This window comes from Paenibacillus sp. B46(2026) (assembly GCF_056786355.1).
In genome coordinates, this window is sequence record NZ_CM165907.1 from 4,786,734 (window position 1) to 5,017,419 (window position 230,686).

The following is a 230,686-nucleotide window of genomic DNA, read 5'->3' on the forward strand; positions in this document are numbered from 1 at the left end:
CAAATAGGGGGTTGCGGCTTAAATCACCGAATAGACCAAGTTGTTCTACCAGTGCTTCATAAGGATAATGCTGATGCTCATAACAGGATAACAGCTTGCCACGTATCTTATTCAAATACGCCTCTGTGGACCATTCTCTGTCCATGTTGGTGCGAATGGCGAGCATATTCACGAACATACCCATAACGTTATTGAGTTCTGGCTTTTCACGCCCCGCAACCGCTGTACCAACGACCAAGTCGTCTTGACCCGTATACTTCCAGATTAATAGATTTAAAGTTGCCATGAACAACATATAGGGCGTAAGCCCTTGTTGAGTACAGAAGTCATTGACCTGTGTGCTTAATAACTCACCAAGTTCAATGGAAAGTCTGTCTCCTCTGTAGGATGACGCGCCATGTCTTGGGAAGTCTGTAAGCAATTCAACCGGTGCAGGCATATCCTCGAATTCCCGTATCCAAAACTCAGTGTCTTCAACAGATTGTCCATGTGACGCAGCTTCATCACGCCATTCCGCATAATCCTTATACTGAATGTCAAGAGATTGTAATGTTTCTCCTCTGTACATGCGAGCGAAATCCTGCATCAGGATCGCAATGGAACTCTGATCCGAAATGATATGATGCATGTCAATGAATAAGATGTGTTCTTCTTGAGAAAGGCGAATGAGCTTAACACGAAACAATGGTGCGCTGGTCAGATCAAAAGACTTGATCCATTCCATGACCTGCTCTAACCCTGCTGTTTCTAATTCCAGCAACTCCACAACGCTTGGAACCTGATCCTCCACAATTTGGAAAAGCTCACCGTCAATCATTTCAAACCTGGTACGGAATGCTTCATGTCTCTCTACCAGTGCATCCATTATTACTCTGAATTTGGCAGGGTCAAGTTTTCCTCTTACCCTATAGGAGCTGGCGAGATTGTACGCCGTACTCTCACCTTTCATCCACTCATGCACCACATACATTCTTCGCTGTGCAGAAGTGGTCTTGTATTTCTCTTTCTTAGTTACAGGCAAGATTGGGTTCACCGAATCAGAGTCACTTGTAACCTGATGTTCAGCAATCCATTGGACCATGTGTTCAAACACAGAATGATCAAAAACCTCTTCCAGCCCCAAATTTAATTCAAATATTTCTTTAATCCTCGACGCCAAGGAAATCGCTTTTAATGAATGACCTCCAAGCTCAAAGAAATCATCTTCAAGGCTGACTGCTCCATTACCAAGCAACTCCTGCCACAATTGCGACAATACATGCCTTATCTCATCATCAGTCCGTTGAACCCTGACTTTCCCAGATGGAGATTGGTCTAATTCTGCGATAGAACCCGCCGCAACCTGCGACATACCTGCAAGCTGATACAACGCAACATCATGTTGATGAACAATGGGATCAAAGGAATACGTCGGCAGGGAGATTTTTTGCCTACGCCCCGTTCCGTTTAACTGTTCCCAATCCAACTCCATGCCAGAGCACCAGCAAAAAGCAAGTACTTTCATTAAATACACATCTGCCTCAAGCAAGCTCTGACGATCTCCAGTAAGAGCAATGATGTTCAGATTTGAAAATGAATCCGGGGCTATTTGTTCTGTATCCTGCTGCTGATTCGAAACGATCCACAGCGTATGCTCAGCAGATTCAGAAAGAGTCTTGCGATTTAACAGCGTAAACAGGAAATTTGGAGATAACAGTGGTGCAATACTCGACGCATGGTCTGTTACAGTTGCATCTGTCATCCTTCCTGTCAAAGCATCTGACAATGCTCCTTCTTCTAGTGACCAATCCTCCAGATTGTATAAAAGCCCCACGGCATGTACTGGATCAAGTGCATCACTAATAACCAACCCCACCAGTTCGCCAACGCCTTGTCCACAGACAGCATCCGGCTTGATACCAAGATGCATCACGGTTTTATAAAGAGCATATTGCACAACAAAGCACTGCATGCGCTCAGGCCTTGAATCGGTTAACGATCGCCCTATGCCTTGGCGAATGGCATACTGTTCCTTGGACTCAAAGAGGTTCAGTATCTCTTCAAAGTGCTGTTTGAATATCTCTGAGACCTGACTGCGATACACAGAAGCATATAGTTCCCGAATCTTGCGCGCTTCCCAACTAGCATTTCCGCTAAGGTAAAACATGACCTTAGGCTTCCCATTCATCACACTTGCCTGTGTCTCAAACTCTACAGACTGCTCGCTTGGCGGAATATAACCGTCTGCAACGATTAGCGCTTTACGATGAATGAATCTGCTTCTTCCCTTCTGTAGCGTCCACGCAGCGTTGGGCAACTGCTCCGGCAATGCATGGATCGCCTGTAGAACCGAATCGTACATGCGTTCCAGCGCAGATTCACTCTTGGCCGAGAAGGGCAGCAGAAGCAAAGATTCATAATTGGCTTGGCTCTCTTGGACGGGCGGCTGCTCCAAAATGACGTGAGCATTGGTCCCCCCGATCCCAAACGAACTGACACCTGCTCGCAGGATACACTTCGTGTCTTCTAATGGCTGTGGCTCCTTGTTGATATAGAAGGGACTATGCTCCAGCTCCAACATCGGATTCGTCCGATTCATGTGAATCTGTGGCGGAACCACCCGGTGATAAAGCGTCAGTACGGTTTTAATAAAACCGGCGACACCTGCTGCCGCATCAAGATGCCCAATATTGGCTTTCACAGAACCTAGAGCGCAATAATTTCTTCTTTCTGTTCCCCATGACTGCCTAAGCGCTTCGATTTCAATCGGGTCCCCCAGTTTGGTTCCTGTTCCATGCGCCTCCAGATAGGAGATCTCTTTTGGAGACACTCCCGAACGATGAAGGGCTGATTGAATAACCTTGACCTGCCCAGCCACACTCGGTGCCGTATATCCAATTTTGTCCATGCCATCATTATTAATCGCTGAACCTTTAATGACTGCATAGATATGATCTCCATCTCTCTGTGCGTCGCGAAGTGACTTGAGTACAACCATTCCGCATCCATTACCAGACACAGTACCAGATGCCTGCTCATCGAACGGTCTGCAATGACCATCCTTTGAATAAATCATGCCTTCATGCCAGTGATAACCTTCTTTGAGCGGATAGGAGATAGAAACACCTCCCGCAAGTGCCACATCACACTCTCCCCGGATCAGCGATTCAGCAGCTTGGTGGATGGCGACCAAAGAAGTTGAACATGCGGTCTGTACGGCCATACTCGGCCCTCTCAGATTTAATTTGTGAGATACTCGGGTTGTAATATAGTCCTTTTCATTTAAAGTCATGGCTTCAAAAGCCTGTAGCAAATTACCGGAACGACCGAGAAATTGCACCATCCATGGTAAGCTCAGTCCACTTCCGGCAAACAATCCTATAGATCCCTCATAACTGTAAGGATCGCACCCGGCATGCTCAAGCGCCTCCCATGAGCACTGATGCAGCAGCCGTATTTGCGGATCCATCATATTGGATTCCTGATGCGGATATTCGAAAAATCCGGAGTCAAAATACTCAGTATCTTGCAGTACACCTTTGGCCCGTACATAATCGGGATGTTTAAAGTCTTCCGGTCGTACACCCGCAGCGGTTAGATCCTCCTCATTCAGACGGGTGATACCGTCCTTACCTGCCATTAAGTTATCCCAGAACTCCTCAATATTTCTTGAGCCGGGAAAATGCCCTGCCATGCCAATGACTGCAATATCCGACGAAGAAGGAATTCTGCTACTGTGTTCTGAAGCAAACGAGTTACTCTGTTCCGCTCTGCTCTGCTCCACTTTGCTGTGTTCAACTGTGCTCATTACATAATCTCTTGGAGCTGTTGTCGGGTCCGGGTTCGTAACAGGATATCCGACCGTAGCGATATGCCTGCTTTCCTCTCGCACCTGTTGTGTAACTGTTGGCAGCATCTGCTCAGCCACCAGATGATTGACCAGTGAAGCAATGGAGGAATGCTCAAACAATTGCACCAGCGGAACGCTTTGATCCAGATACGCATTCAGCCGATTATTGATCAGAATAAGACCCAGCGAGTTGCCTCCGATGTCAAAAAAGTGATCATGGATATTAACCGTATCCAGATTTAATATTTCCTTCCACGCTGCAATGAGCATCTGCTCCAGATCAACTTTTGTCCGCTCCATTCCTTGAATCGATGAGCCATAAACCGGAGCCGGATTAGTCTTATCTCCCGTTTCAAAATCAGCCAGACGCAGGGCATTTCGATTCAGTTTGCCATTAGGCAGTACGGGCAGCTTTTCCAGACGAATCAAGCGAGAAGGCATCATGTACTGTGGAAGCCGCTGCTTTAACCAGGTCCGAAGCTGTACGTCTTCATCTCCCATAATGGAAGGCCCAATCCCAGGCTTCAGACTGTAGAAAAGGATTAATTGCAATGAATGTGGCTCGGCCCCTTCTACCTTAACGACAGCTTCTCTTACACGTTCATAATTCATCGCTGCCTGCTCAATCTCGTTCAGTTCAATCCGGTAGCCACGAATCTTCACCTGCTGATCCAACCGTCCCATTAACTCAACATCCCCATCCGGAAGTATACGGGCCAGATCACCAGTTCGGTACAAACGGCCTCCCAAAACATTGGAGTTTGCCATGAATCGGGCATCCGTCTCAGCTGCATTGTGCAGATAACCGCGGGATAATCCTTTTCCTGCAATGCACAGCTCTCCATCGCTGCCAGGTGGCAGTATTTCACCTTCATCATTCAGAATATAAATCTCTGTATTGGTAATGGGCTTGCCAATGGTAATCGCGGCTGTGTCATTCAATTCTTTGGTTGTTGACCAGATCGTAGTTTCCGTTGGTCCATACATGTTAAAGACTCGAGCAGGTGTAAGCCGCTTCAGATCGGTGAGAAGTCCCACAGGGACATTTTCCCCTCCGGTAAGAACACACCGCAGATTGCCCAGCGCCTGAGCGAATTCCGGATTTTCGACAAATGCCTTAATGCGTGAGACCGTGCTAAGAATGTGTGTAACACCATGTTCACGTATTCGACGTGAAGCAAGAGCCGGGTCAAGCTGCTCCTGCTCATTGGCCAGATACAGCGAATATCCGGTGCATAATGGTGTCCACACTTCAAATCCGAAAATATCAAAAGATATGGTCGTTACACTGATGATGCGATCTGTCTCATGTGCAAAAATATGTCGGTGCCTGATGTCCTCAACAAAATTGACCATCGCTTCATGAGTAATCATGACCCCTTTGGGACGCCCCGTCGATCCTGAGGTAAAAATCACACAGGATAGGTCCGAAGACAGGAAGTTTACGTCCGGGTTAACGGATGAGCGCACATCCTGGGCAGTTGGATCATACACAAATCGCTCTCCGCTAAAAGTCACTGTGCCTTCTTCATCAGGCGTACACAGCAATACGTTCATTCGGCTATCTTCGATCATATTCACGATGCGCTGCGCCGGAAAAGCAGGGTCCAGAGGCACATAAGCCGCCCCAGCTTTCAGCACTGCCAATAGCATAATGATCAACGATTCATCTCGTCTGGATAATATGCCCACAGGTTCATCCCGGCGTACACCTTGATCAATCAACTTCCAAGCCAGCGTATTAGCTTTTTCATTAAGCTCCTTGTAGGTAAAAGAGGCTCCGGATGATACAAGGAGAGCTTTCTTGTCTGGTGTGTGTTCTGCCTGCAGCTCGAACAGCCGATGCAGACCCACCGCAGGATTGTAATCCAGACGTGGACCAGCAAGACGATGGACTGGGTGCTCATGAGAACGTTCGTTTCTCTCAAACAGTTCGCTCAGAGACAGATTGGGCTGTTGTACAACCTCTTGGCAGAGTCCGATAAATTCCTGCATCATACCTTCAACTGTGTCCCGGCGGAACAGATCCAGCGAGTATTCGATATATCCTTCAATCACCTGCTTCTCCCTGTTTTCTTGACAGGTCATTAACAGATCATAAGTAGACGTACCCGTCTCCACCGGAAAAGAACTGAATTGCAAACCATGAAGTTCAAGTCCATGCAAATCCATGTTCTGATAATCAAAACAAACATCAAATACCGGATTTCGGTTCAACTCACGTGTCACGCCCAGTTGTGCCACAAGCTCATTAAACGGATACTCCTGATACGCAAAAGCATCCAGTGTATGTTGTTTAAGTTCGCGTAAAAAATCAGTATACGTACGATCAAACGTTGGAAAATTCCGCATCGCAATCATATTGACAAACATGCCTACCGTCTCTTTCCACTCCTCTTGCATCCTTCCTGCAACAGGCGTTCCTACCACAATGTCCTGCTGACCTGAGCGGTGTGCGAGAAGAAGATTCCACACACTTAGCATTACCATATACATGGATGCTTCCGATGAGGAAGCCAGCTCGTGCAAGTTTTGTGTTAACGAACGATTCAACGTGAAATGGAGACGTCCCCCTTGCATGGATCGCTGTGATGGACGCTCATGGTCAAGTGGAAGCTCCAGCACAGGTAAAGAAGGGCCAAGATGGTCCAGCCAGTACGTTTGATGTGAAATGTATTCCTGTGAAGCGAGACGTTGCTGCTGCCATACCGCGTAATCTTTGTACTGCAATCGAACTGCATGCTCTTTGCCAAAATATAAATCATTGAAGTCACGAGTGATGATTTCGACAGATGTACCATCTGCGATAATATGGTGAATATCAAAGAATAGCAGGTGCTTGCGCTCGCCTATCTTAATCAGTTCAACCCGCATAAGCGGAGCACTCCCCAGATCAAAAGGACGAATCAATGTCTCAATCATCGCAGGCAACTCTTGATCATCTGCCACATGCTGCTCTGCGTAGCCCATACTTAAGCGAACCGAAGGTTGGATGATCTGAACGATCTCAACGCCCCGTATCTCAAACGATGTTCTGAGCGCCTCATGATGCTGCATCAACTTCTGCAAAGCAGCCTCAACTCTTATACGGTCCAATTCACCTTCAATAATGGTTGCAGACGGTAAGTTGTATGCCGTATTTCCTGGATCAAGCATCGCTTGTGTGAACATACGCATCTGTGCAGAAGAGATTGGATACGCATCCATAGGGGGTGCAGATTGAATGGTCTGTTGGTCCACTTTTGGTTTGGCCATGACATAGAGATGCTCCGCCAGTTGAATAGGCGTTGAATGATTGAAAATATCTGCTACCTCAGGCTGAATTCCTAAATGAGACCTGATCCATGCAGACAAGCTGACTGCTTTGAGAGAATCTCCTCCAACCGCAAAGAAATTAACCTCTTCATCTAGATCATCGATGCCAAAAATCGTTCGATATGCGTCCAAGACAATCTGTTTCAGTTGGTCTGAACCACCAGTATAAACTGTCCCTTTTACTAGAATAGAGCCACTTCCCTTACTCTGCTCTGGATACTTCGTACCATCCCCGGCACCCATACCCTCCGCTGCTGATGACCCAGAAAGAGAAACACTGACAGGATAGGATTGTTTGTTGAAAACATAAGCAGGCAGAGAGCATTTGCGTCGTACCGTCTGCCCTTTGAGTACCTTCCAGTCCGGTTCAATACCTTCGCACCATAACTCGGCGAGTCTGCGGCTCACATAGATACTGTCCTGCTCCGTTTCCCTTGCATGACGCAGCATGTTCAGTACCGTCTGCGAATCTCGTGATTGACTGTGCTGTCTGGCAAAGGAGCTTAGCGTTCGGCCTGCACCAACCTCAATTAATACAGCCCGTTCATCCTTCAACACTTCAGCCAGGTTTGATTCAAACAACACCGGCTGTAAAATATGGCGAGACCAGTAGTCCGGGTTCGTGATTTCATCAGCAAGCGCCCATGTTCCACTCGTGTTGGACAGCAATGGAATTTGCGGAATATGAAGTGAATGCTCTGCTAAACAGCGCTTAAATTCCTCGGCGGCCTGATTCATCATTGGCGTATGGAATGCATGGGAGGTCTTCACCCGAATGCACTTCCAACCCATTCCTTCAGCCTTGGCTTCCATCCGTGAAATGGCTTCAGCTGTCCCTCCAATGACGCTGGAACCTGTAGTATTCACCAGGGCAAGCCACATGTCTTCATCCAGTTGTGACTTCACCTGCTGTGCATCCGCCATAATGGCAAGCATGACCCCGGGTTGTTGCTGCTGCATCAGACGTCCGCGAAGTCGAACTAGCTTGACAGCATCTCCGAGTTCGAAGACACCCGCTACCGCTGCGACAGCCAATTCACCAATGCTATGCCCGATCATGCCATCTGGCTGGATGCCCAGATCCAGCAGCGACTTGGCCAGCGCATAACTTGTCATGAACAGTGCGAATTGGCTGTACTCCGTCTGGTTTATTCGTTCAGGCTGTTGATCCCCGTATACAACGGACAGCATATCTTCTCGTTCTTCCGCAGGCAGAAGGTCCAATATGTCCTGAATATAACTTTTGAAGATTGGAGCTAGGCCTGCTTGCTCCGTAGATCTATATAGTTCTGCACCCATTCCCTGATACTGACTGCCCTGTCCGGGGAACATAAAGTATACGGGACGGGTGCTTTGAGCTTGAGCTGAATGGTATACGCGTGCTTTCCCCAGCTGCTGTATCAGCATGTCCGGATTATCCTTCCATGTCTTATCCAGAATGAGTGCCTTACGATACGCAAAAACAGATCGACCTGATTGCAAGGTCCACGCTGCGTTCGACACAGATTGTTCCGGCTGCTGAGTCAGATGTTCCATAATCCGTTCAGCGGTGCGGTTCAGCGAGTACTCTGTTTTGGCGGAAAAAAGCAATATATTTACGTCATCATCCGGACTGCACTTCTCCATCTCGGGAGCCTCCTCCAATACCATGTGAGCATTCGTGCCCCCCACACCAAATGAATTGATTCCTGCGCGCATGACTCCAACATTAGCCTGTTTCCAGTCCACCCCTTGTGCATTGACTTTAAAAGGCGTATTCAAAAAATCAATTTTGGGATTAGGCTGCTCATAATTCGCTGTTCCAGGGATATAACCTTGTCCAAGACTGAGCGCTACCTTGATTAAACCAACCACACCTGCGGCTGTATCCATATGTCCCACATTGCCTTTGACCGAGCCCAGATAGCAAAATTGCTTTTCGTCGGAAGCAAAGGCCCGAGTTAACGAGTTTACTTCAATTGGATCACCAAGCAACGTTCCCGTACCATGTGCTTCGATATAACTCACCGTTTCCGGGTCTACTCCGGCTACCTTATAAGCATCCTGAATGACTTCAGCCTGTCCACTTACGCTTGGAGCAAGAAAACTGAGTTTCTCCTGTCCGTCATTGTTAATTGCTGAGCCTTTGATGACCCCGTAGATATGATCTCCGTCCTGCAGAGCATCGGTTACCCGCTTCAGCACCACAATTCCCATACCATTGGAGAAAACTGTTCCACTGGCTGCCGCATCAAATGGACGACAGTGACCATCTGCGGAAAACATCATGCCATCCTCGAATACGTAACCCCCTTCATTGGGCAACTCCACGGTGATCCCACCAGCTACGGCCACATCACATTCCCCAACGATCAAGGATTGACATGCCAGATGAGGTGTAACCAGTGAAGTAGAACAACCCGTCAGAGCAGTATAGGCCGGCCCTTTTAAGTTCAGCTTATAAGCCATTCGGGTAGCCAGAAAATGATTGGTGCTGAGGGTAAATGCTTCGTATTTACTGCTATAGTTAGCATCGTTAAAAAGCACTTGGCGGTACCATTCAAAGTCATCGGACCCGCCAAGGAACACACCCACCTTACCTGCTTCATCGGGTCTGCAGCCTGCATCCTCCAGCGCTTCCCATATTCCCTGATACAAAAGTCTGAATTGGGGAGACATCATTTTGGCTTCACCGGGAGTATAGTCAAAGAACCCTGCGTCAAACTCATCGATGCCGTTGGCACGTCCTTTTGCCTTAACATAACGAGGTGAACGCAGCAGCGCTTCCTCCACGCCAAGTTCCCTCAATTCATCATCACTATAAAAATGAATGCTTTCCCGCCGTTCAACAAGGTTACTCCAGAACTCCCTTATATCCTCAGCGCCCGGCACATTCACCGCCATGCCCACAATTGCAATGTCCTCACGCATAATGCCGTCTTTTCGTTGAAACAATTTTTCCCGTTCAGTCGGTATCCGAAGTCCCTCATCTTTCGGACCCAGCGCGGCAAACTGACGCAATGTCGGGCATTCGAAAAAACGAGGAACAGGGAACTCCACATCGGTATAATGCTTTAGTTTATTGTGAGCCTGAATGACAGAAAATGAATTACCGCCTAATTCAAAGAAATGGTCATCGCGCCCTACTCTCTCAACACCGAGCACTTCGGCCCACACTTCGGCTATAACCTTCTCAAGCTCAGAAGACGGGGCGGTATAGGACGTACTGGAAGCGTGAGCATGTGTGATATCTGCCATGAGTGCCTTCCGGTCAATCTTCCCACTGCTATTCAATGGAAATTCGGATTTATGTACAAAAACGGATGGTATCATATATGCCGGTAACGAACGAGACAGATGCTCTCTCAATTCGACAGAAGGAAGCTCCTGTTCTGACAGATAGTAGGCATACAGCAAGCCGGACCTACCTTCAAAGGATTTCATGACTACCACGGTCTGGATGACACCCGGATAGGATGACAGGGTATTCTCAATTTCGCCTGTCTCCAGTCTGGCTCCCTGAATTTTAACCTGGAAATCAATGCGTCCCAGATATTCGATCGTACCGCTTGGGAGTGAACGCACCAGATCCCCTGTGCGGTACATGTACCTGAAATGCTCTGCGTCCTGTCCTTCTTGAAAGAAAGGATTAGGGACAAATTTCTCTCGGGTCATCTGTTCCAGATTCAGATATCCACGTGCAAGCCCAACACCGCTAAGACAAAGCTCGCCTGGAATACCTAACGGCTGAAGCTCATCATGATTTCCGACGACATACCATCTGGACTCATTGAGCGGGTAGCCAATCGGTACATTGCTTAAGCCTTCGTAATGGCTTAACGGATAATGAGAAACCCATATGGTGCATTCGGTTGGACCATATACATTTTCAAGACTTGCTCTAATGCCTAACCTGTTAAATTTCTCAATGATGTCTGGCGTGACTGCCTCTCCGCCAACAAACATCCATTTCAGCGTTTCCAATGCTGACAGATCGGAGCGAAGCTCCATCGTTTCCAGAAAAAGACGGAATAACGTTGGAACAAAGTTGATGTGTGTAACCTTATGTGACGCCACCGTAGACACAATACGAGCAGGGTCTTTTTCTGCTCCAGGCTCAAGAATACTTAGTGCGCCTTCACCCATGAACCAGCCGAAAAGTTCCGTGCCGGACACATCAAAGGTATATGCCGTTTTCAGCAAGTAAACATCCTGCGACTGCATTGGAAAACGACGCTCCAGATCAAGCAGTGTATTGACTACGCTATGATTTTCAACCATGACTCCTTTTGGCTTGCCTGTTGATCCGGATGTGTACATGATATAGGCAAGGCTATGCGGATTCAGCGCCTCTTCAAGATTTGAGACATCCCCCGTATAGGCCTGATCGCCCTCAACGTAGATGTACTGGACATCCAGCGTCTCGTCATCTTTTTCGGGCTGCATAGCCAGCACGATGGATATGTCTGCATCCGATATAATATAGGCCTTTCTGGACAAAGGATAGGAAGGGTCTACAGGTACAAAAGCACATCCGGCTTTTAATACAGCCAATAGGGCAATGACCATATCCGAGGAACGTGGCATCTGCACGCCAACTGCCGCGTTATTACTTTTTTTACTCGCAACGATCTGCCTAGCCAATTGGTTCGCTTTTGCGTTGACCTGCGCATAGGTCTGATGCTGCTTGCCTTCCATTAGAGCTACCCGCTCCGGGAAACGTGCTACTTTATCGTGAAATATATCCATAATATGTTGTGGAGTGTAGGGAAAATAAGAAGTTTGATTGAATCGGTACAGTAAGTTTTCTTTCTCATCCTGCATCAGGAGGCTGAACTCACTGATTTTTTGATCAGAATTGGTTAATAGTTGATTCAGCAAGTATAGAAACCGTTGGCCCATTCGCTCCATTGAATCTTCACGGAACAAGCTCGGTTTATATTGCAGCTTCAACTGAGCACCTTGCGGTAAACGACTCAACACCACCATCAGATCTCCTGGAAACGTAACCTTATCCTGATCCAGAATACGAGTTCCGAGCATATCTTCCTCATAGGAATCATAAACAAAGGAGATATCAAACAACGATGGTGATCCGGGTTGAGCCTGTAACATGCTGTCTCTGACAATGAGGTTATTGGGATATCCGATGTTTCTATACGTATCCATCCAGGTTGTGGCTACTTGTTGCAGCAGAGGTTTTAGAGTTGATTCGAGGTCAATATGGAATCGCATAGGCAGCATATGGACAAAACATCCAATCGTTTCTTCCAAGTCCATACCGGGACGATGAGAATATGGGGAGGCAAAGGTGATATCGTCTGTACCGACATATTTACTCATAAGAATGCCAAAGGCACCCATAAAGAACATAAAAACGGTTACTTCATTATCTTTGGACATCTGTGTAATATCAGCCATTAATGATTCCGAAATATCAAATCGCAGTTCATGACCAATTCCTTCTTGTAAAGAACCTGCTGGAAAGTCGTGCTTCAGAGAAAGAGGTTCCGCTCCCTTCATTTTGTTTAACCAGTATTCTCGCTCTTTGGAGTACTTGTTTTCATGTAATTTCTTGTTCTCTGCCTCAACATAAGAGATGAATCCTTCATCCAGCTTGACATCCACAGGCTGATCTTCAAGAAGACACGTATATGACTGGATAAGTTTGTTTTTCATCAGTTCAAGCGACAAGCCATCACATATTAAATGATGAATACATAAGGTCAGAATATATGGGCTTTTATTCATCTGAACAATCATTATACGGAACAGAGGACCTTTCTCCAGCTCAAAAGGTGTCCCGATGCATTCATCCACCAGTGCTTCTAACTGTTGTTCCTTTGAATTCTCCTGATTCTCGCTACTTAGGTCCCACAAGACAAGTGAATAATCCATATTTTCATGAACGGATAACACGGGTACATCATTTTGGATCTCAATCCGAGTACGCAGCACCACTTGCTCATACATAAGCAATTCGATGGCCCGGCGAAATATCTCTATTTGCAGATGATCAAATTGCATTGAAGCTGAGATGTTATACGAAGCGGGATCATTCACCTGACAATCAAAATAGATTCCCTTTTGTGTTTCGGAAAGTTCAACGGTTTTTTGTACCATCACGACCACACCTCATCGTTTAATTGAGATTCAAGCTGTGTAAGGCAAAAAATCAATTACAGCTTAGTGCATTACCCAGATTCCGCCAGCCAATACGGAGAGAACCGTGATAAACGTTTGATACACCACATCCATAATGAGATTCCCGATACTGTCTCCATCTGCCTTGCGATTTTTAATCATGACATAAGTATGTGACCAAAGACCACTTAATCCGTATATGTACATCGTTACCAATACACCTACCCAAAAGTTCCCCTGGAACCAGATGGCCATAATCCCCATAACTCCAAGCCCTACCTGAGAAAAACCGTATTTAACCTGAAATGGTCCACCAGGCCATCCTAACATTTTGGCTGTCTGATCCGCTCTGGCAATGTTGACAACATAACCAATCACTCCAACCAATCCAAACGTAACCACAAACTGATGAAGCAGCAATACTCTGCTAATCTCGCTCATTTCCCCGGGAAAACCTAACACATATAGGTGTACTCCCCCTGAAATTAGACCTAACAACCATAGAACCAAAAACCACATGCCTGTCCCACTCCCGCCGTTTGTTATTTGAAATCATTTGTAACTAAATGTACAATCTTGTAGATAAACACATTATATAATCGCTTTTACATTTGTCAATTCATACATAATTTTCTAGTATGTCGAAGCTTTTGTCATTTTTATTCTTCTGTACGCAAACAAGAAAACCATATAGTTCCATTTAACTTGAAAATACTAGGAATTTAGCCCTAATATTACATTAAACAGTTTGAATCCTACTTCTTTTTTAACGATTCAAAAGAACTACAACTCATTTATTTGACACAAGCGATAGTTCAATATCATCTGTTTGATCATCTACAATTACAGGATAACAGCAACTATCAATTAACATGTGATATAAAAGAATTGACATCCGATCACTTTGTAACTATTATAGTTACAACGGTGGTGATTATCCCATGAGACAAATCAGCAGTCGCTTTTCCATTGCGGTTCATACACTGTCCCTGATCGCTGTTATGCCCAATGAATGCACCGGAGATGTGATCGCGCAGAGTGTGAATACAAATCCCGTGATCATTCGGCGGATTATGTCCAAGCTGAAACAGGCTGGTCTGATTGACGTCAGACCCGGTGTGGGCGGTGCTTCCTTGTTGAAAGATCCGGCGGACATTACCCTTCTCGATGTATATCGAGCGCTTGAGGTCGTGGAGGATGGGGAATTGTTTAACTTTCACAAACATCCGAATCCACAATGTCCGGTCGGCAACATGATTGAACACACCTTGCGTGCCGAACTCATTGAGGCTCAGACAGCAATGGAACAGCGCTTGAATCGTGTAACCATACAGCAGATGATGGATCAGATTCATGTCTCTGAATAAAAAAGCTCATTGCGAGCTTTTTTTAACCCTTTTGTTGTAATCACACCTGTTATAACATTTTTGATTACATCCATATGCAAGTAATAACCGTATACGACTTATCTGGCTTGAGTTAGCAAGTCGTATCCAACCAAAACACATATCATAGGAGGAAAAGAAAATGAAAATTTTGGTTACTGGCGCAACAGGTCAATTGGGTTCACTGGTCGTAGAGGCATTGTTAAAAACGGATTCTGCCAAAGATTTGGCAGTAAGTGTACGTAATCCGGAGAAAGCGGAAGCACTCCGCGCTCAAGGCGTTGACGTGCGTCACGGTGATTTCGATCAACCGGAGACTTTGGAGAAAGCTTTTGCCGGTGTAGAACGTCTGTTGCTCATCTCCACCGATGGTGATAATGAAACCCGTATTCACCAACATCAGGCTGCCATTGACGCTGCCAAGAGCGCAGGCGTGGGTTTCATCGCTTACACAAGCGTTGTGAATACAGAGAAAAATACCCTTTCCCTGGCGGAAGTTCACCGCGCTACAGAACAAGCTATTCGTGAATCCGGCATTCCGTATTCCTTCCTGCGCAACAACTGGTATCTGGAAAATGAAGCAGGCAGTGTGCAAGCGGCTACGCAAGGCGCACCTTGGGTTCATGCCACCAACGACACCCAAGTAGGCTGGGCTACCCGCAGTGACTATGCCCACGCTGCTGCAGCTGTGCTCGCAGGCGAAGGACATGAGAATACCGTATATGAATTGTCCGGCAAACTACGCACGCAAGCTGAACTGGCTGCCATTGTTGGTGAAGTGCTTGGACAGGAAATCAACGTGCAAAACGTGGACGATGCCGCTTACGCTGACATCATGAAAGGCGCAGGTCTACCAGACTTTGTCGTATCGATGCTCGTTGATATGCAAAGTGCCATCCGTGAAGGCGCATTGGCTGTAGAAAGTAATACACTGGAGACATTGCTTGGCCGTCCAGCTCAGCCACTTAGCGAAGGTATCAAAGCAATTGTAGGCAAGTAAGTTTTGGAATCGAGAAAGGGACACACCAACGGATGTTGGATGCGTCCCTTTTTGGTGTAGCTAACGATCAATACAACAACGATATACAAGTTGAACGGATGACTGTACACTCACCCCCGTTGATTGCAACTGCAATTCGATGTAGGTATTTGTGCTTTCCACAACAGTTCATCGCTCATGGCTTAAGAATATAACGTGCGGGAATATGATCGGCCAGCCAGATGTTTTCATTTCCATGGTAAAAGAGGATTCCATCTGTGGCCGCTTGAGCAGCATTGATTTTCAGAATAACAGGCTGATCATCACGTCTTCGTCCCACCTGATTGGCCGTATCGATATCTGCGGACAGATGTACATATTGCCTTTGCCGCGGCTGTAAGCCATGTTCCATAATAGAATTCACTGCGCGTGCCGGGGTACCATGGTATAGTGTTTCGGGTGGCTCAGCAGGTGACTTGGATATCTTATGCGGAGTCGAATGTCCATACAATGCCCGAATACGGCCTGAAGAGATCTCATGTCTCTTTTTCTCCGAGGCTTGAATCATCTGCTCCAGATCGGCTTGCGTGACTTCCTTCCACTGATGACTTTCATGTAAAGCCACCAGCAATTGCGAGATTTCCACCCAACCCTCTTCGTCCAGTTCCAGCTCATACTCCCATGGTGCATGTCGCAGAGCGTATGAGAGTTCCTTGCTTAATTTCATCAGATCCAATGCAATCATCTCCCACATCTAATAAAACCGTCTATTTTTGCAATTGAACCGCTGTTAAAATCTCCTGAATGTTACGTTCCAATCCTTCATCGTCTTCCTGATTGAACTGGCGGTGTCCGTCAATCCCACGTTGGATAATCGTATTCATCACCGGATGAACCTCACGATCGGAAGCCACCCGAATCAGATCATCGGCAAAGTCGACGGCCTGTTGCTCACTGTAGTTAAACGGCTTAATCAGCATCCGGATACTTAGTGCATGCGCTTGTGGCTCTGCCAGCTGATCCCTGTTCGTAATGCCATACACCGCACCAAACCCAAAAGCAGCCATCACCTGACGCTCCAGTTCCGTCGTTTGTTCCAACGGTGTGCCCATCAGCTCACATATTTTGTCCACCATCTGCTCCAGCTCATTTGCCGCCGCAGCCAGGATAACGTCATTAATATCCTCAGCGTTGATAAATTCAGTCATATTGGTTTTCTCCATTTCTGCACCGTATTTAATCTATTCTCTCAGACTCTATGAGAACATTGTATCGGAGTTGGGGTGTTCGTTTCAAATTCTATCGATTCACTTCGGCCTGTTGTTTAGACTAGGATGAGAAAAAGCCAAATCCCCCGATCACGAGTTGATTTGGCTCACCTTCACTTGATATGCATCGATAAAATAAACTCTTCTTCCTTAGAAAAATCATACTCTCTTATGCCGTCTCATGTTGCTTTTTCGGCTCCAGTTCATAGATCTGCGTATGTTCATTCTCGGCAAAAGACCATTCCACTGTACCTGGCTTGCGCACTTTCCACACCCAGGCTTGAACTCGAAGCGAGCTTCTGACCCAGGCCAGGGAAGCACAGCGCTTCTCGGAACGAACCGTCAGCCCCCAATGAATAACACGAGCGAGCCAAGGGTTTACATACTCATTATGTGAGCGAACAGATGGCAATTCATCTTGGAATAATCGCTGCTTCACATCCATGGGAGGTTGCCCACATGTCCAATAATGGAGCAGTGCCGCAAGGCTATAGATGTCCGACATGGGTCCCTGACTGGATTTCTCTGAATAGAACTCCAGTGGAGAATAACCTGCAGATGTAAATATCGCCTGTTTCTCACCAGATTGCATAGGCCAGCGGGCAGCTGAGCCGAAGTCGAGAAGCTTCGGTGTACCGTCCTCCATCACCATAATGTTGGAAGGTTTCACATCCCGGTGAAGAATTCCTTGTTTATGTATATAATCCAGCGTATCCACCAGTGGAAGCAGCGTCTCTGTAATGAAGGCAGCATCAAGAGCATGATTATGTTCATTCAGATACTCCGTCAACGTAATCCCCGTACAGTATTCCATAACCAAATAACCCGTATCATTCGCTTCAAAATGATCCAAATACGAAACAATATGAGGATGATCCAGTGTCGACAAGAGTTCACCTTCAAGCAGAAACGCAGCCAGTAACTCCTGATATTGCCCACCATATCCCCGCGATGAACAGAATACCCCTCGCTTGTCTGCCTGACGTGCAGCCAGTCTCTGTGGGAAAAATTCCTTAATGGCTACCTTGGCACCCGTGTTACGATCTCGCCCTGCATATACAATAGCCAACTCGCTGCTGGCTAATACCTGTCTTACCTGATATGTATCATTTATAATCACATTGCGCTGCAATGCCATTTTGCAATTGTCTTTTCTCATAACAGACCTCTTTTCAACCTTGTCGATCGGAAGACTTACCGGATAACGCATCATTGAGCTCCAACCGGACAGACGTTTCATCGCCAACCATATATATAAACCATAAGATGCAATTCGAAACACCTTCATATGGAATATTCAATAATTAATGTATCAAGCTTAATACTAGTCTATTCCTTACTGAATTGCACGCTCTTAATTAAGATAAGAGGCACTCATATTCTATTGTTATCGACAAAGGGGACGGTTTGTTCTATTTAAACTGATAAAACGTTCCACCGTCCCAATCCCCGCAGCTTTTAATAATTCTTGTGTAAAAACTGTCCTATTTCCTTGTTCATCTGAACTAAAACGTCCTGCGATGGAAAATGACCTGTATCGTACATGACTGATTCTACATTCGAAATAATTTTCTGAGCTCGTTCGATACACTTATCCCCAGGGAAAAAGACATCCTTCTCTCCGACCAATAACAGGGTTGGGGACGTGTAGTTCACCAGTTCCTCTCTCTCCGTGAGCTTGGGCAGATCCTGCTCCAACCTGACATGCTTGAAAACTTTACCAATGATGTTTTTATCCATTTCTTTCATGCAGTTGCACGACATGCTGTCCGTAATTTTTTGTAAAGAAGATGGTGAAGAAGTCATCCGGTACTTAACAAGTGGAAGAACGATATCCTGAACGGTTTTGATTTTGGAACCAACAGCCAGGCCTGCCGGAGCGACCAATACAGCACATGCAATTCGTTCTGGAATGTAGGTTGCCAGTCTAAGAATAATTCCTCCACCAAAAGAAGGACCGATAAACGCACTTTTTTCGATCTCATAATAATCAAGCAAGTCGGAAATCCACAACGCAAAACTATCGAATCGTGCCGATATCCGTGTCTCCTCACTGTAGCCGGGATGACCGATCGTATCGGGGGCGATAATCCGGTATTGTTTGAACAAGGAAGAGAACCAGGACAATGTCATGGGATTCACACAATTTCCGCCTTGGAGAATAAATAAAGGCTTACCGTCCTCAGGACCTGTCAATAAAACATGCGTCTGTCCAAACCGTGTCTCCACATACTCTCGTGTAAATCCTTCGCCAAGTTCATTAAGATAGGCTTCGTACTCCTCAAGTATGCTGCTTCTTCCTTCTTCACTTCTGTATATGGGACTCATTTCTGCCTCCTGCGATATATACTCAAATAACCAATTCTAGCGATTAAACCAGAAACTCAATGCTCCAAAAAGATAAAGAGGGCCTGCAGATGGCAGGCTCCTCTATATGTGTAACTTATGATATTGAAATGATTATAGAATGGAAACTGGAAATTGTAAACATCGTTTCTCATAGAAAATTAATAATGAGGCAATACCAGAGAAAATGCTCTATTTTCGGCCGTAATCGGCCTTGATCTCGCCCCACTGTTTGGTCTGCCATTTCAGCACTTTATTGCTGTACGTATTCATCTGGAGCCACTGCTCCGCACGATCAATCATCAGCCAGATCTCTTCCGTGGAATTGTCCCGTGCTAACGTTGTAGCTACTTTTTTCTGCTTCAGCCATTTCATGGCATTGACCGAGTCGGTATACACCGTTTTGGTACTGCCTTCTTTCTTCAGATGTGCGAGGGCATGTACAATGGCCAAAAATTCGCCCAGGTTGTTCGTGCCTTTGGAGATTGGACCAACGGAGAAAATAATCTCACCTGTGCGGGTGTCCACCCCTTTGTATTCTACAGGTCCAGGGTTGCCGCGTGTACCCACATCAACAGAGATGCTGTCATAATCCACTTCCTCCGACGTTTCCATACCTGCGCTTCTTCCGCTACTAGCCGATTTCGTCTTCGACCCACTACCGCCGGCACTCGAACCCCAGTTCCCTTTCCAACCGGCGCGATACGCTTCTTCAGCGGCTGCTTTCGATTCATACGATTTATATTTTGCTCCAGTATAATGATCCGTTTGCGCTTTGCAATCTGCCCATGTGTTATACACACCTGGCTTCTTGCCTTCCCAGACAACATAGTATTTCGGTTTCGCCACTGTGACCCGCTCCTTTGTTCACTTCATCAATACCCTATTGTAAACGATCCGGTAGGCGGAATGAAAGCTATGGATTCAGCCAACTGCATAATTCCCTCATCTCCAGAACAGCCTAAGAAGCAAAGAACAAACTGGAATAGAAAGGAATACAACTTATGGATTGGATATGGAAATCCGTTTTACTTGTACTTATCGGCATGATTCTGCTGCGAATTGCAGGACGCAAGTCGATCTCGCAGATGAGTGTCGTCACAACGGTCATCATGATCTCCATCGGAACAACGATTGTGCAGCCCATCGCGAATCATGAGCTTGGCAAAGCGATTGGATCAGCATCGGTATTTATCGCGACATTGCTTGTGGTGGAACAACTGCAATTGAAATTTAATGTTTTTGAACGGCTAATGAGTGGCAGTTCCAAAATCGTGGTAGAGGATGGAAAGGTCATTATCTCGAATCTGAAAAGTATGCGTTATACGATAGATCAACTTGAGATGCACCTGAGACAGCATGGTATTACGAGTGTAGACGACCTGGAAACGGCAACCGTGGAACCCAATGGTCAGCTCGGTTTCGTCATGAAAAGACATGCTCGGCCTGTAACAATAGGAGATCTCGAGGAGATACTGCGGAGCTATACGATTGCAGGTGGTAGCCCACTAACGGGAGAACAATCTCAACAACACAACAGCAGCAAGTCTTCCACGAATAGCGATAACTCCTCAGATATTTTCGAAGAAGTCAGCAAAGGTACTCATGCTCAACCCGTCGATCCAAAACTTCAATAGATACGTCCTCACACTACCAAAAACAAAAGACCGCACCTGTAAGCACTTATCAACAGTGCTCCAACAAGGTACGGTCCAGATCGATGTCTTCTAGTTCCTCAAGATAACTGAGATACGCCTAATCACCATGTACTCAGGTAAGCAATACCCAATCCACCCGTTACCGGATTCTTATAAATTTCACAATCTACATCGAATACCTCACCTATCATCTCGCGAGTCAGAATATCAGCCGGTTTGCCATGGACCACAATTTGGCCCTTTTTCACCACATAGAGATAATCACAATATTCTGCGGCGAGTTCGAGATCATGAAGCGCTGCAAGTATACCAATGCCAAGTCCACGGACAATATTTAGAATTTGAAGTTGGTATTTGATGTCCAAATGGTTCGTTGGCTCGTCCAGGATCAGAAATTCAGGTTGCTGTGCCAGTACACGCGCCAATACCACACGCTGTTTCTCTCCACCAGACAGAGACACGTAATTGCGATCTGCATGTCCAGTCAGATGTACTTTTTCCAGAGCTTGCTCCACGATTTCATGATCCCGTTCATTATCCGTCTCCAGCATTTTTTTGTGTGGAGTACGACCCATCATGACCATCTCACGCACCGTAAAATCAAAGCTGAGCTCATTAAATTGGCCGACAACGCCCATATGTCTGGAAACGAGCTTTGGACTGGATTTGAGAATATCTGTATTATCCAGAAAAACCTTGCCTTGCTGCGGTTTGATCACTTTATAGATGCTCTTGAGCAGCGTTGATTTGCCACAACCATTCGGTCCGATTAGTCCAACGAACTGTTTGCCGTTCACCTGTAATGAAATATCCTTGATGATGTCCGTGTTCAGCACAGAAATGGATACATTTTCTACGTTCAGTTTCATGGTTAATTTCCTCCAAAACCGTAGCCTTTTTTGACCAGCATATACATAAACATTGGTGCACCAATCATGGCCGTAATAATACCGATCGGCAACTCCACGCTGGATATGAGGGATCGTGCAATAACGTCTGTCCAGATGAGGAAAATGGCTCCAAACAGCACGGATACAGGCATCACTTTACGATGGTCGGACCCCACCAGACCTCTCACAATATGCGGAATAATCAGTCCGACAAAACCAATCATGCCACAGCTCGCCACCATGACGCCTGTCACCAAAGCGGTTAACAGCATGTACAACCTGCGGTACACACTCAGATTAATACCGAGCGTAACCGCTGCTTCATCCCCCAGTAACATCGTATTGAGAACTCTGGACTGTAAAAGGAAGAACAGAATCGCTACCAGCACAACGATACCCACCAGTGGAAGCTTGTTCCACCCGGAAGCCGCGAGGCTACCCATGGTCCAGAACGTCACCGTTTTGATGCCTTCGGCATTGTTGGCAAAGTAAATAATAAAATTGGAGAAGGCGCTGCATAGCGCGTTGATCACCATTCCGGCAAGCACCAGCTTGACTGACGTCATTTTACCTCGAATCCCTGCCAAAGTCAGAACCAGTAAGGACGCACCCATCGCTCCAGCAAAGGCCCAAAAAGCCACCCCCGTCTGACCAAGCCACCCAATCGCACCGAATCCAATAAGAATGGCAAAGGTTGCTCCGAGTGAAGCGCCTGAGGATATGCCCAATATGTATGGATCAGCCAGCGGATTCTGCACAGCAGCTTGCATTACAGCACCGCACAAGGCCAACCCTGCACCGATAAACATCGCCATCAGCACACGCGGAAAGCGAATCTGCCAGATAATATCGGTAAAGGAGCCTGCCTCAATTGGTGTTGTCCCCCACTGAAATCCCGTTAATTTGGTTAAAAGAATACGATATGACTCTGTCAGCGGAATACGTACCTGTCCAATGGAAACTGCAATCCCTACGGATATAAGCGTAATCATGATTAAAGCTGCAATCAGTAAAGCAAACCCGGATTTACTATGAATCAGAGACTCTCTTTTCCCCATACGCTGTGTCTGAACCTGAACCGTCTGTGTCATCTCTTCCCCCATCAATTCGTGTAAAATGTAGAACATATTAAATTTAGCTATTTACAAAGCATTTTCTCGGATTATAATTGAGAATGATTATCTTTGTCAATTTAAAACACATAGAAAAGGGGTTCATCATTTAATGAAATTTACATCCAGAACCGTTGGCTTCGCTGCTCTAAGTCTACTGTTACTGCTACTTGCAGCCTGCTCAAATGCATCAACTTCTTCCCCTGCCGAAGAAACAACTTCAACAACTAACGCGACAGAAACTTCAGCTCCTGCTGAGAATACAAATAAAACGACGTACCCGGTCACCATTGAGAATTTCACGATTTCGGGTGAGGGCGGCGAGTGGAAACCTAAAGCGCAAGTATTCGATAAAGCACCTGAACGCGTTGTTGCGAATACCCAATCTGCGGCTGAGATGCTCATCAAATTGGGTCTAACCGATAAAATGGTCGGTGTTGCTGCTCTGTACGGTTCTGTTACACCGGATGTGGCGGATGAGTTCGCCAAAATCCCGGTATTGTCCAAGGATTATGTGGGTAAAGAGCTGGTTGTAGGCGCAAGCCCGGATCTGGTACTCGGACGGGGCGACCTGTTCGCAGACGCTGACTGGGGCGTGGGTACCGTGGATGGATTGAATGATATGAACATCCGTACTTTCCTGCAAACAACGAACCACAAAGGGACACTAGATAGCCTGTATAGCGATATTGCACAACTTGGGCAGATCTTCGACGTTCAAGAAAATGCCGCAACATTCACAGAAAGTCTGAAAACTCGTGTTGAAGCCATTAAGGCAAGTGTAGCCGATCAGCCTGAGCATACTTTTGCTTACATCGTACCCGCTACGGAAGACACCATTACAGTAAGCAGCATGCAGAACGATACGTATCAGCTTGATGCACTTGGCCTGTTGAAGCTGAAAAATACGTTTGATGGTGTGCAAGGTGAGGTAAGTGTCGAGCAGCTGATCACAGCGAACCCGGACTACCTGCTCTTGTCCGCGTATGCCGGTTCACCGGATATCGACAAGCTGATTCAAAATCTGTATGCCAACCCTGCCCTGCAAAGTATGAACGCAATCAAAAACAAACAGATCTATGTCACAGATTTCAGCCAGTTCTGGGGTTATGGATATCAAATCCTGGATGGTATTGAGAAAATGGGACAGGAAATGAAAGCTAATCCGATCAAGTAGTGACTGGAGCAAATGAGCAGGAGAAGACATTCTCACTGCTCTTTTTTTATACTGCGCGTGCAATAAATCATAGATCAAAGCTTGACATTAGTTTGATAACAAACTATATTGCATATATGAAAACAAGAGACGCTATTTCACTCATATCCAAAATTAAAGAGAAGGTTAACCGCTTCATCCTGGCCGAGATGGCTGAACAGGGAATCCAGGATCTCGCCACGTCCCATGGAGATATTATCTATGCCCTGTACAACAATCACAGAATGACCATGGCCGAGATTGCCAAAAAAATTGGCAAGGATAAATCCACGGTGACTGCTCTTGTGGACAAATTGGTGCGGACCGGATACGTCGTCAAGGAGCGTGATGCAACAGATTCACGAGTTGTTCATGTGGCTTTGACTGCAAAAGGCGAAGAATTAAAGCCGGTCTTCGAAGAGATTTCGCAGCGCATGCTGGACGTGTTTTATGCGGACGTTACGGAAGCGGAGAAAAAAGAACTGCTTCGAATTTTAATGAAAATTCATGGCAACTTCTAATTTTTTTTGGAGAAATAGTTTGATATCAAACAAATAGTTTAGAGGAGGTTTTTGGTATGACAGACTACACCCAATGGTTACCTGAACATGAGGTAAAGAAGATCGGAGAACATGATTTACACTTGGAAATATTCGAAGGAAGCCCGGTTTATGACGAAGAAACAGCGACCCAGAAGCCACCACTCCTGTTCGTTCACGGTGCATACACAGGCAGCTGGATGTGGAGCAAATACATCCCCCACTTTGCCAAGCACGGTTGGACCTGTTATGTCATGAACCTGAGGAGTCACTACAAGAGTCGGGTCATGGACATGACAAAGATTACGTTTGACGATTATTTGGAGGATATTCGTGAAGTGTTAGCCGAGTTTAACGAACCTCCCGTTCTTATTGGCTTTAGTATGGGCGGGATTCTCAGTCAAAAGATTGCTGAAACCGTTACTCTGGCAGGCCTGATTGTGATCGACGCCAGTCTGAGCAAGGAAGTCCATGGGTTAATACCCTACCCGGAAAGTGATCGTATCACACCTGGGATCATCATTCCTGCACCTGTCCGTGATGAACTGACCAGTATAGATGAGACAGCAGATGACATTGCATTTCAGCATAAATATCTTCAGATGGAGTCTTCGAAGGCATTTAGCACATTTTCCGTTATGTTTGGAGCAGATGGCGGTGTATCCATTAATGGCGACCTGATCCATTGCCCCAGCTTGGTGATCAAAGCTGTTTCCTGTGAAGACGAAGATCAGAGAGGCAAATTAACTGCCAAGCAGCTGGATGCTGAATATGCCGGACTGTGGGATACGACGCATACGGGTTTACTGGTAGGCCAACGGTACATGGAAGCTGTGGAGATCATTCATAAATGGTTGCTCAGACAGCAATCCTTTGGATTAACGGAGAAACTTGCAAATTAAATTTAATTATCATGTTAAAACCTTCTTTTTACCTTTAATCCTGTATGCAAAAATTTGATTTTTTTAGATAAGCTTATATGCATAGTTCTGGATAGGATTAAAATATAAGAAAAGAGGTTTTTATTCATGGCCGTTAACACATCCCTCCCAAAGCAAAGGGAGCTGCCTTCCATATCTTCAGAACGCCTTCCGTGGGCTGGGCTTCTTACATTAGCCATGGCTGGATTCATTTGCATCCTCACTGAAAGCCTGCCTGCGGGACTGCTGCCGCGAATTGCAAAAGACTTGGGGATCACAGAGGCTCTTACCGGACAGTTGGTGACTCTTTATGCCATTGGATCACTTGTTGCTGCCATTCCCTTGACTGCTGCTACACGTGGATGGAGACGCCGACCTCTTCTGCTGGCATGCATTAGCGGATTTCTTGTCTTTAATACCGTTACTGCCTTATCCTCGGATTATATCCTGACACTTGCCGCTCGTTTCATGGCCGGGATCTCTGCAGGTGTGTTATGGGGAATGACAGCAGGTTATGCTCGTCGGATGGTCCCGGATTCGTTAAAAGGTAAAGCCATGGCCGTGGCTATGGTCGGCACACCGGTGGCATTAGCCCTTGGTGTTCCAATCGGTAGTTTTCTCAGTTCTTATCTCGGCTGGCGCCTCATCTTCGGGATGGTCTCTCTTCTGACCGTGGCTTTAATCGTATGGGTTCTCTGGAAAATGCCGGATTTTGCCGGAGAGCCAGCTGGTGAACGTCTTCCCCTGCATAAGGTGTTTTTAATTCCGGGAGTTAGGCCTATTCTGTTTGTTGTTCTGGCCTGGATGCTTGCCCATAACATCCTATATACCTATATTTCTCCCTACCTTGCCCAGACCGTATTTGTTAACAGAGTAGACTTGATTTTGCTCATTTTCGGTATTACTTCCATTGTTGGAATTTGGTTAACCGGAATGCTCATTGACCGATTTTTGAGGAGATTGGTTATCATTAGCTTGGCATCATTCGCTCTGGCCTCTGTCGTGATCGGAATCGCTACTCATCAACCTGTTATTATTATACTAGGAATCATGATCTGGGGACTTACGTTTGGTGGGGCTACCACACTACTACAAACTGCCATTGCTCAAGCCGCGGGTAAAAGTACAGATGTAGCTCAATCGATGCTGGTTACAGCATTTAATGTGGCGATTGGCGGAGGGGGGATTGTTGGCGGCATTCTTCTTGAGGTATTTGGAGCTGGTTACCTTCCCGGATCACTGTTTATCCTGCTCATTCCTGCTCTACTCGTAGCTATGCGTGCTTATAAGTATGGATTTCCCAGAGGAAATTAACAGGAAGGCAGTTGTGCATGAGTTGCACATAGGACAAAAGAGGAGTTCACTTGATGTGGACTCCTCTTCTGTTTTTCATTTTAGAGAGCATAATCTTATTCTGACTGTGCCAGTAGATTCGTTCCTTCCATGAGATTTTTATGTGCAATTGGAGAAGACATCGTAATTAAGGTCATGTAAGTGCCATACGGGTCGCACTTGTTCTCGAACTCTTCGAGTCCCTGGATCGTGTCTGTAAGGATTTTCAGCAAGTAGTTATACTCCCCACTTATCCGATAACATTCCACAACTTCAGGTGACGCACGACAGAAATCCAGAAAGGGATAACAATCCCGTGTACGAAAAAGAACATATGCCGTGCTCTGCTTGCCTAATTTGGATGGGGAGATCACGGTACGATATTCCTCAATAATCCCCTTTTCTTCCATTCGTTTGACTCGTTCAGTAACAGCGGGCTGAGATAATCCCACCAGTTTGCCTAATTCAGTCATGGATAATCTCGCCTGATTCTCCAAGTGAAACAGAATATGCTGATCAATTTCGTCCATGTGATCCACTCCTTAAAATACATAAGATATATTTAAAAATTACCTTAAGTATATTCGTTAATTCATCATAATACCTTTAATGCCTCATGTGATACAAGACAAATCATTTATATAATAATCACAGTAACAATAATTAATCAAGCACATCATCTAAAGAGAGGAAGATCGAAATGGAAAAAGAAAATATGACGGCAATGCATACTTATGTGAATGAAGCCATTGACCGTGCTCTAAGTGAAAGAAGAATCGTAGGAACGGTTGTACAAGTTGCTTTTAGAGGGGAACTGGTGTACAACCGGGCTGCTGGTTTCGCAGACAGGGAGCAGAAGCGGACTATGTCGGAAAATGCTCTGTTTCGACTTGCTTCCGTAACCAAACCCATTGTATCGACAGCAGCTCTGGCATTAATCTCACAAGGAAAGCTGAGTCTGCATGATCCGGTGACCCGCTGGCTTCCTGCATTCCGGCCCAAACTTGCCAATGGTCAGGACGCTTCAATATCAGTGCATCAGTTGATGACGCACACCGCAGGCTTAACATACCGTTTCTTCCAAGAAGAGCAAGGCACTTATGAACGTGCAGGGATCTCGGATGGAATGGATTTATCTGAAATTAGTCTGGAGGAGAATCTCCAAAGGCTGGCTTCTGTTCCTCTTCTGTATGAGCCAGGAAACATGTGGAGATATTCCATTGCGACAGATGTACTTGGTGCCGTTATTGAAAAGGTAACTGGAATGTCACTACGAGAAGCTGTTCAAACGCTGGTTACTCATCCACTCCATATGACCGACACTGACTTTGTTGCGGTGGATTCGGATCGATTGACAGCCGCATACGCTGATGGTTCTGATGAACCGCGTCTCCTTCATAATGAGTTGGAGCAGGTTCCTTTTATTGAAGGTACTGCCGGTTTCCGGCTTGCCCCCAACCGTGCGAATCATACTTCTGCTTACTTATCGGGCGGAGCGGGTATGGTTGGAAGTACCGGAGATTTTCTTACTTTACTTGAAACATTGCGACAAGGAGGACAGCCTCTCCTTACGGAAGCCGTTGCCGCTGAGATGTCTACCAATCAAATTGGTGATCTCGTGATGCCGTATTGGCCGGGAAGAGGGTTTGGACTTGGCTTTACAGTACTTAAAGACCCTCTTGCAGCTGGTACACACGAATCACCGGGTACGTGGCGGATGGGTGGAACTTACGGCCATTCCTGGTTTGTTGATCCAAAAGAAGAACTTAGTGTTGCAGCATTCACCAACACGGCACTTGAAGGGATGTCGGGCCAGTATACCACCGATATCTGTGATGCCATCTACGCAGGCATTCGTGAAAGCAAAGAGGCTGCAAGAATATAAATACGAATAACCGCCCAATATCATTGGGCGGCTTTATTTTGCAACGAAGGTAAGACCTACTGTCTGTTACTATTCAAATTTCTCTTTTTAAGAAGGTAAATCCCCGCAACCAGGATAAACCACACCGGAGTGACAAATAACGCCACTCGCGTGTCCTCAGCCAATGCCAATACCACTAGCACAAACGCGAGAAAAGCCAAAATCAAATAGTTTGAGAACGGATAAAGTGGCAGTTTGAAGCGGCTGCGGCTCGCCAGTTCGGGCTGAGTACGACGATATCTGAGATGACAGATGACCATGATGCCCCAGACAAAGATGAAGCATACAGTCGACACGCTCGTGATCAGTGTAAATACGCCCTCCGGCATCACATAGTTCAGCACAATCGCGATCAGAATAACAATCGTGGAGAAATACAGCGCATTGGAAGGAACTTTCCTCTTGTTCAGCCGTGCAAACGACTCAGGCGCGTTGTGATCTTTTGCCATGGAGAACACCATACGGCTTGTACTGAAAATGGCACTGTTACACGCCGAAGCCGCTGATGTTAACACAACGAAATTTACAATTCCTGCAGCGGCCGCAATACCTACAGCGGCAAACACCTGTACAAACGGACTTTCCGTAGGCACAATGGCGTTCCACGGGTAAATGCTCATAATAATCAGCAATGCGCCAACGTAGAAGAGCAGTACCCGGATCGGAATCTGGTTAATGGCTCTCGGAATAACCTTCTCCGGGTTCTCCGTTTCCCCCGCTGTGAGTCCCACCAGTTCCATGCCTACAAAGGCGAATACCACCATCTGGAACGATATGATGAATCCATGCAGTCCATTCGGAAACCATCCCCCATGACTCCACAGATTGGTGAAGCTCGCTGGGCCCTGATCCGTCGTAAAACCTTTGAAGATCATATATAGACCAACAACAATGAGTGCCAGAATGGCGATCACTTTAATCAGGGCAAACCAGAATTCCATCTCACCAAACAGCTTGACTGTCGCCAGATTCATGATCAGTAATATGACCAGCGCGATTAACCCCGGCATCCACTGAGGGACATTCGGAAACCAGAACTGCGTATACAATCCAACAGCGGTAATGTCAGCCATAGCAATGGAAATCCAGCAAAACCAGTAAGTCCAGCCTGTAATAAATGCGGCCATATTTCCCAGGTAATCGCGCACGAAATCCACAAAGGAATGATACTTCAAGTTGCTAAGCAGCAGTTCCCCCAATGCACGCATGATCAGGAACAATACAACACCCGTGATGATATAGGCCAGCAAGATGGATGGCCCTGTCAGTTGGATCGTTTTGCCTGCTCCGAGAAACAGACCTGTACCGATCGCACCACCTATGGCCATCAACTGCACATGTCGGTTCTTTAATCCCCTTGTTAACGTTTCTTGCTGCATGATCAACCACCACTCTCTTTTCTACAAATGCTCTCTACGATGCAAAATATTATTACTCATCATATAATAATTTGCCCCGAATACCTATCCCTCATTTATATATTTTTCGCGCAGCAAAGAGGCCCCCTTTGTGTAAGGCGCCCTCTGGTTTTGTTCAGCCACTATTTTTGCTTATAGAACTCATGATACAACTTCATTAACGCCCGCTTCTCAATTCGCGATACATAAGAGCGTGAAATTCCAAGTTCCTTGGCAATCTCGCGCTGGGTACGCTCTTCCCCGCCCGCTTCCAGGCCAAATCGACCAACCACGACTTCCTTCTCCCGATCATCGAGGATATCGAGATTGCGATAAATTTTACTTTTTTCGATCTTGAGCTGCACTTTATCTACAACGTCGTCGGCTTCTGTTCCGAGGATATCGATAAGCGTGATTTCATTGCCCTCTTTGTCCGTTCCGATGGGGTCGTGCAGGGATACGTCTTTACGTGTTTTCTTCAGGGAACGCAGATGCATCAAAATTTCGTTTTCAATACATCTCGCCGCAAATGTGGCAAGTTTTGTACCTTTACCTTGTTGAAAACTTTCGATGGCTTTGATCAAACCAATGGTTCCGATGGAAATCAGGTCTTCCTGATCTTCACCCGTATTGTCGAACTTCTTGACGATATGCGCGACGAGGCGCAGATTGTGTTCAATGAGCAGATTGCGGGAGTGAGCATTGCCTTCAGCCATAAGGCGTAAATGTTTGGCTTCATCATCCTCAGCCAGTGGCTGGGGGAACGCATTATTTTTGACATACGAGACGAGTAACGTTAACTCCTTAATGAATAGAGCAATAGCGGTAAACAATCCGGGCACAGATGACACCTCCTGCGGTTTTACAACGATCTGGCCTGAGCACGTGGGGGAACAGGGTCGATCTATTGTATGTAGGCAGAGGCCCAGAAGTGCATGTACACTTGAAAAAGGAAATTCGACCGCACGGTTCATTTCTTCGTCATAAATAGACTTACTTAAAAATGAGAGTGGTATTTATGAAATCAAGATGATCCTCCAGTGTTTGGAACAAAACATCCTCGGATTCCAAGGCATGCTCTAAAAGAACACCCATCTTCTCATCACAGACAAAATCCTCTTTCATAAATTTTTTTGTCAGCATATTTTTGGCTAATTCCCATTTTGCTATATTTTCTTCCATAGTATGCACTAGTTTTTGTTTTGAAGGACAACAGGGCAGATCCTCTAAAAACAATAATAGAACTTTTTTTCTATCCAGGTTCCTGTTAAAAACGGTTCTGGAAAGGGTGAACACATCACGATCTTTGTTTTTCACATAATCATTCAAGGAAATTTGTCCATTTGTATATAAATCAATAAACTTTCGAAGCATAATTCTGCCAGGATACACGATTTGTCCATCGTTGTTATCGATCACTTTCGTTTTATAATTTTCAACGGATTGATTCATGATATAAGGTATTCTAGTGTCTAGATTTCTCAACTCGACATCATTAGGCTCTAGCGTAAAACAGTTAAACTGGCGATTAAAAGCATTAAAAAAATTAGATTTGGAATCCATCCCGATGCTTTTATTTTCTGAATATGCTCTAAATCTCCCGCTATAATTAACCGGATTATCCATATAGTAAAAATCATCATTGGTTTGACCTAATATTAAACAAATATGACTATCTACCACAGAAAGTTCTTCTTTGCTCGGATTTTCTTTAAAGGTCCGGTAGTATGGAACCAGCTTCATCATTGTATTTACATAAACAATCTCTTCTTGTCGGAGTAATGATTCAATATGTTGTATCGCTTGTTGACCATTGTTCTCTATCTCTATTTTATTTTTTTCAATTACATAACAATCAGGACTTTTTATATCATTTATTTGGATATCTATGATTCGATCTTGGACATCAGTCATTAATATCATGGAGAAATCATCAATGTAAGCACTCATTAAGAGTGTTGGGTTTTCAAATCTTTTTCTAAGCATAAAATAAATATTTCTAGTCAAACAATTACCTAAGCTCTGAACTATTTCATTGGGTTTACCACTGGAATCGTAATAGTACTCTTCTTTTAGCACTTCATTCAATTGCAAATGTTATCCCTCCTTTTGTAGTCCATCCCTTCCATCATCTTAAAACACCTTCTGCTATAATTAGCCTCAGCTCTGTACAATACAGAACTGAGGCGTTGCTCATTCACCTGTATGGAGGCCTGCTCTTATTTAAAGATGCGTTGTGAAAACTGATACAGGCCGCTGTTCCAGACAGATGGTTCGTGTCCACCTACATCCAGATACCAGGTATGCGGAATGTTCATGTTGCTCAAGCCGTTTTTGAAATTCTGGCTGACCCATAACAGACCATCACTCGATCCACAGGATAACCACAGCAATTTAAGTTGGCTAGCGACTTGTCCCGGGTTGGAAACCAGCTGCGATACAGATTGCGTATTCGGTGCGGCCGAGAAGGCCCCTACCCAAGCGAAGGTATTCAGATTTTTCAATCCGAAGTTAAGCGACTGCCCACCACCCATGGATAGACCGGCCAACGCACGACTATTGCGGTCTTTGTACACCGGATAATTGGCCTCGATATGAGGAATCAGATCCTTGAGCAGGTCTTGCTCAAACCGTTCAAACGCAGCCACTTTGTCCGGAGCAAAAATGTCACCGACTGGACGGTCGTCCTTCATGGCACGGCCATTCGGCATGACAACAATCATATCTGACAGCTTGCCTTCGGAATACAGGTTGTCCAGAATGTTCTTGGGTTTCATGGCGTTAACCCACTCATACTCATCCCCGCCGATGCCATGCAGGAGATACAGGACGTTATACTTTTTATTCGGAGAATATCCTGGCGGTGTATACACCGTCGCTTTCCGTGTATTGCCTACCGTTGTGGAATAATAGGAGATCAGATTGGTATTTCCGTGCGGAATATTGTTACGATAGGCATCATAACCCGGCGGTGCAGGCACAACCGGAGTGTTAGCCAGCGCATTTTGCCCCGTATTATCCATGGTGCCAGTCGCTCCCTGATCTATCACCGCCTGAATGGGGGTTGGAGCTGCAGTTTCCTGTATATCGGCTGCAGACGCCATCGTTGGTACAAGGAGTGCTGCTGTGATGGAGAGACTCAGAATCTTGGACAAACGTTTTTTCATCAATATCAATCTCCTTTGGAATATGATTTTAAACCGTGTACGAACCTCATAACAGGTCTTTCAGATACACACAAACCCCAATTGAAAGCACTTACATTTTAAAGCAAAGTTCCTCCTTTCCACGCATGAATACGGACCGCCATCCTTCCCCTTTCCCAATACGGAAGTAAAGATCCACGATCCATAATTTACAATGAATTCCAATTACAGTTTTATTATATCACCTCACAAGACTTGTACATCATCAAAAAACTTAAATAACTATATCTTATAGTTTAAAAAGTATACTTCTGCACACCACCATACCGCTATTCGCTTCCCCCAATCCGGATCTCATCATGATATAAAAAAGCCTCAACTCTCCGTGTTCAACGAAAGAATTGAGGCGAACAGATTTCATTTTCAACTTGCCGACGCTGCCTCTGCAACCTCAACAATCTCTGGCCCATGATGTTTACGCTCCATGAACAGACTGAAGAGCAGTCCTAGCAAACCCAATCCGGCAATAACTGCTGCATACAAAGGTACCGAAATAAGTCCCGTATGGGTAATTGCATATCCGCCCAGATAGGCGCCGCCTGCATTCCCCAGGTTAAATGCGGAGTGACTTGATGTTGTCGCCAGCAGTGGCGCTTCGCGGGTCATATTCATGATTCGAATCTGCAATCCTGGCATAATACCAAAAGCCGCCACACCCCAGAAGAATATGGTGATTACCGCGAGATACGGATTCTCCAGCGTAAGTGTAAGTGCAGATAGAAGAACCGCCAGTATACCGAAGTTAACGATTAAGGAAGGCATCAGCTTCCAGTCTGCCAGACGGCCGCCAACCATGTTCCCCAAGGTAACGCCGAATCCGAAGAGCACCAGAATCCAGGTCACATTCTGCTCGGCAAAACCGCTAATGTCCACAAGCATCGGCGTAATGTAAGTAAACACGGCGAACAGACTTCCACATCCCATCGCTCCAACGAGCAGGATCAGTAATACTTGTGGACGAACCAGATTCCGGAATTGCTGGCCGAGGTTCGCTGGTGTACCTTGAGGTAGGACGGGAATGAAACGAATGATGCCAATTAACGAAATGATACCTAAGATCGTAATCGCCCCGAAAGATGAACGCCATCCGAGCTGTTGCCCGATAAACGTACCAAAAGGAACACCAATAATGTTGGCAATCGTGAGCCCTGCGAGAACCACCGATACCGCTCCTGCCCTTCTCTCGGGCGCAACAAGTCGTGTTGCCATGATTGAACCTACACCCAGAAACGTACCATGGGCAAATGCCGTTAATATCCGTGCCGAGATCAGCAACCCGTATGTGGGAGCAATGACAGACAATGCGTTACCGATAATGAAAATGCACATCAGCAGCACCAGCAGTTTTTTCTGCGGAATCTTGTGTGTAAATACGGTCAAAATCGGCGCACCTACCGCTACACCAAGCGCATATCCCGTAATGAGTTGTCCTGCCTGTGGAATGCTTACATTCAGGTCTGTTGCCACATTGGGCAGCAGGCCCATAATAATAAATTCAGTCATACCAATTGCAAAAGCTCCAATCGTCAGGCATAACAGGGATAATGGAAACGCCCCTCGTTTACCGGACTGTGAAGCCTGTGGTTTTGTTGTGTGTCCTGTGGTGCTCATAGATGTTCTCTTCTCCTGTCTCTTCATCAACGATTTTCTGTCGCCTTCAACCATAAGGCATCTGTTAATTGGTCAAACGTTTCACGCATGGCCAGCTTGTCCCGCCAGTGTGCCGGAATACCGCTGAGTCCGTAATAAGCACCCGCGATTTGTCCGTACACCGCACCCGTGGTATCCGCGTCATCACCCAGATTAACAGCTAACAACGCGCCTTCCTCAAAGCTTGAGGACTTATGAAACGCCCATAATGCTGCTTCAAGTGAACGAACCACATAACCGCTGCCTTTAATTTCGGGCGGCTCTTTGCTCTGATAGGAACCCATGACAACCTCTTCAATTGCGGGCGAAAAAGCAGTCTCTTCCCTCCACTGTCGGCATGTCTCCGGCATCAGCATGACGTTCTTCTCCGCTCCGCTCAGGCCAGCAACAAGTATCGCAGCCAGTACCTCACATGCCTCCACACTTTCCGTTGCGGCATGTGTTGTACGGGAGCTCATCCCTGCATAATGGACCGCTTCCTTCGGTCGATTGGCGTAAGCCATTGCGATAGGTGCAAGTCTCATAATAGAGCCATTGCCCGCCGTCATCGGGTCGGTTGTTCCGCTGTAGGCTTCTCCAGTTAACTCAAACCTCTCCAAGGCACTTCGTGTGGCCCCGCCTATGTCGAAGCACATGCCTGTGCTGCTCATATACCCGACTTTGTACCAATTGGTATATCTGCGCATCTGATCCGCAGGATCAAAGTCTGCCTTTCGCACCAAACTTTCTGCCAGACATAGAGCCATAGATGTATCATCTGTCCACTGTCCAGCATCCAGCCCGAATACGCCGCCACCCACGATATCGGTAACAGGTTCAAACGTACCCGGGCTGCTGAATTCCACCGTAGTTCCCAACGCATCACCCGCTGCAAGCCCGACGAAACAACCATCGAAACGATCCTTGTGCAGCATGCTTGTGTTCCTCCCTTACTCCATATACTTTCAGAATCTTTCTTCCATTCTCCCACAGGGTCCAATCCGGCGTAAAGCTAATAAATGCAATAAAACGAGCTTCATTTCTTCTATTATAAAAGTGTCGAAAGCTGTTGAACGATTAGATTCACTCATTTTCATAAAAAAAGTTTTATTTTTTTGCACTGAAAATACAGTTTATTCAGTACACCGCTTACATGCAAAGGGGTTAACGGTTTGCAACGTTTACCATTTTCTGAAAATAAGTCATCCATGTGAAAATTTTCAATGTAAACATTCATGACGTGCTTGACCCTTCTGTTTGTCCTATGTTACGGTTTTATTAGCTTCAAACGCATATTTTCTCCCAATTTATTATTCATTGTAGGTTTGTTGCGTCAACTAACATCCCGCAGTTTAATGAATATACGGGAATGAATTTGCAGAAAATTTTCATTTAACTTTATCCCAAAACTAATTCTGAAACAGGAGGAACAAATTTATGATTAAGGCACTGGTGTTTGATTTCGACGGAACGATTATTGATACAGAGACAGCATGGTATATTGCTTTTCGTGATGCTTACAAGGAACACGGCGTGGATTTAACCCTGGAGATGTACTCACAATGCATCGGTACCAGTCTGAAAACATTTAATCCATATGAGTACCTCATCACAGATTTGAATCTTCCGATTGATCGGGAAGCGTTCAGGGAATCCGTTCAGTTGCAGCACGCTGCATTGATGAACAAAGAGGTGGTTCGTCCGGGCATTCAAGAATATCTTGATCAAGCACGTGAAGCCGGACTAAAACTGGCTGTGGCCTCTAGCTCTAAAAGAGAGTGGGTTGAACAGCATCTGGAACAACTGAAACTGAAAGATTATTTTGAAGTCATCCGTACGGCAGATGATGTTGCCAATGTGAAGCCTGACCCGGAACTTTACAATCAAGCGCTTGAAGCCCTTGGAGTAACTGCAGACGAAGCCGTAGCGATTGAGGATTCACCTAACGGCGCGCGTGCAGCTGCTGCGGCTGGTATGCACTGCGTAGTCATCTCGAATACCATTACAGGAACACTGGAATTCGATATGCCTCACCAACGGCTGTCTTGCTTGACCGACCTTGATTTTAAGGATTTGATCTCGAAGCCACTCGTCACTACCGTCTAAGGTCTGCACGAATTTCGCGATTTAATCCTTAAAGGGGGAGTTCACACATGAAAGCTGTACATTTTGGTGCGGGCAATATAGGCCGCGGTTTTATCGGTCATATGTTGTCCGCTTCCGACTATGAAGTCTGCTTTGTCACACGTAACCCGAAGAAAATCTCCATGCTTCAACAGAGACAGGAATACCCGATTACCTTGGCAAATAGGGATCAGGATACAACGATTGTCAACAATGTGACGGCTATCAATGTGAGTGAGCAGAATCGTGTTGCTGAAGAGATCGCTTCAGCCGATCTGATCACAACCGCCGTGGGTGTATCTGCACTCGGAGATATCGCAGAGCCGATCGCCAAAGGCATTCAACTTCGCATGAAAACCAATAATCAGGCTCCACTGCATATTATCGCTTGCGAGAATGCCATCGGTGGCAGCACCCGGCTGAAGAAACGCATCTATCCATTCCTGGATGAACAAACTCGCAAAAAAGCCGAACGTTATGTTTCTTTCCCCAATGCAGCCGTGGACCGGATTGTTCCGGCTCAAAACCACAAGGACCCGCTGCAGGTCACTGTTGAACCTTTTTATGAATGGGTCGTTCATCGTCCTGCCTTTCTGGATGGTTACAAGGAAATTGATGGTGTCCATTATGTGGATTCCCTTGAACCTTATATTGAGCGTAAAATGTTTACGGTCAATACAGGCCACTGTGTCGCCGCATACTTCGGCTATCTCGAAGGATTCAAGACGATCAGACAGGTCATGAGTCACTCCACCCTTCGGGCCAAGGTCCGCCATGTTATGGAAGAGACGGGTCAGATGCTCATCCAGAAGCACGGATTCAACGCACAGAAGCATAACAAATATATCGATACCATACTGGAGCGCTTCGCCAATCCTAACCTGACGGATCAGGTTACCCGGGTCGGACGTTCCCCCCTTCGCAAGCTTTCGCCTCATGATCGGCTTGTTCGCCCAGCGCTGCAGGCCAGTGAATTCGGAATTGAAATTCCTCATTTAACTTCTGCTATGGCGGCCGCAATGCTGTTCAATGACAAACATGACGAGGAAGCCATCAAGTTACAACACATGATTCGCGAAGATGGCGTCTCTGCCTTCATACGTGAACGCATGGGAATTCCCGACGAACATCCCGTTCATCAGAATGTAATCGCCCGCTATCAGGAACTCAGAGGGCGCAAGGAATCGACTATATTAACCTGATTATACCTATTAGGGATATTGGTTCGATCCCGCAAACTGAATAGAAGCACGGCCAAGAAGCCGGGAGGAACCTATGCATCAGCATCGCTCCTTCCGGCTCTTTGTCTTTGCACGGCATGGTACGTACATTCTATAGTAAAGCAACTTCAATAAAAACAGCGTATCTCCTCTCTCAGGGAAAACACGCTGTTTTATTGATTGTTTTAGTTTACTTAGCTGTTCGGCTTAACCGCGTGGCTCATCCATTTTCTACTACTCATTCATGATGGAATTGAGGGATGCATATGCCATCGGCAGGAAACCTTCAGAAGGTTCACCAATGGGTGCTTGAATGTGGAAAATGAAACCATTACCATCCAGTTCTTTGACAATAAAATACTCTGTTTTCTTATCATTCTGGGACATCATGTACAATCTGGCATCCTTCATCGGGCCGTTGCTGAGTTGTTCAGTCGTTAACTGCTTCACTTCTCCGGTCTCGGACAACTCTTCCTTGGCATCCATCTTCAGCATATCCAGATTGAAGTCCGCAGGCAACTTCTCAATCTCCACCTCATAAGCCGGATCAATCTTCATTGTTAATTCATGATCTTCCGCGTCAAAAGCCATCGGTTCAAAGATATAAAGTGAATAACCTTTTGCTTGTGCCAATGTCACTGGGCGCTTCTCGGTCATTCCTTCTACCGTTACTTCCAGCTCGGACGTCTTCGGGCGATCGGACGTTACAGTACCACCTGCACCAGAACCGTTGTTGTCATCATTTGATTCAATCTTTGCAATCTCTGTAAGTACCAACTGTTTCGTTGTTGCATCAATGGTTTTCTCTACATATTTGAAACGCACGGAATCTTCGTCATCGATATCATCCAGTGACTTCTGCAGATCTTCGCCCACCTGGAAAGACATCGGTTTTTCATTCACTCGAATCTCGATGGTGTGCGGATCAGCCCATCCGGTGAGAATACCTTCCGCTCCTATTGCAGCATGTTCATCCGGCTTTTGCTCCGGTGCTGGTGTCTGTTCTTCCGTATTATTGACAGGTGGTTGTGCAGCAGGACTACTGTTCCCACAGGCCACAAGCGAGAATCCCATAAGTAAAACCAGTAGTGATGTACTAACTTTCATTGTATTTCCTTTTCGCATATGAACACCTCCGTTAGCTTATACGCAATGATGCTTGTCCATGTTGCTTCTCATCCATTGGCTTGGCTGTATACTAGTACTTACACGGGAGAAAGGCAGCTCAATCATGCAAAATGTCAGAACGATTACGGTAGTCCTCTACCTAACTGGCCTGATCCATCTGTACCAGTTTCGCATTGGCTCCGTTAAATGCTTTGGTCTGCAGGTTGAATTGCTTTCGGAATTCAGCAAGCTGCGCATATTCACTATTCCGTACTCGAATGGCTCGCTTGATCTTAACCAGATTAGGTTCCACATTTTCTCTCATCAGGCCATATAACTGCTCATCGGCATTCAGACACAGCTGATATGAAGCTACGAAATTGTCAAAAGCACGTGCTCTTGCTTCATATTGATCCAGCACCTTCTCAGCCTGGGCCAATATTTCCTCGTTTTCAAATGATAGGTCTTTCAGTGAACTGCGCAGAGCTAACGTCTGCTCGCTGGTCTGTTTCATGACCCCTTCGGCCTGCTTCAACAACGTTCTTCGTTCATGAATATGATTTTCCGCCTGATCCAGCAGTGCCTCGAGTTCACTGTTTTTGTCCTTGCCTTTGTCTAAAATGGACTTGTATAACTTCATGTCTTCCTGCTCATGACTGGCCAGAGTCTTCAAACTCTGATCAATCTCCTGTCCGCTGAGTACCAATTGGTTCACCTGATTTGCCGCAGGCTCCTGCGGCTCTCCACAACCACTTGCCAGCAGAATTAGCAATACGCTGACTGCCGCAAGCGCCACTTTTTTACTCGTTAGCACCCAAGTTCTTCCTCTCTTGCATCATCTTGTTGTTATATTACAAGCGGCTATCTCCGCTAAAATTCGCTACCCAGTGTGCATCCGGATCGTATACTTCGAACTCGTAACCCCGATCTTCGAGCAGCTTCAGAATGCGTGGCAAAGCCTGAACCGTCTGCTCCCGCTCATGCATCAGAATCACTTCCTTGTCCCGATGTACACTTTTGCTCACGCGGGCCACAATCTTATCCGGCTGACCAGGAAGATTCCAATCAAGTGAATCTGTCGTCCAGTCCCACATTTTGAACCCGGCCGCCGCAATGTCACCTCTGAACGTTTCACCGATCTGTGGACTGCTGCCATAAGGTGCACGAATAAGATGAGGCGTAAAACCAATCAGGTCCTGCACCATCTTCTGCTCTTTCTTGAACTCTTTCACAAAGTTTGCAGAACTGCCGCTCTTATACAGCTTTTTATAGTTATGCGTCATGCTGTGGAGTCCAGGATAACTTCCTTCTTTTAACAGCCGTTTCACAGCTTCTGGATGTTGATTCAACTGACGTCCGATCATGAAAAAGGTAGCCTTCGCCTCATGCTGCTTCAGAATATCCAGCAATTGTTCCGTATATTCATTTGGCCCATCATCGAACGTTATGTATGCCAATTTGCGAACCTGACCCTGGAACCTTACTGGTTCCTCTTTCGCATCCGGAGTAACTTGTATCATGCCGAGCTTGGCGGGCTGTTCGATTACAGTCATCGGAGGCGGCGCAACAACGCTTTTGATCCAGTGCGTCATTCCAAGGAATACATATGTAATACCGGTAACGAACAGTACCAGGAGCATTAGAGCTATGCTCACCCTTCCATACCGGATTTTTCTTCGTTTATGTGTTTTCGTGCGACTTGTGCTAGGCGGAATACTGCCACGTTCTCCCGCTCTCTCTTGTTGGACTCTCACTGTCATGCCACTTCCTTACTTTCATTTTTTCCCGATTATTGGTATATTATCTCGTTTCATGTCTCTATATAGAAGATTAATAGAAAAATGGATCGGGAGAATGACAGAATAGTTACAAGCCCGGTTACAATCTACTTATCTCTTCGTTCTCTTTATCTTTCCTGCGGTTCCCTTCTCCTGTATAATGAAGTGATTTACGCCATCAGACTTCAAGAAGGAGCCACACCCATGACAAGCTTGAACCGTGCCGGCAGATCCATCTATCTGTTATTCTTTGTCGGCATTATCGCCATTTCTTTTTCTTCGATCTTTGTACGCTGGTCTACCGCAGACGTTGCGGTCATTGCCATGTACCGTCTATTTCTGACCAATCTGCTGATGCTCCCTTTTGTATGGAAATACAGACACGAGATGATGCGTCTGAGCTTACGGCAGTGGGGCTTGCTGCTTGCATCCGGTGTGATGCTGGCCCTTCATTTTCTGCTCTGGATGGGTTCGCTGCGACTGACCAGTGTTGCCAGTTCCACCGTCATTCTCGCGCTGGAGCCTATATTGATTCTCGCGGGTTCGGTATGGCTGTTCAAAGCCAAAATTAACCGCATGATGATCATCGGCATGGGCATCGCCCTGCTTGGATCGATCGTCATTGGTGCAGGAGATTTCCAGTTGGCAGGTACTGCACTGCAAGGTGATATCCTGTCTTTGCTTGGCACAATCGCGGTCGCTGTCCATATGCTGCTGGGTCAATTTTTGCGAGCGGGGCTTAGTGCATTTTCGTATAACTTCTGGGTATTCTTTGTCGCTGCTTGTACGCTGGCGGTATATAATCTGATCATGGGCCATCCTTTTGGGGGTTACGCCGCTTCGGAGTGGGGAATCTTCCTGCTGCTCGCCATTGTGCCAACGATCTTTGGACATTATCTCTTCAACTGGCTGCTTCAATATATGAATGCCACGACGGTATCGATGGGTGTACTTGGGGAACCCGTATTCTCCTCTTTGCTGGCCTGGATGCTGCTCGGCGAATCCCTCAGTGCATTACAGATGTCTGCCGGGGTCGTCATTATATTCGGGGTATGGATCTTCATTCGATATGGCAAAACCAAACCTCAAATGGCATCAGTAGAAGCTTCTGTTACGGGAAAAGGGCCTATTGAACCTACAACGGTATAACGTATCCTTACGTAATGCATAGTTATAAACGACTCTACCACTCTCATAAGGCGGTGTATTTTCATGAAAAATATTGTATCCATGCGCTGGCTGCTCGCCAGAATGTATGAACCGGATGTGGTCATTGCAGATTGCCGATTCTTGCTAGGTCAGCCGGAGGCTGGAAGACAAGCCTATGAAGCTGGACATATTCCAGGGGCTGTCTATCTCGATTTGGAAAAAGATCTGTCTTCTCCTGTGTCTGCGCACGGAGGACGTCACCCGCTCCCTGATCCGGCTGTGCTCGCAAGTCGTCTCTCCAAAGCTGGCATCGGCTCCAATAATCGTATTGTTGCTTATGACGATCAAGGCGGGATGAATGCATCTCGGCTATGGTGGCTGCTTCGCTACATCGGTCATGAACAGGTGTATATCATGGACGAAGGTTTCTCCGCTTGGAAAAACGCCAAGTTCCCGGTGACTACGGATGTGCCCGTTCAGATCCCGTCTTCCTTTGAAGTGAACGTACAGCCACAGATGCTTGCAAGTGTGCAGGATGTGCAACAAGCCTCGGCAAGTGGCAGCTCCGTGTTAATCGACTCTCGCGATGCTCGCCGCTATGCGGGGCTGGAAGAACCCATTGATACCAAGGCAGGACATATTCCAGGTGCGTTGAACTACTTTTGGAAAGACGTGTTGGATTGGGATGGACGTTGGACAGGTGCTGAGGTGTTAGAAGAACGTTTCGAGAAGCTGGACAAGGATGGAGCGATTATTGTGTATTGTGGCTCCGGCGTCTCGGCTTGCCCGAACGTGATTGCGCTGGAAGAAGCGGGTTTCTCAAATGTGAAGTTGTATTCCGGGAGCTGGAGCGACTGGATTACTTGGCAAGATAACCCGATAGCCGTCGGGGACGAAGAAAAGGTGTAATCGACATAGCAGTATGTGATCCGAAGTACATCGCTCATGTGGCGGTGTACTTGTTTTTGTTATGCTCGGGACAAGGTTAACTCAACAACAAGAATCGTTTCAGAGTTTAATCAACATGGATTCAACAATCACTTTAAAATAAGGTCGAATCAGAGAAATTCAGTACTCTTTCATCTGATAAACTATTCCATAATAGGACAAGCACATAGAACGGCTTGCTTGAGATGGTGCCACATGTGAAAATCGATCAGTAAATAGAGAAACTACGCTTGTAGCTGCAAACAATCGCCATCAAGTCAGAATATGTTTCCAACCTGACTTAATAGCAGACCCAAGAGACAAACAAGGACAATAGCTGGTACTGTTTGCTTAAAAGTATCCTTGACACGTACATGAGCAATAATGGCTCCTATCATAGTGAATGTTAGCCATAGGCCGGCCATTGCGGCCCACTTCATGTTCAAGAAGCCTGCTATTAACCCAGCCGTCCCGATTACCTGCACGATACCTGTTACTACTCGAAACCATTGAGGCAGCAGCAGCTTTTTAAAGTTTTCTACATGCATTGGCAAACCATATATTTTACCAATGCCTGAGAGCAGGAATATTACAATAAGAATGGACTGTAACAGCGTTGTTATGATTGTCATTTTTACCATCTCCTCATTATTTTTTTTTACCAATAAACAAAGTGCCAATAGCTATAGCTGCAATCAATGTGCCCAAAATTAGTGAGCAGATCAGCTCTAGAATAGTTAATCTATTGTCTGCGCATATACGAAAGAAAAAAAATATACTGGACGGAATCGACAGGGTGATTGCCGTTAGCAATCCCGGCGAATATTCCCGAAAATGAATGGTTGTTACCACATGGAATAGTGCATTCAAACCAATATGCAATTGAACAGCTGCTGCCAGGACAACCCAATTGCCGTGGTAACCGACCAGAGAGGATTGATACGAGATAAGCAGGACCAAGAGAATGATAACTGTTTGAATCAGGGCATGTTTGTAAGTCGACATCGGAGCAAAGTGACGTGTTGTCCATGTGGAAAAACAGGGAAGCTCTTCAATGGTGTGGAACAGTAAAGCAACATAAGGCAACCAAAAAATAATGTGCAAATCAAGAACCATCATTATTCACTCCTCGTAAAGATTCATACCGTATTGTTTGAACGTTCAATCAAATTTGAGCGAAAAAAATTTGATTATTTCGATAGATATGTCTCTAACAGCTCAGCTAAAGTATTGTAGGCAGCGTCGATATCGAAATTGGGGTCAGCCATTTGTTCAAGAGCCAGACCATCAATCGTTACATTAATAATCGATGCCAGCGCCTTTTTATTAATGTCCTCTTTTATCGGCAGCATGCTCATCGTCTGCATCACTTGGTTCCTGCCAGCTTCAAGGCTTTTTCGGATTTCCATACGACCTGCTTCGCTTCTCAGGCCAATTGCAAATAGCTCAAAGCGAAGACGATGCCAATCGGGGTACGCGTTCACCATGTTTTTGGGAACGGATAACGCAAGGCGCAGAAAGCTTTCATTTACCGGTATTCCTGAAATTTTTTGCATTTCTTCAATGTATCTGGCGCTCTCCAGACGAAACACTTCAAACATTAAATCCTCTTTGCTAGGAAAATAATAATTGATCAGCCCTTGCGATATACCTGCCTTCTTGGCAATCTCTTTCATAGATGTCTTCTCAAAGCCCTGCTCAGCTAATACCTGATAAGCAGCATCAACAATTTTACCTTGGGTAGCTCCAATTTTCTCTTTAATGTTTACCATCACCTTTGTATGAACGTTCAAACAAATTATAGCAAAACAAATTGAACTGTCAACAATTTCTGGCAAATAAATAGGTCAACAATCACTTTTCTGAATGACGAAGGAACTTTTCACTGGTCGTTGTAAGGGTGTCTACATGGCGTTTTTCGTCGCTCCTACTCTTGCGGGGCGAGGTCTCGCTCTCCGCGCACAAAATCTTGCGCGAGTCTGCACTTCTCTGATGGCTCTGCTATGCTACACTACGGTCCTTCATGGCAGCGCCTTGAGCACCAAGCCGCCATCATCCATGGTCTTAAGCCAATGAAGCCAACGAGTGGCCGATTTTGTATACAGGCGAGAACTCGCAGTTGAAAACATTTTCAGGGTAGAATCGACAGCTGGAGCGACTGGATCAGTTATGAGGAGAATCCGGTGGCTACGGGGGAAAAATAAAGACTAAGAGCCCACGTCAAACGTGGGCTTCTTTGTGCTTTCATTATATTTATGTAGAATTTTAGATGCTTACATTTCCGACTTCTGTAACGTTCAGATTCAGCTTATGTTTTCGGCATACTTCGTAAAAATCTGTTGAAACAATGGGGTTGAAGATATTTATATAATCCAGCATAAAAAATTCATGCTCGCCAATTCGCTCTTCATGAAGGCAGATTCGAGATACAACTTTGACGATCTTACGTGGAGGCTGTTGTCCCCTCTGGCAACGGATTCTCTATCGCCAAATAATTCATATCTAATGTGGGAGTGAAGGTTGTTCCGCCACTAATAAACCCTCTACGTGGATATTGAGATTCCAGAAAATAATAGTTCAAAGAATGATGTCTCCTTTCCGAATGAAGTGCCTTTCAATCAATTATAAAGTAATCCGTAAGTCAGATCTGACTAGATGTAAACGGAGAAGTTACTTTACAATATAATCTCAGTGTCTTACTTAATGTCAACAGAGAGTCAACTTGCATGCAAAAAAATAGGGGCCGGGTTACTCGCTAGCGTGAGTACCCTGCCCCTTGCTTTGATATACATATTAATATACAGACCTTAATCAACACTTTAACAGATCGAAAAGAAACAGTCTATACTTTTGGAAAAATGTTCTATATATTTAGGTTGCTGGCCGGCAAAATACAGTTGAAACGGAGCATAAATCGATGATTTCCAACAACCATCTTACTCGTGAAGAATTACAGGATTATGTGCACAATGTATTTGGTGCCAGTTACCTCATAACGCAGAGCGCAAGAATTCATGGCGGTGCACAAAAAGTCATTTACAAAATTGACTGCACGAATGGTTTCACTTGTATGCTGTACGTTTGGGATATTTCCAGCAACTATTTTCAGGAAGAGATCTTGAATGACCCCACTTTCCACAGTTCCTATGGCAGCGAACTTTTCTCTTTGAACACTCGCTTTCTCGCTCAACATGGAATTCGAACACCAACCTTGTATGATCTGAATAACGATAGAGACCGGAACTCTTATGATTTTGCTCTTGTTGAGTATGTGGATGGACAGAAAGCCGAAGCCTATTTCCAGCATAAACATCACAAAGATCAGGCTGAATTGTTTCAACGGATCAGGGATATGTTGTCTAATATGCATGGAATCCAAAGAAACGTTTATGGAAACGCCAACAATATCAGAAAAAAGGCTGGGCCTTGCTACCAAGTTCAGCGGTTGGATGCCGAAACAGCCTTATCCTATGCATCCAAGCACATGACAGATATCAGGAAAAATGACGAAAGGCTGCTTGAGAAACTTTACGAATTGGAAGCAGCAATTCAACCCAGAGATCTCTATAGTTTCATTCATGGAGAGTTAGGTCCAGATCATATATGGATAGATCATGCTATGCAACCATGCCTTATTGATATTGAGGGCGCAGGATTCTTCGATCTCGAATATGAGCATAGTTTTCTGGAGTTTCGATTTGGAGACTTGTATCACTACTTAGAAAATAACGATCTCGACCCGGAGCGGATGACATTTTATCGATTTTGCCATCATTTGTCCTTGATATCAGGAGGATTGAAACTGCTTCACAGACAATTCCCGGATCAGCAATTCGCTAGAGGCCTCGCGGAGTATCATGCCAGATGCGCAGTTCAGATGCTTGACCATAAACATGAATATGAATATAAGCCTGGAAGGAGATTTGAGCATGGAATTTATTTACGAAGATGAAAAACTTGCAGTGAGCGTTATTCAAGCCATTCACACTGGAGATATTCCATCGATACAGCGGTGCTAAATCTGCTAGCGAGATTCACAGGCAGATGAATGGCTAGGTTGGATGTACCAACTCCCAGTGGCTGCAAACATGAAAAGGTGCGAAAAAGCGGAAATGACTGGATCAGTCTATGAGGAGAACCCGGTGGCTACCGGAGAGGAATAAATGCAAAGAAGCCCACATCCTATACGGACTCGGAAAGAAGCATTCTTTTACTACGGATAAGACAGCATAAATACACAAAAGCCCAGCACATTGTGTCAGGCTGCATTTCCACTTCTTCGCCCGTTCAGCTTCTAGCTTATGGGCAAATTCTTGCATATTTTCAAAACCAAATTCAAATCATATGGGGAGTGGAATACTTTCGCCCAAGTACAAAAAACGGCAGATTGTTAATCAAAGGAGATTTCCAAATGAAAGCTGCAGTTGTGACAAAGGACAAGAGGGTCAGTGTAGAGGAAAAACAACTGCGCCCCCTGAAACATCGCGAAGCTCTCGTTCAAACTGAATATTGCGGAGTGTGCCACACGGACTTACATGTAAAAAATGCGGATTTTGGTGACGTTACGGGCAGGGTTCTCGGTCATGAAGGCGTTGGAAAAGTCATTCAATTAGGGGAAGGGGTAACCAGCCTAAGCATCGGCGATCGAGTCAGCATTGCCTGGTTGTTCGAAAGCTGCGGTCACTGCGAGTATTGCTTGACCGGGCGGGAAACGCTGTGCCGTGTGGTCAAGAATGCAGGTTACACGGTAGATGGCGCAATGGCGGAACAATGCATCGTTACGGCCGATTATGCGGTAAAGGTACCGGATAATCTCGATCCTGCTGCTGCAACCAGCGTAACTTGCGCCGGGGTTACCACCTATAAAGCGGTAAAAGTAAGCAATATCCAACCAGGGCAGTGGATCGGTATTTTCGGCATCGGTGGTTTGGGTAACCTGGCTGTGCAGTATGCAAAACATGTGTTCAATGCCAAAGTCATAGCCTTTGACATCAGTGAAGACAAACTGGAATTGGCGCTGAAGGTCGGTGCCGACCATGTGGTTAACAGCTTGAAGGACGATCCGGTCTCCAGAGCCAAAGAGTTAACAAACGGGTATGGACTGGATGCAACCGTAGTTACCGCTGTTGCGAAAACGCCTTTTAATCAAGCCATCGATGTTGTAAAAGCAGGCGCTCGGGTCGTCGCGGTGGGACTTCCGACGGACAAGATGGATCTTGATATTCCACGCCTCGTTCTCGACGGCATACAAGTCATCGGCTCCTTGGTTGGCACGCGGGAAGACTTGAAGGAGGCTTTCCAGTTTGCCGCAGAAGGAAAAGTCGTTCCCATCGTAAGCAAACGTCCGCTTGAAGACATTAACCACATCTTCAAGGAGATGGAACAAGGCAAAATCCAGGGACGCATGGTCATTGATTTTACGAAGTAATGCGACCAGAATGTCAGATCCGATTGTAACCCGGGGACCAGTTGAAGCTTTAGGTTAACCCCAATGTCCTGAACGCTGACAGGCTATGATTATAAATCATAGTCTGTTTTTTTGTCCTGTTACCCTACAGTCAGAGCCTTCGTACACATTTCATAAACTGTTTCAAATTCCCAAGTAGCCAGAGCGCTTGTTCGTATGATCCTTCAATGTATCTACTGGCCTCACATGTCGCTTTCCTCCCTCCATGCATACTAAGCCGCTAAAATAGCGACTTGGTATGAAACGATGTGGAGTAATACTTCTCGGATTTATTTTACGATGACGATGATCATCTTTCAAACGTTGCCATGATCACTGCTCTGCCTAAAGTATGAGTAAGCATGTTAAAGCCTAGAAAAGCGGGTGTTGCATCAGCCGTAATACCTATATCCTCAACATCCAAAGCATGAACGATAAAAAAGTAACGATGCGGTCCATCTCCAACGGGTGGTGCAGCACCAATGAAACCTGTAAACGAGGCGTCGTTTTTCAATTGAATAGCTCCATTAGGCAAACCAGTGCCCTCCTCACTTCCTGCTCCAGTTGCCAATGCTGTCACGTTAGCGGGGATATTATAGACAGACCAGTGCCAAAATCCTGATCCCGTTGGAGCATCGGGGTCATACACCGTAACTGCGTAACTTTTTGTCCCTACCGGGGCGCCGGACCATCTCAATTCAGGTGAAATATCTTGTCCGCCTTCTACCCCAAATTTTCCGGAAAGCTGTGGAGTGGATAATACATTATTTTCAGAGATATCCGAACTTGTCATATTAAAGCTGGCTACTTCAGGCAATCTTGCAAACGGATTATTTTGCTCGTTTTTCATTTTGAACCTCCAGGTTATATGGGCTTGTATTTAGGGACGGCCGTTCCTGCTTCGAAGTATATCAAACATTAAACCATTGTAAAAATAGATAGTTCGAATTATAATCATTGTGATTTCGAATGATTGGAGAGACAAAAATGGAACTGAGGCACCTGGAGGCTTTTAAAACTGTTTGCGAACAGTTGCATTTCACGAAAGCAGCGGAACTGCTAAACATTGCACAGCCAACGTTAAGTCAGCAAATCAAAGCGTTAGAGGATGAGATCGGGACTCCCCTGTTTGATCGGATGGGCAAGCGAATTGCAGTAACAGAAGCAGGACAGATTCTTTATGAACAGTGCAATCAAATTTTCAGAAACCTGAACTATGCTTATGATGCGATTAACGACTTGCGCACGCTGCAACGAGGAAAATTAGTCTTGGGAGTACTACCGTGTGATGTGGATGAACTTTTGACACCAGCCATGATTGAATTCCATCAAGAGTTTCCGAATATCCAGCTCCTGATTCAGGATTCCAATCGAATTGTCGAGGAGGTGCTGGAGGGAAACATCGATATCGGCATTACTACAGTTCCTGTTATCGAAGACAACAGGCTTGTCCATTTGCCTTTATATACAGAACCATTTTCAGTAGCCGTATCGAAAAGCAGTGAATTGGCGGGACGCTCACAACTATACTTGAAGGAACTTAAAGATTTGAGTCTCGTGATGTTTCCTGATCATCATCATTGCCGCAAGTTGGTAGATTCCTATTGTGAAGATCAAGGCTTTGATTTAAACCCCATTATCGAAACGTCAGCCATGATTTCATTGATGCGATTGGTGAAAAATAATGTTGGCGGGACCGTTTTACCCAAGCCTCTTTTGCAGACCTGGGATGACCGATTCTATCATATAATCAATTTGGTTGAGCCTACACCCACACGAGATATTGGCATCGTGTATCGGGCTGACAAGTTCCTGGGGCAAGCCGGTAGAACGTTTATTCGTAAAGTAAAGGAGGCCGCCAATTAATCAAAATATTTAATCTGCAGGTTGCTAAATACTGCCGTCCCCCCTTCAGCATATAGTGTGATTCCGCGGTCATTCCATTTTGGAAAAATGATATTGGATAACACCAATGAGCCATCATCAACGAAGACCTCGATACTGGTCTTGTCTACCAGAATCTTGAGATGAACCTTGTTCTTCTCAGGAGCAAACGCCGCCCGACTCTCCAAGTCCCGCCCACTGCGATCAGGGTTCCCCGTATGTGTCCGGTTCACATATACATAACCATCTTTTACATTAACACCTGCATCCACATGCCGGCTCTGGTCATCAGATTCGCGAAGCCTTAGTCCAATGTTATTGACCTGAGTCCACGATATATCGGCCTCCATATAATATGAATTCCCCTTTACAATAAGCGAGCGGGCTCCATTTACTGTAAATGGCTTGAACGCCATCTCCGAGACTACCGCCTGTTCCAGAGACTCAATCGGTCTTGAGATCAGTCGATACTGGCCCGTTTTGGATACAATAAGTTTAATTTCACGAACAATCGAATCCATGCCGTTGTAACCTTCCTGCAGTGTCGGCGTATTGTTGGCATAGTTCCAGTTATTCATCCAGGCGAATGCGTAGCGGTGACCGGTTTTGTCACTGCTTGCCCCATCTTCAAATGTAACTCCTCCATACCAGTCAAAGCCATAGTCCAGCCATTGTGGTTCATGAAGGTCGGGAACAAATTCTGTGCCATTAAAGCTTCCGGTCCAGTAAGCGTAGGTGTTGGGTTGTCCTGAGGACCTGCCATTGGCGCTTACGCCGAGCACCCATTTATAGGTTCCATTATCTGCCCGCATCAGAAATAGATCAGGACATTCCACCAAACCCACGTTTTCCGTGAAGAAGCCGCCGGTATATCGCCAATTTTTCAAATCAGCCGATTCGTAGAATCCAATCTTCGTTCCTTCAGCCAGAGCCATAACCCATTTTCGGGATCGGTCATCCCAGATGATTTTAGGGTCTCTGAAATCCTTTTGTCCCGGATTCTTTAACACCGGTCGATCTCCATAAGGCTTAAACGTTTTCCCTTGATTGGTGCTGTACCATAAGAATTGTTCCTGCTGTCCACTGCTCCCAGAAGGCTGTGTCATAATGGCAACAAGCGCCCCTTTTCCAAAACCGGCTGTACCTGACGCATCCACAACCAGGGAGCCTGACCATGGATCACCGTTCCGGTTCGTGTATTTGGGAATTGCTACGCCTTCATCCTTCCAATGAACCAGATCGACCGATGTTGCATGCCGCCATTCCGTACCATTGCCTGTGGGGTAATCACCGTTATACAGATAATAGTAGTGGTATTTCCCGTCCAGATATATCGGCCTTTGGGGATCGTTCTTCCACTTGTCTGGCGTTGTAAAATGAAAGCTAGCTCTCAGACTCGCCCTGGGAGAGGCTATTCCCGTATCCTCTGTAGGCCATCCGCTGTGGCTCAGGGTCGGAATGACAGTGAAAGCGAGCGTGGTCACACCACAGACAGCAAACCATATGACCATTTTCTTTCTGATTTTGTTATTCATCACAGATACCTCGTTTATGAAAAAAGAAAATGCCAATAGATATCGACATTTTCTTTCTTCAGACTTTCTGTGGAATTTGTTTATTCCACTGTCAATTGTCCTTGTGCCAGAATGCTGTTCTTCACTACGGATGTTTTGGACCCTTTGATATTCACCAAGAAACTTGGTGCGAAGGTAGAACGATGATCTTCAAACATTCCTCGGTTGGTCATATAACTGGTGATCACTACGTTATTGCCTTGAACCTGCGGAATAGCAAAATGTGCATAAGTCCAGGTTACATCCTTAGGGTCCAGATCTTGATGCAATACAAGTCCAGTACCATTCAACGGCTTGTAAGGTCCTGTCAGAGAATCAGATACATAGCCCAGCATGTAGATATCTTCGTCATCAATGCCATCCACAAACATTTTGGCTCCTCTTGTATCCGTGAACAAATACCATTTTCCATTCAACTTAAAAATATTTGCGCGTTCAATTTCATCTGTTACTGTATTCGATGCAATCAGCGGCTTCATCACTTGTTTTAAGGTATAGTCGTCATTCAATTCAATGATCCCCAGAGCGCCATTGGCCAGGGAGGCCAGCTTCCTATTAGGGCTTTGCAGCAATTTCTCCCTCTCGGCCTGGAAGAACTTCTTGCTTCCCTCGTAGAAGGCTCTGTTATTGAATGCATCCTCGCCCTGATAGCCCATTTCTGTTCCCGTATTGGCTTCGAAAACAAGGTATTTACGACCATTATCTTCCACATAGTGAGGATCTCTCAACGTATGATTGTCGGAAAAATCCCCCCCGCTGAAAGCCTGATCGACTGTTTGATACATTTTTCCGTCACCATCAAAGATCGACTTGAAATCTTCAACACCGTCCACCTTGAGCGTGTCCTCTGGAAGTTCGGAGACATTAATCTGAGCAGTCGTCAGGGTTTGCTTGCCATAAAATCCATTGGCCGGGTCCCAGCCATGACGATTGGTGTAGAACAGACGAATATGACCATCAGCAGTCAGTGTAGAAGAGCCGGACCATTCCTCTGCCTGGTGATTCAGAATTGGATCATTCGGGACGTCCTTGTCGGTGTTTTTGAACACTCTGCCTGCATTTTTCCAGGCATCAATGGATGTGTCTCCTGCTTTTTTGTAAAACATATAGATGAATGTGTCCCATCCCCGATCCGGGTCACCCGCCAAACCAAAGACGATTTGATAACCATGATAGTCTGCTACAGTACCATCCGCATTCTGCAGCGGCCAGGTATCCCACACATCCATGTCGATGACGTTACCATTTTCATCATATCCTTTTGCGGAAGGGATATTTTGGATATCAGAAGCGTCAAACTGAGGAATCTTGAATTGTTCTTTAATTTGTTTCTCAGGGATTTTCAGGGCGTCTGCACGTGTAATATGCGAGATACCATAACTCTCTTTGTAGTCAGACTTCTTTTCTTTGGCTAAAGCCGAAACACCCCCACCTGCCAATAGTGCTGTTGCAAACGTTACTGCGGTCACTCTTCTCACAAGCTTCTGGATATTCATTGATTTTTCCCTCTCTCTTGTCAATTTTTTTTCCGAAAAACAGAAAAAGACCTAAAAATCGCTAGGGTATGGTGGATACACCGATCCCAACGGACTTTTAGGTCTTGCCTGCTTACCAGTAACAATCCCGACATATTCAACTGTCGATAACTATTCTATAGGGTCTGATCAAAACTTGGCTATAGATCGAAACTCCCGATTTAGCTCAAGGACCAGAGACTCAGTATACCAAGCAAAAGAATCAATCCAAGGATGGATGAAGTCGATGATCTATCCGGCTGATCTCCATGGCGATCACAACCAGTTGGCTTTCGGTAAAAGTATATCCATAATCCTCTTCAACCATTTCACCGATCTCGAGGGCCTGTGTATATGCTTCGGTAAAATTCATCCTTGCAATCGTTACAAGCTCCGGATTCAGTTCATTGCGAAGTCTGCCTGATTCATCCGTTTGCAGCATATTCTCAATCTGGGTCAAAAGTCTCTCATAGTTCGCAGACCCCCGATCCAGCACACCGGCAACATGTCCCACACCTTCTGCGATATCCCTGATCATGGCCGTCTTTTCCGGAGCCTTGTGGCGCATGCCCGCATTCTTCCAGGCAGTATGGATATGCATGGCGATATAACCAACCTCATCTTCCGGGATGGCTACTTGTAATTTCTTGTGGATCAGATGCTTGGCATGAAGCGCGAGCTGGAACTCTCTTGGATAGAGGATACGAATCTCCTCAAGAAGTGTGTTTCGTATTTCGATTCCCTTGCCAATCCGCTCCAGGGCAAACGAGAGATGGTCTGTAAGCGCGATGTGAATATGCTCATGGAACGTGACGCCCAATGATTTCTCGGCGAAAGTGATGATCTGCTGGGTGACCGCAATTTCTTCTTCGGGCAGGGTTCCCAGTATTTCCTGAAGGTGGTTGTACTGTTTTGGATCCGTCATCACAAACACTTTTTCAACAAGGCTTGGGTCTACAATATCATTTTTTCCTTTTCGGAAAACAATCCCCGCCCCCATGACAATTTTCTCTTCCCCATGATCGTTAACCACAGCGGCGTTATTGTTGAGTATTTTTTTGATCTTCATGTTAGTCTCCTATGCCTGTTCATTAAGTTTATCAGTATCTGGTCGAACATTGCGATCCACGCCGAGCAGCAAGGTAACGCTAAAAGCCGTGGCTAGAGCAAGCACAAAACCGATCAGATAATGAACAAGATTCATCAACCCGGGCTGTACGATAAAAGCGATCATCGGGATTCCGGTTAGCCCAAATGAATTGGCCACAACCTGATGAAAAGCCATATATGCCCCTCCGGCGGCTCCTCCGGCAACAGCACCCAGAAAGGGGCGCCCAAGTTTAAGATTAACACCGTAGGTGACTGGCTCGGTGATACCGAACAGCGCCGTGATCGAGGCAGGCAAAGCTATTTTCCTTAATGCTCCGTCACGGGTTCTGGCATACACTGCAAGACCGGCCCCTGCTTGCGCGATATTCGCCATGGACCAGATCGGAAGCAAGAAATTGAAGCCGATATCCGGATTGGAAATCAATCCAACCTCGACAGCCTGAATCCCGTGATGGAGACCGGTGAGCACAATGGAGCTGTATATCCCTCCAAGCAGAAGGCCAAATAGCAAGCTCCCGTAATTGAAGACGTGCTCCAGAATATTTCCCAGCGAACGACCCAGACCAAGAGCAAGGGGTTCAATAACCAGTATCGCAAGGCTGCCCGCGATGCTAAAGCTTAAAAAGGGAACGAGCAGAACAGCTCCGGATGACGGTATCCATCGGCGTAGTCTTTTCTCAATTATCGTCAGCATAAACGCCGCAAGAACGGTTGGGATTATGGCTCCCTGATACCCGAATTGCGGGGATATGGGCAAAGCTTGAGCAAAGGCTGGATCTCCACCGATTTCAGTGAACGGAATAATCCCCGGATAAGTCATGACAATCCCAACAGCGGCACCAAGCGCCGGGGTTCCGCCGAACCGCTTGGCCGTGTTGTACCCGAAAAGAACCGCCATCAGCTGGAACGCTGAACCCGTCAGCAGGGACAGAATCCGGAACCACATTTGGCCAGGATCATCCCAACCGAATGCCCCCGCAAGACCCAAGAGACCCAACAGCAGCCCTGCCCCGACGAAGAGCGGAATAATGGGCACCACGATATCAGAAAAGAATTGGAATGCGTCCATCAACCTGCGCAACAGCGCTTTTGAATGAAGGCCCTTATCATTGGCCCATCTGCTAGCCGTAGACACGGAAGGCATTGGATAGGAATCAGTATGATCTACTTCGTGTATCCGTGGTGTTACAGGTCCATTCGGGCTGTCTTCTTTGGGTATGGACGAAGCAGCTGACTGAAGCATGCCGTTCACCTGGCGATTAACCTTCGAGACAAGAGCGGGACCAAGAATAACCTGCAGTTGTCCAGCACGAACGAACACCCCTTGAATTTCCTGCATACCGTCAAGACGTTCTTGTTCCACCAGATCACTGTTCTGCAACCGGAGTCGGAGTCGTGTCGTGCAATGGGTGCTTTCGATAATATTGTCCGCTCCTCCGGACCATTCAATAAGTTGCGTGGCCAATGCCCTTGCAGAACTACGCCCCTTTGTGACACTCCGGTCATCCTGCTGCATGGATGCTCCTCCCTGTTACTTAGCATTAAACGGACATTGAAAGATCGACGATCTATCATGGACAGTTGATCTTCTTCAAAAATAACAATTCCGTCATTTATGGCAATATTACTATTGTGACCACTTCACTTTCCAAAATCAATGGTCAGGAAATACCACTATTCTGAGGACAATGGCTCATCTTGGCTGTTCATCCAGTTCCAGCAGACCGTCCACGCCGTGTTCGAAGTGTATGCCGGAAGCTGGAGCGACTGGATCAGTTATGAGGAGAATTCGGTGGCTACCGGGGAAGAGTAGAAGAAGAATTAAACAGATATACCGTATGTAAATTGAAGTACATCCTCATGTGGGGATGTATTTTTTCGTTGTGGAGTGGTCCTAAAACCGGGAGAGTCGACAAGGGTCTAATTCATTTCTCGATTCCCCATACATTATTTCACTTGCAGCTAGATGGGCGATCAGCGGCGCCAGTGTAATCGCAGAATGCATCACCGTCAGATAAAGTCCTTTAATCTGATCTTGGAAGCCCACGATCGGATACCCGTCTGCAGGCATGGGTCTCCATCCGACCTTTATGCTTTCAAGTTCCAGTTGATTTCCGTGCTTCAGACTGCGACGCAATGTGTCGTACGCTCGCTTACCGACCGCCAGTGGTCCGTTTTCATCCGACTCGTCGATATAATCTTCCGCAGCCAGCAGCGTATAATCCGTCAGTTGACGCGCTTCAAATTGCGCATTGGAGATTAATGTGTGTATCAGTTTATTCGCAGTTTTCATCCGAATCAGAATGGAAGGTGACGATGTTACAGGCACGTAACAACCTAAAGGGTTACAAAGTTCGGGTGTACCTGTACCTGCGGCCAATACCACGACATCCGACTCCACAAAACCCTTGGACGTATGAACGCCAAGCAGGCGGGAACCCTCTTGCTGCAGCTGTGTGACGTTGGTGTCGAACTGAATCTTTGCTCCGTACTCTTGGGCTTTGCTCAACAACAGCTCCGTTACCGCTATAGGGTCCACCGCACCTTCTTCGCTGACAAACATGGCTTCATCCGGATATTCCTTCAGATTGGGCTCCAATGCCTCCAGCTGCTCCCGGTTTAATTTTTGAGAGTGGTGTTGCTCCCTTAGGGGCGGAGTGTCCCAAGTTAGCGCTCCATGCCAATGAATTTTCAGTTCGGACAACTCTTGCTGAAGTGTGTGATATTCTTCCACAGCTGCATCATACAAATGCCAGTATTCCGGAGCTACCCTATGAGTCGTATGTATCCAGGCAAATGATTTTTCCGTGACTTCACGCGCCGCGGCGGGGTGTCGTTCAATAACGGTGACATCTTGATTTCGTTTGGATAGATGATAGGCCATACACGCCCCAACAATCCCTGCACCAACAATCACAATTTTTTGTTTATTCAAAACTAACTCTCCCTTGTCACCCTAATTTCGTCTTCTTCGTTTGTAATTCGCTGAACCGTATTTGTATTGTTGCTCAGCAGCCGTAGAAGAATCAATGATTTCCATTTGCCCGTGAGGATTTCCAGCGCCGTTCCGAATTTGCAATACACCGTCATTCTTATTCCTCACTTTCTGACCATGCCAAGGTTTACTTTTGGTTACCTGGTTAGGTTTAAGTGCCTACTTCCAGATTGCGCCTTCTCACTTTAGTATAGAGGCAGATATCAAAATCGAGCAAGTGAGGGGATAAGAAAAGATGAATGTGACATTAGTGATCGTACAAATCATATTGGCGGCAGGCTTCGTATACTCAGGATGGATGAAAACCGTTCGTATCGAGTCGTCAAAAAACACATGGGCCTGGGTAAATGATGTGCCAAAAAGTCTAGTTGTTCTGATGTTCCCTGCCAGCGCCTTTCTGTACGTAACGAATGGCAATGCAACCGTGATCTTAGACGGAAATGAGCATGCTACACAACCATTCTATATGCTTCATGGGGGCAAAAACACCCGTCTGGACATCATCCCAACGGACGAATCCTTTCATTATTACCTGATTTTCTATAAAGCCTCCTTGCCGCTATGGATGATGTCAAATCATTCTGCAACATGTTCTTTACCATCAAGCCCAATGTTAAACACATAGAATAATGATCTTCTTCATCCTCTACTAAAAAATAGAAAAAGATTGTATTATCTTAAAATTGTGATATGATATCGTCAAGTTAATAAACATTTTAAAGAAAATTTGAAAAATAATTACATTTAAATGCAACCTAACCTCTTTCTTCGCCAAATTTCAGTGTTCTAACTCATTTTATTGAAAGCGATTACAAAAAGAAACCTGACAGATTATAGCTTTTCTAATCGCATACACAGATGCAGGCTTACTTCGGGTTATAGCCACTCCCCTTGCTGCCGTGACCACGTACCCGGTGCACAGGTCGTCTGGCTTAAACCATATATGACAACATGAAGACTTAACCTAACAGCCAAACTAACAATTATTTCAAGAGGGGGGTGACATGAGGGAAATCTCTTCGTTTTTTCGGCATTTCAACATCTCTGCTATTCTGAATTTCAGTTCACCAACTAATCCAATCTCATGGAGGCGAAACGTATGATTCGTAAACCGCTAGTTTTGTTGTTGTCTTGTCTGCTAATCTTTGTCACCCTGCCCGCTGAATCGAGCCATGCAGCCAATGCAGCCGTTGCCAAACTTCCTGGAAATTCCAATCCCCTCATCGATCATAAACTGGGAGCCGATCCTTATGTGCTCGTCCATAACAATCGGGTCTATGTCTACATGACAGGTGATGCATATCTGTACAACAGCGACGGCTCTGTCCGAGAGAACCAGTACAGCACGATCGGAAAAATTAACGTCATCTCTTCAGCCGACATGGTGAACTGGACAGATCATGGCTCCATCCCGGTAGCGGGTGCAAACAATGCCAATAATGGACAAGGTATTGCCAAATGGGCCACCCAATCCTGGGCTCCTGCCATGGCAAAGAAAACCATTGCTGGAAAAGAAAAATTTTTCCTGTATTTTGCCAACTCGGGCGGAGGTATTGGGGTATTAACAGCGGATTCTCCCATCGGTCCCTGGTCCGACCCGCTCGGACGTGCCCTCCTGACACACGGAACACCGGGTATGTCCGGTGTAACCTGGCTCTTTGATCCGGCTGTACTTGTTGATGATGATGGCTCTGCTTATTTGTATGCTGGAGGCGGCATTCCAAACGATACCAATGCTGCTTCCATTGCCAATCCCAAAACAGCTCGGGTCATTCGTCTCGGTGCCGACATGACCAGTGTGGTGGGCAGTGCTGTGACTATTGATTCTCCTTATATGTTTGAAGATTCCGGCATTCACAAGTATAACGGCAAATATTACTACTCCTACTGCATCAACTTCGCAGGAACACATCCCGCTGCATATCCAAAAGGTGAGATCGGATACATGGTAAGCGACAGCCCGATGGGGCCTTTCACGTATAAAGGACACTTTCTGAAAAATCCTGGCACGTTCTTCGGCGTAGGCGGCAATAACCACCATGCCGTGTTCCAATTCAACAACGAATGGTATGTGGCGTACCATGCGCAAACAGTGAGTCGAGCATTTCTCGGTGAAGGCAAAGGATACCGTTCCACACATATCAACAAACTCACACATAATGCGGATGGAACAATCCAAGAGGTTCAAGGGAATATGACAGGTGTACCTCAGATCACTAACCTCAACCCGTATGTCCGGGTGGAAGCCGAAACCATTGGCTGGCAAGCAGGAATTAACACTGAGCCGAGTCAAGCGAGCGGTGGACCTGTAGCCAATCAGAATGTCACTAATATTCATAATGGGGATTGGATCGCGGTTGGCAATGTTGATTTTGGCTCAGCTGGAGCCTCCAAATTCAAGGCCAATGTCGCTTCTACCGGAAATGGCAACATCGAGATTCGGCTAGACAGTCCGACAGGTCCTCTGGCTGGAACACTCAACGTAAGCTCAACCGGCGGTTCGCAGACTTGGCGCGTGATGGAGACAAATGTAACCAACGCAACAGGTGTACATCGTTTATATCTGGTGTTTACAGGCGCAGGTAACGCAAATCTGTTCAATCTGGACTACTGGCAGTTCACATCCGGTTCGGGCGGCAACCCTAACCCCAATCCTAACCCGTCCGTTACTCGAATCGAAACGGAAAACATGACGCTTGGCGGCCAATACGCTGGCGTAATCAGTTCCCCTTTTAATGGAGTCGCTCTTTACGCGAACAATGATTATGCTGCATACAATCAATATTATGCTTTCCCGACCCATCATTTCTCTGTCCGCGGTGCTTCCAACAACAATGATACGGCCCGTGTTGATCTGGTCATCGGGGGTGTAACGGCAGGTTCATTCTACTTTACCGGTACACAGCCGACCGTACAGACCCTGTCGAACATCACACATGCTACAGGCAATCAGGAAGTCAAGCTGGTCGTAACAACGGATAACGGCACATGGGATGCTTATATTGATTATCTTGAACACTCGCAATAACTCAAAGGTCAGGATAGATTTGGGAGGACAAGTTATGTGGAAAAAAATCAGTACGCTTCTGCTCTCTCTTCCATTACTTGTGGCATCGCTGTCTGGGACAAGTCCTACCGCTTCCGCAGCTACGTTCAGCAATCCGGTTATTTACGCGGATGTTCCTGACAGTGACGTCATTCGGGTGGGCAATGCATTTTATATGACAAGCACAACGATGCATATGAATCCGGGAGTTCCTGTCATGAAGTCTTATGATCTGGTCAACTGGAGCATCGTAAACTATGTATACGATACGCTTGGAAACGGGGACATACAGAATCTGAACAATGGACAAAACGAGTATGGACGTGGTTCCTGGGCGAGCAGCTTGCGGTACAACAACGGTATATATTATGTAGCCTTTGGCTCGCTTTCCACGGGCAAGACGTATATTTACCAAACCAGTAATATTGAAACAGGGCCGTGGACACCTTACACATTGAACAGTTATTACCATGACCCCTCCCTAATGTTTGACGGGAATCGAACCTTTCTTGTTCATGGCAGTGATAACATCAGTATCGTTGAGCTGACGCCTGATGCCAAGGCCGTCAAGTCCGGCGGGCTCAATCAGGTCCTGATTCCAAACGCGAGCAGTATAGCTGGCTCTAACATGATTGTAAAGGCAGAAGGAGCACACATTCAGAAGATCAATGGCATGTACTATGTATTCCTGATTGCCTGGCCTTCGGGTGACGGCCGCATTCAGCTTGCCTATCGTGCAAACACATTGACAGGTCCATACACAGGTAAAGTTGTACTAAGAGACTCGGGAATCGCCCAAGGAGGCATCGTGGATACCGCATCCGGCGCTTGGTACGGCTTGCTGTTTCGTGATAGCGGGGCCATTGGGCGCATCCCCTATCTCGTTCCAGTGACGTGGTCGGATAACTGGCCTGTGTTTGGGGTGAACGGCAAGGTTCCCCTTAACATGAATATGCCCGTTGAAGGTCAGCCTGCTGCCAAAATCTACGGGTCCGATGAGTTCAACGCAACCACATCAGGCACACCCTCAGTAACGCAACTGTTAGTGAACGGTGGCTTCGAAGAAAGCACCCTTCAGCCGTGGACCAGCAATAATACGGCGACCATCACCGTAACAAATGCCGAAGCGTTCAGCGGTACAAAAAGCCTGCTCGTCAGCGGCAGACAGCAGACAGCAGGCGGAGCCAAACAGATGGTTACAGGCAAGCTGGTACCTGGAGAAACGTATTCTTTTTCTGCAAAGATCAAATACACCAGTGGTCCTGCAACCAAAACGTTCAATCTTAGCATCCAGAACGGTGCAAGTTATACCGGAATTACCATTATGGGCAGTGCGACGTTAACCCGCGGACAGTGGGGTACCCTTCAAGGTACGTATACCGTTCCGTCAAATGCAGACCTGTCCCAAAGTTTTATTTTTGTTGAAACACCGTACAACTCGAATCCGGACCCGACCAATGATCTGATGGCGTTTTATGTGGATGACGTCTCCCTGACGAGCAATTCATCTTCTGGTACATCCAGTCTCACTACTTTCTGGCAGTGGAATCATAACCCCGATGCTGCCAACTGGTCCCTGCTCCAGCGGCCCGGTTTCATGCGGTTAACTGCAGGCAAAATCATCAAAAACCTGTTAGAAGCCCGCAACACGCTGACACAACGAACCTTTGGTCCAAAAAGCACAGGGATGACCGCTTTGGATACAGCAGGCATGAAGGATGGTGATTATGCTGGACTCGCTGCTTTTCAGGCCAGATATGGTTTTGTCGGCGTAAAAATGACGGGCAGCACCAAATCCATCGTTATGGCTAATGCCAGTTCGGGCACCATGACCGAAGTAACAACTGTGCCACTAAATCAGAACAGAATCTATCTTCGCGTCATCTGTGATTTTACGAACCAGACAGACAAAGCCTACTTTGCATATAGTCTGGATGGCAGCAACTGGACAACCATTGGCAATACACTTCAAATGTCTTACACACTGCCACACTTTATGGGATACCGGTTTGCACTATTCAATTATGCAACGAAGTCTACCGGAGGATATGCAGATTTCGATTATTTCCGCGTAGAATAAATGTGGTTTTATTCGCTTATTGATCAGGACCTGGAACTCCACCATGTGTGGATCCAGGTCCTTTTCAGTACATTTCTTATGAAGATCTTCACCTTTTTAACTTCAAAAAGCCCGGAACTGTTTTATATAACGCATGTATCCTTCAGCACTTCGGTTAATCTCTTCATCCGTAGCCTGGAACGAGGCACCATAGACTGCATAATGCGGCAGTGCCTGAACCCCTACATGATTCATGCTTGCTACGAAAGGTGCAACAAGTTCCTCTACGCTGTAACCGATAGAACCATCTTTCGCATAATTCTCCTGCTTATCCCCTATGGACATCGCTAGTCCCATTCGCTTTCCCTTCAATCGATTCCCTTTCGATCCGTATGCCCACCCATGAGTGAACACGTCATCAAACCATTTTTTCAGCAGCGGTGGGTAACTGTACCAATATAACGGGAACTGCAACATAATATGATCATGCGTCTCCAGCAACTCTTGTTCTCGGGAAACATCAATCTTCCAATGGGGGTAGGCCGAATATAATTCGTGAAGAACAATATCATCTGTATGCTGCAACAACTCCTCCTTCCAGCGACGATTGACTCTTGAACTTTCCATATCGGGATGTGCCAGAATAACAAGTGTTTTCATCATAAGTTCCTTTCTTCCCATCCAGGGTGTTGGTTTCTTTAATTGAATATGGACCATTATCGACCACATCCAGTCAAAAGAAAATACACACAATGAAGTAAGATGGTTACCTCAAAGTGTGTATGGACTTCAGTGTCAGAACCGTGAGAAAATAAATAGTTACACCCTATATAACACGTAAAATTTAACTTGAGGTGAATCAGGATGAAACAATACAATCTGGGCATTGAAGCGACGCTCGAAATTATAGGTGGCAAGTGGAAGGCTCTGATCATCTGTTTATTGATGTCCGGGGTAAAGAGAACGGGCGAATTAGGGCGCAGCATCCCGGGCATTTCGCAAAAAGTGTTAATTCAACAATTGCGCGAGCTGGAGCGGGACGGCCTTGTCACCAGACATGTCTACCAACAGATGCCTCCCAAAGTAGAATATGGACTTACAGAATATGGCGTTACCGCCAACACCATCGTGGATGTCATGTGTGCTTGGGGGAGGGACAATATTGCTCTCAGGCAGCAACGGGGCGAAGATATCGTATTGTTGGAGAACAAGCATCCCGAATCTTGATAAGGATGAAGCATACCTCATGTAAACTTCATGTTCCATATATCACCTCTATAGTAAGATATAGATTAATGTAAATATTATTAAATTTTAATTGATAAGGAGGGCTTTATTTGAAAAATATAATTGTCTTTGGTGCAAGCAAGGGATTAGGCGATGCATTTGTCAGAGGCGTGCCACAATCCGGTGATAAGGTCTGGGTGGTCTCCCGCAGCAAGCCGGAAAGTCTGTCCGTGGAGGATGGCGTCCAGCGAATATGGATTCAGGCTGATCTTTCCGAGCTTCAGGCCGCGGAGCAAGTTGCCAGCCAACTTCAAGGCGAGACGTTGGATGTGCTTATTTATAACGTGGGGATCTGGGAAAAGGAAGGATTTGAAGAGCACTACACGTTTGATCGGGATGAACCCGCAGATATCAGTCAGCTGATCCATGTGAATGTGACTTCTACAATTGTATGTATACAGGCTTTACTGCCTCAGCTCCGCCAGTCTGAAGCAGGGAAGATCATCCTGATCGGTTCAACAGCCGGTTTGAGCAATGCAGGCAGCAGCCAGGTTTCTTTTGTCGCCTCCAAATTTGCCATACGGGGTATTACGGAAGCTCTAAGAGAGCATACGAGAAATGACCGCATCGCGGTGACATGCATCAACCCGGGAGAACTGGCGGCAGAAATTCCGTATGAAGACGGGATGGAACGCGCACTCTCTGAGTATGACGGGACCCGTATTCCCCTGCAGGATATGGTTGCCATCGTTCAATGTATCATCAGCTTGTCCAAAGCGGCCTGCGTGAAAGAGATCAACATGCCCGCCTTAACGGATACGAACACCTAGTTAGCAATGATATCTGTCCACCTTAATCGGTCCGTTCACCTGAGTTCGCTCTGTATACACACGCTGGACAGAAGCCCGTTTACATTAATATATTCGATAAGTGCGCAATACCTACGGAATTCAGGCGTTCATGCTCAGGGATATTTTCATATAACAAATGGGATTTTCCGGCCTTGTCCAGGTGATCACGCATAGCTGCAATTCGTCCTTTGTTAACATCAATAAAACGAAAATCGATTTGGCGCAAATGCTCCAGCCCGGTCAGTCCAGCAAAAGAATCCGCCTTGAGCGCCGTATTCATCTCTTTCAGTTCAATAGACTCCAAAGCACGGGCTGTCCATAGATGTTTGGTATCCCGCAACGACTTCATATAGTCCAGTTCGAGCTGTCTGAGAGAGGTCATATGGGAAAAGTCGCATAACTGCTCCAGCTTGGGCAACGACAGATGCAGATATTCCAGCCCGCGCATCTGTTCGAGTCCCTGAATACTCGTCAGTTTGCGAACAGAGCTTAGCTTCAACATTGAGATGGTCGACTGTGTCAATACATCCAGTCCCCCTTTTAACTCACAGTGATCCAGGGACAGATACTGAAGCATGGGCAGTTCAGCCAAAAGATCAACACTTTCGACCGTGCAGTTCAGAATGAGTGTATGCAGTTGGAGGCATGCCGCAATGGAGGCAAATCCGTTGAATTTGCCACGCAGTTCAAGAAAGGTCAATCGCTTGTAGTGTTTAATAAAATCGAGCACGGTCCCCTTTGCAGGTGAATTCAATCTTAGAAACTGCAGTTGCTCCATCGCACCCAGAATCGTCAAATCCTGTGCCTGCGAAAGATCAAGCTGCAAGGCAGACACATGTTTCAACTGTGCCAGTCGCCCCAAAAATCCGGATGAATATACCCCTTTAGGGTCCATATGTGATATGTGTAGGATCAGATCCGGCCGGGCAAAGAATACTTTGGCATCGAGCTCGGCAAGGTCCTCGTGTGTATCCGCGCCAACGCGAAAATGAACCGTTGCTCTACGGCGCAACAGATGCACCGCCTGGTGCATCTTTTCGGCATTCCATGGAACCCCCTGTATTGAAGCATGCCATAACTCACTCACAAATAATCCTCCTTTTCCATCCATAGTTCCAATTCATTCCATTATAAACAAGATCGACTGGATGAACCACCACCGATCCTCGTTTTTTCATTCCTTTCCTCTTTTTCATCCCTCCCTTTCATCCTTCTCATACTCATGCCTTTCCTTTCCGTTGCTTTCAGGATTATTCGACAGAAATCTACATAAAACTAGAGATCATACCGACATATAACTTAGGCGTTTTGAGCTTTTTATTACTCATCTGGGGAGATGGAATATGTCGAACATATTGAACAAGTGGGGGAAAACGGGAGCACGGACATCCAGTATGGCAAATACGTTGTCCATTGTGCTGCTGGTCATTATCGTAGTCGTCTTTGCCGTGCTGGGAACATTTATGTTTGCAAGCACACGAAACATTCTGGTGAAACAGCAGGAATCCATGCTCCAGACCAAGACACAAGCCATTGTTAGTGAATTTGATGCACTATTCAAGGAAAAGGGCGCGCTGGTCAAGCAAATGTCCACCAACACATTATTTCAGCAATACATAGAAACAACAGCATCTGCTGCGGATGCGGCAAGTTCTACCTATGCTGCGGAAACACAGGCGACACTCGCCGCTATCGTTAAGGCAGAGCCTTCGTTTGCCGATGCCTGGGTCGCGGGTCTGAATGGAAAAGGCTTTTGGATTCAAAATGATGGTGTCGTATCTGCACCGGACTTTGATATCCAGTCACGTCCATACTACAAGCCAGTTACCGGCGCAGACGGGCTTTATTTCTCCGATCCATACATTGACGTTGCAGCAGGCGATGTACTTATGGGTATCTTTTATCCCATCAAAGACGACAACAATAACATGATCGGCTTCGCCGCAGCGGATATTGCGTTCAAGGATATTCCAGCCATCATGGAGAGTTATTCCCTTGGTAGCACGGGCTATTCGATGCTGCTGTCCAAGAGCGGAGAAATTTTGTACCATCCCGATCAAGAGAAAGTGCTGAAGGAGAACATCCTGGACAGTACGGGGGACATGGGGGACATCGGCAAGAAAATGCTTGCGGGTGAAAACGACATACAGCTTATGAATGACAATGGGGAACGTCGTTATATCGGCTACGCTACCAGCAAGGATACGGGATGGTCCGTTGGTCTGACGATAACAGAGAAAGAAGTGCTGGGTGAATTAAAAACGTTCACGTGGATTACGCTTGGCGGCTTTGCTGCAGCCACCCTTCTGCTTGTGATTATCTGTTACATTACCCTTCGCCGTCTGTTACGCTCCATACCACAGCTGCTGGCCAAGATCAAACAGATTGAACAAGGTGACCTGACTGTCAAACTGGATATCAAATCTAATAATGAAATTGGACAGATCGCCACAGGCTTGAATTCCATGGTACAGAAAATTCAGGGCATGCTGCAGATGGTTGGCAGCTCGGCGCAAATCCTGAACCAGTCGTCGAATGATCTGCAAGCCATCTCCTCACGAACGGCTGTGACCATGAATGACACATCGACAGCCATCAACGAGATTGCCAATGCAACGAATTATCAGTCCATCGAAACGGAAAATATTTTACGCAAAACAGGCTCGTTATCCAGCCAAATTGATGAAATTGCTACCGATGCGCAGGCTATGGGAACGGTCGTGCAGACATCTGCCGATCAAAGCAGCCAAGGACTCGCAGTCGTGGAACAATTATCGAAATGGTCCGAGGAAAACCATCAGTCCACCCAAGCCGTGTCCTCTATTATTCAGGAGATTGATCTGAGCCGGAATGAAATATCCAGTTTTGTAGATACGGTCAAGCAGATTGCCTCTCAGACGAACCTGCTCGCCTTGAATGCCTCCATTGAGGCTGCGCGTGCTGGCGAACATGGAAGAGGATTTGCTGTCGTTGCCGAAGAGGTTCGCAAACTTGCCGAACAGACCGCTCAGGCAACAGAGGAAATCAACAAAAAAGTGAATGTGATTGAAGAGAAAACAACCCTGTCGGTTGAACATACCATGCGCGGTATGAAGATTGCGGAGGAGAATGCCAAATCCGTGGAAGATACCAAGCATGTATTCTTCAGCATTAACAAAGACCTGAAAGATCTACAGCAGCGTATGATGCAGATCACGAGCAATACCGCCAATGTACACAAACACAAAGATGAGATATTCCAGGCACTAGAGATCATTTCTTCCACCACAGAGGAGAACTCGGCATCGACGGAAGAAGTAAGCGCCAGCACGCAGGAACAATTGGATAGCATCGAACAGGTAGCAGATCTTTCGAAGCAATTGAATCAGTTATCCAATAAATTGCAAGACGAACTGAACCAGTTCAAGGTTGAATAGTACAAGTACAATGGACTCCCTCTTTCCTCTTCTCATTTGCACGTTATCCATTTATTATTAATGAATATGCGTACGAAGAGGATTGGAGGCTAAATCATCATCATGAACTTTGCCAAACGAATGGATCATTTCAACGAAGGAATCTTCACCCGGTTGCTGGAGATCAAGCGCCGCAGACTGGAGAACGGACAGCCGGTTATTGATCTCAGTGTGGGTACACCGAATATCCCACCTGCGCAGCACATTATAACTGCACTATGCGAGGCCGCAGCTGATCCGGCTAATTATATATATGCAGTGAATGATCAGAGTGAGTTGCTGCAAGCTACGAGCGATTGGTACAAGCAGCGCTATCAGGTCGAGCTGGATCCAAGAACACAGATCTGTTCCTTGCTCGGTTCACAGGAGGGACTGGCTCATATCTCCCTATCCATCGTCGACGAAGGAGATCTTGTTCTGGTACCTGATCCCTGTTATCCTGTCTTCGCGGATGGCCCTTTATTGGCCGGAGCAGAGCTGTATTACATGCCCCAAAAAGAAGAAAACGGATATGTTATTCAGCTTCAGGATATTCCGGAAGATATCGCTCATCGAGCGAAATTCATGCTGGTCTCCTACCCCAACAATCCGACAACAGCGATGGCACCGGATCAGTTCTATCTCGACCTGATTGCCTTTGCCAAGAAGTATGATATTATCGTGCTCCACGATAATGCGTACAGTGAGCTCGTGTTTGACGGGAAATCATGTGGAAGCTTCCTCGCGTTTCCTGGCGCCATGGACGTCGGTGTGGAATTCAATTCCTTATCCAAAACCTATGGCCTGGCCGGAGCGCGAATCGGCTTCTGTGTGGGCAATGCAACCATCGTCTCCATGCTGAAAAAGCTAAAATCCAATATGGATTACGGGATGTTTCTACCGATTCAGAAGGCCGCGATTGCCGCTATCACAGGTGATCAAGCCGAAGTGGAACAGGTACGGGCAACCTATGAGGAAAGACGGGACATTCTTTGCGAAGGCTTCAGCAGACTCGGATGGGAAATAACGAAGCCCCAAGCAACCATGTTTATCTGGACGAGGATTCCCGCTCATTATGAGAGTTCTGAACACTTCGCCATGGACTTGGTCAGCCGGGCAGGCGTCATTGTGACACCCGGAAGTGCCTTTGGCCCTTCGGGTGAAGGGTATATCAGACTGGCACTGGTGCAGGATAATGAGAACCTTCTCCGAGCAGTGGCTTCTGTTGAGGACAGCGGCATTCTCAGAAACATGTAGGATTAGCCAATAACGCGAGCTGCGACGGATTCAATCCGCAGCAGGCTCGCGTTATTTTGGTTTGTTAAGATCGTTATCATTCAACTACCGGTCTTTCATTTCAAAGCCATCCATCTCTGCGTGAACGCATGGCCCAAATGGATGAAGGCCTGCCGCGAATGGCGGTAAAACGTGGCGCGGCTCATATGTAAAGCTTCGGCCAACTCGGACTTGCGATAGTTTCTAAGCAAATAGCTTTCCCTAAGTATACGCTGCTCCAGATCAGTAAGCGGATAGGTCGGTGGATCAGCCTGAAGGATGCTCACGACCAACTCCCGTGCCCTTACTCCTTCGCATCCCATTGCCTGTAAAGGAACCATCTCCTCAAGTACCGTATCATCATATAAATGTTGAAGCATTAGTCTGACCTCATCCCGGGACAAGACACGGGGTGCTTCCTGCGGGATGAAGCCTGCAGTCTGAATGTTCTGCCTTAGAATACGCTGAACCCAGACCTCAAAGGTCACCTGCCTGAAATCCAATTCCCATACATGCATATCCTCCCTGGCATATGGCTGAGATGGCATCGTCCGCTCTTCAAATCCCAAATGAGGGAGTAACATGTTTAGTTGTCTGTCCGCAGTGGGAATGATTGCACGCAGACCGCTCATTGCATCAATTAGCCAGGATTGAAACAGCATGCCACCCAGTTCCTCAGGGCGATAAGAAGACTGTTCCACGTCTACCGCAGCTAACAGGACACATATGGTATCAGCCGCTTCAGGGGGGAGCCTGCGTGCCGAGTTGACCGTATCGCCCAGCATGTTCATATCATTAGGAGAATATCGTTCCAATATGGACAACGTTTGGTCATGTAACCAAAGTCCAGCACAGAACGCCAAAGGTACCCTGTCCGCATTCCGTATGACGCGTATCCCCTCCGGCGCATAATTAGCGATATCATCTAATAATGAAGAATACTGTCCGTTCTCGATAAGCTCCGATTGCCAATCCGAACGTGCCAGCGACTCGGCAAGAAAACGCTGTAAGTAAGGAAAATCTTCAGGTTCAAAAGACATCTGCTGTTCCACTTCCCGTTGACGTATCACTGAGAAATCCGTATATGCATGGGTCGAGGGCAATTGTTCACGGTACAGCTCCAATATGTGGGCCGCAATCTGCATTTGCAACAGCCTGTTCACTGAAGGATACCGCTCCGTAAGCAGCTCCAGTACCCGGGAACGCATCATCTGATAATGGCCGGGGTCGCGCCTCTCATAATCTTCCCTTAACATCCGGGATACCAACTGATGCAGAGAAAGGCCTCCGGCTCCAGCGTGCACACAGGATAAAGTACTCAGTCCCGTATAATCCAATGCACTCAGGGGATGAGTCAACAACTGGTTCAGCATCGTCTGATCCGCTGCCGGGAACAGCGACAGTATCTGCAAAGCCTCATACATATAGGGAGAGGTTGCTTCCTTGAGTAACTCTGTACTCAATATGCCGGGTATCTGTTGTGCGTAGTCCTCTCGCTCCCTTCCCTGACGTCGCAGCATATCCACCGTTAGCGCCAGCAGCAGCGGGTGACCATCTGTTTTGTGTACGATATCCTGCTGTACGAGGGGTGGCAAGCCGCTTGACTGCACATATTCGTGAACCTCTTTGCGAGTGAAAAGCTCCAGAGCAAAAGAGTGAATCTGATTGCCCCATAAAAGATTCGTATGCCACTGAATGGGCAGACCTGTCCGGGAAGCCACAATAAACAAGAATTCACTTGCTGCAAGCAGCGGAAGAAAGCTCGATAACAGCCAGCTATCAATCCGATCTATTGTTTCACAGTTATCGATAATCATGACAGTGCGTTGACGGGTCAGTTCTTCAACAACATGTGCAAGAAGTGGTGTATCTGCGGCACGTGTTCGACCATACTCCGTTTCCAGACTCATCTCCAGATGAGACAGAAAAGCACGCGGCGTCTGCAGGCAGAACTGTCCATCCATCCACAAGGTAACCGTTGAACATCGCCTGGCCTCTGCCGCCATCTCCGTGAGCAGCGTCGTCTTGCCAATGCCTCCAATTCCCGAAATGGAAAAGATTTGTGAAGTGACATCAGGCGAAGCGAGCCAATTGGATAACACCTCCAATTCCTGGGTCAAACCGACAATACACGGCGTAGGGGAATTCCGGTCCACTGATCTAAGATTCATGCTGCACACTACTTTCCATTCAAATTTGAAACAAAAACGAGACACCACATTTCTTATAATATACTATACTATTTCTTGATTGGCACAGACTGTCCTAATTCCACACATGCTTGTCAATTAAACATTATTTTTTACAAACCAAAGGGGAAGTGAAGTGTAAATGAAGAAACGTTCATCCATGATGAAAATCCTGCTTGCCATCATCATGATCGCGGGACAAATGGGAGTGTACAGCTCTGTAAATGCTGAAGGAGAACCTGACGGGCCAAATGCCATTCCTCCGGTTGAGAACGGCTGGGTCCAGGTATCTACCAAAGAGCAGCTTGTATACATGAACCAAAATCAGGAACTTTATCTGACAGAGAGCATTCGCCTGACTGGGGATATCGACTTGACGGGAATAGACTGGATTCCGTTTGGAGGCAATGACTACGCTCCGTTCAGTGGAACGTTTGATGGACAGGGGCATTGGATCACTGGCTTGGAGATAGACAACGACACACGATTGTCCAATGGATTTTTTGGTCAAGCCAACGGCCGCATTCAATATATTAACCTGAGGGCAGATATTAAAGGTGGCTCCAATACAGGCGCACTTGTCGGCTTTCAATCCGGGGGAAGCATTGATCATGTCTATACGGAAGGAACTGTACGAAGCGGGCACATCTACAAAAGTGTCACTCCTACAGGGGGCATCGTAGGATTACTGAGCAATGCACGTCTGTCTCACTCTTCCTCCGCTGCTTTCGTTACAGTAGGCGAATCTGACAATTTGCATGGTGGTGGACTTATAGGTTCCCAGGCAATGGGTAGCATAAGCGATTCTTACTTTACCGGTAATCTAGCTAACGAGCCTGTCAAGGACCATCCTACCTCCCATATATATGCTGGAGGAATTGTAGGTTATCAGTTAAGCAGCTCAGATGAATACAATATCCTCAAAAATACATATTCAACTGGCGCGATCTCCACACTGAATCCGAGAAGCTACTCCAGTTGGGGGGCGATCGGTGGATATGTCTACAAAACAAATATAACGGATACATACTACGATACGATGACATCGGGTATGACTGTCGGAGCAAGCGATCCTTATCAAAGCACAATTGAGATCTATGGGAAAACAACAGCAGAAATGAAGCAACAGGCTACTTATACTGGATGGGATTTTACAGATACCTGGAACATTCATCCTGCGATCAACAACGGTTATCCTTATCTGCGCCCTGCCATATTAACAACCGCGCTGCCTCAGGCGGTTCAGAATGAATCCTATTCCATGGACCTGGCGGGCTATGATGGAGCGCGCGCAGGACTTACCTGGACAGCCTCCGGACTTCCCCAAGGATTAAGCCTAAGCCCTTCCGGGGAGCTCGGAGGTACACCGACACAATCCGGCACGTACACCGTAAACCTCTCGCTACTGGATGGCGGCTCCGCCACAACTGAACGGGTTCTGCAACTTGTCGTTGTTACGAAGGCTCCAGGCATTGCGGATGCATCGGTTCAGCCCGGACTAGAGGTGGGAGCAACAAGTATTACAGCAGCGCCGACGCAAACGGGGCATTCCTTTGCCTATATGTTGGATCGCACGGACAGCACTCCTCCATCGGTTGGGGATGCACTGCCTGAGGGTGCGGTAACCTATATTTCAGGTGCCGATATTCCTGGTACAAGTCCAGGGCAGGCTGTGGACCTCTTTGAAGTGACAGAAGATGAAAATACGGGGAAATATCTCATTCAGGCGTGGCAGCGCTTCACGCTGGAGCAAAAGCATATTCGCCATTTCGTCCCAGTTAACGGTCTTCATCTGGAGCCGGCTAAACTGGACCTGACCTCTGGTGGACCCTCGGCTAAACTGGCAGTAATCGTTGATCCGGAAGAAGCTACAAACAAGACCATTCACTGGAGCTCCAGTAATGAGGCTGTCGCCACCGTGGATATGCATGGGGAAGTCCAGCCTGTGACTGCAGGTACAGCCATTATTACGGTTACATCCGAAGATGGCTCCCATACAGCAACGGCAACCATCACTGTATTTCCCCAGGCTGGAACAGTTACTGGCTCTGTATATGGCACAGGAATGACCCCACTGGAGGGAGTCTCCGTTTCTGTGGACAGCATCAGTATACTTACGGACAACCAGGGACATTTTACGCTGGAACAGATTCCTGCAGGAATCCGAACCCTTGTTGTACGTGCAAAAGGCTATGATACCACTGAACGAAGCGTCGAAGTACTGGCAGAGCAGGCCGTGGATACGGGCATGATTACATTAAAGCCCCTTGCTACCCCGCAGCCCGAGCCGCAACCATCACCGGGTACAACTCCAGCACCTTCACCAGCTTCAGGATCGGAATCGTTCTCAGGGTTCCCAAATGTTTTGCCGCCGGCCGAAGATCCAGCTACAGTCAAGCTTGAAATTAACGGTCTGAACATCAAATCAACAGCCTCAACCGAGATAGCTCCTGACGGTCAGACTGCAATCCGACTCAAACCTGATACAGCTTCTCTCATGCAAGCCTTCGGTGGTTCAGAAGCGGGAATACTGATCCGCTTCAGTACGGAATCCCCTGTCGTTTTCCTGGATCTGCCGGGTGAGTTACTGCGGAGTATGATGCAAAAGCAGCCGGAAATCAGTGTAACCTTCGAGGTCAATGGCGCGAGCTATGAGTTGCCGCTAAACATGTTACCCCCATTGGCTGACAACATGGTTGTTACCATTGGCATCGGTAAAGCCTCTCCCAACATCGTCAGCACCCTGATTGCTGCGGTGACGAAGCGGGGCTTTGAACTCATCGGCACACCCATGGATTTCACCCTTTATATCGATGGAAAACAGACAGAACGTTTAAATCAGGGATATAGCAAACGAATCCTTCCACTCCCTTCGCAGGCTGATTCCGAAAAATCAACAGCCGTGTGGATCGATGCAGAGGATCAGATGCATTTTGTTCCTTCCCTGTTCACAAAGGATGACAAGCAGGCGCAAGCCATCATCTCCACACCCCATAACAGCATGTTTGCAGTCGTATCGGCAAATCATGCGTTTGCGGACATGAAGGATCACTGGGGACGATCCGACGTCGAAATGCTTGCGAACAAATTCATTGTCGAGGGTGTCAACAATGACACCTTTTCACCAGAGAACCCGGTTACACGTGCCGAATTCGCGGCATTGCTTGTCCGTTCCCTTGGATTGCCTGAGCACCTTCCAACATCAGTATTTGCTGATATCCCATCAGCGCAATGGTATGCTGGAGCCGTAAGCACTGCACAGGCTGCAGGCTTAATCAACGGTTACGGTGATGGCTTGTTTAGACCAGAGGCATCCATTACCCGTGAACAAATGGCCGTAATCCTCGTCCGTGCATTGGATTTTGCAAGATTGAAACCTCAGCCGAACAAGGATGTACTGGATGTGTTGGCCGATCATACCACTCTTTCAGCCTGGGCTTCCGAACCGGTATCCATTTTACTGGAAGCAGGTTTGATGCAAGGTACGCCAACCAACAGGTTTTCTCCTAAGGAAATGGCAACCCGGGCTCAGAGTGCGGCAGTATTGAACCGACTGCTGCAATATATGAAGTTTATCGACAGCCCACAGTAGCCGAAGTTTTTATATATTATCTAAGAGCGGTTCGTCAATATAGATACGGGGGAAGAAGGCGACATGGCACCGTTACTATAGTAAAATAAACGCCGAAAAGCCCGCTGCATGAATGATGCATGAGCGGGCTTTTTTCACTCCAAATCCTGCACTGTGTCTTTAAATACCAACCATTTACTTCATCGACTTGCGCCAGTTGGAACGATACATCAGATACAAGAAATACGGCGTTCCAATCATCGCTATGAGTATCCCTGATGGAATCTCTGTTGGCGCCATGACGGTTCTGCCGATCGTATCGGCCAGCACCAGCATGACTGCACCAGCTAATGCAGATAAAAACATCGAACGTCTTAACTTATTCCCCGTCAGTAACCGAACCATATGCGGTGCGATCAGACCGATAAAACCGACGGTTCCTACACAAGCAACAGCACCTGCTGCAAGTAATACACCAACTGTCATGGCCAGTAATCGTGTACGGCGTACACCCAGTCCAAGTCCGGATGCACTATTGTCGTCGAATACCAACAGTTCGAATCTACGCGCCAGCCACCAGGCCACAGGTACCAGAATAACTAAAAATAATCCAATAACCTTCACCTGTTCCCAGGTACGAGCATAGGTGCTTCCCGTCAGCCAGATATACCCGCTGCTACCGTAGACGGCACCACGTACAATCAGAATCTGAATACCTGCTCCAGCAATGGCCGACATCGCGATCCCAAGCAGCACAACCGCCGAAGGGTTCAGTCCTTTCTTCCAGGCGAGGGAGAACACAACCACTGCGGCAATGGCTGCACCGATGATTGCCGCAATTGGCAGCAAGTATATTGGAAGACCCGGCCATAAGATGATGACCATCATCGCTCCAAGCCCTGCACCTGAGGACACCCCGACAATTGAAGCATCTGCCAGAGGGTTACGTACCGCCATCTGAATGAGCACACCGCTGATTGCCAGTGCAGCTCCCGCACCTGCGGCAACAAGTGTACGGGGAATCCGGAGCTGAATCAGCGCTGAGAACAGTCCATCCGATTGGAACAGACTCGGTAACCAATCGGCCAGCGGAATTCGCATACCGCCAAACATCGTACTGAGCAAGACAAGCACTACAGTTATGACTGAAAATAATACGGCCATCGGGCCGAATGCAAAGCGACGTGAAGGTGCTCCTGTGCTCATCGAAGTGGACATGCCTGAGCCGTTCGCCGCCTTCATACGTGTAAGTACAAGCCAGATGAGCCACGGTGCACCAATGATCGCCATAACCGCACCTGTCGGCAGCTCCATACTGGAGTTACGCACCATCTTGGCAAGTACATCCGCTCCAACCAGAAGCGCCGCTCCCCATATGAACACACCCGGTAACAGCAATCGGTTGGAACGTACACCACTCAATCGCACCAGATGTGGCGCAACCAGTCCCACGAAGCCAATCGGCCCGATTACACTGACGATCACGGCAGCCAGCAATACCGCGAGAATTAAACCACCTGCACGAGCGAGTCCAACCTTTTGCCCCAATGAAGAAGCCGTTGATTCATCCAGCTCCAGCATATCCCACTGTCTGGACAGGATTAACGCGAGAATAATAATGCCAACTACCCAAGGCCAAGCATAGGACACACCACTCCAGTCATTCTGAACGAGTGTTCCCGAACCCCAAAGAAACAACCCTTGTGTTTCCATGGAGAAAAAAATATGTAATGCGCTTGTAAATGAACCAAGTACCATCGATACAATCATACCGGACAACGCAAGCCGAACCGGGCTTGATGTTCGTCCGCCGCCCATGAAATAAGCCGCAAATGCTGCCAGCAGACCACCAAGAGCTGCGAAGAGAAAAGGCGACTGACTTAACAGACCTGGAAAAGCGATTGCTCCCAGCACCACCACAAAGTACGCTCCTGCATTAATGCCCAGCGTATCTGAAGCAGCCAGTGGATTACGAGTAATCGTCTGCAACAAAGCGCCCGCTACAGCCAATGCACCACCTGCAAGAATACCAATCACTGTACGCGGCATACGCAAATCCCAAACCATATTGTGCTCTAATGAATCCTGTCTGCCTGTAAGCGAGTCCCAAACGACATGCAAAGGAATGGATGCCTCTCCATAACACAGACTTACAAAAAAAAGCACGATGAGAGCGGTTAGACCGCCCCCATATATGCTTATTGTGCGCCAATTCATCGTTGGCTTAGATCCTTGAACCGAACTCATTTGGTAATCGCCTCAACTACGCCATCAACCAATACCTTGGAAGAGATCGGTCCACCAAATGTCCATGTTGTGCTATCCAGTTGATATGTGCGTTTTTCCTTCACAAAGTTCAGTCCGTTCCAAACCGAGTTATCTTTCATGGCTGTGCCAAAGACATCATCGTCTGGTTGTGTAATATAAATGAAGTTACTGTCCTGTACATCGGATAAGGATTCAATGCCTACTGTGGAGAAACCATAGTTCTCAACTTTCTCGGGCTTCCAATCGTTAACCAGTCCGATTTTGTCCAAGGTACCAATCACAACCGAGTTATCGGTAAACATACGCAGGCTGACTGCATTTTGATATGTGAACGCTTGTGTCAGTGCAAAGTTGAAGTTTTCTTTCCCCGCAGCAGCCAGTTTTTCTTTGGCTTCTACATAGTGTTGATCGAGATCACTAAGAACTTGTTTTGCTTTGTCTTCTTTACCCAGAGCTGTTGCAATGTTATTAAAGATCTCTGTCATTTTGTCGTAATCATAGCCGTTACCATCATACGGATCATATTCAATTGTTGGAGCAATCGCGTTAAGCTGATCGTAGACCGCCGTGTTATTATCTGCATTAGCAATGATGAGATCTGGCTTCAATGCAGCAATAGCTTCCAGATTCGGTTCACTGCGTGTTCCGATATCCGTTACACTGTCATCCAGTGCTGCTTCGGATGTTACCCACACTTTATAGTTAGCGTTATCTGCATTACCTACTGGTTGAACACCCAGGGCAACAACATCTTCCGTATATGTCCATTCAAGCGTAACGACACGTTCTGCTGGCTTGTCCAGCTGAAGCTCTCCACGTTTATGCTTCACGGTAACAGGACCTGCAGTCTCTTCAGCGGGAGCACTACCCGAATCAGTACCTTGACTTGTATCTGTTGTAGTACTAGTTTTACCACACCCAGCCAAAACCAGCACAAAGGCCAGCATGATCAACAATCCGTTTAACCCTTTTTTCATATCTTTATCTCCCCTGTTAATATGTATTTATATGATAACAATTATCATTATCACTATTGGATTATGCCGTAGGAATGGATTTTTGTCAATGCAGAGTACCTTATTCCAATTCTTTTATGAAATAAAAAAGGAAAGGGATAGCTCAAAGGCCATCCTTCCCTTCCATTGCTTGTCTGTTTGCATTAACTCAACTGCATCGTAGTAATGCATGTATTATCATTTTCGTATGTAGACAATTGCGTTTCTGCAACCTTTCCATCTCGAACAATACGAATCAGATAGGTTCTGTCTCTTGGCACCCAAAAATCCATAAATCCGTTCGCACCAGACTTGATCACTTCATCTTTCATAAAAGTGTTGCCTTGAGAATCGTGAATGGTAACGCTGAATTCCTTATTGCTCATTTCCCCCTGACAACCGGTCAAGCTATGAATTGCACAGGGATGGGTCTGGTCCACATAGGGTGCAATGGACAGGAAAAATTCATTCTCAGGCAAATCATATGTAGTCGTATGTTTATCTTGATCTGTGACGATTAACTGTTTGGCATTAATGGAGGCAGATTCCGGTGTCTCTTTACCTGTGCTGATATCTTCCACCAATTTTCTGATGTTGGGCGCACTGGCTGTACCCGCATCTTCCTTGCCCGTGTTGCTTGCAAACAGGTAGGTTCCGATTACAATTAAAACTGCAACACTTGCAATGATCCACATTTGTTTCTTCATCTGGAGTCCATCTCCTCGTCCGTTTTCCTTAAGTATAATTCATTACATACGATTCTGGACTTAAACGGTATGCATTTCACCAGATATTCACATATATGTCTGATTCGGATGACTATAATGGACACGCCAACCAAAAAAGAAGCAAGCAGGTCACATATTGTGTGATCTGTGTGCTTCTTTCATCGTTTAGGGAGAATGAGACTACTTCGCAGCAGCAGCGGTTGTGTTCACTCGCAATTGCTCATTCAATTTCAGAACATTTTCGATGCGAAAAATTTTACCACCGCGTGTATCTTCTTTTATGCTAGGGCGCATAGGTACCATGTTAACTCACCTCCTTTCAAATCAATTTCAATGAGCTCAACGCGTTAAACGGCTGTTTTAATTTTCAGATAAACCAACAATGAATCCAGCTCTGCCGTATACACATGTTCTGTTCTTCCGTTACGCTCCTGTGTATCCGTGTGTTTGGAAAACTTGCTGTATAACCTGTTAATGTAACGGTTATTAGCCACGGCGTGAAATTGTAACGTTTGAATCTCGTCATTTTCCTGACAGATCTGTAGCACCAGATCACGGAAGCCGGCGAAAAATACTCTGCTGCTACGATGTGCCTTCGCCAGCATGACCGAATCAATAAAAGCCGTCTGTCGATCTTCGGTATAACGATACTGCCCGAAACCACCCAATCGCCCCTGCTCATCATCAAGCAACAACAGGCGAGAGTGCTGCAAGGTACTGATGAGATGCAACAATGCGTCATGCAGCATGTATTGTTCATCAAACTCCTCACTGTTTGCCAGATAAAAACGAGCAAACCGGGCATAGTCTGCATCCTGCAATACTTCGTGAGATTTGGCTTGCAGCATCATGGTGTGACCTCCTTATCACGAGATCCCTTCACCCTTGACACTCGATGAAAAGAGGAAAGGTATGCACGAAGTTCAGAAAGGTATATTGTATAAGCGTCTATAGATCCTCCATATTCACTTTCTGTGCCTCCGATTCGCTTTGCAAATTTGGAGAACAGTCTTTGGTTAATCCGATCTTTAACAGCCCAAAAGCGCATTTCCTGAACCGATTCTATCTCTTCTTGTTCGTCAATATGTTGGAGGAGGAACTGCAAAGCTTCTACCATAAGTCTGCTTCCGCGATACTCTTCCTTTATGAAGGCTACTTGGAACTGAATGACATGACGATCCTCGTAATCATGCTCCCCTGTGCCATGGATATAACCCAGTGCTCCTGCGATTTCATCCTGATCATCAAAACACAAAATCGCTCTACCTCCCATCAACAGTGGACTGGATATATAGCTGAGTGTGACCGGAAAGTTATATGGCATATTCAGTTCCTTGTAATGAGCCAGCAAAAAATCCATATAACGATGCTGGTACATATAGGTCGAACAGATGGAGAAGTAACGACTCATGAACATGCTTCCTTTCTGTTGCCGGGACTTTCTCCCTAAAGATGATGTGGTCTATTGTACTTAGGTTAGTTTAAGTTTTGTTTAAGTCCGGGATATTTCGTCAAATTTCTTCTTTCTGCAAACGGAGGATCACTCTATAATATAGTTAACCTATCCTAGCCCTAGCCGGAGGTCACCCTAGATGAAGCTTATGAATTCCGTTCGTGGCCACATTGGAAAGCAACCATTGCTATTCACCATCCTGTTCGTTCTTGTAATCACTATAGTGCTCCTCGTCATCCTTGCGACCAATTCAACCAATACCTCAGCTGCAGCTGAGTCCACTCCCCTCCATACTTCCAGGAATGGAGTTCTTGATCTGTCCCGTTGGTCTGGGTCGACCACTTCTGTCATGCCTCTGGATGGAGATTGGGAATTTTACTGGCAGCAACTGCTGGAACCCATTGATTTTCACTCTTCTTCCACACCTGAGCCTGCACCGACCTTCGAACAAGTGCCGGAAGCTTGGACAACGTATCGCATGGCACATGATCAAGTCCTCCCCAACAGGGGTTATGCGACCTATAGACTCCGCCTTTTACTTCCTGATGAGACGATAAAAGGATCTACACTTGCCATCTATCCCAAAAGTATCGCCTCGGCCTACCGGATCTGGATTAACGGTCAATTTAAGGGCGGTCATGGTATCGTCGGGACCAGCCTTTCCAATGAGAAAGCAAAGAGCTTTCCCAACGTTATCTATTTTGAAACTGAATCAAAATGGAATGAAATCATCATTCAAGTCTCCAACTTCTCTCAAAGGAATGCGGGTATCTGGCAGAGCATGGAGCTTGGAACAGCGGAAAGTATCTCCTGGATCCGTCTATTACGTGTATCAGCACAGTCATGTATCGTTGGAATTTTTCTAGTTATGGCATTATATTATGGTCTTGTGTATCTCAACCGAAGAAAAGAGATATCGGCCCTGTTATACAGTATGCTCTGCCTGTCTGTTGGAGTACGCACGGTGGTTCTTGGCGAATCGACTGCCCTCTACCTGATTCCTGACATGCCATGGGAATGGGCAGTAAAAGCCGAATACATATCTGTTGCCATGACCGCTTTATTATTAATTCTGTTCATTAATAGAGAACACCCTAAGGAATCCATACCTTGGATATCCAAAATAGCAGGATTCATCCTGCCTTGCTTCATTTTGTTGTTTCTCCTGACACCTGCCCGCGTGTATACGTACTATTTAACACCTTTTGCCTGGGGGGTGCTGTTTCCGTCGTTGGTTTATACGCTATGTATGTATGTCAAGTCAGTCTTCAGACGAAAAAAAGGTTCCGTAATCAGCATGATTGGTTTTTTATTTTTCATGGCTTTTGCCTTAAATGATATGTTATTTTATACGGTTCACTTGCCCACAGAGGATATGCTCTCTGTTGGATTGCTCATCTTTTTATTAACACAAGCGTATAATCTGACTTCCCGCTTCTCAAGAGCATTACAGCAAAAGGAACATTTGTCTTCCAAGCTTCAGCGAACAAACCAGCAGTTGGAACGAACCGTAGAGGAACGAACACGTTCATTGCGACAAAGCAACGTGGAACTTCAGCAAGCTAATCAAAAAATGGCTGAATTCGAATTATTTCGTGTTCGACTGCTGTCCAATATATCTCATGAATTGAGCACACCCATCACATCCATCAAAGGGTTCGCCAAAGCACTGAGGGATGGTATTATCACTACAGAGGCACCAAAGTATATTAACCGAATCTATACACGCTCTCTGCTTTTGGAACGCATGATTCACGATCTGATTGAACTAACGAAGCTGGAGACCAACCAGATCCAGTTTCATATGCAGGACGTACATCTGCTGTCATTCGTGCAGGAGCTGTTTCAGAAATACGAATGGGAAGTGGAGGAACAGGGGATTCATTACCGCCTCGAACTTCCTGAAGAACCCGAATCGCAGTTGTGGATGGCACGGTTGGACCCGATACGGATTGAACAGGTGCTGTCCAATCTCATCTCCAATGCGCTAAGATTTACCCCTCCTTCAGGAACCATACAATTGCGTCTGTTCCTTGAAGAAACGCCACAAACCGAAACAGGGTTTACAGCATGGTTCTGCGTCAAAGATACAGGGACGGGCATTCCACACGAATGGCATGAACAGATCTTTGAACGTTTTGGACAGGTTCAACACCAGCCGGATGGGGATCATAAAGGCTCTGGATTGGGGCTCGCCATATGCAAAGAGATCATGTACTATCATAACGGACAGATCGGGGTAACCAGTGAGCCGGGCTCCGGCAGTGAATTTTCTATTCAACTGCCCGCATGGAAAGGAGGGTGACTTTGAACATGGCTTACATAAAGAAGAATCAGCGTATACTTATTGTCGAAGATGACACAGATATCGCGGAGCTGGTCATGATCTATTTGCAAAACCAGGGTTATGAGTCTTATACCGCCCAAACTCTCCAGCATGCGACTGTTCTGCTTGAAGAACGAGTTCCGGATCTGATTCTATGCGATATCATGCTGCCGGATGGAAACGGAACAACGTGGGTTCAGAGCGTCAAACGAAGCACAGAACTGCCCATCATCTTTCTTAGCAGCCGGCAGGAAACGGAAGATATCATTCAGGGGCTGGAACTCGGGGATGATTATATCACCAAGCCATTCGATCCGGATATTATGGTCGCCAGAGTAAAAGCGCAACTGAGGCGTTCGATCACGAAGACCAGCACCTCGGCAATTGCCAAAGACACAGTATATCGTGACGGCTGGCTAGATTTGCACTTTGGTCATTTTGAAGTCAGGGTAGATAGCAAGCTCATCAGCCTGCCTGCCAAAGAACTTCAGCTTCTTTTCCTCATGGCAAGTCGTCCGGGGCATGTGTACAGCACAGAATACTTGTTTGAACGCATATGGGGGCTGGATAACTGGAGTGACGTTCGAACCGTTATGGTCCATATTCATAACCTCAGACGCAAAATCGAGAATCCTTCCAGCTCCCATCGTTACATAACAACTGTACGGGGGATGGGCTATAAATTTCAGACATGGCTGGATTAATAAATTCGTCACTCATAATAAAAAGAGCCTGCACCTTCGGGTGTGGGCTCTTGATTTTTAGCCTATCCTGTTTTTACTTCCTCTCCCTGCCTGCCAATTCACAAGTAATCCGGACACACAGAAGGCAATAACCATACCTATACAGGTATGTAGCACATTCAATGAATCGGTTTCCATGAAAAACGGAATTCCTAGCAAACTGACAGATTCACTAAATACGAATGATTTTACAGATACAAGACCATAATACAGTCCACCTGCGGCACCCCCAAGCAGTGCTGCATAAAAAGAAGCTCTTTTTCTGATATTCACGGCATACATGGCAGGTTCCGGCACCCCCAAAAGAGCTGTTCCCGTTGCCCAGAAAGCCAGTCTTCTGAACTCAGGTTGTTTGCTGCGAAGCCCGGAAGCAAATGCTGCACCCGCTTGTGCAACATAGGCAACAATCATCGCTGGGAAGATAATGGAGTATCCATTAATCATCAATTCATTAATTATGATGGGAACGAGCCAGTAATGTAATCCAGCAAGCAAGAGCAGCGAAAAAGTTGCACCGAGCAGGACAATGGCCACAATGGGCGCATCATCAAGCAGTGAGTTCATAGCACCCGGCATCTGATCTTGAATCCATGTCCCCAGTGGACCAAGCACCATCAGGATCAGTGGCACCAGAACTCCCAACGTTAACACTGGAGCAAGAATTCCCTGAAGCACTCTGGGACTAATGCGTCCAACTGCTTTTTCCATATAGGACGCTGCTAAGATCGTCAAAAACATCCAGAGAGAAGCCGAAAGAAAAGCCGGCTGTGATACCATGGGTACTCCCATAAAGTGAACTTGACCTTCACTTGCCAGTAAGTAGCTTAACTGCGGGTGAAACATCAATCCGCCGATGCTTGCAGCAACATATATATTACTCTTTAACCGATACGCCGTACTAACTGCTACCAGAATCGGCAGAAGGTAAAATGCACTGTCTCCTATGGATTTAAATATCGTAAAGGTCTGACTATCCATCAGCGTAGAAGAATCCGCAGAACTGTATGTATTGATTAACGTAATAATTATGAGCAGGATCTTAATCACAGCCGCTCCGAGAATCGCAGGCATCAAGGGCCTGAACACATCGGAAACAAAGTGTAAGATCGAAAATTGGTTCTTCTTTGCGTGTCCTGCTTCCTGCAGTGCTCTCCCTTCCGTTTCCCCCACGCCCATACTCAGTAACATGCAGATCAGGGAAGATTCATCCTTTATTGCCAGATGGCAATGCTTACCCGTTACCCGAATATCTGCCACATAGTCTGTGGAGGCCAGAACCGATATGTTCAATTGGGAACTGTCCTTCAGTACCAGCGTCGTTGTACCCTTATCGTGCTCTACGAGCTTGATGTTCTGCTTGCCACCCGCGAGTTCCAACCAATCTTCAATCTGTGTGTCATGCATGATGTCCAATCTCCTCGTGTTACGGTAAACCCGTGTTTTGTGATGTGTTACAATCTAATGTGCCTCTATCTATATACACATTTCCACGAAAAAACTTCAATAGGATAAAAAAACTAATTTCCCTTACATTGCATGTTTATTTACACAAGGTATATTGACCTATGACATCGTTACGTAGCAAAAAAGCCTGCAAAAGCGCAGGCTCCTATTATATCTTCTATAAATTTCATCCATCCTATGACAATGCCAACATCGCGTTCATATCTTCTTCTGCCGTTGTAATTAACTTCAGACCGAACATATCCACGAGCACATCCAATACACCTTCTGAAATGAACTCAGGCGGTTTCGGTCCAATTCGAATGTCCTGAATGCCGAGGCTGAACAGGCCGAGCAGGATCGCAACTGCTTTTTGCTCAAACCAGGACAGCACGATGCTGACAGGCAACTCATTCACGGTACAGCCAAAAGCATCCGCTAATGCCATTGCAATCTTCACGGTGGAACCGGAATTGTTGCATTGTCCCAAGTCGATATAACGTGGTATGCCCGTATCTCCAACCGTACCATAATCCACATCGTTGAAGCGGAACTTACCACAGGATGTCGTCAGAATAACGGTGTCATTTGGCAACGATGTAGCCAATTCACGATAGTAGTTGCCCCCTTTGCCTGGTGCATCACAACCTGCAATAACGAAGAATCGACGGATATGACCGTCTTTCACCGCTTGAATAATCTCGGGAGCAAGGCCAATCACCGTCTCATGATGGTATCCTGTCGTTAAGACTTGCTCGGACTGTATATCGGCCGCAGGCAGGGACAATGCGCGTTCAATCAGGGGTGAGAAGTCATCATCCATAATCTTGGCAACGCCCTCCAGACCCGCCACTTCGTATGAGAAAAAGCGGTCTGAATATGTGCCTTTGATCGGCATGACACAGTTGGTCGTTGCGAGAATCGCACCCGGGAATTGTTCGAAAAGTCTTCTTTGATCGTACCAGGCTTTGCCGATATTGCCCTTGAGATGGGTGTATTTCTTCAACGCCGGGTAACCGTGTGCAGGCAACATTTCCGAGTGGGTATAGATGTTGATTCCTTTCCCTTCAGTTTGATGGAGCAACTCCTCCAGTGCATACAGATTATGTCCCGTTACCACGATGCACTGTCCTTCGATCTGATTCTGACTAACCGTAATCGGTTGCGGTATACCAAAACGATCTGTATGCGCACGATCCAGCACGTCCATAATGCGGATTGCTGCATTGCCGACTTTCATCGCCATCTCCAGATGCTCTTGAACATTAAAATTCGAGTTCGTTAATGTCATATATAATGCCTCATGTGTAATCCGATCCACCTCAGGATCATGATATCCCAACTGGCGTGCGTGTGTTGCATAAGCAGCAATTCCTTTTAACGCAAAGATCATCGTATCCTGCAAACTTGCGATCGTTTCATTTTTGCCGCATACTCCTACCACAGTACACCCGCCACTCGGCGTCTGTTCGCACTGATAACAAAACATATGGGTTCCCTCCAAACTAGATTAAACACTGTTCGTTATGAAGTAGCGTAACAGACCTCGATATGTCCATGTGTGATGGTGCACACAGTTTCTGATCCAACACCTGTATATGGTTCTCTGAGACTAACCTTCCTCCGGGATATCGTCTGATCTGATCTAAAATTCTCCATAGTTCATACCACCATAAGTTTCATTCCAGCGATATATGTTATGTCTCTGCATCATTGGAAATAATAACATTGGAAATGAAGCATATCTCGGCTCATTATGAAAAATACTGTGTACAGCTGAAAACTTATAAATCCTGTATCTAAAAAATTATGAAATGAAACGATTCTAGATTTTGCCCGTAAGGGTAATACACAGAGAGAAATCTAATATTCAAGGAGCTGGTCAATTGCAACACTACAGACACAGTGCAGATGAAACCCTTCAGGATGTACAGAGTTCCTCTAAGGGACTCACGACCTCCGAAGCTGCCAAGAGACTTGAAACGGAAGGATATAACGAGTTAAAAGGGAAAGATGCAACACCAGTCTGGAAATTGTTCCTCGAAAATTTTAAAGATCCGATGGTCATCGTGCTGTTGATTGCAGCCGCGGTTCAGGTTGTACTTGGACACCTGATCGAATCCTTGATCATATTCCTGGTTATTTTGCTCAATGCGGTAATCAGTGTAGTTCAGACCAAAAAAGCCGAGAGTTCGCTTGACGCGCTGAAACAAATGTCTGCACCCGAAGCCAAGGTCATTCGTGACGGTCAGAAAAGAACCATTCCAGCGAGGGAACTCGTTCCCGGTGATATTGTTATGCTGGATGCAGGTGATTATGTCCCGGCGGACGGACGTATTCTGGAATCAGGAAGTTTGAAAATCAACGAAGGCATGCTGACCGGAGAATCCGAAGCTGCGGAGAAACACGCCGATACCATCCCGGATGAAGCTCCAATCGGAGATCGTCGCAATATGGCCTTCAGCGGCTCACTGGTCGTATATGGACGGGGTATGCTCGTCATTACAGGTACGGCTCTCAAGACGGAAATTGGCAAAATTGCCGAATTGATTGAAAATGCCGAAGCCAAGAACACGCCATTACAGCGCAAGTTGGAATCATTCAGCAAAAAACTGGGCTTTTTCATCCTGGGCTTGTCGATTCTTATCTTTGGCATTGAAGCCGGTCGTGTATGGTTGACCGAAGGTACGGAGAATATCGGGCCATCCATCGTAAATGCACTGATGTTTGCCGTAGCTGTTGCAGTTGCTGCCATTCCTGAGGCACTTTCCTCCATTGTGACGATCGTGTTGTCACTCGGAACGAATAAGATGGCCAAACAACATGCGATCATTCGCAGACTGCCTGCCGTGGAAGCACTCGGTTCTGCCAGCATCATCTGTACGGACAAAACAGGAACGCTAACTCAGAACAAGATGACTGTCGTGGATTATTACATTCCCCATGGCACCAAGGACGAATTCCCCGATGATCCCGATCAGTGGTCGGAAGAGGAACGACGTTTGTTACATATTGCAGTGCTCTGCAATGATTCGAATATTAACCAGGAAGGCAAGGAATTGGGTGATCCAACCGAAGTGGCCCTGATTGCCTTCAGCAACCGGGTGAACAAGGATTACAATGAAATCCGTGACCAGTTCCCGCGTGAAGCTGAGCTTCCTTTTGACTCGGATCGAAAGCTCATGAGTACAGTGCATACCTTCGAGGGACAGACGGCTTTGCTGACCAAAGGTGGACCGGATGTGCTGTTCAGTCGCTGTAGTCATGTATTTATCAATGGTGAGGTTCAGCCCCTCACACCCGAGATTCGCACACAGTTTGAAGAAAAAAATGAGGCCTTCTCCAAACGTGCCTTCCGTGTGCTGGCCTATGCGTACAAAAAATTCGATGATAAAAACCAGGTTACGATTGATGACGAGCATGATCTTACGCTGGTTGGCCTGACAGCGATGATTGACCCACCGCGTGAAGCGGTATACGCCTCTATTGAAGAGTCCAAAAAAGCGGGCATTCGCACCATCATGATCACCGGAGATCACAAAACGACGGCTCAGGCGATCGGTGTGGATATCGGTCTTGCCGAACCGGATGATCTTGCCATTACCGGAGCTGAACTGGACAAAATGTCTGATGAAGAGCTGGATCAACAACTCGAACATATCTCGGTATACGCCAGAGTATCTCCCGAGAACAAAATTCGGATTGTTCGTGCATGGCAGCGCAAAGGCAAGGTTGCAGCCATGACCGGCGATGGAGTTAATGACGCACCAGCGCTGAAACAAGCCGACATCGGCGTAGCGATGGGTAGCGGAACAGATGTTGCCAAGGATGCGGCTGCCATGATTCTGACGGATGATAACTTTGTCTCCATCGTGAATGCGGTTAGTGTTGGGCGGATGGTATTTGATAATATCAAAAAAGCCATTGCATACCTGTTCGCCGGTAACCTTGGCGCCATTATCGCCATTTTGTTTGCCTTGATCGTCGGCTGGGTTAATCCGTTTACGGCCCTTCAGCTGCTGTTCATCAATCTGGTGAATGACTCCCTGCCTGCCATTGCTTTGGGTACAGAGAAGGCCGAGCCAGATGTCATGCGGCGCAAACCGCGTGATATTAACGAAGGCATCTTCGCAGGTGGAACCCTGCAGGCTGTGATTACGCGTGGTGTCCTGATTGGGGCGGCTGTTATCGTATCCCAATATATCGGACTTGGTATCTCGGAGGAAATCAGTGTGGCTATGGCCTTTACAACCCTGATTCTGGCACGCAGTCTCCAGACTTTTGCAGCACGTTCCAACACACAGACCATCTTCCAGGTGGGCTTCACGACCAATAAATTCGTGCTTGGCTCCATCTTGGTATGTCTCTGTCTCTATGCCATCACACTGATTCCAGGTGTGCGCGGCGTCTTCGCCATCCCGGATACGTTTGGCTGGAATGAGTTCCTGATTGCAGGTGGACTCGCTCTTGTTGCCGTCATTCTGATGGATGTCATCAAGTGGGTTCGCAATCGCGGCAAACAAGTTACTGCGGCGTAAGATCTGCAGTTATAACATGTACAAACAGGCGCCCGTTATCGGAGCGCCTGTTTATTTACATTTTTTTACATATAAAAAGAGTACACTACACCAACCAACAGATGGACAGGATAAGGATACATAATCCCCAGGATACCGAGGGGATGGTCGCCGACCAGTTGAACTTTTCTTTCCCGTTTGAACCATTTGTTAATCCGGATGCTATTAAAGCCACTCCAATAATTAAACCGATCTGGGCAAACAACAACAAAATTCCTTCTACCATGTAGATTGCTCCCTCACATACTCCGCTATCAATTTGAACATGTTCTTCGGTGGATCGGTGTCTGTAGCCGTGTGCGGGTTGCTATTGCACAGCATTCCGGGAGTAACGGTAGAGGAAGCTTATCATGTGGTGTATGCTTGTCTGTTGTTCGTCTGCGTTGTTTCACTCGGGTTGACCGCCTGGCATAGCAGAGCTTCACGCTCAGGCATTGAACCTGTTACATTGGACAATTGATAATTGATGTTTAAAGTTCAGAACAAAAAGGCCCGCAGCAAGCGCGAGCCTTTTTAGTTTGGAACAGAAATGCCGTTTTTTTTAAAAGTAGATCACTCAACGAACTTACCGGTTACTCTCCTTATTTCATCCTAAATCAACATGCCAACTATTTACCGTCCAACGCAGACTTCCAGGCTTCCAATATGTGAATAGGGGCTTTACTGCTGTTCTCGCCGCCACCTTCCTGCGTCCAAAGCGGTGGATAATACGCGAATACTTGTCCTGTCTGGAGCTGAGTCATATCCTCTTGCCAGCCTTTCCAGCGAAAGGTTTGGTAGAATTGTCCCAGATCACCATCCGCCAGCCAGTTGATAAAGCCCGAATATGCCAGTTCTGTCGATTCCCATTCGAGTGTATCCGGTGCAAAATAATAGACCTGTCCCGTACGACTATACTTGCCTGTATCCAGTCCGAAGAAACCGCCTGCCACATCATATGCGACGACCATCATGCCCTCCAGTGCCTGTGCGCAAGGCTGCTTACTCACACCATTCCAACGGGTTAGACTCCCGAATATACTGTCACCGCCCGCACCAAACAGCGTGATCCATCCATGGTCCAGTACAATACCTTCTGTTTCATAAGCAACAGCCCCCAAATAGGATTTGGTGCTTATTTGCAGACGATAGAGGGTATCTTCTCCAGCCTCCTGTTTTGCTGGAACATACACATATGTATTTTGTCCGCTATCCAGGAGTTCCTTGAGTTCTTCCCATGCGTGATTCTCCCGATCTACTAATTCAGCTATAGTTAATGTATTCATGAGCAGTCTCCTCGCTGATTTTATAAGAGCATATCATGGCTTATTAACCCGTTCAAATCTGCTATAATCTATCTTCAAAGCTAAATTCAAGGGGGAAACAATTTGATTCGCGTAGTTATACTTATGATTCCGATTCTGATGGTGCTCGTATCCGGTTGTCAGAATCATACATCTTCCATGAACGAACCCGTTTCTGTTCAAAAGTCTGATCCCCAGATAATCCATTACATATCACCCCAAGGAAACGACTCGAATAAAGGTACCATTCAATCTCCATGGAAGACATTGCAGCACGCAGCTGACCACGCTTCGCCTGGAAGCACGATTTATGTGCGAGAAGGTGTGTATCATCAGAAAGTCAAAATTACCAGGAGCGGTAATTCTTCCGCTAATCCAACCCTATTTTCAAGCTATCCTCAGGAGAAGGTTATCATTGATGGTGAAGGCCTCTCTGTACGTGGCATCGAAGGATTGATTGAAATTGAAAATGCCAGTTATATCACGATTCAGAATCTCGAAATTCGTAACTTCACGACCACACTCGGGGGCAAGGCTCCAACCGGGATCTATGTCCACGGAGCAGGTGAGCATATTCAGCTGTTGGGCAACACCATACACGCGATCGCTAGTTACGCACCTCCTGAAGGTCCGTATTTGCGGGGCAGGGATGCCCACGGTATTGCTATATATGGCACAGAGCACCCTCAAGCATTACGCGATATCATCATCAAGGATAATAAATTGTATGATCTTACACTCGGTTCCAGCGAGTCACTTGCCATCAACGGCAATGTCGATACGTTTGCCATCCAGGACAATATCATCCATGATTCCGACAATATTGGTATTGATCTGATCGGGTACGAAGGTACGTCCGAGGACGACACGTACGATCAGGCTCGGAACGGCATTGTACGAGGCAACGAAGTATATGATATTACATCCAATAACAATCCCTCCTATGGAACAGACCTGCCCAATGATAGCAACTCAGCCGGTGGCATCTATGTAGATGGCGGGAAAGATCATATCATCGACCAGAACCGGGTATACCGGAGCGACATCGGAATTGAGATTGCCTCAGAACATGCCGGACGTTCAACCAGCAACATTACCGTGCGTGATAACCTGATTTATTCCAACAGATTGACGGGTATTGCCATGGGAGGTTATGACGAAGAGCGGGGAGCTACCGAGGATAGCAGGATCATGTACAATACACTGGTCGGGAATGATACGCTGAATGCAGGCAATGGACAGTTATTCATACAGTCACAGACAAAGAACAATACGTTCATGCGTAACATTCTTGTATCGGGCAGCTTGGAAGTACTGATATACAATGAATATACCAGCAATACCGGCAATGTGTTTGACCATAATGTCTATTACTCACCAGGAGAGCAGGAAGATGCCCTGTGGGTTTGGAAAAATAAAGCCTACTCCGGCATCGCCGCCTACATCAAGGGATCTGGCAATGATGCACACTCCATATATGTGAACCCGGCATTTATGGATGAGTCCAACGAAGATTTTCGTCTCCGGGCGAATTCTCCGGCGAAGGTGTATGGCTACCTTGCCCCAAGGTAAAGTTATTCAGATACTACTCAAGTGGAATTAGCCCAGCCTATTTCACACAAATAAAAGGAGCCTGTGCATGTGGGATCATCTCCCTCATCGTGCACAGGCTCCTTCTCGTTTTCTTTTGATCCAATCCAACCCATAACTTCTTACCATCTGAGCTGCATGTGTCACCCGGTTTCGTCCTCCGGTTTTGGAGGCATACATGGCGTTGTCCACTCTTTGGAACAAGGACTGTCCCGTATCTTCCTCTGGTAGTTCTCCATAAAACCTGGAACAATGTAACGCCACATATCCTGATCGCATCCAAAACCATGAACAAATACAATCGTTTGGCTACCCGAGCCAAGCACTTTAACATTATTTCTTACAAGTACATCAACCGTCATTTCATATCACCTCTCTCTTCCACAAAAAAATCATGACTCCATGCTCTGAACACGCGCTTTACAATCTGACCATCGTCAGGTAAAATCAGTTCAACATGTCGCGCGACAGAGATCAACATTACGGAGGAAAACCATGAATACTTCAACACATAGCTCTACACCTCAGCAACTCTGGGGAAGATCATTCCTATTTATCATGTTAGCGAACGCATTATTGTTTATGGCCTTTGAAATGCTGCTCCCCACATTGCCCTTGTTCGTCTCAAGCCTGGGTGGCGAAGCCTCCCAGATTGGGCTTGTTACAGGCGTATTTATGTTTTCCGCCATCTTGATTCGCCCCTTCACATCTGTCTTAGCAGCTCGAATAGATAAAAAATATCTGTTGATTATCGGTATCACTATCTGTGCATTAATGACAGGTGCATACTACCTATCGTCAGGTATTTGGATGATTCTTGTATTTCGAGTGATCCACGGATTCGGATTTGGTTTGGCAACGACATATTTTGCAACGATTGCCACTGAAAACATACCAAGAGATCGCCGGGGAGAAGGTATGGGGTATTTCGGCGTAGGGGAGACGGTCGCCATATCCATCGGTCCACTGACTGGAACGAGCCTGTTGTTTAGGTACGACTACCAGAGCCTGTTTATGGGAGGTATGTGCATTTTGCTGTTAGCTCTCCTGATGACAGTGTTTGTATCCAGAAAGCCGAAGACAGGAGTTCGTAGCGAGTCTATGCATACTCATGTCCCTTCGGTGAAACTGATTGAAAAGAAGGTACTCTTCCCTTCCCTTCTCATTATGCTTGTTGGCATTGCAGCTGGTTCAATCATGTCCTTTGTGGCTTTATTCGCCGCCGAAAGAGGGTTCGAGAATATAGCCTGGTTTTTCTTCATCGTCGCCATCGCCAGCTTCGCCGTCCGACTGTTCTCGGGGAAAATGTTTGATCGATGGGGACCAGGTTCCGTGTTGTTACCTTCTGCCGTGTTTGCAATCGCGGGACTGCTGGTTCTGATTATCGCCCAGAGTGATGTGCAATTCCTGATCGCCGGCGCGTTATACGGCTTTGGTTTTGGTGCCATATTCCCGGCGATTCAGACCTGGTGTGTGAATCTTGTAGAAGAACATGAGCATGAAAATGCGATGGCTTCCTTCTTTAATTTCTTTGACCTCGGGATTGGTGGTGGCTCGTTAATCCTGGGCGTGGTGGCTTCTGCATTTTCCTATACGGTGGTGTATGCTATCTCTATAGGCATTTTTGTGGTATATATCTTGTTATATTTGGTATACTCCCAAAAACAGCAGAGGTATACAGCTCACCAACTGGAGGTAGACATTGAGTAAAAAACGAATCAAGGAAATTGCCATTCAACATTTTAATCGTCTGGGTTACGAGGGGACCAAGATGGCGCAGATTGCCGAAGAGGCAGGCATTCGCAAGCAATCTTTGGCTTATCATTATTCATCCAAAAAAGCGCTATTGCTGGAGTTATATGAGGAAGTTGTGCAGGAGGAACAGCAGTTTGTACGCCAATTTTTCAATACGTCTGCTGCCCAAACGCTGGATCAGCAGCTATATGCCTTTTTACATGAACACAAAAATCGTTTCCTTACTCACCCGAACGTCGCTTTTATGTATATCCTGTCCTTTATCACACCGCTGGAGGTGCATGATTTTGTGCTCGCGCAGTATCGAACGTACCTCGGGACACTGAAGGAAGAGCTGGCAGCCGTATTTACCAGACATCCCGATATACGTCTGAGTCCGGAAGAAGCTACCGTAGCCTTTGTTACCGTGATGGATGGACTGGATGTACAGCTCGTGTATGAGACACGGCAATCCTATGAGCAGGCTTTAGCGATTACCTGGAATGTCTTCTGGTCAGGCATCCAGCGTTAACGGAACGCTTACGATGAGACTATACAAATAAGAGGGGCGTCCCGCCAGCCATGTTAATGACTTTTGGGACAGCCCCTCTATTCCTTATTTCACGGTTAAGATCACACGTTGATAATGCTTCAACTGATGCTCTCCATCATCCTGTACTTCGGCAACGATATGAAGGGTATCACCCGATTTGGCATCGTCAGGAACGGTAAATGTCACCGCTTCGGTGTCACTGCCCTGCAATTTTATCGTATCCGCCTGCTCATCCTTGGCAAGTTCACGATGCAATCCAAGCTGCAGATCACCCGCCATTTCAGGCTGAACTTTGTTCGGGGTTACTTCGGAATCCTTATAAGTGTCCGCTTCGAAATATCTCCACCACGTATACGTCAGTTGATCTCCATCCGGGTCTGTGCCTTCCGCGTGAAGAGTAACTTCCTCCCCGGGACTAACACTTAGATCCAACCCTTCCTTGATCGTTAATGACGGATTATGGTTGGCCCCTTCGTAAGTGTCTGCAACTGCCCAGTCTGCACGTGCAGCAAAATCATCCTGAATATCGTCAAACCATCTCATCAGAGAGTATTCGGCTTCATAGCGTTTGGTGTAGGGATCGTAATCAAGCACATTGTTTCTAAACAGCTTGTCGTTCACGACGCCAAAGCGTCCACCCCAACCGCCGTAGGAAGGGTCTTCCATACTGCGCAACCCATTATCGATCAGGTAGAAGAAGGATGGAGAATCACCCTCGGATATAAAATCGTATTTGTCATATTGCGGATTGTTCTTGAGATATTCAGCACTTCCCCGCTGTTCTTCGGCCAGTTCGCCTTCGATCATTTTGCCGTCACCCATCGACGCATACATATCCATCAGCTTGCCATGTCCGTTCAGAATGTTCTTGACCATCCAGTCGCCATGAAGCTTGCTGTTCACTTCCTCGGCATGCATCTTCCATGCATAAGCAAAATGCCAGAAGTTCGATTGGTCGTTGAGAATACGGATATCCGGCCAATTCTTCGCAATGTATTCGTTGTAGCTATCATCCTGATCCAGAATAATATACAGAACCAGTTTGTCGCTCACTTTTTTGCGAATCGTATCCCACTCAGCCGTGTCCTTGTACTGTTCCTCAATCGATTTCAGCGCTCTGGCCGTGGTATTGGTGCCACCCCATGTCTGAACAATCAGGTCTCGGGAGTCATCATCGAGGAAAAGAGTTTCGAGGAATTCGGAACCTTCCGTTTCCTTCTCCATCTCCCCTTTATCGGAAATATTACCGATCTTGGTCATCGCTCGAAGCTGTTCCGGCTCCGGATAGCCCTCCGCATGTTTGGACAAGTTTGGATAGATTTCGCCATAGGCATCGATCATGTCGTACACCCACTGTGTGCCTGTCCAGCGGAAAGGTTCGATTCCAGCTTCCTCGTCTCCGGCATAATGATACACCGAACTGGTCAGTACAATTCCGGCGAGATCCATCTCATTCGAATACAAGAGGAAACGAATGACCGAGTTCATATCATCCACTTCACCGTCGGTTGTAATAACTGTTCTACCTTTGGCAGCCTGGTTGTTTGCAGGTTCCTGGGATTCATTTTCCGCCTGCTCTGTCGCCTGATTCGGTGTGTCACTCCCGGTTTGTGGCGCTTTGGATGCGCACCCACTAATCACCAGAATCATACTAAGACAACCTGCGGCAAGACTGTTTAACCATTTTCTTTTGTTCATAATGCTCCCCTTTCTTCTGTACAGCGTGATGTTAGTTGGGTTGGAATAAGTACGTCCTCTGTTTTTCTATCCTTAATATGGACCGTAGAATGCAAAAAAACCCGAACAACATTATGAATGGAACAAAGTCCACGCATAGTGCTGTTCAGGTTTTGCCTGCCCGAAGCAGTAACAATCCTTATTTGAGTGAAAGTATACCATGTCCACTCACGAATGTAAACGTATTCAAATGTTTTTTTGAATTTATCTTTAATATAGTATAATGCTTATAGCCAAAAATCAAACGAATCGGCCTGTTACTATATCAATGTTATTAGGAGGACTCAGACATCATGCAACAACTGGATGCGGCTTTGAGCCGTTTTGTGGAACAGCAGGATTTATATAATGAAGCTTATGGACTTTTCAAAAATCATGATCTGCGTCCCCGCGAACAACATCACCAGCCGGAAGTGGATACTCGAATACCTCTTTCTCCAGAACTTCAGTATCTGTACAGTCATTATGAAATGATAGATGCCCAAGCTGAAGGTACACTCAAAATGAAAAATGCCGGCGTTGAAATCGGTGATGCCGCACTGATCTCCTTTGTTGCACCTGAACATCTGCTTCGTCAGCAACTGGGGTTCCGCTGGATTGGCATGAATGAACCTTATGAGGAGTCCTCCACTTGGCCAAAAAATCACGTCGTCATCGCAAACTTTAACGATGATCCGTTAATTGTAGATGTGGAAGCACCGAACTCTCCCGTATACGCCGCTTTTACAGGTGGAGAACCAAACTGTGTTGCTGATTCACTGTCAGACTTTTTCAGTGCACTAGCCATCCTGATTGAAGTGGCAAGAACTTATGCCGGAGAATTGAAAGATGAAGAAACCTATGAAACCAGGCCCGAGTATCTGGAGCATGTGGAACCTTTATTGCAGGATCTATTGGGAGAAGAGTATACTGCACATCTCTTTGAGTATCTGTCATTTTGTTAAATCGTTGAATAAAAGATAATGGAGGAGCTCCATATGAACTATGTAGCCTTGCTGCGGGGCATTAATGTAGGCGGGAACAATAAAATTAATATGAAGCAACTGAAAGAAACGTTTGAACAAGCAGGCATGCTGGATGTCGTTACATACATCAACTCTGGTAATATTATTTTTGCCGATCATCAGGAACGTGCCAATGCAAATGCGGAGATATCCCATGTGTTAGAACAGGCCATCGCCGCCGATTTCGGCTTACAGATCAGGGTGATGGTGCGCAATATGAATGAAATCCAAAGCGTGATTCAGGCGCTACCGGCAGAATGGGTGAATGATGACACGGCCAAAAGTGATGTACTGTTCCTTTGGGATGAGATCAATGAGCCCTCCGTACTGGACAAACTGCCCATCAAACCGGAAATCGGTACACTGATCTATGTTCCCGGAGCCATTTTATATTCAGTCAGCAGAGAAGATGCATCCAAAAGTGGCATGAACAAGCTTGTGGGGTCCAAAGTCTATGCCTATATGACCGTAAGAAACGTGAATACCACACGTAAGATCTATGCACTAATGCAGGCAGCAGCAGAGAAATAAATCGGACCCAGCAACATTGATATTCAATTATATCTCGTCTAATTCAGCGAAAAATAAAGCATGAAAACATCCTTATGGATGTCTTCATGCTTTCACATTTATTCTGACTTATTTTACCTTCTGACTTTGTCTGACTATAACGAATGAATGGCGTCCGCTACAATATTGGATTGATTTTTCCTCATTCCCAGCATCATGATTGCCAGCAAGAGAACTAGAACAGCTACGAGCATAAATGGAACATGTTTGTCCACCTGATAGAGTGTTGTTGTAAGTAAAGGCGTAATGACGGCGGATATCCCCTGAATCGCTGCTACCAATCCCGCGGCACCTCCCTGCTGTTCTTTGCTAACTGCCAGCGAAGCACCTGCCATAAACCCCGGCATCATCAGACCCGAACCCATGCCAAACAGGAAGAATGAGAAATAATACATGGAAAACACATTGAAGACCAAAAACAGGATCATGCTTGCGATCAGAAAAAGGGACCCGAGCAAAATCATCGGACGTGGCTGCCATTTCAACCACTTCATCTGAATGACCTGCATGATCAACATCGCTGCTCCAGAGAACATGAGTCCAAACGAAACCATTCGAGCCGTAGCCGCCGGGGATAGAGACAGTTGATCCTGAAAATAAAATCCTCCGACAACCTGCAATGTCATGATGCCAATCATCGTAACCAAGCCCGCAACAAGATACATTCGTAATCCACGTTGGAACGGGTTGACTTTAGGCGGCTTTGCCTGAATGACCGGTTTGGCTGCTGGAATTAATAACAAGGCGATAATAAATGCAGCGATCGCTATAAAAATACCAAAATAAAGCGGCCACAGCAGACCGATGATCGTAAATGCTCCTGCAATGGCGGGTCCAAATACAAGGCCAAGTCCATTCGCAGCGCTGATAATGGCCATCCCGCTTCCCCGCTCCTCCCCTTCTGTCACATCACCCATGTAGGCTTGAGCAGAAGAAAGCACGGCAGGAATAAACATGCCGATCAGACTGCGCGTCACAATCAGAAGGGTAAGCAATACGCCTCCTCCGATCCATGCATTCAATTCCCCATACCGGAGCCATAACAGCCATCATAATGGACCCAAGCGAGATAATAAGACCGGAATGACTTTCTTTCATGCCTAACTCGCGAATAAGCGGTGGCATGATGGGTGCAATCAGCATCAGACCCAACATGGCCGCAAATACGCTAAAAAAAATACTTCCTCTGATTCGGTTCATGCTTATACACTCCTCTATATTTCAGTACAGTATCCACTGTACCTGGAGTATACAAGGCGGAATGAATCCCCACTGCCTCTATACGGAACAATTCACGGCAAAGCGGATTTATTAATCTTATTTTATATAAGATTAACTCTTATAACTTTACACCAGACCACTACGATTGCAGTACCATCTTCCGATCGCTGTTATCACCGGATTTCTATGATTCCCTTCTATGATGGGAAAAATCCGTTGATAAAGGCGAACGCTCCGCTTCTCCAGACTGGTTCTGCACTCTTCGTTCTCGTGTAATGTTTCAGTTCATCTTATTTAATAAATCTTTTTCATCTCGGAAGGCTTCACGCCGAATTTGCGATAAAATTGCTGCGAAAAGGCACTGACATTACTGTAACCGACCGCAATCGCGGCCTCGGTGACGTTGTTATCCTGATTGCGCAGCAACTTCATGGCGCTGTCCAGTCGAACCTGACGCAAATATTCGAAGACCGTGCTTCCGAAAAGCGCCTTGAATCCTTTTTTTAATTTGAAATCGTTAAGACCCACCTGTCTGGACAATGCTAGCAAAGATGGAGGATCTACCATGCAGGCCTCCATAATCTCCCGTGCCGTATGTAACTTCCGGATGTCCTCTCTGGAGAATCCCGTGGGGATTGGTGCAAGCTCAAACAGTTGGATCATAAATCGATTCAAGATCTCCAAGGCTGTCGCTTCCATCATTAAGGATGATCGGTAACTGTTGTTTAATTCCACAATCAGACTGTCAATCATCGTTCGTATCCGGTTATCCAGTTGAAATACATTCGGCTTGAACACCTTTCGTCCCAACACCTGTTTAAAATCAATAGGCTTGAAACTGCCCAGTTGTGCCGCCGCATAATTGAACAGAGACACCGGAATCCCCAGTGAAAAAGAAGTATATGGTTCCCTGGCCGGAGGATGGAACCACGCTTCGAAATCATGCATGAAAATGAGGGCACCTTGTCCAGTCGATAACGAATACTCTTGACCAGAGATATCCACTTGCCGTTGACCCGCCAAGGCAAATTGCAACTCCACGACGGGCGTCTCGGACGCAAAGTACGTCGGGCATGGCTGATCGTACTCTACATGAGAACATAGAATCTCGATGCCACTGTATGTGGTCACTCTCTTTATACTTCCACTGCCCACTTTAGCAGAGAGCAGGTATGTATGTTCATCTTGCTGACTGTAGGGGGCCTGGGTTAAATAATGCTGATACATGACGCCTAATGCATCGTCAGTACGCATGGTAATCACCTCGCCTTATAACTGATCAGACTATTCAGTAAAGAAAGCCTGAATTAATTGATAATGATTCTCAATTAATTCTACCGCAATTTCTTTTTTTCGACCAGTCCTATATGTTATGAAGGTTCCCGTCTAACCTTTTACACAATTCAACCTGCCTTTTTACCATTGCTTAACGTTTCTTTCTTATACTGAAGCAGTTGTACATACCATCACTCACGAAACGATAAAGGGGATCTGGAACATTGAAAAAGAGAACTCAATGGCTTGCCGTTCTGTCGATGACCGCCATTCTTACCGCAGGAGCAACCAGCTACACATCAATGATTCATGCCGCTGACGCAACTAAAACCACCAAGGATGATCATGTCGTATTGCGTACAGCCATCCAAAATATGCAAGGTACGGTCACATGGAACGGGAGCAGTCGCAGTGTCGATATCCAGATCGCAGATACTAAAGTGCAACTTCCTGTAGGAACGTCCTCAGCCACCATCAATGGTGTGAAAACTCCTTTGGACAGTAAAAGCTACATCACCAACGGGACAACGTATGTATCTCCCCAAACGCTTAAATTAATTACGGATCAACTGATCCTGAAACAAAATAAAACCGGTTTTGAACAGACCGCATCATTTCAGATGCCCGGTGGCAAAGCAGAAATATCAGCCTCTACGCCAGATGGACAGCGTCTGCTCGTAACCGAAGCGGACAATGGCAGCATTTCCGTGCTGGACATTGCTGACTTGAAAAACATCAATGTATTGAAGATGGTCAGCTTCCATGACCTCTCTGCCAAAGCTGAAGTCACCAGTGTAACGGTATCCAAAGATGGCAAATACGGTCTGGCTGTTATTCGCACAGGGGATACGGACAGTGAAGCAAGCAAAGGGTTACTTGCCATTGTGGATCTGACAACCTACAAAACCGTCAAAACCTATGAACTCGGTATTGGTCCTGACTCCATTGCACTGTCACCTGACGGTCAACATGCGGTGATCGCCATAGAGGACGAAGAGTTGAATACAGCTGCCGATGAAATTGACTATGCCAACACCAAACGTCCGGGTAGCATTATGGTTGTATCTTTTGCTGGCGGGAACGTATTGGAGGGTGAAATCACCAACTTGCCAGTATCTCTGGACAATGTAGAAGGTGCCATCTATCCGCATGATCCACAACCGGAGTATGTTGCCATCAGTCCGGATAACAAAACAGCAGCCATCACGTTACAGGAGAACAACGTCGTTGCCATCGTAGATCTGGAGACAAAAAAAATCAGCTCAATCTTCGCTCTGGGTACTACTTCACATCAAGCGGATCTGAAAGATGATGGTATCGTTCAGTTTAAAGAGACATTGACAGCTCGTTATGAACCGGATGGAATTGCTTTCTCGGCAGATGGTAAATACCTGCTGACAGCTAATGAAGGGGACTTGGGCAAGAATGAATTTGAGGATGGTGTAAAAGCAGGCGGACGTAATATTGCTGTCTGGGATCTGCAAGGCAAGCGGATGTACGATAGCCAAAATCTCATTGACGAGGCAACCGCTATGGTTGGCTTGTACCCGGATGATCGCAGCCCCAACAAAGGTAGTGAAGTCGAGAACCTGACCGTTGCTACTGTAGACGGCACAACGTATGCCGCGGTAGCTTCCGAACGGGCAGATGCCATTTTGTTCTTTGATCTTGCTGATCCGGTCAATCCGGACTACCTGGGTCTGATTCCTACAGCCGGAGAATCACCAGAGGGAATTCATCGTGTTAACGGACGCAGCCTGTTTGTGAGTGCAGATGAAAGCACCGGGACCCTTAGTTTTTTTGCCAAGAAATAGATCTAGCACCCTCGGTATGCAAAGTCTGAAATGAGCAGTTTCACGCTGTATTGAGTAGGAAGGGGTGTAGAGCCCCTGTCCTCTCCTACTGTTGCACACGCTATTCCAAGTATCCACATAATAGTAGGCACAAACGGTTATCGAAGCTTTATATTTTCCACTTCCCGCCTGTTCCGCTCTACTTCCTCTTGTAACACACGTACTTCCATCCTTAATGCGGATACTTCCTCTTTGACACCAGACCTCTTCATCACAAGATAGAAAACCAGATATAATACAAGACCAATCATAATAAAGAAAATTAATAGCGTTATAATTCCAGCAATACCAAAATTACTAGCTCCATCCATAATGTAAGTTTTCCCCTTTCCCCATATCTTATTAATTTATATTTACAACAATACCATATTTAAGCATAACGAACAGTATAAAAAGCCAAGAGAGCATGCTCCCTTGGCTTTCAATTTATCTATATACCTTCCTATCCGGTGATTCTTATTCCCAGAAAAAACGACCTGCGAACACTTTTTCCGTCAACAGTTTGTATGTTTCTTCAGGCAATTCTTTTTTCATCTTTGCCATAACGGCTTCTTTGTCTTGATTATATTGTGTGGACATGCCAATCTCTGCCGTTGTATTGCTCGCATCCAGACGCATGATTGGGGCTTGAGCATCTTTCGTCCAAGGTGTCCATGCCGCTAGATCAGGTGATCCACCCGTACCTGGATTGCCTGTGTACAGGAACTGCTTCAGATATGCTGCCATCGCGGCGGACAACTGATCACGTCCTGGTTTGTTTGTATCGCTAAAGTACCCATCAGGGAAATAGGCAGCAATTCCGTCTGCGTGTCCTGTATAGAAGTCCATATCCGCACCATGCGGTGCGCCCAGTAACGTGAGCAAACGCTCAGAGATGACCCCAGGTTGTGTGCCCCATGCAAAACGATACGCATATACCGGTGGTTGACCTGCTTCACTCGTCAATTGCTCCGCTACACGCTCTGCATTAAAGCCTGCATAAGCTTCACTACCATATTTCAACGCAGCAGCATATTGCTCCGCCTTGGTTTTATCGGTAAACAGAGTCTCATCTGCGATGGATGGAGCGAAGTTCGGATCACCGAAGGCAAAGCCAGAGAACTCCGTTTCCAAGCTGCCGAGCAATACAGGAACTTTCGTATAATTGCCGCTATTGATCGCGTCAAACCCTTCTTTTGGAATCACTGTGCCATCACGGAACAGATGCGGGAATGGTTCCATACGGATTGCGGTTGCACCAAACGCTGTCACCAGCTTGTCCGCAGGCAGTGCACGCAGGTAGCTCTCCAGCTGTGCCTGAGATTGCTTGCCAATCCACGTTTTTGCTTCTTCTGCGGTAGCCGCTTTCCCCTCTTGCACGAGCAGTTTCACGAGTACATCCTCGGATTTTTGCTCGCCTTCTTCCGGTGATGCTGTCGTCAATCCTCCGCTGAAAGCAACTACTTTTTGATACAGTCCTTTGCTAAGTGGAGAGATCAGAGTTGCCAGCACATCACGTGCACCCGCAGATTGTCCGGCTAATGTAACATTGCCTGTATCTCCGCCAAACCCTTCGATATTATCCTGTACCCATTCCAATGCACGGAATGCGTCGAGCAGACCATAGTTACCTGAGTCATCCAGGGCATTGCCTGTTTTCAGCGCTGCATTCTCGAAGAATCCGAGGGCTCCCAAACGATAGTTCACGGAGATGATAATGCTATTGGTGCTCCGTGCAAGCTGTTCACCTTGAAAATCTTTGCCTGATCCGGTCATATTCCCGCCGCCGTGCAGGAACACCATAACCGGAAGTTTCGAACTGGTTGTGTCGGGACGCCAGATATTGAGGTACAACGAATCCTCGCTTCCGGCTGTAGTCTTGCCGGAGATCTGCAAACTGTTCGCTGCAAATTCCTTAGCCGATCTGGTGCCTGTCCATGCCTCTGGTTCTTGCGGGGCTTTCCAGCGCAGTTCACCTACCGGAGGTGCCGCGTAAGGAACACCGAGCCAGCCGAGCGTGCCATATTGTTCATAGGTTTTGCCATCAATCGTGCCATATTTGGTCTGTTGCACCGTTTGAGGTTGGAACGCCCCGGCTTCTTTATGTTTCAACCAGCTCTGCTCCAAGGTTCCGCTGCCATTCTTGAGCTGCGTCTGCAAAGCCTGTGCGGTTGCCTCGGCCATCAGGCGGTTGGTAAGTTGACTCGCTCCCTTCCCTTGAAGCGCCTTGATTCCTTTCCCAGCCGCATAGGTAGGAGCCGCTCCTTGCTCATAATCCGTGCCCGCTTCATAACCAAGCACCTTCAGCAGCATTCCGGCATAACCTTCCGCTGTCAGTGGTGCGTTAGGTTCAAACTTCTCCGTTCCTGCCACGATCTCAGCCACATACGGATGCTGCTTCAAGTAACCAACGACCGGTTGCAATACTTTGCCTGCCTGAGCCGCATCGTCATACGTTTCAGTTCCCTGATAGGCGAGTGCTTCTTTCTCCAATCCGGACAAACGCAAGTAAAGTACTGCCGCCTGAATGCGTGTAGCCTTTTTGTTTAGATATGCCGCATTAACGCCTTGACCGCTACCGCGAATAAGCTCGGATTGGATCAGCTTGTCCATCGCTGCTGAAGAAGAGGATGTTGTGCCCCCTGCTGCATATGCCGGTAGAGCGGTTACACATAATCCCAGAATTGTTGCCACGGCAATCGAACGTTTAATGGTTTTCATGTCATAAATCTCCTCGCTGTCAAATAGTATGTGATGGGATAATTTCATTGGAAATGCGTATCTTGTAGTCAGTATTCCAATGTCTGAATGAGTCTATATCTCTATTTAGAAAAAATGATCTGCTGCGCTCCTTTCTGCTCCAAATTTCTGCTACGGCGCTTGCGGTCATGTCTATCAGGCATTTTTCTTATATAAAAAAACCTGAACCGAAGGCAAACAGACATCGCTTTAGCGTGGTCTACTGCCCTCAATTCAGGTTTTGCCTGCAATCAGTAACAACCCTGAGGAATGAGGTTCATTCCATATGATCATGTAAACGCAATCAATCGTTTGATAACTGAAAAACCAACGAATGAACTGACACAGGTATTGCCCTAAAACACGGTTACAATCCTGTTGTTATGGTGATGTTAGCATATAATGAAAGCGTTCGCAATACCTTTTTTTAAATCGTTAGCATACGATCTCTGATAGGGGTAACAAGAAAAACCCGCAATTCCCATGCGGGTTTAAACTCAACTTACAACATGATGATCTAAAATGCTAACTCTTAATCCCTCAATATCTGTTGTCCTACACCTTTCGTGTTCTACAGCGTGCGTGCCAACTTTTCCAGTAGTTCTACCGCCGGAGCCAATACCGCTTCATCAATATCAAATTCGGGATGATGATGCGGCGCAGGCAACTCGCTGCCAACAATCATATACGTAGCTTTGCCTCCTTGCTCCTGTACTCGCCGGATCATATAACTGGCATCCTCGCTGCCGAGAGCAGCACTATCCGAAATGGTCTCTGCATGGGTGAAACCAGTGATGCCTTCCGCTTGTTGAACCGCAAGCTCTGCAAGTTCCATATCACATCGAATCGGGATGGCACTGCCGACGACCTCAACTGTGGCACTTAGTTCGTGCATGGCTGCACTATGTTCAATGATGTGCCGCACACGACGCTCCAGCTCTCGATTCGTTTCTTCATTCGTCGAGCGCGTCTCAATAACCATACGGGCATGCTCAGCAATAATATTGGCTCCTGTTCCACCTTCCAGAATACCTACATTGATCCGGGTATCTGCCGAACTGAACCGGGGAAGTGCATGAATATTCAGCATGGCGGTCGCTGCGCCCAGCAGCGCGTTCCGCCCTTCCTCCGGTGAAGCCCCTGCATGGGAAGATACACCGGTGAAGTGTGCTTCCAACTTGGTCGTTGCCAGGAATCCGGCAGACGCACCTCTGATATGACCGGATGGCACACCGGTACCCAGGTGCATACAGAACAGGCGATCCACCTGTTCCAGCATTCCTTTTTCGACCATGGCATATGCCCCGCGCACACCTTCTTCGGCAGGTTGGAACAACAGCCGGATCTTGCCGGCAAACTTTCGGTTACTCAACCGTTCTGCAAGCGCCAACCCAATCGTAGTATGTCCATCGTGTGCACAAGCGTGCATAATACCTTCATGACTGGAACGAAATTGTTCCGCATGCGGCACATGTTGTTCCAGCTTGCTCTCACGGATTGGCAGTGCATCCATATCGAAGCGGAATGCCGTCGTTGGCCCATCCTGCTCCCCTTGAAGTTCAGCGACAACGGCAGTGAATCCACCTCGCATCTGCTCCACAATCACCGGATCTGCACCTTCCCGGAGGGCACGCTGATATGCATCTTCCAGTACTTCCGGCTTGGGCAGCCCCCGACGTGATGTGTCGTCGATCGCATCTTTTCCATAAGTGACGCTATATCCAAGTTCCGTCAGCATCTGCACCACTTTGGTCGCGGTACGAAATTCCGTGAATCCCAGTTCAGGATGTTCATGCAGATCCCGGCGAAGCGCGATAATATCCATCATGTGTCATTCCCCTCTCTCAACCTCTATCTATTTTATCGTATATACAGTTCTACACTACTCATTCAACGTTATGAGTCACTAAGCCAGCCTGCTCCTGTGATCTCCTACAATCTTGCGTTTACTCCCGGACCAAGTGGCAGGTTGAAGACGTACCATAGAATGACCATAACCACCCACACCGAGAAGAACGCAATCGAATACGGCAAAATCAGTGAATAATACGTTCCCAGCTTCGCATCTTTACGATACTCCTGCAGAAATCCTACGAACAGCGGTACAAACGGTGATACTGGAGCCAAGGGAATAACGACAGAGTCAGATACCCGGAAAATAACCTGGGTGAATGCCGGATGGAATCCAAGCAGCATCATCATTGGAATAAATACCGGGGCAAGAATCGACCAGATTGCTGATCCACTTGCGATAAACATGGTCAGTAATGCCGACAGGAAGATCAGTCCGATCACCACCGGAATGCCGTTAATGCCCGTCTTTTCCAGCAAATCCGTAATCGTCAGTGCCAGAAATTTGCCCATGTTGCTCCAGTTGAACATCGCCACGAATTGAGACAGCGGGAATACCATCACGATAAATCCAGCCATCGTTTTGATCGGTTCAATGAGCAGTTTCGGCAGATCGTTCTGGTTTTGGATCACTTTCAGTTTAATGCCGTAAGTCAGTGCTACGGTAAAGAAGAACAGTAAAATGACAGGAACAATCCCGGCCAGGAAAGGCGATCCCATGACACTTCCCGTTTCCGGGTTGCGAAGAACCCCATTGGAAGGCACGACCATGAATCCAATCACGGCGATAAAAAGCAATGCTGCGATTCCCGCTGCACGTAGTGCCCGGTTCTCTTCAGGTGTCGGCGCTTCGAGCTTGTAAACCCGCTCCCCTTCGTAACGACCCAGGCGTGGTTCCAGAAATTTGTCAGTCATGAACCCCGCAACGAGGGTCAGCACAATAACCGAAGCGGACATAAAGTACCAGTTATCCAGAACCGTAACACCTACATTGGGATCTACAGAGGCCGCGATCTCCGTACTGATGCCTGACAGCAATACGTCGGTGGTCACAATGAGCATATTGGCTGTAAAGCCTGCACCGACACCAGCAATCGCGGCAATCAATCCGGCAACCGGATGTCTGCCTACCGCGAGAAAGATCAGCGCTCCAAGCGGAGGCATGATCACAAGCGCTGCGTCCGAGGATACATGGCTGAAGAAAGCGATGAAAATAACGAGATAACTGGCGTAACGCGCAGGTACCCGAACAGCCATCTTACGCATAACCGCTTCGAGAAGCCCCACCTTCTCCGCCAGACCAATGCCCAGCACCAGAGCCAGGATTGAAGCCAGTGGTTTGAAATCAGCAAAGTTCTTGACCACATTCGGCAATAGCCACTGAATCCCCTCCCTGCTTAGCAAGTTCTTGACCTGTACCTGTTCCCCGTCAATCGGGTTATGTGCCGTCGCATTAAAGAGCGATAACACCAGTGTGGCAACCATCAGGGCGACAATGAGATAGATAAACAATAAAAACGGATTAGGAAGCTTGTTCCCTACTTTCTCTACCCAACCAAAAAGTCCTGTGTTCTCCTGTCTGTCCGCTTTGACCATGCAAACTACCCCCTGACTGTGATGGAACTGCCTCTGGATAGACTGACCAAGTCTGATGAAGGTCTTGTCCCCGTTAGCAGATCATTAACGTACATTTAACGAAAATGTCGTAATTTTAGGACATTATATAATTAACTCCACATAAAGTTCAATACCTGTGTTATGTATTTTAACACTGGAAATAAAAAAACCGCTGAGCCGCTCTTGTGTTCTTGTCCTTTCCACACGGACATGAGACATAAGATTGCATCATCGGTTTCATTATTTCGTTCTATGTTCATTAACCTAACGCAGGAGACGATAACGGTTACTAGGCCTTCCCCGCCTTGTATTCAGCTCATTGCCAACAATTTCGGCCAGTGCAAAGGCGGTAAGGCTACCCATAATACGTTGTACGTGCCTGATGGTCATAGCGAGTCCGGAAGCCAGCTCACCGGCTGTAAATTCTTCTTTTCCCATTCGGCGTATGTATGCCTTTATTTTCTGAAATGTACGAATACTGACGCCTGCCTTGTTCAATTGCTCCAACAGTTGGATATCACTGGAATAGGTTTCATAGGATAATTCTTGGTCCTCTCCTGCCGCCTCCACAATGGTTCCATCCGTCTCATAGATAATGATCCGTCCTGCTTCATCATCCTTGGCATACTGGATGGCTTTGCGTGCATGGCGTTCGGCATCGAACGCCGTCTCCCCGAATCCAATTCCGGCAAAGGAGGGCAAGTCTGTATCCAGCTCCAACTGATGCATGGTTGAATGCAGTGATTCCATATTACGAGCCATTACACCTCTTGAACCATACATCAGGTATCTTCCGGTGCCGTCTTGATGAAGAGATCCATCGATTTGTTCACAGTGTCGCAGCAGCACGCCCTTGATCTTCAGCTCCATATGTTGCAGCTGGTAACGCTCGGTCGATTGTTCGCCCGCTTCATGCAATCGATCGATCTCAATCATAAGTACACCAATCTGACTATCCTTGAACGCGGAACTGCGAATCTGTTCAATCAGCATGCGTACGGCTTGCACTGTTTCCTGCTTGGTTGAATCAATTTTGAAGACGGGTACCCCGCGTTCCAACAGACCTTCATACACCGCATACAGACATGTAATCGCTGCTTTGGTAATCCCCTCCTGCCAATGCCGCACGTGGAACCCGATCATTTCTTCCACATCATAATCGATGGAAAACACGTACTTACGTAATTGTTCCTGCGAAAAATTCAACTCTTCCAGGCTGTCCATCAGCCCCCAGCTCTCGTTATCCGTCATATCAATAGAGATATCTTTCACCGGACTGTCCAAGGTGTAGACGGCTTGAAGCATCGCCTTATACAAGCTGGCTCCTGTAGGAGGGCAGTATATCGCATGTTCTTTTTCAAGAAGTACAGCTTGGGCACTCAGATAAGGAATCGGTCCCGTAAATACCCATCCGTGTACATTCTCCCGATTTCGTCTGATAATATCTCCCGTTTCTCTTGCATGTTCATAGGCATATAGCTCGTAGCTCGCCCCCAGACTGTGTCCCTGCAACGCACGCATGGTTCGCTCAATGGACGGCTTCGGCCCTACGATTCCGATACGATACATTCACACACCTCCTTCTTTCACTCCACAATGCCAAAATGAATAGTAACTTCTGGCGCTTTCATTCCCGAGTCGATTTTTCTCCTTAACATACAAGAGAAATCCTCATGTTGTCCAGTTTGCCTGAATTCCAGCATCTTTCATTAATCGTAAATTTTACATATCGTTAATCCATTTCATACATTGGTTTAGCATTTGTTGTATACACTGGGTTCTGGATACAAAACAAATTATACATATATTCTAGGAGGATGCATTCATGTTAAACCGGTTCAATATCCGTGCAGCCAAAATGATGCTCGCGGTGACGACGATTGTTACGGCTACACTCGGAGGAAGCAGTGCAGCATGGGCTGTGGAAGACACGACCTTAACGACATCTGCATCACAGATTAAGAATGTCATTATCCTCATTCCTGACGGCATGGCTAACGATGCGACTGCCCTGGCTCGTTGGTACAAAGGCTCTTCCCTGACACTGGACTCCATGGCAAGTGGTATGGTTCGCACACACTCTGCAGACGCACCGATTGCGGACTCGGCCCCTGCCGGAACAGCTTTTGCAACAGGTTATAAATCGCATACCGGATTTGTCGGTGTACTGCCGGACAAGGCTACGATGCCTGGACAGAAGGCGATTGCGTCTGGAGACGCAAGAAAACCGGTCGCATCCGTACTCGAAGCTTCCAAACTCGCCGGTAAAGCAACCGGTATTATAGCCACAGCCGAGATTATGCACGCCACACCAGCGGACTTTTCTGCTCACTATCCGGACCGTAAAAACTATGATGCACTCAGCAAACAACAAGTCTATAATGGCATGGATGTGGTGTTGGGTGGAGGTAGTAAATACCTTGAGCCAGCAGGGCGCAAAGACGGCGAGAATCTGGTTTCTTCCATTAAGGCACTGGGTTACGATTACGTCACTACACCGGCGGCAATGAAAGCATCGGATTCGAACAAGCTGTGGGGCATGTTCGCACCTACGGGCATGGCATATAATATGGACCGTGATCCTGCTAAGCAGCCAAGCCTTGCCGAGATGACATCCAAAGCGATTGAAGTGCTGTCCAAAGACGAAGAAGGCTTCTTCCTGATGGTTGAAGGCAGTAAAGTGGACTGGGCAGCTCACGCCAATGATCCGATTGGGATTATCAGTGACGTGCTGGCTTTTGACGATGCCGTAAAAGTAGCCATGGATTTTGCCAAAGCAGATGGAGAGACGGCCGTTGTGGCTGTTACGGACCACGGTAATGGTGGACTCACCATTGGTAACAACGCGACGTCCGGCACATACGATAAAGAGCCGTTGTCCACATTTATCGGACCTTTGAAAAAGGCCAAGCTGACAGGCGAAGGCGTAGAAGCGAAACTGAATGCCAAACGCACGAATATCAAAGCAGTGATGAAACAATACTATGGCATTTCGGACCTGACTTCCGAAGAGATTACCACTATTAAAGCAGCCGAACCAGGCAGCCTTAACTACGCAATCGGTCCAATGATCAGCAAACGTGCAGGGATCGGCTGGACAACTGGTGGTCATACAGGTGGAGATGTTGTGTTGTACACGTATGCTCCGAACAATGACCGTCCATTCGGGGTAATCGACAATACGGATGTAGCCAAATATATGGCTCGTGTACTGGATCTGGATCTCGACAGTGTGAGCAAACAGTTGTTTGTACCTGCCAAACAGGCATTTACAGCCAAAGGCGCGACGTACAAGCTGGATCTGACCGATGCCAAAAATCCGAAGATCCTCGTTACAAAAGGAAACACCAAGCTGGAACTGCAAATCTACAAAAATATTGCACTGGTGAACGGCAAGAAGACAACCTTGGAAGGTGTCATTGTTTACAACGGTGTAGAAGCCTTTGTTCCACAAATGGCTGTTGATCTGATCCAATAATACGTTAGGACTACAGGAACTACCGGAGATTAAACCATTTGGCTGCCGAATATTTCGGCAGCTATTTTGTTGTTTTCTGATAAGCAGTATGTCCCTGATCCCGCTTATCGTATAATGATCATAATGTTGAGAAATAGGATACAAAAGGAGAGATTCACTCATGTTGATCAAATTAACCTGGATCACGCTGAGAGTCAGTAATTTGGAAGAGTCGCTCGGGTTCTACCACGACATGCTCGGACTTCCAATTCAGCGCAGATTCGAAAGCCGCGGACGGCAGATTGCCATGCTGGGCATGGAGAATGAAACAAAGCTGGAACTGATTGAGGGCAGCGAATCCGTTCTTAAACCAGAGGCGGGCGTGTCGATCGGCTATGAGGTGAGCTCGCTGGAGGAAGCCATGGAGCGACTGGCTGAACTGAATATTCCGATTGTGCGTGGACCCATCCAGCCCAATCCGCATCTGCGGTTTATTTACATTACCGATCCTGACGGCTTCGAGGTACAACTCGCAGAGCATGCATAATTAAACGAGTGAACGTATCACGATGACCAGTTGTACGTGTAGCCAAACCTGCACGCACAACCTAGGGCGGCGTAAGCACACTATAGGGTCTTTTTATAGTTTCATGCGGCGCATCAGCGGCACACCTACGTGATTCAATAAGCGGTCAAGCAACAGCCAGCACCAGCGTCTGCCCCACGGAAGATGACGCTCATACACAGCGGAGTACTCAAAATCAGCCATAGCACCGCGATTGCGCTTGAACTGCGCAGCCCCGGCGCTCTCGTGTAACAGATGGCCGTTCTCGCGAGCCTGTCCGATCAGACATGCAGACAACATGCGGTATAGTCCGACGGACTGGGGGATCGCCGTATCATAACCGAACAGCGGTGTTGTCATGATTCCATTTCGACAGAAATAACCCATGATCGCGTCCAGACGCCCCTCCTTCCGCAGTCCGTGCAGTATGAGCGTTCCAGACTCCATCGCAGCGGTAATGAAACGCTCGGTGAATTGGGGATTGTCATAGGAGTATTTTTCAAGGTATAGAAGCTTGTATAACTCCACAATCCGGGGAATATCCGCATCCGTCATATCCGCTCCGGATACGAAATCATACCCGTGCTTGGCGAGCAATTGATCATCCCGCTTCAACAGCCAGCGCGACTTCGCATTGCCGAAATTCGGATCATACGCACGGTACAGGTAGATCTGCCGACTTGGAATCAGTCTGCACCCCGCTTTCCTTAGATTCTCCGTCAAGTCGGGGTGAAGCTCCGGGCACAATGAGCGAAAGACGACGGTATGCTCAGGGTACCGCTCTTGTACCGCTTCAACCATACGAACAGCCTGTTCGCCGGACATGGAAGGATACAGGTTCGTGGAGAACAGCCAGTTGTTCACATGCACGACCTTGTTGATCTGGGATTGCTTCATTCCCCAACCCAACAGACTGAGCAGCACAGAAAGCCCTTTTTCCAATATTGGCTTCTGCAACATGGTCAATTCCTGCTTGGCGTAACTTACATAATGCGTATACGGGGAGCACACATAAGCATTGTCGTACTCCGCTTCATTCACCGTTAAAGGAAGAACGAGATCGTCTATCCGGGCGAGCAGCATTGTGGTCTCCACGTTCGCCATATAACTTTGGGTCCCGTCCAGCATAATGGGTTCCAAATAGGCTCTTGCATATCTGCCGTCCTCTGTATCGGGCCAGTCCATGCCTTTGATCGAATGCTGATCATATAGACGCACGCATTCAGCGCGTTTACCATTCTTAATCTCATATGTACGATCGTCGCAGGCCGATCTGTCTTTCATTACTTTATTCTTCAAGCTTATACTCCCCCATGAAGTAGCATCTTCTCTTTAACTACTAATTTCAGCTCAATTGCTATCCTGTCCGGGATAATTTCTCTGCAAGCTGACGATACGCCGGTCCATCTTCTCTCTCGTTGACTTCATCTTCATCCATCTCCAGCCAGTAGTCCGAATCCAGCAGTTCTGCCATATCCAGTCGAGTAATCTCTGCACATTCGGGATGTTCATATACTCTACACAACACTGTATAGGAAAAATATGCTGCTTTCAAGTTGTATTCCAGATGTAAAAAAGCCCGTCCAGCACGCTAAATACGCACCGACAGGCTCTCAACTATATACTCTTAAAGTTTATTTTCAACGGAAGAAGCCTGATGATCCGAGATCAATTCATTCAGGTCCACTATCAGTTGCTCCAGTTCTCCAAAGCTCTCTACCATCTTCTGTGTCAGGTTGCGCTGTTCTTCCATGCTCGCCAGAATCTCTTCTGTCGCTGCACTGGATTGCTCAGTCACACTCGAAATCTCAGAAACCTCATTCACAACTCTGGTGGAAGATTCCTTCATCGTCGCCGAACTAGTCTCAATATCTGTCGCTTGATTCAATACATGCTGAGAGTTACTGTTGATCGCACGGAACACTTCATCTGCCGTTTGCACACTATCTCTTCCTTGTTGCAACGATTGACGAATGCGTTCGAATCGATCCGTCAGTGCCTGCGTCTGTCCTTTCAATCGAGACAGAATGGTTGCAATATCACTTGCGGACTGACCCGAGTTCTCGGCCAACTTGCGAACTTCCTCGGATACAACGGCAAACCCGCGTCCATGCTCACCCGCACGAGCTGCTTCAATGGCTGCATTGAGTGCGAGCAGGTTGGTCTGACTCGCAATATCCGCTATGCTATTCAGCATAAGCGTCATGGATTCACTTTCCTCGTTAAACTTTCGCATGTCATTTGCAGTTGTATCGATTGTCTCATACAGCTCTTGCATCTGAATGTTCAGTTGATCCATCTGTGTGCTTCCTGTTTGCGTGCTCGTTGCCATACTTGCGGACAACTCTTTCATCTGCCGTGAATAGGACGCAACGTCCTTGATATGCTGATCCGACACAGACAAGGATTCCGAAATCTCGGCTACACTGGTCGCCTGGAACTCAACGCCTTTCGCAACCTCACTGAAACCAAGCGTCACCTCATTGGTGATGGAGCCAGTCGCATCCACTTTTTGCTTCAATTGATCCGTATACCGAGACAAACCTTCGACCGATTCCTTCACACGTTCCAGCATGGTTTCCACTCTTTGCTTAGAATGCTCCACCTCATTCTGGCGCACTTCACTTTCATGGAAGAGCCTTTGATTCAGCTGTGAGACCAGCATCAAAATGGCTCCTGTGAGAGCGAATAGTCCCACATTGACGATATTACCTATCAGCTCAACAGAATCAACGGTATTGATAACAAATAATTGAAGAACACTGTTGACTAGTAAGACCAGAAATCCAACCATAAAATATTTCTTGTTAGGAAATAAAAGCAGAACTGCCGTTATAACCAAACTTAACGTGAGATCCACTGTTCCCCAACCAACATAGACTCCACATATTGTCAGTAATACGGTAATCAGCCATGGAATGGTATGAATATGTTTCTTCTTCGCATTAGCGTATGTCATCCAAACTACAAAAATTAAAGCTACTCCATTGGAAACAAGTAACTTCGGCATCATAAAAGCCAGACCCATGCCAATGGCAATGATAATCCATAAAATGATACCAATTAATTTGTTCCTTTTCCAAATAATTTCGTCCATACGATCCATGCATACCCCGTCCTTTATGTAGGTTAAATGTGAGTTGTAGGGCCTTTCTGTACTACATCTAGTAGTCTTTGGTCCTGCTTATGCGCAAATCTCAAATACGCAGCGCGTTAGCATAGTACATATTGACTTCATAAGTATGAAATCAGCGCTACTTTATGTATATCGGTATTCAAAATTTAAAATGAATATGAATTGCAAAATGATATACAGGCATATCATTTTACAAACAAAAAGCCTGTCTTATACGTTTGGCGTATAGGACAGGCTCTTTGGTCATAATCTGGATGTACAGGACAAACTCTTATTTTCCGAATACAAGTGTCGTATTGGAGGAACCTGCATACTTGGTGACGAACTCACGCGCGTAGCTGGCGCTCTCTACCTGATAACTGTAATTGGAACTTGGTCTCCAGTTCGTTTTAGGTGAAGTCGGGCTATTAAGAGCTGGCGTACTGCCCGTATCGGTGAACTCACCTTTTCCTTTGTCATCCAAGATGCCGCCCTTTTCAGCGCCAGCACCAAAGTAGTTGTTTTCGGAATAAATCCGTGCTTTTTCACCAATTGTGATGGCCTGATTAAAGTTGTTGGCATAGTTGTTTTTGAGATGGAAGTAACCATATCTTAAAAGTCCAGGACCACGTACATATAGATTTTCGAAGTAATTGTTGGACATCGTCACATGAGGGACTCCATTGTAACTGCTGTTACCATCATTCGGATGACCAAGGATAACGCCATACTTATGGTTCGCAAATTTGGAATTGCTAATCGTAATATAGTCGGCGCGATCACCAATATACAGAAGTTTGTCCAGATCACTACCGCCAGAGCTGTAGCTGTGACCAGCAAACGTCACATGATCGATCCAGTAATTGGAGCCTGAAGTGATATACATCTGGATATCATCATTAGCATTGATATTCGCTGAATGTTGAAAGGTCAGATTCTGAAAAATCACATTGCTTGAACTGCTTGTAGATCTGAAATGAATATTCGTTAGTGTATGTTTGTCAAAGGAACCTACGAGTGTCTTGTTCGCTCCAAATTCAACCTTTTGCAGCGTAGAGGAAGAAATATTCTGTTCAACGACGACAATTTTGGCTGTAGAGCCCGCCATATGTGTTCTCAGGTCATTGAGATTACTAACGTAAACCACCTGACCGTTCTTGCCACCTGTCGTAGCTGCCTTGGATACACCATTTTCATTCTTGGCACTGCCTGCAAAACCAGTCAACCCGTTTGTACCTGTGTTTGGATAACTGGCCGCACCATATGTAGACGGGGCTGTGGAGACAGTTAGCAACAATAGAGTTACAGCGAGTAAAAGCATCGAAAATTTCTTCAAAATTTCACCATCCTTTATAATATTATCCTCGAAGACAACTCGATTATATCGTGTAACTTTGGTTGTGACAATACAAAAATTGCAAAAAGACAACAATACTCACTTTTGTGCAACAGCAGATCAGATATAGTGAAAAAACAAAAAAATGAGATCAAGCCACGGCTATTGCCATGACTTCATCCCACCAATCGATCCTATTTTATTTAATTTTGATTTTCAGTTCATCATTCTTGGCTTCCTGCAAATCATCATAGACCTTATCTGGTTTGCCACGAAGTTTTAATACCATTGACTCGGGATTGTCCAGCAGGTTGCTGCTGAATGAATACATCATTCCATCCTCCGTTCCTGTCCCGCTTACCATGGATAACTTGGTCTGCTTCCCGTCTTTAGTGGTAGTTACAATCTCGAGAGGCTGGACTACCTCACTGATCGACAACTTCGTTTTGTAATCGATCTCTTGCTCCGGCTCATAAACAAATCTAACTCGAGTCACAAGCGGTGATAATTCCACTTCTGATAACATAACTTCATGACCCCCAACGGTAAAAGAACGATTAACGTTGATGATTTCCGTTTTGGGGATGGAAAACTTGGGATCCAGAGCGAAAGAAATACTCATTTTTTTGGAAAATTGATATTTCCGTTCCTTTTCCCCGTTTTCTGAATATTCCACCGCATTTGGAACAACAGAAGAAAGCTGGAATTGAAGATTCACTTGCTCCGGCAACGGTTTGTTTCGATTTCGCTCAAGTGTACTTCGACCATAAATGGTATGTTTATCATTCGAGAAGTGCACGCCTCCTATGTTTCCGTTATCAAGGACGTAACCTGTACTTGCATCCGTCATCTTGGTATTGACGATCGAATAAATCTCTTGCGGAGCATCCGTTCTGGCGGTATACAATACGGTTATCCTGTTCTCATCCGCCATAACCGCATTCACGGTAAAGTGATATATGCCTGATGTAACCGTCCGATCCACAAGTTGCACATAACCATTATTGAGTGCTGATGTAATCGTAGTCTTTTCCATATCGGTTGAGATGTCACGAAAGGGTTCGAGTATTCCCCAATGGATTACAGGCTCAGTATATGTTGCCGGTTGTTGCCCGTAGTTTCCAAGCGGACCCATAAGAAACCAACCCGCAGCCAGGGTCGTGACCAGCACTGCCGTGATCCATTTGACACGAAAGGCCCTACCTGATCGTCTTGTTCTGGCCTTCGCGAGACCACGTTGAATTGCAGCCGTCGTGTCCGCCTGATTCCATTGCTGTTTCTCTCTTTTCACCTGATATGCGTCTGCAAGAAGTGCTTTTTCCTCCGGGTTAGTGGTCATGCCAATCCCTCCTGTTCTTCATCAACTTGCGCAACTGTTGGAGTCCCTTGTGCTGCCAGGTCTTGATCGTACCTTCCGGTTTGCCGAGGATGGAGGCAATATCCGTCAGTGTCATGTCGTTATAATATTTCAGCAATAATACATGGCGATATTGTGGTTTCACCTTTTGCAAAAGAGATTCCATGACAATTCGATTATCATCGACACTGATCATCCAAGACGATGGAATACTATCCTCCAGATCTTCCTTGGCCAGAGGTGTCGCCCGCTTGCGGCGCCTCTGTTCATCGATGCAGACATAGATCAGAATCCGAATGATCCACGACTTGAACGCCTTCTCATTCTTCAGCGTACGACGCTTGATCCAAGCCCGGCACGTCATCTCCTGTACCGCTTCCAGCGCATCTTGCCGGTTACGCAGGTAACTGTTAGCAATGGAAATGAGCGTATCCTGATGCTCCATAATGGATTGTACAAATACCGTCTCGTCTTCGGTCTGTACATAGATCCTCTGGTTCATCTCTGCTTTTGTTTCCACCCCGCATCCCTCCTTCTCTCTCTTTCTGTGGTATAAGACGGGCGAGTAAACCAAACGGTTTTTAATATTTGTTCATCAAAAAAAGCCCCGCCATCATCATGAGGGAGCGTGATTACATAGGACTTCGGCCGCCGATATACTGAAATACGTATACGCATGAACAATCCAAGATCAACTAACTTACAAATTGCCAGTGACTTCGATCCCGTCAGCCCATTGCAGATGGTTTCTCACCCAAGCTGTGAACTGATTCAAAAAAAGCCGTAATTCAGGCTCTGCAACCACCTGTTGATCCAGCTCTGATAGAATCTCCACCCACACTTCCTTCATAATCGGATTGTCCCAGCAGGGATCAAATGCCTTCATCTCTTCTCCAGATCGAGGGTCCGTTAGTGGAAATGCGCGATCCAATACAGGACGAATGAAGTCAAAGTCTTCATTATATATGAACAGCATATCTTCCATCTCTACTTCAACCGATTCTTGTATGTATAAAGGGGATAATACAAAACCTACATTCCGCTGCGGACCTTGATACTGATACATGAGCACAGGAATAGTCCTCTTCGATTTTTTAGCCATATATGATCCTCCTGTTTCAGGTAAACCTCCTACCGATCAGAGTTCAAACCAGATTAAGTCGCCATCAAACAGCCTGGTTTCTTGCTCCATCTGTTGCACCCAGCTCCGCGCCTCTTCGTCCCAGATATGAAACAAACAGTAGACATACAACTCCCCATCCACAATCTCATCTAACCCGGAAGCCTCTTCTATCCACATTTCAAGGGCCCTAGGCCAGGAAGGATCTTCACGTTTCAGTACAAAACCGTTCGCATGGTGTTCCAGGCTGTACATGTCGGTAAACGTTAATGCACCTGCAAGACGTTTCACGACTTCAGGTAAAATTGCGGGCTCCGTTGTTCTAATTCCATATTCCCAGCCCATATGTACGACCTCCTTCAGACTTGGTTCGCTCCAGATGATTGCTTTTGTTCATGCATTTGATGGATCGAACGATCCAACCACAACTCATACCAGTCCAGAAAATGCAGTCGATTCGTATTGCCCCAGTACTGATCAGGATAAATTCCATTGCGGTTAGCCCGGTCATCAACCCAGATCTCTCCGTAGGAGGCCCCCTTAACAATCAGATTCATGGAGATGCCACAACCAAAATCACTGATGCGCAGCATGCCTGCTGACCACTTTGGATCAAGATATTCATGTTCCAGTGCTTCCCATTCCTCTTCTTCCTTGCTGTCTTCGAACCAGTCATAGTTCCAGTTCCAAGCTTCCGTGAATTGAAAAGGGTCCGAGATCACATTCAGCTCATCATCATAACCAAGCACAGCGTATACGCCATCATCCGGGTTTTCCAGACCATAATAAGGTCCTGCACCACCCGTTCCCATATGAAGAAGCCATACCTTATAGTCCTCCGGCAACTCAATTCGCCATTTCTGTTCAAATTGCACGATATCCTTCTGCGTCCACACAGACGCCATTTCATATTCATGGTTTTCTGCGCCGAACAGGTCCAGATCCGGGTCCAGACTTCGGAGAGTGATCAACTTTTCACGCATTCGTTCCAGTTGTAGATTGATCATGGCTTACCTTTCCTCCTTGGCTACTCTATTGCGTTTGTTCCACGGCGTACCCGCGTTGCTGCAACTCATCCAGTGCGGCTGCCACATCTCGCTCAGGACACAACTGCTTAATCAGGCTAGCGGTCACCGGTTTTTCTTCATATACTTCAGCTACGGCTTCTAGCGACAATTCCTGTAAGTCATAGTACCCTTTGGCCCAATCAACGTAATCTTCCGAGTTCTTATTCATGTACCCCAGCAAAAATTCTGCGCCACCTCTGGCGTCCACTTCGTCTTCCTCGGCCATCGTCAGCTGAATCCAGTTACCAACCTTCCATGGCAAGTCGTTCCCTTCCTGCCATAGGCAAAAGGTCACATCCTCCAGATCCAATGTTTCCTCCTGATCTCGCAGAACAGCCATCAGTGTCTCTGGCACTTCATCGTACATGCCTGGGTAGATCTCACCATCCTCACGAGCATGCGGGCTTAAAGGTGACTCATGATCAAATCCTTTGATCAACGTGCCTGAGTTCGTAAACAATACATGCAGATGATCACCTGCGCCGTTATTGATGCTTCCCCATGCCACACCTGGCTGAAGTTCAACTTCATAATGATGTACCCGTAGCCATTCTTCCTTCGAAAAAATGATATCCAGTGCAGCGAGTATCCTTATCCGTTTCCGTAGGGCATCTGCATTCATCATGGTTGTCTCGTTCCAATCCTGCATATGAATCCCTCCTGTTTTTCACATATGTATATTAAATTCGAATTAATCCTTCCAGCGTGTTATTTCCCTGATTACTTGGTTTCATGACAATCACGATCCGACTGGCTTCTCTGGAGACGATACACGCATAATTTCCGGGCTTTAAATGAAACAGAACCCCTTCACACGTCTCATCCGGCTCCAATTCACCACCAGTGACATCATCCGCCGCTCCCAGATAGACGTGCCCAGACGGAACTTGCAGATGATACACCTTTTCCCGTTCCGCTACGTGATCTGAATCTGATTCCACCTCTGCATCCTCCAGGCTCCATTCCACCTCATACACTCCATCCGCACCCAGATTGAAGAACAGACAATGGCCTGCATTCACCTCAGTCAGCTCATCTTCTGGAATGGACCACCAGTCCGAGGTATCCTGGGCACGGTGCTTTAACGCTGCTAAATCATACAGGCACAAGGTTGCCGTATCTGTAACCATTTGAAATGTTCCTCTCATATTCCCCGTCCCTTCTGTCTGATTCAGGTCTGTCCTCAGAAATATATTCCATCATTATATCAAGCCTGATACACGTGTAAAAGGAACCCATGGACCATCTCTGCTTTCGCAACTCTTCATTTCTCGCTCCAAATGGTCGATATAAGCATAACTGACTTTTTTTGAACCTGATGGAGGAAGCCAAGCCATGTCAATTAACAATAGAAAAGAACCCTTTCGCTACACATTGAAAGAACCAATCAACTTTGAGATCTATATTCTCAGCATCAACGGAGTCAACGCACCACCCAAGCCCATTCAGGCTGAACTATGCGATATCAGTCGATCCGGCTGTCAGCTGTCATTTCCGCTGTCCCTTCCTGTAGAGAATAACGATATTCGAATTGGAATGAATATGTTGCTATTCGAAGACCCTCTATATATGGAAGGCACTCTCCGCTGGGGTCAAGAAAAAAATACCTCATGGCACTATGGTGTTCAACTCGAAATGCAGGATGGGAACCAGGACCGTCTCTCCCGAGAGATGCGAATGCTTGCAGGACAAGGCAAAATTATCGTGAAATAGTGAAATAGCCATATAGCCTGATAACAAAAAAAAAATAAATAAACAGCCCAATCAAATTGGACTGTTCGCATGATGAGACTCTTTATGCCGCTTTACTGGCTGTCACTGGTTGTTCCATTTTGGACCAGTTCACGGTTTTTTCAAGAACTAGTGAGACCAATACCCCAATGACGAGACCGTTGCTTATAATCGGAATGAGATACATGGGCAACGTTTGAAAGGCTTCAGCAGGAATATTCATGACAGCAACTCCAGTGAGGACCGGCAGCGCTACACGATAGATCGTTTTCGAATTAAACGTCGCACCTTCAAGCGTTCTTAATGCCGTGCCGAACATCTGCAGATACGCTACAAATAGAACAGCACTGCCTACGCTTGGTGGTATTTGTGCAAAGAATGCCGTGATAGAAGGTGTAAGACCCATCATACATAGTAAGCCTGCTCCAATAATAAAGGCAGCACGACGCAGAATACGAGTACTCTCCAGAAATCCGATGGAAGATGCAAATAAACCAAATGGCAGCACACCTACACAGGCTGACAACATCGTGAACAGACCCGTAAATGCGTATGAACGCCGATATTGACAGCTTGTCGTCTCTGTCCGGTATAGTTTTTCGACTGTGCTTAATGTGGTGATCGAATTCGTCATATTCACCATCCCCACGAAGAAAGCAGTAATGACAATGCCCGGTTCCCATCTGGGTGCTCCCCATGGAAACAGCGTTAGGCCTGTTGGCGTTTGATTTGGCTGTCCACCATGCTGCCCGGGAAAAAATAGACTATAGGCGATCCAGCCTGCCACAATCCCAATCAGGATTGCGTAGTTCCCCAGTTTCCCCCCACCCTTTAATTGAATCCATGCCACCAGAAATGCAATGACAACGGATAGCGCGGCAACGGGCAGATCGAATCGGCCAAACTCCGTATATCCTATCATGCCTTTGAATAAGCCGATTACTGGAAGATGGCAAAGTTGAGCTCGCCTGTGTACGCATGCCCGTCCAGACAGAACGCTATGAGGTGCTCCATCTGCCACAGGAGCCACTCTTCTACATTTCATCGACACCACTACTGGGCGCTGCGACGGTAATAGGGATAGAGGCAGGCATGGGGACTTATTTTGAGCAGCTGACAGGCATCCCTCTATTACTTCCAAGTACAGAGGGACTCGGCATGTTTGAGCTGATTCTGGACAAATTCCGGGAGCATCAGGTTACCCCCTCCATCATGGGCGAGTGCTCAGACATTAATATGTTGCTGGAGCTGGTCCGGCTCGGCTTCGCCAGTTCCATCGTGCCACACACGGTACTGCAGCTATACCAAGAGCACCCTTTCCACATATACCGCATTCAGGATCAGCATTCAACTGTCGGCTCAGCGCTGGTCTGGCTTCAGAACCGCTATCTGTCCAAGCCCGCACAACACTTTGTGCAATTGGTGCAGAGTATGTTTCCCGTGGTATAAAATAAGCAAAAAAACAGCAGCTTTACCGGATTACATTCCGGTGAAGCTGCTGTTTCATTTTTATGGTTAAGCTTTCGCTGTGAACAACAAGTCTTTTTCTTTGATCGTAGTGCGACCAGCAGACTCAATGGACTCATATTGATGCATGTTCGTAATAATGACTGGTGTAATTGTCGTGTAACCGGCTTTTTCGATCTGTTCCCGGTCAAACTCCATGAGTACATCACCTACGGTTACCTTCACACCTGCTTGAACTTTAGGTGAGAAGAATTGACCTTTCAGCTTCACGGTATCAATCCCGATATGAATCAACATCTCTGCTCCAGTATCACTTACCAGACCAATGGCATGTCCGCTCTTCGATAACGAGAACACGGTACCGTTGATTGGAGAAACCACGCGTCCTTCAGATGGTTGAATCGCAAATCCTTTACCCATAATCTCTTCGGAGAATGCAGGGTCTGGCACTTCGCTCAGCGGCTTAACTTCACCTGTGATCGGGCTGAATACTTGCTCATCCTGCGCTTTTGCTTCTTCAGCTACAGTAGGAGCAGAAGTTGTTGATGCTGGTGTTGTAGGTGTAGCAGATGGGGTAGCCGCAACCGGTTGTGGTGCATTATCCTCTTGGAAGCCCAAGATATACGTAATGATCGCTGCCGCTACGATGGCAATTAAACCACCAACCAGAGCATAGATCAATGTGCTAATTGCCGGGCTGATAAATGCTGCTATACTCGGCAGACCTACAAGACCTGCAAGTACATATGCTTTAACATTGAAGATTCCCATAAACGCACCAGCAATAGCTCCACCGCTAAGCGCTGCAATAAATGGTTTTTTGAATTTCATATTAATCCCGTACATGGCTGGCTCCGTAATACCCATAATAGCCGTAAGACCCGTGGAATAAGCAAGCGATTTGGTTTTAGCATTTTTCGATCTCAGACCCACACCAAATGCTGCACCACCTTGTGCCAGGTTAGCTGCAAACATCAGTGGAATAATAAAATCGTAACCCAGTGATGTCATCGAACCAACAATGATTGGCAACAGTGCATAGTGCATACCTGTGATGATTAGCAGTGACATCGTACCACCAATCAGAATACTTGCGAAGATGGACATGTTGTCGAACAACCATGCAATACCACCAGACAAACCATTACCAAGAACGGTACCCAGTGGTCCAACAGTCATCAACGTCAGAGGAACCATAATTAACAGGGTAACCGTTGGAACAATGAGTAACTTAAGTGAAGCATGTACAACACGATCAACAGCTTTTTCTACATATGAAGCAATCCAAACTGCCAGAACAATCGGAATAACTGTAGATGAATACGTTGCCGCTATGACTGTAATCCCCATAAAAGATGAGTTGTGACCATCGGCCAGCAATGCTGTAATGCTCGGGTGCATAATCCCTGCTGCGAGCGCTGCGGCAATATACATATTGCTACCCAGTTTACGTGCAGCACTGATTGCCAGAATGATCGGCAGGAAGTAGAATGCACCGTCACCAATCGCCGACAAAATGATATAGGTTGAACTAGTATCGGACAACCATCCAAGTGCGACAAGGATGGCTACGATCCCTTTGATCATACCTGCACCCGTAATCGCAGGCAGGATTGGTGTAAACATACCTGAGATGAAGTCGAACAACGCACTTACCGGATTTCTCTTTTTCTTCTCTCCAGTTGAAGCACTTGATGTTGCATTATCTGCGTTTGGAGATTTGGACATGTTGCCAACAAGTGCGTTATACACCACAGGTACATCGTTCCCGATGATAACCTGGAACTGTCCACCGTTCTCCATAACACCCATAACGCCTGGTGTATTTTTCAGCGTCGCTTTGTCCGCTTTTTTGTTGTCATTCAGGTTAAATCTGAGTCTTGTCATACAGTGTGTGACTTGATCGATATTCTCTTCGCCACCAACAAGCTTCAAAATATCCTTGGACAATTGTTGTTTATCCATTGTGTTTTGCTCCTTTTATGTGTAATGAAGGTTAAAAAAAAACCTAAACACTGAATAATGACAAAGCAGAAAAGCTTATCATTATTCAACGTTTAGGTTTTGCCTTTTTAGCAGTAACAATCCCAATTTTATTCGATTGTTTGTTCATTTCTGACAACTCGTTCAATGTGAATGGTCAGATACAGTATTTCTTCCTTGGATAACACCCGACTATAGATCTTACGCGTATAGTCACTGATCCTTACTGCACATGCATGTGCTTCCGGATATTGTTTGCTTACCAAGTCATGAAGCGGATTATCTTCTTCTTTATCTTCAATCGCCATTCCTTGCAACACACGTTGGGCAAAGAACTTCAGATGAGTTAAAAAACGATAATAACTCAGTGAATCTTCGTCAAGCTCGATCACAAAGCTACGTCTTACGATATTAAGAATGTCCTTAACGATGTTCGTAATGCTGATGGTTTCCCTCATCTCACCGTTCATCTGGGCATTAACCAGATGCATTGCAATGAATGCGCATTCGTCTTCGGGAAGCAGGACACCTAACGTTTCCTCAATAATCTGTAGCGCCTTGAGTCCAATGGCATATTCCTTCCGGTACATGCGCTTGATCTCCCAAAATAGTGCATTACGGATCTGCAGTCCTTGACGATGTCGATCAATGGCAAAATGAATATGATCCGTCAGTGAAATGTAGATGCTTTCGTGCAACTTCTCACCTAACACCGTCTCGGCATAACGGATAATTTCATCCGAGCACTCGACATATTCAACTGGAATATCAGACAGAAGCGTTTTCAGTTTCTGTGATACTTCCTTGCTTTCTAACGAGAATATTTTTTCGACGAGACTCTCGTCTATTGATTCACCAGTATGCTTTTTGAAGGCAATTCCACGTCCCATAACGACCAGTTCGTTTCCTCCCGGATCAATCACGGTAACTACGTTGTTGTTCAGCACCTTCTCAATTTTCATTTCTTCACATCACCTTGCACCGTCAAAGTAGTAAAAGGCAAAACCAAAGCAGGTCACGAAATATGCCCCGCTTCTGGTTTTGCCTGATTGAACAGTAACAATCCAGTATTCATTAGCCTTAGGCCCATCTTACCATATAAATATCCATATGACAATGTTTTTGTGAAAGCGGTTAATGTGCGTTAATGCGACACAAGAAGGTGCTTGCACAACTATGCTTACAGAACCAATATTTACTCGTTGTTGTTCTTAAGACTTGAGCCATTAGTACTAATAACTTCTTTGTACCAATGGAATGATTTTTTCTTGTAACGGTCCAGTGTCCCGGAACCATCATTGTTGCGGTCCACATAGATGAAGCCATAACGTTTCTTCATCTCTGCCGTAGAAGCACTCACCAGGTCAATACAGCCCCATGACGTATAACCCATCACTTCTACGCCATCCTCAAGAGCCTCGCCCACCTGTACCAGATGGTCATTCAAGTATTGGATACGGTAATCATCATTCACCGTTTTATTGCCATTTTCGTCAGTAATCAGCTCATCTACAGCACCCAGACCATTTTCGACAATAAACAATGGTTTTTGATAACGGTCCCAGTATTTGTTCAAGGTTACCCGCAGTCCTTGCGGATCAATCTGCCAGCCCCACTCACTCGCTTTGAGGTAAGGGTTCTGCACACCTGCGAACAGGTTTCCTTTTCCTTCGATACGCTTCTGAGGGTCACCTGTCTCACAGAGACTTACATAGTAACTGAACGAGATAAAGTCTACCGTATGCTTCAGAATTTCAGCATCGCCGTCTTCAAACTTGATATTGATATTATTCGCTTTGAAATAACGATTAATGTATTTTGGATAGTACCCACGTGCATGGATATCCGCAAAGATGTCATTACGCTGTTCTGCATGCATGGCTGCAACGACATCATCCGGGTTCGGTGTCAGCGGATAGGTGGGCATACTCAGTACCATACAGCCAATTTTGGCTTCAGGCATAATTTCATGACCCAGTTTAACAGCCAAGGCACTGGCTACCAGTTCATGATGGATCGCTTGGTACAGATCCTGCTTGGACAGTTCTGCTTTTGGCGTGTAGATTCCGCCGCTCATGAATGGCTCCTCCAGAATGGAGTTGATTTCGTTGAACGTCAGCCAGTATTTCACTTTGCCTTTGAAACGGTTGAAAAGAACTGTTACATACCGCTCATAGAACTCGATCATTTTACGGTTAACCCAGCCATCATACGTTTTGGACAAATGCAGCGGTGTCTCATAGTGAGAGATCGTTACGAGTGGTTCAATACCGTATTTGTGGCACTCATCGAACAGGTCATCATAGAATTGCAGACCTTTCTCGTTTGGCTCCAATTCATCACCTTTAGGGAAGATACGGGACCACGCGATGGATGTGCGGAATACTTTGAAGCCCATTTCAGCAAACAATTTAACATCTTCTTTGTAGCGGTTATAAAAATCAATCCCGATCAGTTTCAGGTTATCCTCTGTAGGCCCTTCCGTTCTAGGCGTTGTAATCCCGTGTGGCATGACATCTTGGACAGACAGGCCTTTGCCATCTGTATTATAAGCTCCTTCAAGTTGGTTGGCTGCTACAGCGCCGCCCCATAGGAAATCCTTCGGAAATGGTGTTGTCATATCAATCATTCCTCTCTAATTAACGGTATTTTCATTCTTTGTTTAAATGCATTGCTCTATCCTTTGCCGACAGGAAAAAGCGGACAATCTCCAACTAAAAGGGCCGTCAGGAATATTAGATTCCTTCCATGCCAACTTTCGTGTTAGGTTTTGCCCGCTTTTTATGCGGTAACAATCCTTAAAACGGGAGAACTACAGTTGCTCACCATTGCTTGCAATCACGTTTTTGTACCAGTCGAACGAATCTTTCTTGGAACGTTTCAGTGTTCCGTTACCTTCGTCATCCAGATCGACGTAGATGAAACCATAACGTTTGGACATTTCGGAAGTGGACATGCTTACCAGGTCAATCGGGCCCCATGCTGTGAATCCAATCAGATCCACGCCGTCTTTGATGGCTTCTTTCATTTGTTCGATGTGTTTTTTCAGGTAATCCACACGATAGGAGTCATGGATTGAACCGTCTTCTTCAACACGGTCATATGCACCCAGACCATTTTCCACGATGAACAATGGTTTCTGGTAACGATCCCAGAAGTTGTTCAGCGTTACGCGCAGACCGATCGGATCGATCTCCCAGCCCCAATCAGAAGCTTCCAGATATGGGTTTTTCACACCGCCAGTCAGGTTACCCGCCGTCTCTTCCTTGCCTGCGGATGCAGATTTGGTCACAGACATGTAGTAACTGAAGGAAATGAAATCAACGGTATTGTTGAGCAAGATCTCGTCATCGCCTGCTTCTTTTTGGATCACGATGTCGTTTTCTTCAAAATAACGAGCCATGTAGTTAGGGTACTTACCACGAGCATGCATGTCCGTGAAGAAGAGGTTAATCTGATTCTCGTGTTGAGCCAGACGAACATCTACCGGATTACATGTTGCTGCATAAGTTTCCATACGAGCAAGCATACAACCCACTTGGGAACCAGGGATAATCTCATGTGCAAGCTTTGTTACTAATGCACTTGCTACAAATTGGTGATGTAACGCTTGATATGTGGTTTGCAGCTTGTTGTCCACTTTATCTATCAGAATGCCGCCACCAGTGTACGGGCTGAACAGCATTACGTTAATTTCATTAAACGTCAGCCAGTATTTCACTTTATTTTTATAACGGTTGAACACCGTTTCTGCATATCTAACATAGTGCTGGATCACTTCACGGCCAGCCCAGCCGTTATATTTTTGCGTCAAGCCAAGCGGAGTCTCATAGTGAGACAATGTAACGAGCGGCTCAATACCGTATTTCAACAATTCGTCGAAGACTTCATCGTAGAATTTCAAACCAGCTTCATTCGGCTCTTGGTCATAACCGTTCGGGAAAATACGGGCCCAGTGAATGGACAAACGGAAAACTTTGAAACCCATTTCAGCGAACAACGCAATATCTTCTCTAAAGTGATGATAGAAATCAATACCAAAACGTTTCGGGAAACGTTCTTCAATTTTGCCGGAGAGAATCTCTTCGATTCGGGAAGAGGAAATTTCCATGGCATGTCCGCCTGTACGCTTCTCTTTAGGAACATGAGCGATCATGTCCGCTGTGGAGAGGCCTTTGCCGTCCTTATCGAATGCACCCTCCAATTGATTGGCAGCTGTAGCGCCGCCCCATAGGAAGTTTTCGGGGAATCCTTTTTTTGCCGTGGTCATGAACAACAACCTCTTTTCGAAATTTATTTTGGTTTTTCCAGGTAACGAACTGTAATTCAGAGCAGAAAACAAGAAAAACCTAAACTCAAGGTAAAATAGCACCAAAAAAAAGGGGCTTTCATTTCACCATCAGTTTAGGTTTTGCCTGTCTTCACAGTTACAATCCATCAAAAGATGTTATTGCATATTCTGTTGTGTTTGCTCTTGTAATGTAAGCGTAACATATCTATTTTGCAAAATCAACTTCACTGGATCATATGATCGTTCGCACACTCTCTCCATCGGAAAATTAACGCGGCATACGCATAATGGCTGCCCTTAGTGCCTGCGCTCCTTCCTCTGTTTCCAAGTAAGCAGCGGGACTTTGGTCCCCTAAAGCCGGGATATCTTTCGCCAGCCATTCAAAAGCATACTCCCCCATTTCACACCACAGCACCCGACTTATATCCGCCGGAATCCCTTGTACTCGCGCACGTTCTGCCCAAGTGGGGTCCCTCTTCTGTTCAAGTTCTTCAAACCGTTCGCAAAATAAGTCCCAGTTTGCCTGCCTAAACTCCCTGAAATAAATACCTTTCATACTCATGTAATTTCACTCCCCATATCGCCATTTGTAACCCTGTGGTCCTATTTAACACAATTCATCCTAAAGCCGCTTGAAACCACTCCTGTAACAGGTAGACTTAATTTTAAATGTTTTTTCGGGGAAAGACGAGTACAGGAGGATTCAGAACATAACTCATGAAGAAAATACGTCCGGTTGGGATGCGATTGATAAAGCCATCGGTGATCTATACGGTGAACAGGAGCCAAGACACTACGGCACTGCCCTTCCGTATATGCTCGGCGGACCAGATCCACTTGATGGTATCAGCGTCTATGCTGTCGATAAACCTATGTATCATTGGCATTTTGTCACCTACGGTTTTTCTGAATTATATGAAAAAGAGATGCAGGATGCATCCAGGAGTGGATATGGATTTGAGCTCACGTTTCGTCTTACACGTAATGAAGATGAGACCGAGCCGCCAGCTTGGGCGCTGAATCTGCTACAGAATGTAGGACGTTACGTGTTCAACAGCGGAAATATATTTCAGCCAGGAGATTATATGGACGCCAATGGTCCGATCTGCCTGGAGTCAGATACACTGCTGACAGCGCTCGCTTTTGTAGAAGACCCGGATTTGCCGGAGATATCAACGCCTAATGGTTCAGTGAAGTTTATCCAGATTGTAGGTATTTCAGGTCGTGAACTGGAGATGATTCAAACTTGGAATACGCGTGGCTTTCTATCTGCATGTTCCCCTTTCATGCCCAAATATGTAACAGATCTCATGAGAAATTCGTACGCAGATATTCCCTCGGTTATACAAGCGGTTGAGGATGGAATGGAACAGGACGGGTCCAGCACAGCCTTTTTATTCATACAACAACTGGCTTGGGAGTCTCCTCGCAAAAGACTGCTGCAAAAATCGGTTCCGGCCAAACTCCAGCTTGGAGCCAAACAGGCCGTTTTGATCGGTACCATTCTTCGCAGCCGAATGTCAAAAGGTGAATCTCTTTCCTTGCTCGGACCGGATATTAATATCCGATTCGAAGCCGGAGAACATCCAGCAGTGTCGGACTCAGATAGACAAATCACACTAACAGTGAACAAGCAGATTGTTGAAGAGCTGGCACAGAACCTTCGTCCGATTGAAGGGACATTCGAGATTATTTCATTGGATCATCTCCTCATTCAGATTGTTAAGACAGAGATTAAGGACCAGGAAGGACACGTCATTCAAACGATTGGATGAGCAAGGAGGAAACCACATGCCTGCCATTACACTTGCCTCACGGCACAATGAGTCCGTTACTCGCTCGCATGTAGCAGGAACGGCTCCGTTCAACTATTCACCAAAATCCAGTCTGGACAGGCTTCGCAAAATCAATCATTTCCTAATTCATGCATTCCAGAACAGTATCTCGGATATCAAAGAAAATTTAACGGGCACCTATCTTTTTCTACTTACAGATCCGGACGGTGTGTTACTCTCCATGGATTACAGTTCAGATCTTGAAGCTGTGGTGGAACATTCCCCTATATGTCCGGGTATGATCTTCACCGCAAAGAGCTGTGGAGTTAACGATCTTGAGTAACTATAACGCCTCCAAGTAAACGTACAACAACAAAAGGCTGTCACCAGATCATCTGCAGATCCTGGTGACAGCCTTTTTACACACGGCAATCTGCCAGAACATCGGGGTAATTTCGCATGCTGTCCGCTTCAGTAATTTTGCGAATAACTCTGCACGGTACGCCTGCTGCAAAAGAATGCGGTGGAATATCACGAGTCACCACGCTACCTGCTCCGATGACACATCCGTCTCCAATCGTTACGCCCCCGCACACTGTGACGTTTGCCGAGATCCATACATCGTTTCCAATCGTGACAGGTTTGGCATAACATAGCGACTTCACATCACCATTCTGGTCCACCATCTGTCTCCGCTCGCTGGCAATCATGGGGTGAATGGGGGTAACAATCGTAACGTTTGGTCCAAAACTGGTATAGTCCCCGATTCTCACTTGAGCGTCATCTTGTATCGTCAGATTGTAATTGCCAAAGAAATGATGACCTATCCGAGTGTGCACACCATAATGAAAGAAGATGGGGCCTTGCATAAATCCGCCTTCTCCAATCTCTCCCAGTAGCTGTTGCAATATCTGATTCCTTTCCTCAGCCTGTTCTTCAAAGGTCTGACTGTAACGCTGACTGAGATTATGGGCCCGCCTTTTGATGATCTTTAATTCCGGATCACTTGGACTAAACAACATGCCCTTCATGATTCTCTCTTCTTCACGCATCATGAATCCTCCTCTACACTTGTTCCTGCAATTTGTAAAATAAAATCCACAGACATGACCTGTGGGTCATAAGGCGTTTGATAGAAGGCCTGACTTCAACGCCTGAAGAACCATTTCTCTTAATCCAGCATCGAAATCATGTTGAAACGAGTCCTGATGTACAATCTCTGGCAACGATGGCATGGGATGATCTTTCCCGTACTGTTTCCACGCCAAATCCAGTTCTTCTCTCTCCACACGTTCCTGATAAATGACAATCTGGTGCGGGGCAACGACGGCATTAATTGTTTGCAGGATTTTACATACCTGCACTACAAAATCATCTTTGCTCATGTCACGTTGCCAATCAGGTGAATAAGGAAGATACTTGATCTCACCAAACATCCCGTTTTTCCCGCGGATCATCTGTCCATTCAACATCATGCCCATACCCGGCGGATATCGGTTCGGAAAATAAATTCCGGCTACACTCCGTTCCTTCATATCCGCATGCTGTGTACAGTATCCGCTAATCGCTGCATTAACATCATTCTCCACGAGAACGTTCAGTTGGAACTCGCTCTCGATCTCCCGTATCAGGTGTGAATGGATAAGCTCTTCATGACTGCTCACCGTGATGTCCCCATCCACGGCTTGCCCCGGAATACCGATGCCGATCATATCAATGGACGGATACTCCGCAACGAAACGCGCGATAAGTTGCAGCACATGTTGTTTATCGAAAGCAGGCAAAATGCTCTCTTCCTTCAACATAACCTTATTTTCCAGATTCATGACCGTTGCCGAAATCAACTCCTGCCCTTTCATCTCTTTGATGTAAAGAACCAAAGCAAGCTTGAAGTTATAATTATATCGATATGCCTGAGCAGGACGACCGCCGTTAGAGGGAACCACTTTATCCTGGAACAACTCTCCGCCATCACATAATTCCTGTATCAGCGCATTAATGGTAACAACACTAAGATTGGTGAGTGAAGCTAATTGCGGTTTGGTCGCCGTCTCGATCTGCTGCATGACTTCACGCACATTATTCAAATTGATGTATTTCATCATTGTAGCATTGGCTTTTTTCATAACCCTCTCGTTTCTACTCTGGTTCAATGGAGCCAAAGCAATGGTATGGATGTAATTTTACTCCATATCATAACATAATGCCTTACTCGAACACATGAGTTCCATCGTGCTGGCAATGGATCGAAATCAGCAGAGCTGCATTGTTCAGACATTCGGTTGTGGTTGATAATAAAGTTTATTCAAACAAATCATCCATCGACTTCACAGGCTGCACTTCCATCGGCTGCTTTGACAAGGCCATACTTGCATAGGTACCTGCCCAAATTATAACTGCCATAATAACGTAGACCATCCATACTCACCTCCCTGCTTCCTGCGAATCTTGATTTTTCGGTTGGTCGCTTCTGCAAGCCAATGAGGTAGCAATACGGTTACATCATATGCGACGACTATCTGATAGCTCATGAGCTTGACTCCATTTCCTTTAGCAAACTTAATAAATAAACTTTATAAAGTGTATGTCGTAAGTATGCGAGGATGATACATTTTTGTCAATATGATTTGTCCGAGTCCTTTTTCAGTCCAAAATACAAGCGGGAAGCATGACCACAACAATACGTATCATCTCGATGCCCATAATAAATAGCTGCCGACAGAATCTTCAACGATTCTGTCGGCAGCCATTTGTTCAACATGCGAGCAGTTTATTTCGAATAGATTCGCTGTACAGCAGGCAATAAGGTCACAACTTGAATACCCACTCCCCATGCAAAATAGACCAAGTGAATAATAGAGACATCCTGAATCCAGTACACCTGCGCCATAATCCAGATGATGAGAGCAAACCCCGTATACAAGGAAAAAGTCCAAGCCCAATAGCGGTCAGGATAGAGATTCAGTCTCTCACCCAGCCCCCAATGAACGTAGCGGATGAGCGAAATCGCAATCATTGTAGGCATCACGCCAAGAACCAGCAATAGGATGATCCCCGGGAACAAAAAACTGGAAAACGGAGAATACCGCAACAAAGATACGGGCAAATTCACCATACTTCCGGATGGGTCTATGATTAAAATGATGCCTCCAACAATCGCCCCAATCCCCAATATTCCATGCATCAAAATGAGTAACCACGATCTGCCTATACGCTGCTTCATGAATTTCTCCTTCCGTTCTCTGGTTTCTCAACCTCATACTTGGAGGATTATACTCAAACCCTCTAATACCATTCTCACACATGCCACGTACTGTTCCTGTGCTTCTTTTCACTATATTGATCTCAAAAATCATTCGTAATGGAAAAACTTGATAAAAGAACGTACGTTCGGTATAATGGAATTATCCTGAACAAGCGAGAGGCAGATATGGACGACAAATTTATTAAGGAATTACGCGAGATTAGTCGGGATGACAGACGAAGATCGGAATTTATGATTCAAGGATTAAAGGAAACACTGCAGGAACGTAAAGAAGAGGGCTTGCTCAAGCGCTGGATACGGCGTAAGAAAACAGAGAAAAAAATCTCTCAAAGATTTAATCAAGATCCCTATTCGGATCAAAAGTAACAACATAAAAAGGAGGCGAAATACGCCTCCCTTGCTATTTACATACGTGAATCATTTAGACTTCGTTAGTGTCTGATTTATGTGATTAACTATTTCAGCTTTTGATCTACCCAGTTTCACGGCAGAATGGCAAAAGATCGAACTGGAAAACCAGATGCTTTCTCCGCCTTCGGTACAATGTTGAAGATCACCGCGCCTTTGGCCGGCACCTGATCCAGGTTCGTTAACAGCTCGACCTGATAAGTGTCTTGGGCGAGTACATAATATTCTGCCAGAAGTGCCCCATTCTTCTGATAATCCACGGCCGAATCCGTGTCAAAGGTTTCATGCCCAATGGCTTGTACTTTTCTCTCCTCAAACAAAAACATAAGCGCACGAACTGACCATCCAGGTGCATGACTGTTGCCCTCATCATCCTTGTTACCAAATGCTTCATGGTTAGGCCAGCGTTTGCTCCAATCTGTACGTAAGGCTACAAAGCTTCCAGCTTCAATCACGCCATGCTCTCTTTCAAATTCAAGAATATGCTCCACATCCAGTGTGAAATCCGGATTGTTCTCTACTTCGGCGGACTGGTCAATGACCACAAGTGGCAATACAAGCTCCTTCAAGCCCAACTCATCCAGATACCGTGTATCCCGAACGAAGTGGATCGGCGCATCAAGATGTGTCCCGTATTGACCCGGGAACTTAAAGCTCTGGGCAAAGAAACCTTGATCGTGATCAAACAGTGTATCGAATTGTGCTGCCTCAAAAGCTGAAAAATGTGGAGAGTCCGGTCCAAAAGTATGGGTCAGATCCACCCACTTCTTTTCTTTTAACAATTGAATGGCTTCAATGAGTTCGTTGGACATCCTAATCACCTCATGCACAGAATGGAATAAATTTCTCCTATTATATCTTATTGCACCAGAATTGGGGAGCAGGCCACTCTTGCTTCTACCAATCCAGACCCGAATTTCGGAATGAATGTTATAGTAATCTCTGAGGTGAAACTAATGTCTAAACTGGATAACATGATGGCAATCCTATGGATGCTGAATTCAGGCAGAAAAATTACGGCAAAACAAATATCTGAAAAATTAGAAATGAACATACGAACGGTTTACCGTTATATCGATGCACTTTGTGCTAGTGGTGTACCGATTATATCCGACACGGGTCATCATGGCGGGTATACTCTGTTGAATCATTTTATTAAGAGTCCTCTTCTTTTTGATGTAGAGGAGAAAAAAACATTACTTCATGCCGCTGTTTTCGCAAAAGAAGCTGGATATTTTTTAGGGGAGGCATTAAATAGCGCAACTTCAAAGCTTATGATGCACTCCAATCAAGAACAGGAGAGCATGATTAAGCAACATTTCGAAGGGATTAAAGTCATAGGCCCCCTTGAAAAACCAACGATAGAGCCCATATTGAGGAAATTGGAGCAAAGCGTGTTAAACAAATCGTCTGTAGAAGTGGATTACCACACAAGTCATGAAGAACAACCCAAACGTAGAATTGTGGACCCCTACGGAATGATCTACTGGAATACGAACTGGTATGTTATAGCCTTTTGTCATTTGCGGAATGAAATTCGCAGTTTTAGGGTGGAGCGAATCATCCGTGTTCACCAGACAGAAATAACGTTCAACCCTCCACCGCATTTTTCGGCAAGTGAATTTTTTATTCGTAACCTGCTTCCAGAAGCAAACAATTCGCAATCATTTATTTCTATGGTTCTGACAGGTAAAACAAGTACGCTCGATAGCCTATGTCAGCATTGGTTTTTGGGACATCACCTCCAAGAACGGACTCCTAAGAAAGCTATATTTTTAATAGATCAAGAACATATGCATAAGTACGTCCCGAGCTTACTTTTGCCCTATGGCAGATCAGTTCAAGTCCTTGAACCCATAAGTCTAAAGCACAAACTGGTTGAAGTTCTACATGACCTCACTGATTATTATCAAGTTTAAAAACTTTACTGACGGAAGATGTCAGTGAAGTTTTTTTATAATACGTGAGTACTTGGTTATTCATTAAAGACAAAAGGGGTGTGTATGATGCATACGAAGAACGTATATCTTTATGTATTCAATACGATGGCAGACTGGGAGGTAGGATATCTAACTGCTGAACTTAACTCGGGAAGGTATTTCAGGAAAGAGATCGAGCCTTTACAGGTCGTAACGGTAGGTGTGGATAAAAACCCGGTTACAACAATGGGAGGTTTGAACATACTCCCTCGTATTTCTGTTGATGAGTGTGAATTGAACAGTAATGATGTCATCATTCTCCCGGGAGGAAACACCTGGATGGACACCATCCATGATCCTCTATTGAAAAAAATTGCTGCCTCTATAGAAAAAGGGACGATTATTGCGGCGATTTGCGGTGCCACTGTTGCACTTGCAAAAATAGGGATACTGGATTCCAGACAGCATACAAGCAATGATTTAGAATACCTGAAGATGATATGCCCAGATTATACTGGGGAAACATATTATCAAACGGAGCCAGCAGTAACCGATGAAAATGTAGTTACTGCATCAGGAATAGCTCCGTTAGAATTTGCGATGCATGTACTGAAGAGGCTGGATGTCTTTGCACCAGAAACATTACAAGCCTGGTTCAATCTGTATCAGACTCATGAGTCAAAATACTTCTACGAGTTGATGAATTCTATTGCACCTGAATAACGAGTTTCCCGCGGGTATGATGGGTTTCACTTTTCTCGTGTGCTTCCCTTACTCCCTGTTGAGTTAGCGGGTAGGTTCCATCAATAATCGATTTGAGCTTGCCTTCCGCAGCCAGTTCAGCCAGCTGATCCAGTTGATCCCCTTTGGGCTCCATCATGAATACGTTGGCCGTTACTCCAGCTTCCTTGGCAAGCTTCTCATCCGGTTGTTCCACCAAGGATACCAGATACCCACCAGACTTTAACACCTTGAAGCTGTCGCACTGAATATCGCCGCCCATCGTGTCGAGTACAACATCATAACCGGAGAGGATCTCCGAGAAATCTTCTTTTTTATAATTGATAAAATGATCCACACCCAAGGAGCGAAGCAACGCTTCGTTCGATTCACTCGCCGTGGAAGCCACTTCAGCACCGAGGGACTTGGCAATCTGAATCGCATACGTTCCCACACCACCTGCACCCGCATGAATAAGTACCTTCTGTCCTTTGGCTAACCGTCCATGAACCACAAGTGCCTGCCAGGCCGTCATTGCAGCCAGCGGGATAGCTGCCGCTTCCTCAAAACTAAGTTTCTCCGGTATACGGGCAATAATATCCGCATCGACAGCAACATATTCCGCATAAGTTCCGAATTGACGAGGACGCGCAAACACCCGATCACCTTCTCTGAACCGCGTGACATTCGAGCCTGCTTCAGCCACAGTACCCGCAACATCACCGCCCAGAATCAATGGGAAATTCTCCGCTGCTTCTTTCATATGACCTTGTCTGATTTTGAAGTCCACTGGATTGACCGACGTGGCATGCGTTCGGATCAGCACCTGATTCACTCCACATGATGGCTTCGTTACTTCCTGTTCCTTCAATTGTTCCGCTCCACCAAATTCCTCAATCACAATTGCTTTCATAAGAGATCCCAGCCTTTCCATTGGATTATCGTTATGCTCTCTCCCTTCATTACCCTTTCCCAGCAATCACTTGACCTATTCATTCAAAAATTCACAGCCAATTTGGGATTTACAATCCAGTTCAACAATCGTGATATAATGTCGATTATCGATTAAGTTAAATCTTAACCCAATAACTGAACAAGCGAGGTAACGATATGGAAGTTGAAGTAAGTACATTACATGCATTTTCGGACAAGGCTCTTGGTGGAAATCCCGCAGGTGTTGTTCTACAAGCAGCGCATTTATCTGAATCCCAGATGCAGGAGATTGCCAGACAAGTCGGTTTTTCAGAGACAGCGTTTGTTATGCCATCGGATCAGGCTGATTTCAAAGTACGTTACTTCACCCCAAGTGATGAAGTCGATCTATGTGGACATGCCACAATTGCTTTATTTTATCTAATGAAGACACAACATCTCATTGATGTTGGTACATATACACTGGAGACACTGGCCGGAATTCTTAAAGTCGATATCGAAGTCAATGGAGAAGTCTATCTGTCACAGACGTTGCCGGAGTTTGGGGAGATCGTGGATCGACAGCAAATTGCCGATTCATTACGTATTTCTATGGAGGATTTGCATTCCGAACTACCTGTACAGATTGTGTCTACCGGGCTACCCGATATCATGATAGCCGTTAAAGATATTGATGTGCTGGCCAAAATCGATCCTGACTTCCAGCGTATCACTGAAATATGTAAAGCACATCATGTCATAGGTTATCACGTGTTTACACTCGAACCAGATGCTAAGGACGTTCTGGCAGAATGTCGAAATTTCGCACCACTTTATGATATACCGGAAGAGAGTGCAACGGGCACATCCAATGGTGCAATGCTCTGTTATCTATATCAATACAACCAACTCACAGATCCTCATCAGCAAACGTATACGATCAGACAAGGGTATATCATGAACCGTCCCTCCGAGATCCGAGCCCGATTAACTTTGGATAGTTCCAATGAAATCACACAGATTCAGGTTGGCGGTAGTGCAATTCATATCAAAAATATCCAAATTCACCTCCCTTAGTGGGAGGTGTTTTACGTACTCAGGATATGTAAACTATCTTATGCGAAGCATTGTAGTGGCCTTTGGTTGTCATTGAATCTGTTGCAAAAATCGTAGCACCGCCGCCTCCAATTGCTGCAGCCCTGGCTGCTCTATCGGGAAATGGCCTGCCCCTTCCAAAAGGATGCATTCCTTATCTACCACCAGTCGATCAAAAAAAGATTGGCTGAACCTGATGGGTGTCATAGGGTCCAATTCAGGATGAACCAACAGAACTGGACATTGACTGAATTGTTCCGGGCTTACTTCCGGCTCCTTATTAAGGAATGTTCTTAATAATTCCAACGGAATACGTGTGGCTGCCGCTTGTGGATCATTCATAATAAGCCGGGTTAAGTCCTGGTTGTTACTAATCAGTTGCATCCGGGATACCTGCTTGACCGAAATCCGCATATGATCCAGCAGACTCGGGAACAGATCCATCATGCGTTTTCCCACCCGGCTCACCAGACGATTGGGTGCAAGCTGATCACGCATATCGGGGTTACTCGTGTCTACAAATGTAGTTGCGATCAGACCCTTAACATGCTCACTGCGGGCGCTGGTATGATAGGCGAGCATGCCTCCAATACTGCTTCCCATTACGACGATTGGCTTGCCGTCTTTCTTATATTCCCGTTCAATGAGTGAAACAAGTAGTTCTATCCATAGTTCGTAGTTGATACGTGTACCAGACATTGCGTAACTTAACCCATACGGTGGAAGGTCTGGCGATACCACCTCGTATCCATTTCGGTGTAACATTCGGGCATACGGAGCGAGCAACCTCCCATTGCCTCCCGCACCATGAATGAACAGAATTTTGATTGGAGACTGAGGCGCGGGTAATCGATCGATATGCAAATGAACCCCACTCGACTCCCACCATTCCTCCTCAGGAGCTGTGTCCTCCCCTAGCCTTACTTCTTCCGGGAAAAAGGCCTGATACTGTTTCCAATAGGGATGTGTTGTCTGATAGGAAGGTAAACTTTTTTTCATACGGTACATTCTCCTCTTTCGTATACCAAAAAAAGCCGTACAGTGTACGACTTTTCGTTAAGAATACGTCTATGACCATACTTCTTTTTATAACACCTTCGTATATCTGTCAATCGGGAAACTGTACATTGCCCGGTACGATGTATGCACCGCCTGACCCATCATTAGGCAGAGCCGGGATCGTGTCATTCAATACCTGACCGCGAATATCGGTAATACGAACGTTCAGTTTTTCTTTGCCCAGTCCGGTTCCGAGGAAATGATTATAATCTTGCTTTTCGAGATTGAGCCACGTGCCATCCTTTTGTTTCACTTCGAACTTCAGCACCGGATACTTATGGTTGCGGACCTGAATGGCTGCCCACCACTGACTGCTGCCTTCCTTAATCCGATAGGAGACATTGCCTTGAATTGGCGCTTTGACCACTTTCCAGCTGATATTGATTTTGCCTGCCTTCGGGTCACCGATCAGGTTAAAGGCATTCGGCGAAAGATCCAGTGCCCCACTAGCACCCTCTGGATACAGATCTGTTACATAGACCGTTGTTTTGCCCTTAGGTCCCTGTACTTCGAGATAGGCTCCCGCCAAGGCAGCTTTAACCCCGTTATAATTGAGCTGGAACGGATTGAGTGCAGTAATCTTCATGTCTGCCGGGATGGGATCAAGCAACACCGCACCTCCCGAGTAACCTGAACCCGTGTACGTCGCATACCCCTGATATGTATCGTTCCAAGCAGCTGATGCAGGCAGAGCAAATAATACGAGACTGAGCAACATCCCTGTACCTGCCCATTTTAACCGTTGAAATCTACTTTTCTTATTCATGAACTATTCCTCCTTGTCATTCTACCTTCTGTTACATTGAAACATAAGTTGAACTAAAGAATATTTACACTTGCCACTCCGATGACAGAATAACCTTCCGATCACTGTTATCCCCAGATTTTTTGATTCAATTTTACAAAGGTGAAAATCTGTTGATAAAGGCGAAGTACATGCTTACGAAGTAGCTTTCTTCCAGAAAGCTTTTAGCTCCGCTTCTTCAGGTTTCTTCTGTCCTCTACGTTCTCGTGTAAATGGTATGTTCAACTGCTAGATTTGAATATAACATTATTTTACATAATAACTGTTTATTTTCAATCCCTATCTACTAAATCACAACTATAGTCCTGCCTGTGGACTTTCACATTCATGACCACGCACAAGATATGGATACATACCATAAATTGGTGGAAGGGACATCATAACAAAGCGGTATTGGGTCGATTCCCAATAATAAAAAAGCGCCACACCCTGGAGTGATTTCTCTCTCCCAACAGTGTGGCGCTTATTATGCCTTGCGGTCAGAATTCCCAGTCTGTCCAGTGACAGCCAGCGTTCGTCTCATCCTGTCTCCCTTCGCTTCACCCGCTTCCTTAGTCGCTCATACTGTGCGTAGATCCGCGGAGATTCTTTCGTCAGAATAGGTCCCAGTACAGCCAAGATTAACACATATAATACGGCAAACGATTGGATGGAGGCCATCAGTCCCCCGGCCTTGCCGATATTAGCCATAATAATAGAGAATTCGCCCCGGGAGACCAGGGTAAATCCTACATTCAGTGAAGCCTTTGGGCTCATTCCAGCCAATCTGCCAGCGATCATACCTGCACCATAGTTACTGGCAATCGTCAGAATCACTGCAATAATTGTCATGCCGACAGCTCCGCCGAGTGACGACGGCTCAATGGTCAGTCCAAAGCTGAAGAAGAAAATTGCACCAAAAAAATCTTTGAAAGGCATGATCTGATGTTCAATTCGACTGACATGTCTTGATTCGCCCAGCACAAGTCCCATCATTAAGGCTCCAATTGCTTCCGCTACATGAAGTGTCTCCGAGAAGCCCGCTACCAGGAAGAGCAGTGTCATGACAGTTAACAGAAACAGCTCTGACGACTTGATGTTCAGTGCCTTATCAATATATTTGATGCTCTTCCTGCCGATGATCAGGAACAGCACAATGAACAGTAGAGCAGACAGTGATACCAGCAGAACACTTAAGAATGAAGTTGCCCCGCTGAGCACAAGCCCAGTCAGGATGGAGATATGAATCGCGATGAACAAGTCATCAAACATGATCATGCCCATGATAATCTCTGTTTCAGGGTTTGCCGTGCGTTTCAGATCAACGAGTACTTTAGCTACAATGGCTGTAGAAGAGCTGGTCATGATCCCGCAGACAACAAGTGTCTCCTGAAGGGGCAGATCCATGAACCACCCCAACAGCAATCCAGAGACAAAATTCAGGCCTACATAGAACATGCCTCCGGTCAGAATGGCTTTACCAGACTTTAATAAACGGGAGACCGAGAACTCCAGACCCAGATAAAATAGCAAAAACAAAATACCAAGCCTGCCCATAAATTCAATAAAGGTCGAACTTTCGATAAAACGCAAATCCACTATGCCGATCTGTGGTGCATGTGGTCCAACAGCCATACCAATCAGGATATAGAAAGGAATGACCGAAAATCGTAATCGTGAAGATATCAGCCCCGTAAGTGTAATCAGCGCAACGGCAATTCCCACTTCGAATATGAGCATATCCATAGGCTAAGTCCGTCCATCAGTTAACAATTGTTTGAGCTGTTTGATCTGATTCCGTTCACCTGCGACCACAATTGTAGCTCCAGCTGTAAAAACATAGTCTGGACCTGGATTGAATTGCTTCTCCTTGTCCTTGGTCACAACAGCCAAAATAACGGCACCTGTTGCCTGCCGGATATCCAGTTCACCAATTGTCATACCTATGCTTGTCGCGTGAGGCTCGATTCGAAGCCATTCGATTAACAGCCCTTCGAGCATTACTTCGCGCTCATTCTGAAACTTCGGTTTATAGGTCATACCACCGACAATAGCGGCTACTGCCCGTGCTTCATCATCGTCCAGGGTAACCAGAGATACCATATCCCCCAGCTCTTCAGGCGTATCCCCTGACTCCATGTGAAACAGGTCACGTCGCTCGTCGTTATGAATTACAATGACCAGATGCTCGCCACTACGGGTATACAGCCAGTATTTACGTCCAATTCCCGGTAAATCGGTCTCCTTAAAGTGCATGATCTGCACCCCCCAGAGTCAAGTCGTTCATAGATTCGCTCTGAAGTTCAATTCCCGTGATGCGTATCCGCATGGAGCCTGATGGCGTCTGAACGGAACGCACTTCCCCTTTACTGCCTAGCAACAATTGACTTCCTACTGGGGAGAGAAAGGAAATACGCCCCTTATCAGGATCAGTATCATCAGGCATGACAATCACGAATGAATCCGATGTGTGAAAATCGATGTATTCAAATTCAATGAGACTACCGATCAATACAACCGAGTCCAGATCTTCATCCGGGCCCAAGAGCAATTTCTCCACATACTGCGTATATGCCAACAGCTGTTTTTCCAACTGTATTCGCTGCGGATCGCGCACGTCGAAATAAGCGTCGAGAAATGTCCTTTTCTCTTCACCCAATGTAAATAGCTGGCTTACCAGCTTCTCTCTGCAATTTTGGCGGGAAGTCCTATGGTTCATAATAAATTTCACCCCCTATACAAGCCTTGTTCTCCACGTTGATTCGCATGTTTCTATTGATCATCTTGTTTTCCTCCTTGTTATTCGTATAGACCTCAGAACACGAGACCTTCATACCATCTTACCAAAAGAAAAATATTAATCCAGTGCATTCGGCTAACTTGCTGTTAATGTCAATTCATTTGGTTGTATTATCCATTTGGTAACTTAATTCTTCACATCAGATGGTAGATCCATAGAACATTTTAATTACAGCATAAAAAACATTTTATGGATTTCTATCTCGTATTTTTATTTGCTTTCCTGTATATTTAACTACAAACTTTTATGCAATTTATGCAAATAAGCATCTACAGACTTTAACACAATAAAGGAGTGCATCGAAAAAGTGTCCACGATAACAAAAGAAACTACAGAGTCAGCTCAAGTTACTGCCGCAGCATATGTTCATTCCGTCTATGAGTCCGTTGTCGCCAGAAATCCGTATGAAGACGAATTCCATCAGGCTGTCAAAGAAATCCTGGATTCCCTTATTCCTGTTATTGAAGCACACCCCAAATATAGGAACCATAGTCTGCTGGAACAGCTTGTCGAACCCGAACGTGTAATCACATTCCGTGTTCCGTGGGTAGATGATCAGGGCAAAGTTCAGGTTAACCGTGGATTCCGGGTGCAATTTAACAGTGCCATTGGCCCTTACAAAGGCGGACTTCGCTTCCATCCATCCGTATACTCGGGCATCATCAAGTTCCTTGGCTTCGAACAGATTTTCAAAAATGCTTTGACCGGCCTGCCTATTGGCGGTGGTAAAGGTGGTTCCGATTTTGATCCCAAAGGAAAATCAGATCTGGAAGTGATGCGTTTCACACAAAGCTTCATGACAGAGCTGTACAAATATATCGGTTCCGATACCGATGTACCTGCTGGCGACATTGGTGTAGGCGCGAGGGAAATCGGTTACATGTTCGGCCAATACAAACGTATTCATGGCGGGCATGAGGCAGGCGTATTAACTGGAAAAGGTCTTCTATACGGGGGAAGCTTGGCACGCAAAGAGGCAACTGGCTTCGGCTGTGTGTACTTCGTGCATGAGATGCTGCAATCCAAAGGACTCAGCTTCAAGGACAGTACGGTCGTTGTCTCTGGCTCTGGTAATGTATCCATCTATGCCATTCAGAAGGCACAGGAGCTTGGTGCTACAGTCGTGGCGTGTAGTGACTCAGGCGGCTACATATACGATCCACAAGGCATCAACCTGGATACCGTGAAACGTCTGAAAGAGGTTGATCGTCTTCGCATCAGCGAATACATCAAAGAACACCCGCATGCAACATATACCGAAGGCTGTGAAGGAATCTGGTCTATTCCTTGTGATATCGCTCTTCCGTGTGCGACGCAAAATGAGATCGATGAAGAAGCTGCGGCCCTTCTGGTCAAAGGTGGCGTGAAGGCCATTGGCGAAGGCGCGAATATGCCTTCCACCCTGGCTGCCATTGACGTCTTCCACGGTGCAGGCGTGCTGTTTGGTCCAGCCAAAGCGGCGAATGCCGGCGGTGTAGCCGTGTCTGCTCTTGAAATGTCACAGAACAGCATGCGGTTGTCCTGGTCATTTGAAGAAGTAGACGCGAAGCTGCATGACATCATGAAGAACATCTACAACAGCTGTGTAGAAGCCGCTGAAGCGTATGGCTGTGAAGGTAACCTCGTAGCCGGAGCGAATATCGCCGGTTTCCTCAAGGTCGCCGATTCCATGATTGCTCAAGGTGTGGTTTAAATTAAATACAAAATACTATGGAGAGATGCCTGAATAACGGAAGGATTCTCCACGAAAAAGGGTGTTCCTATGAACTTGGGGAACGCCCTTTTTTTCTTGTTATCAATTGATCGTATTCCGGCGGGATGGTAAAGTGGTACTGACGTGATTTCATCTGTGTGTACTATTATAAGGAAGTGTTTATATTGTCTAACCAACCATTTGCCAGTACTGCGAGTCCTCATCTGAGTGCAGACTGCGAGCAATGTTTTGGCCTGTGCTGTGTTGCCCTGCCCTATGGCAAGTCATCGGACTTTGCTTTTGATAAGGCCAGCGGCACACCCTGTTCCAACCTGCGCAATGACAATCGCTGTGGTATCCATACCCAGCTGCGGCAGAAAGGTTTCAAAGGATGTACCGTATACGACTGTTTCGGAGCCGGACAGAAGCTGTCTCAAGTGACCTACGCGGGTAAAGATTGGCGGGATCATCCGGAGTCTGCAACTGAAATGTTTGATTGTCTGCCCGCCCTGCGGCAACTTCACGAGTTGCTTAGTTATATGAAGGAAATGATGATGCGTCCGGAAACATTAACGCTTCACTCGGCATTTGGTGAGTTATATCAGGAGATTGAGCGTCTGAGTAATCTGGAGCCTGCAGCCCTCTTGCGTCTGAATATCGCTGAACATCGGTCCACTGTGAATCAACTCTTGGTCCAGGCAAGTGAAATGGTACGCGCGAATGTACCACCTGCAACTTCTGGACAAGGAAAGTCGAAGAAGGGCAAAAAGCGCACCGGAAGTGACTTCTTTGGCGCCAACTTAAAAGGAGCTGACCTGCGGAGCGCGAGCTTCCGAGGGGCTTTAATGATTGCAGCCGATCTCCAAAATGCAGATGTGAGAAATTCCGATTGGATTGGCGCGGACTTGCGGGATACGAATCTGGGCGGTGCAGACCTGAGAGGTGGCATCTTCCTGACGCAATCCCAGCTTAATGCAGCCAAAGGTGATATGCATACCAAGTTGCCGGATCACTTAACTATTCCCACGCACTGGGTGTAGTGCACTCGGCAAGAGCACGAGCAGGAATACAAGCAGCAATGTACCTTGCTAATTCATATGAATGTATGAATCATATAAAGCAACAGCAAAAAAAACAGCTCGTCCTATACATCCAAGGACGAGCTGTTTGTTATACAAATCACTGGAACGAATCAGAATTACAACAAGTCGCGGCGAAGATCCTCAGCTGATTTTGGAGACAGGTGACCGAGCGGAATATCAAATACCGTCTTCGCTCCCTTATGTCCTTCCACACTCAAGCGTTGTGCGGCTCTTGCATACGCCACAAGTACGCTCGCTGTAAATTCAGGATTGCTGTCGAGTTTCAGACCAAATTCAATAATTTGCTTTTGACCGGCACCTGTAACCCCACTGCGAATTACAAATCCACCATGCGGCATGCCTTCATGCTCGGATTTCAATTCGTCTTCGCTGATAAATGTTACTGTCGTATCGTAATCTGCAAAGTAGTTAGGCATCGACACAATCGTCTCACGGATCTCATCCTGATTGGCACCATCTTCTGCTACCACATAACATTGACGCAGATGTTTCTCGCGTGTAGACAGTTCTGGTGTCTCCCCTGCACGAATGCGGTTGATGACCTCTTGGGCAGGTACAGTATACTGTACACCCGCCTTAACACCTGGAACACGACGAATGGCATCCGAGTGCCCTTGGCTTACACCTTTGCCCCAGAACGTGTACTCTTTTCCTTCTGGCAGGATAGACTGTGCAAGCAGACGGTTCATGGAGAACAAGCCTGGGTCCCAACCTGTAGATATGACACTCACGTGACCGCCTTGCTCTGCCGCAGCATTCACTTCCTTGTAGAACTCAGGAATCTTCGCATGTGTATCGAAGCTGTCTACCGTATTGAACAACTTGGCGATAGCTGGTGTCTGCTCCGGAAGGTCGGTTGCCGAGCCACCACAGAGGATCATGACATCGATCTTGCCTATGTATTGCTCCGCTGCAGAGATATGCTCAAAACGAACTTCTGTGCTTTCAGCAACCATCTGCTCCGGATTACGACGTGTAAACACAGCAATCAGTTCCAAATCCTCGTTCTGGGAAATGGCTTTCTCTACACCTTTACCCAAGTTACCGTACCCTACAATTCCTACTCTAATCATGTTCAATCCTCTCCTGTCTTCTTCTATAGTTGTCTATTACTTCTTGTATAATGATATAACATACCATGTAACTTGTCAGGTTTCCAGTTCGAATAAAAAATACCTTACAGCGGTGCAGCAATAATGCTGTTCCGTATGCAAGGCATCATGGAATCTATTCGTTAATTTTAAGTAGGGAGAGCAATGTCCCTCATCTGAATCTTATGATTCTGTCCAGGTCAACGTCAGTTCAATGACGCCTTCCTGTCCCGCCAATGTTCCTCCAATCAAGGACCAGACATCCTGCGTATCCGGGTCGGTTCCCTGAATGATAATATTTTTGTCATCGATCGTCTGACCCGCATCCGTCAACTTTTTGGCGTTGAAGTAATCTTTATACAGCTCAGATACGGTTTTCATATCTTGTTCAGTGGAGAAAATCACCATGGCCGATTGCTTGCCTTCATTCTCACCAGAATTGGCTAAACGTATTGTTGCATCTTCCGGCAATGGGAAATCACTTGGCAAGTTCTCCGGCAACTCATTGGTTCCAGCAGAGGCTTGCTCACCGCTTTCTGAATCGGAGTCTGCTGGCGCAGTCGTACCCTCCGTCTCGGTCACTCCACTTGCTGTTGCTTCGCTCGTTTCTTCATTCGTGGCTTGTTCACCAGTTCCGGAGGTAACTTCGGTGTCCACCTTCTCAGTATCACCTGTCGGTTCGTCTGCCGCGCTGCTGCAAGCACTCAAGGCCACCATCATCGCTAATGCCGCACAGGCCAACACATATTTCCTTCTCTTTACCATCCGTTACCACTCCTTCACCTTCATTTTATGTGCTAATCACGTTCAAACGGCTGGATCACAGGCACCGCATGAACGTTATTCTTAACCCATATCACAGATACAGATAATACACTTAAAGACAATAGACAACTGGCTACCAGAATGGACAGGAAGCGGGTGATCACTCTAAACTTTTTCATCCATCCCTCCTCCTCATCCTGTTCATCATGTGTTTGTGGGGTCATGTTACTCATAGGTCACTGGACGGTGTCACTAATTTCATGATCTCGGCAGCGACAATATCCGGTTGACTGTTGTGGATGTAATGCTCGGCGTGAGGGACAATCTGCTGGGTTCCTTGTCTGGACCATGAAGCAAATTTCACTTGATCTGCCTGCCATGCCCGACTCCCCTCACTGGGTTGATCTGATCCGGCTGTCAGGATCGTCAGCGGGAAAGGAAACTCCTTTTTGTTCTCCAGCACACGTAATGCGTTGATCTTGGAATGACGAATCTCATCCATCACGTTGTCATTGTATGCATGCTTCAGGGTAGAAATGGTGGCAGCCTTTTTCATCGGCGCAGAAACCAACTCCGGGTCAATGACCAGTGTTGCCATCATCTGATCCGAATGCAGCAATGTACGCGCAATGCCTGTTTTAACCAGGAATCGGGCTGAAGCAAAATACCATTCGGGCGTATCCATTTCCACCGTACTGTAATATTCAGGACTTCCGCCATCAATCATGACCATGCCGGCCACCTCATCGGGATACTTTTGCGCAAATCGGAGAGTCTCCAGAGCTCCAAGGGAGTGGCCTACCATAATGTAAGGCGGACGTTGACCGGATGTTCGCAGCAATTGGTGAATTTCTTCCGAGATGGTATCGATATCACGAGGTTCATCCGTATAGTCGCTGTATCCATATCCGAACCGATCATATACTGCAATTTTCACCTGTGATTTTAACTTGTCATATAGCGGGCTAAAATCCACATACGGATTGGGTGTACCCCAGCCTGAGGCAAACACCACCGTTACCTCCCCTTTGCCAGCGGTGTAGAGATGCATGTTACGACCACTCACTTCATAATACTTGCCTGGCGGTGGATAGGACTTCATATCCTGCGTGGATTGATACGCCTCATAAGCTGTACCTGTCAGCAGTAAAAGTCCTGCAGCCAGCATCAGGCCTCCCAGCACTTTTAACCCTCTCCGTAACCCCTTCTTCATCTTCTCTACCCCTTATCCCAAAGGTTCATCTACATATGTATGCTTCAATCGTACCCAAGAAATAGCGAAATTGAAACAATCCGGAGTCCAGTCCTTTCCCCAACCAAAGTCCAGTCTCCCTCCCCTACCCGTGACGTAAAAAAACTGCAAATCTCCGATTAGGGAAACTTGCAGTTCGTCTATAACTATATTCTAAAATTCATACCTCAATCCATCTCACGATGATCCGTACCTATAGTTGCAATGTAAGACCCACCGGGCAATGATCACTGCCCATCACATGGCAGTCGATATGCGCATCTGCCATCTTAGGTGCCAATGGATTGGATACGAGAAAATAATCAATGCGCCAGCCCACGTTCCGTTCTCTAACCTTCGGCATATAAGACCACCAGCTGTACACATCCGTACGATCCGGATATAGATGACGGAAGCTGTCCACATAACCAGAAGCAAGCAAATCGGTCATCTTGCCACGCTCTTCCAGCGTAAATCCCGAATTGCCCAGATTGGGCTTCGGATTCTTCAGATCGATCTCCTGATGAGCCACATTCAGGTCACCACAGACGATAACGGGCTTGGTCTGCTCCAGTTGCAGAATATAACCTCGGAATCGGTCTTCCCATTCCAGACGGTAAGGCAACCGGGTCAGATCCCGCTTCGCGTTAGGTGTATAGACGTTCACCAGATAAAACTCATCGTACTCCAGTGTAATCATCCGGCCTTCCGGCTCGCTGTCCTCCTCCATCCCGTAACGAACGGATATAGGCTTGATTCGGCTAAATACAGCCGTGCCGGAATATCCTTTTTTGATCGCATAATTCCAATATTGATAAACGTCTTCCCCCAGGTCCATCTCAATCTGTCCGGCTTGCAATTTGGTCTCCTGAAGGCAGAAGATATCTGCCTGACTCTCCTGATAATAATCCATAAATCCTTTGGTCACACATGCCCTTAAGCCATTCACATTCCAGGACACCAGCTTCATATCCTCATCTCCTCACATCTCTCCAATATAGCATGGGCCCATTCAGGGGGACAAGCCTCATGGTTTGGAGTAACAACACCTTCCCTATATTTCGCTTTGTAACTTGGAGAACACCGCAAGGTCAATATATCTGCCTTTCTCGAACTCATGCTGTCGAAGTACGCCTTCCTTCTGAAAACCAAGCTTGTGCAGCAGGCGGATAGACGCCTCGTTCTCCGGTTCAACCTTCGCTTCGATCTTGTTGAGTTGCATGCTCGTGAATCCAAAATTCAGCACAGCATGAGCCACTTCCGTCATAACGCCACCGCCCCAGAAAGCCGAACGCAAGTCGTATCCAATCTCTGCACGGTTATGTACATCTTCATAGTTCAGAAACCCACAGGTTCCGATCACTTTACGAGTTTCACGGTCTTCAATCATCCAGCGTAAACCCGTGTGTTCCTTGAAAATCTTCGTATACCAGTTCATCTCACCTTGTGCATCCTCAACGGATTTAAAAGGAGTGAATGGCATATATTGAACCACAGCTTCATCCGAATATAACGCCAACAGATCGCGGCTGTCCCCGGCCTCTGCCGATCGGAGGATGAATCGTTCTGTCTGAATTAGTGGAAATAGATCAAACCTGAATGGCTCACTCATGCCTGGTCTCCTTTGCAATATTCATTATATAAGTCATTTTACTACACTTGCCTTCATCAAGCTTTTACTATTAATATGTTCTATTAAGGCATTACTGTAGAAAAGGGTTCATCAGGAGAGGACGTGCTATCATCACACCATCATATGACGTTATTATCGTTGGAGCTGGCTCCATGGGCATGAGTGCGGGTTATTATCTATCGCGTAGTGGATGCAAAGTTTTATTAATGGATGCCTTTGATCCTCCGCATACGGAAGGAAGTCATCATGGAGATACCAGACTGATTCGCCATGTGTACAGTGGTGGGCCTGACTATATTGCCATGGCACTACTTGCACAGAAGTTATGGCATGAGCTGGAGGAAACGACTGGAAGCGAACTGTTTGTTCCTTCAGGCGTCTTGAATATAGTTGACCCGGAGATTCATCCCTTTCACAATCGGTTGAGCCATGCAGATGATGCAGGCATTCGTTATGAAACGTTGCACGCAGCCGTAGTGATGAAACGCTGGCCAGGTATTACAGTACCTGAACATTACGAGGGCATGTATGAACCTGATGCGGGTTATTTGTATAGTGAACCCTGTATTCGTGCCTTTCGCAAGACAGCCGAGGCTCATGGTGCGACCTTGTTAACTCACACTCGTGTGGAGCATATCGAATACGGACCACATTCCGTCGCAGTTCAGACTTCAGGTGGTGAGACATACCACGCGAATCAGCTCATTCTTAGCGCTGGTGCCTGGTTTCAGACGTTAAAGCCCTTCGTGGATCTCCCAATTCAGGCGGTACGCAAGACGGTTGGATGGTTTGATGTACCAGAGGCTTTGTATGGTGAGGCACATTTCCCCGGATTCACATTGGCAGGAAAAGAAGGTATATATTATGGATTTCCAAGCATTGGCGGATCAGGTCTGAAGATGGGTCGTCATGATACAGGTCAGGTGTGGACACCAGGAAATGCAATGGCTTCTTTTGGTGCGGAAGAATCGGACGAGGGGGATCTGCGCAGGCTGCTCGAACTTCATATGCCTCAGGCAGCTGGGGAATTAAAGCGTGGAAGTGTATGCAAGTATGAATTCACTTCGGATGAAGATTTTATTATCGACCGACACCCTGCCCATGAACGTGTGTGGCTCGCAGGCGGTTTCTCCGGTCACGGCTTCAAGTTCGCAAGTGCCATTGGGCAGATTCTATCCGACTTGGTGCAAACGGGTCACACAGATCAGAATATTGGAAGGTTCGCCCTGTCCCGTTTTCGTTAAGTACAAGCCTGCTGAATGAACATGAACATATGTATGTATAAAACAGCTACTTTCTTAGAGGGTGCAGTGTTGCTTAGAGCACTGCACCTCCAAGAAAGAAGGACACGTACGAACGTTAATTCATGCCCACTCACACTAATTAACTTTGACGAGGCTCCATTGCTGATTGGCTCCGCCATTGTCGGCCCACTGAATGGTGGAAGCACCTGCGGTCAGAGAACCTTGATTGATGTCAACCGTCAGGCCACTGTTTCGATTCGCAAGTACCACATATCCTCCCACATCAATGGGCAGCCATTGCTGATTGTTGCCCCCGTTATCCTGCCACTGAATCAGAGCGGCTCCACCTTGTGTAGAACTCGAATTCACGTCTAATAAAAGGCCACTGCCTACATTGCGGATGTTGTAATATCCGTTACCTGCCGACTCCAGCTTCCACTGCTGGTTGGCTGCTCCATTATCATTCCATTGAATGATCGTTGCCCCACCCGTAGAAGAAGCACCGTTAACATCGAGTGCAAGTCCACTGTTACGGTTGATTAATTTGTAGATGGCCCCGGCTTCATATCCGGTACCACCATTATAAGATGCACCGGAAATGACGTAGGTTGTGACCGAGTTGGCCTTGGCCGTGGCGGTAAAGGTTTTGTTTTGCACCGAAATATTGGTCAGTTGCTGCAATTTCTCTGTTGAAGAGGTCCGATATACTTGAGCAGATGTGCCTGTGTTAGTAAAACGACTGAGATCATAAGTTACCGTTGTATCCGTCGATTCCGAATTGGTTGTAACCAGCACAACTTTGCCGGAAGCTGCATCATAGGCTGCAAGGGTATTGGCATCACTCATGCCGATAATCTTGTATCCAGGACGAATAAATTTGCTGTAATTGCCCATGACATAATATTTTTGGTTCACGGTGTAACTGGTCGTTTGTGTATTGTTCAACACGTTCTTGAAGAATCCCCATCCTTCTGCACTATCCACGGCTTGCCAATACACCCACGCACTCGCACCCATATTGCGAATATCCTTGAGGATGGTACGTGACATCGTAAGTCCGCTTGCATCCCCATCTCCATATTCCGAGGTCCACAGATGTTTGCCCGCAGACGTCGCTGTGTTGCGCAAGGCAGTTCGATTACTTCCGCCATACGTGTGTGTGTTGATCTGACTAATGGATGATTTAACCGCACTACTGTAGCTGTTGAATGACACATTCGTATCATCGATACTGTATTCTTCCGGTGCGCTCAGCTTCGTGGACAGGCCTTTCGCATTCAACGAAGCTTGTACCTGACTCAGAATCGTGTTCTGATCCGCCCGGTCAAAGTGCATGCCCTCCTGGTCATTGCCCTGCTTCCACCACGTCGAGATCGGTTCATTCAGCGGAGTTACACTATCAAATGTGATTCCCCAGTTATCCCGAAAATGCTTCACAACCTCGGTTAAGTAATCGGCAAAATCATCGTAGTAATCGGGCTTGAGGTTGTTACCACCATTGGCCGAACCGGACACATTGCCACTGATCGTCATCCAGTAGGGTGCCGAGTTGGCAAAAGCCTCAATGACGTTTACACCCTGCGCTTTGGCAGCTTGCAGCATATAACGCTGGTTCGCATCTGCAGTCCAGTCATACACGCCGGGAGAAGGCTGGTAGCCAGGAACGGCTTTGCGATATTCGAGGATATTGGACGATGGATTATCCCCGCCTCCAATGTTGTACCGCAGGATGTTCAGACCGAGTCCGGTATTTGCGTTGAACATTTTCTCCACGTACTCATCCCGATTGGAATATTCTCCAACCACTTTGCCCCACCACGCGAGCGATGTCCCCCACCCCTCCATCGTCTGATATTGCTTCGATGGATCGGCAACAGCCGTGTAAGCCCCTGCGGCAGATACCTCATTGTCCAGACCCAAACTGCCTGTAAGCAAACTTCCTGCCAGCAGCAGCGAGCTCATTCGTTTTAACCACTTCATCCGCTTCACTCCTTAGAATTTTTCGAAACACGAACACCAATTATTGTGCAACCTCTCGGAAGGTCGCGTCTGACTTATCGAGTGCAGTAACGACAGCTTCCAATTTCAGTACATTATTGTAATGTCTCAGGTACAGGTTCGGGTTACTAAACGAGGCATACGAAGTCCAACTGGCGTTAGCAAGTCCATTCACACGTTTGAACGTGGCGTCATTTCGGAACGTAGCGCTGCCGTCATTTTTCACGAGTGTAATGCTGCCATTATTATTGCGCAGGAAATAACCCGGATAATTCATGGACTCAAACGAAATACCTGTTGCATTCGACAGCCCGGGAACAATACGGAACTGTGCATCCTCCGCCGGACTGACACTCGCATCAATCCGTGCCTGATAGTTGTAGTGACGAATGAAGCTGCCCGGTACATTGAATGACTCCAACTTGCGGATATCGCCAGGCTGTTCGGATTCTTTCAATACGGTCATATGCCGGACGAGTCCGGTAAGACCCGCAATCTCTTGCTTGGCACCCCAGGTCTGGAAACCGTCAGCAGAGTCGCTGTAATAATATTTTTGTGTTGCATAGCCGTCAAAGTAGATTCGCCATGAACCATTATCCAGCTGAACAAGCGTCGGACCTTCCACCCAAGATCCCCAACCGGCCCAATCCCCTGTGCCTTTAAAGGTATAAGGACCTGTTAGCGAAGTGGATGTCGCATATTCAATGTATTTGGTGGTTTCGTTCTTGGTAAAGGCATGATAGGTTGAGCCTGTCTTCACGATAAAAGTGTCGATATAATTGGGAGCAATCCCTGCCAGTTCAGTAGGTGCCGACCATGAGGTGGACGCCAGATTGCTGCTTGAAGCGGTGAGGACATAAGGTTTAAAATTCTCATAGTTGCCTGGGGAGAGGGACACGATAACGTTCAGACTGCCGTTGCTGTCTTTGAACCATTCCGGAGCCCATGTGTGTGCAATCGTGATAGGAGTGGATAATGTAATGTTACGGACAAACGTCCAGTTCACCTTATCCGGACTGGAGGCGATACCGATGGTATTACCCGACCAGTTCGTGGTGTAGACGACGTAATATAGACCATCTGTGTGCTTCATGATGCTGGGATCGCGGATCAGATCGGCCGGAGGTGTATAGGCTGGCCCTTTCAGCAAACCATAGTGGGTCGCATCATAAGATTCATAGATATACATATTGGACTCACTTGTGTTCGTAAAGGCGGATATCGTATAGACACTTGTTGCTGCTCTGGCTGTGCTTGGCAATAACATCGTTAATAGAAGTAATGTTCCGAGCAGCAGAATCATCCCGAACTTGAAACCGCTGAATCCTCTTGCTGTGTCTTTCCTTTTCGTTAACATCAGGTCATCTCCTTACCCATGATTTAATGGAAAATTAATTAGAATTAACATACCCTAGGCCGAATAAACGTTATCTTGGAGTCATCCCTCTATCAGCACACCTTACGACTACCTGTTCAAATTCCAATTACATGAAGCATCACTCCCTTCACAGATCATGGATGAACAAACACCTTTTATGTAAACGGTTACAATTAATTAAGTTACAAGTGTTACCTTTACTCATTGTACAGACCTGATCATCACAGTTCCCCCATTCCCTTAGCCTAATTCACTCACAAGACTGAATCCAAAGATTCACGAACCCGGGTTATTTTGACTAAGAAAATGAGGTAGTGTGACTGTGGTAAAAGGTGAAATGTTGCGTTGTATGCTGCTATTTTTAAACCCATTCTATTTCTAGTTGATTTATCTCTGCCATACTAATGTGAATTGGTTGTACTAGGACTCATTTCTAAAGAATGCTGCGTCCAACTCGAACTATCTCGATCCAGTTATTGTTCCAACCATAGTTGGATCGGTAAGACAGCTAACGATCAATACATGAACTACTCCACCACAACCCACGGATAACGGGATAACGCATCCAACAGGAATCGTACCCGTTCTGGCGTTCTACCTTCTTCATCGAACAAAAGTAATTCATTCTCTTCCTGTAGCCAGGCTACTGGGATCTTGTAATCCTCTTGCGGACCAATCTGCCAGTAACGGCCCAGATGATGTCCGTTTAGGTGAATGGTTCCTTTGCTCATCCCGGTCAGGCGAAGCATCAGGTTCACCTTATGGTGCTCGGAAATAGTAGGCTTGGTGAAACGCCAGCGGTACCAGACAGGCTGACCGTACGAGCCTTGGACCGGATCATGGTTGGATACAGGGTAAGACTTCTCGTTCAACGTAGCACGATTGACCGATTCACCCGAGTTATGGGTTACCCGATTGGCACTTGAATTGCCACCTTCGGCGGTACCAGGGTGTGCTGCACGCTCGATTGCCCCCTGTACTCCACGTTGGACCGTTCCTTGCACTGCTTCGTATCTCTCCCATTGTTGCGGAAGCAATGCATCCGTCCCTGCCATACGCCAATCCTTCAGTTCTCCCTCACTCGGATACGTGATCAGTTCCAGTCGATTCAGCGGTGAACGACTATACGGCATTTCCAGTGTATTCGTCTCTCCCGGCTTGATATAGAGGGATATGTCCAGCGTCTGGAAGGCAAACCAGTCCTGATATCCTTCCATTGGAATTTCGATGCCGTTGATACGAAGACCTTTGCTCAGTGCACCCACAAGAATTGCCCGATCCATGCCATCCAACTTAAAGCTTCTGCTGATAAGTGGCGCCCCATGTATAGAGTTCACCTCATCAAGATGCACAAGTCCACTCTCCGTACACCAATCCCGACGAATATCCTGAACTTTGCCATCCAGATACACAGCACCAGCCAGACCTTTGCTCTCACCCAGATGTGGAGAGAAGTTCAATCTGCCCATATGCTGCACCAGGATCTGAAGTGTGTTCTTCCCTTGGGCTACTTGTAACTGCACAGCTGCGGCACCTACCTGACGCACTAATGCCTGCTGAACACCATTAACGATGATTCTGGCGGTATCCTGGATATCCGGCAAAATGAGACTGGTGATTCCTTCGGTTGGACTCTCGAAATCGCATTCGTATAATAGATAACCAAAATCTTGTCCAAACCGGGAAAAGTCCTCCGGTTGTGCACTCGCCGAGCGCTGCTTCGCGGTTAACGTAACACGTGAGAGCTCAGGAGAATTAGGCAATGTCGGCGCAATTGGCGATGTCCATGGATGCTGCTGTATTCCAGCGATGGACTCTTGACCAGGCCGACCCGGTACAGCTTGTGGAGTGGATGGAGTTGGTGTATTGCGTCCCTCTGGATTCAGCACATCGTACTGCACACTATTCACCTCGCTGGCGAGGAACTCGTTACCTGTTAACGTCCGTTCTCCATCGGTCCAGTCACCAAGTAGCGTAATCATGCGATCTGGATCAGTGATCATGCCTTTGACCTGACCAGATGGCAACACGTCCACGTCATCGAAGCCTATTGCATAACGCAGTCCCTTCTGTTCTATTGCTTCCAATCGCCATGTTCGATTCATCGTCTCTTGATCTAGAATCATGAAACGGATCGGTGTGCTGTTTGCTTCCAGTTGGATCATTCCCGGCTCTTGGAAATGAAACAGATCCAGGCGGTGTACGTTCCTTGCCGAATCATGTTCGACTAGCACTTGCACCGAGCTACCCGTGACGCTCAATGACCCTGCTTCCAGTTCAACAACAGAACGCTGTCCTGCAGAAGCCACGATGAACAAGGTCAATTCTCCATTTATCATTTCATTGCCCGTAATCATCGTACCCGCAGTCAGGTATACGTGTTCAGCAATCTGTACTCGATCCAGCAACGGAACAATCTGACCCGGATTCAGCGATACGGGAAGAGTCCGGCCTTCCTCCAGCGTAATGTGCACCGTCTCGCGTTCATCCTTGTGACTCTCCAGGAACCAAATCTTCTGGTTGTCAGCCTGTCTGCCTCGTACGGATATGCCTTCAGGATGACGTACAACGATCTGCTCTTCTGGAATTTCCTCTGTTTCCATCAGAAGGGCCCCGAAAGCATGGACGAAATAAGACAGATTCTTAGTCACCGCATATTTCGGCGTCACTCGTCCATATTCGTTCAGCGGTGCATCATAGTCATAAGACGTAATCATGAAGATATCACTGCTACCCATCGTTCTACCGCCATATCCACCGAAGTTCGTGCCACCGTAGAACATGTAATGACTGATTCCGGTATACCCGGCACGCAGAATCTCCATGATGCGTCTCTCCAGCAAAGGCGCCGTCTTCTGAATGGCCGAAGTTCCTCCCCAATTCTCGAACCATCCGGTCCAGAATTCCGTGACCATCTTCGGGGTGTCCGGCTGTTTGGCTCGAAGTTTCTCATAATGCCCGTCAGCACCCGACCAGAAATTAGCCCCTTCAATCGTGCCTTCCGCCCCGCCAACGCAAGTAATTAGCGTAGAGTCAATGCCACGTTCCAACAATCCATCCCTCAGCGTATTCATATGGTCACTTGCAGCAGCGTCATCCATCAGATACCCGTATTCATTCTCCACCTGAACGAGAATGACCGTGCCCCCGGCTGATAACTGGCGCTCCCGAATAATTGGCACAATTCGGTCAAAATACAAATTCACATAATGCAGATACGTCTCATTGTTTTCCCGAAATTTCACGCCATCCTTCGTACCGAGCCAGTATGGAAAACCGCCAAAATCCCATTCTGCACAGATAAACGGACCCGGGCGCGCAATGACCCACATGTCCAGTTCTGCGCACAGATCCAGAAATGCACCGCAATCGTTGTCCCCATCGAAGGACCACTGTCCTTCTTCCGGTTCATGCACGTTCCACGCAAAGTAGGTGTCAATGCAGTTCATGCCTGCCAGCTTCGCCTTCAACAGAACCTCACGCCATTCCTCCTTCGGCATACGGAAATAATGGATCGTTGCACTGTTCAGAAATACACGCTCTCCGTTTAGGAAAAAACTGCGTGCATCGTATGTTAATTCGGATTGAACACCGTTCTCAGCCCTGGCGATGTTCTTCTCCTGTTCTTGCAGCAAAAGGGATGCTTTCTCTGTCAAAGATATCCCCTCCTTCTCTTTATTTAGGTTCATATGTCCTGTGATTCATTTAAAATATAAGTTCAACTAATGAATGTTTACACTGGCACTCCGATGACAGAATAACCTTCCAATCGCTGTTATCCCCAGATTTTTTTGATTCCCTTTTCTCAAAGGGAAAATCCGGGGATAGCGTATGCTTCCGATGTAGCTTTCTTGCAGAAAGCTTGTAGGCGAACGCTTCGCTTTTTCAGGTTTTTTCTGTCCTCTCCGTTTCTGTGTAAATGATTAGTTCAATTTATATAGTTTCATATGTCCTGTAACTCTTTTAAAATATAAGGTGAACCAAATTCGTTAAACTGAAAGATGATCTACACTGGCACTACGATGACAGAATCCTTCCAATCGCTGTTATCAGTTCCCCTGCAACGTCACGCCTTCCAGTACAACCGTTGTGATGGAATTATCCGCCGTAGGCACTTCCAGTCCGTTGGCATACACCGGAATGTCTTCAAGCTGTTCCATGTTCCGATCCGGTGAAGTCTGATACACCTGAGCGGTGGATGTTTTTCCATACGCATACCCTTCCAGTTCAAACGTCGTTGTACCCGCTGACAATTCATTACGAATTACCAGCACCAGTCTCTGACGTTCTGCGTCATAGGCAGCCAGCGTGCGTCCACCATCCGTTGGAATAATTGTCGCACCAGGACGAATGAACTTTGTAAACTGGGCCATGCCATAATACTGCTTGGTCATCTCATACTGTTCTTCTCCGTTAAAATTGGCATGAATGAAGCCCCAATTGTTATTGGCGCCTTCATCTTCAACGGCCTGCCAGTATACCCAGGCGGATGGCTGCATGATTTTCAGATCGAACATGATCCGCTCTGCCAGCTCTTGTACTGAGGTCATATCCTCATGACTGTGCGGCTCACTGCCGCCTGTTCCGTACTCGGACATCCACAGCTTCTTGCCATGGCGTTCTGCCAATGTGCGCAGCTCTTCCATTTTGCTACCATTATAGGAGTGGGTATTGATCTGCTGGATTACGTCCAGCGTGTCCTGATCATAGAGATTGAAATTAAACACCGTCTCATCAATGCTGTTATCGTCTGCGGCACTAATGACGGTTCCATCCAGTCCTTTGCTCTTCAACGATGCAGCGACTTTCTTGATAATCTCGGCCTGTTTCTCATTCGTAAAATGACTGCCTTCCTGCATATTGCCCTTCTTCCACCAGTCGGAGGAAGGCTCATTGAGCGGATTCAGTGTGCGGAAGGTGATTCCCCGCTCGTCCCGATAATGCTTCACGACTTCGGTCAGATAATCGGCAAATGCATCATACTGATCTTCACGCAGATTATTGCTGCCATCCACGGCTCCAGTAACTGATCCACTGATCGTCATCCAGTAAGGTGGTGAATTGGAGAATGCTTCGGCAATGTTCACCCCGCGCTCCATCGAGCCTTGTAATACAGCCCGCTGGCCTGCATCGGCATCCCAGTCCCACTCTCCAGGTTCAGGCTGGAAGCCAGGTACATCCCCGCCGGGACGAAGGGCCTTCATCTCCGGATTTTCCTCGCCGCCAATGTTGTAACGAACGATATTCAGACCTAACCCTTTCCCCGGATCAAAGACCAGATCCATCACTTCACTAACCTTCGCCTGATCCTTCCATCCACCAAGATCGTTGGCCCACCAGGCAAGTGACGTACCCCAACCTTCAAAATGATCATAGGACTGATCCAGCTTCAGACGTACCGGTTCCTCTTGGAATACAAGTGTTTTGGATGATTTATTGGCAAAATGATTGATAACAATTCCTCCTCCTGCCAGCAGGGCAATCAGGGCGACACTCATGAGGATATAACTCCTTTTGCCTCTGCTGCGTTGTTCTTTATGCGCCATGGGCTAAACAATCCTTTCTCCATGTACGTTGATTACTCCGTTGACCTTGAACGTCAGGTTCAGTACATACACCCACTACAGACACCTTCTGTTACTTGATTCCACTGCTTCCGCCGCTAATGTTGGCCTCATAGACATAACGCTGTCCGAACAGATATACCAGCACCATCGGAATGGTGAGGAACAGGGAAGCAATCATAACAAGGTTCCAAGGTGGCATCTGCCCACCACCTACCGTAGTCAACAGCTGCACTCCGAGTGCCAGCGGCATTTTCTCCGGATCATTGATATAGATGAGCGGCCCCATGAAGTTACCCCAGTTATAGGAGAATGAGAAGATCGCAATGGCGGCAAGTATCGGATAAGTCAGTGGCATAATGATCTTCCAGTAGATTCCCGGGTGTCCCATACCGTCGATCATGGCGGCTTCATCCAGTGATTTTGGAATACTCATGACGAACTGCCGAATCAGGAATACGTTGAACGCTCCGGCGAAAAAGCTTGGTACGATCAGCGGGTAAAATGTATTAATCCAGTCCAGGTGACGGAAGATGATGAACTGCGGTACCATCGTCACCTCACCCGGAATCATCATCGTACTGAGCAACACAATAAACAGGAAACGGCTGCCTTTTGCCTTGATTCGGGCAAAGCCGTAGGATACGATTGAAGCTGATAATACCGATCCAACAATCGTAAAGATAGTAATGATGACCGAGTTTTTAAGATATGTGCCAAGATTGTTATTCGTGAAGATGGTATAAAAGTTCGACCATTGGAACTCCATTGGAACGAAGGTAAAGGCTGACTTGACGGTTGTTGCGTCACTTGCCAGTGCAATGGAGATCATGTACAGGAAAGGCGAAGCAAGCAACACCCCGACCAGAATCAGAAAAATATAGGATATCGTCTTCTCCACAGTCGATGGATTACTCATTGGCTTTTCCCTCCTCGTAGTGCACCCATAGCGCCGATGAACGGAATACAACCAGTGTCAACGCCATGATGATGATGAATAGTACCCAGGCAATCGCCGATGCATATCCCATTTTGTAGAATTGGAACGCATTCTGGAACAAGTACGGAACAACCATCTGACTTGAATTGTCAGGTCCCCCGGCAGTGACGATGAATACCTGTGCGAAGGTCTGAAGCGCTCCGATCATGCCAGTCACGAGATTGAAGAAGATGACGGGCGTCAGCATTGGGAATGTAATATGGAAGAACGACTGTGTACTCTTCGCCCCATCGATGGCAGCGGCCTCGTACAGCTCCTGTGGAATGCCTTTCATACCTGCAAGCAGTAATACCACGCCACCACCCACACCCCATAAGGACATGAGAATCAATGCAGGCTTAACCCAGTTCGGATCAAGAAGCCAGGCAGGACCCTGAATACCGAAGATCGCAAGTGCCTGGTTGATCAATCCTTCCGTCGGTGCAAGCAAGTGGATGAAGAGCAATGAACTCGCAACCACCGGAACAACGGAAGGCAGATAGAACAGAATACGGAAGAAGGTGATCCCTTTGATTTTTTTGTTCAGGTAATATGCAATCCAGAGCGAGATCGACATGCCCAGCGGAATGGATATCAGGGCATAGAAGAATGTATTGCCGACGGATTTCCAGAAGATCGGATCATCGGTCAGTAGCGTTTTGTAATTGTCTATACCGATGAATTCAGGGGACTGGAACAGATCCCAATTCGTGAAGCTCATATAGATGGAAAACAGGATCGGACCCAGTGTCAGCCCCAGAAACCCGATCAGCCAAGGCGAGATGAAGATATAGAACCATTTCCCGTCCTTTTTTCTCACGTTAAGCCCTCCCATGACGCAGAGAGCAGATGGAACCCGCATTCACGCCGAATTCCATCTGTCCTCCTGTCGCTGCTATTTGTGCATGTTCAGTAAGAACCTCTATTTATAGAGTCTTTCCAGTCCACTCTGGATTTCAGTTACGGTATCATCAAGCGAGGCTTTGTTGTTGAAGTACACACCCAGCTTATCGTTAATGAGCTTCATCATTTCGTTCCATTGCGGGTTGAACGGTTCTGCATAGATCGTCGATTCACTGAACGCAGCCATGTTGATTTTCTTTCCGCCATATTCGGCATTCAGGAATTCATCACTGGACAGACCCGCTTTCGTTGCAGGAGCATCCTGACCGGCTTTGACCATCGGCATCTGCGCTTCAGGTGTCGTCATTGCTTCAATGACCTTGAATGCTTCTTCCTTGTGCTTGGAAGCATTCGTAATGGTTAAACCGTTAAAGAATGCGTTCGTTTCACCCCATACCGGAGAGATATCCCAGTTAATGCCCTCCACCTTGGCAAGTGAACCGATGTTCCAAAACCCTGTCGTTTCCATGGCGATCTTGCCTTGCGCGAACAGCGGATCGGCTCCGATATTCCCCATGTCCGCAATCTCGGTTGGTGTTGGTCCCGCACCATGTGTGAAGGTCAGGTCATTCATGAATTGTAATGCTTTACGCACAGGCTCTGTATTGAAGGTCGGTTTACCGCTCTCATCGAACAGTGAGCCACCGTTCTGGTAAATGAGCTGCATCCATTGCGGCCACCAGCTGCCTGGGTAGTAACCCCATTGCACCGTTTTGCCATTCTCCTTCACCGTCAGCTTCTGAGCTGCCGCCATCAGATCGTCCTGCGTCCAATCTTTGGTTGGGTATTCCACTCCAGCCTTGTCGAACAGATCTTTGTTATAAAAGAGGACCATCGCGCCTGCACGATCCGGCAAACCGAATTGCTTGCCATCATACTTCATCAGGTTTGCAATATCGTCGGAATAACGTTCGGACATGTTCACATTGTTCGCCTGAATCATATCGTCCAGCGGTATAATCTGATTCTTGGAGGCGTAAGCCTGATAGTTCTCGGCAATCATCATGATATCCGGCGCTGTTCCCCCGGCGATCATCGTCTGTACCTTCTGGTCATAATCCCCTGCAACCACGTTCAGCTTCACGTTAATATCGGGGTACGTCTGCTTCACAATGTCGAGTCGCTCCTGATAAATCTTCTTCTCATCCTCCGAGCCCCAGATCGTCATGCTCAAATCAACCTTGCCACCAGACTCGCCGGAAGAACCGCTGTTGCTCCCGCTGCTACAAGCTGTAAGACCCATTACCATGACCAGCATCAATAACGAAATGACCTTAAGACTTCTTCTCATACGTTACGCCCCCTTGAACTAATGAATGGATGACTACAATGAAACCCGTTTCATGAAATGGGTTTCATTAAGCTGAAACATAAAACCCGTTCCACTTTATGAAAGGGGTTTCATTTACGCACTCATTATATTTCACCCTTCAAGGAAATGTCAACGCTTTCTTTTCCGAAACCAGGCCCTTTATCTTGCAGCAGGTCCTGTACTTTGACGCACAATTAGCTCCGGTTGCAGAATGATCTGCTTCTTCGGTTTGCCTTGGTTAATCAGCTCATGCAGCACGTCCACAGCCTGTTTGCCAAGCTGATACGTGTTCTGGGATACGGTTGTCAGTTCCGGTATAACGGCACTGGCGAGCGGCGTATCATCAAAACCCACAATGGATATATCCTTCGGAATCGACAGTCCATGCTCAATCGTTGACTTGATGGCACCAATCGCCGTGTTGTCATTGACACAGATGACTGCGGTGGGTGGATTGTCACGATCCAGCAGTTTGGACATCTCACGTTTGCCGTCGTCGATGGAGAAGCTGCCGAGCAGTTGCCGTTCTTTTGGTATTTCGAGCCCATGTTCACGAAGTTTCTTCTGCACAGCTCTGACCTTGACCATGGTGGTGGATAACTCTTTCAGCCCGCCGACAAAGGCGATATCGCGATGCCCCAGTTCAAGCAAATGTTCGGCTGCAAGTGCTGCCCCTGCCCCTTCATCCGTGTACACCCGGTGGAACCCGCCTTTGGCGATATTGCCATTTACCAGCACGATTGGCATACGTTTGCCCATATCAATCAATTCCTGAGCCATGTCATCCGGACAGACCTGCATGTTGATTCGCCCGCCGAGAAAAATAATCCCGTCTACCCGCTTCTCTCGCAGGATGGACAAATATTCAGATTCCCTGTTGTAGTCGCCTGCGGTATTGCACAGAAAGAAGGTATACCCCAATCCGCGAGCCTCATTCTCCGCACCCCAGAACACTTCCGGGAAGAAAGGATTTGTAATGTCCGGCAGGATGATGGCAATGGTGCCCGTCTCTTTCTTGATCAGACTGCGTGCCTGCGCATTGGGCTGAAACTGGTGTTTTTCGATGATGGACATAATTTTCTCCCTGGTGCTTGCACGCACAGGTGCCGTATCATTCAGCACTCGGGAGACTGTCGCTACAGATACGTTTGCTTCCTTGGCGATGTCGTATATGGTGATCGGTGTCATAGCGGAACCTTCCTTTTTCTCTAATTTTCCCTGTTTTCCCTGCTTATCATACCAGATAAGGAATGGCGATGAAATGGGTTTCATTGGCGGACGGATGATTTCACACTGGACCAATAGAAGTTCCGGGTATGACATTCATACGTGAATTGTTAAATGCGTTACTCATTAGCGTCAATATTTTCACAGGACATGTTTGCTTTTCTTTATTTCACCTTCTAATCTGCGTTTATGGTCCATATATTAAATTGTAAGCGAATTCATTGGAGATTAGAGGAGTGTGAACGACGTCATGATCATTCAAGTCAGTCCGCTGGCAGAAGCAAGACTTACTGAAAAGCTGGGCGATCGACCGGGCTATTTCAAATTGTTTTATGATACCGATGGATGTGGTTGTGACGGAATTGCCGTACTTCTGATCTTGAACGACCTGGATAGCGATGATGTTACTGTAGAAGCAGGTTCGCTTCCATTTGTAATCAACAAACAGCAGCAGATTTACTTTGAACCCTGTCTGCGTCTGCAATCCGAGCACAGTTTCCCTTCGTTCCGACTGAGCAGTGATTCCATGATCTATGGCAGCAACGTCAAAGTCCATGATTTACGAGATACCGCAGACGTAGCCCCTCAGCCCACCGGATGGTTTGTACGATAAACGTTGAATCAGCACTATAATCAAAACCTCCCAATCCCAGATCATCTGCGGGACGGGAGGTTTTTTATAGGTATTGGAACTCTATAGTCCTAAACTTTCTTAGTTGGTTCTAAATAATTGAATATAAAATTGCACTCACAATACATATGTAAATTATATTATATTTTATATATTTACTTATTTTGTAATTTGTTATTATACTACAATAAGTTAACAAATATTAACATAATAGATAGCATTTTGAACAGCTGGCCAGCTCTCAAATATACTAAAATTTGAAAGGAAGATCAAAATAAAAAAAGTGGTTACAGCTTTATTTGTTACTGCATCCTTATTCGTTGGCAGCATTTCCTCTTATGCTTATTCGGAAGACTTAAGTATAATCCCTACTAGAATGCAGCCAGGAACCGTAGTAGAGTATGACGGCACCAATCAAATGGTTATTCTTGATCAAGGGGAACCAGTAACATTACCTTCCATCTATCAAAGCCAAACTATACAAAAGATTGCACCAATAATAGATCTAGAGCAACTAAGATTTGAAGAAGAATTCGTTAGAAAAATTAAAGAAGAAGCACAAAACTTACCTGTTTATAAAATTGAAAACCCGCTTCCTCAGCCAGGGCTGAGAGTTATTTATGATGGCGAAGGCTACATAAAGGAATTTGTCTTCCCTCAAGAAAATGCCTTTGCATTAGCTGCGTATAAAGCACTGCCTAGAGATACTAGAAAAGCAGCCGGTACCTATACTTACGGAGATAACAATAATAAAATTACAATAACATCAAGTACCGTACTTGGTGAAGGACGATTTACTAATTTTACTGATACAACTGGTGAAAATAGTAATACTCTGAAAAAAGGGGATGCTGCAACTAGAGGAGACATAGATAATCCTAAGTATGAGCAAGTTCTGGATGCACGCAACTTAGATAATAATGTTTTTGCGAATGTAACAAAAAGAGATAATGGAGCACTGCCTGACGCCACATTAGATATTTGGAAAACAGGTGTAGAACTTTTTGATTTAAAATGGTCTTCTTCTCTCTCATTTAAAGGGAGATACTTCTACACATTTTGAGTTATAAAATATCCTCAAAGGGGGCGTTACTTCCGCCTCCTTATAGTATCTTCTTAAAAAGGGTGATTATTATGCGAAGTCGGTATGTAATTAACAAAGTCTCCTTGGCCTCAATCATTTTACTTCTCTTCATTTCAGGATGTGGTATCGAAGAAACAGTAGTTGAACCCCCGCCTGTCGAAATAAAATCGATTGTTGCACAAAACCATGAGTATCTGTCAATAACCAATACAGAGTATGTGAATGGCACAGATCCCAATGATGGAATGATGATGAATGTATACACATATGATATACAAAGCAAAGCCCTCAATAAAATGACCGACTTGCCTTATAACTCTCAATATCCCTTGACCGTAGTTTCCTTGGCAGAAGATACCGTCTATTATTCAGGAGCGGGCAAAGATAAAGGTGATGAATTATTTGCATATGATATACAAACACAACATATTCAGCAATTAAGTTCTAATTTATTTGCTATCAATTCGATTATTCCGGATACCGTTGATCATACACTGGTGATGTCTGCTGTCAAAAAAGGGGAACGGCCTGTAAAAGTCATGTTCTTGGACAAAGAAACGCAGGAAATGACGATATTGAATGACGATGATTCAGATACAACTACATGGGATATTTCTTATGATCCGGAAACAAGCAAATCCTACGCCATTCAATATTCCGAAGAAGAACAGTATCAGCATATGGAGGAGTCTAATCAGACACAAAAACCTATGGTTCCCCCGAATCATACCATCATCGAAATCAGTCCAGTAACGAAAAAGACTCGTAAGGTTATTGAACTTGAGAATGAACAAATTTTAACCTTATCTACAAGAGGCAATCAAATTCTCATTGCCACTGCAAAATATATTAATAAGTATCCCATTGAATACAGCCTGGTAGATATGAAAACAGGACAGAGAAAGAAACTTGACCTTCCCATTAAGGCTAGCAGTGAATTATTCCTAGACAAAAGCGGTGAAGGTTTTTATTTTCTAGGAGAAAAAGGAAAAGGAAATACAGAGCGAGGCATTTATTACTACGATTTGAGAACGAATGAGATGGAAACTATTTTTCTGCAAAAAGAAGGTTTCATTAATAACTTCATGCTTGTATCTGATCCCGTTAACGAAAAGCGATAATCCCTGCAAGCTGAATGGAGTAAACCTTATTCATGTAGAAGACACCTCCCAATCCGAATGTTTTTCTGGACGGGAGGTTTTTTTTTAATGAATGTGCTACTCAGACTGTTATCCTAGCTGGTTTTGAACCTGAAAGCCTTTTCGGCAAGTTGTTTGGTCAATGTAAAAACAACATTATCCACGTTATTAAATGTCATGCGCATTTTATTGAGTGTAAAACTGATCTACGTGATCGTGTCCTTTATCGTGTTCCTCATTGACTTCAACCAGAACATGGAAGCTTACCTTGCTTTCTCGCGTAAAGGTGTCAGGCTTTTTTCATTAGTGATACCCACAAAGGTTATTAGAGTAAAATTAGATTTATTAGTGAGAAGAGGTGTCTTGTCTTTGATCAAAAAAATAAGCTGGATCGCATTGTTTTCCGTCCTCATGATGTACTTCATTTCGTTATACTCGTTGTACGCTAACATGAATAATCAATGGCTAATCAGTCCACCCAGCTATGTAATTCTAATTGGTTCTATGATAGTACTCGTCTTAGCTATATGTGGTTTTCAAGATACGTCGAACATATATGCGAAGATACGGAGTTGGGTCTCCACGGTTCTCTCTTCAATACTGATCTTCGTACTGATTGTTGTCGTGTCATTTACTTCGATGTTCTCAGGAGCAAAGGAATTCCTTACGACTACCCTATCGCCAGATCAACAGTATACAATCCATTTCTATAAAACGGACGCAGGTGCTATGGGGACATTCGGGATTATCGGGGAGTTGCAGGGACCACTTTGGTTTAGAAAAGTGATTTATCGGGAGAACAAGGTAGATCAGGTTGACTTGAAATGGGACAATAACCATACGATTCTAATCAATGAACACAAAGTGAATGTAAGTAAAGGGCACACCAAGGATTACTAATGGAAATGATGCATGGATGCAAAAAAACACCCTACAGAGAGACTTATACGTGTCTACTCTATAGGGCATTTTTTTGTGATAAAAGTTTATATAACCACGAATTCCGTGTTGAAATCATATCCCCCGCTTAACCCAGCTCCGCAATCCGCTGTCCAATACGTGGAAATAGCCCAAAGGCATTCTCATAGAACACCTTATCATGATGCTGCTCTGGTACAAGTCGGCGGACAAATTCGGCATACAGATCGATGGGCGCAAGCGGCCAGTCGGTGCCAAACAGCATCTTCTCGTAATGATCCGAATAGACCAAGGCGCGGCGGAAATGATCCATGAACAAAGGCTCGTTCATGAACCGTTCAAAATGAGGCCGATCCCCCACCACAAGACCAGACAAATCCGCATACACGTTAGGATTCTTCGCCACCACTTCAGCTGCATCCATCACCCAGGGATCACCCAGATGACAGATCATGAAGTTCACACCGCGCTGCTGAAAGGCTAATTCATCCACCGTCAGTGGATGCGAATACTTAAGCAACCCGTTCATGGAGTAGGTGTCTCCTGTATGAATTACCACAGGCAAGTTATACTTGGCTGCGAGTTCATAGACCGGGGTATAGATTTTGTCATACACATAGTGATGATAGTATCCGGCATAGAGTTTGATTCCGGCTACCTCAGGGGATTGCAGTCTTGCTTCAATCCGGTCGAGCTCGTCCTGAGCGTGTTTACCGTCTAGCGCATTGGGATTGATCCCCACACATTCCATGAGGAATGATGGAACCTTCTCTTCCAGGTCAAGTCCCATCGGGTTAGGGGAACTGGAATCCGGGAACGCTCCCTTCGTCTGCTCCGTAACCCCCATTCCGATACCCATAATGACGTCGTTCTTATCAAACTCCGCTTTAAGACCAGCGGCAGAGTAATCCACTTTAGACAGATCGATCGCTGTTCGGTGAAAGCTGTCGATGTCCGATAGATGAATGTGAATATCAATGATCGGCATGTGAAGCCTCCTTTTCATCGGTAGAAGTTGCAAAAGTTAGTTTTAGAAGGTCATGCACATCCGCTGAACTTAGCGGGATCTGTCCCAGAACCAGATATGTCGGCTCCGTCCAGACCGTTTCCCCGTGATGGACTGTCAGATGATGAGTCACGTTCAGACCCGTCACCTGATTATTGGCAAAAGCCCATGCACTCTGATTCGGGTAACGATGGACCGCATGCAGCATGTTCTCACGCGAAACCGATCCTACTCGCAAAAGGTCTTCAAGTGGCAGGCCCACATCCACCTTGCCGAGCGGGAATCGATCTTTACCCGGTTGTTCTATCCAACCTTCCGCAAATACAGATGAAGGCTGGAGGAAACGTTCCTCCGCAAGCGAGTAATTCGTCAGCGTCAGGCCGCTTTCGTTTGTCACGGCAAGCAGCGTGCAGAGCACAGGGACACCCGGGAGCATCAGATAATGCTGGTTAATCGTGATTCCACGATTCGCTTCATGCTTCTCAATTCGAGTGGTCAGCTTTATACCCTTCCAGACGTTGCCGAATTGATCCTTGTGCTCTGTCCAGGAAGCGGCTCTCTCTTCCAACTGGCGGCTGAAACCATTCATGCCCGGAACCCCCACACCCAGTCCGCCGTACCACGGATTCCACCACGAGCGTGGAGCCGGTTCAGGGTACGAGCTATCCAGCCATTCTTCTCCTGCATATTTCAGGGAGTGCACTACGCTCCCGAAGTCCGGGGCAACGGCGATTGACAATACTCCATTATCTACGGTATACACTGGTCCAGATGGACTTTCTTCAATCATCTGCTTCACCTCTGCTCCGCTCTGCGGGAACCAAAGGGCTGTTCGCTCCTGAATCCGATCTTCGCCCCGGTATAGCCCACGAACTTTCCAACCACTCACGTGCTGGTGGCGGTCCGCTTCGTCTGGTGAGAATGTCAGCTTGGCGGAGTTTAGGTTCTGCTCTGGATTGAATTCCTTAGCATTGGCCATAACTTCCGGTTCGCCACCCTGCTGTACATACAGCTCCAGCTTGCCCGCAAGCGGAACCAGTTTGTGTTCAGTCAACGTTGCTTGTAGCACATCCGGGGCAAATGGATTCCCCTCACTCAGCGTTAGGTCCAGATGACTGTTCAGCAATGGAATGACCGGATTACGCTGCTTCCGGGCAAACGCACGGAAATCATGCCACTTGGCAAACGTGTTCAAAGCATATACAGTTGCTTTTGTCCGCACAACGGCTCCTGCGGGAATACGGCCAAGCTCATGCTGCAACCCCAGCGTGTATTCCGGACGAAGCAGCTTCAGAGAAGGATCCCAATAGATGCCGCACGCGCCATACTCTTCCTTGCAAAACAGCCAGTTTTCCGTAATCTGTGAACTGTCCCAATGGTTCGGATCACCCGCATAATCATCACCCATATCCACGAAGCGCCCCTGATAAGGAAGGATTAACCTGTTACCATAGAACCCAAAGTTATTCATTAGATACAGGTCCTCTTCCCAGGCGGTGTCTCGTGTATTTTCGACTTCATGGTAGAATTCGGCGATTCCATTCGCAGACAGCTTGACCACGGACTTAATCTGCAAACCTGGGAAATCCTCCGAGTCATACAGTGCTTCAAGAACCTGACGTTCCCCTTCAGCATAAATATTCACTTCTTTTGCTTGTTTCTTGGATAACTCTTCGGCAAACGGCTTACCCAGCTTCGGATAAGTCCACCAGAACGAATGACGGGAGCCCGGGTATTCAATCCACATGACATTATCATGCTTGTTCATATGGAGCGAGAATCCGCCGTTGACAGCTACCCATTGATCCTCAATCTGCCCGCCATATTTCCCTTCGATTCCCTTCATCAGTACAGAAATTTTGCTTGTAAAAGAGATCGCGTGGTTCCCCGCTGGGACAGCCGTCACTTCTACTTCTTGGGAATAGAGACCATATGAACGCAAGGTGAAGGGCACTGGCACAGACATTTTGCCTTTGGCAGGAACCGTAAAGCGCACCGAACGCTCCGCCCATTCAAGGAATTCATCCTCTGGCAGGTCCAAGCTGAACTCCGTTTCTGCATCCACATTATTTTCCACGTTCAGAACCAACTGGGCCGGGATACCTGGATAGAGCTCCTTCACAGGCAAGATAGTCTTGATCTTAGCCGGGAATTTCGGGGCGATACCCAACCTAAACTCCGCTTTCTTACCGCCGATCAACCATGTGCTGGCAACCACGGGGTGGGTCTTATTGTTATTCTGTTCCTCTGTAATCGGATCAAGGTGAAACTCACCTTCCACGATGATGGTTTCTCCCGGAGCCACTGCTCGTGCAACGTCCAGCGCAAATCGAATATTTTTGTTATCCTCACCCTTGATCTCAACCGCCAGTTCGGAAGCTGAAGTGTTCTTAACGCGATAGCAAACCTTATAACTGGAACCGAAAACCAGATCATGATCATCGACTTCTGTTGAGATTTCGTAATCCGGTGTTTCGAGGGCAGTCAGCCCGCGACCTGACTTTTCAAATTCAGCCCGCAGGGAGACATCTCCCTTTTTCCACGTGTAGTCAAAGAAATCAAAACCGCCCTCCCGTCGGCCATCCGGCTCGATCACGAGTTCACGCGTGCTATCCGCATACCAATCCAACTCCTCAAAATAAGGAGCGAGTGCTTCGGTCTGCAAGATCGTGGGGATGAAATTCATCAGATGCACATTGTCATCTTTTTTCTCCCAGAAGAATCCGCATTTCTTGTACATCGGTACAGCCTTCGTATTGCCTGCCCATGTGAACAGATCCAGGCGAGGCCATCCGGCCTCCACGGTCTTGCGCACAGCATTCAGGATCAGATTACGTCCAACTTTATAACCGTGATAGTCGGGGCGTACGTTAAGCAGCGGTACATATAGCGCTCTCTCGTCATAGCGGTAATGAGCAAAACTGCAGAAGCCAACAACCTCTTTCTCATGAACGGCTAGAAACACATAAAGATTGGACGAACTCTCCATCTCCCGGCGAACTGTTTCCTCTGTTCTAAGGTTGGTGCCACCTCCCCAGCTTTCATTACTACGGTTCCACATATCCGCGAGTGCGGCAGCGTAAGAGGGATCGTATTCAATAATATGGATCTGGTCGATAATCGAAGTTACGGTCATGTTCTGATCTCCTTCTCTTTATGTATAGGATGGTGAAGAAGCTAGTGATAGTCTTATCATACTATAATTGGAAGCATTTTCAGAGCATTATATCATTGCCTCGGTATCCATTTCTGTATGAAGTGTCAATGAATCCATGCAACCCTTATGTACGGGTAAACATATTGCCGCAGTGTGCACTGAAATGGACATACATGTGAACTTTGACAAGCTCTATTCGCTATTGTTACTCTTTGTACAGGAGTGTTTCTTTTATATATAAAAAAGATAGATTCATGGAGGGAAAGCATGACAGAATGGATCACGCAATTTATACTCTTTTTTAAAGATTTGTCATACGCAGGTCTGGTTATTGCCTTGTCGTTTGAATTCGTACCTGCTGAACTCGTACTGCCCATGGCGGGATATTGGGTGTATCTTGGGGATATGAAGCTTTGGCTGGCTATATTGGCTGGTACCGTAGGCGGAACGTTTGGACCTCTGACGTTATATGCCCTGGGACGATACGGCGGCAGACCGATGGTCGAAAAATTCGGCAAGTATTTCTTGATTCGCCCCCACCATCTGGACGCTTCCGATACGTTCTTCGAGAAATATGGCAGCGGAGTAGCTTTCTATGGACGTTTTGTACCCGGCATTCGGACAGTGATCTCCATCCCTTGTGGAATGGCGAAGATGAATGTGTTTAAATTCAGTATCTTTACATTCTTGGCCATGCTTCCGATCACCTCATTGTACATTTACTTAGGCTTCAAATTAGGCTCTCAATGGGAGCATGTGGACGAGATTGTTAAACCTTATATCGTTCCGGCAGCGGTGGTTTTCTTGGGTGCTTTTGGATTGTATGTGCTTTTGAAACGCTGGAAAAGAAGAACGGCTTTGAACAAGTCATAGGCTTGCCTGAGGAAATGCGGACCGTATAGTAGAGCAGCTGGTATATGATGAAAAAAATCCTTACTCTACATGACCTTTGGTTATAATTTGTTAAGAAACTAGTGATAGATGATATACCGTACTAATCGACTCGTATATTCATATGCAAAGCCCCACCGATCATGGCGATCAGTGGGGCTTTGACGATTCAGACAAATTAAATTAGTTCATTTATAAGAACAGGATGATACTTTTATTTTAATATTGTTGGGATCGTACCCCTCAGAGTAAAGAAATAGCTTTATGTCTGCTTCGCTCACCTTAGACTTCGGTCCAATTACAACACTCTTAATAAGCTCCTTCTTAATCTTTGAAAAGTCTAATTCCATATACGAAATTAAACGTGCACCATCACTTCTCATTTTAATTTTTGAAAAGTTAGCCTTTATTCTAGGCTCTCCAATAGTGTTATAATCAAGAAACGAACTCGAGTTCTGATAATAAACAAGCCGCCATTCCTTTTCTTCTTTAAAGGCAGGATTCTTATAGTAAGGAATGTTAAATCTTTCATTAGTATGAAAGTTTGGGATGGCAGATGCTATAGAAGTATTTTCAAGACTCGAAAGTATTGTTTCTATATATTCATTCTGTTCAGATTTACCATATACTACTTTCTTGAATGCAGTGAAGTGTTCTACTACTAGTGAATTTAACACTTTTTTAGAAAATCCTATCGCTAAGCCTTCTCCATCCTGTGCATATCCTCTCCATTGACTTAATAAGTCTGCTTCGCTAGAAAAACAGGCTATATATGTATTAGAATCATAAGAGACAACTGTATCCCAAAACTCCTCAAAAAAATTGCTGGATTTATTGTTTTGTTGAGATAGAAATTGCTTTCTTATTTCTAAAAGAATTTTTTCAAGTATCCATCTTCGCTCTTTGAAGTCATTAACTTTATTTATATCAGAGAGTCTCAGTGTTGAATTGTGCAAAATACTGAAGAATGTATCTACACTGCAATAATGATAAACCAAATCGCTATTACTCATTAATATCATTCCTTTCTTAAAATATTGACATGCTTCTCAGAATGCTACTGGATCAATTTAATTAAATTCAACCAAGTTGATCTTATTCAGTATACAACACTGAAAAGTACTGAGAACATATATAATTTATTTCTCCCTCCCTATTAACACATTCAATATTTTTAACTCAAAAAAAAGGTTATCTCATTGAAAAAGATAACCTAAATAATAACTATATCAGTTCCTGCCTTCGCTTCAAATACACATACAACACTACGCCAGATACCGCACAGATCACAGCACATAAACCGATGAATCCATATCCCGCCTGAAGCCCGCGCAGCAGCCCCAACTGAGTTGTTGAACCGTACAGATTCTTCACACCCTCAATCACCCAGCCAATCACATAGTTACCAATGACACTACCAACCCCCATCAAGGTAACCGTGAACGTAATCGCGGTGTCACTGCCGTTTGGATATCTGCGTGCGATAAACGCCATAACGGTTGGATAGATCATCGCTATTCCCGCGCCAGATATCGCAAAGAAAATCGCAAGACGCTCTCCCCCTGCAAGCGCCACGAACGTACATACTCCCGAGAAAGCCGAGAACAGAATCAGTGACAATACAAATCCGATCCGGTCTGTCAATGGTCCAAGCAGCAGGCGTCCCAGCGAGAACGTGAGGAAGAACGCAGATAATAACCCGGATGCTTTGACCGTGTCCCACGTGTAGGCTTTTTCCAGGAAATTAACCAGCCAACCCCCAACCGCCAGCTCCGATACCACGCCAAAAGAAAGAATGAGCACCATCAGCCAAAGAGCAGGATCACGTGTTAACGTCTTCAGTGAAGTCCGATCTTCATGAGGAAGATCGTCCCCTGGAAATTTACTGCGCAGCGCCGCAATAATTGGTAGCAGACAGAGTGACAACATCACCAGATACATGCCGCGCCAGTCCAGCTCGTGTCCAAACACGCGCAAAGACATCACACCTGTCGCCAATAAAGGCGCTACCGTTGAACTTAGCCCATAGAAGAAATGGGACAGGTTCATCATTGTACCTGTGTTTTTTACAAAGATCCGCGCACCCAGAATCGCCAAAGCAATCTCCAGCATGCCGTTACCGATGTACATAAAGAAGTATGATGAAGCGAAGAGTGGATAGGTATGAGACACATAAATGAACACACCCGAGAGGATCATCGAGGCAAACGAAATGATGCTAACTGCCTTGATGCCCCATTTGCGTACCAGAATAGCCGTGAAGGAGCAGGCGATTAGGTACCCCAGTGCGTTCAGGGACAATAAAGTCCCTAGCTGTTTCTCATCCAGATTGAAGTCGAATTGAATGCGCGGGATGGCGGGTCCCTTAATATTTTCCGATATGCCAAATACGATAAATCCCAGAAAGATTGTTGCCAGTTGCATGGCGTACAGCTTGTTGAACTTTCGTTTGTTGCCTTGCGTATCTGCTTGCTGATTCAAAATAAGTTCCTCCAGTGTGTTCAGGAAAATGATTACACGTTATAACTACGATTGCAGTACCATCTTCCGACCGCTGTTATCCCTGTATTTTTTTGAATTTTTCCTAAAGGTGAAAATACAGTGATAAAGGCGTTCTTCAGATTGGTTCTGCCCTCTACGTTATCGTGTCAATGATTTGTACATTTGAAATAGGAAACATGGTTAAGCTTTATTCCTAAAAATAGAATACTCGTAAAATCTCCTTTTTCCTTTACCACTGCTTCTCAATCACCTGAATGCGGTAGGTCAGGCTCTCCAGCGTCACTGCGACCAGCCCCGTAACATATTCGCGCCGAGTGTCTCTTTGGATGATCAGCTCCGGCATGTGCTCCAATGGAATCATTCGATCCAGACAGCCTTGCGTCAGGGCATCCCGCATGGCCGGGTCCATCGTATCCCCTGTAACCACAATCGTAGCCGGGTTAATGATCGCAATGATGGATACAAGCGTCTGTACAACCAGTTCCTGCAACCCTTCCGTTGTTTTCAACATTCGTAACTGCTCTTCTCGTGACACACCAAAAGGTAAGAAGGACACCTCGCCCCCAAATTGCGTATTCCCTGTCAGCGGACGACCATCAATGATAAAACCTGCACCCGGAAAATGATTCTCCGGAAAAGTCACCACCGCAAAATTCTTCTCTTCCTCAAATTGCTGCTGGTTGTAAAGTCCGTAGACCGTCAGGTTCATGTCGTTGCCAATGACCACTTCCACGTCTTCATAATGCTCCTTGAGCCTTGGGCCAAGCGGCTGATACATCAGCTCCGGTACATCGCAAATGCCAATAACACCGTTGTGTGCTACACCAGGTATGCCGATACCAATCGCCTGCACATTATGGTGTTGTTCAATCAGGTTTGCAATTAGATCCTCTACCACCGTGACATTGATCTCATCCAAAATGAGTGTCTGTTCGTCGGCCATTTCCCCGTTCAGATTGGCATATGTATGTGTGATCGAGTGAATGCCGCCCTCCGTTCGAATAATCAGGCACAGTACGCTGGCGTAGTCCGCATTAAACTGATACCGACTCGCTGGTCTTCCCCCGCTCGATTCATCTGGACCCAGATCGATAATTTCACCCGTTTGGAGTAATTCGTTAAGGATCGTGCCGCATGTCGCTACGCTGAGTTTTGTTAGGTTCGCAATGGAAGCCTTCGTGCCTACGCCCATGGATCTGAGCGTGTTCTTCACGAGTTCAACGTTAATGCGCTTCACCTGTTGGGTGTTGTGTGATGTGGGTAACATGGTAAGTTATATGCCTCCTTTCGTTCATTTCGAACCATTCATCGAATGTTTTTAAAAGTATTTTAATAATTGAATTTTAGGGGGATTTGTGGGGAAAGTCAATGCTTATTGGGGAACGAAAACCGTATGGATAGAAAGAAAAAAAGACAGTTCAAGATCATCTTGTGTGATCCTGCTCTGTCCTTTAGTTAAGGTGGTTTTATGTAGACTGGCTCATTTGATTTGCCAAGATGCTCTTCTCCAGTCGGACTTTAAATAACTTTCGGTTCAGATCCTGTTCCGTGGCGTGCAAGTGATATGCTGCTTGTTTCACCGTGTCCATGTGCAGCACTCCTGCTCGCTTGGCGATAATGTCCATGGCGTCTAGGATGAGTTTGTTGCATGTGACCAGTTGGTTAACGTAATCGTCTTCCTGTTCTACGAGTTGTGCGTACTGCAAAGTTAAGTCTTCGCTGTTGGTACTTGTCATGTCACCACTCCTAAAATTGGTACGCATAAGAGTACCAGATATACAAAAAGTATATGGTACGCTCATGCGTAACGTCAAGACCATATGGAAATTTTAGGAGTGATACTCATGGCTAAGAAAGTCGTCGTCAATATTCATAAACTCACGGTAAAACATAACATTTCACTGCGAGAATTAGCACGTATGGCCGATATCCGCCACGCTGCTTTGAGTGAGTTACAATCCGGGAAGCGAGAGAACATCAACTTTGCTCATATTGAACGGATTGCTGAGGCGTTGGATATTGATGATATTAGGGAGATTATTGAGATTAGAGAAATATAGTGCTATTAATTAAAATGGACTGAGACAAACTCTTGCCCCTGTCTCAAAAGATCTATTTTGTCAGATGGTGGTGACCAAGAATTATTTATTTCTGTTCCCATACTTATTTTATAATTATCTTCATTTAAAACTTCAACCTGAGCCATATAATGGCTCAATATATCACCAGCACTAATTGTGATGGATATATCAGATGAGGTGAATCCATGTTCAAAAAGAAATTGATTAATCTTTTCTCTATCATTTAGTGAGCTAAATAGAACGGAAGTAGACTTTTTAGGATTTTTTATTGAAGCACCAATGAAGATTTGTACTTCCTCGGAAATAATTGTTAACAAGATGTTGAAATTACTGAATACTACATTTTGTTCTATTGATGTTTCAACATACGGCTCGTCCCCCCAAGTAGAGAAACTAAAGGCTGGATTAGAAAGATAAATAATATCAGTAACATCTATTCTCATAGGAATTAACTTCTCAATGTCACAAAGATCTTCTTGATTATAGATTTGATTTTTCTCTGCTTCTGTACTTGAAAAGTCACTAATTATTTGGGACAGTTTAGAAACAAAATATAAAAATAGAATTGTTACACTCGCTATCAAACAGAATCGAATTAAATTAAATCCCATATCATCACTAAAAGACTCTCTAGCCAAAACTGATAAACCACTCACACTCCAAATTCCGATAAGAAATTTAATTACTCTTTGTGTAATATCCACTGCATTCGTAACTATCACAAATTTAGAATTAACACTTATGAATTCTTCACGTACATTAATCAAGTCTTCAATTTTTCTATTTTTAAATACTTCTCTCATCTTTCCAATCAATTTTCCTGAATCACTAACATTTACTTGAAATTGAAATGCTAAAAAAATAGAAAAAACAGCAATAATCGCAAAGATACTAGCTGTTATCCAACCTACATATTCTACTACATCACTTGAATCAACCAATAAACTCCAAACGTATTCGAAAAAAGCCTTAATACTCATGTAAAGATTCTCTTTCATACCCAATCCTATCACCTAATACTTTTTTAATTGTTTTGATACGATCATAATCAAATTTCAAGAGATCTGTAAGAACAAAACCCGCATTAGGAATTATATTTATATTGTTTATTTGATTTAAATCTTCAACAACCAACACTTCACATTGAAAATAAAATGTTTCCTCGATCTCCCGTATAACATTTGTAATAAAATCAGAATTACTAACAAAGATAACTGCATAGTTAAGATGGAAATTAAACCATACTGGAATTTCATGAAAGCCATATTCCATTATGTAATAATAGTAGCATACATAATTATCCACCTCCTGATATCTGACCCAATAACTTTGGTGACTTTTAATCATATCTCCTGCAAATTCATTCTTCTTTATATGATAAAGAAAAAATGCATCGCTATATTTCACTCCATACTCACCTCACAGGCATATACTCTGTAAGCAAATTTAAAACTGCCTCTTTACTACTGTCTTCTAGTGATAATTGATCTATTTTATCTTTAATTTCGTTTAATGTACGTTGCACAATATAAGAATCCTTAACTTCTGCAAGCCTAATCAATCTCGCCATTCGAAGTTCAATTTCCGAGGCGCTATGTTCCTTAGAGATTGATTTTTTCATACTTGTGACAATATGCTGTATAAACTCTCTATAGTACACAGAATTTGGCATTTCACTAAATACAACCTTGAAAGTACTCGGAAAATCAATTCTTACCGCAGAAAGTACCACAGAAACATTACCATCTAATCTTTTTTTCTCTTTCACGAGTTGGAACTTTACTGATTTTATTTTATCTTGATACTTCATTCTCTCTGCTACTTCATAGCTTTCAAACAGATTACTGCCACTAAGTCTTACAGCTTTCACTTTAGTGCTTTTGCGATTTTCAAATGTTATGCTGAAATAATCCGTGATTAAGAATTCATCCATTTCCAATTGTTCTTCAAGAAAATCTAAAATAAGTGCAGTTTGATTATCCATAGGAATATCCCCTAGAAAGGTCACTGTTTTAAGCTTGGTTGGTACAGAAAATGAAATCAAAGATAGGGTACTAATATTACGAGATAAGTACTTTTGTACACAAAGGGTATGTTTTTTATCACCAGACTTGAAATAACATAATGAGAACTTAAAATCAAAGAATACTTCAAAAGTAGTCTTTTCTTCACTCTTACCTTTTTCTATCCCCCCTCCTCTTATAGGTTTTTCTTCGAATTGCTCATAAACAACAGAAAAACGCAAAGAGTCTCCTTGAATGTGTTCGATTTCACTTATCCTTTTCAAATAAATGTAGGATTTTTGATAAGGAGTACATTCCACATTTAACTTGAAACATTTCTCTATTGATTCCTTTAAGTTATCCTCTGAAACATTATTTAGTAACGATAATTCATATACAAAGAATGGATATCCCTGAGAAAAGCTTTGATCTAATAATTCATAAATTTCAGAAATCATCTCAGGGTCAATATTGACATCATTTAGTTTTTCTTCTAAATCCTCAACACTTTCTAAATTCCAATTAAGGTTATGTTGACTTCTCATGTATTCTTGTATGCAAATTAGTTTTTTATGAGAGGTTCTTCCCTTAGTCATCATTATAATTCTTTTAATATCTCCGGATATATCAACGATTGATTCTAACAACTACATGACCTCCCTTTTAGGTACTTACGACCTAACTTTTTATAAAGAATATCATGTAAAGACGATTCATCCTGTCGATATTAGTCGAATAAAGAATATTTTTTTATAATATATTTTATAACTTGATTATACAGGAACATACGTTCTGTTTCAATGGTATTTTATTTTTATCAATGTAATCCATTTGACATTCCCCTCAAAAAGATCTACCCTAATAACGAACCAACCATTCAGTATTAAGGAGTCGTTCCAAATGGTGCAAGCCAAGAAAGACGAAGTCAGGAAAGAGATTGAATACGCGGCGCTCAAGGTCTTTTTTGAAAAAGGCTATGTGGATGCCAAGATGAGCGATATCGCGGATGAGATCAATATTTCCGTGGGCAATATCTATACTTATTTTAAGAATAAGAAAGAATTATTCTACGCCGTCGTGCCTCCGGATCTGGTCGATTATTTAAAAAATGTGTTGGTGGAGACAATTCACTTTGATAACCAGACCTTGTTCGAGGAAACGGATAGCGAACGAAAGTCGGCGCTGTTGCAGGAACAGGTGGACGTATTACGGAAATACCGGAATCAGATCGTGATCATCTTCGAAAAGAATAAAGGCACCATCTACACCAACGCCAAGAACGAGCTTGTTGAGCTGATGATCGAAACCAAGAAGGCCTACCTCAAGAACCAATATAAACGGTATGTGATTGGTACCGAGGAGAACTTGATCTTGCTGAACATTCTCGCGCACAATGTGATTGACATGAACCTGGATCTATTGAAGCGGGATATGAGTGAGGGCAGCCGGAAACAAATATTTGAAGCGTTGTATGTATACAGACTGTACGGTATGAAGAGCCTCAACGAATAACGCTCCATCTCATCATTTATGCCGTGCAGACATAGCGTGCAGATCATATCAACTCCAATTGGTTTGCACGCAAAAAAATATCTAACATTAAGTCGCTCTATTTTTTTGACCCAAAAACGAATTCATAATTCATTTTTAAGTTGGATATTTACCATTTACCAAACTATTTAGCGTTCGCCTTTATCACCGGATTTCCCCCTAATGAGAGGGTATCAAAAAAATCTGGGGATAACAGCGATCCGAAGGTTGTTCTGTCATCGGAGTGACAAGTGTACATACCCATCATTCAACTTATATAGCTTCACCCCCACATTCTAAGGAGGAACACAACATGAACACCGCTTACGCATTAAAAAACATCAATCTGATCCACGGCGACTCAAGCCGCAATCTGCAAAAAAACATGACGATTCTCGTCAATGAAAAAGGCCTTATCCAGGATATCGACCGAGATCATGATCTGAATATCCCAAGTCACTACAAAACCATCGACCTCTCAGGGAAATACGTAATGCCAGGACTGATCAACGCCCACGTGCACCTCTTTGCAGACGGTAAACCGTTTAGTCTTTCGGTCAGTGAAGGCTTGTTGCAGTTTGCCTATGATCGAATATTGAACACGAAGTTTGGTAGAAACGTTTTGAAAAAACGTATGAAACGCAACGCGCTGACCGCACTCCACGCGGGTGTAACGACGATGCGCAGTGTGGGGGAATTCTTTTACACGGACGTCCAGCTGCGGAATGAGATTAATAACGGCGACTTTGTCGGACCTAATCTGCTTGTCTCTGGGTTTTTCCTAAGTGTCACGGGCGGACACGGCGCTCCATTCCTCGCTCTGGTGGGCGACTCCCCGTGGGAAGCCAGAAAGAGTGTGCGCATCAATGTGAAACACGGCGTGGATCTGATCAAAATCTGTGTTACGGGTGGCGTGACGGATGCGAAGATGGTGGGCGAAGCTGGACGTTTACAGATGACGGTGGAGGAAGTTGCGGCGATCTGCGATGAAGCGCATAAGATTGGTTTGCGGGTGGCAGCGCATGTTGAGAGCACGGAAGGTGTAAGGGTTGCGTTACAAGGTGGCGTCGATACCATCGAGCACGGTTCGGAGATGGATGACGAAATCATTCGTTTGTACAAAAATAATCCCAATGCCCTGAATGGCTACACCGCACTCATCCCTACTCTGCAAGCTGCTTATCCATCCGCTTCACTGGATACCAACGTAACAAAGGTAAGTGCAACGGTAAAAGAGAATTCAAGACTCGTCTACGATTCCATGCTCAAAGGTGTGAAACAAGCGATCGAAAACGACATCACCATTGGTATCGGCACTGATGCCGCTATGCCTTACGTGACTCATTATGATATGTGGAGAGAGATGGACCACTACATGAGACAGGCCAACCTGAACAACAAACAGGTCATCGACATGGTGACCCGAACCAATGCGAAGATCTTAGGCGTTGACGATGTTACAGGGACGGTGGATATCGGAAAACATGCTGATCTGATTATCATGGAGCAAAATCCGTTGGAACATATCGAGGCCTTGTCAGACATCTCTATGGTCATGGTCAAAGGAAATCTAATTCAAACACCATCTGTCACAAGAATCAAAGAAGTCGACGACGTTCTAAACTCAGTTTGGTGAATTCAGGAGTGAATATTAATGAACAAAATCATTCCACCACCCTCTTCAAAAACATGTAAAACCCAGTATAAAAAAGCACCTACGAAGGGAGGATACCCTGAAACCGTAGTTGTTTTTGGTTAAACAAAACTTCTATTTAACCCTCAACATGCTTACTTTTGTGAACGGAAGGTGAGTTCTTCGTTAAATGTAGTGTATGTGGAGTTTAAATCATTTCAAGCTCTGTCTTTTTCTTACCCACATGTACACTACTATTGAGCCTACTAAAGCAATAACCAAACTTATTATTGTTATACTCATATAATTATTCGCAGATGTATCGGAGTTGATGACCGGATAGCCACCCGCACCGTCTACTTCTGGATCGACTCCTTGGGATTGCACATCTTTTAAGAAATCAATCGTCTTGGAGGAATCCCATAGCTGATTATTATCCATACCTCCCATAAGTGATTTTTTCTCAGTAGGTACATCTGGTATATTTACTTCTTTACCATTGATCTTCACGGCCAAATAACGGATATTTCCGTCCTTGATTAATACCGGATTAAGCGTGTCTACGTCAGTAGATAAGGATTTTGTCATCGTATTTAAGGACGCATCCAACCTTGAGGCATCTCCTCCTGCAAGAACTACTCTGAACTCACCTTCAAATTGTTCTATACTAAGAAATGACTTTCCAACACCGCCCGATTGCACAATAAAGTCATACTGTCCTGTCGGCTTAGACACATCAATCAGACTGTCAGATACTTTTTCAAATTTCTCAGAGTCAAATAAGTATACTTCGAAGCCAGGGCCTAAAGTGACAGACTTCACTTCTTCTTCATTCTCATAGCCATATCCCACAGGATCGTCTAATACCATTTTTTTGAATTCATCCAATCCTTGTCCTTTAGCAAAGGTCTGTACATCTTCAGGTACATTGCTGGCATAACTACTTGGAGCCATAATGTAACTGACCATTAGACCTATCCCTATCATCATTAAAATTCTAATATATTTCATGATTATAGACCTCCTCAGCTAATCCTTATTGATAATGCCAAAAGTCTTTAAGTCCCCATCTCCACGTTCTTTCTGCTCCCGTACCTCCGTTAAATTTCGAGAATTCCATTGAAGTTTTCACACCATCCCAAGGGTCCAGATAATGCATATAATAAGTATATGTTGGAGTATTACTATAGCCATAAATAGCAACTGCATGACCCATATAACGAGTAATTTATCATAAATGTTTCCTTTTTTTTAAAATGTTTTCAATAATATTTAAAAAAAAGAATGAAACATAACGCATCGACTGTACTCCATGCGGGTGTGACAACGATGCTCCGTGTGGGAGAATTTTTTTACCTGAAGTGCAGCTGTGGGATGAGATTAACAACGATGATTTGTCAGCCCGAATCTGATCATCTCCGGTATTTTCCTAATTGTCACGGATGAACATGGTGTTCCTTATCTAGAACTGTTGAGCGACTCCCCATGGAAAGCATGGAAGACGTAAGGGTTGCGTTACAGTTGGTGTCGATACCATTGTTCCGAAATGGACGACGAAATCATTCGTTGGTACCAAAATAAACCCAACGTCGTTCTTCTTCCTAACCTTAGGCTGCATCATTGGACAACTAATTAATTTCGAGAACTTGTCCAACATCATGACCAGATTCTCGTCCAATGGTTTAAATGAAGGATCAACTGTTGCCATCTCATTGTTGTGCGTGGGATCGATCCCGATTCTGGGGCCACTGCAAAGTGCATTACAGGGGGATAATACCTTTTTGCAAATCAATACGATCTTCTCTGGCATTACGTCATTGATTCTAGGATCCACCTCCGGGGTTGGGATCATCTCGGCTGATTTCTTATCCGTCATCATGACGACGAGTACCCTGAATGAGATCACCCTGACGCAGATGTCACAAAATAAACGTATACAACGAAATTGCGAACTGTTATTCGAAACCGATTGGAGTGTGCAAACCATTGCTAGAGAGGTAGGAATACAGGATACGAAGTACTTTTATCGGATATTTAAAGAAAAATGCGGGATGACCCCTAAAGAGTTCAGGCAGCCTCGAGGGTCGTGAGTCAAGAAGTCGACGATGTTCTAAACTCAGTTTGGTGAATTCAGATGCGTAATACTTGCTTCAATCAAATACGCTTTATCTTTAGGATTCAATAATTGTGGCATTATGCTTTGAGGAGGCGGAATATCTTCAACAGGTTCTCCATCCAAAAATAATTCAAGTGCTTCTTTCGCCATGAATAATGCTTCTTCAACTGAATCGCCACAGGTGATACATCCAGGCAGATCAGGAAATGTAACATTAATTCCATCCTCAGCAAAATTAAAAATTGCGTAGTATTGGTAAGTTCGAATCATATGGGACACTCTCCTGTTACTTAAACTTTTAGCAAAAACAGCAAAAAGCCTTTCGGATTATATCTGAAAGGCTTTCAACTCGTTTAACTCTTAATTTCCCTCAAATATATTGTTATAAGATTAATCATTCAATCCTTTGCCCTCCAGGATCGGCTGCATGTACTTCTCTATTCGTGAGACTTTCGTTTTGGATTGTTTCGGTTGTGAGAAATAATAGAGATATGCCCGCTGCCGTCCGGGTGTTAGTGCTTCAAATGCGGCCTGGAAGGCAGGATTATCATCGAACTGCTGCTGAAGTTCCTCGGGAACGCTATATTCGGCAGTCTTTTTCATCTCCACTTGCAATCCGGCCTGTTCCACTTCAATCGCTTGCTGGATATAGGCTTTGATCATAGCTTCCTGCTCCACAATCTGCTCCAGACTGGTGAAGCGAAGCTGGCGCTCTGCCTGTACATTCTCCGTTTGCTGAACCAAAATGCCGTGTGTATCCTTCAGTAGAGCACCTTTGAAGAACAGAATGGCCACGTACTCTTTGAATCCATGGATTAAGACGATGTTTTTTCCATCGAGCATGTAACATGGATGCATCCATTTCATATCTTCTGTCAGTTCAAACTCCTGAATAATCTCTCTCAGCTTTGTGGACTCTTCCTTCCACGTTTTGAGTTTTTTTAGATAGCCGTCAACTTTGCGATTCCCACTTGTAACCGTCATGGAGAAATACCTCTCTTTATCTCATGTTCTTATAGGTTCAATTGTACTGGTTTTCAGTGGATTGTACAGCGTTGCTTACAGAGCTTTTATTGACTTTTCTACTTGAATTTAAACCTTAATAGCAACAATGACCATCCTGTTAGATGGCCGATAAATTTAATCCAATCTCATCTAATAATTTTCAATCGACAGTTTACTATACCCATAGTAAAATAATGGAATGTCTATTATCATAATTCCAACATATGAAAGGATGATTTAAATGAGAGAGTACACAGTTGTTCCAGGTCCCAAAAATGTTCAAGTAAACCGAGGTGATACTCAGGCTGCTGTTAATTTATTTGCTGATATCATTAATCACAAAGCACAATCTGGATGGATCTATCAATCCATGGAGTCGTTAGCTGTCACCGAGAAACCCGGTTGTCTCCAGCAACCCGTTACAACGCATCATTATATGCTGATTTTCTACAGAGAGATTCAATAACAGTACAACAATCATGAGAAACTCAGAATCTGAGGAACTGATATATAATAACATGCCATCCGAAGAAGAACTTATTAGACTCTTACATACACATCATGAAGAAAACGATCCTCGAAGCAGTTTCTATATAAGAACTCATGTTATTCCAGAAATCGATTGGTTGAAGTCTTTGCTTAACGTTACACTTGCATTATTCACAGGGCTAATCATCTCTATGATCTGTTTTTATCTCTTGAATCCATTCATTCCAGTATATGCTTTGCTAAGTGCCCAGATTGTTTTCATAGCAAGTATGTTTTTCATAGTTCTACTACGTGCTAGAGTGATCCTGATATGGAGTATTAGAATTTATCAACGGTTGGCCCCTATTGAAGTGAGGAACAAATGTCGTTTTGAACCAAGCTGTTCTGTATATATGATTCAAACTATTGAGAAATACGGGGCGGTCAAAGGCCTTTCCCTTGGGATCCAGCGTCTTCGGAAATGTAATATCAACGGTGGAGGATATGATTATCCATAAAACCAAAAGGTCCATAGACTGTCTATGGGCCTTTTGGTTTGGTTAACATTCCTGGCTCAAGCTACTATTCAGTAGTGACTGTGTCTCATCTTCCAACATGGAGGAAGCTATCATCATGAAGTCTTCAGCCCCAATCTCAAAGTGACCTTTACGAAACGTAAACCCCCAATTGCGATTCCCGCGTGTAAAAGTGAGTTGGTCTAACAACGTTGCGATCTTTACTTCTCGACACGGAAGATAACGGAGATCTCGGCGAAAGGGTACAAATGATTCCGACATCTGATACTGGTATATCCTATCGTCGGTAATTTGACCAATAGCGGTAAAAGACTGAAGTGGCTTCCCTGTTGATATGTCTGTACGTGGAGAATAGTATATCAGCCAATCACCCGCGGACATCTGTCGCAACAGTGCTGACTTGCCATGGCACAGCTGCGCAAACCCTCCCTCTACGGCTTCACTCACATGAGAAGCAGATACAACACCAATCCAATATCTGCTGTCCTGATTTGGTTTCATGGATACATCCCATCCCCTTCTCTCAATTACATTTCCAGATTCGATATCAATCGATCCAATTGCAAAAAATGATGTCTGTAGTGCATCTCTATCAACAAAAACCACTCTTGAGCGTTTAGAGCTCCAAGAGCTGGATGAAGTATTTTGTTGCTTACGGTCGCTTGGTGTAGAACAGATGCCGTACTTCTCATCCGCTCCACTACCTCGTGAAGCCCATCGATCAAGGACTCCATGCTCTCGGGTGGTTGCGGAGTGTACTGCGGGGAAGCAGGAACTTTAACGGGAACGGGAGGGAATTGTCCTAATTCAAACACTTGTCTACCCAGTTCTGTTTTTTCCTCCCCCAAGTTTAACGTCGAATCCTTGCTGCTCAAACACTGCTCAATATTATGCAGATGCATGAAAAGCGCTGATTGAATCAAATGTACATACATCTGTCCAATGGACCATTCCTCTTCACTTTGTTTTTTAAGTAAGCTAGACATATCCAAATTTTTCAGTTCTGATAAATATCGTTCTACTGCCGTTTCCAATGATTTCAATACTTCCGTTGTACTTCTCATCCTTCAATCAACTCCATTTATCTGTGATATATCAAAGTATAAAAAAACACTACTGACAGGTGTATGTCAGTAGTGTTTTAAGATGTTTCTGGCTACTTCCTGCATTCGGAAGCGTAAAGACTCCGGCTCCAAGACCTCGATATCTCCACCCCAGCCAAGTAAATAATGCAAGATTTCCTCTGGATAACGGACACGAAAATGAAAAATGACACCTTCCTCCCGCTCCTCAAATGCATCCATATAAAAATGAAGTGCCTCCATAATTTTGTCAGCCATTTCGGGTTTAGCCCGAATTAATATTGGTTCGTTACGGTCGTCAGGAGGTCGATAACTGTTTAGATCAAAATCCGGCGGCAAAAGGAACTGATCCTCCAGCACGCAAAGTTCAGTCATACGTGACAAACGAAAATGACGAATGTCTTGTCGCATATCACAACGTGCAATTAACACCCAATTCTCTTGAACAAGTGAGAGTCCATAGGGTGAAACCTCACGCATGTTATATCGATTACCATCTGTTCCTGGCATTTGCTTCAGGTACATAAAGCTGATTTTACGCTGCTCCAAAATGGCATTACGTATTTGGTTAAGGTATGTTTTCACCCGTGCTCGGGTTAAAGGTTCAACCGTATGAAGCAGTCGCATCGTTTCCCGTACACGTGTTGATTCGTTACGAACGGATTCAGGTAAAATCGCTTCAATTTTTCGTTGAGCCGACTTAGCCTCCATCGCGTATTCTGTATCCAATCTCTGTTCGATAAAATCAGCTCCCATGAGCAGGGATACGGCTTCTTCTGCGGTGAAGCTTACCGGGGGCAGAAAATATCCTTCCATGAGGGAATACCCATGACCCGGAGCACCCATAATCGGAACACCGGCCTCACTTAAGGCCTGAATATCTCGATATATCGTACGTACACTTGTCTCAAATTGAGCAGCTAAATCTTCTGCTCTTAACATCTTTCTTCGCTGCAATTCAAGCGTAATCGCAAGCTGCCGCTCCGTTTTGTTCATTTTCTAAGCCTCCACCGTTTCATCACTCAAACCTAACTCATTCTATCACAGTAACTTGCCCTTTCGTTTCGTGAATTAGATCAATGGAACGTCTTACATACCACCCCCGAAGATGAGCAAGTCTTAATCTCAAAAAAACTGATACCCCAAAAGGATATCAGTTTTTTATCTGCTTTATATCTGCTTTATATACGGTTAATTCTATTCGTTACTCCTTACACGTACATGGCCAACAACAAATTATAGATCATCGTCGCAGCTTCCGCTCGAGTCGTTTCACTTCCTGCACGAACCGTATGGTCCGTATATCCACTCACAATCTTGGCCTGCACCGCTGCATCCAGTGCTTCTTGTGCCCAAGATGGCGTCTGCGATGCATCGGTGAAACTTGGTTTAACGGATGTATTCCCAGACATTCCGGCTTGTGCATCTGAACTTACTTTTAGCGCATTCGCCATCATGACAGCCATCTCGGCACGCGTAATCGTCCGATCGGGCTTGAATGTGTTATCACCATAGCCGTTCACGATTCCGGCTTGCACAGCTGCGGCAATATCACCTTTGGCCCAGTCTGGCAGACTACCTTGATCTGCAAATGTCAGATCCGACTCCACGGACTTCATTGCCAGCGCCTTACTGAGCAACGTAACAAACTCTGCCCGTGTGATCTTCTTCGATGGTTGGAACGTACCATCTGTGTAACCTTGAATCACGTTCATGCCCAACAAGCGCTCTGCGTAGTCGGAAGCCCAGTGTCCATCCAGGTCAGACAGATTCACCGGTGTGTAACTGGACACAACGAATGTACCTAGATGATTAACATTGGCCGTTATGCTTCCTGCTGCATTCATCTTGCCACCGATAAATACCCAGCTCTGACGAGCTTCATTATAATAGTAGATTGCAGGTTGGGTACCGTTAGGCAGATCTGCCGAATCCACATTCAGGCTCAATGCCGCCTGATCATTCAACGTTCTTCCGCCACTGCGGCTGATCTGTACAGCTTGTCCCAGTACATTCAGGGAAGCTGTATTCTGCAACTTGTCCTTGGCAACCACAGACACTTGCAACGTATCCTTGGAACCAATGGCTCCCGATGGAACATTGAATTGCACGATGTCTTTCAAACCCGTTTGGACCGGCTGATTCGCTTCCACCTCTACCTTCACGACAGTGGATGAATCTGACCCCGTTTCCGGATTGGTTGGTGTGGTTGGAACGGTAGGCGTTATTGGCACACTTGGTGTGTTTCCTCCAGAATTCCCACCAGAGTTGCCTCCATTACCTCCACCTGAACCCCCGCCACCATTGCCTGAGCGGGCTTGTACAGTCACGGTACGGATAACTTCCTGTGCCGCATTACCAGCGATATCCTTCACGTTATACCGAAGGGTGTAGATCCCTGCTGCTTGTGTGTTCACCGTGCCATCCACCTGCACGGAACCACGGATGCCGACATTATCAGAAGCCTGTGCTCCAGGCTCGTTGTACGTATCTCCCACGTTCAGCGTCATCTGGCTGCTACCTTGCAGGGTGATGACGGGAATCTCACGGTCTATTTTAATGACCAGAGGTAAAGTATACGTTTGTTCCAGATCGTCTATTGCTCGGAATAAAAGGTTGCGCTCTCCCGACTCCGTTACCTCCAAAGGCGTATTCTCTGTATATGGTTCGTACGTCTGCCCTCCATCACGGGACAACTCGATAATCGCGGAAGTAGCAGGCGCGTATACTGCGCTGGTTACACTAACCGTTACGGACTGGTTCGTCCATGTATCCGTGTGATACGGCTGGGCGTCAGGGGTTGTCATGTTGCTTTTTAACACCAGCGCCTGATTATTCTTGCCTTCCACAATGACAGTGAACGTTTTGGGTTGTGACTCCGTGCCACGTTGCACGGTTGCCGTCAGTTCCAATCGCTCATTATTGTCCGGTTGCGTTAGCAGCTTGCCCTCGTTATTCATTAGTTCCGGGTTGGAGCTGGACCAGCTAATCGTTGCACCATGCTTCCCTTCAACAGGAAGGGTGAGATCGGAATGGACCGCGTTCAGATCGCCCAGATCAATTGCTTGAAGCGTATCGGTTACCGCCTGTGCGTCACTGTAAGGTGCGGCACTCATGAAGATTGGGTTGGAGTAGAACCACAGATCGCGATAGTTGCTATCGTTAATTTGATTAAAACGGGTCGTTGCATCAGCTGTCGTATTTTTCGGATCAAGCTGTGGTTCACCATTTACAGTCTCACCTGTCACGTTCATACCCAGATTCGTACCGCGCAGGCGGAAATACTGATCCTGGTCTGTGGCTTTGATCTTGTACGTGATGACATTATAGCCTTCGGCATCTGTCGTCCAATCGTTGGACGTGAAGGTAGCCAGTACTTTGGTAGAGTCGTTGGTGTCTTTGTTATATGCGGCTGTACCCTTCTGGGCCTTGTCCGTCACGTCCCCGGCGATGAGATCAACGTGATCCACTACAGGTACTTGTCCAGCGGACGTGCCGCTGTTGATTGGATTTTCATAGTTGTTGCTCGCCGTTGGACTCTTGAAGCGGATCTTCAGCTCAACTTCATCGCCTTGGGTCACGCCCAGATCTCCGCCCATCTCAACCTGAGCACCCGCTCCGGAAGCTGTGAAGTCCAGTGCGTTGATCAGATCACCGAATACGGAAAAAGATTTCCCCGAACGCAGTCCATCCAGAACAGCCTGCATGCCTGTACCCTCAACCCAGGAATAAGTCTTGGCATATTCGCCCGGAAAATAACCACTGGAATTCGTGCCAATCGTCTTGAAATGATAATCCGAATTGCCATAGTTCCAGAAGTGACGTCCTTCTCCAAGCAATGCATCCCATAGTCCGCCAACCTTGGCGACCATATAGTCTACACCGCCGTATGTGCGGTATTTGTATCCATCATCAGCGGTCGGATTAGCTATATTGTAGCTTGTGTTGTACCCTCCACGATCCGGTTCCATCTGGTTACCCAGCATGCCTTCGATACCAAATACCACTTGTGGAGCCAGATCGTTGAACTCACGGAAGTCCGCAATGGTATATTTGTTTTTGCCGCGTGAAGGGTGATTGATCATTGCATAACTCGTCGATGGATAGTTCGTTGCCAGCCAGTTGATGGCGGTTAGCGCATCCTGATGAGTCGTGTAGGCACGCACTCCGTTCTGATCCCACTTCGTTACGTCAGCCGCATTAAACAAGTTCGCTGCGCGATTCGTGAAACGGTATTCGAATTCCTTAGCCGCATTCAGCGCTTCGGTTGAGTTTGGCTCATCCGTAAGAATCCCCACCCCAACGTGTTCATGTGTAGGCATGTCCCATTCGAAACCGGAGAAGATTGTTTTACCTGCGTATTTGCCTGCATCCTGAAGGGCCTTGATCTGTGGTACCTGATATTCATTCATTCCTTGGGACATCGGAATCGATCCATTTGGAATGTCTACGCCGTTGTGATCTCGCTTGGATAACCGCAAATGATCCGTAAGCGCGATCCAGTCCAGCCCATATTTGGTTAAACCCGCATCGAGTACGTCCTCCAGTGAAACCTGTGCATCATCAGACTCAAACGTATGTACATGCAAATCTCCCGTTTGCCATGAACCTGTTGTCGAGCTGTTGGTTGGTGTGTTATCTCCTGCATCTGCAAACGTTATCGCAGCAGGGAAAGCTCCCATGACCATCCCTGTAGCCAAGGGTATAAGTGTAAGCATAGCGAGCATTTTCTTGCCTTTATTATTGAACAAAATCGTCCCACCACCCGTTCTGAGTTGTTGTGTCGGGAGTAAATATAAGAGACTTTCGGGGGCAGGGTCAACGGCCTGGAAGCATGTACTTAAAATTTTACATATACCTGCATTCTTTCATATTCCGTTAAAGGTTTCTCAAGCTTTTTCTAACAGAGTCATGCTCTGTACTGCTCCAAATTAGGATAGTGAATCTAGGGATAACGCTGCAAATAGAAGGTGATACAAAATTCAGAGATTGTTCACGATTCAGGAAAGTTCCACCACTGCTGTGGATCATTAGGAGGAGAACTGGCGTAGGAGGAATGATGAAGCGGAGTAAATAGTGGGTTTTGTAAAAATATCAGGGTTACGTATACGCTGAGTATAGAAAAAAAGCACCCACGAACTACAGGCATAATACGCCCTGAAGCCGCAGGTACTTTGGATTCAGCGGGATTTTGTATCAGCCTTTACATCTTTACTTTTGTGAAATGGAGGTGTGTTGTTTGTGAAATCCGACCTATCTCCACTTTATATTTAAACTGGAAAAATACGATACATAAACCGATAATGTTGAAGATGGCTAACAACGCAAAGATCATTATACATTGAAGGAGTTGCACACTTTTGAGAAGATTCTATCTAGGTTTGGGATTAACGATCATCGTTATCATTGTACTATTATCAAGCTATACTCCAACAGAAGCAGCATCGAAGAAAGTAAACTTAAAATTGTCAGATGGAGCTACGTACTATGGTGAAGTTTTAAACGGGAAACCTCATGGTAAAGGAACCGCGAGATGGGAAGAAACCGAAGTTTACTCTGGAGATTGGGTGAGTGGTAAGCGGCAAGGAAAAGGCAAGTATACATATACATTAGTTGAAGGTGGAGGTGTCCCCTTTGAGGATTACAATGAATCTAATATGGGCCATGGAACAGGTGAATTCACTACAAAACCTACACCGGATCGTGGATTAATGATACATATCATGGTAAAGGAAAAGAAATTACGCAATGGTTAGAAGTACAGTATCTTACTTCTGATGGCAAGGTTTACCCTGTACATGACCGTTACAACAACACCATTCACGATGGAACATTCAATCAGGGCAAGATGTCTCAAGGATATTACGCAATCCACTCTTCAGATACTGTCTCACTAGGATATACTGATCATACAACTACGATTGCTCTCAAAAATGATTATTTCAACGAAAAGTTAACCGGGGATAAGGACTTTTTTGACACGATTATCAATTATAAAAAGAAACACGGTTCTTCTGAAAAATATATCGGGATTAAACCATCCGAATTCTCCAAAGGTACAATAACTAGTGGCAAATTCACGGGGGTCACGCATCTAATCGATTATAGTAATTCAGTAAGTTATTCTAAACAAGTCATAATGAACGATAACGTATTAAAGGAGAATCACATAACATCTGCCGTCTTTGATAAAGATCGCAAGAAAGTCATTAATGAATTCCTTCAAGCTATTAAGCCCTATTCAGTCAAAATCAATACCATCTCTGACGAGGTTATGTCATTAAAAGACATTAACTATGAGGAAATGATTCCCTAGGTAGTGGAGGTCACAAAATGAGAAAAAAGCGATGGATTGTGAGCATAGTCATTTTGATTATCATACTTTTCATGAGCGAATTGATGATGTTGTCCTCAGGAAAGGTTGGAGTTCTAAACACAACGCAGAGAATCATTTCAGGCGCACCTCATGTTATCGTTCAAGGGCAGACACTGTCTTACCAAGGTAAGGTTCATTGGGAGGATATCCAAAGTAGTATTGAAGAATATTCCGCAAGCGATGAAGGAACGGTCTTGTATAAAGCACTAGGCACCCCTGTCCCACCACCTTGGATATATGTGAGAAAAGGAAACCATCAGGGTTTCCGATATAAAATCCCACAGCTTCCCTGGAAACTATAAAATGATCTGGGAACTTCACGAGCGGACATCACCAGATGTCCGCTTTTGCTATGAATTTATAGTCTACCTCGCTCAATAGTGACATGTCCTATGGTTCGTGTATCGAATACAATCCACACTATTGTTCCTCTCACTTTTCTTCCAATCCGTTAAACTGCCGTAGCATGACGGTGAAACGCTCCAGTTCCTTATCATCCCATCTGGATATACGGTCATAAAAAGCTGATTCCTTCTCCTTGAGCGCACCGATCGTCGATTGTTGACCAAGTTCAGTAAGAGACAGCAATACCCCGCGCCGATCTTCGGGGTCTGGCTCTTTGCTAACATATCCCGACTTTTCGAGTTGTTTGATTAATCGGCTGACCGAGCTACGGTCCATTGCAGTCGCTTCTGCCAAAGCAGCGGCGCTTGTTGGGCCATAGGAGTAGAGCCAGCGAACCAGGTGAAAAGCGGCAGGTTGCAGGTTCGCATCAAAACGCTCGGCAGATCGAACGTTAAGCGCATGCGAAGCACTGATCAGTGCATGAATCTGCTCACCCAGCGCTAGCTCCAGGGTTGCTCTATCTTTGGTTTTGACTGGATTTTCACTCATTATTGTTAACTCCCTCTCCCCGATACATGAAAGTAGATTTCCTGAAATATAGTTGACAAATATCAATTAATATTTATAGTTGATTTATGTCCATTATATAATTTCGAATCTATTCGTGTCAAAAGGAGATCTACACATGAAAACTAAACATCCCATTATTGTAATTACCGGAGCAACAAGCGGTTTAGGGCAGCTTGTAGCCATGGAACTCGCCAAACGCGGGGCACATCTTATACTCACAGCCCGAAGCAAGGAACGTGCGGAGGTTACCAGGTACAAAATCAAGGAAATCATGCCTTCTGCCAAAATCGAATTTTTCTATGGAGACTTGTCCTTACTGAATGATGTAAAACGTGTTGGGCTTGAAATTGCAGCCGCTTACCCGCGGATAGACGTACTTTTGAATAATGCGGGACTTCATGCTTTTGAACAGAGAGTCACGTCCGAAGGATATGCCGAGATGATTGCCGTCAACTATTTGGCACCTTGGCTGTTAACGCACACATTGCAATCTTCCCTGATTCAGTCGGGCCATGCCCGTGTCGTCAATGTTGCATCTGAAGCTTCGCGGAATCACGGCACACTGGTGTTGCCAGATGACTTAACAGATATTACTCCTTTTACTGCACGCGGTTCCTCTCCAATCTATGGCAAAACCAAACTGCTCAATATTATGTTTACTGGTGAACTAGCCAGACAATGGCGCGGAGCCGGAATTCACGTAAATGCCTTGAATCCTGGCTTTAATGTAACAGGTCTTGGACGAGAGCTATGGTTTGCAAGTGTGCTTGAACGCATGTTAACCTTTTTGCACATCGGCGACCCGCGCCGGGGTGCGGATATCATAACTCGGTTGGCTGTGGAACCGAAATATGGCGAGGTTTCGGGAGGATATTTCAATGTGGGAACTGGAGCATCTATTGTTCCTATACATCCTGGCGGAGATGAGGCCATGCAAAACAGACTGTGGGTGGTTACGACACAACTGATGAAAGAATGCGGCTTCTTAGATTAATCGAAAAAGAACAGGGGTGTTCCATAAGCCATAAACACAGCTAGGAACAACCCCTCCTTTTTTCAGTAACTTAGATTGTTGCAAATACCTTGTCGAAACCTGCTTTCGACTTGGCGAACAACTCACTGGAACCTAGATTCGATGCTGGTGCCAAGACTTCCTGAGCCACCACACCATTGTAGCCAATCGCCTGCAGATTTTTCAGAAACCCACCCAGATCAATGACCCCTTCGCCGGGGTACAAACGCTCATAATCCAGCAATTCTTCAACGGGTAGATCATAGGCATCATTAATATGAACATGAACAACCTGTTCTTTCTTCAGCTTCAACAGATCTTCCATCGGTAGACCATTCGTATGCCAGTGATAGGAATCTACGAGCAGGCCTACATTGGGCGCATGGATGGTCTCGATCCAGTCCAGGGTATCCTCCACACGCCAGATAAACGGATTCTTCCATTGCGTCCGCAAGTGATGGCAGCCAACAAACTCCAGCCCCAATCGAATGCCATAAGCGCCCAAGATATCAGCACAGAGTCTCAAGCGTTTCGTAGCCGCCGCCATAAATTGCGCTGCCGGTTGATCCGTTGAGGGTAAGATATACGTGCAACAGCTGTAACAGTCCAGCGAAGCAGAAGCTTCGGCCATAGCGACCAACGATTGCAATCCCTCACGAAATTGTTCATCTGTTGTCCGCCACTCCACCGTCAGACCCGATGAACCGATGATCACCTGATTACTCTCTAGTAGATGTTGTGCCTGTTCCTTGCCATACGTTTGAATCAATGAGAGCGGATTCAAATCTACAGATCCAAATCCGTGCTTGGCCGCATCTGTGATATATTGTTCATCAGACTCGATGTTTCCCAGTCCCGCATTCGTTAACCCTCTAATCATCCCAATCTCCTCCTGTGACTCGTCTGGAATTACAGCTTGTCCAACCCTTTCCTGTCCCCCTTAACCAACACCTGGGTTTAAACAGGTATAATTTTATAATAACAGTACTCTCTCAAAAAGAAACCATAATGTCCCATTCATGAAGCCTCAAATTTATCGTTGAACAACAATAGACCCATTCAAAAATTAAATGAATGGATCTATCTTATCGGTTATACCTAGTATTTAATTATTGGCCCAACTGTGATTGATATTCGTATTCAAGTACCTGTTTCATCATTTCCAATTCCATCGTTTTCAACTCCGTGATTTTATCAAGCATGGTATTGTACTTTTTGTATACACCCTGCTCCATGATAAATTGATTCATATACATGACCAGATTACGGAGTTTCAAAGCTTCGCTAACCAGCTCTTCTAACCTTATTTTTATCGAAGGATCGGGGAGAAAATCAAGTATGGATTGAGCAAGCAGTTGTTTATGTTCGTAGAGCAGGTGAAAAGGATGTACAGCAAACGGCTGATTTTGCATCCCTTCCTTCTGCATCCCCAGCATATCAATCATCTTATCGTATATTTCACTTCCAAGATAACGGTTATCCTTTCTCAGAATACTTCGAACCTGATTAGTCTCTCCTACGTATTCTTTCAAAATATTCATTAGATCCTCTTTGGAAAACTGGAGAACCGTTTCATAATAATATTCACTGGGTTCCTTATACTCATCTGTCTTTTCAATGGCCCATATTCCGTTTAGGTAATCTGTAGACCATTCAGCATCGAAATTGGAATCTTGAATAACAGTGATCTCATCATAGGGAAGCCATTTCTCACCGTAGAATCCATCCCAAAAATCATGGCACAGAAACTCTTTACGATCCGAATCGAATCCAGAGATGAATACCTCATGCTTACCTCCGCCAGGAATATTTCTCAGGAAATAAATATAATTATTCTTTTGAATTAGTTCCTCTATAAAATCTTGCAGTTCCCACTGTTTTAAAATCATATCTCTATCGTACACCCTTGTAATCAACATAGGGCATGTCGACATTTTGAATTTGTGCCAAGGATAATATTGTGAACAGACGTCCAATCCGTAGCCCCCTTCATCATTGTGATGCAGGATGACCAATAGAAAATTATGATAAATCCAGCTACGTGAACGCTTGTCCAAATCCAGCATGGAAAAGAGACTCGCGTGATGTGGGTAGGTAGTCATTAAAGGCTCGTTCACTTGCAATTTTTTAATCATGACTGATCTCCAATCCTGAGCAATTTATTAAGTGATGCTTCTCCAGTTCATGAATGGCTTCCAGCTTGCTTGTGAATTTTCTCCACTGATTATGTGTCATATTCTCTCGATATACCGCCTTCGCCAGCACGTTACGTAACTCACTCCAATGATCTTGTATTGCCTGAGCAGCAGAAACAAGATCGGTATGATGTTCATATAACCGTTGCATACGATAGGTTTCGACCTTTTTGGCATTCACAATGTCTACAATGGATTGTAGAACAAGTTCAGCATAGGCCATATCAGGTGAATTTTCTTCTTCATTGAACTGATACGTCTTCTGTATGAAGGACAGAAGATGACTCAGTTCCTGATTAATCTCTCCCGGTGTAACGCACACATGATCAATAAACATGTCACGCAGTTCTCCCAGCATGATGTTGTTTCTTTTGTGTGAGGCAGTTTCACAAGCTGAAAATGCGTAGAACGTGGGTACTTCTTCTGCCTCCATGAAAAGCCGTACGAATCCTTCGTAAGCTTGTACAATATCATTCATAGGCATCTCCATCGGTTGATACGTGAGATTGTCCCGGTGATCATGTTCTATTACATGGAACACTTGCCGCTGGAGATCATACCCATAGATTAATAAGGAATGAGGCCAGTGGGTACGTAAATACATGTCTTTGCGCATGGACTCGTAATAACAATCCACTCGGATAATTACTGGGCGGTTCAAATTAACTGCCTCCATAATATCTTTTCGTACATCCTCACAGTAGTTTTTTGTTTCATAGGCTAAACCCATACGCTCAATTAACTGGTCATCTGATAATACAGCTTGATACTCTAATCGGAGTATGCCCTGATGTTCATCGAATCTATAGTGCATTCGGTCGTTGATCATCACAGGCAGTACACCAATAGAATAAAAGTTCAATACGGGAAAGAGTGAATTATAGAAGCAGTTTTTATAAAATACATCATTAAACGGCTCTATTCCTGCGATGATAACTATTGGCCTATGGGAATGATGTAATATAAGATGATCCGCTTCCGCCGTTGCCCCGACCTCCTCCGTAAATTGCTCCATTGCACCATCTGTCTCTGGCATATCCTGCTCTTCAAGAAGTATCTCTTTTTCAGAGTTATACTCATCCGCTTCATACCCCTTGTTTCGAAGCACTTCAGCCAGTGATGCAATAGTCTCATGCCGCATCACTTCATCAGCAGTAAGCGGAATACTCTGCCTCTCCATATCGGCCTCAAGTTTGATGACATTAAGAGAATGCCCTCCAATTTCGAAGAAGCGGGCATGAACGTCAATCTCTTTCAATTGCAACAGATCCGACCACAATTCGGCGAGCAACTGCTCTAATGCATTGCGTGGAAGTGTAATATCCGTCCCTTCTCCCTGTAAGAGCAAGGGATCGGGAAGAGCTTTTCGGTCCAACTTCCCATTGGCCGTATATGGCATATGATCCAACATGGTGTATCTGGAGGGCAGCATATATTCAGGCAACTCTGTCAGCAAAAAAGATCGCAATTGCTCCTGATTGATACTTTGGCTCTCAATTACTGTGTAATAGGCACATAACAGGGACTGCCCATCCTGATCTGACCGAACTGTGACCGCAGCAGCCGAGATAGCCGGATACTGAAGCAACCGGTTCTCGATCTCCCCAAGTTCAATCCGATAACCGCGTACCTTCACCTGAAAATCGGAACGACCCAGATACTCCAGCTCTCCATTTGCATGGAGTCGTGCGAGATCTCCCGTTTTATACATATAAGCACCCTCATAAAAAGGATCTCTGACAAACCTCTCACCCGTAAGCTCAGGCCTATTCCAATAACCTCTGGCTACGCCATCTCCCGCGATGCATAACTCTCCCGTTGCTCCGGTTGGCATATGTCGATGCCTCTTATCCAGAATATAAATACGGGTATTGGCAATCGGATGACCAATCGTAATTGTCGAGGTAGGTGAAAGTTCCTTAATGCTCGACCATATTGTTGTTTCTGTGGGACCATACATATTGTAGATGCGGGCAGAGGTCATCCCTGTGATCTCCTCATACAAGGCATACGGTAGAGCCTCCCCTCCGATCATCAATATTTGAATCATGCTCCATACGGGAGAATCTACGGTAAGCCCAATCTGAAGCATTCGCAGTCGAGAAGGAGTTATTTGTATTAATTCAATGTTGTGAGTAACAATTAGATGCGCAATACGGCTTGGACTTAACTGATCCTCCTCTACCGCCATTATCAGTGTTAACCCGTTAGCGAGTGCCCCAAGCGTTTCCAGTACAAAGATATCAAAGGAGAATGTTGTGAGGGCGAGAATTCGTTTGCCAGCTTCAAAAGAAATGCTGCGGGATACACCTTCCACAAAGTTTCTTAGTGCCAGATGTTCAATCATGACCCCTTTTGGCCTGCCTGTAGATCCGGAAGTATATATCAAATAAGCCAACTGCTCCGACGAAACAACTGGCAAAGAGATATGTTGGTCATTCCATTCTTCCAAGCGAGAAATATCGATTATTTCCCCTGTATATATGAGTGAGCCGATCAGATCGGGCTTAGTTAGCAAAATTGCAGCCTGGCTATCCTCCAGCATGAACTGCAAACGATTATTTGCATATGCGGGGTCCATCGGCATGTAAGCAGCCCCCGCCTTAAGTACACCCAGCATAGCCAAGAGCATGTCTTCCGATCGGGTTAACAGAATTCCTACAACGGCACCTGATCTTACTCCCTGAGCTAACAGGTATTTCGCAAGTTGATCTGATTTGCAATCCAAGTTTCGATAGGTAAGAATATTATCTCCGCAGACCACTGCGGGAATATCCGGCTGTTGTGCAGACCAAGACTGGATCATCTGGATGATTGAACGAGCTTTAGGAAAACGTATCTCCGTATCATTCAGATGTTGAATAACCTGGTCTTCCTTGAGCGAGAGCATCTTTATATGATGTAATCCCTCATCTGGATGGGCTGTACACGTCGAGAGCACACGCATCACATGGTCTACAATCTGTTCAATGGTTGCTGGAGAATATAATGCGGCATTGTAATTCATGCGTAACGCCAGCCCCACTTTAGACATTTGAAGTGAAAACACCATATCGGCCAGGGGGCCTGTTTCCTGTAGATTCTCCTGCATATTGTCCATTCGAACCACAGTGGCCACCCTTGGCAAGTCTGTCCCCTCATGACCAAGCAATTCAAGAATTTTCTCCAGCGAAAGATGGTTAAACTTTTTGGCTGTACCCACAAGGGTCCTGAGCTGAAGAACAAGCTCCTTAAAAGAACACTCTTCACCAAAATTGATGCGAATAGCACGTAGTTGACTTGAATTTGCTGCACCAGACGAAGCGGGAATACCTACAGTTATATCGTCATTGTCCAGATAACGGTGTAACACGTATGTGACACCTGCCAGAAGAAGAATAAATGCCCCTGCTTCGGTGTTCCCGGAAATGCGAAAGACTTGTTCTGAAACAGGTTGAGGAAATGCAAGTTGCATCTCCTCAAACACTTGCTCACCCCATGTTCCCCTCGTTTTTTCACTAGGGAACATGCTGAATTGAAGGTCCCCCGAGAGATGGTTTAGCCAATATTGCTTCTCCTCTTCGAACTTTCGGCTCGATAATAGCAAATTTTGCATGAATGCACCTGGCTCTGCTGACAATTAGCACGCCTCCCATTCTCTTTGGGATCAAGAATAATCAGATTAGGTTGAGACCTTTTTTCTTTGCCATCTTTTCTACCTTGCGCAGCATAACGATTGAGATGATTGTATACGAAATGGCAAAAAAGATGAGGATGCACCATTCCATCCAGATCGGTGCAAGGGGCACCCAATCTGTTTTGAAACTGTAATAACGTACCATATCATACCCCCAGGTATAAGGCAGGAGATATGCGATCCAACGAACGACTGCAGGAAACTGGTCCACTGGGAAATAAGCACCTGCTACAAATTCAAACATGATAAACAAAATACCCACAATGGATGAGACCTGGCGGTACAGAATCCCCAGTAGAGCAATCATGACACCAAGCGCCATTAATGCAACGATGACCACAAGACAGGTAAATAGAATCATCATGGATTCAGCAAAGTTGAGACCTGCGTACAGAACAAGCAGAATATACATCGGTATGAATACGATGACATTCATTAATGCACTGGCTACAACCGTTCCAACATAATACGCATAACGAGAGATTGGATTGCAGTACAGATACTCCAATGTGCCGTTATGGAGATCATTCGTCACGGCACCGAGCGGAGCGTTTAACGCTACTCCGTAGAACAGCCATACAAGTATTGCACCCAGGTAAAAGATAAACAGGTTATCTCCTTGAAGCACATTCTCTCCCTCGTATACAACAAACGTAGACATCAGCAGGAAAAAGAGTACCCTCAGACCCAGTTGCAAGAAGTTACCGAAGAAGTTTGGCAGATACCTTACAGCAATCTGCAATTCCTTCACGGTTGTTGCCCACACGACGGTGAAAAATCCGGTAGGTTTACCTATCGCTTGCAGCTTTAGCGTTTCCTGACCTGCCCCGGTTTTAGCGTATTCGATACTCACTGTTCTCTGCCTCCTGCCAATGTGTACTCTAAATTCTCATCAGACTTCACATAGAGCTGAACAAACAAATCTTCAAGTGTTAGTTGTCTATGCTGAATGGTCGTATGGATATTTCCTTCTTTTAATTCACTAATAACCGCGCCCATCCCGTCGTACAGGTTCGTGATTCCGAAGGAAACCATGTCTTCCTCCTCACGAATAATTGTGGAAGCTACCTCCGGCAGAGCAGTGATTCGCTCCTGAATGGAAGGGGGCAAGTCTGCTCTGGGAATGTCGATGAATTCGACTGCGCCCAGATTGGATTTTAGTTCGGCAATTGTACCTGTTTTAAGGAGCGTTCCTTTGCGCATCAGGGACACCCGGTCCGTCATGTCCTCTACCTCAGTCAGAATGTGAGAGGTCAGAATAATGGATTTCCCCTCATCCCGAACATAACTTTTAATGAATTCACGTACACGTCTGGAGATCACGGGGTCCAGGCCCTTGGTCGGTTCATCCAGATATATCACTTCAGGATCATGCAGCAAGGCTCGCATAATGACAACGGTTTGCTTTTGGCCTCCCGATAATTGCATAAATTGCTTGTTCAGATGTTCCGAGAAATCCAGATACGCACTTAATTTGTCAATCTGGTTTGAAATCTCTTGCTTGCTAAGTCCGGTAAGTCTTCCAAAGAATATCAAGTTCTCTCGAACAGTTAATCTCGCATAGGCAGAGCGTTCGGTATCTTGACCCACATATCCGATTAGTCTCCTGATGATGTTCGCATCGGTATCCAAATCGTAGCCGCCGATATTGACAATCCCGGAGTCCTTGGTCAGCAGGGTCGCCAGTACTTTAATGAAGGTCGTTTTACCTGAACCGTTGGTCCCCAGAATCGTATGGATCTCACCCTTGCGAAGTTCAAAGGACATATTATTTAGTGCCAGGTGTTTACCATAGGACTTGGTGACGTTCTCAGCAGATAGTACTCTCATCGTTCTCCCCCTTTTATGTATTACCTGTATTGCTGAATTCATTGGAGGGCAAATACGCTATAACAGCGCATTCGCCCCTAATGTAATCATTTTACGCTGACAGCTTCGTGTACCAGATACTCCGCCAGTTCGTAGTGATGTCCAGTATCATCAATGATATGATTCATCCACTGATTTCTTTCTTTAACAGGTAACTTTTTGGTTTCAAAGATGCCCTTGAGCAGTTCCAACGCTTCTACCATTTGCTCTTTTGAGGGCTTGTCCCCCGCATTTTCAACCTGCTCCTGAATTGCCTGGATTCGTTTGTAACGCTGAACAACACCTTGTTGATACTCCGCTTCATCCCAATTCTGGTTCGGCGTTGCCACTGCAATTGCTAAACATTTAGTTATGACTGTGGGTACCCCTTTTTTCTTCTTGCCATCCGATTGAAACATGCTGATCAGTTTCTGACGTTCCGCTTTTTCGCCAAAGCAGAGCGAATTGATATCAGGACAGTTCGTTTGGGTCAATTTGTTCAATACATTTTTGGGTCCCATTTCGATGGCAAGTGTGACACCGAAACGCTCGAGATATTGAAGAATCCGTGTCCATTGAACAGGTTTGACCATCTGATCTGTCAGCAATCCCGGAATTCGCTCCACATCGCCATAAGGTTGACCTGTAACATTGGACAGTACCGGCCATTTGAACATATTGTACGAATACTTTGCCAGTTCTTGGCCGAGCTGTTCCGCATCTTCCGCCATCAGCGAACTATGAATGGGTGCACTGGACATCAGTGGAGTAACCTGACCATCGGCATCCAATACGGCTGCTTCGATCTCCTCCAGTACGTATTGATGACCGGATACGGCAGCTTGTGTTGGCGAATTATAACAGGAGACCACAGCTACACCCTGCTCGCCGCTGTATTGTTCACAGAGTTGCTCCACGATGGATGCGCCAATACCGTCCATAATGGTCATTGATCCTGTGCCCCGATCAATATGAATCTGCATCATCGCACCGCGCAATTTGGTGATTCGAACAGCATCGGAAAATGTCATGGCGCCTGAACATACCAACGCCGAATATTCACCCATACTGTGACCTGCACAAAATTGTGGTCGAATCCCCACTTCTTCCATATACACTCTGAAAGCCGCTACATTCGTTGCCAGAAGAGCAGGTTGCATGTTCTCATTCTGATTCAGTTCAGATAGACTTCCTTCAAAACATAGTTTTGCCAGATCCACACCTGCAACGTCACTCGCTTCCTCGTACGTTTGCTTGGCAATGCTATATTGATCATAGAAACTCTTTCCCATACCTACATACTGAGAACCTTGTCCCGGAAACAGCAGTGCTATTTTTTCCATGTCGTAACCTCCATTAATAGGGTTGGTGTATTAATTATTAATAATGTTCAGTTCCACATATGAAGGAATTTTCTGAATATAGCTCATGTCGTGTTCAAAAATGACAAGGTCCTCTTCCTGATGGATTTCTTTGAATCCGCCAAATTTATAGGTCAGATACATCATCCGATTACGATCGGTCATTTTGAATTCAGCCCGTATCTTTACCCCGGCTTCTTTCGCCTGTTCCAGGATATAATTCATGAGAATCGTGCCTACACCTCGCGACATTACACGGCAAGACATCAGCAGCAGCTTCACCGTCCAGTATTCCTCTTCCAGCTCAAGCAAAGCGAGTCCAATTTTCCCATATGCTCCATACTTGTCTTCCAGTCCTGTAATGAGAAGTTTGTGATTAGGAGATTGACTGAGTTGTTCCAGATCTTCATAGGAATAGGTATACCCTGTGGTGTTCAGCTGATGAGTCCGCACCGTCAACTCTTCTGCACGCTGCAGATCATCTCCCTTGAGAGGAGAAATCGTAAATATCATGCCAAGTGAAGCCAGAAAGTCATCTTTGGGACCTGTGAATTCCTCTTCCGCCTTATTACGGATCTCATCGCTTTTGTACATTAAACGGCGAAGTCTGGAGTCCTCCGTAATAAAACGGGGATTCATCATCTCCATGTCGGGAATGTCCAGGTACTGGGCAGCATCTATGCATCGAACTTCAGCATGTTCAAACTGTACCTCTTCCAGCTCAAACATCTGATCATCCACAAAAGCAACCGTATTCGCTCCGATATTAATGGAAGTTATGATGGATTGAATGGAGCTCGACTTGGAATTCCAGTGAATCTGGGGGTATAGGAAATATTCATGAATTCCGAATTCCTCAAGCTTCTCCATCGCTGTCTGATGGTCATTTTTACTGGCGATCGATTGCAGAACCCCACGCTCGTCCAGTGTCCGGATCACATCAATAACTCCCTCTCTCAAGACAACATTCTCATCTTCCAGAAGGACACCTTCCCAGATTGTATTATCCAGATCCCAGACGACCAGCTTCACCTTCTCTTGCTTTTGCTTGTCCATTACCGAATTTACCGATGGATCACCCATACCTGAACCCCTCCTTGGCATATTGTTCAAAACGATTGCTTCAAGACCGTCAGGCAGTCTATGCTGTCTTTCGTTCAATCAGTTCATTAATCTTGTTCAACGTACGGAAGTTGCTCAGATCCATATCCTGGGTCTCAATCCGAATGTTGAATTCTTTCTCCAGAAACATCACCATCTGCATTGCAAACAGGGAATTGGCAAAACCCAATTCAAAAATATCCTCATCATCCTGAATTTCACGTTTGCGATAGAAACGACTCAGAAATGTTTTTACTTTGACTTTGGACTCCATGCACAGTCACCTCGTATAATTTATAGTGGATACACTTACAGAATCACGTGCTCAAAGAAACCTTGACCACTTTTTGCTCCTAACAATCCGGCATCCACCATCTTGCGAAGCAAGGGACATACTCTGTATTTCGGGTCCTGATAACTCTCATAGAGTACATCTAATGAATGAACTACAGTATCCAAACCAATCAAATCCGCTGTGTGAAGTGGACCCATCTTATGTCCAAAACATTTGACGAATATGTCATCAACCTCTTCCGGTGAAGCTACCTGATCCTGAACGACAAAGGCAGCTTCATTCATGAGCAGATGGGATATTCGGTTAGATACAAAACCGGGAAGATCTTGTACCAGTATGGCTTCTTTGCCCATGGTATGGAGCAGAGATCTGGTCGCTTCAATCGTTGTATCCGAAGTGTGATAACCCTGAATAGCTTCGACTACGGGCTTTAACGGGACCGGATTCATAAAATGTACACCGATGACCTTGTCAGGTCGTCTGGTGATGGAACCAACTTTTGTAATCGAAATGCATGATGTATTGACCAAATAAATACAAGAATCGGGGCAATAGTTTTCAAGCTGTTCATAGACCTCTTTTTTCACATCCCATTGCTCAGGCACGTTCTCAATAATAAAATCAGCATCGCTCAGCGAATCATAATGTGTCGTAAACTCCACACGCGAGAGCACAGTTTCCGGTTCTTCGGCCTCGGTATCCTTGTTGTAGAATCCCGAAAATCGGATATTAGTAAACAAGGCTGTTCTCGCCTGATCCAAAACTTCATCACTCACGTCGATCAAAACCACGTTGTGCCGGGACTGGGCAAGGCTCTGCGCAACCCCTTTTCCCATGACACCTGCTCCGATAACACCAACCTTCATTCCTATCAACGCCCCTCTGTGATCTGGCTAGAAATTGAAATTCACTTCTTCATCTACAGCTTCATCCGTGATATCCTTGACACGATCAACTTCAATATCATAGATCAATGTATCCGGCTGCTCTGAAATTATCTCAAGAATTTTCACAAAATCCTTGGCGATATATTCAGCTGTGCTAGGCAAGAACAAGCTCGTATTATATTCCAGAATAAACTCGATCGTACCATCCCGCTCAATCGCATCCAGTGCCAGATCAAACCTTGAAACTCCACTGTCATAATCGATTAATGTACCTTTGAAAGCCTCAATTTCTCCGGTGTACATCCCAACATTTTGCAGTGCAAAATACACATCAAACAGCGGATTTCTGCTCGGATCACGTGTACTATTCACAAGCTGTACAATTCGGTCGAATTGACAGTCCTGATGTGCAAAAGCCGATAACGTACGCTGCTTCACGTCCAGAAGTAACTCCCTGAATGAGTCATCAGGCACAGGTTCGTTTCTCAGGACGATTGTATTCACAAACATGCCAATGGTGGCATCAAAGTTGCCCTGTTGGCGACCCGTTACAGGCGAACCGATGAGTATATCACTCTGGTTCGTATATTTATGCAACAGGACATTTAAGGCGGATAAGAGCAACATGTATAGCGTGGTTCCTGTATGTGCTCCAAGCTTGCCTATTCGAGTAGTGAGTACTCCGTCGGCATAAAAAGTCATTTTGGCTCCATCATAGGTTTTTCGATCAGGCCGTGAAAAGTCTGTTGGAAGTTGCAGTGTGGGCAACGGCCCTTTCAGCGTTTCCAGCCAGAAGGCTTCCTGTGATTTAATCGAATCCGATTGCTGATAATGGTTGCTCCACTCCGAGTAATCCCTATACTGATAAGGAATATCCGGCAGAGGTGAACCACTGTACATTGACGTGATTTCGTGCATCATATTGTCCATCGACATACCATCTGTAACCAAGTGATGCACATCGAACATCAACAGATGACGACCGTCATCCAACAAACCAACAATCATGCGAATCAACGGTGCAGCTTCCAGATCAAACGGTCGGACAAACTGCTTCACTACATCGTCCACAGCTTCCGTACCACGAATGACATCTGGCAACGTTTCGATCGAAAAATCCACGTTCTCGTGAATTCTCTGAATCGGCTCTCCTTGTTCCCAGTGAAATGATGTACGGAACGATTCATGGCGCTGAATCAGTGTGTTCATATAACCGTTCAACGTGAATGGGTCAAAATTACCCTCCATAATCAACGCTTTGTTCAGGTTATAGCTGATGTTGTCCGGGTCCTGAGTGCAAAGGTAGAATATCCTTTTTTGAGCTGATGAAAGTGGATATTTTTCTTTGACTTCTGCATGAGGGATAGACTGTTGTCCAACTGTTGCATTCTCCACATCGACCAGAGATTGCAGGTGAACTCCCAGTCCCCAGATCGTCGGATATTGCAGCACATCCGAAGGATTAACCTGTATCCCCGTTTCCCTGTATATATCCGATGCCATCTTGAGCCCAATAATGGAATCTCCACCATATTCGTAAAAATCATCATACAGATCCATTTCTGTCAGTCCCAAATGAAGTGACCAAATCCGGGATAACATCTGTTCCATGGCTGTATATTGACCATCATTGCGGCCGTGTAATGAGACTTCTTTGTTCAGCGTTGCCTTTCTCATCTCCACTTCAGCAATCACGCTGGCACTTTGATCCTGAATCGTGTTGTATACGTCCTCCGACATCATCATTGGCATATCACCTACGTAGGCCATATATTCCGAGTCATAATTCAGTTCGCCGATGATAGATCGAGGCACTTTACGCTGAAAAGCCTGGTCAAAGGCCTTTAATGCAGACTTTGTTAAAACAGACTTGAACACCATGTCATCATTTACGCCAAAATCTTTGGCCATCCCGGTCTCTTTCCAGGCCACCCAATTGATCGTTAACGTTCGTCCACCCCTGCGATTGCGATACGCTGCATAAGCATCCAGATAACTATTCGCTGCTGAATAATCTCCTTGACCCGGAGAGCTGAATAATGTTGAAGTGGTTGAGAACAGAACAAGAAAATCCAGAGAATCGTGGGCTGTTGCCTGATCCATATTCCAGGTTCCCTGGACTTTCGGAAGCAACACACGGTTAAAGGTCTCCGCATCCTTGGACGCAAGGAATCCTTCACCGGCCACCCCTGCACCATGAACAATGCCATCCACTTTGCCGTACTGCTCTCTGATGTTCTCCATGAGTCTTGATACTTGTTGAAGATCACCTGTATCCACGCTGTAGAGACCTACTGTGGAACCTTTGTTCTCAATCGAATGTATCCATTTAATTTTGTTGCATTGCTCCAGATCCTTGTTATCCTCCAAAATGGCTGGCCATGTTTCCCGATCAGGGAAATCCGATCTGCCTGCAAGAATCAAGGTAACGTTGTGTCTGTTGGCAAAATGTTCTGCGAACGCTCGGCCAATGCCGCCCATTCCACCAGTGATGAGATAGATCCCCTGCTCCTTAATGGTTACATCGGAGAGTTCAGCTCCCAACAGATCTGTCTTCCTAAACTCTTCCACATATCGTTGACCATTCCGATATGCAGTGGAGTAGAACACATCATCGGCATTCATTGCATTGAGCAAGATGGGAAGAGAGGTGTTATCATCTATATCCATGGCCTTGCATTCCAGTTGAGGATGCTCTTGCCCAATCGCTTTGCCCAGGCCGAACATGGTTGCATATTCAGGAGCAAGGAGCAATTCATGGCCGCTAACTTCGTGAACGTACTGGGATAACAGAACAATGCGCATTCGATTTCGCAATCCTGCACCCGCAATGGCTTTCGTGAGGTAAAACAAGCTGTGCACACCTCGGAATAAGGCATCCTCCAGTTCATTCGGACTATCAGGTGCTGGAAGACCATTTAGGGTAAAGGCATGAATAATCTGGTCTATTCTGTGGTTTTTCGTAGCTTGCAATAATTGCAGATACTGAGCTTCCGAACCATCGATTTGATAATGAACCGGAGAGATCCTCGCATATGTTGCACCAAGAGTAACTTCAATGACATGTGCTCCACGCTCAGTGAGTTCTCGAGAGAGACTGTCACATACCGGGATTGTTCCCTTCAGAAGCAAGACGGTTTGCGGATTCGGAATGAGCCTCTCAGGATTAGTCGCTTCCACCCAGCCAATGGTGTAATGCATCGTTGGTTCTTCCTTCTGCACAACGGATGGTTGAACCGCAACTCGTTCGGGAATATCAATCCAGCAACGATTGCGCTCGTAAGGATACGTTGGAAGATGGAGCCGGAAGGTTTCCTCTTCTGCGTACAATCTTGACCAGTCAATATCGGCTCCCTGTATATAAAGAATCGATATCTCCTCCAAGTGCTGATCTTCCCATCCGTGCTCATTGATGAGATTCAGTGCCCGATCTGACCGCTCGTTTAATTCACGCAATTTTCGTTCCGTCAATTCGCCAACACCGGGCTCCTTCGTCTCGGGAATCATCCGATGTTCAGATGCATACGCAACGGGCGGCTTAATCTCGTTAAACGGGCATCCCAGCAGCTTGTCCAATCTGTTTACGAGTTCTTCTTTGTCTTTAAAAGGAATTGAAATACGCAGTTTGTAGTGTCCTCTTCCCAGAGCGGCTGTTCCGCACAGGCTTAACAAATCCAGTTCATCGTAACTATCGAGATAATCACGATAAGCTCCGATCAATCTCGATAGAGAGTCTTTACTTTTGGCGGAAAGAGGGAGAATATAAGGTCTCCGTTCATCTGCTTGTACAAATGTCTGTGCAGGAGCCTCTTCCAGGATAACGTGACAATTGGTTCCACTAATCCCGAACGCGCTAATCCCACAACGTCGCGGCCCTTCCTCGGAATGCCAAGTACGGAGACGGGTATTCACAAAGACCGGTGAATTGGAGAATTCAATCATTCGATTAGGACGATTAAAGAACAGTGTCGGAGGCAGCTTTTTCTCACGCAGCGCCATAACCGCCTTCACCAAACTAATCACTCCAGCAGCCTCCGAAGAATGCCCCAAGTTTGTCTTGATGGAACTCACCGCACAGAATTGCTTGCGATCTGTGTAGCTCGACAGTGCATCGGATATGCCCTTAATTTCAATCGGATCTCCCAATGTCGTGCCCGTGCCATGTGTTTCAATGTAGGTGATTGTCTCCGGTTCAACTCCTGCATCCTCCAAAGCAGATATAATTACCTCTGTTTGAGATGCCGGATTAGGTGCCGTGATGCCTATTGAACTGCCATCCTGATTCACAGCCCCGCCTTTAATTACAGCATGAATGGAATCATGGTCATCCAATGCCTGCTGAAGTGATTTCAGCAGTACCACTGCAACCCCTTCCCCAATACCTGCTCCATCTGCTTCATCATCAAAAGCTTTGGAGCGATGATCTGTAGACTCGATGCCAAGTTTCATATTTTCATCATCCACCGGGCACAGGTTAATCTTGATTCCGCCAGCCAGTGCATAATCAATTTGTCCGCTACGAATAGCTTTGCAAGCCATGTCTACAGACACCAATGAAGATGAACAGGCCGTATCAATAACCATGCTTGGACCTTTTAGATCCAATAAATATGAGATCCGGGCAGACATCATTGCTGTCAGATTACCCACCATGGAGCTTGATCCGCTCCCAGGATCAACTTCATATAAGAGACGTGCATACAGATCTCGCAAGGTTGCCGCATAGCCCAGATATACGCCTGTTTTACTACCGCTCAATCTGGTGCCGCCATACCCTGCATCCTCAATTGCAGTCCACGCAGCTTCAAGAAATAATCGCTGATTGGGATCCATTAAACTTGCTTCCTTGGGCGATAAGCGAAAGAAACCTGCATCAAACTTGTCTATGTCTTCCAGATACGCGTTCTCGTTGTATTTCATCTGTGCCTGGTCATGACCTGTGAACGCAAAATGCTTGTCAATATCCACTTTTCTCGATTCCGGAAACGACCGAACCAGATCCGTGCCGTTGACGAGATGTTCCCATAGCTCCTCAGGTGTGGAAGCAAGCGGCACATTCACAGCCATGCCGATAATCGCAATATCTCCATCTCGTTCCGCCGCAGTACGCTTCTTGAGATGCATCGCAGGAGAAGGACGCTGTTCCTCCTTCTTGTTTTTTCCACCGATAAATTTTGCGAGATGATGTACATTCGAGTATTCGAACAGGTCCGTAACATTAATGGCTCCTGGAAAAATTCGCTCAATCTCACTCTGAATTTTCATTAGCAGAATAGAGTCCGCGCCTAGTTCAAAGAAGTTGTCGTGAATATCAATTTGATCAAACCCTAATATTTTTCTGCAACATTCGGCCACACGTTTTTCCGTATCACTAAACTCTTCGTTGAGACTTCCTGTCAGACTTACTTCTCCTGCTGGATTTGTTGTTACACTCTTTGCTTTGTTCGCTTTTTCCTGCTTCTTTTTTTCCTTAAATAGTTCAATTTGCGCAGTCAGCACAGGAGAGAGCATCACCCCTGATTTTTCGAGCAGGAAGACTCCACCGTTCTCATAATTGAGATAACCTACAAGTGCTCTCGGTACATTATGGGATAACACCTGCTCGAACCCTTCAAGAGCCTTACCGGTTGGCAACGTCTTAAAAATGGTATCGATTGTGAAACCACCTTCAAGGGCCATACCGGTTTCTTTCCAGGTCGTCCAGTTCACCACATGTGTCCTTCTTCCGAGCTTGTTCCGATATTCCCCGTAGGCATCCAGATAAGCATTGGCTGCGGTATAATCTCCTTGAACGGCTCCGCTAAACATCGTTGCTACCGAAGAAAACAGAATAAAGAAGTCCAGATCATCCGAATGGGTAACTTCATCCAAAATACGTGTACCCATCACTTTCGGATTGAAAATGCTTTTAAACTGGTCATCCGTACGATTCATCAATAAGTCGGATCTTCCGATTCCCGCGCCATGGATAACCCCCCGGATCTTCCCATGACGTTGACGCAGCTCTTCTACAATTGGAACTACCTCTTCTTTTTTGGAAATGTCAGCGCTGTATATTTCAACGGTAGCTCCCATATTTTCAATATCAAGCACTCCCTGAATCTTTCGGCATAACGACTGATCCTGCTGTGCATCCAAAATCGCTTCCCATGCTTTCCGGGGTGGAAAGGTAGTACGATTAATCCAGGCCAGATGTACCTTGTCCCTGCCAGCCAAATATTTGGATACTTCAATCCCGATCCCTCCAGCTCCACCAGACACAAGATATATCCCTTCTGAATGAAGAGCAGGAAATTGTTCATTGTTACTGTCCGACTCTGCAACAGGCTGGAGTGTACCGAATGACTGAATATACCGTTTTCCGTCTCGCATGGCGGTAAGGAAGTGATCTGTTTTTCTGAAAACAGACTCTGCACTCCCCTTGCTCCATAGCATATCTTCCACGTCGATAACTCGACATTGTATGTTCAGATGCTCCTTGCGTATGACCTTGGCAAGACCTTCTAGGGGTGCGAGCTCGGGTCTAAGAACCTGTTCTTTGCCTGTGACATGATGGACACATTGGGTCAAAATCACCATATCCATATCATAATCAATACCATGTCTGGTCAATGAACGAACCAAATACAGCAGGCTGTAAACGCCGCGTTCCTGTGATTCATTCAACTCCACCAGATTCTGAACAGAAGTGTCCGAAGCAAAGGTAGGTGCGTAGATGACCTGTGACCATGATTTTGAATCCAAAGCGGTTACTAAAGAATCAAAATCGACCTCTTTCGAACCAATTCGAAAATCAGTATCGTTCCTCTGTTCAAAGTAATCTCCCGGGCAAACCATAATGACGTCCTTACCCGATTGTTGCAAAAGCATTGCAAGGTCAGCCCCACCTTTGTCATCGGCTGTAAAGAGTACAACTCTCTCGCTTGAATGAACTTCGTTATCCTCGTACTCTCCCTCAAGCTCATGCCACGTGAGAGAAAACAATCCGTTGTCATGGTGGACACTCTCTTCTGCTGGTCTGCTTCCCATGTCAATCCAGCATTTCTGGGAATCGAAAGGATAACCCGCCAGAGGTACGGTCTTTGTAGACTTGCCCTCATACAGACGCCACCAGTCCACGGATGCCCCTTGCACGTAAAGAGTACACAGGCGCCCCCAGTCGAATGTAGCCTCATTCATCTGGTTCAATTCTTGTCTGACCTCTTCACTTAACGCACGAACGTTTTTCTGGGTAATATCATGTACCCCTGAAACTTCCCGATTGTCGCTGATCAGTCGGTGTTCCCCGTAATGAAACCAAGGTGCTGTAAACGTATGAATGTCTCCAGATATCACCTGGGTCAGCTTAATGCGCAAATCCTCCAAATGTTCAGCCAAAATGATCACTCGGTGAGCATAATGTCCGCGACATGCATTGGCTGTTCGACACACATCCAGTAATGAATACCTGTCGGGGAAGGTAGATACCCCGTCCAGATACAGTTTCATCAGAACTTGAATTCCATGATCTGATCCCGCAGACAACGTGAATGGATGAACACCCGTATGCCCATCATGCGTAACGGGCAAAGTGGCCTGTACAGGAGCTTCTTCCAGCACCATATGACAATTCGTTCCGCTCAAACCAAATGTACTTATCCCGCATCTACGCGGATCAGCACCTCGCTCCCACTCTCTTAACCTTGTATTGACATAGACGGGTGAATTCCCGAAATCAATATTCAGGTTTGGATAATTAAAATGAAGGGAAGGCGGGAGTTTCCGATGATACAACGATAAAAGCCCTTTAATCAGACTGGCCATACCTGCTGTTTCATACAGATGACCAACATTGGTTTTGACAGAACCAATTGCACAAAATTGCTTTTTATTCGTATATTTTCGGAAAGCACGTTCCAGCCCCTGAATCTCGATAGGGTCACCCAGATTGGTTCCTGTTCCATGGGTTTCAATATAGGCCAAGGATTCCGGGTGGATGCCTGCTCGCTTCCACGCTTCCTCGATTACTTCGGATTGAGCAACCGGATTGGGGGCCGTGATGCCCATGGACGTTCCATCCTGATTCAAGGCGATGCCTTTGATTACACCATAGATGTGGTCTCCATCCTTCTGAGCCTGACGAAGCGGCTTCAAAATTACTGCAGCCACACCTTCACCCATACCAGACCCATCTGCTTCTTTATCAAAAGCTCTAGTCCGGTAGTCGGTGGATTCAATCCCAATCTTCAGAAAATCATTATCCACTGGCAAAATATCCAGCTTAACTCCTCCGGCAATCGCCATGTTGCAATCCCCGTTCATCAGCGATTTACAAGCCAGATAAACGGATACCAACGAGGACGAACAAGCAGTATCCACTACCATGGTCGGTCCTTTTAGATTAAGCAGATACGAGATGCGGGTTGGAAGCATTGACGCGATATTGCCAGTCATTGCAATAGACAACTCTTCCGGATTGGTATCCTTGATCATTTCCTTATAGTTGTTGCTATTGGCAAATCCGGTAAAGACACCGGTATTGCTTCCTGCAAGCCTTTGCCCGCCGTAACCGGCATCTTCGATGGCATGCCATGCCGTTTGCAAAAATAAACGATGACAAGGGTCCATCAGACTGGCCTCTTTTGGCGAGAGACGGAAGAACTTATAATCGAATTGATCCACTTCATCCAGAAAAGCACCATCCAGATATTGAAGGAATTCGTCTGAATATCCGCTTAGTCTGAGGTACTCATCCGTTACAGATTTTCGATCAGATGGATAATCACCTATGCAATCAATCCCCTGCTCAACAATGTGCCAGTAATCCTCCGGGCGATTCGCATGGGGAAATTTAAGGCTCATGCCTATGACTGCTATATCTTCTTGATGATTTGCTTCTTCCTGCTTCAGCAGATTGATGACCTGAATCCCCGTCACTTTGTCAATTTTGCCGGAGGCTATGTTTTCAACAACATGTTTGTAGACTTTCTCCACAAGCTCACTCCCCTGGCCGTATTTCATCCAAACGATGAAGAATGTCTTCGACAGATACTTCCCCGTCCTGCAACTTGTCCAGCATATGGCTTAATGAGTCATTCCAATCTCCGTCCTGCTCTTCTGATGCGGATGTTATCGGTGCAGCTTGCAGGATATGTTGCTCATTGCCTGCAATGTAATTGCTGAGTTTGTCTACGGTTGTATATTCGAACAGATCTACCAGTTTGACCTTATTGGGGAAATGCCGATCCAATAACTCATGCATCTGGCCTAACATGATTGAATCTCCCCCTAATTCGAAGAAACTGTCATAAATATTGATTTCACTGAACCCTAGTACCGAACCGAAGATTTTGGCAATCAGATCCTCAGCATCGCTATATGCTCCTTCTCCTGTCCTGCCATCCAGAGTAACTTCTGCATAAGCGGTCTGGTTCTCAGCTTCAGTAACAACCGATTTCTCACCGGCAATCAGGGATCTCAGGTCTTCGGAAAGTCTCACAGCAACACTTGACATCATGCCAAGCATTTTGCTTTCACGATTGATCTCGCCGACGATGACCCGATTCAAAGACATTCCCAGCGCACGATCCAGCCATGCAATGCCCTGCTTCGTAGGAATGGCGGAGAATACGCCATCTACATTGATACCGTAACGCACGCCCATTCCTGTATCTCGCCATGTATTCCAGTTAATAGTTATTGTTCGTTTCCCGAGCTTGCTTCGATATGCAGCAAAAGCATCCAGGTATGCATTGGCAGCAGCATAATCGCCCTGTCCTGGAGCAGCAAACACCGAAGAGATCGTAGAGAAAAGCAGGAAGAAATCAAGATTATCCTCCATAGTAACGTGATCAAGCGCCCAAGTTCCTTGTACTTTGGGATTAAACACGGCTGAGAACTGCTCCTCCGTCTTACGCATCAGAATGCCTTCACTAGGCACACCGGCACTGTGGACTACGCCGCGAATGGGTCCGCAAGTAGCACGAAGTTCATCAAATACCTCACGTAACCTGTCCAGATGACCGATATCCACTTGATAAAATGAACATGACGTTCCTTTTTTCTCCAGATCCATCACCCGGTGTATCGTCTCGCATAATTCTTTGTCTCTGTTCTGATCAAGCCATTCAGTCCACTGGTCACGCGGCGGAAAAGGTGAACGGGCAAGCAAAGCAACATGTCCTGCTCCCTTGTCAGCCAAGTACTGGACAACTTCCAGTCCAATGCCTTTCGTGCCGCCAGTAATCACGTATACACCGTCATTTTGAATTGCTGGCGAATGGCCGATCACCGTCGTATCGTCCAAAGTCTCGAACTGCTCTTCATAACGAGTACCTTCCCGGTAAGCAACAAGATATAAATCAGACTTTCGGCCGATCTCTTGTAGCACATCTTCAGCAGAGACAACATCATCAACGTCCAGAAACTTGCAGGATATGCCCATCAATTCCTGACCTACAACTCGTCCCATTCCCATAAAAGGAGCTTGTTGTGGCTGAAGGACACGTTCCTTGCCTGTCACTTCGTTCACATAATCAGATACCAGCGTAAGGCTCAGCCCGCGTTCATAACCCACATGTGCCAGCGCCTGTGTAAGATACATCAGGCTGCGAGCCCCATGTTGCTGGGCCACTTCTAATTGTTCGATACTCTCGGGAAATACTGCTTGTTCAGTCGTTGACATATGGATAATATGTGTGAATTGATACTCGGATTGAAGATCTGTTAACAAGTCCTCGTACGCCTGTTTATTTGAATCAACGCCATACCATCCATCACCTGGAGTAGAAACCTTTTGAAGTCCAATCTCTACTCTTACAACCTTCCGACCCGCAGCTAGTAATCTCTCATAGATCGATGCCGAAAGAGCGGTTTTTCCTGTGAACAATAATACATCTCCAGATTCGGAGGACATCCATGATGTCCCATCGTTGGATGGAGTGTTAACCCAACGAATAACATGAAATGGTTGTTCCATACGTTCCACTTTTACCGGGGCGACGTCGGGTATGTCCAGCCAGTGTGTCTTACGCTCGAAAGCATACACCGGGAGCCGCACTTTACGAGGTGCCTGTCCGTCATTCCATAATAATGGTGGCAAATCTGCGCCCGCCGAATACAACTCACTAATTTTGACCTGCATGGATTCGTCCCTGTACAGGCCGTTCCTCCACGCTAATGCCACTTCTTGAATTTCGGCGTTCAAACTTTCCTTCTGAACTAGAGTAAGATCATCCGGACGCCTAATCCCATCCGTACCTGATACCAATCGGTGTTCTCCATAACGATAGAAAACCTTGCCGGTGTCGCCCAGTTCAGACTCCCAAAAGTAGAGCCGGTTCAATTCATTCAAACGGGAAACAAGCTCCATTGTCGTATTCACTGCAAAAATTAATCGATGCGGATAATGACTGCGACCAGCCTGGACCGTGTAACAAATATCCTGCAAATCCATTTGTAATAATTGCGGACCATATGCAACGTACCTCGTAACAAGTTGCTGCAAGCTCTCACGTGATTTGGCCGAAAGCATGAACAACTGTGGCCCAACGTGAGGAACATGGTCAGGCAGTTCTTTATGGATATAGTCTGCCGGTGGCTCTTCCAGCACAATATGGGCATTGGTTCCGCTCATGCCAAACGCACTGACGCCAGCTCGCCGCGGATGGCCTTCAACCTCCCACTTACGAGTAACGGTGTTGACGTATATGGCAGAATCGTAAAACGGGATATTTTCATTGGGTCGATTAAAGTGAATCGTTGCAGGCAATTCCTTGTTTTTAAGTGCCAACGCTACTTTGATCAACCCGACGATTCCCGCTGCTTCAAGCAGATGACCCATATTGGCTTTGACAGATCCAATCGCACAGAAATTTCGTTTGTCGGTGAACATACGGAATGCATTCGTCAAACTGTTTACTTCAATCGGATCCCCTAAAGGTGTACCCGTCCCGTGGGCTTCCACATAACCAATGGTCGCAGGATCAATGCCAGCATCATCCCATGCCTTGCGTATCACGTCTTCCTGAGCCGCCGGATTTGGTGCTGTCATCCCGGCAGAACTGCCATCCTGATTGGATGCTGATCCCTTAATGACCGCATAGACTTGGTCGCCATCCTGTTTAGCTTTTTCGAGTGGTTTGAGCATGATTACACCGATGCCTTCGCCAAATCCGGTTCCTTCGGATTCCTCATCAAATGCACGCGTGATTCCATCCATGGATTCCATGCCTATTCCCATACGTGTATTCGTGTGATGAATTGGCATGGTATGGATTTTAATCCCACCAGCTATGGCCATTTCACATTTTCCACTACGAATCGATTGACATGCTGCATCTACAGCAACGAGGGAAGATGAACATGCTGTGTCTACAACCATCGATGGCCCTTTCAAATCCAGCATATAAGATACTCTTCCAGAGGTAACTGCTGCTGTGTTGCCCACCATAGCGCTGGATAGCAGAGTTGGATTGGTTTCATAAATAAGGCGTGAATACATATCGCGAATATTCGGCGAGTATCCAACAAACACCCCGGTATAACTTCCACTAATGTTTTCTACACAACCGGCATCTTCAACTGCTTCCCAGCATGCCTGCAGGAAGAGACGCTGATGTGGGTCCATCAGGCTTGCTTCCTTGGGAGACAAACGGAAAAAGGTACTATCGAACTTATCAATCTCATCAATATAGGACCCTTCCACAAGAGCAACGCTGCCCTCAGGAAACTGTTTATATCGAATATAGCGATCAATGGCATCCTTTCGTTCTGCAGACAATGCGGTCCTGCAATCCAACCCGTTACGAATATTGTCCCAGAATTCATCAGTGTTGTTGGCGTTAGGCAGTTTGACGGAAATGCCAATAATGGCTATGTCCTGTTCCGTGCCTTTCATCGTTGCATGATGTGTCATGTTGTTGCTTCCCTGGCGTTTATCTACCAGAAAACGGGCCAGTTTATAGACCGTTGCATGCTCAAACAAATCCGTAATCATAAGCGAACCCGGATCAAGCAGTTCCAATCGGGCGTGCATCGTTTTTAATAAGAGGGAATCGGCTCCGAGTTCAAAGAAATTTTCATGAATGTTAATTTCTTGAAAACCCAATACCTGTCTGCAAACATCAGCGACACGCCGTTCCGCTTCGGTGTAATCCTCTTTTTCTTTTCCCGTGAGGATCACCTGACCCTGACCAATCTGTGAGAATGATCGGGCAGGAGCCATATCTACTTTTGACCACGCCTTGGACTTCATTCTCTTCAACCGTTCCAGCAAATCTGGAGCCACTCTAACCCCTGAACGTTCGAGTAAAGGAATACCTCCACCATCTATGTTCAGTTCCCCGATAATAACGCGGTCTGCTCTTTGATTAACAACGTCTGCAAGGGTATGGATCGCCTGTTCCGGCAAAATGGCCTTAAATATGGTATCCGCCGTAAACCCTGAACGTGCCGCCATTCCCCGCTCCTTCCAGGTCACCCAATTGATAGCGAGCGTGTAAAGCCCCTGCTTGGTTCGTTGTGCAGCGAACGTATCCAGGTAAGCATTGGCTGCGACATAATCCCCCATAGTCATGGTGCTAAACGTTGTAGCGATAGAAGAACATAACAGCATAAAATCAGGCTGGTCTTCTCGGGTAAGCTGATCAAGTAGCCATGTCCCCCTGATCTTGGGAGCCAACGTGCGCTTGACGTCATCTTCACTCTTCTGATCGGTAGACAGATCACTCCCCGTTCCTGCACAATGCACAATTCCACGTATTGAACCAAACGTTTTTCTGATAACATCCAACGTATGGGTAAGACGTATTTCATCGGATACATCTACGCTAAAATAAGTTACCATTGCTCCGAGACTTTCCATGGCATCTATTTCACGGATAATCTGCTGAACGCCAGTCTTGTCTTTCGCATTCTTACGAAGCATTGGCCATTGCTCCCTGTTGGGTAATTCCGTCCGTCCCAGCAGGACAATTCGTACCTTTGCCTGACCAGCCATCCATCTCCCAATCTCTGAACCTATCCCCCCTGCCCCACCAGTGATGATGTATACTCCATCGTCAACTAGTTGCCAGGCCATATTTTCCTGAGTCTCCGTGTTCCATTCATCCAGCTGTTCAACATAACGGATCCCATTCCGGTAGGCTGCATTCTCGTTGGAGATACCTGTGCTGCCAATCAACTCCGGAATAGATTCAAGTGAACTATGTTCATCTCTGTCAATGCACTGACACCAGATATGCGGATATTCCTTTCCTATAACCTTAGCCCAGCCGATCAAGGCAGCGTGCTCAGGATACAGTTCCACTTCGTCCCCCGTCACTTGATAAGCAGTTATCGTAGCAATCGATATTTCTACAGGGCCAGACACTGCTCTCTGCACAAGGGATTTGACCAGTCTGAACAGACTCAGAGGACCCTCCATTTCCGCCTGAGAGAGGTCCGCCAGATTATGCACCTGCATTCTTCTGGGCGTTGAACTCAATAGATGGATAATCCGAGTTATATCTTGGAAAGGCAGGGCATCCAACAGACGATCATAGGCCTCCTCGGAAGAGAGGTCCACTGTACCTGTGAGACCTTCCATTACAACAATATCTCCGTCAATCGTCACGGATACCAGCTTCCGCCCCAGATTACGCAAAGTGGTTTCGAGCCTTTCCCCTTCTTGGTCTTTTTCGTTTCGCAATACCAGGGTTATCCCATTATCTGTTGGCCGCTCCGCCTCATTGGGTTTGGACAGTTCCAAAGAATCCGCAATCCAGCGTGTTCTATACATCCTCTGATACCTGTCATCCGTCTCGTGTTGCACCATGTCCGATTTCCAGTCCAGCCAGCATATGTTCGGTTCAAACGGGTATGAAGGAAGTGGAATCCTGCGCACAGACTTTTCTCTGTATAGATCTTCCCAACTCACATCGGCTCCCTGAACATACAAATCACAAATGGCCTCCAACAGCACTTGCCTCGGATGAACATGAGGTTCAGAAAGCCATGCCTGGGCCTTCTGTCCAAGTAGTCTGACCTCCTGCTCCGTGATTTCCCCTGTACTTCGCGTGGACTCCCCTGCACCCGCTGTTATAATACGATGCATGCCTGTGCGCACTCCGTTTATCTCGAGATCTGGACCCCCATTTGCGTCTGATACAAGCTTCAATTTTCTTTCCAAATCCTTGCGATCACTGTAAGTGATCGCAAGCCTTTGAGTATAGTGCCCTCTTCCGGTATTAGCCGAGAATGATAGATCTGCCAGCGAAAGTTCAGGATCTGAAACAAGCAAGGCCTGATAGGCATGCACAAGCTTTGTTAAGCTGGCGGCACTTTTGGCAGAGATCGTCAAAATTTGCATATACGGGATCGTTGCGGGATCTGCCCTGTAATAACGTGGAGGCTCTTCAACTACAATGTGACTATTGGTTCCACTTAGACCAAACGCGCTGACACCACATCTGCGTGGAGCTCCTTCGGCATGCCATATTCTAGGGCGTGTGTTGAGATAGACCGGAGAATCTTCAAAGTTGATTTTTGAGTTTTGACGCTGAAAATGAAGTGTGGGTGGCATCATGCCTTCACGCATTCCCATAATGACCTTGAAAAGCGAAGCCATGCCGGCTACACAATCCAAGTGGCCCACATTTGTCTTCACTGAACCGATAGCACAGAATTGTTTCTTGTTTGTAAACTTTTGGAACGCTCTGCGAATGGCCTCAAACTCAATGGGATCTCCCATATCTGTCCCTGTACCATGTGTTTCAATATAATTCAGTGTCTCCGGGTTAATCCCCGCATTTTTCCATGCTTTCACCAGCAAATCTGTCTGTGAAGCGGTATTCGGCGCTGTGATGCCTACGGAAGTTCCATCCTGATTCACAGCACTTCCTTTGATGACTGCGTAAATATGGTCTCGATCCCTGAGTGCTTTGTTCAAAGGTTTGAGTATAATAGCCGCAGCGCCTTCCCCCCACACCGTCCCATCCGAATCTGCATCGAACGCCTTCACTTTGCCATCTGGCGCTTCCACACCAAGCTTGTTCCCTTCATCCAGGGGAAACAAACGTATCTTTACGCCACCAGCGACAGCCAGATCACAATCCCCGTTTCGAATGGCCTGGGACGCGAGATGGATGGCTACAAGAGAAGATGAACAGGCTGTATCGAGACAAAGGCTCGGCCCCTTCAGATCCAGCAGGTAAGAAATCCTGCTGGCCAGAATGGAAGCCAGATTACCTGGAACAGCACTGGGATCTGCCTGAGGTTCCAAGTCAGTGATTAATCTTTTGTAGTCATATACTTCATCGTTACGAAACCCAACGTACACACCTGTGTTGCTTCCTTTAAGTTTACCGCCTCCATATCCCGAATCCTCAATGGCATGCCAGGCCGTTTCAAGAAACAACCGCTGGTTGGGGTCCATGAGAGAAGCTTCACGGGGAGACAGGTTGAAGAAGCGATAATCGAATCGGTCAATATGATTCAAAAAACCTGCTTTGGTATACGTAACTGACTCTCCCCGTGTCTTCATGTAATAATCTGTGAAAGATTGTCGTTCTGCAGGAAAGTCACTGATACTGTCTACACCGTTCATCAGATTGCTCCAATACGCCTCGATTTCCTCTGCACCCGGGAATCTGCCGGACATTCCAATAATGGCAATGTCCTTAGTCGAAACACTTTCGATATCGGCCGATTCCGTCCCGGATTCCAGGAGATCATCCAGTTTAATACTTCCCATTAATCCTTTTCTCATTTTGCTCTCCTTTACAGTCGGCTTGAGATCATTCGAGTATCGGGTTCAGAAGTTTGAAGTAGAGTTGCAAGAGTGACTCCACCTTGCTCTTCCGCCATTTCATTGAACGGAATCCACATACAAAGTGCAGGCTGTCCTCCTGATGAACCACTTGTAACGTTAAGTCGTACAGTTCAGACACCGGCACTCCCGAAGCAACAGCATCAGCGTTATAGAACAAAGGTAATGTTCCTGTACCGGGCTCCTGTAAGAGTGTACTAACATGTTTGGTGTGGAAGGTCTCTCTGCCATCTTGACCCTTGGATTGATGGACAAGCTGGAATAATTCATTAAATTGTTCCAACGAGCCGAAGTCCAGATCAAATACTTGAATATAGTCGGACTGCCCAATAGCTGCATGCACACTCATCCGATCACTGTTGGAGGTCTGTGCGAGAAGGTACGCAAAGCCGGCAAATAAAATATCATCCACCTCCACGTCCCACCTGCTGGCAGCATTCACCACACGATCATAGAGTTCTGCTGATAAGGCAAACTGCAACTCTTCTGTTTCGTTTGATGTTGAATCTCCTTCCACGAAATAATCCATGGACAAGGGAATGCGGGATCGTGATACATGGATTACATCCATCTCGTCCAACTGATTCTCGATAAATGCGGTAATATCCGAAATCGTTGGCAAATTAAACATGTCGGTTATTTTCACAATTCCCGGATATTGGTCATCAAGTCTGGCATGTGCTTTGATCATCAGTACAGAATCGCCGCCGATCTCAAAGAAATGCTGATTCACACCAATGTGAGCATTGCCAAGTACCTCGCTCCATATCTGTACCAATTGTTTCTCGATATCATTGGCGGGTGCCTTGTACTGGACCTGAGCTGTGTGTAGAGCTGTTGGTTCAGGTAATGCATTACGATTGATTTTTCCATTTGCTGTTAGAGGGATGGCTTCCAACCGGATAAAGAATGCAGGCACCATGTACTCCGGCAATCTGGATATCAGAAACTCTCGCAATTCAGTAATGGAAACCTCTTGATCAGAGACATAATAGGCACACAGATATTTTTTCTTTTGCTCGTTCAGCCGGTCCATGACATACACACGCTTCAAGGCGTGGTGCTGAATGAATATGGCTTCAATTTCACCAAGTTCCACGCGATGCCCCCTGATTTTGATCTGGTTGTCCTTCCTGCCCAGAAATTCAATGTATCCTTCTTTGCGCATGACGCCATGGTCTCCCGTTCTATACAATCGACCAAGGAGCGGATGCTGAATGAATGCTTTCTCCGTTTTATCCAAGTCATTCACATATTGATTCGCAAGACCTACTCCGCCGATAAACATCTCACCTGGAACATCGACCGGACATGGACGCAGTTTATAATCAAGTACATGGAATGTTTGATTCGCCAACGGATACCCGTAAGGGATACTGTTCCATTCATCAGATATTGCATTAATAGGGTAATAAATGGACCAAATGCTGGCCTCTGTTGCACCACCGAGACTCACAATGCATGCATCAGGATACAGGTTTCTGACTTTACCCGGTAACGATAGAGGTATCCAGTCACCGCTGAGTAGTATAAGACGCAGACTACTTTGACGGTTGCCCTCCATCGTATTGTTTACTGCTCTTTTTATATTAGATCCTTCGACATTTAACTTAGCTGGCGGAGCGGATTGTGCGCCCAGGACTGCTACGGAACGGTCCGATAATAGGGATGGAGCAGCCGCCATTGGGTTTTCATCAATGGATGTTTTTACGCCAGAATCAGGTCTGATATGATTTCTAAAGCTATTCCATTCTTCTGTAGAAGCTGATTCATTGTCTGGCTTCAATCCTGCTTCCACAGTATGAAGCCAGACCTGATTTTCATTTAAATTGAATAACGGTTTTACTTTGTCAAAGGGCATGTCTCCAATCGAACACATCCCGATGCCCAACATCTCGCCAACGCTGTTGAGTGTGGACACCATAATTCCTGTATCAATAAGTGAGTACAGATAACCTTGCGCGCCATATTTCGGCATGGTTGCTTCCGCATTGTAAATGAAGAACACAGTAAACGCTGAAGACTGATAAATGGACTTGTTCGTGTAATAGTGCATTTCATCAGTGAATGACTGATCCCCATGAATAAGTCTTACCGTGTAATCCACTGGACTAAAGTAGTACAAGCCCGCCTCCATTCCGGTAACTCGTCCTTCCTTCACATACACAAACACATCTATCGGGTATAGTCCTCCTGCAGAAGGATAGTAATAACGAATTTCCTGTCCTTGTTGATACTGACCCAGTACCCCCATCAGGTCGGAAAACTGTTCCATGGTGACTGGCTGATCCTCCTTAAAGGAACGATGAGAACGCCGCTTGGAGATGAAATCAGGATATTCTACCCCACGCTCCAGTGGGACTTCAAGTGTGGTGTTCTTACCGAAATTACGATGCAACTGTGTTTTTTTGAATGCCTCGTATGCCTGTGCATCATATGCCACTTTTTCGTCATACGGATTGTGGAATAGCTGCGTCTGCTTCTGGAAAATTTCCGCTGGCTCCATAAGTCCGCTGACCAGAGCACGTCTGCGAATGAGCAGTTCCATGAGCGAGTTCACTTCACCAGCTGGTACATTCGGGAAGGAAGAAGCAATCTCGGATTGCCGAATTCCTTTTTGTGCCAAGAAATACAGTTCTGGGAACATACGTGTTGCATATTCAGGGCATTTGAACTCATCCACGTAGATATGCTTTCCATCCATTCGCCATAACGTGGAGAATGACCACTGGTACACAGGTTCTACTGACTCTTTCTCCATAGCCAGTTTGATCGACGCCTGCTTCTCTTCATCACTTGCCCATCGGTAGCTTCGTCCAGCAGCCGATTCCAGTCGATCCATGAACATATCCATAATCGCTGGAACCGAATTCCAGATTGTAACCTGATGGCGATCAACAGCCTCTTTCATCATTCGGATATCTCTTTGGTCGGATACAATTACGAGAGCTGCACCCGAGGAAAGTGCACCAAACACGTCATATACGGATAAATCGAAACACATGGAAGATACGCCAAGCATGCGATCCTTCTCATGAA

The 230,686-nt window shown here is 45.9% G+C and carries 182 protein-coding genes and 3 pseudogenes (2 of these 185 only partly in view); 61 read left to right on the forward strand and 124 right to left on the reverse strand.

Features of this window, described 5'->3' with window-relative positions; all coding sequences use genetic code 11:
* Nucleotides 1-13,246, reverse strand: partial view of an amino acid adenylation domain-containing protein gene (locus tag AC1S8V_RS21470; RefSeq protein WP_482074540.1) — the 5' portion only. 3,539 nt of this gene lie to the left of the window's left edge; 13,246 of the gene's 16,785 nt are visible here — the first part of the coding sequence; the start codon lies at nucleotides 13,244-13,246; its stop codon lies off the left edge, out of view.
* A 63-nt stretch (nucleotides 13,247-13,309) separates the two neighbouring features.
* Entirely contained in the window at nucleotides 13,310-13,786 is a 477-nt protein-coding gene (locus tag AC1S8V_RS21475) for a DUF6790 family protein (protein ID WP_026080959.1), read from the reverse strand.
* 422 nt (nucleotides 13,787-14,208) lie between these two features.
* Between AC1S8V_RS21475 and AC1S8V_RS21480 the strand changes: the two genes are divergently transcribed.
* Entirely contained in the window at nucleotides 14,209-14,634 is a 426-nt protein-coding gene (locus AC1S8V_RS21480) for an Rrf2 family transcriptional regulator (RefSeq protein WP_482070666.1), read from the forward strand.
* A 160-nt stretch (nucleotides 14,635-14,794) separates the two neighbouring features.
* Nucleotides 14,795-15,652 carry an SDR family oxidoreductase gene (locus AC1S8V_RS21485; RefSeq protein WP_482070667.1) on the forward strand — a complete coding sequence of 286 codons (858 nt, stop codon included), beginning with the start codon at nucleotides 14,795-14,797 and terminating at the stop codon, nucleotides 15,650-15,652.
* Nucleotides 15,653-15,827: 175 nt separating this feature from the next.
* Here AC1S8V_RS21485 and AC1S8V_RS21490 read toward each other — a convergent pair whose 3' ends face one another.
* The 5 genes from AC1S8V_RS21490 to rnhA all read right to left on the reverse strand — a co-directional run bounded on the left by AC1S8V_RS21490 (nucleotide 15,828) and on the right by rnhA (nucleotide 20,094).
* Nucleotides 15,828-16,367 (reverse strand): RNA 2'-phosphotransferase, encoded by a 540-nt coding sequence (locus AC1S8V_RS21490; protein ID WP_482070668.1) that lies wholly within the window; start codon nucleotides 16,365-16,367, stop codon nucleotides 15,828-15,830.
* A 31-nt stretch (nucleotides 16,368-16,398) separates the two neighbouring features.
* Entirely contained in the window at nucleotides 16,399-16,839 is a 441-nt protein-coding gene (gene imm48 / locus AC1S8V_RS21495) for an Imm48 family immunity protein (RefSeq protein WP_482070669.1), read from the reverse strand.
* Between the two features lie 229 nt (nucleotides 16,840-17,068).
* Nucleotides 17,069-18,187, reverse strand: a complete 1,119-nt coding sequence (locus AC1S8V_RS21500) for a serine/threonine protein kinase (protein WP_482070670.1) — start codon at nucleotides 18,185-18,187, stop codon at nucleotides 17,069-17,071.
* Nucleotides 18,188-18,357: 170 nt separating this feature from the next.
* Nucleotides 18,358-19,227: an alpha/beta fold hydrolase gene (locus AC1S8V_RS21505; RefSeq protein ID WP_482070671.1), complete on the reverse strand. Its 870-nt coding sequence runs from the start codon at nucleotides 19,225-19,227 to the stop codon at nucleotides 18,358-18,360.
* A 210-nt stretch (nucleotides 19,228-19,437) separates the two neighbouring features.
* Nucleotides 19,438-20,094 carry a ribonuclease H gene (gene rnhA, locus AC1S8V_RS21510; RefSeq protein WP_482070672.1) on the reverse strand — a complete coding sequence of 219 codons (657 nt, stop codon included), beginning with the start codon at nucleotides 20,092-20,094 and terminating at the stop codon, nucleotides 19,438-19,440.
* A gap of 155 nt (nucleotides 20,095-20,249) precedes the next feature.
* Here rnhA and AC1S8V_RS21515 point away from each other — a divergent pair, with 155 nt between their 5' ends.
* On the forward strand, nucleotides 20,250-20,882 hold the full coding sequence (locus AC1S8V_RS21515; RefSeq protein WP_482070673.1) for a DUF421 domain-containing protein: 633 nt from the start codon (nucleotides 20,250-20,252) through the stop codon (nucleotides 20,880-20,882).
* 122 nt (nucleotides 20,883-21,004) lie between these two features.
* On the opposite strand, the gene AC1S8V_RS21520 is transcribed toward AC1S8V_RS21515, so the two are convergent.
* Together AC1S8V_RS21520 and AC1S8V_RS21525 are read right to left on the reverse strand one after the other, a co-directional pair.
* On the reverse strand, nucleotides 21,005-21,772 hold the full coding sequence (locus tag AC1S8V_RS21520) for an ABC transporter ATP-binding protein (RefSeq protein WP_482070674.1): 768 nt from the start codon (nucleotides 21,770-21,772) through the stop codon (nucleotides 21,005-21,007).
* A 2-nt stretch (nucleotides 21,773-21,774) separates the two neighbouring features.
* Nucleotides 21,775-22,851, reverse strand: coding sequence for a FecCD family ABC transporter permease (locus AC1S8V_RS21525; RefSeq protein WP_482074541.1), 1,077 nt, complete (start codon nucleotides 22,849-22,851; stop codon nucleotides 21,775-21,777).
* A gap of 166 nt (nucleotides 22,852-23,017) precedes the next feature.
* Here AC1S8V_RS21525 and AC1S8V_RS21530 point away from each other — a divergent pair, with 166 nt between their 5' ends.
* The 3 genes from AC1S8V_RS21530 to AC1S8V_RS21540 all read left to right on the forward strand — a co-directional run bounded on the left by AC1S8V_RS21530 (nucleotide 23,018) and on the right by AC1S8V_RS21540 (nucleotide 25,541).
* Nucleotides 23,018-24,082 (forward strand): ABC transporter substrate-binding protein, encoded by a 1,065-nt coding sequence (locus tag AC1S8V_RS21530; RefSeq protein ID WP_482070675.1) that lies wholly within the window; start codon nucleotides 23,018-23,020, stop codon nucleotides 24,080-24,082.
* Nucleotides 24,083-24,198: 116 nt separating this feature from the next.
* Complete coding sequence (locus tag AC1S8V_RS21535; protein WP_482070676.1) at nucleotides 24,199-24,621, forward strand: MarR family winged helix-turn-helix transcriptional regulator; 423 nt, start codon at nucleotides 24,199-24,201, stop codon at nucleotides 24,619-24,621.
* A 56-nt stretch (nucleotides 24,622-24,677) separates the two neighbouring features.
* Entirely contained in the window at nucleotides 24,678-25,541 is an 864-nt protein-coding gene (locus tag AC1S8V_RS21540; protein ID WP_482070677.1) for an alpha/beta hydrolase, read from the forward strand.
* 14 nt (nucleotides 25,542-25,555) lie between these two features.
* On the opposite strand, the gene AC1S8V_RS21545 is transcribed toward AC1S8V_RS21540, so the two are convergent.
* Complete coding sequence (locus tag AC1S8V_RS21545) at nucleotides 25,556-25,759, reverse strand: hypothetical protein (protein ID WP_482074625.1); 204 nt, start codon at nucleotides 25,757-25,759, stop codon at nucleotides 25,556-25,558.
* Between AC1S8V_RS21545 and AC1S8V_RS21550 the strand changes: the two genes are divergently transcribed.
* Entirely contained in the window at nucleotides 25,668-26,873 is a 1,206-nt protein-coding gene (locus AC1S8V_RS21550; RefSeq protein WP_482070678.1) for an MFS transporter, read from the forward strand. The genes AC1S8V_RS21545 and AC1S8V_RS21550 overlap by 92 nt on opposite strands.
* A gap of 95 nt (nucleotides 26,874-26,968) precedes the next feature.
* Here AC1S8V_RS21550 and AC1S8V_RS21555 read toward each other — a convergent pair whose 3' ends face one another.
* Nucleotides 26,969-27,421 (reverse strand): Lrp/AsnC family transcriptional regulator, encoded by a 453-nt coding sequence (locus AC1S8V_RS21555; RefSeq protein WP_482070679.1) that lies wholly within the window; start codon nucleotides 27,419-27,421, stop codon nucleotides 26,969-26,971.
* A 170-nt stretch (nucleotides 27,422-27,591) separates the two neighbouring features.
* Between AC1S8V_RS21555 and AC1S8V_RS21560 the strand changes: the two genes are divergently transcribed.
* Complete coding sequence (locus AC1S8V_RS21560; RefSeq protein ID WP_482070680.1) at nucleotides 27,592-28,776, forward strand: serine hydrolase domain-containing protein; 1,185 nt, start codon at nucleotides 27,592-27,594, stop codon at nucleotides 28,774-28,776.
* Between the two features lie 56 nt (nucleotides 28,777-28,832).
* Here the strand turns inward: AC1S8V_RS21560 and AC1S8V_RS21565 are convergent, their stop codons facing one another.
* The 6 genes from AC1S8V_RS21565 to AC1S8V_RS21590 form a co-directional block, all read right to left on the reverse strand.
* Nucleotides 28,833-30,194 carry an amino acid permease gene (locus tag AC1S8V_RS21565; RefSeq protein ID WP_482070681.1) on the reverse strand — a complete coding sequence of 454 codons (1,362 nt, stop codon included), beginning with the start codon at nucleotides 30,192-30,194 and terminating at the stop codon, nucleotides 28,833-28,835.
* 161 nt (nucleotides 30,195-30,355) lie between these two features.
* Nucleotides 30,356-31,054 carry an RNA polymerase sporulation sigma factor SigK gene (sigK, locus tag AC1S8V_RS21570; RefSeq protein WP_145323447.1) on the reverse strand — a complete coding sequence of 233 codons (699 nt, stop codon included), beginning with the start codon at nucleotides 31,052-31,054 and terminating at the stop codon, nucleotides 30,356-30,358.
* Nucleotides 31,055-31,205: 151 nt separating this feature from the next.
* Nucleotides 31,206-32,306: a hypothetical protein gene (locus tag AC1S8V_RS21575; RefSeq protein ID WP_482070682.1), complete on the reverse strand. Its 1,101-nt coding sequence runs from the start codon at nucleotides 32,304-32,306 to the stop codon at nucleotides 31,206-31,208.
* Between the two features lie 125 nt (nucleotides 32,307-32,431).
* Nucleotides 32,432-33,379: an alpha/beta hydrolase gene (locus tag AC1S8V_RS21580; RefSeq protein WP_482070683.1), complete on the reverse strand. Its 948-nt coding sequence runs from the start codon at nucleotides 33,377-33,379 to the stop codon at nucleotides 32,432-32,434.
* A gap of 402 nt (nucleotides 33,380-33,781) precedes the next feature.
* On the reverse strand, nucleotides 33,782-35,029 hold the full coding sequence (locus tag AC1S8V_RS21585) for an MFS transporter (protein ID WP_482070684.1): 1,248 nt from the start codon (nucleotides 35,027-35,029) through the stop codon (nucleotides 33,782-33,784).
* A 26-nt stretch (nucleotides 35,030-35,055) separates the two neighbouring features.
* A complete protein-coding gene (locus tag AC1S8V_RS21590) occupies nucleotides 35,056-35,982 on the reverse strand; it encodes an ADP-ribosylglycohydrolase family protein (RefSeq protein ID WP_482070685.1) in 927 nt (308 codons plus the stop codon).
* Nucleotides 35,983-36,484: 502 nt separating this feature from the next.
* Between AC1S8V_RS21590 and AC1S8V_RS21595 the strand changes: the two genes are divergently transcribed.
* Complete coding sequence (locus AC1S8V_RS21595; protein ID WP_482070686.1) at nucleotides 36,485-37,153, forward strand: HAD family hydrolase; 669 nt, start codon at nucleotides 36,485-36,487, stop codon at nucleotides 37,151-37,153.
* Nucleotides 37,154-37,200: 47 nt separating this feature from the next.
* Complete coding sequence (locus AC1S8V_RS21600) at nucleotides 37,201-38,373, forward strand: mannitol-1-phosphate 5-dehydrogenase (protein WP_482070687.1); 1,173 nt, start codon at nucleotides 37,201-37,203, stop codon at nucleotides 38,371-38,373.
* Nucleotides 38,374-38,625: 252 nt separating this feature from the next.
* On the opposite strand, the gene AC1S8V_RS21605 is transcribed toward AC1S8V_RS21600, so the two are convergent.
* The 3 genes from AC1S8V_RS21605 to AC1S8V_RS21615 form a co-directional block, all read right to left on the reverse strand.
* Complete coding sequence (locus AC1S8V_RS21605; RefSeq protein ID WP_482070688.1) at nucleotides 38,626-39,516, reverse strand: bromodomain-containing protein; 891 nt, start codon at nucleotides 39,514-39,516, stop codon at nucleotides 38,626-38,628.
* Nucleotides 39,517-39,658: 142 nt separating this feature from the next.
* A complete protein-coding gene (locus AC1S8V_RS21610; protein WP_482070689.1) occupies nucleotides 39,659-40,312 on the reverse strand; it encodes a YkyA family protein in 654 nt (217 codons plus the stop codon).
* Nucleotides 40,313-40,349: 37 nt separating this feature from the next.
* Nucleotides 40,350-41,258 (reverse strand): polysaccharide deacetylase family protein, encoded by a 909-nt coding sequence (locus AC1S8V_RS21615; protein WP_482070690.1) that lies wholly within the window; start codon nucleotides 41,256-41,258, stop codon nucleotides 40,350-40,352.
* A gap of 222 nt (nucleotides 41,259-41,480) precedes the next feature.
* On the opposite strand from AC1S8V_RS21615, the gene AC1S8V_RS21620 reads away from it, so the two are divergent.
* Both AC1S8V_RS21620 and AC1S8V_RS21625 read left to right on the forward strand, forming a co-directional pair.
* On the forward strand, nucleotides 41,481-42,425 hold the full coding sequence (locus AC1S8V_RS21620; RefSeq protein ID WP_482070691.1) for a DMT family transporter: 945 nt from the start codon (nucleotides 41,481-41,483) through the stop codon (nucleotides 42,423-42,425).
* A 63-nt stretch (nucleotides 42,426-42,488) separates the two neighbouring features.
* On the forward strand, nucleotides 42,489-43,334 hold the full coding sequence (locus tag AC1S8V_RS21625; RefSeq protein WP_482070692.1) for a sulfurtransferase: 846 nt from the start codon (nucleotides 42,489-42,491) through the stop codon (nucleotides 43,332-43,334).
* 296 nt (nucleotides 43,335-43,630) lie between these two features.
* Here the strand turns inward: AC1S8V_RS21625 and AC1S8V_RS21630 are convergent, their stop codons facing one another.
* The 4 genes from AC1S8V_RS21630 to AC1S8V_RS21645 all read right to left on the reverse strand — a co-directional run bounded on the left by AC1S8V_RS21630 (nucleotide 43,631) and on the right by AC1S8V_RS21645 (nucleotide 45,933).
* The gene (locus tag AC1S8V_RS21630) at nucleotides 43,631-43,984 is read right to left on the reverse strand and encodes a DoxX family protein (protein WP_482070693.1); all 354 of its coding nucleotides are present in this window, start codon (nucleotides 43,982-43,984) and stop codon (nucleotides 43,631-43,633) included.
* A 16-nt stretch (nucleotides 43,985-44,000) separates the two neighbouring features.
* The gene (locus AC1S8V_RS21635) at nucleotides 44,001-44,471 is read right to left on the reverse strand and encodes an HXXEE domain-containing protein (RefSeq protein ID WP_482070694.1); all 471 of its coding nucleotides are present in this window, start codon (nucleotides 44,469-44,471) and stop codon (nucleotides 44,001-44,003) included.
* A 71-nt stretch (nucleotides 44,472-44,542) separates the two neighbouring features.
* Nucleotides 44,543-45,190, reverse strand: a complete 648-nt coding sequence (locus AC1S8V_RS21640; RefSeq protein WP_482070695.1) for a TetR/AcrR family transcriptional regulator — start codon at nucleotides 45,188-45,190, stop codon at nucleotides 44,543-44,545.
* A gap of 605 nt (nucleotides 45,191-45,795) precedes the next feature.
* The gene (locus AC1S8V_RS21645; protein ID WP_482070696.1) at nucleotides 45,796-45,933 is read right to left on the reverse strand and encodes a hypothetical protein; all 138 of its coding nucleotides are present in this window, start codon (nucleotides 45,931-45,933) and stop codon (nucleotides 45,796-45,798) included.
* Nucleotides 45,934-46,269: 336 nt separating this feature from the next.
* Here AC1S8V_RS21645 and AC1S8V_RS21650 point away from each other — a divergent pair, with 336 nt between their 5' ends.
* Both AC1S8V_RS21650 and adhP read left to right on the forward strand, forming a co-directional pair.
* Nucleotides 46,270-47,304 carry a phosphotransferase gene (locus tag AC1S8V_RS21650; protein ID WP_482070697.1) on the forward strand — a complete coding sequence of 345 codons (1,035 nt, stop codon included), beginning with the start codon at nucleotides 46,270-46,272 and terminating at the stop codon, nucleotides 47,302-47,304.
* 459 nt (nucleotides 47,305-47,763) lie between these two features.
* The gene (gene adhP, locus AC1S8V_RS21655; protein WP_482070698.1) at nucleotides 47,764-48,780 is read left to right on the forward strand and encodes an alcohol dehydrogenase AdhP; all 1,017 of its coding nucleotides are present in this window, start codon (nucleotides 47,764-47,766) and stop codon (nucleotides 48,778-48,780) included.
* 328 nt (nucleotides 48,781-49,108) lie between these two features.
* Here adhP and AC1S8V_RS21660 read toward each other — a convergent pair whose 3' ends face one another.
* Nucleotides 49,109-49,648 (reverse strand): YbhB/YbcL family Raf kinase inhibitor-like protein, encoded by a 540-nt coding sequence (locus AC1S8V_RS21660; protein ID WP_482070699.1) that lies wholly within the window; start codon nucleotides 49,646-49,648, stop codon nucleotides 49,109-49,111.
* Between the two features lie 137 nt (nucleotides 49,649-49,785).
* Here AC1S8V_RS21660 and AC1S8V_RS21665 point away from each other — a divergent pair, with 137 nt between their 5' ends.
* Nucleotides 49,786-50,664, forward strand: coding sequence for a LysR family transcriptional regulator (locus AC1S8V_RS21665; RefSeq protein ID WP_482070700.1), 879 nt, complete (start codon nucleotides 49,786-49,788; stop codon nucleotides 50,662-50,664).
* Here the strand turns inward: AC1S8V_RS21665 and AC1S8V_RS21670 are convergent.
* The 4 genes from AC1S8V_RS21670 to AC1S8V_RS21685 all read right to left on the reverse strand — a co-directional run bounded on the left by AC1S8V_RS21670 (nucleotide 50,661) and on the right by AC1S8V_RS21685 (nucleotide 56,396).
* Complete coding sequence (locus tag AC1S8V_RS21670) at nucleotides 50,661-52,217, reverse strand: glycoside hydrolase family 32 protein (protein ID WP_482070701.1); 1,557 nt, start codon at nucleotides 52,215-52,217, stop codon at nucleotides 50,661-50,663. The two genes, AC1S8V_RS21665 and AC1S8V_RS21670, sit on opposite strands and share 4 nt — an antisense overlap.
* A gap of 80 nt (nucleotides 52,218-52,297) precedes the next feature.
* Nucleotides 52,298-53,752, reverse strand: coding sequence for a glycoside hydrolase family 68 protein (locus tag AC1S8V_RS21675; protein ID WP_482070702.1), 1,455 nt, complete (start codon nucleotides 53,750-53,752; stop codon nucleotides 52,298-52,300).
* Nucleotides 53,753-53,993: 241 nt separating this feature from the next.
* On the reverse strand, nucleotides 53,994-54,839 hold the full coding sequence (locus tag AC1S8V_RS21680) for a PRD domain-containing protein (RefSeq protein ID WP_482070703.1): 846 nt from the start codon (nucleotides 54,837-54,839) through the stop codon (nucleotides 53,994-53,996).
* Nucleotides 54,840-54,848: 9 nt separating this feature from the next.
* Nucleotides 54,849-56,396 carry a PTS transporter subunit EIIC gene (locus AC1S8V_RS21685; protein WP_482070704.1) on the reverse strand — a complete coding sequence of 516 codons (1,548 nt, stop codon included), beginning with the start codon at nucleotides 56,394-56,396 and terminating at the stop codon, nucleotides 54,849-54,851.
* Between the two features lie 141 nt (nucleotides 56,397-56,537).
* On the opposite strand from AC1S8V_RS21685, the gene AC1S8V_RS21690 reads away from it, so the two are divergent.
* A complete protein-coding gene (locus AC1S8V_RS21690) occupies nucleotides 56,538-56,693 on the forward strand; it encodes a hypothetical protein (protein ID WP_482070705.1) in 156 nt (51 codons plus the stop codon).
* Nucleotides 56,694-56,774: 81 nt separating this feature from the next.
* Here the strand turns inward: AC1S8V_RS21690 and AC1S8V_RS21695 are convergent, their stop codons facing one another.
* Nucleotides 56,775-57,815, reverse strand: a complete 1,041-nt coding sequence (locus tag AC1S8V_RS21695) for an NAD(P)/FAD-dependent oxidoreductase (protein ID WP_482070706.1) — start codon at nucleotides 57,813-57,815, stop codon at nucleotides 56,775-56,777.
* A gap of 295 nt (nucleotides 57,816-58,110) precedes the next feature.
* On the opposite strand from AC1S8V_RS21695, the gene AC1S8V_RS21700 reads away from it, so the two are divergent.
* The 3 genes from AC1S8V_RS21700 to AC1S8V_RS21710 all read left to right on the forward strand — a co-directional run bounded on the left by AC1S8V_RS21700 (nucleotide 58,111) and on the right by AC1S8V_RS21710 (nucleotide 63,001).
* The gene (locus AC1S8V_RS21700; protein WP_482070707.1) at nucleotides 58,111-58,500 is read left to right on the forward strand and encodes a DoxX family protein; all 390 of its coding nucleotides are present in this window, start codon (nucleotides 58,111-58,113) and stop codon (nucleotides 58,498-58,500) included.
* A gap of 474 nt (nucleotides 58,501-58,974) precedes the next feature.
* Nucleotides 58,975-60,903 (forward strand): carbohydrate-binding protein, encoded by a 1,929-nt coding sequence (locus AC1S8V_RS21705; protein WP_482070708.1) that lies wholly within the window; start codon nucleotides 58,975-58,977, stop codon nucleotides 60,901-60,903.
* A gap of 34 nt (nucleotides 60,904-60,937) precedes the next feature.
* Complete coding sequence (locus AC1S8V_RS21710) at nucleotides 60,938-63,001, forward strand: beta-xylosidase family glycoside hydrolase (RefSeq protein WP_482070709.1); 2,064 nt, start codon at nucleotides 60,938-60,940, stop codon at nucleotides 62,999-63,001.
* 102 nt (nucleotides 63,002-63,103) lie between these two features.
* Here the strand turns inward: AC1S8V_RS21710 and AC1S8V_RS21715 are convergent, their stop codons facing one another.
* Nucleotides 63,104-63,640, reverse strand: coding sequence for an NAD(P)H-dependent oxidoreductase (locus AC1S8V_RS21715; RefSeq protein WP_482074542.1), 537 nt, complete (start codon nucleotides 63,638-63,640; stop codon nucleotides 63,104-63,106).
* A 204-nt stretch (nucleotides 63,641-63,844) separates the two neighbouring features.
* Between AC1S8V_RS21715 and AC1S8V_RS21720 the strand changes: the two genes are divergently transcribed.
* Together AC1S8V_RS21720 and AC1S8V_RS21725 are read left to right on the forward strand one after the other, a co-directional pair.
* A complete protein-coding gene (locus AC1S8V_RS21720) occupies nucleotides 63,845-64,207 on the forward strand; it encodes a winged helix-turn-helix transcriptional regulator (protein WP_482070710.1) in 363 nt (120 codons plus the stop codon).
* Nucleotides 64,208-64,317: 110 nt separating this feature from the next.
* Nucleotides 64,318-65,037, forward strand: a complete 720-nt coding sequence (locus tag AC1S8V_RS21725; protein WP_482070711.1) for an SDR family NAD(P)-dependent oxidoreductase — start codon at nucleotides 64,318-64,320, stop codon at nucleotides 65,035-65,037.
* 79 nt (nucleotides 65,038-65,116) lie between these two features.
* Here AC1S8V_RS21725 and AC1S8V_RS21730 read toward each other — a convergent pair whose 3' ends face one another.
* The gene (locus tag AC1S8V_RS21730; protein WP_482070712.1) at nucleotides 65,117-66,145 is read right to left on the reverse strand and encodes a leucine-rich repeat domain-containing protein; all 1,029 of its coding nucleotides are present in this window, start codon (nucleotides 66,143-66,145) and stop codon (nucleotides 65,117-65,119) included.
* A gap of 256 nt (nucleotides 66,146-66,401) precedes the next feature.
* Between AC1S8V_RS21730 and AC1S8V_RS21735 the strand changes: the two genes are divergently transcribed.
* Together AC1S8V_RS21735 and AC1S8V_RS21740 are read left to right on the forward strand one after the other, a co-directional pair.
* A complete protein-coding gene (locus AC1S8V_RS21735) occupies nucleotides 66,402-68,474 on the forward strand; it encodes a methyl-accepting chemotaxis protein (protein ID WP_482070713.1) in 2,073 nt (690 codons plus the stop codon).
* A 102-nt stretch (nucleotides 68,475-68,576) separates the two neighbouring features.
* Nucleotides 68,577-69,749, forward strand: coding sequence for an aminotransferase class I/II-fold pyridoxal phosphate-dependent enzyme (locus tag AC1S8V_RS21740; RefSeq protein WP_482070714.1), 1,173 nt, complete (start codon nucleotides 68,577-68,579; stop codon nucleotides 69,747-69,749).
* Between the two features lie 95 nt (nucleotides 69,750-69,844).
* On the opposite strand, the gene AC1S8V_RS21745 is transcribed toward AC1S8V_RS21740, so the two are convergent.
* On the reverse strand, nucleotides 69,845-71,938 hold the full coding sequence (locus tag AC1S8V_RS21745) for a bacterio-opsin activator (protein WP_482070715.1): 2,094 nt from the start codon (nucleotides 71,936-71,938) through the stop codon (nucleotides 69,845-69,847).
* 160 nt (nucleotides 71,939-72,098) lie between these two features.
* Here AC1S8V_RS21745 and AC1S8V_RS21750 point away from each other — a divergent pair, with 160 nt between their 5' ends.
* Nucleotides 72,099-75,548, forward strand: coding sequence for an S-layer homology domain-containing protein (locus AC1S8V_RS21750; protein WP_482070716.1), 3,450 nt, complete (start codon nucleotides 72,099-72,101; stop codon nucleotides 75,546-75,548).
* A gap of 174 nt (nucleotides 75,549-75,722) precedes the next feature.
* Here the strand turns inward: AC1S8V_RS21750 and AC1S8V_RS21755 are convergent, their stop codons facing one another.
* From AC1S8V_RS21755 to AC1S8V_RS21780, 6 genes are all read right to left on the reverse strand, one after another.
* Nucleotides 75,723-77,774, reverse strand: a complete 2,052-nt coding sequence (locus AC1S8V_RS21755; RefSeq protein WP_482070717.1) for an iron ABC transporter permease — start codon at nucleotides 77,772-77,774, stop codon at nucleotides 75,723-75,725.
* Entirely contained in the window at nucleotides 77,771-78,772 is a 1,002-nt protein-coding gene (locus AC1S8V_RS21760; RefSeq protein WP_482070718.1) for an ABC transporter substrate-binding protein, read from the reverse strand. Before AC1S8V_RS21760 ends, AC1S8V_RS21755 begins: the two co-directional genes overlap by 4 nt.
* Nucleotides 78,773-78,954: 182 nt before the next feature.
* Nucleotides 78,955-79,497: a CueP family metal-binding protein gene (locus AC1S8V_RS21765; RefSeq protein ID WP_482070719.1), complete on the reverse strand. Its 543-nt coding sequence runs from the start codon at nucleotides 79,495-79,497 to the stop codon at nucleotides 78,955-78,957.
* Between the two features lie 201 nt (nucleotides 79,498-79,698).
* A complete protein-coding gene (locus tag AC1S8V_RS21770) occupies nucleotides 79,699-79,821 on the reverse strand; it encodes a hypothetical protein (RefSeq protein ID WP_482070720.1) in 123 nt (40 codons plus the stop codon).
* A 44-nt stretch (nucleotides 79,822-79,865) separates the two neighbouring features.
* The gene (locus AC1S8V_RS21775) at nucleotides 79,866-80,369 is read right to left on the reverse strand and encodes a GNAT family N-acetyltransferase (RefSeq protein WP_482070721.1); all 504 of its coding nucleotides are present in this window, start codon (nucleotides 80,367-80,369) and stop codon (nucleotides 79,866-79,868) included.
* Nucleotides 80,366-80,929 carry a hypothetical protein gene (locus tag AC1S8V_RS21780; protein WP_482070722.1) on the reverse strand — a complete coding sequence of 188 codons (564 nt, stop codon included), beginning with the start codon at nucleotides 80,927-80,929 and terminating at the stop codon, nucleotides 80,366-80,368. Before AC1S8V_RS21780 ends, AC1S8V_RS21775 begins: the two co-directional genes overlap by 4 nt.
* A gap of 181 nt (nucleotides 80,930-81,110) precedes the next feature.
* On the opposite strand from AC1S8V_RS21780, the gene AC1S8V_RS21785 reads away from it, so the two are divergent.
* Both AC1S8V_RS21785 and AC1S8V_RS21790 read left to right on the forward strand, forming a co-directional pair.
* Entirely contained in the window at nucleotides 81,111-83,276 is a 2,166-nt protein-coding gene (locus tag AC1S8V_RS21785; protein WP_482070723.1) for a sensor histidine kinase, read from the forward strand.
* A gap of 8 nt (nucleotides 83,277-83,284) precedes the next feature.
* A complete protein-coding gene (locus AC1S8V_RS21790) occupies nucleotides 83,285-84,001 on the forward strand; it encodes a response regulator transcription factor (protein WP_482070724.1) in 717 nt (238 codons plus the stop codon).
* Between the two features lie 57 nt (nucleotides 84,002-84,058).
* Here AC1S8V_RS21790 and AC1S8V_RS21795 read toward each other — a convergent pair whose 3' ends face one another.
* Both AC1S8V_RS21795 and hcp read right to left on the reverse strand, forming a co-directional pair.
* Nucleotides 84,059-85,444 (reverse strand): PTS sugar transporter subunit IIC, encoded by a 1,386-nt coding sequence (locus tag AC1S8V_RS21795; RefSeq protein WP_482070725.1) that lies wholly within the window; start codon nucleotides 85,442-85,444, stop codon nucleotides 84,059-84,061.
* 235 nt (nucleotides 85,445-85,679) lie between these two features.
* Nucleotides 85,680-86,972, reverse strand: coding sequence for a hydroxylamine reductase (gene hcp, locus AC1S8V_RS21800; RefSeq protein WP_482070726.1), 1,293 nt, complete (start codon nucleotides 86,970-86,972; stop codon nucleotides 85,680-85,682).
* Between the two features lie 397 nt (nucleotides 86,973-87,369).
* Here hcp and AC1S8V_RS21805 point away from each other — a divergent pair, with 397 nt between their 5' ends.
* Nucleotides 87,370-90,021, forward strand: a complete 2,652-nt coding sequence (locus AC1S8V_RS21805; protein ID WP_482070727.1) for a cation-translocating P-type ATPase — start codon at nucleotides 87,370-87,372, stop codon at nucleotides 90,019-90,021.
* Nucleotides 90,022-90,106: 85 nt separating this feature from the next.
* Here AC1S8V_RS21805 and AC1S8V_RS21810 read toward each other — a convergent pair whose 3' ends face one another.
* Nucleotides 90,107-90,286, reverse strand: coding sequence for a hypothetical protein (locus tag AC1S8V_RS21810; protein WP_482070728.1), 180 nt, complete (start codon nucleotides 90,284-90,286; stop codon nucleotides 90,107-90,109).
* Nucleotides 90,287-90,319: 33 nt separating this feature from the next.
* On the opposite strand from AC1S8V_RS21810, the gene AC1S8V_RS21815 reads away from it, so the two are divergent.
* The gene (locus AC1S8V_RS21815) at nucleotides 90,320-90,520 is read left to right on the forward strand and encodes a hypothetical protein (protein ID WP_482070729.1); all 201 of its coding nucleotides are present in this window, start codon (nucleotides 90,320-90,322) and stop codon (nucleotides 90,518-90,520) included.
* Nucleotides 90,521-90,668: 148 nt separating this feature from the next.
* On the opposite strand, the gene AC1S8V_RS21820 is transcribed toward AC1S8V_RS21815, so the two are convergent.
* Nucleotides 90,669-91,325, reverse strand: a complete 657-nt coding sequence (locus AC1S8V_RS21820; protein ID WP_482070730.1) for a DUF2625 family protein — start codon at nucleotides 91,323-91,325, stop codon at nucleotides 90,669-90,671.
* A gap of 102 nt (nucleotides 91,326-91,427) precedes the next feature.
* On the opposite strand from AC1S8V_RS21820, the gene AC1S8V_RS21825 reads away from it, so the two are divergent.
* Nucleotides 91,428-92,915, forward strand: coding sequence for a right-handed parallel beta-helix repeat-containing protein (locus AC1S8V_RS21825; protein WP_482070731.1), 1,488 nt, complete (start codon nucleotides 91,428-91,430; stop codon nucleotides 92,913-92,915).
* Nucleotides 92,916-93,157: 242 nt separating this feature from the next.
* Here AC1S8V_RS21825 and AC1S8V_RS21830 read toward each other — a convergent pair.
* Nucleotides 93,158-93,295 (reverse strand): annotated as a pseudogene (locus AC1S8V_RS21830) (alpha/beta fold hydrolase); the annotation flags it as partial.
* Nucleotides 93,296-93,428: 133 nt separating this feature from the next.
* Here AC1S8V_RS21830 and AC1S8V_RS21835 point away from each other — a divergent pair.
* Entirely contained in the window at nucleotides 93,429-94,643 is a 1,215-nt protein-coding gene (locus AC1S8V_RS21835; RefSeq protein WP_482070732.1) for an MFS transporter, read from the forward strand.
* Nucleotides 94,636-95,199, forward strand: a complete 564-nt coding sequence (locus AC1S8V_RS21840; RefSeq protein ID WP_458123572.1) for a TetR/AcrR family transcriptional regulator — start codon at nucleotides 94,636-94,638, stop codon at nucleotides 95,197-95,199. The genes AC1S8V_RS21835 and AC1S8V_RS21840 overlap by 8 nt, the downstream gene beginning before the upstream one ends.
* 84 nt (nucleotides 95,200-95,283) lie before the next feature.
* Here AC1S8V_RS21840 and AC1S8V_RS21845 read toward each other — a convergent pair whose 3' ends face one another.
* Nucleotides 95,284-96,918 carry a DUF1593 domain-containing protein gene (locus AC1S8V_RS21845; RefSeq protein ID WP_482070733.1) on the reverse strand — a complete coding sequence of 545 codons (1,635 nt, stop codon included), beginning with the start codon at nucleotides 96,916-96,918 and terminating at the stop codon, nucleotides 95,284-95,286.
* Between the two features lie 332 nt (nucleotides 96,919-97,250).
* On the opposite strand from AC1S8V_RS21845, the gene AC1S8V_RS21850 reads away from it, so the two are divergent.
* A complete protein-coding gene (locus tag AC1S8V_RS21850) occupies nucleotides 97,251-97,901 on the forward strand; it encodes a hypothetical protein (protein ID WP_482070734.1) in 651 nt (216 codons plus the stop codon).
* 33 nt (nucleotides 97,902-97,934) lie between these two features.
* Nucleotides 97,935-98,492, forward strand: a complete 558-nt coding sequence (locus AC1S8V_RS21855; RefSeq protein ID WP_482070735.1) for a DUF1697 domain-containing protein — start codon at nucleotides 97,935-97,937, stop codon at nucleotides 98,490-98,492.
* 134 nt (nucleotides 98,493-98,626) lie between these two features.
* On the opposite strand, the pseudogene AC1S8V_RS21860 reads toward AC1S8V_RS21855, so the two are convergent.
* Both AC1S8V_RS21860 and AC1S8V_RS21865 read right to left on the reverse strand, forming a co-directional pair.
* Nucleotides 98,627-99,731 (reverse strand): annotated as a pseudogene (locus AC1S8V_RS21860) (MFS transporter).
* A gap of 315 nt (nucleotides 99,732-100,046) precedes the next feature.
* The gene (locus AC1S8V_RS21865; protein WP_482070736.1) at nucleotides 100,047-101,006 is read right to left on the reverse strand and encodes a helix-turn-helix transcriptional regulator; all 960 of its coding nucleotides are present in this window, start codon (nucleotides 101,004-101,006) and stop codon (nucleotides 100,047-100,049) included.
* A 245-nt stretch (nucleotides 101,007-101,251) separates the two neighbouring features.
* Between AC1S8V_RS21865 and AC1S8V_RS21870 the strand changes: the two genes are divergently transcribed.
* Nucleotides 101,252-102,841: a choice-of-anchor I domain-containing protein gene (locus AC1S8V_RS21870; RefSeq protein WP_482070737.1), complete on the forward strand. Its 1,590-nt coding sequence runs from the start codon at nucleotides 101,252-101,254 to the stop codon at nucleotides 102,839-102,841.
* A gap of 137 nt (nucleotides 102,842-102,978) precedes the next feature.
* On the opposite strand, the gene AC1S8V_RS21875 is transcribed toward AC1S8V_RS21870, so the two are convergent.
* From AC1S8V_RS21875 to AC1S8V_RS21895, 5 genes are all read right to left on the reverse strand, one after another.
* On the reverse strand, nucleotides 102,979-103,191 hold the full coding sequence (locus AC1S8V_RS21875) for a hypothetical protein (RefSeq protein WP_482070738.1): 213 nt from the start codon (nucleotides 103,189-103,191) through the stop codon (nucleotides 102,979-102,981).
* Between the two features lie 145 nt (nucleotides 103,192-103,336).
* Nucleotides 103,337-105,580, reverse strand: coding sequence for a carboxylesterase/lipase family protein (locus AC1S8V_RS21880; RefSeq protein WP_482070739.1), 2,244 nt, complete (start codon nucleotides 105,578-105,580; stop codon nucleotides 103,337-103,339).
* A gap of 589 nt (nucleotides 105,581-106,169) precedes the next feature.
* Nucleotides 106,170-107,426, reverse strand: coding sequence for an amidohydrolase (locus AC1S8V_RS21885; RefSeq protein WP_482070740.1), 1,257 nt, complete (start codon nucleotides 107,424-107,426; stop codon nucleotides 106,170-106,172).
* A 104-nt stretch (nucleotides 107,427-107,530) separates the two neighbouring features.
* Entirely contained in the window at nucleotides 107,531-109,045 is a 1,515-nt protein-coding gene (locus AC1S8V_RS21890) for an AbgT family transporter (RefSeq protein WP_482070741.1), read from the reverse strand.
* A gap of 285 nt (nucleotides 109,046-109,330) precedes the next feature.
* On the reverse strand, nucleotides 109,331-110,635 hold the full coding sequence (locus AC1S8V_RS21895; RefSeq protein WP_482070742.1) for a hypothetical protein: 1,305 nt from the start codon (nucleotides 110,633-110,635) through the stop codon (nucleotides 109,331-109,333).
* A 256-nt stretch (nucleotides 110,636-110,891) separates the two neighbouring features.
* Between AC1S8V_RS21895 and AC1S8V_RS21900 the strand changes: the two genes are divergently transcribed.
* Both AC1S8V_RS21900 and AC1S8V_RS21905 read left to right on the forward strand, forming a co-directional pair.
* A complete protein-coding gene (locus tag AC1S8V_RS21900; RefSeq protein WP_482070743.1) occupies nucleotides 110,892-112,544 on the forward strand; it encodes an alkaline phosphatase in 1,653 nt (550 codons plus the stop codon).
* A gap of 160 nt (nucleotides 112,545-112,704) precedes the next feature.
* Nucleotides 112,705-113,070 carry a VOC family protein gene (locus tag AC1S8V_RS21905; protein ID WP_482070744.1) on the forward strand — a complete coding sequence of 122 codons (366 nt, stop codon included), beginning with the start codon at nucleotides 112,705-112,707 and terminating at the stop codon, nucleotides 113,068-113,070.
* A gap of 93 nt (nucleotides 113,071-113,163) precedes the next feature.
* Here AC1S8V_RS21905 and AC1S8V_RS21910 read toward each other — a convergent pair whose 3' ends face one another.
* The 11 genes from AC1S8V_RS21910 to AC1S8V_RS21960 all read right to left on the reverse strand — a co-directional run bounded on the left by AC1S8V_RS21910 (nucleotide 113,164) and on the right by AC1S8V_RS21960 (nucleotide 122,231).
* Nucleotides 113,164-114,387: a GNAT family N-acetyltransferase gene (locus AC1S8V_RS21910; protein ID WP_482070745.1), complete on the reverse strand. Its 1,224-nt coding sequence runs from the start codon at nucleotides 114,385-114,387 to the stop codon at nucleotides 113,164-113,166.
* 58 nt (nucleotides 114,388-114,445) lie between these two features.
* Nucleotides 114,446-114,613, reverse strand: coding sequence for a hypothetical protein (locus AC1S8V_RS21915; protein ID WP_482070746.1), 168 nt, complete (start codon nucleotides 114,611-114,613; stop codon nucleotides 114,446-114,448).
* 102 nt (nucleotides 114,614-114,715) lie between these two features.
* Nucleotides 114,716-116,194 carry a methyl-accepting chemotaxis protein gene (locus tag AC1S8V_RS21920; RefSeq protein ID WP_482070747.1) on the reverse strand — a complete coding sequence of 493 codons (1,479 nt, stop codon included), beginning with the start codon at nucleotides 116,192-116,194 and terminating at the stop codon, nucleotides 114,716-114,718.
* 301 nt (nucleotides 116,195-116,495) lie between these two features.
* Nucleotides 116,496-117,539 carry a pectate lyase family protein gene (locus AC1S8V_RS21925; RefSeq protein WP_482070748.1) on the reverse strand — a complete coding sequence of 348 codons (1,044 nt, stop codon included), beginning with the start codon at nucleotides 117,537-117,539 and terminating at the stop codon, nucleotides 116,496-116,498.
* Nucleotides 117,540-117,738: 199 nt separating this feature from the next.
* Nucleotides 117,739-118,878, reverse strand: a complete 1,140-nt coding sequence (locus AC1S8V_RS21930) for a DUF4179 domain-containing protein (protein WP_482070749.1) — start codon at nucleotides 118,876-118,878, stop codon at nucleotides 117,739-117,741.
* A complete protein-coding gene (locus tag AC1S8V_RS21935; RefSeq protein WP_482074543.1) occupies nucleotides 118,868-119,341 on the reverse strand; it encodes a sigma-70 family RNA polymerase sigma factor in 474 nt (157 codons plus the stop codon). The genes AC1S8V_RS21930 and AC1S8V_RS21935 overlap by 11 nt, the downstream gene beginning before the upstream one ends.
* Nucleotides 119,342-119,596: 255 nt before the next feature.
* Nucleotides 119,597-119,998 carry a hypothetical protein gene (locus tag AC1S8V_RS21940; protein WP_482070750.1) on the reverse strand — a complete coding sequence of 134 codons (402 nt, stop codon included), beginning with the start codon at nucleotides 119,996-119,998 and terminating at the stop codon, nucleotides 119,597-119,599.
* A 36-nt stretch (nucleotides 119,999-120,034) separates the two neighbouring features.
* Nucleotides 120,035-120,361, reverse strand: a complete 327-nt coding sequence (locus AC1S8V_RS21945) for a hypothetical protein (RefSeq protein WP_482070751.1) — start codon at nucleotides 120,359-120,361, stop codon at nucleotides 120,035-120,037.
* A 14-nt stretch (nucleotides 120,362-120,375) separates the two neighbouring features.
* Nucleotides 120,376-121,023 (reverse strand): SMI1/KNR4 family protein, encoded by a 648-nt coding sequence (locus AC1S8V_RS21950; protein WP_482070752.1) that lies wholly within the window; start codon nucleotides 121,021-121,023, stop codon nucleotides 120,376-120,378.
* Between the two features lie 25 nt (nucleotides 121,024-121,048).
* The gene (locus tag AC1S8V_RS21955) at nucleotides 121,049-121,732 is read right to left on the reverse strand and encodes a hypothetical protein (protein WP_482070753.1); all 684 of its coding nucleotides are present in this window, start codon (nucleotides 121,730-121,732) and stop codon (nucleotides 121,049-121,051) included.
* Between the two features lie 31 nt (nucleotides 121,733-121,763).
* On the reverse strand, nucleotides 121,764-122,231 hold the full coding sequence (locus tag AC1S8V_RS21960) for a DUF6386 family protein (RefSeq protein ID WP_482070754.1): 468 nt from the start codon (nucleotides 122,229-122,231) through the stop codon (nucleotides 121,764-121,766).
* 187 nt (nucleotides 122,232-122,418) lie between these two features.
* On the opposite strand from AC1S8V_RS21960, the gene AC1S8V_RS21965 reads away from it, so the two are divergent.
* Nucleotides 122,419-122,796 carry a PilZ domain-containing protein gene (locus AC1S8V_RS21965; protein WP_482070755.1) on the forward strand — a complete coding sequence of 126 codons (378 nt, stop codon included), beginning with the start codon at nucleotides 122,419-122,421 and terminating at the stop codon, nucleotides 122,794-122,796.
* An 82-nt stretch (nucleotides 122,797-122,878) separates the two neighbouring features.
* On the opposite strand, the gene AC1S8V_RS21970 is transcribed toward AC1S8V_RS21965, so the two are convergent.
* On the reverse strand, nucleotides 122,879-123,736 hold the full coding sequence (locus AC1S8V_RS21970; RefSeq protein WP_482070756.1) for a purine/pyrimidine permease: 858 nt from the start codon (nucleotides 123,734-123,736) through the stop codon (nucleotides 122,879-122,881).
* Nucleotides 123,737-123,756: 20 nt separating this feature from the next.
* On the opposite strand from AC1S8V_RS21970, the gene AC1S8V_RS21975 reads away from it, so the two are divergent.
* Nucleotides 123,757-124,263, forward strand: coding sequence for a LysR family transcriptional regulator substrate-binding protein (locus AC1S8V_RS21975; protein WP_482074544.1), 507 nt, complete (start codon nucleotides 123,757-123,759; stop codon nucleotides 124,261-124,263).
* 66 nt (nucleotides 124,264-124,329) lie between these two features.
* Here the strand turns inward: AC1S8V_RS21975 and AC1S8V_RS21980 are convergent, their stop codons facing one another.
* The 5 genes from AC1S8V_RS21980 to AC1S8V_RS22000 all read right to left on the reverse strand — a co-directional run bounded on the left by AC1S8V_RS21980 (nucleotide 124,330) and on the right by AC1S8V_RS22000 (nucleotide 131,117).
* Nucleotides 124,330-126,246, reverse strand: coding sequence for a beta-glucoside-specific PTS transporter subunit IIABC (locus AC1S8V_RS21980; protein ID WP_482070757.1), 1,917 nt, complete (start codon nucleotides 126,244-126,246; stop codon nucleotides 124,330-124,332).
* Between the two features lie 128 nt (nucleotides 126,247-126,374).
* Complete coding sequence (gene licT / locus AC1S8V_RS21985) at nucleotides 126,375-127,226, reverse strand: BglG family transcription antiterminator LicT (protein ID WP_482070758.1); 852 nt, start codon at nucleotides 127,224-127,226, stop codon at nucleotides 126,375-126,377.
* Between the two features lie 233 nt (nucleotides 127,227-127,459).
* A complete protein-coding gene (locus AC1S8V_RS21990; RefSeq protein WP_482070759.1) occupies nucleotides 127,460-128,884 on the reverse strand; it encodes a glycoside hydrolase family 1 protein in 1,425 nt (474 codons plus the stop codon).
* Between the two features lie 192 nt (nucleotides 128,885-129,076).
* Complete coding sequence (locus AC1S8V_RS21995; protein ID WP_482070760.1) at nucleotides 129,077-130,534, reverse strand: glycoside hydrolase family 1 protein; 1,458 nt, start codon at nucleotides 130,532-130,534, stop codon at nucleotides 129,077-129,079.
* A 289-nt stretch (nucleotides 130,535-130,823) separates the two neighbouring features.
* Nucleotides 130,824-131,117 carry an antitoxin Xre/MbcA/ParS toxin-binding domain-containing protein gene (locus AC1S8V_RS22000; RefSeq protein WP_482070761.1) on the reverse strand — a complete coding sequence of 98 codons (294 nt, stop codon included), beginning with the start codon at nucleotides 131,115-131,117 and terminating at the stop codon, nucleotides 130,824-130,826.
* A gap of 148 nt (nucleotides 131,118-131,265) precedes the next feature.
* Here AC1S8V_RS22000 and AC1S8V_RS22005 point away from each other — a divergent pair, with 148 nt between their 5' ends.
* Entirely contained in the window at nucleotides 131,266-132,330 is a 1,065-nt protein-coding gene (locus AC1S8V_RS22005) for a suppressor of fused domain protein (RefSeq protein WP_482074545.1), read from the forward strand.
* Between the two features lie 16 nt (nucleotides 132,331-132,346).
* Nucleotides 132,347-132,673, forward strand: a complete 327-nt coding sequence (locus AC1S8V_RS22010; RefSeq protein ID WP_482070762.1) for a hypothetical protein — start codon at nucleotides 132,347-132,349, stop codon at nucleotides 132,671-132,673.
* Between the two features lie 76 nt (nucleotides 132,674-132,749).
* Here AC1S8V_RS22010 and AC1S8V_RS22015 read toward each other — a convergent pair whose 3' ends face one another.
* The 5 genes from AC1S8V_RS22015 to AC1S8V_RS22035 form a co-directional block, all read right to left on the reverse strand.
* The gene (locus AC1S8V_RS22015) at nucleotides 132,750-133,385 is read right to left on the reverse strand and encodes a sugar O-acetyltransferase (RefSeq protein WP_482070763.1); all 636 of its coding nucleotides are present in this window, start codon (nucleotides 133,383-133,385) and stop codon (nucleotides 132,750-132,752) included.
* Nucleotides 133,386-133,448: 63 nt separating this feature from the next.
* On the reverse strand, nucleotides 133,449-134,435 hold the full coding sequence (locus AC1S8V_RS22020) for an ROK family protein (RefSeq protein WP_482070764.1): 987 nt from the start codon (nucleotides 134,433-134,435) through the stop codon (nucleotides 133,449-133,451).
* 285 nt (nucleotides 134,436-134,720) lie between these two features.
* On the reverse strand, nucleotides 134,721-134,861 hold the full coding sequence (locus AC1S8V_RS22025; protein ID WP_482070765.1) for a hypothetical protein: 141 nt from the start codon (nucleotides 134,859-134,861) through the stop codon (nucleotides 134,721-134,723).
* Between the two features lie 86 nt (nucleotides 134,862-134,947).
* Nucleotides 134,948-135,091 (reverse strand): hypothetical protein, encoded by a 144-nt coding sequence (locus tag AC1S8V_RS22030; protein WP_482070766.1) that lies wholly within the window; start codon nucleotides 135,089-135,091, stop codon nucleotides 134,948-134,950.
* Between the two features lie 9 nt (nucleotides 135,092-135,100).
* On the reverse strand, nucleotides 135,101-135,553 hold the full coding sequence (locus tag AC1S8V_RS22035; protein WP_482070767.1) for a hypothetical protein: 453 nt from the start codon (nucleotides 135,551-135,553) through the stop codon (nucleotides 135,101-135,103).
* Between the two features lie 207 nt (nucleotides 135,554-135,760).
* Here AC1S8V_RS22035 and AC1S8V_RS22040 point away from each other — a divergent pair, with 207 nt between their 5' ends.
* A complete protein-coding gene (locus tag AC1S8V_RS22040) occupies nucleotides 135,761-135,961 on the forward strand; it encodes a hypothetical protein (RefSeq protein ID WP_482070768.1) in 201 nt (66 codons plus the stop codon).
* Nucleotides 135,962-136,077: 116 nt separating this feature from the next.
* On the opposite strand, the gene AC1S8V_RS22045 is transcribed toward AC1S8V_RS22040, so the two are convergent.
* A complete protein-coding gene (locus AC1S8V_RS22045; protein WP_482070769.1) occupies nucleotides 136,078-136,815 on the reverse strand; it encodes a cyclase family protein in 738 nt (245 codons plus the stop codon).
* Between the two features lie 144 nt (nucleotides 136,816-136,959).
* Between AC1S8V_RS22045 and AC1S8V_RS22050 the strand changes: the two genes are divergently transcribed.
* Both AC1S8V_RS22050 and AC1S8V_RS22055 read left to right on the forward strand, forming a co-directional pair.
* A complete protein-coding gene (locus tag AC1S8V_RS22050) occupies nucleotides 136,960-137,922 on the forward strand; it encodes a helix-turn-helix transcriptional regulator (RefSeq protein ID WP_482070770.1) in 963 nt (320 codons plus the stop codon).
* 87 nt (nucleotides 137,923-138,009) lie between these two features.
* Nucleotides 138,010-138,645 (forward strand): type 1 glutamine amidotransferase family protein, encoded by a 636-nt coding sequence (locus AC1S8V_RS22055; protein WP_482074546.1) that lies wholly within the window; start codon nucleotides 138,010-138,012, stop codon nucleotides 138,643-138,645.
* Here AC1S8V_RS22055 and AC1S8V_RS22060 read toward each other — a convergent pair.
* On the reverse strand, nucleotides 138,629-139,555 hold the full coding sequence (locus AC1S8V_RS22060) for an NADP-dependent oxidoreductase (RefSeq protein WP_482070771.1): 927 nt from the start codon (nucleotides 139,553-139,555) through the stop codon (nucleotides 138,629-138,631). The genes AC1S8V_RS22055 and AC1S8V_RS22060 overlap by 17 nt on opposite strands.
* Before the next feature lie 197 nt (nucleotides 139,556-139,752).
* Between AC1S8V_RS22060 and AC1S8V_RS22065 the strand changes: the two genes are divergently transcribed.
* Nucleotides 139,753-140,631 carry a PhzF family phenazine biosynthesis protein gene (locus AC1S8V_RS22065; RefSeq protein WP_482070772.1) on the forward strand — a complete coding sequence of 293 codons (879 nt, stop codon included), beginning with the start codon at nucleotides 139,753-139,755 and terminating at the stop codon, nucleotides 140,629-140,631.
* Nucleotides 140,632-140,700: 69 nt separating this feature from the next.
* On the opposite strand, the gene AC1S8V_RS22070 is transcribed toward AC1S8V_RS22065, so the two are convergent.
* From AC1S8V_RS22070 to AC1S8V_RS22090, 5 genes are all read right to left on the reverse strand, one after another.
* The gene (locus AC1S8V_RS22070; RefSeq protein ID WP_482070773.1) at nucleotides 140,701-141,648 is read right to left on the reverse strand and encodes an alpha/beta hydrolase; all 948 of its coding nucleotides are present in this window, start codon (nucleotides 141,646-141,648) and stop codon (nucleotides 140,701-140,703) included.
* Nucleotides 141,649-141,757: 109 nt separating this feature from the next.
* On the reverse strand, nucleotides 141,758-142,474 hold the full coding sequence (exlX, locus tag AC1S8V_RS22075; protein WP_017687038.1) for an expansin ExlX: 717 nt from the start codon (nucleotides 142,472-142,474) through the stop codon (nucleotides 141,758-141,760).
* Between the two features lie 558 nt (nucleotides 142,475-143,032).
* Complete coding sequence (locus AC1S8V_RS22080; protein ID WP_482070774.1) at nucleotides 143,033-144,238, reverse strand: cation:proton antiporter; 1,206 nt, start codon at nucleotides 144,236-144,238, stop codon at nucleotides 143,033-143,035.
* 3 nt (nucleotides 144,239-144,241) lie between these two features.
* The gene (locus AC1S8V_RS22085) at nucleotides 144,242-144,748 is read right to left on the reverse strand and encodes a cation:proton antiporter regulatory subunit (RefSeq protein ID WP_482070775.1); all 507 of its coding nucleotides are present in this window, start codon (nucleotides 144,746-144,748) and stop codon (nucleotides 144,242-144,244) included.
* Entirely contained in the window at nucleotides 144,738-145,211 is a 474-nt protein-coding gene (locus AC1S8V_RS22090; RefSeq protein ID WP_482070776.1) for a GreA/GreB family elongation factor, read from the reverse strand. The genes AC1S8V_RS22085 and AC1S8V_RS22090 overlap by 11 nt, the downstream gene beginning before the upstream one ends.
* 388 nt (nucleotides 145,212-145,599) lie before the next feature.
* Here AC1S8V_RS22090 and gdhA point away from each other — a divergent pair, with 388 nt between their 5' ends.
* Together gdhA and AC1S8V_RS22100 are read left to right on the forward strand one after the other, a co-directional pair.
* The gene (gene gdhA, locus AC1S8V_RS22095; RefSeq protein ID WP_482070777.1) at nucleotides 145,600-146,985 is read left to right on the forward strand and encodes an NADP-specific glutamate dehydrogenase; all 1,386 of its coding nucleotides are present in this window, start codon (nucleotides 145,600-145,602) and stop codon (nucleotides 146,983-146,985) included.
* Between the two features lie 185 nt (nucleotides 146,986-147,170).
* On the forward strand, nucleotides 147,171-148,025 hold the full coding sequence (locus AC1S8V_RS22100) for a pentapeptide repeat-containing protein (protein WP_482070778.1): 855 nt from the start codon (nucleotides 147,171-147,173) through the stop codon (nucleotides 148,023-148,025).
* 158 nt (nucleotides 148,026-148,183) lie between these two features.
* Here the strand turns inward: AC1S8V_RS22100 and AC1S8V_RS22105 are convergent, their stop codons facing one another.
* The 6 genes from AC1S8V_RS22105 to AC1S8V_RS22130 all read right to left on the reverse strand — a co-directional run bounded on the left by AC1S8V_RS22105 (nucleotide 148,184) and on the right by AC1S8V_RS22130 (nucleotide 152,787).
* Complete coding sequence (locus AC1S8V_RS22105; protein WP_482070779.1) at nucleotides 148,184-149,161, reverse strand: diaminopimelate dehydrogenase; 978 nt, start codon at nucleotides 149,159-149,161, stop codon at nucleotides 148,184-148,186.
* A 201-nt stretch (nucleotides 149,162-149,362) separates the two neighbouring features.
* Nucleotides 149,363-149,944 (reverse strand): hypothetical protein, encoded by a 582-nt coding sequence (locus AC1S8V_RS22110; protein ID WP_482070780.1) that lies wholly within the window; start codon nucleotides 149,942-149,944, stop codon nucleotides 149,363-149,365.
* A 32-nt stretch (nucleotides 149,945-149,976) separates the two neighbouring features.
* Nucleotides 149,977-150,123, reverse strand: coding sequence for a hypothetical protein (locus AC1S8V_RS22115; protein ID WP_221824551.1), 147 nt, complete (start codon nucleotides 150,121-150,123; stop codon nucleotides 149,977-149,979).
* A gap of 50 nt (nucleotides 150,124-150,173) precedes the next feature.
* On the reverse strand, nucleotides 150,174-151,157 hold the full coding sequence (locus AC1S8V_RS22120) for an alpha/beta fold hydrolase (RefSeq protein ID WP_482070781.1): 984 nt from the start codon (nucleotides 151,155-151,157) through the stop codon (nucleotides 150,174-150,176).
* Between the two features lie 232 nt (nucleotides 151,158-151,389).
* Complete coding sequence (locus AC1S8V_RS22125; protein WP_482070782.1) at nucleotides 151,390-152,145, reverse strand: exodeoxyribonuclease III; 756 nt, start codon at nucleotides 152,143-152,145, stop codon at nucleotides 151,390-151,392.
* An 84-nt stretch (nucleotides 152,146-152,229) separates the two neighbouring features.
* Nucleotides 152,230-152,787 (reverse strand): GNAT family N-acetyltransferase, encoded by a 558-nt coding sequence (locus AC1S8V_RS22130; RefSeq protein WP_482070783.1) that lies wholly within the window; start codon nucleotides 152,785-152,787, stop codon nucleotides 152,230-152,232.
* Nucleotides 152,788-152,918: 131 nt separating this feature from the next.
* On the opposite strand from AC1S8V_RS22130, the gene solA reads away from it, so the two are divergent.
* Nucleotides 152,919-154,052, forward strand: a complete 1,134-nt coding sequence (gene solA, locus AC1S8V_RS22135; RefSeq protein ID WP_482074547.1) for an N-methyl-L-tryptophan oxidase — start codon at nucleotides 152,919-152,921, stop codon at nucleotides 154,050-154,052.
* A 135-nt stretch (nucleotides 154,053-154,187) separates the two neighbouring features.
* On the opposite strand, the gene AC1S8V_RS22140 is transcribed toward solA, so the two are convergent.
* From AC1S8V_RS22140 to AC1S8V_RS22175, 8 genes are all read right to left on the reverse strand, one after another.
* Entirely contained in the window at nucleotides 154,188-156,032 is a 1,845-nt protein-coding gene (locus AC1S8V_RS22140; RefSeq protein WP_482070784.1) for an RICIN domain-containing protein, read from the reverse strand.
* Between the two features lie 40 nt (nucleotides 156,033-156,072).
* Nucleotides 156,073-157,407 (reverse strand): AbfB domain-containing protein, encoded by a 1,335-nt coding sequence (locus AC1S8V_RS22145; protein ID WP_482070785.1) that lies wholly within the window; start codon nucleotides 157,405-157,407, stop codon nucleotides 156,073-156,075.
* Nucleotides 157,408-157,955: 548 nt separating this feature from the next.
* The gene (locus tag AC1S8V_RS22150) at nucleotides 157,956-161,084 is read right to left on the reverse strand and encodes a beta-galactosidase (protein WP_482070786.1); all 3,129 of its coding nucleotides are present in this window, start codon (nucleotides 161,082-161,084) and stop codon (nucleotides 157,956-157,958) included.
* Between the two features lie 393 nt (nucleotides 161,085-161,477).
* The gene (locus AC1S8V_RS22155; protein ID WP_482070787.1) at nucleotides 161,478-162,926 is read right to left on the reverse strand and encodes a glycoside hydrolase family 30 protein; all 1,449 of its coding nucleotides are present in this window, start codon (nucleotides 162,924-162,926) and stop codon (nucleotides 161,478-161,480) included.
* 139 nt (nucleotides 162,927-163,065) lie between these two features.
* A complete protein-coding gene (locus AC1S8V_RS22160; RefSeq protein WP_036617294.1) occupies nucleotides 163,066-163,911 on the reverse strand; it encodes a carbohydrate ABC transporter permease in 846 nt (281 codons plus the stop codon).
* Nucleotides 163,904-164,791, reverse strand: a complete 888-nt coding sequence (locus AC1S8V_RS22165) for a carbohydrate ABC transporter permease (RefSeq protein ID WP_036668619.1) — start codon at nucleotides 164,789-164,791, stop codon at nucleotides 163,904-163,906. The genes AC1S8V_RS22160 and AC1S8V_RS22165 overlap by 8 nt, the downstream gene beginning before the upstream one ends.
* 102 nt (nucleotides 164,792-164,893) lie before the next feature.
* Nucleotides 164,894-166,165 (reverse strand): ABC transporter substrate-binding protein, encoded by a 1,272-nt coding sequence (locus AC1S8V_RS22170; protein WP_482070788.1) that lies wholly within the window; start codon nucleotides 166,163-166,165, stop codon nucleotides 164,894-164,896.
* Between the two features lie 180 nt (nucleotides 166,166-166,345).
* Nucleotides 166,346-167,374 carry a LacI family DNA-binding transcriptional regulator gene (locus AC1S8V_RS22175; protein ID WP_036617286.1) on the reverse strand — a complete coding sequence of 343 codons (1,029 nt, stop codon included), beginning with the start codon at nucleotides 167,372-167,374 and terminating at the stop codon, nucleotides 166,346-166,348.
* A gap of 289 nt (nucleotides 167,375-167,663) precedes the next feature.
* Here AC1S8V_RS22175 and AC1S8V_RS22180 point away from each other — a divergent pair, with 289 nt between their 5' ends.
* The 4 genes from AC1S8V_RS22180 to AC1S8V_RS22195 all read left to right on the forward strand — a co-directional run bounded on the left by AC1S8V_RS22180 (nucleotide 167,664) and on the right by AC1S8V_RS22195 (nucleotide 171,167).
* Nucleotides 167,664-168,026 (forward strand): iron-sulfur cluster biosynthesis family protein, encoded by a 363-nt coding sequence (locus tag AC1S8V_RS22180; protein WP_482070789.1) that lies wholly within the window; start codon nucleotides 167,664-167,666, stop codon nucleotides 168,024-168,026.
* Between the two features lie 301 nt (nucleotides 168,027-168,327).
* Nucleotides 168,328-169,107, forward strand: a complete 780-nt coding sequence (locus AC1S8V_RS22185) for a hypothetical protein (RefSeq protein ID WP_482070790.1) — start codon at nucleotides 168,328-168,330, stop codon at nucleotides 169,105-169,107.
* 104 nt (nucleotides 169,108-169,211) lie between these two features.
* The gene (locus AC1S8V_RS22190) at nucleotides 169,212-170,249 is read left to right on the forward strand and encodes a hypothetical protein (protein WP_482070791.1); all 1,038 of its coding nucleotides are present in this window, start codon (nucleotides 169,212-169,214) and stop codon (nucleotides 170,247-170,249) included.
* A gap of 522 nt (nucleotides 170,250-170,771) precedes the next feature.
* Entirely contained in the window at nucleotides 170,772-171,167 is a 396-nt protein-coding gene (locus AC1S8V_RS22195; RefSeq protein WP_482074548.1) for a DUF5412 family protein, read from the forward strand.
* Between the two features lie 127 nt (nucleotides 171,168-171,294).
* On the opposite strand, the gene AC1S8V_RS22200 is transcribed toward AC1S8V_RS22195, so the two are convergent.
* Together AC1S8V_RS22200 and AC1S8V_RS22205 are read right to left on the reverse strand one after the other, a co-directional pair.
* Nucleotides 171,295-172,173, reverse strand: coding sequence for an amidohydrolase family protein (locus AC1S8V_RS22200; protein ID WP_482070792.1), 879 nt, complete (start codon nucleotides 172,171-172,173; stop codon nucleotides 171,295-171,297).
* Nucleotides 172,160-175,327 carry a GNAT family N-acetyltransferase gene (locus tag AC1S8V_RS22205; protein WP_482070793.1) on the reverse strand — a complete coding sequence of 1,056 codons (3,168 nt, stop codon included), beginning with the start codon at nucleotides 175,325-175,327 and terminating at the stop codon, nucleotides 172,160-172,162. The genes AC1S8V_RS22200 and AC1S8V_RS22205 overlap by 14 nt, the downstream gene beginning before the upstream one ends.
* A gap of 288 nt (nucleotides 175,328-175,615) precedes the next feature.
* On the opposite strand from AC1S8V_RS22205, the gene AC1S8V_RS22210 reads away from it, so the two are divergent.
* Nucleotides 175,616-176,221 carry a DedA family protein gene (locus AC1S8V_RS22210; protein ID WP_482070794.1) on the forward strand — a complete coding sequence of 202 codons (606 nt, stop codon included), beginning with the start codon at nucleotides 175,616-175,618 and terminating at the stop codon, nucleotides 176,219-176,221.
* Nucleotides 176,222-176,427: 206 nt separating this feature from the next.
* Here AC1S8V_RS22210 and AC1S8V_RS22215 read toward each other — a convergent pair whose 3' ends face one another.
* The 4 genes from AC1S8V_RS22215 to AC1S8V_RS22230 form a co-directional block, all read right to left on the reverse strand.
* The gene (locus tag AC1S8V_RS22215; RefSeq protein WP_482070795.1) at nucleotides 176,428-177,252 is read right to left on the reverse strand and encodes a DUF2971 domain-containing protein; all 825 of its coding nucleotides are present in this window, start codon (nucleotides 177,250-177,252) and stop codon (nucleotides 176,428-176,430) included.
* Between the two features lie 211 nt (nucleotides 177,253-177,463).
* Nucleotides 177,464-178,663 (reverse strand): MFS transporter, encoded by a 1,200-nt coding sequence (locus AC1S8V_RS22220; protein WP_482074549.1) that lies wholly within the window; start codon nucleotides 178,661-178,663, stop codon nucleotides 177,464-177,466.
* Between the two features lie 307 nt (nucleotides 178,664-178,970).
* Nucleotides 178,971-180,008, reverse strand: coding sequence for an ROK family protein (locus AC1S8V_RS22225; protein WP_482070796.1), 1,038 nt, complete (start codon nucleotides 180,006-180,008; stop codon nucleotides 178,971-178,973).
* Between the two features lie 199 nt (nucleotides 180,009-180,207).
* Entirely contained in the window at nucleotides 180,208-180,477 is a 270-nt protein-coding gene (locus tag AC1S8V_RS22230) for a hypothetical protein (RefSeq protein WP_482070797.1), read from the reverse strand.
* 108 nt (nucleotides 180,478-180,585) lie between these two features.
* Here AC1S8V_RS22230 and AC1S8V_RS22235 point away from each other — a divergent pair, with 108 nt between their 5' ends.
* The gene (locus AC1S8V_RS22235) at nucleotides 180,586-180,801 is read left to right on the forward strand and encodes a helix-turn-helix domain-containing protein (protein ID WP_482070798.1); all 216 of its coding nucleotides are present in this window, start codon (nucleotides 180,586-180,588) and stop codon (nucleotides 180,799-180,801) included.
* 5 nt (nucleotides 180,802-180,806) lie between these two features.
* On the opposite strand, the gene AC1S8V_RS22240 is transcribed toward AC1S8V_RS22235, so the two are convergent.
* From AC1S8V_RS22240 to AC1S8V_RS22250, 3 genes are read right to left on the reverse strand one after another with little or no spacing between them, the layout of a single operon-like run.
* On the reverse strand, nucleotides 180,807-181,802 hold the full coding sequence (locus AC1S8V_RS22240; RefSeq protein WP_339305304.1) for a hypothetical protein: 996 nt from the start codon (nucleotides 181,800-181,802) through the stop codon (nucleotides 180,807-180,809).
* On the reverse strand, nucleotides 181,792-182,229 hold the full coding sequence (locus tag AC1S8V_RS22245) for a hypothetical protein (protein ID WP_339305306.1): 438 nt from the start codon (nucleotides 182,227-182,229) through the stop codon (nucleotides 181,792-181,794). The genes AC1S8V_RS22240 and AC1S8V_RS22245 overlap by 11 nt, the downstream gene beginning before the upstream one ends.
* 7 nt (nucleotides 182,230-182,236) lie before the next feature.
* Nucleotides 182,237-183,472 carry a hypothetical protein gene (locus AC1S8V_RS22250; RefSeq protein WP_482070799.1) on the reverse strand — a complete coding sequence of 412 codons (1,236 nt, stop codon included), beginning with the start codon at nucleotides 183,470-183,472 and terminating at the stop codon, nucleotides 182,237-182,239.
* A gap of 253 nt (nucleotides 183,473-183,725) precedes the next feature.
* Between AC1S8V_RS22250 and AC1S8V_RS22255 the strand changes: the two genes are divergently transcribed.
* The gene (locus tag AC1S8V_RS22255; RefSeq protein ID WP_482070800.1) at nucleotides 183,726-184,337 is read left to right on the forward strand and encodes a TetR/AcrR family transcriptional regulator; all 612 of its coding nucleotides are present in this window, start codon (nucleotides 183,726-183,728) and stop codon (nucleotides 184,335-184,337) included.
* 331 nt (nucleotides 184,338-184,668) lie between these two features.
* Nucleotides 184,669-185,991: an amidohydrolase family protein gene (locus tag AC1S8V_RS22260; RefSeq protein ID WP_482070801.1), complete on the forward strand. Its 1,323-nt coding sequence runs from the start codon at nucleotides 184,669-184,671 to the stop codon at nucleotides 185,989-185,991.
* Nucleotides 185,992-186,201: 210 nt separating this feature from the next.
* Here the strand turns inward: AC1S8V_RS22260 and AC1S8V_RS22265 are convergent, their stop codons facing one another.
* Nucleotides 186,202-186,999: a hypothetical protein gene (locus AC1S8V_RS22265; RefSeq protein ID WP_482070802.1), complete on the reverse strand. Its 798-nt coding sequence runs from the start codon at nucleotides 186,997-186,999 to the stop codon at nucleotides 186,202-186,204.
* Nucleotides 187,000-187,565: 566 nt separating this feature from the next.
* On the opposite strand from AC1S8V_RS22265, the gene AC1S8V_RS22270 reads away from it, so the two are divergent.
* Nucleotides 187,566-188,078 carry a DUF554 family protein gene (locus AC1S8V_RS22270; protein ID WP_482074550.1) on the forward strand — a complete coding sequence of 171 codons (513 nt, stop codon included), beginning with the start codon at nucleotides 187,566-187,568 and terminating at the stop codon, nucleotides 188,076-188,078.
* Nucleotides 188,079-188,104: 26 nt separating this feature from the next.
* Here the strand turns inward: AC1S8V_RS22270 and AC1S8V_RS22275 are convergent, their stop codons facing one another.
* Together AC1S8V_RS22275 and AC1S8V_RS22280 are read right to left on the reverse strand one after the other, a co-directional pair.
* Nucleotides 188,105-188,374, reverse strand: coding sequence for a type II toxin-antitoxin system HicB family antitoxin (locus tag AC1S8V_RS22275; protein WP_482070803.1), 270 nt, complete (start codon nucleotides 188,372-188,374; stop codon nucleotides 188,105-188,107).
* Between the two features lie 120 nt (nucleotides 188,375-188,494).
* Entirely contained in the window at nucleotides 188,495-189,088 is a 594-nt protein-coding gene (locus AC1S8V_RS22280; RefSeq protein WP_482070804.1) for a YdeI/OmpD-associated family protein, read from the reverse strand.
* A gap of 262 nt (nucleotides 189,089-189,350) precedes the next feature.
* Here AC1S8V_RS22280 and AC1S8V_RS22285 point away from each other — a divergent pair, with 262 nt between their 5' ends.
* Nucleotides 189,351-189,575: a hypothetical protein gene (locus tag AC1S8V_RS22285; protein WP_076216355.1), complete on the forward strand. Its 225-nt coding sequence runs from the start codon at nucleotides 189,351-189,353 to the stop codon at nucleotides 189,573-189,575.
* 292 nt (nucleotides 189,576-189,867) lie between these two features.
* Nucleotides 189,868-190,095: a membrane protein insertion efficiency factor YidD gene (yidD, locus tag AC1S8V_RS22290; RefSeq protein ID WP_482074551.1), complete on the forward strand. Its 228-nt coding sequence runs from the start codon at nucleotides 189,868-189,870 to the stop codon at nucleotides 190,093-190,095.
* A gap of 42 nt (nucleotides 190,096-190,137) precedes the next feature.
* On the opposite strand, the gene AC1S8V_RS22295 is transcribed toward yidD, so the two are convergent.
* The 4 genes from AC1S8V_RS22295 to AC1S8V_RS22310 form a co-directional block, all read right to left on the reverse strand.
* A complete protein-coding gene (locus AC1S8V_RS22295; RefSeq protein WP_482070805.1) occupies nucleotides 190,138-190,614 on the reverse strand; it encodes an EVE domain-containing protein in 477 nt (158 codons plus the stop codon).
* 26 nt (nucleotides 190,615-190,640) lie between these two features.
* Nucleotides 190,641-191,177 (reverse strand): DinB family protein, encoded by a 537-nt coding sequence (locus tag AC1S8V_RS22300; RefSeq protein WP_482070806.1) that lies wholly within the window; start codon nucleotides 191,175-191,177, stop codon nucleotides 190,641-190,643.
* 66 nt (nucleotides 191,178-191,243) lie between these two features.
* Entirely contained in the window at nucleotides 191,244-192,191 is a 948-nt protein-coding gene (locus AC1S8V_RS22305; RefSeq protein WP_482070807.1) for a helix-turn-helix transcriptional regulator, read from the reverse strand.
* A 215-nt stretch (nucleotides 192,192-192,406) separates the two neighbouring features.
* A complete protein-coding gene (locus AC1S8V_RS22310; RefSeq protein ID WP_482070808.1) occupies nucleotides 192,407-195,946 on the reverse strand; it encodes an S-layer homology domain-containing protein in 3,540 nt (1,179 codons plus the stop codon).
* Between the two features lie 609 nt (nucleotides 195,947-196,555).
* Here AC1S8V_RS22310 and AC1S8V_RS22315 point away from each other — a divergent pair.
* A complete protein-coding gene (locus tag AC1S8V_RS22315; RefSeq protein WP_482070809.1) occupies nucleotides 196,556-196,951 on the forward strand; it encodes a hypothetical protein in 396 nt (131 codons plus the stop codon).
* A gap of 92 nt (nucleotides 196,952-197,043) precedes the next feature.
* Nucleotides 197,044-197,511: a hypothetical protein gene (locus tag AC1S8V_RS22320; protein ID WP_482070810.1), complete on the forward strand. Its 468-nt coding sequence runs from the start codon at nucleotides 197,044-197,046 to the stop codon at nucleotides 197,509-197,511.
* Between the two features lie 492 nt (nucleotides 197,512-198,003).
* Here AC1S8V_RS22320 and AC1S8V_RS22325 read toward each other — a convergent pair whose 3' ends face one another.
* Nucleotides 198,004-198,465: a MarR family winged helix-turn-helix transcriptional regulator gene (locus tag AC1S8V_RS22325; RefSeq protein WP_482070811.1), complete on the reverse strand. Its 462-nt coding sequence runs from the start codon at nucleotides 198,463-198,465 to the stop codon at nucleotides 198,004-198,006.
* Between the two features lie 136 nt (nucleotides 198,466-198,601).
* Here AC1S8V_RS22325 and AC1S8V_RS22330 point away from each other — a divergent pair, with 136 nt between their 5' ends.
* A complete protein-coding gene (locus tag AC1S8V_RS22330) occupies nucleotides 198,602-199,480 on the forward strand; it encodes an SDR family NAD(P)-dependent oxidoreductase (protein WP_482070812.1) in 879 nt (292 codons plus the stop codon).
* Between the two features lie 70 nt (nucleotides 199,481-199,550).
* On the opposite strand, the gene AC1S8V_RS22335 is transcribed toward AC1S8V_RS22330, so the two are convergent.
* The 12 genes and pseudogenes from AC1S8V_RS22335 to AC1S8V_RS22390 all read right to left on the reverse strand — a co-directional run.
* The gene (locus AC1S8V_RS22335) at nucleotides 199,551-200,378 is read right to left on the reverse strand and encodes a sugar phosphate isomerase/epimerase family protein (protein ID WP_482070813.1); all 828 of its coding nucleotides are present in this window, start codon (nucleotides 200,376-200,378) and stop codon (nucleotides 199,551-199,553) included.
* Between the two features lie 229 nt (nucleotides 200,379-200,607).
* Nucleotides 200,608-201,633 carry a hypothetical protein gene (locus AC1S8V_RS22340; RefSeq protein ID WP_482070814.1) on the reverse strand — a complete coding sequence of 342 codons (1,026 nt, stop codon included), beginning with the start codon at nucleotides 201,631-201,633 and terminating at the stop codon, nucleotides 200,608-200,610.
* A complete protein-coding gene (locus AC1S8V_RS22345; RefSeq protein WP_482070815.1) occupies nucleotides 201,626-205,312 on the reverse strand; it encodes an amino acid adenylation domain-containing protein in 3,687 nt (1,228 codons plus the stop codon). The genes AC1S8V_RS22340 and AC1S8V_RS22345 overlap by 8 nt, the downstream gene beginning before the upstream one ends.
* A gap of 37 nt (nucleotides 205,313-205,349) precedes the next feature.
* The gene (locus AC1S8V_RS22350; RefSeq protein WP_482070816.1) at nucleotides 205,350-206,222 is read right to left on the reverse strand and encodes an ABC transporter permease; all 873 of its coding nucleotides are present in this window, start codon (nucleotides 206,220-206,222) and stop codon (nucleotides 205,350-205,352) included.
* Nucleotides 206,219-207,199, reverse strand: coding sequence for an ABC transporter ATP-binding protein (locus AC1S8V_RS22355; protein ID WP_482070817.1), 981 nt, complete (start codon nucleotides 207,197-207,199; stop codon nucleotides 206,219-206,221). The genes AC1S8V_RS22350 and AC1S8V_RS22355 overlap by 4 nt, the downstream gene beginning before the upstream one ends.
* An 86-nt stretch (nucleotides 207,200-207,285) precedes the next feature.
* A complete protein-coding gene (fabD, locus tag AC1S8V_RS22360) occupies nucleotides 207,286-208,560 on the reverse strand; it encodes an ACP S-malonyltransferase (RefSeq protein WP_482070818.1) in 1,275 nt (424 codons plus the stop codon).
* Between the two features lie 30 nt (nucleotides 208,561-208,590).
* Nucleotides 208,591-209,661 carry an HAD-IIIC family phosphatase gene (locus AC1S8V_RS22365; RefSeq protein WP_482070819.1) on the reverse strand — a complete coding sequence of 357 codons (1,071 nt, stop codon included), beginning with the start codon at nucleotides 209,659-209,661 and terminating at the stop codon, nucleotides 208,591-208,593.
* Between the two features lie 58 nt (nucleotides 209,662-209,719).
* On the reverse strand, nucleotides 209,720-209,953 hold the full coding sequence (locus tag AC1S8V_RS22370; RefSeq protein ID WP_017686948.1) for an acyl carrier protein: 234 nt from the start codon (nucleotides 209,951-209,953) through the stop codon (nucleotides 209,720-209,722).
* A 35-nt stretch (nucleotides 209,954-209,988) separates the two neighbouring features.
* The gene (locus tag AC1S8V_RS22375; protein WP_482070820.1) at nucleotides 209,989-210,840 is read right to left on the reverse strand and encodes a 3-hydroxyacyl-CoA dehydrogenase family protein; all 852 of its coding nucleotides are present in this window, start codon (nucleotides 210,838-210,840) and stop codon (nucleotides 209,989-209,991) included.
* 27 nt (nucleotides 210,841-210,867) lie between these two features.
* Complete coding sequence (locus tag AC1S8V_RS22380) at nucleotides 210,868-219,861, reverse strand: SDR family NAD(P)-dependent oxidoreductase (protein WP_482070821.1); 8,994 nt, start codon at nucleotides 219,859-219,861, stop codon at nucleotides 210,868-210,870.
* Complete coding sequence (locus AC1S8V_RS22385) at nucleotides 219,839-227,587, reverse strand: SDR family NAD(P)-dependent oxidoreductase (protein WP_482070822.1); 7,749 nt, start codon at nucleotides 227,585-227,587, stop codon at nucleotides 219,839-219,841. Before AC1S8V_RS22385 ends, AC1S8V_RS22380 begins: the two co-directional genes overlap by 23 nt.
* Nucleotides 227,588-228,248: 661 nt before the next feature.
* Nucleotides 228,249-230,686, reverse strand: a pseudogene (locus AC1S8V_RS22390) (amino acid adenylation domain-containing protein); its annotated part runs 8,875 nt beyond the window's last position; the annotation flags it as partial.

Coding starts and splice junctions, on each gene's coding strand:
- AC1S8V_RS21475 (WP_026080959.1), bottom strand. CDS start 13,786: ATGTGGTTTTTGGTTCTATGGTTGTTAGGTCTAATTTCAGGGGGAGTA.
- AC1S8V_RS21480 (WP_482070666.1), top strand. CDS start 14,209: ATGAGACAAATCAGCAGTCGCTTTTCCATTGCGGTTCATACACTGTCC.
- AC1S8V_RS21485 (WP_482070667.1), top strand. CDS start 14,795: ATGAAAATTTTGGTTACTGGCGCAACAGGTCAATTGGGTTCACTGGTC.
- imm48 (WP_482070669.1), bottom strand. CDS start 16,839: ATGACTGAATTTATCAACGCTGAGGATATTAATGACGTTATCCTGGCT.
- AC1S8V_RS21500 (WP_482070670.1), bottom strand. CDS start 18,187: ATGAAGGTGTTTCGAATTGCATCTTATGGTTTATATATATGGTTGGCG.
- AC1S8V_RS21505 (WP_482070671.1), bottom strand. CDS start 19,227: ATGAGTCCCATATACAGAAGTGAAGAAGGAAGAAGCAGCATACTTGAG.
- AC1S8V_RS21515 (WP_482070673.1), top strand. CDS start 20,250: ATGGATTGGATATGGAAATCCGTTTTACTTGTACTTATCGGCATGATT.
- AC1S8V_RS21520 (WP_482070674.1), bottom strand. CDS start 21,772: ATGAAACTGAACGTAGAAAATGTATCCATTTCTGTGCTGAACACGGAC.
- AC1S8V_RS21525 (WP_482074541.1), bottom strand. CDS start 22,851: ATGGGGAAAAGAGAGTCTCTGATTCATAGTAAATCCGGGTTTGCTTTA.
- AC1S8V_RS21530 (WP_482070675.1), top strand. CDS start 23,018: ATGAAATTTACATCCAGAACCGTTGGCTTCGCTGCTCTAAGTCTACTG.
- AC1S8V_RS21535 (WP_482070676.1), top strand. CDS start 24,199: ATGAAAACAAGAGACGCTATTTCACTCATATCCAAAATTAAAGAGAAG.
- AC1S8V_RS21540 (WP_482070677.1), top strand. CDS start 24,678: ATGACAGACTACACCCAATGGTTACCTGAACATGAGGTAAAGAAGATC.
- AC1S8V_RS21550 (WP_482070678.1), top strand. CDS start 25,668: ATGGCCGTTAACACATCCCTCCCAAAGCAAAGGGAGCTGCCTTCCATA.
- AC1S8V_RS21545 (WP_482074625.1), bottom strand. CDS start 25,759: ATGGCTAATGTAAGAAGCCCAGCCCACGGAAGGCGTTCTGAAGATATG.
- AC1S8V_RS21555 (WP_482070679.1), bottom strand. CDS start 27,421: ATGGACGAAATTGATCAGCATATTCTGTTTCACTTGGAGAATCAGGCG.
- AC1S8V_RS21560 (WP_482070680.1), top strand. CDS start 27,592: ATGGAAAAAGAAAATATGACGGCAATGCATACTTATGTGAATGAAGCC.
- AC1S8V_RS21565 (WP_482070681.1), bottom strand. CDS start 30,194: ATGCAGCAAGAAACGTTAACAAGGGGATTAAAGAACCGACATGTGCAG.
- AC1S8V_RS21580 (WP_482070683.1), bottom strand. CDS start 33,379: ATGAAAAAACGTTTGTCCAAGATTCTGAGTCTCTCCATCACAGCAGCA.
- AC1S8V_RS21585 (WP_482070684.1), bottom strand. CDS start 35,029: ATGAGCACCACAGGACACACAACAAAACCACAGGCTTCACAGTCCGGT.
- AC1S8V_RS21590 (WP_482070685.1), bottom strand. CDS start 35,982: ATGCTGCACAAGGATCGTTTCGATGGTTGTTTCGTCGGGCTTGCAGCG.
- AC1S8V_RS21595 (WP_482070686.1), top strand. CDS start 36,485: ATGATTAAGGCACTGGTGTTTGATTTCGACGGAACGATTATTGATACA.
- AC1S8V_RS21600 (WP_482070687.1), top strand. CDS start 37,201: ATGAAAGCTGTACATTTTGGTGCGGGCAATATAGGCCGCGGTTTTATC.
- AC1S8V_RS21605 (WP_482070688.1), bottom strand. CDS start 39,516: ATGCGAAAAGGAAATACAATGAAAGTTAGTACATCACTACTGGTTTTA.
- AC1S8V_RS21615 (WP_482070690.1), bottom strand. CDS start 41,258: ATGACAGTGAGAGTCCAACAAGAGAGAGCGGGAGAACGTGGCAGTATT.
- AC1S8V_RS21620 (WP_482070691.1), top strand. CDS start 41,481: ATGACAAGCTTGAACCGTGCCGGCAGATCCATCTATCTGTTATTCTTT.
- AC1S8V_RS21625 (WP_482070692.1), top strand. CDS start 42,489: ATGAAAAATATTGTATCCATGCGCTGGCTGCTCGCCAGAATGTATGAA.
- AC1S8V_RS21630 (WP_482070693.1), bottom strand. CDS start 43,984: ATGACAATCATAACAACGCTGTTACAGTCCATTCTTATTGTAATATTC.
- AC1S8V_RS21635 (WP_482070694.1), bottom strand. CDS start 44,471: ATGATGGTTCTTGATTTGCACATTATTTTTTGGTTGCCTTATGTTGCT.
- AC1S8V_RS21650 (WP_482070697.1), top strand. CDS start 46,270: ATGATTTCCAACAACCATCTTACTCGTGAAGAATTACAGGATTATGTG.
- adhP (WP_482070698.1), top strand. CDS start 47,764: ATGAAAGCTGCAGTTGTGACAAAGGACAAGAGGGTCAGTGTAGAGGAA.
- AC1S8V_RS21660 (WP_482070699.1), bottom strand. CDS start 49,648: ATGAAAAACGAGCAAAATAATCCGTTTGCAAGATTGCCTGAAGTAGCC.
- AC1S8V_RS21665 (WP_482070700.1), top strand. CDS start 49,786: ATGGAACTGAGGCACCTGGAGGCTTTTAAAACTGTTTGCGAACAGTTG.
- AC1S8V_RS21670 (WP_482070701.1), bottom strand. CDS start 52,217: ATGAATAACAAAATCAGAAAGAAAATGGTCATATGGTTTGCTGTCTGT.
- AC1S8V_RS21675 (WP_482070702.1), bottom strand. CDS start 53,752: ATGAATATCCAGAAGCTTGTGAGAAGAGTGACCGCAGTAACGTTTGCA.
- AC1S8V_RS21680 (WP_482070703.1), bottom strand. CDS start 54,839: ATGAAGATCAAAAAAATACTCAACAATAACGCCGCTGTGGTTAACGAT.
- AC1S8V_RS21685 (WP_482070704.1), bottom strand. CDS start 56,396: ATGCAGCAGGATGACCGGAGTGTCACAAAGGGGCGTAGTTCTGCAAGG.
- AC1S8V_RS21690 (WP_482070705.1), top strand. CDS start 56,538: ATGGTCAGGAAATACCACTATTCTGAGGACAATGGCTCATCTTGGCTG.
- AC1S8V_RS21700 (WP_482070707.1), top strand. CDS start 58,111: ATGAATGTGACATTAGTGATCGTACAAATCATATTGGCGGCAGGCTTC.
- AC1S8V_RS21705 (WP_482070708.1), top strand. CDS start 58,975: ATGATTCGTAAACCGCTAGTTTTGTTGTTGTCTTGTCTGCTAATCTTT.
- AC1S8V_RS21710 (WP_482070709.1), top strand. CDS start 60,938: ATGTGGAAAAAAATCAGTACGCTTCTGCTCTCTCTTCCATTACTTGTG.
- AC1S8V_RS21715 (WP_482074542.1), bottom strand. CDS start 63,640: ATGAAAACACTTGTTATTCTGGCACATCCCGATATGGAAAGTTCAAGA.
- AC1S8V_RS21720 (WP_482070710.1), top strand. CDS start 63,845: ATGAAACAATACAATCTGGGCATTGAAGCGACGCTCGAAATTATAGGT.
- AC1S8V_RS21735 (WP_482070713.1), top strand. CDS start 66,402: ATGTCGAACATATTGAACAAGTGGGGGAAAACGGGAGCACGGACATCC.
- AC1S8V_RS21740 (WP_482070714.1), top strand. CDS start 68,577: ATGAACTTTGCCAAACGAATGGATCATTTCAACGAAGGAATCTTCACC.
- AC1S8V_RS21745 (WP_482070715.1), bottom strand. CDS start 71,938: ATGAATCTTAGATCAGTGGACCGGAATTCCCCTACGCCGTGTATTGTC.
- AC1S8V_RS21750 (WP_482070716.1), top strand. CDS start 72,099: ATGAAGAAACGTTCATCCATGATGAAAATCCTGCTTGCCATCATCATG.
- AC1S8V_RS21755 (WP_482070717.1), bottom strand. CDS start 77,774: ATGAGTTCGGTTCAAGGATCTAAGCCAACGATGAATTGGCGCACAATA.
- AC1S8V_RS21760 (WP_482070718.1), bottom strand. CDS start 78,772: ATGAAAAAAGGGTTAAACGGATTGTTGATCATGCTGGCCTTTGTGCTG.
- AC1S8V_RS21765 (WP_482070719.1), bottom strand. CDS start 79,497: ATGAAGAAACAAATGTGGATCATTGCAAGTGTTGCAGTTTTAATTGTA.
- AC1S8V_RS21770 (WP_482070720.1), bottom strand. CDS start 79,821: ATGGTACCTATGCGCCCTAGCATAAAAGAAGATACACGCGGTGGTAAA.
- AC1S8V_RS21775 (WP_482070721.1), bottom strand. CDS start 80,369: ATGATGCTGCAAGCCAAATCTCACGAAGTATTGCAGGATGCAGACTAT.
- AC1S8V_RS21780 (WP_482070722.1), bottom strand. CDS start 80,929: ATGAGTCGTTACTTCTCCATCTGTTCGACCTATATGTACCAGCATCGT.
- AC1S8V_RS21785 (WP_482070723.1), top strand. CDS start 81,111: ATGAAGCTTATGAATTCCGTTCGTGGCCACATTGGAAAGCAACCATTG.
- AC1S8V_RS21790 (WP_482070724.1), top strand. CDS start 83,285: ATGGCTTACATAAAGAAGAATCAGCGTATACTTATTGTCGAAGATGAC.
- AC1S8V_RS21795 (WP_482070725.1), bottom strand. CDS start 85,444: ATGCATGACACACAGATTGAAGATTGGTTGGAACTCGCGGGTGGCAAG.
- hcp (WP_482070726.1), bottom strand. CDS start 86,972: ATGTTTTGTTATCAGTGCGAACAGACGCCGAGTGGCGGGTGTACTGTG.
- AC1S8V_RS21810 (WP_482070728.1), bottom strand. CDS start 90,286: ATGGTAGAAGGAATTTTGTTGTTGTTTGCCCAGATCGGTTTAATTATT.
- AC1S8V_RS21820 (WP_482070730.1), bottom strand. CDS start 91,325: ATGAATACATTAACTATAGCTGAATTAGTAGATCGGGAGAATCACGCA.
- AC1S8V_RS21835 (WP_482070732.1), top strand. CDS start 93,429: ATGAATACTTCAACACATAGCTCTACACCTCAGCAACTCTGGGGAAGA.
- AC1S8V_RS21845 (WP_482070733.1), bottom strand. CDS start 96,918: ATGAACAAAAGAAAATGGTTAAACAGTCTTGCCGCAGGTTGTCTTAGT.
- AC1S8V_RS21850 (WP_482070734.1), top strand. CDS start 97,251: ATGCAACAACTGGATGCGGCTTTGAGCCGTTTTGTGGAACAGCAGGAT.
- AC1S8V_RS21855 (WP_482070735.1), top strand. CDS start 97,935: ATGAACTATGTAGCCTTGCTGCGGGGCATTAATGTAGGCGGGAACAAT.
- AC1S8V_RS21865 (WP_482070736.1), bottom strand. CDS start 101,006: ATGCGTACTGACGATGCATTAGGCGTCATGTATCAGCATTATTTAACC.
- AC1S8V_RS21875 (WP_482070738.1), bottom strand. CDS start 103,191: ATGGATGGAGCTAGTAATTTTGGTATTGCTGGAATTATAACGCTATTA.
- AC1S8V_RS21880 (WP_482070739.1), bottom strand. CDS start 105,580: ATGAAAACCATTAAACGTTCGATTGCCGTGGCAACAATTCTGGGATTA.
- AC1S8V_RS21885 (WP_482070740.1), bottom strand. CDS start 107,426: ATGATGGATATTATCGCGCTTCGCCGGGATCTGCATGAACATCCTGAA.
- AC1S8V_RS21890 (WP_482070741.1), bottom strand. CDS start 109,045: ATGGTCAAAGCGGACAGACAGGAGAACACAGGACTTTTTGGTTGGGTA.
- AC1S8V_RS21895 (WP_482070742.1), bottom strand. CDS start 110,635: ATGTATCGTATCGGAATCGTAGGGCCGAAGCCGTCCATTGAGCGAACC.
- AC1S8V_RS21900 (WP_482070743.1), top strand. CDS start 110,892: ATGTTAAACCGGTTCAATATCCGTGCAGCCAAAATGATGCTCGCGGTG.
- AC1S8V_RS21905 (WP_482070744.1), top strand. CDS start 112,705: ATGTTGATCAAATTAACCTGGATCACGCTGAGAGTCAGTAATTTGGAA.
- AC1S8V_RS21920 (WP_482070747.1), bottom strand. CDS start 116,194: ATGGATCGTATGGACGAAATTATTTGGAAAAGGAACAAATTAATTGGT.
- AC1S8V_RS21930 (WP_482070749.1), bottom strand. CDS start 118,878: ATGACCACTAACCCGGAGGAAAAAGCACTTCTTGCAGACGCATATCAG.
- AC1S8V_RS21935 (WP_482074543.1), bottom strand. CDS start 119,341: ATGGAGCATCAGGATACGCTCATTTCCATTGCTAACAGTTACCTGCGT.
- AC1S8V_RS21940 (WP_482070750.1), bottom strand. CDS start 119,998: ATGGCTAAAAAATCGAAGAGGACTATTCCTGTGCTCATGTATCAGTAT.
- AC1S8V_RS21945 (WP_482070751.1), bottom strand. CDS start 120,361: ATGGGCTGGGAATATGGAATTAGAACAACGGAGCCCGCAATTTTACCT.
- AC1S8V_RS21950 (WP_482070752.1), bottom strand. CDS start 121,023: ATGATCAATCTACAACTGGAACGAATGCGTGAAAAGTTGATCACTCTC.
- AC1S8V_RS21955 (WP_482070753.1), bottom strand. CDS start 121,732: ATGCAGGATTGGAACGAGACAACCATGATGAATGCAGATGCCCTACGG.
- AC1S8V_RS21960 (WP_482070754.1), bottom strand. CDS start 122,231: ATGAGAGGAACATTTCAAATGGTTACAGATACGGCAACCTTGTGCCTG.
- AC1S8V_RS21965 (WP_482070755.1), top strand. CDS start 122,419: ATGTCAATTAACAATAGAAAAGAACCCTTTCGCTACACATTGAAAGAA.
- AC1S8V_RS21970 (WP_482070756.1), bottom strand. CDS start 123,736: ATGATAGGATATACGGAGTTTGGCCGATTCGATCTGCCCGTTGCCGCG.
- AC1S8V_RS21980 (WP_482070757.1), bottom strand. CDS start 126,246: ATGGATAAACAACAATTGTCCAAGGATATTTTGAAGCTTGTTGGTGGC.
- licT (WP_482070758.1), bottom strand. CDS start 127,226: ATGAAAATTGAGAAGGTGCTGAACAACAACGTAGTTACCGTGATTGAT.
- AC1S8V_RS21990 (WP_482070759.1), bottom strand. CDS start 128,884: ATGACAACACCATTTCCGAAGGATTTCCTATGGGGCGGCGCTGTAGCA.
- AC1S8V_RS21995 (WP_482070760.1), bottom strand. CDS start 130,534: ATGACCACGGCAAAAAAAGGATTCCCCGAAAACTTCCTATGGGGCGGC.
- AC1S8V_RS22000 (WP_482070761.1), bottom strand. CDS start 131,117: ATGAGTATGAAAGGTATTTATTTCAGGGAGTTTAGGCAGGCAAACTGG.
- AC1S8V_RS22010 (WP_482070762.1), top strand. CDS start 132,347: ATGCCTGCCATTACACTTGCCTCACGGCACAATGAGTCCGTTACTCGC.
- AC1S8V_RS22015 (WP_482070763.1), bottom strand. CDS start 133,385: ATGATGCGTGAAGAAGAGAGAATCATGAAGGGCATGTTGTTTAGTCCA.
- AC1S8V_RS22020 (WP_482070764.1), bottom strand. CDS start 134,435: ATGATGAAATACATCAATTTGAATAATGTGCGTGAAGTCATGCAGCAG.
- AC1S8V_RS22025 (WP_482070765.1), bottom strand. CDS start 134,861: ATGAGCTATCAGATAGTCGTCGCATATGATGTAACCGTATTGCTACCT.
- AC1S8V_RS22030 (WP_482070766.1), bottom strand. CDS start 135,091: ATGTTGAACAAATGGCTGCCGACAGAATCGTTGAAGATTCTGTCGGCA.
- AC1S8V_RS22035 (WP_482070767.1), bottom strand. CDS start 135,553: ATGAAGCAGCGTATAGGCAGATCGTGGTTACTCATTTTGATGCATGGA.
- AC1S8V_RS22040 (WP_482070768.1), top strand. CDS start 135,761: ATGGACGACAAATTTATTAAGGAATTACGCGAGATTAGTCGGGATGAC.
- AC1S8V_RS22045 (WP_482070769.1), bottom strand. CDS start 136,815: ATGTCCAACGAACTCATTGAAGCCATTCAATTGTTAAAAGAAAAGAAG.
- AC1S8V_RS22050 (WP_482070770.1), top strand. CDS start 136,960: ATGTCTAAACTGGATAACATGATGGCAATCCTATGGATGCTGAATTCA.
- AC1S8V_RS22055 (WP_482074546.1), top strand. CDS start 138,010: ATGCATACGAAGAACGTATATCTTTATGTATTCAATACGATGGCAGAC.
- AC1S8V_RS22060 (WP_482070771.1), bottom strand. CDS start 139,555: ATGAAAGCAATTGTGATTGAGGAATTTGGTGGAGCGGAACAATTGAAG.
- AC1S8V_RS22065 (WP_482070772.1), top strand. CDS start 139,753: ATGGAAGTTGAAGTAAGTACATTACATGCATTTTCGGACAAGGCTCTT.
- AC1S8V_RS22070 (WP_482070773.1), bottom strand. CDS start 141,648: ATGAAAAAAAGTTTACCTTCCTATCAGACAACACATCCCTATTGGAAA.
- exlX (WP_017687038.1), bottom strand. CDS start 142,474: ATGAATAAGAAAAGTAGATTTCAACGGTTAAAATGGGCAGGTACAGGG.
- AC1S8V_RS22080 (WP_482070774.1), bottom strand. CDS start 144,238: ATGGATATGCTCATATTCGAAGTGGGAATTGCCGTTGCGCTGATTACA.
- AC1S8V_RS22085 (WP_482070775.1), bottom strand. CDS start 144,748: ATGCACTTTAAGGAGACCGATTTACCGGGAATTGGACGTAAATACTGG.
- AC1S8V_RS22090 (WP_482070776.1), bottom strand. CDS start 145,211: ATGAACCATAGGACTTCCCGCCAAAATTGCAGAGAGAAGCTGGTAAGC.
- AC1S8V_RS22105 (WP_482070779.1), bottom strand. CDS start 149,161: ATGATTAGAGTAGGAATTGTAGGGTACGGTAACTTGGGTAAAGGTGTA.
- AC1S8V_RS22110 (WP_482070780.1), bottom strand. CDS start 149,944: ATGGTAAAGAGAAGGAAATATGTGTTGGCCTGTGCGGCATTAGCGATG.
- AC1S8V_RS22115 (WP_221824551.1), bottom strand. CDS start 150,123: ATGAAAAAGTTTAGAGTGATCACCCGCTTCCTGTCCATTCTGGTAGCC.
- AC1S8V_RS22120 (WP_482070781.1), bottom strand. CDS start 151,157: ATGAAGAAGGGGTTACGGAGAGGGTTAAAAGTGCTGGGAGGCCTGATG.
- AC1S8V_RS22125 (WP_482070782.1), bottom strand. CDS start 152,145: ATGAAGCTGGTGTCCTGGAATGTGAATGGCTTAAGGGCATGTGTGACC.
- AC1S8V_RS22130 (WP_482070783.1), bottom strand. CDS start 152,787: ATGAGTGAGCCATTCAGGTTTGATCTATTTCCACTAATTCAGACAGAA.
- AC1S8V_RS22140 (WP_482070784.1), bottom strand. CDS start 156,032: ATGAAGTGGTTAAAACGAATGAGCTCGCTGCTGCTGGCAGGAAGTTTG.
- AC1S8V_RS22145 (WP_482070785.1), bottom strand. CDS start 157,407: ATGTTAACGAAAAGGAAAGACACAGCAAGAGGATTCAGCGGTTTCAAG.
- AC1S8V_RS22155 (WP_482070787.1), bottom strand. CDS start 162,926: ATGAGTGTCGCCCTGATTGCCCTGCTGGCAGGAGGAGGAATTGTTATC.
- AC1S8V_RS22160 (WP_036617294.1), bottom strand. CDS start 163,911: ATGAGTAATCCATCGACTGTGGAGAAGACGATATCCTATATTTTTCTG.
- AC1S8V_RS22170 (WP_482070788.1), bottom strand. CDS start 166,165: ATGAGAAGAAGTCTTAAGGTCATTTCGTTATTGATGCTGGTCATGGTA.
- AC1S8V_RS22175 (WP_036617286.1), bottom strand. CDS start 167,374: ATGACACCGATCACCATATACGACATCGCCAAGGAAGCAAACGTATCT.
- AC1S8V_RS22180 (WP_482070789.1), top strand. CDS start 167,664: ATGATCATTCAAGTCAGTCCGCTGGCAGAAGCAAGACTTACTGAAAAG.
- AC1S8V_RS22195 (WP_482074548.1), top strand. CDS start 170,772: ATGATAGTACTCGTCTTAGCTATATGTGGTTTTCAAGATACGTCGAAC.
- AC1S8V_RS22200 (WP_482070792.1), bottom strand. CDS start 172,173: ATGCCGATCATTGATATTCACATTCATCTATCGGACATCGACAGCTTT.
- AC1S8V_RS22205 (WP_482070793.1), bottom strand. CDS start 175,327: ATGACCGTAACTTCGATTATCGACCAGATCCATATTATTGAATACGAT.
- AC1S8V_RS22210 (WP_482070794.1), top strand. CDS start 175,616: ATGACAGAATGGATCACGCAATTTATACTCTTTTTTAAAGATTTGTCA.
- AC1S8V_RS22215 (WP_482070795.1), bottom strand. CDS start 177,252: ATGAGTAATAGCGATTTGGTTTATCATTATTGCAGTGTAGATACATTC.
- AC1S8V_RS22220 (WP_482074549.1), bottom strand. CDS start 178,663: ATGCAACTGGCAACAATCTTTCTGGGATTTATCGTATTTGGCATATCG.
- AC1S8V_RS22225 (WP_482070796.1), bottom strand. CDS start 180,008: ATGTTACCCACATCACACAACACCCAACAGGTGAAGCGCATTAACGTT.
- AC1S8V_RS22230 (WP_482070797.1), bottom strand. CDS start 180,477: ATGACAAGTACCAACAGCGAAGACTTAACTTTGCAGTACGCACAACTC.
- AC1S8V_RS22235 (WP_482070798.1), top strand. CDS start 180,586: ATGGCTAAGAAAGTCGTCGTCAATATTCATAAACTCACGGTAAAACAT.
- AC1S8V_RS22240 (WP_339305304.1), bottom strand. CDS start 181,802: ATGAGTATTAAGGCTTTTTTCGAATACGTTTGGAGTTTATTGGTTGAT.
- AC1S8V_RS22255 (WP_482070800.1), top strand. CDS start 183,726: ATGGTGCAAGCCAAGAAAGACGAAGTCAGGAAAGAGATTGAATACGCG.
- AC1S8V_RS22260 (WP_482070801.1), top strand. CDS start 184,669: ATGAACACCGCTTACGCATTAAAAAACATCAATCTGATCCACGGCGAC.
- AC1S8V_RS22265 (WP_482070802.1), bottom strand. CDS start 186,999: ATGAAATATATTAGAATTTTAATGATGATAGGGATAGGTCTAATGGTC.
- AC1S8V_RS22275 (WP_482070803.1), bottom strand. CDS start 188,374: ATGATTCGAACTTACCAATACTACGCAATTTTTAATTTTGCTGAGGAT.
- AC1S8V_RS22280 (WP_482070804.1), bottom strand. CDS start 189,088: ATGACGGTTACAAGTGGGAATCGCAAAGTTGACGGCTATCTAAAAAAA.
- AC1S8V_RS22285 (WP_076216355.1), top strand. CDS start 189,351: ATGAGAGAGTACACAGTTGTTCCAGGTCCCAAAAATGTTCAAGTAAAC.
- yidD (WP_482074551.1), top strand. CDS start 189,868: ATGTTTTTCATAGTTCTACTACGTGCTAGAGTGATCCTGATATGGAGT.
- AC1S8V_RS22295 (WP_482070805.1), bottom strand. CDS start 190,614: ATGAAACCAAATCAGGACAGCAGATATTGGATTGGTGTTGTATCTGCT.
- AC1S8V_RS22300 (WP_482070806.1), bottom strand. CDS start 191,177: ATGAGAAGTACAACGGAAGTATTGAAATCATTGGAAACGGCAGTAGAA.
- AC1S8V_RS22305 (WP_482070807.1), bottom strand. CDS start 192,191: ATGAACAAAACGGAGCGGCAGCTTGCGATTACGCTTGAATTGCAGCGA.
- AC1S8V_RS22320 (WP_482070810.1), top strand. CDS start 197,044: ATGTCTCAAGGATATTACGCAATCCACTCTTCAGATACTGTCTCACTA.
- AC1S8V_RS22325 (WP_482070811.1), bottom strand. CDS start 198,465: ATGAGTGAAAATCCAGTCAAAACCAAAGATAGAGCAACCCTGGAGCTA.
- AC1S8V_RS22330 (WP_482070812.1), top strand. CDS start 198,602: ATGAAAACTAAACATCCCATTATTGTAATTACCGGAGCAACAAGCGGT.
- AC1S8V_RS22335 (WP_482070813.1), bottom strand. CDS start 200,378: ATGATTAGAGGGTTAACGAATGCGGGACTGGGAAACATCGAGTCTGAT.
- AC1S8V_RS22340 (WP_482070814.1), bottom strand. CDS start 201,633: ATGATTAAAAAATTGCAAGTGAACGAGCCTTTAATGACTACCTACCCA.
- AC1S8V_RS22355 (WP_482070817.1), bottom strand. CDS start 207,199: ATGAGAGTACTATCTGCTGAGAACGTCACCAAGTCCTATGGTAAACAC.
- fabD (WP_482070818.1), bottom strand. CDS start 208,560: ATGGAAAAAATAGCACTGCTGTTTCCGGGACAAGGTTCTCAGTATGTA.
- AC1S8V_RS22365 (WP_482070819.1), bottom strand. CDS start 209,661: ATGGGTGATCCATCGGTAAATTCGGTAATGGACAAGCAAAAGCAAGAG.
- AC1S8V_RS22370 (WP_017686948.1), bottom strand. CDS start 209,953: ATGGAGTCCAAAGTCAAAGTAAAAACATTTCTGAGTCGTTTCTATCGC.
- AC1S8V_RS22375 (WP_482070820.1), bottom strand. CDS start 210,840: ATGAAGGTTGGTGTTATCGGAGCAGGTGTCATGGGAAAAGGGGTTGCG.
- AC1S8V_RS22380 (WP_482070821.1), bottom strand. CDS start 219,861: ATGAAATACGGCCAGGGGAGTGAGCTTGTGGAGAAAGTCTACAAACAT.
- AC1S8V_RS22385 (WP_482070822.1), bottom strand. CDS start 227,587: ATGAGAAAAGGATTAATGGGAAGTATTAAACTGGATGATCTCCTGGAA.